The sequence below is a fragment of the Priestia abyssalis genome, from assembly GCF_002019595.1.
GTDB classification, from domain to species: domain Bacteria; phylum Bacillota; class Bacilli; order Bacillales; family Bacillaceae_H; genus Bacillus_BA; species Bacillus_BA abyssalis.
Genome location: NZ_KV917369.1, coordinates 2,975,308 through 3,205,993, shown reverse-complemented (window position 1 = coordinate 3,205,993; position 230,686 = coordinate 2,975,308). Strand labels below are relative to the sequence as shown.

General features: G+C 40.1%; 246 protein-coding genes, 7 pseudogenes, 3 riboswitches and 1 other annotated feature (1 of these 257 cut by a window edge). Of the genes and pseudogenes, 189 read left to right on the top strand and 64 right to left on the bottom strand.

Annotated features, from left to right (window positions below; genetic code table 11):
• A protein-coding gene (locus BK575_RS15435; protein WP_169907837.1) for a DinB family protein crosses the window boundary here: on the top strand, positions 1-200 show its 3' portion. 214 nt of this gene lie to the left of the window's left edge; 200 of the gene's 414 nt are visible here — the last part of the coding sequence; the start codon falls outside the window, past its left edge; the stop codon is at positions 198-200.
• A 205-nt stretch (positions 201-405) separates the two neighbouring features.
• On the opposite strand, the gene BK575_RS15430 is transcribed toward BK575_RS15435, so the two are convergent.
• Positions 406-963, bottom strand: a complete 558-nt coding sequence (locus BK575_RS15430; RefSeq protein WP_078411320.1) for a hypothetical protein — start codon at positions 961-963, stop codon at positions 406-408.
• 551 nt (positions 964-1,514) lie between these two features.
• Between BK575_RS15430 and BK575_RS15425 the strand changes: the two genes are divergently transcribed.
• The 10 genes and pseudogenes from BK575_RS15425 (at position 1,515) to BK575_RS15380 (ending at position 9,778) form a co-directional block, all read left to right on the top strand.
• Positions 1,515-1,883: a CidA/LrgA family holin-like protein gene (locus tag BK575_RS15425; RefSeq protein ID WP_078414811.1), complete on the top strand. Its 369-nt coding sequence runs from the start codon at positions 1,515-1,517 to the stop codon at positions 1,881-1,883.
• Complete coding sequence (locus tag BK575_RS15420; protein ID WP_078411318.1) at positions 1,880-2,569, top strand: LrgB family protein; 690 nt, start codon at positions 1,880-1,882, stop codon at positions 2,567-2,569. Before BK575_RS15425 ends, BK575_RS15420 begins: the two co-directional genes overlap by 4 nt.
• Before the next feature lie 83 nt (positions 2,570-2,652).
• Positions 2,653-2,742, top strand: a pseudogene (locus BK575_RS29495) (GNAT family N-acetyltransferase); the annotation flags it as partial.
• 1,151 nt (positions 2,743-3,893) lie between these two features.
• A pseudogene (gene ltrA / locus BK575_RS15410) lies at positions 3,894-5,718 on the top strand (group II intron reverse transcriptase/maturase).
• A 164-nt stretch (positions 5,719-5,882) separates the two neighbouring features.
• Positions 5,883-6,245: a hypothetical protein gene (locus BK575_RS15405; RefSeq protein ID WP_078411316.1), complete on the top strand. Its 363-nt coding sequence runs from the start codon at positions 5,883-5,885 to the stop codon at positions 6,243-6,245.
• A gap of 82 nt (positions 6,246-6,327) precedes the next feature.
• Positions 6,328-6,678, top strand: a complete 351-nt coding sequence (locus tag BK575_RS15400) for a DUF2200 domain-containing protein (RefSeq protein WP_078411314.1) — start codon at positions 6,328-6,330, stop codon at positions 6,676-6,678.
• A 657-nt stretch (positions 6,679-7,335) separates the two neighbouring features.
• Positions 7,336-7,686, top strand: coding sequence for a DUF4181 domain-containing protein (locus tag BK575_RS15395; protein WP_078411312.1), 351 nt, complete (start codon positions 7,336-7,338; stop codon positions 7,684-7,686).
• Between the two features lie 86 nt (positions 7,687-7,772).
• A complete protein-coding gene (locus BK575_RS15390) occupies positions 7,773-8,042 on the top strand; it encodes a hypothetical protein (protein WP_078411310.1) in 270 nt (89 codons plus the stop codon).
• A 341-nt stretch (positions 8,043-8,383) separates the two neighbouring features.
• Positions 8,384-9,058 (top strand): VanZ family protein, encoded by a 675-nt coding sequence (locus BK575_RS15385; protein ID WP_078411308.1) that lies wholly within the window; start codon positions 8,384-8,386, stop codon positions 9,056-9,058.
• A 444-nt stretch (positions 9,059-9,502) separates the two neighbouring features.
• Positions 9,503-9,778, top strand: a complete 276-nt coding sequence (locus BK575_RS15380; protein WP_078411306.1) for a hypothetical protein — start codon at positions 9,503-9,505, stop codon at positions 9,776-9,778.
• Positions 9,779-10,391: 613 nt separating this feature from the next.
• Here BK575_RS15380 and glpT read toward each other — a convergent pair.
• From glpT to BK575_RS15350, 6 genes are all read right to left on the bottom strand, one after another.
• Positions 10,392-11,741 (bottom strand): glycerol-3-phosphate transporter, encoded by a 1,350-nt coding sequence (gene glpT / locus BK575_RS15375; protein WP_078411304.1) that lies wholly within the window; start codon positions 11,739-11,741, stop codon positions 10,392-10,394.
• A gap of 373 nt (positions 11,742-12,114) precedes the next feature.
• Positions 12,115-12,735 (bottom strand): NAD(P)-dependent oxidoreductase, encoded by a 621-nt coding sequence (locus BK575_RS15370; RefSeq protein WP_078411302.1) that lies wholly within the window; start codon positions 12,733-12,735, stop codon positions 12,115-12,117.
• A gap of 325 nt (positions 12,736-13,060) precedes the next feature.
• The gene (locus BK575_RS29110; protein WP_235867491.1) at positions 13,061-13,558 is read right to left on the bottom strand and encodes an IS630 family transposase; all 498 of its coding nucleotides are present in this window, start codon (positions 13,556-13,558) and stop codon (positions 13,061-13,063) included.
• Positions 13,559-13,584: 26 nt separating this feature from the next.
• Complete coding sequence (locus BK575_RS29105; protein ID WP_078411298.1) at positions 13,585-14,130, bottom strand: helix-turn-helix domain-containing protein; 546 nt, start codon at positions 14,128-14,130, stop codon at positions 13,585-13,587.
• A gap of 107 nt (positions 14,131-14,237) precedes the next feature.
• Positions 14,238-15,176, bottom strand: a complete 939-nt coding sequence (locus BK575_RS15355) for a DMT family transporter (RefSeq protein ID WP_078414810.1) — start codon at positions 15,174-15,176, stop codon at positions 14,238-14,240.
• A gap of 129 nt (positions 15,177-15,305) precedes the next feature.
• Positions 15,306-15,845, bottom strand: a complete 540-nt coding sequence (locus tag BK575_RS15350) for a prolyl-tRNA synthetase associated domain-containing protein (RefSeq protein ID WP_078411296.1) — start codon at positions 15,843-15,845, stop codon at positions 15,306-15,308.
• Positions 15,846-15,966: 121 nt separating this feature from the next.
• On the opposite strand from BK575_RS15350, the gene BK575_RS15345 reads away from it, so the two are divergent.
• From BK575_RS15345 to BK575_RS28115, 7 genes and pseudogenes are all read left to right on the top strand, one after another.
• Complete coding sequence (locus BK575_RS15345) at positions 15,967-16,836, top strand: LysR family transcriptional regulator (protein ID WP_078411294.1); 870 nt, start codon at positions 15,967-15,969, stop codon at positions 16,834-16,836.
• Between the two features lie 295 nt (positions 16,837-17,131).
• Positions 17,132-17,923: a phosphotransferase gene (locus tag BK575_RS15340; protein WP_078411292.1), complete on the top strand. Its 792-nt coding sequence runs from the start codon at positions 17,132-17,134 to the stop codon at positions 17,921-17,923.
• A gap of 169 nt (positions 17,924-18,092) precedes the next feature.
• Positions 18,093-18,494, top strand: coding sequence for a hypothetical protein (locus tag BK575_RS15335; protein WP_078411290.1), 402 nt, complete (start codon positions 18,093-18,095; stop codon positions 18,492-18,494).
• Positions 18,495-18,517: 23 nt separating this feature from the next.
• Positions 18,518-18,664, top strand: coding sequence for a hypothetical protein (locus BK575_RS28680; RefSeq protein WP_169907835.1), 147 nt, complete (start codon positions 18,518-18,520; stop codon positions 18,662-18,664).
• Positions 18,665-18,856: 192 nt separating this feature from the next.
• Positions 18,857-19,306, top strand: a pseudogene (locus BK575_RS15330) (N-acetyltransferase family protein).
• A gap of 159 nt (positions 19,307-19,465) precedes the next feature.
• Positions 19,466-20,506: an IS1595 family transposase gene (locus BK575_RS15325; protein WP_078411288.1), complete on the top strand. Its 1,041-nt coding sequence runs from the start codon at positions 19,466-19,468 to the stop codon at positions 20,504-20,506.
• A gap of 147 nt (positions 20,507-20,653) precedes the next feature.
• Positions 20,654-20,902, top strand: coding sequence for a hypothetical protein (locus BK575_RS28115; RefSeq protein WP_139368051.1), 249 nt, complete (start codon positions 20,654-20,656; stop codon positions 20,900-20,902).
• A 291-nt stretch (positions 20,903-21,193) separates the two neighbouring features.
• Here the strand turns inward: BK575_RS28115 and BK575_RS15315 are convergent, their stop codons facing one another.
• The 3 genes from BK575_RS15315 to BK575_RS15310 form a co-directional block, all read right to left on the bottom strand.
• On the bottom strand, positions 21,194-22,333 hold the full coding sequence (locus BK575_RS15315) for an ISL3 family transposase (RefSeq protein ID WP_169907833.1): 1,140 nt from the start codon (positions 22,331-22,333) through the stop codon (positions 21,194-21,196).
• Positions 22,278-22,757 carry a transposase family protein gene (locus BK575_RS28110; protein ID WP_139368050.1) on the bottom strand — a complete coding sequence of 160 codons (480 nt, stop codon included), beginning with the start codon at positions 22,755-22,757 and terminating at the stop codon, positions 22,278-22,280. The genes BK575_RS15315 and BK575_RS28110 overlap by 56 nt, the downstream gene beginning before the upstream one ends.
• 1,055 nt (positions 22,758-23,812) lie before the next feature.
• Positions 23,813-24,253: an Lrp/AsnC family transcriptional regulator gene (locus tag BK575_RS15310; RefSeq protein ID WP_078411278.1), complete on the bottom strand. Its 441-nt coding sequence runs from the start codon at positions 24,251-24,253 to the stop codon at positions 23,813-23,815.
• A 134-nt stretch (positions 24,254-24,387) separates the two neighbouring features.
• Here BK575_RS15310 and BK575_RS15305 point away from each other — a divergent pair, with 134 nt between their 5' ends.
• The 3 genes from BK575_RS15305 (at position 24,388) to BK575_RS15295 (ending at position 28,630) form a co-directional block, all read left to right on the top strand.
• The gene (locus tag BK575_RS15305) at positions 24,388-24,801 is read left to right on the top strand and encodes a carboxymuconolactone decarboxylase family protein (protein ID WP_078411276.1); all 414 of its coding nucleotides are present in this window, start codon (positions 24,388-24,390) and stop codon (positions 24,799-24,801) included.
• A gap of 219 nt (positions 24,802-25,020) precedes the next feature.
• The gene (locus tag BK575_RS15300) at positions 25,021-25,452 is read left to right on the top strand and encodes a GNAT family N-acetyltransferase (protein WP_078411274.1); all 432 of its coding nucleotides are present in this window, start codon (positions 25,021-25,023) and stop codon (positions 25,450-25,452) included.
• Between the two features lie 913 nt (positions 25,453-26,365).
• Positions 26,366-28,630, top strand: a complete 2,265-nt coding sequence (locus BK575_RS15295; RefSeq protein ID WP_078411272.1) for a glycoside hydrolase family 3 C-terminal domain-containing protein — start codon at positions 26,366-26,368, stop codon at positions 28,628-28,630.
• 366 nt (positions 28,631-28,996) lie between these two features.
• Here the strand turns inward: BK575_RS15295 and BK575_RS15290 are convergent, their stop codons facing one another.
• Together BK575_RS15290 and BK575_RS15285 are read right to left on the bottom strand one after the other, a co-directional pair.
• The gene (locus tag BK575_RS15290) at positions 28,997-29,470 is read right to left on the bottom strand and encodes an IS630 family transposase (protein WP_235867490.1); all 474 of its coding nucleotides are present in this window, start codon (positions 29,468-29,470) and stop codon (positions 28,997-28,999) included.
• Positions 29,389-30,060 carry a winged helix-turn-helix domain-containing protein gene (locus BK575_RS15285; protein WP_139368049.1) on the bottom strand — a complete coding sequence of 224 codons (672 nt, stop codon included), beginning with the start codon at positions 30,058-30,060 and terminating at the stop codon, positions 29,389-29,391. The genes BK575_RS15290 and BK575_RS15285 overlap by 82 nt, the downstream gene beginning before the upstream one ends.
• A gap of 556 nt (positions 30,061-30,616) precedes the next feature.
• On the opposite strand from BK575_RS15285, the gene BK575_RS28675 reads away from it, so the two are divergent.
• On the top strand, positions 30,617-30,781 hold the full coding sequence (locus BK575_RS28675; RefSeq protein ID WP_169907831.1) for a hypothetical protein: 165 nt from the start codon (positions 30,617-30,619) through the stop codon (positions 30,779-30,781).
• A gap of 187 nt (positions 30,782-30,968) precedes the next feature.
• Positions 30,969-31,191 (top strand): annotated as a pseudogene (locus tag BK575_RS29100) (GerAB/ArcD/ProY family transporter); the annotation flags it as partial.
• A 481-nt stretch (positions 31,192-31,672) separates the two neighbouring features.
• Here BK575_RS29100 and BK575_RS15280 read toward each other — a convergent pair.
• Positions 31,673-32,056: a Na-translocating system protein MpsC family protein gene (locus tag BK575_RS15280; protein ID WP_078411268.1), complete on the bottom strand. Its 384-nt coding sequence runs from the start codon at positions 32,054-32,056 to the stop codon at positions 31,673-31,675.
• Positions 32,057-32,296: 240 nt separating this feature from the next.
• Positions 32,297-32,436, top strand: a riboswitch (cyclic di-AMP (ydaO/yuaA leader).
• A 461-nt stretch (positions 32,437-32,897) separates the two neighbouring features.
• On the opposite strand from BK575_RS15280, the gene BK575_RS29400 reads away from it, so the two are divergent.
• The 19 genes and pseudogenes from BK575_RS29400 to BK575_RS15195 all read left to right on the top strand — a co-directional run bounded on the left by BK575_RS29400 (position 32,898) and on the right by BK575_RS15195 (position 49,474).
• On the top strand, positions 32,898-33,029 hold the full coding sequence (locus tag BK575_RS29400) for a hypothetical protein (protein WP_268877737.1): 132 nt from the start codon (positions 32,898-32,900) through the stop codon (positions 33,027-33,029).
• On the top strand, positions 33,026-33,103 hold the full coding sequence (kdpF, locus tag BK575_RS29615) for a K(+)-transporting ATPase subunit F (protein WP_078414809.1): 78 nt from the start codon (positions 33,026-33,028) through the stop codon (positions 33,101-33,103). The genes BK575_RS29400 and kdpF overlap by 4 nt, the downstream gene beginning before the upstream one ends.
• 26 nt (positions 33,104-33,129) lie before the next feature.
• A complete protein-coding gene (gene kdpA / locus BK575_RS15270; RefSeq protein ID WP_139368153.1) occupies positions 33,130-34,797 on the top strand; it encodes a potassium-transporting ATPase subunit KdpA in 1,668 nt (555 codons plus the stop codon).
• A 16-nt stretch (positions 34,798-34,813) separates the two neighbouring features.
• The gene (kdpB, locus tag BK575_RS15265) at positions 34,814-36,970 is read left to right on the top strand and encodes a potassium-transporting ATPase subunit KdpB (protein WP_328589512.1); all 2,157 of its coding nucleotides are present in this window, start codon (positions 34,814-34,816) and stop codon (positions 36,968-36,970) included.
• Between the two features lie 38 nt (positions 36,971-37,008).
• Entirely contained in the window at positions 37,009-37,590 is a 582-nt protein-coding gene (kdpC, locus tag BK575_RS15260; protein WP_078411264.1) for a potassium-transporting ATPase subunit KdpC, read from the top strand.
• A 61-nt stretch (positions 37,591-37,651) separates the two neighbouring features.
• The gene (kdpDN, locus tag BK575_RS15255) at positions 37,652-38,803 is read left to right on the top strand and encodes a KdpD-like non-kinase potassium sensor (protein ID WP_078411262.1); all 1,152 of its coding nucleotides are present in this window, start codon (positions 37,652-37,654) and stop codon (positions 38,801-38,803) included.
• A 19-nt stretch (positions 38,804-38,822) separates the two neighbouring features.
• The gene (locus BK575_RS15250) at positions 38,823-39,248 is read left to right on the top strand and encodes a CBS domain-containing protein (RefSeq protein ID WP_078411260.1); all 426 of its coding nucleotides are present in this window, start codon (positions 38,823-38,825) and stop codon (positions 39,246-39,248) included.
• A 342-nt stretch (positions 39,249-39,590) separates the two neighbouring features.
• A complete protein-coding gene (locus tag BK575_RS15245; protein ID WP_078411258.1) occupies positions 39,591-40,694 on the top strand; it encodes a GerAB/ArcD/ProY family transporter in 1,104 nt (367 codons plus the stop codon).
• Positions 40,695-40,913: 219 nt separating this feature from the next.
• Positions 40,914-41,216, top strand: coding sequence for a hypothetical protein (locus BK575_RS28670; RefSeq protein ID WP_169907828.1), 303 nt, complete (start codon positions 40,914-40,916; stop codon positions 41,214-41,216).
• Complete coding sequence (locus BK575_RS15240; protein WP_078411256.1) at positions 41,152-42,129, top strand: ring-cleaving dioxygenase; 978 nt, start codon at positions 41,152-41,154, stop codon at positions 42,127-42,129. The genes BK575_RS28670 and BK575_RS15240 overlap by 65 nt, the downstream gene beginning before the upstream one ends.
• A 16-nt stretch (positions 42,130-42,145) precedes the next feature.
• Positions 42,146-42,754, top strand: a complete 609-nt coding sequence (locus tag BK575_RS15235) for an alpha/beta hydrolase (protein ID WP_078414807.1) — start codon at positions 42,146-42,148, stop codon at positions 42,752-42,754.
• A 232-nt stretch (positions 42,755-42,986) separates the two neighbouring features.
• Entirely contained in the window at positions 42,987-43,385 is a 399-nt protein-coding gene (locus tag BK575_RS15230; RefSeq protein ID WP_078411254.1) for a DoxX family protein, read from the top strand.
• 247 nt (positions 43,386-43,632) lie between these two features.
• Entirely contained in the window at positions 43,633-44,484 is an 852-nt protein-coding gene (locus tag BK575_RS15225) for a YihY/virulence factor BrkB family protein (protein ID WP_078411252.1), read from the top strand.
• Positions 44,485-44,576: 92 nt separating this feature from the next.
• Entirely contained in the window at positions 44,577-45,293 is a 717-nt protein-coding gene (locus tag BK575_RS15220) for an AraC family transcriptional regulator (protein ID WP_235867394.1), read from the top strand.
• A 91-nt stretch (positions 45,294-45,384) separates the two neighbouring features.
• The gene (locus BK575_RS15215; RefSeq protein ID WP_407984347.1) at positions 45,385-46,278 is read left to right on the top strand and encodes an EamA family transporter; all 894 of its coding nucleotides are present in this window, start codon (positions 45,385-45,387) and stop codon (positions 46,276-46,278) included.
• Between the two features lie 36 nt (positions 46,279-46,314).
• Entirely contained in the window at positions 46,315-46,647 is a 333-nt protein-coding gene (gene csaA, locus BK575_RS15210) for a chaperone CsaA (protein WP_078411246.1), read from the top strand.
• Between the two features lie 87 nt (positions 46,648-46,734).
• Positions 46,735-46,896, top strand: a pseudogene (locus BK575_RS29610) (diguanylate cyclase domain-containing protein); the annotation flags it as partial.
• Between the two features lie 460 nt (positions 46,897-47,356).
• Entirely contained in the window at positions 47,357-48,973 is a 1,617-nt protein-coding gene (locus BK575_RS15200; protein ID WP_078411242.1) for a long-chain-fatty-acid--CoA ligase, read from the top strand.
• A 99-nt stretch (positions 48,974-49,072) separates the two neighbouring features.
• Positions 49,073-49,474 carry an acyl-CoA thioesterase gene (locus BK575_RS15195; RefSeq protein WP_078411240.1) on the top strand — a complete coding sequence of 134 codons (402 nt, stop codon included), beginning with the start codon at positions 49,073-49,075 and terminating at the stop codon, positions 49,472-49,474.
• A gap of 116 nt (positions 49,475-49,590) precedes the next feature.
• On the opposite strand, the gene BK575_RS15190 is transcribed toward BK575_RS15195, so the two are convergent.
• Positions 49,591-49,866, bottom strand: coding sequence for a hypothetical protein (locus BK575_RS15190; protein ID WP_078411238.1), 276 nt, complete (start codon positions 49,864-49,866; stop codon positions 49,591-49,593).
• Between the two features lie 109 nt (positions 49,867-49,975).
• A complete protein-coding gene (locus tag BK575_RS15185; RefSeq protein WP_078411236.1) occupies positions 49,976-50,866 on the bottom strand; it encodes a LysR family transcriptional regulator in 891 nt (296 codons plus the stop codon).
• Between the two features lie 426 nt (positions 50,867-51,292).
• On the opposite strand from BK575_RS15185, the gene BK575_RS15180 reads away from it, so the two are divergent.
• The 3 genes from BK575_RS15180 to BK575_RS15170 all read left to right on the top strand — a co-directional run bounded on the left by BK575_RS15180 (position 51,293) and on the right by BK575_RS15170 (position 53,952).
• On the top strand, positions 51,293-51,994 hold the full coding sequence (locus BK575_RS15180) for a CoA transferase subunit A (protein ID WP_078411234.1): 702 nt from the start codon (positions 51,293-51,295) through the stop codon (positions 51,992-51,994).
• Entirely contained in the window at positions 51,995-52,672 is a 678-nt protein-coding gene (locus tag BK575_RS15175) for a CoA transferase subunit B (protein WP_078411232.1), read from the top strand.
• A 179-nt stretch (positions 52,673-52,851) separates the two neighbouring features.
• On the top strand, positions 52,852-53,952 hold the full coding sequence (locus tag BK575_RS15170) for a citrate synthase/methylcitrate synthase (protein WP_078411230.1): 1,101 nt from the start codon (positions 52,852-52,854) through the stop codon (positions 53,950-53,952).
• Positions 53,953-54,229: 277 nt separating this feature from the next.
• Here BK575_RS15170 and BK575_RS15165 read toward each other — a convergent pair whose 3' ends face one another.
• Genes BK575_RS15165 through BK575_RS15155 form a run of 3 tightly spaced genes read right to left on the bottom strand, consistent with a single transcriptional unit; the run spans position 54,230 to position 57,891 of the window.
• Complete coding sequence (locus BK575_RS15165; protein WP_078411228.1) at positions 54,230-55,384, bottom strand: Ger(x)C family spore germination protein; 1,155 nt, start codon at positions 55,382-55,384, stop codon at positions 54,230-54,232.
• Positions 55,385-56,806, bottom strand: coding sequence for a spore germination protein (locus BK575_RS15160; protein ID WP_139368048.1), 1,422 nt, complete (start codon positions 56,804-56,806; stop codon positions 55,385-55,387).
• Complete coding sequence (locus BK575_RS15155) at positions 56,803-57,891, bottom strand: GerAB/ArcD/ProY family transporter (RefSeq protein ID WP_078411226.1); 1,089 nt, start codon at positions 57,889-57,891, stop codon at positions 56,803-56,805. The genes BK575_RS15160 and BK575_RS15155 overlap by 4 nt, the downstream gene beginning before the upstream one ends.
• Before the next feature lie 462 nt (positions 57,892-58,353).
• Here BK575_RS15155 and BK575_RS15150 point away from each other — a divergent pair, with 462 nt between their 5' ends.
• On the top strand, positions 58,354-59,376 hold the full coding sequence (locus BK575_RS15150) for an extracellular catalytic domain type 1 short-chain-length polyhydroxyalkanoate depolymerase (RefSeq protein WP_235867393.1): 1,023 nt from the start codon (positions 58,354-58,356) through the stop codon (positions 59,374-59,376).
• 135 nt (positions 59,377-59,511) lie between these two features.
• Complete coding sequence (locus BK575_RS15145) at positions 59,512-60,063, top strand: DUF420 domain-containing protein (RefSeq protein WP_078411222.1); 552 nt, start codon at positions 59,512-59,514, stop codon at positions 60,061-60,063.
• 37 nt (positions 60,064-60,100) lie between these two features.
• Here the strand turns inward: BK575_RS15145 and BK575_RS15140 are convergent.
• A pseudogene (locus tag BK575_RS15140) lies at positions 60,101-60,445 on the bottom strand (CorA family divalent cation transporter); the annotation flags it as partial.
• Between the two features lie 216 nt (positions 60,446-60,661).
• On the opposite strand from BK575_RS15140, the gene BK575_RS15135 reads away from it, so the two are divergent.
• From BK575_RS15135 to BK575_RS15120, 4 genes are all read left to right on the top strand, one after another.
• Positions 60,662-60,982, top strand: a complete 321-nt coding sequence (locus BK575_RS15135) for a PadR family transcriptional regulator (RefSeq protein WP_078411218.1) — start codon at positions 60,662-60,664, stop codon at positions 60,980-60,982.
• 72 nt (positions 60,983-61,054) lie between these two features.
• The gene (locus tag BK575_RS15130) at positions 61,055-61,396 is read left to right on the top strand and encodes a DUF1048 domain-containing protein (protein ID WP_078411216.1); all 342 of its coding nucleotides are present in this window, start codon (positions 61,055-61,057) and stop codon (positions 61,394-61,396) included.
• A gap of 113 nt (positions 61,397-61,509) precedes the next feature.
• Entirely contained in the window at positions 61,510-61,905 is a 396-nt protein-coding gene (locus tag BK575_RS15125; protein WP_328589553.1) for a molybdopterin-binding protein, read from the top strand.
• A gap of 13 nt (positions 61,906-61,918) precedes the next feature.
• Positions 61,919-62,317 (top strand): secondary thiamine-phosphate synthase enzyme YjbQ, encoded by a 399-nt coding sequence (locus BK575_RS15120; protein ID WP_078411212.1) that lies wholly within the window; start codon positions 61,919-61,921, stop codon positions 62,315-62,317.
• 62 nt (positions 62,318-62,379) lie between these two features.
• On the opposite strand, the gene BK575_RS15115 is transcribed toward BK575_RS15120, so the two are convergent.
• Positions 62,380-63,414: an STAS domain-containing protein gene (locus BK575_RS15115; protein ID WP_078411210.1), complete on the bottom strand. Its 1,035-nt coding sequence runs from the start codon at positions 63,412-63,414 to the stop codon at positions 62,380-62,382.
• A gap of 422 nt (positions 63,415-63,836) precedes the next feature.
• Here BK575_RS15115 and gabT point away from each other — a divergent pair, with 422 nt between their 5' ends.
• The 6 genes from gabT to BK575_RS15085 all read left to right on the top strand — a co-directional run bounded on the left by gabT (position 63,837) and on the right by BK575_RS15085 (position 71,674).
• Positions 63,837-65,198 (top strand): 4-aminobutyrate--2-oxoglutarate transaminase, encoded by a 1,362-nt coding sequence (gene gabT, locus BK575_RS15110; protein ID WP_078411208.1) that lies wholly within the window; start codon positions 63,837-63,839, stop codon positions 65,196-65,198.
• Positions 65,199-65,287: 89 nt separating this feature from the next.
• Entirely contained in the window at positions 65,288-66,694 is a 1,407-nt protein-coding gene (locus tag BK575_RS15105) for a sigma-54 interaction domain-containing protein (protein ID WP_078414805.1), read from the top strand.
• Complete coding sequence (locus BK575_RS15100) at positions 66,648-68,063, top strand: APC family permease (protein ID WP_078411206.1); 1,416 nt, start codon at positions 66,648-66,650, stop codon at positions 68,061-68,063. Before BK575_RS15105 ends, BK575_RS15100 begins: the two co-directional genes overlap by 47 nt.
• A 16-nt stretch (positions 68,064-68,079) precedes the next feature.
• Positions 68,080-69,489, top strand: coding sequence for an NAD-dependent succinate-semialdehyde dehydrogenase (locus BK575_RS15095; RefSeq protein ID WP_169908025.1), 1,410 nt, complete (start codon positions 68,080-68,082; stop codon positions 69,487-69,489).
• Positions 69,490-69,756: 267 nt separating this feature from the next.
• Positions 69,757-70,152: a MerR family transcriptional regulator gene (locus tag BK575_RS15090; RefSeq protein WP_268877761.1), complete on the top strand. Its 396-nt coding sequence runs from the start codon at positions 69,757-69,759 to the stop codon at positions 70,150-70,152.
• 184 nt (positions 70,153-70,336) lie between these two features.
• Positions 70,337-71,674 carry a hemolysin family protein gene (locus tag BK575_RS15085; protein WP_078411200.1) on the top strand — a complete coding sequence of 446 codons (1,338 nt, stop codon included), beginning with the start codon at positions 70,337-70,339 and terminating at the stop codon, positions 71,672-71,674.
• 183 nt (positions 71,675-71,857) lie between these two features.
• Here the strand turns inward: BK575_RS15085 and BK575_RS15080 are convergent, their stop codons facing one another.
• Entirely contained in the window at positions 71,858-72,583 is a 726-nt protein-coding gene (locus BK575_RS15080) for a MurR/RpiR family transcriptional regulator (RefSeq protein WP_078411198.1), read from the bottom strand.
• Positions 72,584-72,871: 288 nt separating this feature from the next.
• On the opposite strand from BK575_RS15080, the gene BK575_RS15075 reads away from it, so the two are divergent.
• Complete coding sequence (locus tag BK575_RS15075) at positions 72,872-74,311, top strand: glycoside hydrolase family 1 protein (RefSeq protein WP_078411196.1); 1,440 nt, start codon at positions 72,872-72,874, stop codon at positions 74,309-74,311.
• A gap of 364 nt (positions 74,312-74,675) precedes the next feature.
• Here the strand turns inward: BK575_RS15075 and BK575_RS15070 are convergent, their stop codons facing one another.
• Positions 74,676-75,275: a YitT family protein gene (locus tag BK575_RS15070; RefSeq protein WP_078411194.1), complete on the bottom strand. Its 600-nt coding sequence runs from the start codon at positions 75,273-75,275 to the stop codon at positions 74,676-74,678.
• Between the two features lie 560 nt (positions 75,276-75,835).
• On the opposite strand from BK575_RS15070, the gene sda reads away from it, so the two are divergent.
• The 13 genes from sda (at position 75,836) to BK575_RS15010 (ending at position 88,508) form a co-directional block, all read left to right on the top strand.
• Complete coding sequence (gene sda, locus BK575_RS15065) at positions 75,836-75,973, top strand: sporulation histidine kinase inhibitor Sda (protein ID WP_078411192.1); 138 nt, start codon at positions 75,836-75,838, stop codon at positions 75,971-75,973.
• Positions 75,974-76,148: 175 nt separating this feature from the next.
• Positions 76,149-79,586, top strand: a complete 3,438-nt coding sequence (gene pyc, locus BK575_RS15060) for a pyruvate carboxylase (RefSeq protein WP_078414804.1) — start codon at positions 76,149-76,151, stop codon at positions 79,584-79,586.
• A gap of 84 nt (positions 79,587-79,670) precedes the next feature.
• Positions 79,671-81,122, top strand: a complete 1,452-nt coding sequence (locus tag BK575_RS15055; protein ID WP_078411190.1) for a sigma-54 interaction domain-containing protein — start codon at positions 79,671-79,673, stop codon at positions 81,120-81,122.
• Positions 81,123-81,547: 425 nt separating this feature from the next.
• Entirely contained in the window at positions 81,548-81,970 is a 423-nt protein-coding gene (locus BK575_RS29395) for a sulfite exporter TauE/SafE family protein (protein ID WP_268877736.1), read from the top strand.
• Positions 81,963-82,349 (top strand): TSUP family transporter, encoded by a 387-nt coding sequence (locus BK575_RS29390; protein WP_268877735.1) that lies wholly within the window; start codon positions 81,963-81,965, stop codon positions 82,347-82,349. Before BK575_RS29395 ends, BK575_RS29390 begins: the two co-directional genes overlap by 8 nt.
• A 41-nt stretch (positions 82,350-82,390) precedes the next feature.
• Entirely contained in the window at positions 82,391-83,590 is a 1,200-nt protein-coding gene (locus tag BK575_RS15045; RefSeq protein ID WP_078411188.1) for an FAD/NAD(P)-binding oxidoreductase, read from the top strand.
• A 32-nt stretch (positions 83,591-83,622) separates the two neighbouring features.
• Positions 83,623-84,204 (top strand): hypothetical protein, encoded by a 582-nt coding sequence (locus tag BK575_RS15040; protein ID WP_078411186.1) that lies wholly within the window; start codon positions 83,623-83,625, stop codon positions 84,202-84,204.
• A 37-nt stretch (positions 84,205-84,241) separates the two neighbouring features.
• Positions 84,242-85,663, top strand: a complete 1,422-nt coding sequence (locus tag BK575_RS15035; RefSeq protein WP_078411184.1) for an MBL fold metallo-hydrolase — start codon at positions 84,242-84,244, stop codon at positions 85,661-85,663.
• 172 nt (positions 85,664-85,835) lie between these two features.
• Positions 85,836-86,324, top strand: a complete 489-nt coding sequence (locus BK575_RS15030) for a cysteine dioxygenase (RefSeq protein WP_078411182.1) — start codon at positions 85,836-85,838, stop codon at positions 86,322-86,324.
• 64 nt (positions 86,325-86,388) lie between these two features.
• Positions 86,389-87,336 carry a thioredoxin-disulfide reductase gene (trxB, locus tag BK575_RS15025; protein WP_078411180.1) on the top strand — a complete coding sequence of 316 codons (948 nt, stop codon included), beginning with the start codon at positions 86,389-86,391 and terminating at the stop codon, positions 87,334-87,336.
• A gap of 32 nt (positions 87,337-87,368) precedes the next feature.
• A complete protein-coding gene (locus tag BK575_RS15020; protein ID WP_078414803.1) occupies positions 87,369-87,716 on the top strand; it encodes a thioredoxin family protein in 348 nt (115 codons plus the stop codon).
• A 51-nt stretch (positions 87,717-87,767) separates the two neighbouring features.
• Positions 87,768-88,115 (top strand): thioredoxin family protein, encoded by a 348-nt coding sequence (locus BK575_RS15015; RefSeq protein WP_078414802.1) that lies wholly within the window; start codon positions 87,768-87,770, stop codon positions 88,113-88,115.
• A gap of 51 nt (positions 88,116-88,166) precedes the next feature.
• On the top strand, positions 88,167-88,508 hold the full coding sequence (locus tag BK575_RS15010; protein ID WP_078414801.1) for a thioredoxin family protein: 342 nt from the start codon (positions 88,167-88,169) through the stop codon (positions 88,506-88,508).
• Between the two features lie 66 nt (positions 88,509-88,574).
• Here the strand turns inward: BK575_RS15010 and BK575_RS15005 are convergent, their stop codons facing one another.
• Entirely contained in the window at positions 88,575-89,273 is a 699-nt protein-coding gene (locus tag BK575_RS15005) for a helix-turn-helix transcriptional regulator (protein ID WP_078411178.1), read from the bottom strand.
• 361 nt (positions 89,274-89,634) lie between these two features.
• Here BK575_RS15005 and BK575_RS15000 point away from each other — a divergent pair, with 361 nt between their 5' ends.
• From BK575_RS15000 to BK575_RS14975, 6 genes are all read left to right on the top strand, one after another.
• Positions 89,635-90,000: a RidA family protein gene (locus BK575_RS15000; RefSeq protein ID WP_078411176.1), complete on the top strand. Its 366-nt coding sequence runs from the start codon at positions 89,635-89,637 to the stop codon at positions 89,998-90,000.
• Between the two features lies 1 nt (position 90,001).
• A complete protein-coding gene (locus BK575_RS14995; RefSeq protein WP_407984382.1) occupies positions 90,002-91,189 on the top strand; it encodes a trans-sulfuration enzyme family protein in 1,188 nt (395 codons plus the stop codon).
• A 17-nt stretch (positions 91,190-91,206) separates the two neighbouring features.
• The gene (locus BK575_RS14990) at positions 91,207-92,187 is read left to right on the top strand and encodes a 1-aminocyclopropane-1-carboxylate deaminase/D-cysteine desulfhydrase (protein WP_078411172.1); all 981 of its coding nucleotides are present in this window, start codon (positions 91,207-91,209) and stop codon (positions 92,185-92,187) included.
• A 130-nt stretch (positions 92,188-92,317) separates the two neighbouring features.
• Positions 92,318-93,490, top strand: a complete 1,173-nt coding sequence (locus BK575_RS14985) for a MalY/PatB family protein (RefSeq protein WP_078411170.1) — start codon at positions 92,318-92,320, stop codon at positions 93,488-93,490.
• Positions 93,491-93,515: 25 nt separating this feature from the next.
• Positions 93,516-95,000 (top strand): Na+/H+ antiporter NhaC, encoded by a 1,485-nt coding sequence (nhaC, locus tag BK575_RS14980; protein WP_078411168.1) that lies wholly within the window; start codon positions 93,516-93,518, stop codon positions 94,998-95,000.
• A 341-nt stretch (positions 95,001-95,341) separates the two neighbouring features.
• Entirely contained in the window at positions 95,342-96,325 is a 984-nt protein-coding gene (locus tag BK575_RS14975; protein WP_078411166.1) for a cation diffusion facilitator family transporter, read from the top strand.
• Between the two features lie 60 nt (positions 96,326-96,385).
• Here the strand turns inward: BK575_RS14975 and BK575_RS14970 are convergent, their stop codons facing one another.
• On the bottom strand, positions 96,386-96,964 hold the full coding sequence (locus BK575_RS14970; protein WP_078411153.1) for a YitT family protein: 579 nt from the start codon (positions 96,962-96,964) through the stop codon (positions 96,386-96,388).
• 227 nt (positions 96,965-97,191) lie between these two features.
• Between BK575_RS14970 and BK575_RS14965 the strand changes: the two genes are divergently transcribed.
• From BK575_RS14965 to BK575_RS14915, 11 genes are all read left to right on the top strand, one after another.
• On the top strand, positions 97,192-97,422 hold the full coding sequence (locus tag BK575_RS14965; RefSeq protein ID WP_078411151.1) for a group-specific protein: 231 nt from the start codon (positions 97,192-97,194) through the stop codon (positions 97,420-97,422).
• A 351-nt stretch (positions 97,423-97,773) separates the two neighbouring features.
• Positions 97,774-98,085: an HMA2 domain-containing protein gene (locus BK575_RS14960; RefSeq protein ID WP_078411149.1), complete on the top strand. Its 312-nt coding sequence runs from the start codon at positions 97,774-97,776 to the stop codon at positions 98,083-98,085.
• 16 nt (positions 98,086-98,101) lie between these two features.
• Positions 98,102-98,644 carry an HMA2 domain-containing protein gene (locus tag BK575_RS14955; RefSeq protein ID WP_078411147.1) on the top strand — a complete coding sequence of 181 codons (543 nt, stop codon included), beginning with the start codon at positions 98,102-98,104 and terminating at the stop codon, positions 98,642-98,644.
• The gene (locus tag BK575_RS14950; protein ID WP_078411145.1) at positions 98,616-100,811 is read left to right on the top strand and encodes a heavy metal translocating P-type ATPase; all 2,196 of its coding nucleotides are present in this window, start codon (positions 98,616-98,618) and stop codon (positions 100,809-100,811) included. The genes BK575_RS14955 and BK575_RS14950 overlap by 29 nt, the downstream gene beginning before the upstream one ends.
• Positions 100,726-101,310: an HMA2 domain-containing protein gene (locus tag BK575_RS14945; RefSeq protein WP_139368047.1), complete on the top strand. Its 585-nt coding sequence runs from the start codon at positions 100,726-100,728 to the stop codon at positions 101,308-101,310. Before BK575_RS14950 ends, BK575_RS14945 begins: the two co-directional genes overlap by 86 nt.
• Before the next feature lie 15 nt (positions 101,311-101,325).
• Entirely contained in the window at positions 101,326-101,547 is a 222-nt protein-coding gene (locus tag BK575_RS14940) for a hypothetical protein (protein WP_078411141.1), read from the top strand.
• Positions 101,548-101,893: 346 nt separating this feature from the next.
• Positions 101,894-102,844: a metal ABC transporter solute-binding protein, Zn/Mn family gene (locus tag BK575_RS14935; protein WP_078411139.1), complete on the top strand. Its 951-nt coding sequence runs from the start codon at positions 101,894-101,896 to the stop codon at positions 102,842-102,844.
• Positions 102,845-102,914: 70 nt separating this feature from the next.
• A complete protein-coding gene (locus BK575_RS14930) occupies positions 102,915-103,670 on the top strand; it encodes a metal ABC transporter ATP-binding protein (RefSeq protein WP_078411137.1) in 756 nt (251 codons plus the stop codon).
• Between the two features lie 9 nt (positions 103,671-103,679).
• Positions 103,680-104,609, top strand: coding sequence for a metal ABC transporter permease (locus BK575_RS14925; protein WP_078411135.1), 930 nt, complete (start codon positions 103,680-103,682; stop codon positions 104,607-104,609).
• A complete protein-coding gene (locus tag BK575_RS14920; protein WP_078411133.1) occupies positions 104,606-105,484 on the top strand; it encodes a metal ABC transporter permease in 879 nt (292 codons plus the stop codon). The genes BK575_RS14925 and BK575_RS14920 overlap by 4 nt, the downstream gene beginning before the upstream one ends.
• Positions 105,485-105,533: 49 nt before the next feature.
• Entirely contained in the window at positions 105,534-105,734 is a 201-nt protein-coding gene (locus BK575_RS14915; protein WP_078411131.1) for a hypothetical protein, read from the top strand.
• Between the two features lie 74 nt (positions 105,735-105,808).
• Here BK575_RS14915 and BK575_RS14910 read toward each other — a convergent pair whose 3' ends face one another.
• A complete protein-coding gene (locus BK575_RS14910; RefSeq protein WP_078411129.1) occupies positions 105,809-106,189 on the bottom strand; it encodes a MarR family transcriptional regulator in 381 nt (126 codons plus the stop codon).
• 195 nt (positions 106,190-106,384) lie between these two features.
• Between BK575_RS14910 and BK575_RS14905 the strand changes: the two genes are divergently transcribed.
• The 3 genes from BK575_RS14905 to BK575_RS14895 are packed head-to-tail and all read left to right on the top strand — an operon-like array spanning position 106,385 to position 107,244.
• A complete protein-coding gene (locus BK575_RS14905) occupies positions 106,385-106,816 on the top strand; it encodes a CBS domain-containing protein (RefSeq protein ID WP_078411127.1) in 432 nt (143 codons plus the stop codon).
• Positions 106,803-107,030, top strand: coding sequence for a GGDEF domain-containing protein (locus BK575_RS14900; protein ID WP_078411125.1), 228 nt, complete (start codon positions 106,803-106,805; stop codon positions 107,028-107,030). Before BK575_RS14905 ends, BK575_RS14900 begins: the two co-directional genes overlap by 14 nt.
• Before the next feature lie 22 nt (positions 107,031-107,052).
• Positions 107,053-107,244 carry a hypothetical protein gene (locus BK575_RS14895; protein ID WP_078411123.1) on the top strand — a complete coding sequence of 64 codons (192 nt, stop codon included), beginning with the start codon at positions 107,053-107,055 and terminating at the stop codon, positions 107,242-107,244.
• Positions 107,245-107,304: 60 nt separating this feature from the next.
• On the opposite strand, the gene BK575_RS14890 is transcribed toward BK575_RS14895, so the two are convergent.
• Positions 107,305-108,495 (bottom strand): M14 family metallopeptidase, encoded by a 1,191-nt coding sequence (locus BK575_RS14890; protein WP_078411121.1) that lies wholly within the window; start codon positions 108,493-108,495, stop codon positions 107,305-107,307.
• 171 nt (positions 108,496-108,666) lie between these two features.
• Between BK575_RS14890 and BK575_RS14885 the strand changes: the two genes are divergently transcribed.
• The 15 genes from BK575_RS14885 (at position 108,667) to BK575_RS14815 (ending at position 121,070) form a co-directional block, all read left to right on the top strand.
• Positions 108,667-108,846 carry an H-type small acid-soluble spore protein gene (locus BK575_RS14885; RefSeq protein WP_078411119.1) on the top strand — a complete coding sequence of 60 codons (180 nt, stop codon included), beginning with the start codon at positions 108,667-108,669 and terminating at the stop codon, positions 108,844-108,846.
• Positions 108,847-109,400: 554 nt separating this feature from the next.
• Entirely contained in the window at positions 109,401-110,192 is a 792-nt protein-coding gene (locus BK575_RS14880; RefSeq protein WP_078411117.1) for an IclR family transcriptional regulator, read from the top strand.
• A 12-nt stretch (positions 110,193-110,204) separates the two neighbouring features.
• Positions 110,205-111,224, top strand: a complete 1,020-nt coding sequence (locus BK575_RS14875; protein ID WP_078411113.1) for a DctP family TRAP transporter solute-binding subunit — start codon at positions 110,205-110,207, stop codon at positions 111,222-111,224.
• Between the two features lie 25 nt (positions 111,225-111,249).
• Positions 111,250-111,417: a hypothetical protein gene (locus BK575_RS28665; RefSeq protein ID WP_169907826.1), complete on the top strand. Its 168-nt coding sequence runs from the start codon at positions 111,250-111,252 to the stop codon at positions 111,415-111,417.
• Between the two features lie 238 nt (positions 111,418-111,655).
• On the top strand, positions 111,656-112,141 hold the full coding sequence (locus BK575_RS14865; RefSeq protein WP_078411109.1) for a TRAP transporter small permease: 486 nt from the start codon (positions 111,656-111,658) through the stop codon (positions 112,139-112,141).
• On the top strand, positions 112,138-113,472 hold the full coding sequence (locus BK575_RS14860; protein ID WP_078411107.1) for a TRAP transporter large permease: 1,335 nt from the start codon (positions 112,138-112,140) through the stop codon (positions 113,470-113,472). The genes BK575_RS14865 and BK575_RS14860 overlap by 4 nt, the downstream gene beginning before the upstream one ends.
• A gap of 13 nt (positions 113,473-113,485) precedes the next feature.
• Complete coding sequence (locus BK575_RS14855; protein ID WP_078411105.1) at positions 113,486-114,250, top strand: SDR family NAD(P)-dependent oxidoreductase; 765 nt, start codon at positions 113,486-113,488, stop codon at positions 114,248-114,250.
• Between the two features lie 34 nt (positions 114,251-114,284).
• Positions 114,285-114,758 (top strand): PPC domain-containing DNA-binding protein, encoded by a 474-nt coding sequence (locus BK575_RS14850; protein WP_078411103.1) that lies wholly within the window; start codon positions 114,285-114,287, stop codon positions 114,756-114,758.
• Between the two features lies 1 nt (position 114,759).
• On the top strand, positions 114,760-116,241 hold the full coding sequence (locus tag BK575_RS14845; RefSeq protein ID WP_078411101.1) for a class I adenylate-forming enzyme family protein: 1,482 nt from the start codon (positions 114,760-114,762) through the stop codon (positions 116,239-116,241).
• Complete coding sequence (locus BK575_RS14840; protein ID WP_078411099.1) at positions 116,238-117,377, top strand: thiolase C-terminal domain-containing protein; 1,140 nt, start codon at positions 116,238-116,240, stop codon at positions 117,375-117,377. The genes BK575_RS14845 and BK575_RS14840 overlap by 4 nt, the downstream gene beginning before the upstream one ends.
• 2 nt (positions 117,378-117,379) lie before the next feature.
• The gene (locus tag BK575_RS14835; RefSeq protein WP_078411097.1) at positions 117,380-117,706 is read left to right on the top strand and encodes a Zn-ribbon domain-containing OB-fold protein; all 327 of its coding nucleotides are present in this window, start codon (positions 117,380-117,382) and stop codon (positions 117,704-117,706) included.
• 322 nt (positions 117,707-118,028) lie between these two features.
• A complete protein-coding gene (locus tag BK575_RS14830) occupies positions 118,029-118,331 on the top strand; it encodes an EthD family reductase (RefSeq protein ID WP_169907824.1) in 303 nt (100 codons plus the stop codon).
• 130 nt (positions 118,332-118,461) lie between these two features.
• The gene (gene dat, locus BK575_RS14825) at positions 118,462-119,334 is read left to right on the top strand and encodes a D-amino-acid transaminase (protein WP_078411093.1); all 873 of its coding nucleotides are present in this window, start codon (positions 118,462-118,464) and stop codon (positions 119,332-119,334) included.
• 160 nt (positions 119,335-119,494) lie between these two features.
• Positions 119,495-120,202, top strand: coding sequence for a class I SAM-dependent methyltransferase (locus BK575_RS14820; RefSeq protein ID WP_078411091.1), 708 nt, complete (start codon positions 119,495-119,497; stop codon positions 120,200-120,202).
• Positions 120,203-120,344: 142 nt separating this feature from the next.
• Positions 120,345-121,070: an AAA family ATPase gene (locus BK575_RS14815; RefSeq protein ID WP_078411089.1), complete on the top strand. Its 726-nt coding sequence runs from the start codon at positions 120,345-120,347 to the stop codon at positions 121,068-121,070.
• A 43-nt stretch (positions 121,071-121,113) separates the two neighbouring features.
• Here the strand turns inward: BK575_RS14815 and BK575_RS14810 are convergent, their stop codons facing one another.
• From BK575_RS14810 to BK575_RS14795, 3 genes are all read right to left on the bottom strand, one after another.
• Complete coding sequence (locus BK575_RS14810) at positions 121,114-122,475, bottom strand: D-serine ammonia-lyase (RefSeq protein ID WP_078411087.1); 1,362 nt, start codon at positions 122,473-122,475, stop codon at positions 121,114-121,116.
• Positions 122,476-122,775: 300 nt separating this feature from the next.
• Positions 122,776-124,446, bottom strand: a complete 1,671-nt coding sequence (locus BK575_RS14805) for a multicopper oxidase family protein (protein WP_328589510.1) — start codon at positions 124,444-124,446, stop codon at positions 122,776-122,778.
• A 539-nt stretch (positions 124,447-124,985) separates the two neighbouring features.
• Complete coding sequence (locus BK575_RS14795; protein ID WP_078411083.1) at positions 124,986-126,311, bottom strand: MFS transporter; 1,326 nt, start codon at positions 126,309-126,311, stop codon at positions 124,986-124,988.
• Between the two features lie 124 nt (positions 126,312-126,435).
• Between BK575_RS14795 and BK575_RS14790 the strand changes: the two genes are divergently transcribed.
• The 4 genes from BK575_RS14790 (at position 126,436) to metE (ending at position 130,099) form a co-directional block, all read left to right on the top strand.
• Positions 126,436-126,657 carry a DUF1659 domain-containing protein gene (locus BK575_RS14790; RefSeq protein WP_078411081.1) on the top strand — a complete coding sequence of 74 codons (222 nt, stop codon included), beginning with the start codon at positions 126,436-126,438 and terminating at the stop codon, positions 126,655-126,657.
• Positions 126,658-126,673: 16 nt separating this feature from the next.
• On the top strand, positions 126,674-126,889 hold the full coding sequence (locus BK575_RS14785; RefSeq protein WP_078411079.1) for a DUF2922 domain-containing protein: 216 nt from the start codon (positions 126,674-126,676) through the stop codon (positions 126,887-126,889).
• Between the two features lie 64 nt (positions 126,890-126,953).
• A complete protein-coding gene (locus BK575_RS14780; RefSeq protein WP_078414799.1) occupies positions 126,954-127,094 on the top strand; it encodes a YvrJ family protein in 141 nt (46 codons plus the stop codon).
• A gap of 117 nt (positions 127,095-127,211) precedes the next feature.
• Positions 127,212-127,322: riboswitch (SAM riboswitch) on the top strand.
• Between the two features lie 110 nt (positions 127,323-127,432).
• Positions 127,433-127,625, top strand: a riboswitch (cobalamin riboswitch).
• A gap of 176 nt (positions 127,626-127,801) precedes the next feature.
• Positions 127,802-130,099, top strand: a complete 2,298-nt coding sequence (metE, locus tag BK575_RS14775) for a 5-methyltetrahydropteroyltriglutamate--homocysteine S-methyltransferase (protein ID WP_078411077.1) — start codon at positions 127,802-127,804, stop codon at positions 130,097-130,099.
• A 135-nt stretch (positions 130,100-130,234) separates the two neighbouring features.
• Here the strand turns inward: metE and BK575_RS14770 are convergent, their stop codons facing one another.
• On the bottom strand, positions 130,235-130,939 hold the full coding sequence (locus tag BK575_RS14770; RefSeq protein ID WP_078411075.1) for a DUF421 domain-containing protein: 705 nt from the start codon (positions 130,937-130,939) through the stop codon (positions 130,235-130,237).
• A gap of 296 nt (positions 130,940-131,235) precedes the next feature.
• Here BK575_RS14770 and BK575_RS14765 point away from each other — a divergent pair, with 296 nt between their 5' ends.
• Positions 131,236-131,715 (top strand): hypothetical protein, encoded by a 480-nt coding sequence (locus BK575_RS14765; RefSeq protein ID WP_078411073.1) that lies wholly within the window; start codon positions 131,236-131,238, stop codon positions 131,713-131,715.
• Between the two features lie 206 nt (positions 131,716-131,921).
• Here the strand turns inward: BK575_RS14765 and BK575_RS14760 are convergent, their stop codons facing one another.
• From BK575_RS14760 to BK575_RS14750, 4 genes are all read right to left on the bottom strand, one after another.
• Positions 131,922-132,410: a GyrI-like domain-containing protein gene (locus tag BK575_RS14760; RefSeq protein WP_078411071.1), complete on the bottom strand. Its 489-nt coding sequence runs from the start codon at positions 132,408-132,410 to the stop codon at positions 131,922-131,924.
• A 250-nt stretch (positions 132,411-132,660) separates the two neighbouring features.
• Positions 132,661-132,816: a hypothetical protein gene (locus tag BK575_RS28660; RefSeq protein WP_169907822.1), complete on the bottom strand. Its 156-nt coding sequence runs from the start codon at positions 132,814-132,816 to the stop codon at positions 132,661-132,663.
• 21 nt (positions 132,817-132,837) lie between these two features.
• A complete protein-coding gene (locus tag BK575_RS14755; RefSeq protein WP_078411069.1) occupies positions 132,838-133,980 on the bottom strand; it encodes an MFS transporter in 1,143 nt (380 codons plus the stop codon).
• 152 nt (positions 133,981-134,132) lie between these two features.
• Entirely contained in the window at positions 134,133-134,675 is a 543-nt protein-coding gene (locus tag BK575_RS14750; RefSeq protein ID WP_078411067.1) for a GNAT family N-acetyltransferase, read from the bottom strand.
• Positions 134,676-135,165: 490 nt separating this feature from the next.
• Between BK575_RS14750 and BK575_RS28100 the strand changes: the two genes are divergently transcribed.
• Complete coding sequence (locus BK575_RS28100) at positions 135,166-135,279, top strand: TetR family transcriptional regulator (RefSeq protein ID WP_235867391.1); 114 nt, start codon at positions 135,166-135,168, stop codon at positions 135,277-135,279.
• 214 nt (positions 135,280-135,493) lie between these two features.
• Here BK575_RS28100 and BK575_RS14745 read toward each other — a convergent pair whose 3' ends face one another.
• Positions 135,494-135,886 carry a hypothetical protein gene (locus BK575_RS14745; RefSeq protein WP_078411065.1) on the bottom strand — a complete coding sequence of 131 codons (393 nt, stop codon included), beginning with the start codon at positions 135,884-135,886 and terminating at the stop codon, positions 135,494-135,496.
• A gap of 306 nt (positions 135,887-136,192) precedes the next feature.
• Here BK575_RS14745 and BK575_RS14740 point away from each other — a divergent pair, with 306 nt between their 5' ends.
• The 8 genes from BK575_RS14740 to BK575_RS14705 all read left to right on the top strand — a co-directional run bounded on the left by BK575_RS14740 (position 136,193) and on the right by BK575_RS14705 (position 142,398).
• Positions 136,193-136,672: a DsrE/DsrF/DrsH-like family protein gene (locus BK575_RS14740; protein ID WP_078411063.1), complete on the top strand. Its 480-nt coding sequence runs from the start codon at positions 136,193-136,195 to the stop codon at positions 136,670-136,672.
• Positions 136,673-136,873: 201 nt separating this feature from the next.
• Positions 136,874-137,173, top strand: a complete 300-nt coding sequence (locus BK575_RS14735; RefSeq protein WP_078411061.1) for a rhodanese-like domain-containing protein — start codon at positions 136,874-136,876, stop codon at positions 137,171-137,173.
• A gap of 10 nt (positions 137,174-137,183) precedes the next feature.
• Complete coding sequence (locus tag BK575_RS14730; protein ID WP_078411059.1) at positions 137,184-137,747, top strand: sulfurtransferase TusA family protein; 564 nt, start codon at positions 137,184-137,186, stop codon at positions 137,745-137,747.
• Between the two features lie 28 nt (positions 137,748-137,775).
• Positions 137,776-138,909 (top strand): MBL fold metallo-hydrolase, encoded by a 1,134-nt coding sequence (locus BK575_RS14725; RefSeq protein ID WP_078411057.1) that lies wholly within the window; start codon positions 137,776-137,778, stop codon positions 138,907-138,909.
• 61 nt (positions 138,910-138,970) lie between these two features.
• Positions 138,971-139,198, top strand: coding sequence for a sulfurtransferase TusA family protein (locus BK575_RS14720; protein WP_028397793.1), 228 nt, complete (start codon positions 138,971-138,973; stop codon positions 139,196-139,198).
• A gap of 380 nt (positions 139,199-139,578) precedes the next feature.
• Positions 139,579-140,358 carry a sulfite exporter TauE/SafE family protein gene (locus BK575_RS14715; RefSeq protein ID WP_078411055.1) on the top strand — a complete coding sequence of 260 codons (780 nt, stop codon included), beginning with the start codon at positions 139,579-139,581 and terminating at the stop codon, positions 140,356-140,358.
• 171 nt (positions 140,359-140,529) lie between these two features.
• On the top strand, positions 140,530-141,294 hold the full coding sequence (locus tag BK575_RS14710; protein WP_078411053.1) for an alpha/beta hydrolase: 765 nt from the start codon (positions 140,530-140,532) through the stop codon (positions 141,292-141,294).
• Between the two features lie 324 nt (positions 141,295-141,618).
• Positions 141,619-142,398 (top strand): sulfite exporter TauE/SafE family protein, encoded by a 780-nt coding sequence (locus BK575_RS14705; protein ID WP_078411051.1) that lies wholly within the window; start codon positions 141,619-141,621, stop codon positions 142,396-142,398.
• A gap of 146 nt (positions 142,399-142,544) precedes the next feature.
• Here the strand turns inward: BK575_RS14705 and BK575_RS14700 are convergent, their stop codons facing one another.
• Positions 142,545-143,447, bottom strand: coding sequence for a TetR/AcrR family transcriptional regulator (locus BK575_RS14700; protein ID WP_078411049.1), 903 nt, complete (start codon positions 143,445-143,447; stop codon positions 142,545-142,547).
• Positions 143,448-143,500: 53 nt separating this feature from the next.
• Positions 143,501-143,668, bottom strand: a complete 168-nt coding sequence (locus BK575_RS28655) for a hypothetical protein (RefSeq protein ID WP_169907448.1) — start codon at positions 143,666-143,668, stop codon at positions 143,501-143,503.
• A gap of 235 nt (positions 143,669-143,903) precedes the next feature.
• Between BK575_RS28655 and BK575_RS14695 the strand changes: the two genes are divergently transcribed.
• The 15 genes from BK575_RS14695 to BK575_RS14615 all read left to right on the top strand — a co-directional run bounded on the left by BK575_RS14695 (position 143,904) and on the right by BK575_RS14615 (position 155,657).
• Positions 143,904-144,152, top strand: coding sequence for a YueH family protein (locus BK575_RS14695; RefSeq protein ID WP_078411047.1), 249 nt, complete (start codon positions 143,904-143,906; stop codon positions 144,150-144,152).
• Between the two features lie 61 nt (positions 144,153-144,213).
• Positions 144,214-144,852, top strand: coding sequence for a hypothetical protein (locus tag BK575_RS14690; protein WP_078411046.1), 639 nt, complete (start codon positions 144,214-144,216; stop codon positions 144,850-144,852).
• The gene (locus BK575_RS14685; protein ID WP_169907820.1) at positions 144,849-145,448 is read left to right on the top strand and encodes a TlpA family protein disulfide reductase; all 600 of its coding nucleotides are present in this window, start codon (positions 144,849-144,851) and stop codon (positions 145,446-145,448) included. Before BK575_RS14690 ends, BK575_RS14685 begins: the two co-directional genes overlap by 4 nt.
• A 226-nt stretch (positions 145,449-145,674) precedes the next feature.
• Positions 145,675-147,177, top strand: coding sequence for a malate:quinone oxidoreductase (locus BK575_RS14680; protein WP_078414798.1), 1,503 nt, complete (start codon positions 145,675-145,677; stop codon positions 147,175-147,177).
• 267 nt (positions 147,178-147,444) lie between these two features.
• Positions 147,445-147,636: a hypothetical protein gene (locus BK575_RS14675; RefSeq protein ID WP_139368045.1), complete on the top strand. Its 192-nt coding sequence runs from the start codon at positions 147,445-147,447 to the stop codon at positions 147,634-147,636.
• A gap of 135 nt (positions 147,637-147,771) precedes the next feature.
• Entirely contained in the window at positions 147,772-148,614 is an 843-nt protein-coding gene (locus tag BK575_RS14670; protein ID WP_139368044.1) for a hypothetical protein, read from the top strand.
• A gap of 503 nt (positions 148,615-149,117) precedes the next feature.
• Complete coding sequence (locus tag BK575_RS14660; RefSeq protein WP_078411041.1) at positions 149,118-149,435, top strand: rhodanese-like domain-containing protein; 318 nt, start codon at positions 149,118-149,120, stop codon at positions 149,433-149,435.
• Positions 149,436-149,569: 134 nt separating this feature from the next.
• Positions 149,570-149,926 carry a rhodanese-like domain-containing protein gene (locus tag BK575_RS14655; protein WP_078411040.1) on the top strand — a complete coding sequence of 119 codons (357 nt, stop codon included), beginning with the start codon at positions 149,570-149,572 and terminating at the stop codon, positions 149,924-149,926.
• A 67-nt stretch (positions 149,927-149,993) separates the two neighbouring features.
• Positions 149,994-150,254, top strand: coding sequence for a metal-sensitive transcriptional regulator (locus BK575_RS14650; RefSeq protein ID WP_078411039.1), 261 nt, complete (start codon positions 149,994-149,996; stop codon positions 150,252-150,254).
• Between the two features lie 168 nt (positions 150,255-150,422).
• Positions 150,423-150,908, top strand: coding sequence for an IS200/IS605 family transposase (tnpA, locus tag BK575_RS14645; protein WP_078409725.1), 486 nt, complete (start codon positions 150,423-150,425; stop codon positions 150,906-150,908).
• 308 nt (positions 150,909-151,216) lie between these two features.
• Positions 151,217-151,444, top strand: a complete 228-nt coding sequence (locus tag BK575_RS14635; RefSeq protein WP_078411037.1) for a hypothetical protein — start codon at positions 151,217-151,219, stop codon at positions 151,442-151,444.
• A gap of 7 nt (positions 151,445-151,451) precedes the next feature.
• Positions 151,452-152,585, top strand: coding sequence for a GerAB/ArcD/ProY family transporter (locus tag BK575_RS14630; RefSeq protein ID WP_139368043.1), 1,134 nt, complete (start codon positions 151,452-151,454; stop codon positions 152,583-152,585).
• Positions 152,572-154,176 (top strand): spore germination protein, encoded by a 1,605-nt coding sequence (locus tag BK575_RS14625; protein ID WP_078411035.1) that lies wholly within the window; start codon positions 152,572-152,574, stop codon positions 154,174-154,176. The genes BK575_RS14630 and BK575_RS14625 overlap by 14 nt, the downstream gene beginning before the upstream one ends.
• Positions 154,163-155,383 carry a Ger(x)C family spore germination protein gene (locus BK575_RS14620; RefSeq protein ID WP_169907818.1) on the top strand — a complete coding sequence of 407 codons (1,221 nt, stop codon included), beginning with the start codon at positions 154,163-154,165 and terminating at the stop codon, positions 155,381-155,383. Before BK575_RS14625 ends, BK575_RS14620 begins: the two co-directional genes overlap by 14 nt.
• Positions 155,384-155,480: 97 nt before the next feature.
• Positions 155,481-155,657, top strand: coding sequence for a hypothetical protein (locus BK575_RS14615; protein WP_028397773.1), 177 nt, complete (start codon positions 155,481-155,483; stop codon positions 155,655-155,657).
• 208 nt (positions 155,658-155,865) lie between these two features.
• Here the strand turns inward: BK575_RS14615 and BK575_RS14610 are convergent, their stop codons facing one another.
• Entirely contained in the window at positions 155,866-156,645 is a 780-nt protein-coding gene (locus tag BK575_RS14610; protein ID WP_078411033.1) for an undecaprenyl-diphosphate phosphatase, read from the bottom strand.
• Between the two features lie 238 nt (positions 156,646-156,883).
• On the opposite strand from BK575_RS14610, the gene cls reads away from it, so the two are divergent.
• From cls to BK575_RS14585, 5 genes are all read left to right on the top strand, one after another.
• Complete coding sequence (gene cls / locus BK575_RS14605) at positions 156,884-158,341, top strand: cardiolipin synthase (RefSeq protein ID WP_139368042.1); 1,458 nt, start codon at positions 156,884-156,886, stop codon at positions 158,339-158,341.
• A gap of 280 nt (positions 158,342-158,621) precedes the next feature.
• A complete protein-coding gene (locus BK575_RS14600) occupies positions 158,622-160,208 on the top strand; it encodes a spore germination protein (protein WP_078411032.1) in 1,587 nt (528 codons plus the stop codon).
• A 48-nt stretch (positions 160,209-160,256) separates the two neighbouring features.
• Positions 160,257-161,459 (top strand): Ger(x)C family spore germination protein, encoded by a 1,203-nt coding sequence (locus BK575_RS14595; RefSeq protein ID WP_078411031.1) that lies wholly within the window; start codon positions 160,257-160,259, stop codon positions 161,457-161,459.
• A complete protein-coding gene (locus BK575_RS14590; RefSeq protein ID WP_078411030.1) occupies positions 161,456-161,677 on the top strand; it encodes a hypothetical protein in 222 nt (73 codons plus the stop codon). The genes BK575_RS14595 and BK575_RS14590 overlap by 4 nt, the downstream gene beginning before the upstream one ends.
• A 55-nt stretch (positions 161,678-161,732) precedes the next feature.
• On the top strand, positions 161,733-162,824 hold the full coding sequence (locus tag BK575_RS14585) for a GerAB/ArcD/ProY family transporter (RefSeq protein WP_078411029.1): 1,092 nt from the start codon (positions 161,733-161,735) through the stop codon (positions 162,822-162,824).
• 119 nt (positions 162,825-162,943) lie between these two features.
• Here the strand turns inward: BK575_RS14585 and BK575_RS14580 are convergent, their stop codons facing one another.
• Positions 162,944-164,338: an amino acid permease gene (locus tag BK575_RS14580; protein ID WP_078411028.1), complete on the bottom strand. Its 1,395-nt coding sequence runs from the start codon at positions 164,336-164,338 to the stop codon at positions 162,944-162,946.
• A 316-nt stretch (positions 164,339-164,654) separates the two neighbouring features.
• Here BK575_RS14580 and BK575_RS14575 point away from each other — a divergent pair, with 316 nt between their 5' ends.
• From BK575_RS14575 to BK575_RS14515, 12 genes are all read left to right on the top strand, one after another.
• On the top strand, positions 164,655-165,497 hold the full coding sequence (locus tag BK575_RS14575) for an SPFH domain-containing protein (protein ID WP_078411027.1): 843 nt from the start codon (positions 164,655-164,657) through the stop codon (positions 165,495-165,497).
• Between the two features lie 2 nt (positions 165,498-165,499).
• On the top strand, positions 165,500-165,664 hold the full coding sequence (locus BK575_RS14570; RefSeq protein WP_078411026.1) for a type II toxin-antitoxin system antitoxin: 165 nt from the start codon (positions 165,500-165,502) through the stop codon (positions 165,662-165,664).
• A gap of 499 nt (positions 165,665-166,163) precedes the next feature.
• Positions 166,164-166,616, top strand: a complete 453-nt coding sequence (locus BK575_RS14565) for a hypothetical protein (RefSeq protein WP_078411025.1) — start codon at positions 166,164-166,166, stop codon at positions 166,614-166,616.
• A 22-nt stretch (positions 166,617-166,638) separates the two neighbouring features.
• On the top strand, positions 166,639-166,944 hold the full coding sequence (locus BK575_RS14560; protein WP_078411024.1) for a hypothetical protein: 306 nt from the start codon (positions 166,639-166,641) through the stop codon (positions 166,942-166,944).
• Positions 166,945-168,228, top strand: a complete 1,284-nt coding sequence (locus tag BK575_RS14555) for a glutathionylspermidine synthase family protein (protein WP_078411023.1) — start codon at positions 166,945-166,947, stop codon at positions 168,226-168,228.
• Entirely contained in the window at positions 168,228-168,641 is a 414-nt protein-coding gene (locus tag BK575_RS14550) for a DUF350 domain-containing protein (RefSeq protein WP_078411022.1), read from the top strand. Before BK575_RS14555 ends, BK575_RS14550 begins: the two co-directional genes overlap by 1 nt.
• 187 nt (positions 168,642-168,828) lie before the next feature.
• Positions 168,829-169,800, top strand: a complete 972-nt coding sequence (locus BK575_RS14545; protein WP_078411021.1) for a nuclease-related domain-containing protein — start codon at positions 168,829-168,831, stop codon at positions 169,798-169,800.
• Positions 169,801-170,089: 289 nt separating this feature from the next.
• The gene (locus BK575_RS14540; RefSeq protein ID WP_078411020.1) at positions 170,090-170,572 is read left to right on the top strand and encodes a MarR family winged helix-turn-helix transcriptional regulator; all 483 of its coding nucleotides are present in this window, start codon (positions 170,090-170,092) and stop codon (positions 170,570-170,572) included.
• The gene (locus tag BK575_RS14535; protein ID WP_078411019.1) at positions 170,569-172,293 is read left to right on the top strand and encodes an ABC transporter ATP-binding protein; all 1,725 of its coding nucleotides are present in this window, start codon (positions 170,569-170,571) and stop codon (positions 172,291-172,293) included. Before BK575_RS14540 ends, BK575_RS14535 begins: the two co-directional genes overlap by 4 nt.
• Positions 172,290-174,149 carry an ABC transporter ATP-binding protein gene (locus BK575_RS14530; protein WP_078411018.1) on the top strand — a complete coding sequence of 620 codons (1,860 nt, stop codon included), beginning with the start codon at positions 172,290-172,292 and terminating at the stop codon, positions 174,147-174,149. Before BK575_RS14535 ends, BK575_RS14530 begins: the two co-directional genes overlap by 4 nt.
• A 725-nt stretch (positions 174,150-174,874) precedes the next feature.
• Positions 174,875-175,777: a macrolide 2'-phosphotransferase gene (locus BK575_RS14520; RefSeq protein ID WP_078411016.1), complete on the top strand. Its 903-nt coding sequence runs from the start codon at positions 174,875-174,877 to the stop codon at positions 175,775-175,777.
• Positions 175,778-176,050: 273 nt separating this feature from the next.
• Positions 176,051-177,328, top strand: coding sequence for an MFS transporter (locus tag BK575_RS14515; protein WP_078411015.1), 1,278 nt, complete (start codon positions 176,051-176,053; stop codon positions 177,326-177,328).
• A gap of 83 nt (positions 177,329-177,411) precedes the next feature.
• Here BK575_RS14515 and BK575_RS14510 read toward each other — a convergent pair whose 3' ends face one another.
• Positions 177,412-177,702 carry an AbrB/MazE/SpoVT family DNA-binding domain-containing protein gene (locus tag BK575_RS14510; protein WP_078411014.1) on the bottom strand — a complete coding sequence of 97 codons (291 nt, stop codon included), beginning with the start codon at positions 177,700-177,702 and terminating at the stop codon, positions 177,412-177,414.
• A 263-nt stretch (positions 177,703-177,965) separates the two neighbouring features.
• Here BK575_RS14510 and brnQ point away from each other — a divergent pair, with 263 nt between their 5' ends.
• From brnQ to BK575_RS14475, 7 genes are all read left to right on the top strand, one after another.
• A complete protein-coding gene (gene brnQ / locus BK575_RS14505; protein WP_078411013.1) occupies positions 177,966-179,321 on the top strand; it encodes a branched-chain amino acid transport system II carrier protein in 1,356 nt (451 codons plus the stop codon).
• A gap of 190 nt (positions 179,322-179,511) precedes the next feature.
• Complete coding sequence (locus BK575_RS14500) at positions 179,512-179,934, top strand: DUF6843 domain-containing protein (protein WP_078411012.1); 423 nt, start codon at positions 179,512-179,514, stop codon at positions 179,932-179,934.
• Between the two features lie 166 nt (positions 179,935-180,100).
• On the top strand, positions 180,101-181,438 hold the full coding sequence (locus tag BK575_RS14495) for a sodium-dependent transporter (RefSeq protein ID WP_078411011.1): 1,338 nt from the start codon (positions 180,101-180,103) through the stop codon (positions 181,436-181,438).
• Positions 181,439-181,990: 552 nt separating this feature from the next.
• On the top strand, positions 181,991-182,653 hold the full coding sequence (locus BK575_RS14490; protein WP_078411010.1) for a C40 family peptidase: 663 nt from the start codon (positions 181,991-181,993) through the stop codon (positions 182,651-182,653).
• A 244-nt stretch (positions 182,654-182,897) separates the two neighbouring features.
• Positions 182,898-183,200 (top strand): MTH1187 family thiamine-binding protein, encoded by a 303-nt coding sequence (locus BK575_RS14485; protein WP_078411009.1) that lies wholly within the window; start codon positions 182,898-182,900, stop codon positions 183,198-183,200.
• 272 nt (positions 183,201-183,472) lie between these two features.
• Positions 183,473-183,697, top strand: a binding site (T-box leader).
• A 157-nt stretch (positions 183,698-183,854) separates the two neighbouring features.
• A complete protein-coding gene (locus tag BK575_RS14480) occupies positions 183,855-184,931 on the top strand; it encodes a bifunctional 3-deoxy-7-phosphoheptulonate synthase/chorismate mutase (protein WP_078411008.1) in 1,077 nt (358 codons plus the stop codon).
• A 277-nt stretch (positions 184,932-185,208) separates the two neighbouring features.
• Positions 185,209-185,532 carry a hypothetical protein gene (locus BK575_RS14475; RefSeq protein WP_078411007.1) on the top strand — a complete coding sequence of 108 codons (324 nt, stop codon included), beginning with the start codon at positions 185,209-185,211 and terminating at the stop codon, positions 185,530-185,532.
• Between the two features lie 174 nt (positions 185,533-185,706).
• Here the strand turns inward: BK575_RS14475 and BK575_RS14470 are convergent, their stop codons facing one another.
• Together BK575_RS14470 and BK575_RS14465 are read right to left on the bottom strand one after the other, a co-directional pair.
• Positions 185,707-186,426 carry a CAP domain-containing protein gene (locus BK575_RS14470; RefSeq protein ID WP_078411006.1) on the bottom strand — a complete coding sequence of 240 codons (720 nt, stop codon included), beginning with the start codon at positions 186,424-186,426 and terminating at the stop codon, positions 185,707-185,709.
• Between the two features lie 201 nt (positions 186,427-186,627).
• A pseudogene (locus BK575_RS14465) lies at positions 186,628-186,930 on the bottom strand (YitT family protein); the annotation flags it as partial.
• A gap of 105 nt (positions 186,931-187,035) precedes the next feature.
• Here BK575_RS14465 and BK575_RS14460 point away from each other — a divergent pair.
• The 8 genes from BK575_RS14460 (at position 187,036) to BK575_RS14415 (ending at position 194,839) form a co-directional block, all read left to right on the top strand.
• Positions 187,036-187,356, top strand: a complete 321-nt coding sequence (locus BK575_RS14460) for a PadR family transcriptional regulator (protein ID WP_078411004.1) — start codon at positions 187,036-187,038, stop codon at positions 187,354-187,356.
• The gene (locus BK575_RS14455) at positions 187,349-188,536 is read left to right on the top strand and encodes a chromate transporter (RefSeq protein WP_078411003.1); all 1,188 of its coding nucleotides are present in this window, start codon (positions 187,349-187,351) and stop codon (positions 188,534-188,536) included. The genes BK575_RS14460 and BK575_RS14455 overlap by 8 nt, the downstream gene beginning before the upstream one ends.
• Before the next feature lie 133 nt (positions 188,537-188,669).
• A complete protein-coding gene (locus tag BK575_RS14450) occupies positions 188,670-189,344 on the top strand; it encodes a GOLPH3/VPS74 family protein (protein WP_078411002.1) in 675 nt (224 codons plus the stop codon).
• A gap of 110 nt (positions 189,345-189,454) precedes the next feature.
• Positions 189,455-189,715, top strand: a complete 261-nt coding sequence (locus tag BK575_RS14445) for a helix-turn-helix domain-containing protein (RefSeq protein ID WP_078411001.1) — start codon at positions 189,455-189,457, stop codon at positions 189,713-189,715.
• Between the two features lie 533 nt (positions 189,716-190,248).
• Positions 190,249-191,442, top strand: coding sequence for a PucR family transcriptional regulator (locus tag BK575_RS14435; protein WP_235867390.1), 1,194 nt, complete (start codon positions 190,249-190,251; stop codon positions 191,440-191,442).
• 181 nt (positions 191,443-191,623) lie between these two features.
• Positions 191,624-192,508 carry a DMT family transporter gene (locus BK575_RS14425; RefSeq protein ID WP_078410998.1) on the top strand — a complete coding sequence of 295 codons (885 nt, stop codon included), beginning with the start codon at positions 191,624-191,626 and terminating at the stop codon, positions 192,506-192,508.
• Positions 192,509-192,751: 243 nt separating this feature from the next.
• Positions 192,752-193,300: a TetR/AcrR family transcriptional regulator gene (locus BK575_RS14420; RefSeq protein WP_078410997.1), complete on the top strand. Its 549-nt coding sequence runs from the start codon at positions 192,752-192,754 to the stop codon at positions 193,298-193,300.
• 84 nt (positions 193,301-193,384) lie between these two features.
• On the top strand, positions 193,385-194,839 hold the full coding sequence (locus BK575_RS14415; RefSeq protein ID WP_078410996.1) for a serine hydrolase domain-containing protein: 1,455 nt from the start codon (positions 193,385-193,387) through the stop codon (positions 194,837-194,839).
• Positions 194,840-195,055: 216 nt separating this feature from the next.
• Here the strand turns inward: BK575_RS14415 and BK575_RS14410 are convergent, their stop codons facing one another.
• Together BK575_RS14410 and BK575_RS14405 are read right to left on the bottom strand one after the other, a co-directional pair.
• Positions 195,056-196,291 (bottom strand): ATP-grasp domain-containing protein, encoded by a 1,236-nt coding sequence (locus tag BK575_RS14410; protein ID WP_078410995.1) that lies wholly within the window; start codon positions 196,289-196,291, stop codon positions 195,056-195,058.
• Between the two features lie 388 nt (positions 196,292-196,679).
• A complete protein-coding gene (locus BK575_RS14405; RefSeq protein ID WP_078410994.1) occupies positions 196,680-197,780 on the bottom strand; it encodes a GerAB/ArcD/ProY family transporter in 1,101 nt (366 codons plus the stop codon).
• 361 nt (positions 197,781-198,141) lie between these two features.
• Between BK575_RS14405 and BK575_RS14400 the strand changes: the two genes are divergently transcribed.
• Positions 198,142-199,044, top strand: a complete 903-nt coding sequence (locus tag BK575_RS14400) for a DUF2935 domain-containing protein (protein ID WP_078410993.1) — start codon at positions 198,142-198,144, stop codon at positions 199,042-199,044.
• 457 nt (positions 199,045-199,501) lie between these two features.
• On the top strand, positions 199,502-200,449 hold the full coding sequence (locus tag BK575_RS14395; protein ID WP_078410992.1) for a sporulation protein: 948 nt from the start codon (positions 199,502-199,504) through the stop codon (positions 200,447-200,449).
• Between the two features lie 312 nt (positions 200,450-200,761).
• Here BK575_RS14395 and BK575_RS14390 read toward each other — a convergent pair whose 3' ends face one another.
• A complete protein-coding gene (locus BK575_RS14390) occupies positions 200,762-200,917 on the bottom strand; it encodes a YflJ family protein (protein WP_078410991.1) in 156 nt (51 codons plus the stop codon).
• Positions 200,918-201,174: 257 nt separating this feature from the next.
• Here BK575_RS14390 and BK575_RS14385 point away from each other — a divergent pair, with 257 nt between their 5' ends.
• The 4 genes from BK575_RS14385 to BK575_RS14370 all read left to right on the top strand — a co-directional run bounded on the left by BK575_RS14385 (position 201,175) and on the right by BK575_RS14370 (position 204,249).
• Entirely contained in the window at positions 201,175-202,035 is an 861-nt protein-coding gene (locus tag BK575_RS14385; protein WP_078410990.1) for an STAS domain-containing protein, read from the top strand.
• A gap of 223 nt (positions 202,036-202,258) precedes the next feature.
• Positions 202,259-202,744 (top strand): IS200/IS605 family transposase, encoded by a 486-nt coding sequence (tnpA, locus tag BK575_RS14380; protein ID WP_078409725.1) that lies wholly within the window; start codon positions 202,259-202,261, stop codon positions 202,742-202,744.
• Between the two features lie 272 nt (positions 202,745-203,016).
• Entirely contained in the window at positions 203,017-203,781 is a 765-nt protein-coding gene (locus BK575_RS14375) for a hypothetical protein (protein ID WP_078410989.1), read from the top strand.
• An 18-nt stretch (positions 203,782-203,799) separates the two neighbouring features.
• Complete coding sequence (locus tag BK575_RS14370; RefSeq protein WP_078410988.1) at positions 203,800-204,249, top strand: hypothetical protein; 450 nt, start codon at positions 203,800-203,802, stop codon at positions 204,247-204,249.
• Positions 204,250-204,408: 159 nt separating this feature from the next.
• Here BK575_RS14370 and BK575_RS14365 read toward each other — a convergent pair whose 3' ends face one another.
• On the bottom strand, positions 204,409-205,068 hold the full coding sequence (locus tag BK575_RS14365; protein WP_204524867.1) for a spore coat protein: 660 nt from the start codon (positions 205,066-205,068) through the stop codon (positions 204,409-204,411).
• A 201-nt stretch (positions 205,069-205,269) separates the two neighbouring features.
• Here BK575_RS14365 and BK575_RS14360 point away from each other — a divergent pair, with 201 nt between their 5' ends.
• Positions 205,270-205,473 (top strand): YozQ family protein, encoded by a 204-nt coding sequence (locus tag BK575_RS14360; protein ID WP_078410987.1) that lies wholly within the window; start codon positions 205,270-205,272, stop codon positions 205,471-205,473.
• A gap of 85 nt (positions 205,474-205,558) precedes the next feature.
• Here BK575_RS14360 and BK575_RS14355 read toward each other — a convergent pair whose 3' ends face one another.
• Positions 205,559-205,819: a DUF6154 family protein gene (locus tag BK575_RS14355; protein WP_078410986.1), complete on the bottom strand. Its 261-nt coding sequence runs from the start codon at positions 205,817-205,819 to the stop codon at positions 205,559-205,561.
• Positions 205,820-206,062: 243 nt separating this feature from the next.
• Complete coding sequence (locus BK575_RS14350) at positions 206,063-206,497, bottom strand: Dps family protein (protein WP_078410985.1); 435 nt, start codon at positions 206,495-206,497, stop codon at positions 206,063-206,065.
• 590 nt (positions 206,498-207,087) lie between these two features.
• Between BK575_RS14350 and BK575_RS28650 the strand changes: the two genes are divergently transcribed.
• The 4 genes from BK575_RS28650 to BK575_RS14335 all read left to right on the top strand — a co-directional run bounded on the left by BK575_RS28650 (position 207,088) and on the right by BK575_RS14335 (position 208,502).
• Positions 207,088-207,261, top strand: coding sequence for a hypothetical protein (locus tag BK575_RS28650; RefSeq protein WP_169907816.1), 174 nt, complete (start codon positions 207,088-207,090; stop codon positions 207,259-207,261).
• A complete protein-coding gene (locus tag BK575_RS14340; protein WP_078410983.1) occupies positions 207,245-207,781 on the top strand; it encodes a hypothetical protein in 537 nt (178 codons plus the stop codon). Before BK575_RS28650 ends, BK575_RS14340 begins: the two co-directional genes overlap by 17 nt.
• Positions 207,782-207,998: 217 nt before the next feature.
• Entirely contained in the window at positions 207,999-208,172 is a 174-nt protein-coding gene (locus BK575_RS28645) for a hypothetical protein (RefSeq protein WP_169907814.1), read from the top strand.
• Between the two features lie 30 nt (positions 208,173-208,202).
• Positions 208,203-208,502: a hypothetical protein gene (locus BK575_RS14335; RefSeq protein ID WP_078410982.1), complete on the top strand. Its 300-nt coding sequence runs from the start codon at positions 208,203-208,205 to the stop codon at positions 208,500-208,502.
• Between the two features lie 135 nt (positions 208,503-208,637).
• Here the strand turns inward: BK575_RS14335 and BK575_RS14330 are convergent, their stop codons facing one another.
• Positions 208,638-209,717: an S-layer homology domain-containing protein gene (locus BK575_RS14330; protein WP_078410981.1), complete on the bottom strand. Its 1,080-nt coding sequence runs from the start codon at positions 209,715-209,717 to the stop codon at positions 208,638-208,640.
• A 236-nt stretch (positions 209,718-209,953) separates the two neighbouring features.
• On the opposite strand from BK575_RS14330, the gene BK575_RS28090 reads away from it, so the two are divergent.
• Positions 209,954-210,121, top strand: coding sequence for an ABC transporter ATP-binding protein/permease (locus tag BK575_RS28090; protein ID WP_139368041.1), 168 nt, complete (start codon positions 209,954-209,956; stop codon positions 210,119-210,121).
• 51 nt (positions 210,122-210,172) lie between these two features.
• Here BK575_RS28090 and BK575_RS14325 read toward each other — a convergent pair whose 3' ends face one another.
• The gene (locus BK575_RS14325) at positions 210,173-211,192 is read right to left on the bottom strand and encodes an ion channel (RefSeq protein ID WP_078410980.1); all 1,020 of its coding nucleotides are present in this window, start codon (positions 211,190-211,192) and stop codon (positions 210,173-210,175) included.
• Between the two features lie 256 nt (positions 211,193-211,448).
• Positions 211,449-211,697: an MFS transporter gene (locus tag BK575_RS14315; protein WP_078410978.1), complete on the bottom strand. Its 249-nt coding sequence runs from the start codon at positions 211,695-211,697 to the stop codon at positions 211,449-211,451.
• Positions 211,698-211,927: 230 nt separating this feature from the next.
• Between BK575_RS14315 and BK575_RS14310 the strand changes: the two genes are divergently transcribed.
• Together BK575_RS14310 and BK575_RS14305 are read left to right on the top strand one after the other, a co-directional pair.
• Positions 211,928-212,368 carry a MarR family winged helix-turn-helix transcriptional regulator gene (locus tag BK575_RS14310; RefSeq protein ID WP_078410977.1) on the top strand — a complete coding sequence of 147 codons (441 nt, stop codon included), beginning with the start codon at positions 211,928-211,930 and terminating at the stop codon, positions 212,366-212,368.
• Positions 212,369-212,371: 3 nt separating this feature from the next.
• Positions 212,372-212,788 (top strand): organic hydroperoxide resistance protein, encoded by a 417-nt coding sequence (locus BK575_RS14305; protein ID WP_078410976.1) that lies wholly within the window; start codon positions 212,372-212,374, stop codon positions 212,786-212,788.
• Between the two features lie 134 nt (positions 212,789-212,922).
• On the opposite strand, the gene BK575_RS14300 is transcribed toward BK575_RS14305, so the two are convergent.
• The 6 genes from BK575_RS14300 to BK575_RS14280 form a co-directional block, all read right to left on the bottom strand.
• Complete coding sequence (locus BK575_RS14300) at positions 212,923-213,246, bottom strand: hypothetical protein (RefSeq protein WP_078410975.1); 324 nt, start codon at positions 213,244-213,246, stop codon at positions 212,923-212,925.
• The gene (locus tag BK575_RS29385) at positions 213,243-213,368 is read right to left on the bottom strand and encodes a hypothetical protein (RefSeq protein ID WP_268877733.1); all 126 of its coding nucleotides are present in this window, start codon (positions 213,366-213,368) and stop codon (positions 213,243-213,245) included. Before BK575_RS29385 ends, BK575_RS14300 begins: the two co-directional genes overlap by 4 nt.
• Before the next feature lie 272 nt (positions 213,369-213,640).
• Positions 213,641-214,648, bottom strand: coding sequence for a FecCD family ABC transporter permease (locus tag BK575_RS14295; protein WP_078410974.1), 1,008 nt, complete (start codon positions 214,646-214,648; stop codon positions 213,641-213,643).
• On the bottom strand, positions 214,645-215,655 hold the full coding sequence (locus BK575_RS14290) for a FecCD family ABC transporter permease (RefSeq protein WP_078410973.1): 1,011 nt from the start codon (positions 215,653-215,655) through the stop codon (positions 214,645-214,647). Before BK575_RS14290 ends, BK575_RS14295 begins: the two co-directional genes overlap by 4 nt.
• 574 nt (positions 215,656-216,229) lie before the next feature.
• Complete coding sequence (locus BK575_RS14285; protein ID WP_078410972.1) at positions 216,230-217,153, bottom strand: iron-hydroxamate ABC transporter substrate-binding protein; 924 nt, start codon at positions 217,151-217,153, stop codon at positions 216,230-216,232.
• Complete coding sequence (locus BK575_RS14280) at positions 217,104-217,949, bottom strand: ABC transporter ATP-binding protein (protein ID WP_078410971.1); 846 nt, start codon at positions 217,947-217,949, stop codon at positions 217,104-217,106. The genes BK575_RS14285 and BK575_RS14280 overlap by 50 nt, the downstream gene beginning before the upstream one ends.
• A gap of 177 nt (positions 217,950-218,126) precedes the next feature.
• Here BK575_RS14280 and BK575_RS14275 point away from each other — a divergent pair, with 177 nt between their 5' ends.
• Entirely contained in the window at positions 218,127-219,197 is a 1,071-nt protein-coding gene (locus BK575_RS14275) for an NAD(P)/FAD-dependent oxidoreductase (RefSeq protein ID WP_078410970.1), read from the top strand.
• A gap of 220 nt (positions 219,198-219,417) precedes the next feature.
• Here the strand turns inward: BK575_RS14275 and BK575_RS29605 are convergent, their stop codons facing one another.
• Together BK575_RS29605 and BK575_RS14265 are read right to left on the bottom strand one after the other, a co-directional pair.
• Positions 219,418-219,879: a CBO0543 family protein gene (locus BK575_RS29605; protein WP_407984381.1), complete on the bottom strand. Its 462-nt coding sequence runs from the start codon at positions 219,877-219,879 to the stop codon at positions 219,418-219,420.
• Positions 219,803-220,981: a DUF2515 family protein gene (locus tag BK575_RS14265; RefSeq protein WP_078410969.1), complete on the bottom strand. Its 1,179-nt coding sequence runs from the start codon at positions 220,979-220,981 to the stop codon at positions 219,803-219,805. The genes BK575_RS29605 and BK575_RS14265 overlap by 77 nt, the downstream gene beginning before the upstream one ends.
• Positions 220,982-221,070: 89 nt before the next feature.
• Here BK575_RS14265 and BK575_RS14260 point away from each other — a divergent pair, with 89 nt between their 5' ends.
• Positions 221,071-221,331, top strand: a complete 261-nt coding sequence (locus BK575_RS14260) for a hypothetical protein (RefSeq protein ID WP_078410968.1) — start codon at positions 221,071-221,073, stop codon at positions 221,329-221,331.
• An 84-nt stretch (positions 221,332-221,415) separates the two neighbouring features.
• Here the strand turns inward: BK575_RS14260 and BK575_RS14255 are convergent, their stop codons facing one another.
• The gene (locus BK575_RS14255) at positions 221,416-222,630 is read right to left on the bottom strand and encodes an MFS transporter (protein ID WP_078410967.1); all 1,215 of its coding nucleotides are present in this window, start codon (positions 222,628-222,630) and stop codon (positions 221,416-221,418) included.
• A 252-nt stretch (positions 222,631-222,882) separates the two neighbouring features.
• Here BK575_RS14255 and BK575_RS14250 point away from each other — a divergent pair, with 252 nt between their 5' ends.
• Positions 222,883-224,046: a DUF3231 family protein gene (locus BK575_RS14250; protein WP_268877732.1), complete on the top strand. Its 1,164-nt coding sequence runs from the start codon at positions 222,883-222,885 to the stop codon at positions 224,044-224,046.
• Between the two features lie 133 nt (positions 224,047-224,179).
• On the opposite strand, the gene BK575_RS14245 is transcribed toward BK575_RS14250, so the two are convergent.
• Positions 224,180-224,407 carry a hypothetical protein gene (locus tag BK575_RS14245; RefSeq protein ID WP_078410965.1) on the bottom strand — a complete coding sequence of 76 codons (228 nt, stop codon included), beginning with the start codon at positions 224,405-224,407 and terminating at the stop codon, positions 224,180-224,182.
• Between the two features lie 416 nt (positions 224,408-224,823).
• On the opposite strand from BK575_RS14245, the gene BK575_RS14240 reads away from it, so the two are divergent.
• The 4 genes from BK575_RS14240 (at position 224,824) to spxA (ending at position 227,294) form a co-directional block, all read left to right on the top strand.
• The gene (locus BK575_RS14240; protein WP_078410964.1) at positions 224,824-225,117 is read left to right on the top strand and encodes a hypothetical protein; all 294 of its coding nucleotides are present in this window, start codon (positions 224,824-224,826) and stop codon (positions 225,115-225,117) included.
• A 435-nt stretch (positions 225,118-225,552) separates the two neighbouring features.
• On the top strand, positions 225,553-225,747 hold the full coding sequence (locus BK575_RS14235; RefSeq protein ID WP_078410963.1) for a hypothetical protein: 195 nt from the start codon (positions 225,553-225,555) through the stop codon (positions 225,745-225,747).
• A 444-nt stretch (positions 225,748-226,191) separates the two neighbouring features.
• Positions 226,192-226,470, top strand: coding sequence for a hypothetical protein (locus tag BK575_RS14230; protein ID WP_078410962.1), 279 nt, complete (start codon positions 226,192-226,194; stop codon positions 226,468-226,470).
• Between the two features lie 428 nt (positions 226,471-226,898).
• Positions 226,899-227,294, top strand: a complete 396-nt coding sequence (spxA, locus tag BK575_RS14225) for a transcriptional regulator SpxA (protein WP_078410961.1) — start codon at positions 226,899-226,901, stop codon at positions 227,292-227,294.
• Positions 227,295-227,322: 28 nt separating this feature from the next.
• Here spxA and BK575_RS14220 read toward each other — a convergent pair whose 3' ends face one another.
• A complete protein-coding gene (locus BK575_RS14220) occupies positions 227,323-228,156 on the bottom strand; it encodes an HAD-IIB family hydrolase (protein WP_078410960.1) in 834 nt (277 codons plus the stop codon).
• 99 nt (positions 228,157-228,255) lie between these two features.
• Between BK575_RS14220 and BK575_RS14215 the strand changes: the two genes are divergently transcribed.
• Positions 228,256-229,245: a LacI family DNA-binding transcriptional regulator gene (locus BK575_RS14215; protein ID WP_078410959.1), complete on the top strand. Its 990-nt coding sequence runs from the start codon at positions 228,256-228,258 to the stop codon at positions 229,243-229,245.
• A gap of 718 nt (positions 229,246-229,963) precedes the next feature.
• Here BK575_RS14215 and BK575_RS14205 read toward each other — a convergent pair.
• Together BK575_RS14205 and BK575_RS28640 are read right to left on the bottom strand one after the other, a co-directional pair.
• Positions 229,964-230,341: a DUF4430 domain-containing protein gene (locus BK575_RS14205; protein ID WP_078410958.1), complete on the bottom strand. Its 378-nt coding sequence runs from the start codon at positions 230,339-230,341 to the stop codon at positions 229,964-229,966.
• Between the two features lie 93 nt (positions 230,342-230,434).
• Positions 230,435-230,590: a hypothetical protein gene (locus tag BK575_RS28640; protein WP_169907812.1), complete on the bottom strand. Its 156-nt coding sequence runs from the start codon at positions 230,588-230,590 to the stop codon at positions 230,435-230,437.
• Between the last annotated feature and the right edge of the window lie 96 nt (positions 230,591-230,686).

The window sequence follows — 230,686 nt, the reverse complement described above, 5'->3', positions numbered from 1 at the left end:
GTGATGTCACCCAAACCATCAGTTATCAAAATTCAACCGGTAATGTTTTTACGAATACTGTTGAGGAAGTAATCCGACATCTTGTTAATCATGGAACGTACCATCGAGGGAACATCACGGCCATGCTTAGACAAATCGGTCATCGGGGAGTATCGACGGATTATATTTATTTCATGAGACAGAGCTGGAATGAAATGTAACTGAAGAGAAAATTAATAAAGAACAGAGGGCTTACGGTTCGTTAATGCCGGAAAACTGCAAAACATCCTTAGAGTTCATGAACTCTAAGGATGTTTTGTGATTGCTAGCTCAAAGTAGTAACTTCTTTTTGATCATAATGAATGAAAAGGAGAAAAAATCAGCTAAGTTATCTGCCTCACATAAATGACCTTCCATCAGACGCTCCTAAAGTTCATACGGCTCTTGAGCGGGACCTGCTGATTCCTGATTTCCAATGCCGATCAAGTTATTGATGGTCATTTTCATATGTTCGTATTGGGACATAAAGTGATATTGATTAGGCCTCGGCGTCTCGCACTGGATGAAGGAGGCCTGTCTGTTCTTATTGATATACTCTATTTTTAAATGGCCAAAGTGCCGGTTGAGTGTTTTTCCGTCTTCATCAGTTTCCTTTTTTGTTACCTTGGAGTATTCTGCTTTTTCGATTCTGGCGAGAGGAATAATGGCTGCTTTACTAATCATAATTTTATCGTTGTATAATTCGATACGGGAGACGGTGTCACTGTTTATCCCGTCTGCAAAACGAACATGGCCGTAAATGGTCAGCTTTACACTGGGTTCAAAGTATGATGTTTCCTGATCTCTTTTATTTAGATATAAAAAACGAACAAGGAATGCGACTAGTAAGACTACTAAAACGAATATCACTGCGCCTATTTTAATCACCTCATCTATATAGATCGATTTAGGAAATTCGACATACCCAAAGAACGGCCATGTCAAATTTCCTAACCTTTGAGAGCAAATTCAAGTGGTCTGGATAGCCGATTATGAATGTTCCACAATCGAAGGAAACTGTGTCGATTTATTAAGTAAAATGTATATAGTATCTCTTGTGTAATAATTCCATAAACAGGGGGAATATTCCTTCGACAAAAAGTCCCAATATTTTGGAACTGACTCTTTTTTTGAGATAGGGATCAAAATGCTTTTAGATTGTCTGTAGATATTCGATACCCATTTAATACGAATAAAAGGTGTTGTGTAAGAAGAGGTAACAAATCTATCGGTTAGATAAGCAAAGAACTCTTTCAAAAAGGAATTGAAGGTACGTTTATATGCTAGTAAGTGAGAAATTTGTGAGATTTTCTACATTGAACGATTAATTCATGCAGAAAGTGTGTAAGATCCTTTTACAAAAGTGAAGATGCTGACAGATGACTTTTATATAATGAACGTACAACAGATGTTACCAAAATGAAGCAGAGAAGATGTACGTTGAGAAGAAATTGAAAAGTTATGTTCAAAACTTCACATATTTGGAGATGAAGAAATTGAAAATAGGAAAAATCATCCTGCAAATTGGGCTATTATCGATTTTTTATGCAATAGGGACGTGGATTCAACAAACTTTTCAGCTCGTAATTCCAGGGAGTTTACTCGGAATGTTTTTGTTGTTTGGGTTATTATCGGCGAAATTGCTTCCGTTACGCTGGTTTGAATTGGGGGGAGAAACGCTTTTGGCGGTTATGCCGTTTTTATTGCTGCCGTCTACTGTCGGATTAATCGATTATGGTTCGTTTCTCTTGCAAAAAGGAGTTAATTTATTTGTCACGACCGTTATTAGTACGTTCTTAATCATTGTCATTGCCGGTCATACCGGACAATATCTTGCAAATAGAAAGGAAAAGAAAATATCATGAATATGTTGATTACAATCGGCTGGATTGTTCTTACTGTTGTGTTGTATAAGGTGAGTAAACGGCTTTATAAATGGCTCCCTACGCCCTTTACCATCCCGCTGCTCACGGCGACTGCCCTTATGATCTTACTGCTGCTGTTTTTCCACATACCGTACGAAACGTATATGAAGGAGGGGGGAGGCTGGATTACAAAGCTTCTTGGCCCGGGGATTGTTGCCTTTGCGATTCCGTTATATAAACAGCGCTGTATGTTAAAGAAATATATATTACCGATCAGCGGCGGGGTTTTCGTCGGAACCACTGTAGCCATCTTAAGTGATGTAGCCATTTCGTTCATGTTCGGAACGGATAAAAGTCTCATTCTAACGACTTTACCTAAATCAGTGACGATGCCGGTTGCAATGGATGTGTCGCAACAAATTGGAGGTGTCCCATCCTTAACGGCGGCATTCGTCGTCATAGCGGGAATAACCGGGGTCATTACCGGTCCGGTGCTGTTGAAATGGAGCCGCGTGACGAATTTCATTGGAAAAGGAATCGGTTTTGGTTGTTCATCTCATATTATGGGCGTAACCCAATCCATGAAAAACGATGAGCGTGAAGGGGTTATCGGTTCGGTGACGATGACTTTAACCGCTGTGTTAACTTGTTTGCTCGGCCCATTATTTGCTGGAATTCTCATATAGAAGGCTTCATGAGGAAATGCTCCCCATTCTCCGCTTCATCCCAATCATTTAGGCTTCATCTTTTTCTGAAGCCTTTTTGAATTATAAGACAAGCAGAATGGCTATACGATCACTATGTTGACCATGTGATTTATGGAATTTTATTTGAAGAGTGGAATAACAAACAAAAATAAGCGATTTAAGACTATGAGGCTTCCTAAATAAAGGTTGCCTTTTCTTGTAGTAAAGGGGCAGTTATTTAAAAAGGAACGTTATTCCATTGAAGGAGGCTAGTATATTTTCTTGTTTCATCATTTGTCCTCCCTATGCGTATACAACGAATAAGTAATAATAAATGTATACACTTAAATGAAGTAAATAAAAAGTTTTTGATTGATTAACGAGGGCTATGTTATACGGTTCGATTTCCCAAATTAGATAATGCTTTATTATCACTCACTATACAAAAAAGGACCCAACACTTTTGGGCTGATAGTTGCAGCTATGATAAATTTCTTATTCCAGGAAAGGGCGCTTTTCTGTAGCAAGAGATGCGCTCTACTTAATGAATTGGGCCAGATTCTTGATGCGAAATGTTCCTGACTCAAATGAAATGTGGTCACACAATTTCGGTAAAGGTCAGGCAGTTTTAGATTTCTAAAACTGAAGGGTTATGTCGAGGAGTCGAATGAGGAGGTAACGCTCTGAAAGGCTCCCCCTGCGTCGAATAGCACGCTGTTTAGTACGAAATAGCGTGTTATAAGCTCGGCTAATAGGCGTGAGAATTTACCGTAACAGTCCGGCTGACGAAAGCCTACCCGATGGGGTGGTGTAAATCATGGTGCTTGGGTTGAACAGATATGGTGAGAATGCGATGAAATATAATAAGAAAGTATATTGCTGACGAACTTCTGAACGTACGGGTCTAGACTGGCGTTATATAGAAATGTATTTACTACTAAATGTAGGGTTAGCTGTGGATGAGTAAGAATCAACAATATAAAAATCCATCTTGTGTTACAGGCACATGCAAGGCTAACAGGCTCATAGGAAGCACCTAAGTTTGTTCCATAATAGATATAACTCAACGTTGTAAGCTGATAACGTGGAGAGCTTACTCTCGATGAAGCGTTGAAAAGGAAAATAGTCGTGAGATTAGCGACTGTATAACTATTCTTCATATCAGTGAAAGTGGTGGCACAGTACCGTGGAAGCGTGTAATGAACGTGGAGGGATAGCCACTAGACTAATAAAAGATTCATTCAACCATGCAAGGCAGTTCTTAAACGATTAATAAGGTTCTTGTAAGACTAATAGAGGTTCAGCTCCTAAAGGAGCCACCAACTTGTTAAAACGAAAAAAACTGAGGCACAATGAGTATTATGATATGCAATATCATTTTGATTCTTTATACGCTCAAAGTGCTAATGGTCAAAATTTTTATGGATTACTCGATTTAATGCAATCTGATGAAAATATTCGGTTAGCCTATCGGAATATTAAACGAAATACCGGCAGTAAAACGGCTGGATATGATGGATTAACGATTGAAGATCTAAAGAAACTATCTGTATCAGAAGTTGTATCGACGATACAACAAATGTTTGAACACTATACACCTCAAGCCATTCGAAGGGTCTTCATCCCTAAGGCAAATGGAAAAACACGCCCCTTGGGGATTCCGACTATTTGGGACAGGCTGTTCCAACAGTGTATCTTACAAGTGCTTGAGCCGATTTGTGAAGCGAGATTTTATAAACATAGCTACGGTTTTAGACCGAATCGCAATACTCATCATGCGAAAGCTAGATTTGAAACGCTCATCAATCGGGCGTGCTTATATCATTGTGTAGATGTTGATATAAAAGGATTTTTCGACAATGTGGACCATGCCAAACTATTAAAACAAATGTGGTCATTTGGCATTCGAGATAAGGCACTGCTTTCCATTATTTCATATTTCACGACTTTTAAAGGCTGAAATTATTGGGGAAGGCTTCCCAACGAAAGGCACATCCCAAGGTGGTATTTTATCACCCATCTTATCTAACATCGTACTGAATGAACTAGATTGGTGGGTCAGTCATCAATGGGAAAGTTTTGAAACGCGAAAGCCATATAAATCGTATGCTGGCAGATATAATGCGTTGAAACAATCGAATTTAAAACATTGCTACATCGTGAGATATGCAGATGACTTTAAAATCCTTTGTCGCACTCGTTCACAAGCAATTAAAATGTATTATGCAGTGAAGGATTTTCTTCAAACGAGGCTTCGTCTTGAAATTAGCGAAGAAAAATCAAAGGTGGTCAACCTAAAGAAAAACTCATCAGAGTTTTTAGGTTTTCGTTTTAAAGCACATCTGAAAAGGACAAATAAAAGGACTCTCTATGTCGCTCGCTCACACATGACAAAGAAAGCGCTCAAAAATGCACAGATAAAGGTAAAACAAGCAATCAAAGCGATTCAGAAACACCAATCAGCCGAGAATGTTTGGCGCTTTAATACAGTTATAATGGGAATCCAAAATTATTATTCTGCAGCGTCACACATTACAGATGATTTAACTGAGCTGAACAATCGTCTTCATAAAGCGTTATACAATCGTTTAAAAGAATTGAGAAAAGAAGCTACGTTTCAGGACTTCACAAAATCCTTACAGAAACGGTATAAGGGATATGAATGTAAGCTCTACAAAATAAAAGAAATGGTACTTGTCCCAATCCATGCCCAACGTTGTAAGGTGAATCTTAACTTCTCTCAAACTATCTGTAACTATACTACCGTAGGTAGAAATAAAATCCATCAAAACTTGCGAGCGATTAATAAACAAACGCTCACTCATGTGATGAAACAATTCATACCGAGCCGTTCCATCGAATACAACGATAACCGGATTAGCCGATTTATCGCACAATACGGGAAATGTGCTGTTACAGGAATTGAATTAGGACTGAATGATTGGCATTGTCATCATAAGACACCGTACCATCTCACAAAAGATGATTCATACGGAAACTTAACGATATTGCACAAATCTGTTCATCTTCTTATACATTTGAGAGATCAAGAGAAAATACAAGTGCTTTTAAACTCACTCAAGTTAAATGAAAAGCAACTCACAGAAGTTAATAAATTGCGTAAGCAATGTCTGAACGAAGCAATCTGATTCTACATTTCATCTTGCCTATACATAAAAATATTGAATGAGTTGGATTAGTTGGAACGCCGTATGCGGGGAAACTCGCCTGTACGGTGTGAAGTGGGGGGAAAGCTGGAGATAACTTCAAAAGCTTACCTATCACTATAAGACGAAGAAAGGACAGTATTAATATGGAGAACGTATCAAATGAAGATAAAGCGAAATCAATAAAATCTTTGCAAACGACAATCAGTAAACTCGAAAATGCCTTATCTCAGATGACTCAGAAGGGCGCAAATACCACCTTAGTAAAAAAGCGACTCAAAGCTGTTTCCATCGGCTTAGCCATGCTAGAAAACGTTTGGAATCAAAGACCTCATCATTACACACAGGAAGATCTAGTAGAAGCTCGTAATGTTCTTACTGGTTTATTTCCATCAATTGAGAACATTTATGCTAAGTCAAAGGCTGGCAGTCCACAAAAAACGTTATTAGAAAGAAGGATGAAAGCATTAGAATTAGCTGTTCAAGCGATTGACGATTTTTCCAATTAATGGCGTGAATTAGGTATTCAGATAATCGTATGGAAACCTCAAAAAACTTCATAACTGAACAGATAGAAAGGGAGGATGTATCATGATCAAACATAAGATCTATACAATGAGTGTCGCAAGTGTCTATCCCCATTATGTTGCGAAGGCGGAGAAAAAAGGACGTACGAAAACAGAAGTCGATGAAATCATCCGTTGGTTGACAGGGTATAGCCAGGAAGAGTTAGAAGCGCAACTGGAAAAACAGATAGACTTTGAGACCTTCTTTGCGGAACCTCCCCAACTCAATTCTTCACGGACTTTGATCAAAGGTGTGGTCTGCGGTGTCCGAGTGGAAGACATTGAAGAACCAACTATGCAGGAAATTCGCTATTTGGATAAGCTGATCGATGAGTTAGCAAAAGGAAAAGCGATGGATAAGATTTTGAGGAAATAATAAATAAAAATCTGTTTACCCGAAAATAGCTGTCTTAAATTATTGGGCGCATGAATTGAATAAGACAAATAAAAAGTTGATTCCTTTGAATGTACAGGAAATCGGCTTTTTTAGGTAGAGTATTTGTTTAGCGTATAAAATTCGCGTTTTTGCTCTGGACGCCAACTTGGAAATGAAAGTAAGCCTATGACCCATTTTTACACGTATCTCGGCTGGATCCCTAGTAAGAGACTAACTATAAAGTAAAATGTAGTAACCGAATCCCCATTTTTCGCTTACAACACCGATAAATGGGGATTTTTTATATTTGGGGTCTCGCCAACATTATGCGGTTATCTTCCTGACGCTACCCTAATAAGGTATTGCATAACACCCCACTTTTTTATGCAGCTGCCAGGCTTCTTCAGAAGCTGAAAACGTTGATTGATCAATGATGTATAAAATTGTGCATAAACGATAAAAACGGTCATTGTGAAACCTCTTGGGCGACACTAGGTTTCACAATGGCCAATTTCTCAAAAGAAGCATTATGTTAACTAGATTTGTATAAAGTATACATTGATTAATAATTATTGAGAATAAAAACAAAGTTTTCATAACTTGGTTATAATTAATTGGATACTAGAAGTAATTTTTAAGTCGTTGAGGGAGGACATCATGGGTTTTATTTATATTTTGCTTCTTTTTGTTATTTATATGACCACTGAATCATTCTTGAGAAAAAAACTTAAAACAAAACCACAAAAAGGTTTTTCTAAAGTTTTTAAGGGCCGGAATAAGATTTTTGTAGCTATTGAGATAGTGTTATTCATCTCTTTTTTTATAATTATTTTTTCTCTTCCTTCCGTTCTCCCCGTGTTTGGATCATTTGTTTTTATATTTATTCTTTATGTTTTACGTGGGTTAGAGGAGTGGATGTTCAGGCGACACGAGAAGGAATATTATCATTCTTGGTTAGCAGCATGTTTCTTTCTACTTGCTTATATAGTTGCTCTTATTACTTGGTAGAGGTTTTTAGTTCCGATATCGAACGTTATGGTAACAAAGGATCTTAAAACGGTTTGATAAAATCAACAGGACAAGGTGGAGTGAGTATGGCTAAACAAGATACACTAGACCCTACAAGAGATAATTTAAAAAGATTACTTCTTGATACGATAAATAATAAAATCTCTCATAAAGAGCTCGCAGATTGGTGTTATGAATATTGCAAGGATTATTGGGATGATACGAGAACTCAAAACGGGGAATACGATAAGGGTATAAGTATTGATGTAGCAATGGAAATTGATGCTCAATGGAGCTGTTTCTTAATAACACATATTCTTTGCCCGAACTTCAAGAAGTGGATTTCTCAAATGTGAAAATGCCAAAAGAATGGCTGCATAACTGGTTGAACAAGCTAGAAGGTTCAATCTAAGACTTTTTTGATTTCCTATAATCCTGAGTTATGGTGACCTAAACATTGAAATGGATTTTAAACGCCTTATATTCGCGTATAAGGCGTTTTTCGATTTTAGAGATAAAAACCCTATTATTTATCGTGGAAAGCCTCAAATTCTAGGAATCTGAGGCTTTTGTTGATTGCAGAGAGGAACTGTTAAGTAAATTAGATTTGCATATAGCACCCATCATTATTTTTCCATAAATGTGATAAAATACCATTATAGCAAACCAATAATGCATGAAAGAAGTGAGCAAAACATTGTATTTAATTAATGGGAGGGTAATTATTGTACTTGGAGTTATATGTTATTTGGTGGGACGAGTTATTTTTCTGAGGGTAAAATACAAAAATACAAAAACGGTATATTCGTTAAAAGAAGTTATTAAATTTCTTTTTGTTTTATACATACTTATGGTTGTTTCAGTAACTCTATTTCCATTGGCATTATGGATTGATTTTAATATAGAGCATATCAAGTATGGTTTAAATTTTGTACCATTTGTATCAATTTTAAAAGACATTAGTCAAATAGGTGTAGCTTATGATGGCGATGTCGTGTTTATGATTGGACTAATTATCAGAAATGTAGGAGGAAATATTTTATTGTTAATGCCTCTAGGCGTATTAGTACCAATACTATCGTATAAGTTTAGACAATTTAAAAATACTGTGTTACTAGGTTTTTTTATATCAACCAGTATTGAATTTATTCAGTTTTTTGAACTACTAGCAGGAGGATGGGGACGTACAGTTGATATTGATGATGTAATTTGTAATGTTATAGGTGTTAGTTTTGGATACCTGATTTATAAAATTATGTTTAGAATAGCCGATAAATTTCAGATTAAAATCTTACAAAACTTAAATCCTGAGAAGATGGAAATGCAGGATTCTAGTTATGTCAATAAAAAAGAAGTTAATTCCCCTATATAAAAGTACCCAACCTCTTCGAAAATATCATGGGTACGAGTAACTGCTTATGCTTTTGTTTCTTTGCTCTTGGCCTATATTCCGTACAAACTATTAAATATGAGTCGTTTTTGATTTATGGTGACTAAAAGGGAGGCAAAGAATGAATCTTTTCATACAGGTCATTTTAGCTTTAGCCGGTATTGCTGGTTTTATTGCAATTGGATACTGGTCGTATTTTAGTGAAGAGCTTGAAAAGAATAAGAATGCCAAAGAAAAGTAAGTTTGCTTCTTATAAGCTCACTTATGTGAACTCCTTTTGAAGATAACAAGAGGAGTGTTTTTGTGGACTATCTTGTTGCAAACGGAGGTTAGTGCACCGACTATTGCTTACTATATAGTTATTCTATGTATATAATGAAATAAGAGATTTTTTCAGTTAAAAACCATTAAGGAGCCTGGGGAATTATGAAAAAGATTTTAAAAGTTTTACTTACCATTGTTACGTTGGGGGCTTTACTTTATGGTTCTATTTTCTTTTACACCACGTTGAGATTAAATAGCGTTAAAGAAAAATTATTGAGCAACCATTCTGAGATTACCAAAGTAGAATCGATAAATAGTCTTGGGCAATGGGGAGAATGGTATCGGGAATTTACAATGGTAGTAACTATTAAGGGTAAAAAATATAGAGTTTGGACATATGATGATGGAAAAATAACAGGTAAAGAGTTGATGGATTAATGCGTTTTTTGTTGAACTAACTGGGGAGTTTAACTAGGAACAAATCGAAAGCTGCTTATTTAGGTGGCTTTTTTTATTTTATCCAATGTATGAATTTCTATAGAAACATACATTCAGAAATGAACAGATAGCATTAGCGGACTAACTGCCGATAATTCTCATTTATGGGGATCTAAACAGTGGAATAGGTTTAAACGTCTTATATTTGTATATAATGCGTTTTTTATGTCTATAGACCTTTTAATCCTTATTCTTACGTGGAAGCCTCAAATTCTAGGAATCTGAGGCTTTGTTGATTGTAGCTAAGAACGATTATATGTTAACTAACTTTGTATGAACTATACAAAAATACTTTTGTATTAATTTGGTAATATGTGCACTATATCAATCACGATTAATATTCCGATAAAGCTAATGAACCAATACGTTAAAGCACTTTTTCAGGAAACTGGTCTAGGTACTCTAAAAACGATGAGACGGATTTTCAGATATCTTTTTGAGTGGCACAGAACAGATTGGCGATGACGCTCCCTCATTGGTAGTATAGACCAGGAAGATAGGCATTTAAACGTGTCGAAGAATTAAGTCTGATTAATATAGAACTCTAATTTTATTATGCTACCTCAGCTTTATTAGAATTTGTAGCTTTACCAGAATTCCAAGTTAAAGAAAGAAATACAATGGAAAGAACTGATGAGATGATAAGCATGATAAATCCACCGCCCCAGCCAGCGAAATCAACGACATATCCCATTGCAATACTTGCGAATACAGAACCTCCTAAATAACCAAATAATCCGGTAAGACCTGCAGCTGTACCTGCAGCTTTTTTAGGCACTAAATCTAACGCCTGGAGACCTATTAGCATAACTGGACCATAAATTAAGAATCCGATCGCAATTAGAGAAATATTATCTACAAGTGGGTTTCCAGCAGGATTTAACCAATAGACAGCTATTGCTATTAAAACACCTAACATAAAGATAATTCCAGCAGGTGCACGTCTTCCCTTAAACACTTTATCACTAATCCAACCACATAAAATTGTTCCAGGAATACCTGCCCATTCATAAAGAAAATATGCCCATCTAGAATCATTGTGGCTATATCCTTTTTCTTCTGTCAAATAAGTTGGGGCCCAGTCTAAAACACCGTAGCGTACTAAGTAAACAAATACGTTAGCAATTGCGATATACCATAAAAATTTATTATTTAAAACATATTTAAAAAGTATTTCTTTTGTAGATAACTCTTTCTCACGGTCTTCAGTATCATTTTTAGGATAATCATTTTTATATTCCTCAATTGGAGGTAGCCCAACGGACTGCGGGGTATCTTTCATTAAAATAAATGCAATGATTGCAATAATAATCGCAATAACGCCTGGGAAAAAGAAAGTACTTTTCCAAGTCACAAAGAGGGCAATTCCAATACCTGCTAATGGGGCAATTAGTCCACCACCAACATTATGGGCAACATTCCAAATAGACATTTTCGTTCCACGTTCATTTATCGAAAACCAGTGTACCATTGTTCGTCCACTTGCTGGCCATCCCATTCCCTGAACCCAACCGTTAATAAAGTTCAATATAAACATGATCGCAATACTTGTTGTAACAAATGAGAAAGATCCAAAAATTACATTGATAAGAGCAGAAAGTATTAGGCCTGCAGCTAGAAAATATCTCGGATTACTTCGGTCCGAAACAGTACCCATAACAAATTTACTAATTCCATAGGCAATGGATACAGCAGATAACACTAATCCTAATTCTCCCTTGCTAAATCCCATATCAGTTAAATATGGCATAGCCAAGCTAAAGTTTTTTCTGACCAAATAGTAACCTGCATAACCGATAAAAATTCCAAGGAAAACTTGCAAACGAAGTCTTTTATATTCCTTGTCAATCTTGTGCTCTGGGAGTCTATCGACATGCTGAGCAGGTTGAAACATTTTTAACATTTTAATACCACCCCTATATCTATTTTTCTAGTTAATATAGTTTTATCCGCAAAAAAAGACAGCCGAAAAGACATTTAATAGAATTTACCTTAAATGTCTTTTCGGCTATCTCCAATTCTCCGGCCGTTTATTAACTTAATCATCAATATAACAGAAAAAGGTAAAAATGTGAATACGTTTTCAAATATTTTTTGTTAATAAGGTAGATCTAGAAGTTATTGAAAATGATAAAGAGTAGATAAAAAACTTTGTTTTTAGGAATAGAGATCTTAACTAACTTCCGAGAATGAACTTTTACGTAAACTAAATTTGTATAGAATATACATAAGGGAAAATGAGGTAAATCCAATATGAAAGTAGTATAAGAATGTTATTAGTAGGCGATACCTACACGTGATTTTATATAATCGCTTGCTTTTATCTGTCTAAATGTAAATTCTGCTGTATCCGGTACGGATATTTCAACTCCACCCTCTGGCAAAAAATTTCGGTCTATTCGATATTTGCCTACCCTTTCTCCATCCGGCAAGTACGTAGGACAGACAATCGTCCATTCCAGGGTTGATTGTTTGAGCATATCGTAAACTTTATGATGTTCTTTCGCTGCACGGGTTGACTTCTGCTTTGATTCACTTGATTGATAACGCAGAGAATTTGGCGTGGTTCTACTTTGCATAATACCCGCAGTTCCTATAGTTATTATTCGTTTTATACCTTCGTTTTCCATTGCTTGGATAATAAGTGGCATACTTTCTGATAGAGTGATTGTGCCATCAGTATTTAGTGCACTAATAACTACATCAATTCCATGCATTGCACGTACGATATCATCTTTATTTAAAACATTCCCTTCAATAATGGTTAAATTTTCATTATTTATTTGAATCTTCTCTGGAGTGCGAACTAATACAGTAACATGATGACTTCCATGAAGGGCATAAGTAACTATTTGACTTCCAACTCGTCCAGTTGCACCTAAAATTAAAATATTCATAAGAATGAGGCTCCTTTTGCAAATACTAATATTCTACTATAAAAGTTATTTTATTGTCTTGTTCAACGGGTAGCTTTAATTGAGCAAGAAACTAAAAATTTTTAACTTCTGCTTTCGGGCGTTATGGTAACAAAAAGAGGTGTTAGGGAATTTTTTAGGCATCCCATCCCTTTTTATCAACAATCAGTCATTATACAAACTAGAAAGCACTTATGATGTATTAGATTCTATGGATCCAGTAAAAATTTTTAATATTATCAAAATATGCATGAAGAGCATTAAAGAAAGTGAGTATGATAGACAGATTTATCTATATAAATCACGATTAATATTCCGACATAGCTAACGATCCGATCCGTTGAAGCACTTTTTCAGGAAACTGGTCTAGGTGCTCTAAAAACGATGACACGGATTTTCGGATATCTTTCTGAGTGGCATGGAACCGATTGACGATGACGCTCTCTTTCAACCATCCCCAAATACGCTCCACTGCATTTAGGTGCGGAGAATAGGGAGGAAGAAAAAGAAGAGTCAGTCGATGTTCATTTTCTTTCAAGAAGGCTTCTAAGATTTTCGCATGGTGAATACGGGCATTATCAAGAATCATGACCACGTGTCGATCCTCATATTGCGCCAATATATAGCGAAGAAACGCGTAAAACGATTGAGCGTTACACTGGTTCGTTTCCATACAAAGAAATTCGCCGTTTCGAATGTTGACGCAGCCAAATAAACTCACCGTCGCATGATGACCATGCGTGGGGATTTGTCTTTGTTTTCCTTTGACGCTCCACGTGGCACGTAAGGTTTGATAATCCCGGATGTGGCTCTCATCTTCGTATAACAGAATTACATCGTCTGAGATGTTTTTTTCACCATGTTCAGTTCTCGTTGAAAGGCTTCCTGTTTCTGGCGATTGGCACGCTTCAGAGTATAGGTGGGACGCGTATAGCTAAATCCCCATCGCTTCAGCATATCGCCGATGCCACTGCGGGACATCGTAATCGCGAACTTATCTTCGATGACATGTTTTAAAATGCGAGTATCCCAGCGTGATTCGAAGCCGTATCCTTCTTCAGCTGGTGTACTGTGTTCAAGCATCCGGCGCAGTTCCTGTTCTTCTTCCGATGATAAAAACGGAGGCTTACCTGGTGAATAATCACGATGTAATAAAGCGTCCATTCCGCCATCATTAAACTTCTGAACGTAGCTCGAAATCGTTTCTCGATGGATGTTTAAGAGTTTGGCCACTTGAATGGCATAATACCCTTGCATAATGAGCCGAATGACCGCCACTCGCTTTGCCATAGAAGCTTTTTTAATGGTTTTTTCATGTATTTGAAGTTGTTCAACCGTCCAGCCATGGGTATTTGTAATTGTAAGTCCCTTTCCCATCTTAATCCGCTCCTTCATTTGTTCTTTTAGGAGCAGTATAGACAAGAAAGATAGAATATTAAACGTGTCGAAGAATTAAGTCTGATTTATATAGGAAAAAGTGTATATTATCCTACACTCTTTTTTGTATTATTAATCCGATTATGCTTTTTCGCCCATAGTTTTTCAATATAACCTGACCCAAATAGAACTCCAGCTACAATAAACACAAATCCAATCAATTGTGAAGCTGTAATGGTTTCATTTAAGAAAAGTGCAGAGAACACAAGACCAAAAAAAGGAACAAAGTTATTAAATATGACTGTTTTCCCTGCTCCTATCTGCTGAATCGCTGCATTAAAAACTATATACCCCACACCTGTTGCCACTACCCCTGACACAATAAATAAAAAGTGAATAAATAAAGAGGCTGAAGTCATTTCATTGAATCCTTTAGGTTCAGTTATAAAACTAATAATCAACAAACCTATTGAACCTAATAAGTACATTATTGTTGTTACCTGTTTTGAATCAAGAGTTGCTGTTGCCTTTTTTACAAAAATAAAACTAATGGCTTGGACGAACATAGCAATAAATAAAATCAATTCTCCCTGAGACAATTGCATATTACTGAATGAACCACCTTGAATAAAAAAGACACCAGTTAATGCAAGAATAAAACCTATCGTTCGCAATTTAGTTAATTGTTCACCTAAAAAAAGGACAGCGAGTATTGCTGTTGAAAGCGGAACTAATGCAAGAATTAAAGAAGCATTCGAAGCATCAATCATTGTTAAACCTACTGCTATAAGCAAGTGATGTAGAATGACACCAAATAACATTCCAAGTAGTGTATAAATCCATTCTCTTTTCGATAAACGACGAAAGGATTTTCCAATAACGATTATGATTAATGCTGTAATCCCAGCCATCATAATTCGAAATGCCGTCATGGTTTGTGGAGGTAATTCCTCCACCAATACTTTAATTATGACCATATTAAGTCCCCAAATTGCTGTGACAAAAAATACTAAACCATAAATTAGTAATAATCGCTTTTGATCCACAAACTTCCCTCCTTTAAACCTTTTAAATTTCATCGTCTACTCCTAATAATCTGCGAAACAGCTTATATTTCGCAGATTATTAACCTGTTTTTAAAATAAAGTAATTAATCACCATTCTTTTTCTGAATTTTACATTTCGATTACTGTCGGAATGTGCTTTGCATAGGTTAGGAAGTTATTGACGATCAGCTTTGTTTTGACCTTCATATATCCGGTTGTCGTTCCATCGCTACATCCATACCACTCTTCCAAAAGCACATCCTTATCAAAAACAACCTGCACAAGATTTTCCTTGTCCATTAAAACACCAAATACAGTAGCAGCACCGATTTTTACACCCAGAATACTTTCCATCAGATCCGCAGGAGCAAACGATACGCGTGAAATGTCGAGTGTATTGCTAAAATCTTTTGATTTGAATGGCTTATTTGCGATAGTTATAAATAAATAAAACTTTGTCTTTTTACTATTGCAGAGGAACAGCGTTTTTACCATTTTCATATCCAATTTTTGATTGATCTCGATACAGTCCTCCATCGAAATTGCTTCATCTGTATTTACTCGTTCAAATGAAATCTGTAACATTGTCAATGATTCGTAGACCATTTCTTGTAGCGGAGACTTATAGGTATCTGGTGATTTGTTCATAATATCACTCACAAAAAACATCTTTATATCCCTTTCCTAACTTGAATTTTTGATATTAATAACATATCATGTTCACATGTATTACAAAAACGAATATTCATCATGAAATGCATGACGAAAACAGATGGAAAAGGAAAAGAGTATGAATATCCAAAAATATATGGCATTTATAAAAGTAGTAGAATTCGGTAGCTTTACAAAAGCTGCCGAAGCATTGGACTATACACAGTCTGGGATCAGTCGTATGATTAGCGATTTAGAAACGGAATGGGGGGTTTCTCTTTTTGAAAGAGGACGTGCCGGTATCAGTTTAACCTCGGATGGCTTAAAGTTACTGCCCCAATTAAAGAGAATCTGTAATGAGTATGAATTCTTAATGAGGCAGATCGAAGACTTACACGATATGCAGACTGGGATGATTCGTATTGGGACATTTTCTAGTGTAGCAACCCATTGGCTCCCTAACATTATTAGAATTTTTAAGAAGGATTACCCAAAGATAGATTTTGAACTTCTACTTGGTGATTATACAGAAATTGAAAGCTGGATTCTAAATGGACGTGTTGACTTCGGATTTGTGCGGCTACCGGCAAAAGCAGAATTAGAAACTATCTTTTTGGAGCAAGACCGTTTGCTGGTAGTGATTCCGCAAAATCATCCGCTTGCTAATTGCGAAAAGTTTCCAATCAACGACTTACTGAATAGTCCGTTTATGCTATTGGAAAAGGGAGCAAAAGCAGAAATCTCTGAAATTTTTGAGATGCATCATATTTCACCGCAAGTTAATTTTACAACATGGGATGATTATGCAATTATGTCTATGGTAGAAAATGGGCTTGGAATCAGTATATTACCAGAATTGATTTTACAGCGAATTCCTCACAAAATTATAGCGAAAGAGCTTGAAATTCCTGCTTTTAGAAATATTGGTATAGCTACGAGAGAGCAAAAATCACTTTCCCTTGCGTCCAAGAAATTCTTAGAATATTTATCATATAGGAACAGAGAGTGAATAAGTATGATGGATCAGAATGTAAAATACACATGACAGTCTGTTCGAAATATTTCAAATCATGGTTCGCGCCTATACTCTGGTCGAACCTTATATGATACTGAAGAAAATATTCAGACAGGCAACAATGCATGTTTTTTTCGCATTTTCAACTATTCAGCAATCGGGCGCTTATCTGTTATAAGGTAAGTGTCTTTTTTATTGAAAAATTAATTGTTTTAGTCAAAAATAATTTGAAATAATTGGTATTAAGCAATAGGGCAGTTTAATGGAACAAGACAAGGAGGTGTATTAAATGTCTAATCGCTCAAATGAGGAATTGTTAGCTGGTGGTAACGTCTCCAAAGTTTATCGTTCAGATAATACAGTTAGGCGAGATTTAAAGTCAAATAGCACAAGGATTCATGCACTGTTGAAACATCTGGAAAGCAAAAGGTTCAATTATGCACCTAAATACATAGGTATCGATGAAAAAGGGAGAGAGATATTATCATTTATTGAAGGAGAAGCTGGTAATTATCCATTAAAAAAGTATATGTGGTCTAATGATGTCTTAATAGAAATCGCGAAGATGCTTCGTCTTTATCATGATTCTGTGAGTGATTTTTCATTTGATGATAGTTGGCAATCATTAGATAATACTCCACAACAACGGGAGGTACTTTGCCATAATGACTTTGCAATATACAACATTATTTTTAATAATGAAAGACCAATAGGTATTATTGATTTTGATGTTGTTGGACCTGGTCCACGACTTTGGGACATAGCCTATACTCTTTATACTTGTGTACCATTAAGTAGATTTTATCTTACTGAAATAGGTGAAAAAGCATATTATGATTCATCCCAGCATTCTAACCGTATAAAACGAAGAGTTAAATTGTTTTTTGAATCTTACGGTAAAGAATTTGAAGAAGGTTATTTAGAGATGGTATTGCTACGATTAGAAGGGTTATGTAAAACAATTAGAAGAAAAGCTTGTGAAGGTGACCTTGCTTTTCAAAAGATGATAGATGAAGGGCATCTAGAACATTATCAAAATGATATTAAATTCATTACAGAACATGGGAATGAGTGGATTTAGGTCTTATTCCATTAAAGGGCGCCATTCTTGAGGAATGGGCGCTCATTTTACGTTTTAGAGCCATTTAATAGAATGAGAACACCCGAACAAAACTGGGTGTTTATGTTAATATAGGTGTAAGGTTGTAAAAAAATGTATTTAAATCAAGGCGATTATGGGAGAGATTGAGATGATTAATTTGAAGAAGGCAATGCCACTTCTTGCTTTCATTTTTGTTGGTATTTTAATAATAGGCTCTTTTCCTTCGATTACAAGTGCTTGTTCGTGTGCAGAATTACCAAGCGTAGAGGAAGAATTTGAACGTTCAAAAGCCGTATTTAGTGGGAAAGTTGTTGATATAAAAGAGAGACGGAGTTTAAACGGATATACGTCTAAATCAGTTCTTTTTGGGGTAACGAACACCTGGAAGGGTGTTGAACAATCACAAATTATCATTACCACTGGTCAAGGTGGTGGAGACTGTGGGTATAATTTTACAAAAAGAGAAGAATATTTGGTTTATGCTAACGAATCAACAATGTACGGGCAAAATCACTTGTATCAATCATGTGTGATCGTACCGATGTGTTGAGTTCTTCACAGGAGGATTTGGTAGTGCTTGGAGAAGGAAAGCCTCCGATTGAAGAAGTTGATTTAAGTAGTAAACATAATCGAAGTCAAATATATATTTGGGCTACAGTGGTAGTAGCCATCGGCATTGTTGTGTTTTTCATTATAAATAGAAGAAAAAATTTGAATTAATTGTGGGATGAATTGTTATTGTTGCAAGAATTATATCAAGCTATTGCAACAATAAGTGATAGTGAAGTAAAGAGCTTATGTCTTATAGATTATCTTGATAACGAGTCTTCCAGAAAAGCGTCTTTTAAATCTAAATAGAAAGTAATCAGTGATGTATAGTGATATTTTCGTGCTGAAGGAGTGAATTTTAAAATGAATTTTCGAAAAGCGAATGAAAAAGATTTACCAGCCATTGTTCGCTTACTGGCCGATGATGAATTAGGGTCCCAACGTGAACATCATGTAGAGCCATTGCCGGCTGAATATTATGAAGCATTTGCGGCAATTGAAGCACAGGTTGGAAATCAGATTATTTTAGCTATTGATGGTCAAACGGTGATTGGCTGCCTTTAGTTAACGATCATTCCCGGTTTAGCAAGACAAGGGATGAAACGAGCACAAATAGAAGGGGTACGTGTCGATAAGAGTTACCGTGGAAAAGGGGTAGGAGAAGCCTTATTTAAAGAAGCGATTGCAATTTCGAAGTTTGAGAAATGTGGTCTTGTCCAATTAACAACCGATAAACGACGTGAAGAGGCACATCGTTTTTATAAAAGGTTAGGATTTTTGGCGAGTCATGAAGGTATGAAACTAATCTTTTAATTCGAAAACGCAACCCCATAAATGCGCGCTATTGTTGAACAACACGGGTAGAAAATGTTCAGATTTTTTTATAGGCTATGTTAAACAACTCTGTTGATATTTGATTCAAACGAACAATCGTTCTATAATATAACAAAAGGACGAGAGTGGGTGAATCGAATGGTGTTAAAGGAGATTATTGAAGAGATTGAAAAACTCAGTGCGGCAGACCAACATCGTTTAAAAGAGTTTTTTATTAAATCCCTTACTTCTTATTCTGCAAGTGAACCTGTACTTAAAGAGGTATCCGAGCGGAAACATAAAGATGGGTATACTTGTACTCATTGCCATTCGAATAATGCTGTTCGCTTCGGGAAGTATTCCGTCAAGGTTGGAATGAAAACAATGGAGCGGCAACGTTATCGCTGCAAAAACTGCCGTAAGACTTTTACAGATGTCACGAACACACCATTATATCGAACTCACCTTCCTCATAAATGGTTAGATTTTGTTCAATGCATGATTGAGGGCTATTCTTTACGTAAGGCTTCAGAGATAATTAACGTTCACTTCGTAACTTTGTTCTATTGGAGACATAAATTATTATCAGCCTTGAAACAAATGGATTTCGAACAGTTTACAGGTATTGTTGAAATGGACGAGACCTATTTCCTATACTCGGAAAAGGGCAAACGTAAAATAATTGGTCGTAAATCCCGTAAACGTGGCGGTGTTTCTAAATACCGAGGAATAAGCAAGGAACAGGTCTGTGTCCTTATCGCAAGGGACCGTCAAAAATCTACTTATTCAAAGGTCCTTGGTCAAGGACGTATTGTTAAATCCCGCTTAGATAAAGCAATTGGTTCCAAATTATCGGTATCCAATGTACTTTGCACCGATGCGTGGAGAGCATTTAAGACCTATGCCATTGAAAAAGGATTAGAACATTATCGTTTTAAATCAGATGGTAAGGAACGAGTAAGAGGTCTTTATCATATTCAAAATGTGAATAACTATCACAGTCGTCTCAAAGGCTGGATAGAGCGTTTCAATGGCGTGGCAACGAAATACCTCGACCATTATTTGAGTTGGTTTCAATTCCTAGATGTTATCAAACATCGAAACGATAATACTACGGTAAGCAAAATGATGGTTGATAGTTGCTTATTACCTACCAATGCTACTTATGAGAAATTAAGATTATCGATATTTAGGTTATAATGCTACCTTTTTTCTTCAAAAAACGAAGCAGGTTGATTTTTAATGATGCTTTCTCAAAAGAAAAACCCACTTTATTTTGCAAAAGTGGGCTTTTGAAATAAATTGTTCTGATTGCTTTTCAGTCTGATGTCTATTAGGAAAAATAGTATGGAACTGATGACGATGTATATGGTTACCTCTTCTAAGAAAATAACAGTAATAAGTGCAAAGAGGACGTGGAGGAAAAATGAGAAAAGAAGCTGTCCTTTCTTTGCTTTCTTTGTTATGTATTCAGCAATTATAGAGGCAGGTAAACCGTATAGAAAGTTTCCAATCAAAGCATATGTAAAAACAAAAGGCAGAACTCCAAACGCTACAAATGCTTCAAAGATGGTTAGCCCCATCTTAAAAATGTAGACAGGAATAAGTGCTGTACACAAAACAGCGTAACCCATTGTTAGGAGAAGAGTTGTATAGAAAGATGCCTTAATTTTCCGTTTGAACATTTTATCACCTCTTCACTAACTATTATACATCACTTGTATATTCAAAGGTTAAGCTTAATGTGAAAAAGATGAGACTTACTCAACTAACGTGATTTATATTCAATTATCAACAATATTATTGGTTCTTACGTCTTTTTGGTGAAAGTTATTAACCCTAAGGTATTGTGATATCTTCAGTGAAAAAAAGTTATATTAATATCTTTTAAATGCTAAAACGTAATCGATTTAACAATACCTTTATACCTGCACGCCCGTACATCATTCTTTTTATATTTTTCAACTTATTTATGGTTCCTTCTGTTATACCATTTGACCAAGGTAATGTTATCGCATAATAAACAGCCTTAATATCACCTCTGATGCCGTTAATAAATGTTTGAAAGTGTGTAAAAGATGATTGTTGATGCTCGATTAACCATTTTCTAAGACCAGATGAATGTTTTTCTTCAAATAGTCGCCTGAAAGATTGAATGAATCGGCTAATTTCCATTAAAGATGGAAATGCCTCTAAAAGTTTGGGATGCAAGGATTTGAATGCTTTTTTATGATTTTGAATACTTTTATCCCAAAGGATCCGTATGATTGCCTGGTGAAGATTGAGTGTTTGTGGCTTTTTATTTCGAATATCACGACGTTCGTCCGCAATCATGTAATTTAGCGTATTGCGATGTCCATCAAATCCTGCCTTTCTACAAGCAGCTTCTATGTCATCGCCCTTTGATCCATCTGCAATCATGCTTCGGATGAGTGGGAGATATCGGTCAAACATAGAAGTTCGTTTTCGGGACGGTTTTGATGTCACAGCTAAATCAGTATAAACGGTGTTACGTGACACACCTATCTGCTTTGCGATCGCTGTGATACTCTTGCCTTCTTTCCGAAGGCGCTGGGCATATTGGATTCTCTTCCAAACCTTGTCTTCGTTTTCTTCTAGAGGTTGAAGTCGCTTGGGTAAAGAGCGTGATGGACTTCCATTTTTGACGGCTTGGCCAGGTGGTCTCCATTTGGGTGGCACAATAGACTTAACCGTCTTCTTTACTACTTCGAATAGATGCTGGAGAATATGCCATCTGTCGCCGACCTGTTTAATTTTTGGTGATGCTTCTTCTGCCGCACTTTTATATGCTTGCGCACGATCTCTTGTGATTAGTTGAATTTCGGGATGTCCGATAAGCCAGTTCTTTACAGAATCTTTATTTCGGTTAGGCAGAAAATCAAGGATTCCACCTGTAAGAAGATCAATGAAAATCGTGCCATATCGCTTTCGTTTCTTAAATGCAAAATCATCAATCCCCACGAAAGGGGCAATAACTAGATGGAGCTGAGACTTCTTTTTTAACACGGTACAAAATGGCATCATGACTAATTGAAATGCCCATTTTCCGGCAGACCTTTTCTGCGACTAAACAATTATTGGAGAATCCAATGTGACGAATCAGTTTTTCGAGCCGAGTGGTTTTTCTGCCAGAAGGCTGTAACCAATCTAAACGTTCAGTGAAAATTTTAATCTCACATTTTGCATTTACACAGAACCACTTATGCAGAAGAATCGTTAAGTGCACCGAACGATCTGAAACTGAAAGGTCATCTGCTTTTCTTGCATAACGGCTGTGGCGACGAGAAGATAAATGCTTACATCCTGGACATCGAGCGTGTGTTGAACAAACTTTTAACACGACATACAGGTCCTCTGACTCCATCAAGCTATGGATGACTTCAACATTTTGATCGAACTTAAAAAGCTGTTCAATGGTTGTACTATTCATTGTACACACCGCCTTTAGAGTATTAATAATGCTATACCCGAAAAGCAGTGATACATGCCTTCACCATCTTTACGTAAGAACCATATTATTTAACAGAGCCTTTTTATAAAAAGCGCCCTCATGAAATATTTGAAGAGCCTGTTTTGATCAATATTTTTTATAAACCAATAACTGGGCCTTATACTACTTTCGTTTGAAAAGGTGTGCCAAGAATATAAACGTTTATTAATGTTTTTGACACACCTTTTTAAACTTGATTTTACTGGGTTTGATAGCTTCATAGGTTTTGTTTGTAAAGGTATAACTTTATAAACGGAGCGATCAAATGACCATGACGGAAATGACATATAGTTTTAAATAAATTACAACAAATAAAAAAAGAAAATCACAGCAAAATGGCGCAGCTTTTGGCCGATCAAAACCTCAGGTAACAGATGAGTTTAAAGAAGTGTATCATCGACGGAAAGCAGGAGGGATGACAGCCGTTAAAGCCATGCAGGAAGTAGGTCTAAAAAAGACGACCATTTATAAATTTGTTAGGGAGTATGAAGAAGTAGCACAAGAATAAACTTATATAATAGGAAGAAACGCGTCAAAAAAATTAGCATCTGCCTCAAAAAAGGGCAGATGTTTTTTCAATAAAAAGGGGGGAATATACTATCATCGTTGCCAGTTTTTTAGATTTATATACATCTATTTTAAAAAAGTTATAGCGTTGGATTATGTATTAAGTCTCATTCGTGGTTGTTTTTTTCGAAAGAAAAAGACCGACAGATACAGTCAATCTGTCATATTTGTTCTTCAACTAAACGTTAGCTGTAATTTTCAAATAAAGTTTGATCAAAAAACTGTTTTCATGTACAGGTTTTTCTTTTTGGTTCGTATTAATGTCGAAAGAAAATAAATTTATTTAAAGACACCATCCGTGTTATTCCACTAGAGGGCCGTTTGTGGAATAAGCAGGAACTTGTTCAAAAATTTCCATTATTATTAATGCTATGCCATTTTAACTAATTTTCAGGTACTAAAGAGTAATGCTTTTAACTAAAAACTTATCAATCCATGTTAATTTTTAAATATGTTGGAACTTGTGAAAAAATAAAATGTGTTACAGTATGTGCGATTGGATTTACTTCATCAATGAATTTTTCTGCTTTAGCGAACGTTTCAAACTGCATTTTTAGCATATAACACGCACTTCCTGCTATTCGATAACAGAATTCGACGTTTGGAAGTTTCTCAATATAATTTTTAAAAGATTTATAGTCACCATTTTTAACTGTTGCTTCAATTATACATTGGATTGGTAAACTTAATTTTTCATAATCAACTTCTAAAGTATATTTTTTTATAATTCCAAATGACTCCATTTGTCTTACCCGTTCCGTTACTGATGGGGAGGACAGATTCACCCTTCTTCCAAGCTCGCTCATTGATAAACGGCTGTTATTATGTAGTTCATCTAAAATTTTTTTATCAATTTCATCTATTTTCATTTTTAAAGTTCACATCCGATAATCGTTAATTTTATAAAAAATTCATTTGACAATCATTATAAATTTAATGTGATTTAGTCATTTTGTTGTTTAAAATTAATTCATAATTAAAAATATAACAAGGAGGTACTCATATGGCAAGGATTGTTGAATCTAATTTCGGGGAAACACCTTTTCAAAGACTATTGGGACATAATAAAGATGTAATGGAACGATGGAATCAGTTAGGCGATGTGTTAGAAAAAGATGGACTACTAAGATCTGAATTAAAGGAACAAGTAAGGAGAACATTAGCTCAAAGTAACGGATGTGAGTATTGTAAGGCGAAAGGAAAACCTGATCCAGATAAGTTTAATGAAAAAACGTCTATTGCAGTAGGATTTGCAGAAGTTTTTTTAAAACAAAAGGGTGACATAGCTGATTCAACTTTTGATATTTTGAGAGAATGTTTCACTGAAGAGGAAATAAGTGAATTATGTGCATTTATCTGTTTTATAACTGCTTCACAATATTTTGGTGCAATGATGAAATTAGAACCTTTAAATTAATAATCTTATTCATTAAACAATAGGGCGCAATTCTGCAGTCAGAATTGTGCTCGATCTTTATGTATTGGGCTAGATAATGGAGTAATGTATTGTGGAAATGATGTGAATTTGGAATAATTGTTATTAAATTAAAGGTCATTGTTAAATACTTTCTTAATTGGTAGGATGATATTCTATAACACATATCACTTATTTTGAATTTAGACTAAGGGTGATAATATGAAAATCAGATTAAGTAAAAAAATAGAAATTGATAAAATGATAGATATATGGTATAGAGGTTCATTAATAGCACATGACTTTATTGATAAAAATTATTGGAAATCTCAGCAAAAGGAGATGAAAGAAAAATATTTTCCAATATCTGAAAACTATGTTATATGCAATGAAAAAGAAGTCTTAGGCTTCATCTCAATGGTAGATAACTATTTGGCTGCATTGTTTATCGATATTAAGCATCAAGGTAAAGGATATGGAAAAGAATTATTAAACTTTATAAAAGAACGAAGGGAAAATATACAATTGAAAGTTTACAAGAAAAATGATGAAGCAGTTAATTTTTATTTGAGAAGTGGTTTTGTAAAAAAAGAAGAACTATTGGATGAACAGACTGCCGAGGATGAGTTTTTAATGGAATGGAAAAAAGTTTAAATACCATGTAATTTTGACTTTTTGATTTCTCATCGGAAAATATCCTTGCTATTTATCCATTATAAGGGTCATATCTGTGTTTTTCGATCTTAAGCAAACGGGCGCAATTGTTGAATGAAAATAAGGAGCATTAGCGTTAGGAACCCCTCACCTGGAAATAGGATAGTTATTACTGAAGCATTCGTTGTAAAGTTAACATCTACGATAGTGAAACAAAATTGACCGTCAATTGGCGGTCAATTTTTTGTGATGCTTATGTATTTTATAGTAAGGTGAGGTCAGGGGAGCTAGTTCTATAAAGAATGCGTATAATCCTAATTTTACGCATTCTTTATAGAACTGAGAAAAAGGAATCCCTCGTATTTTAAACATATTCCGCCAATTTAACTAAGTAGCATTATGAAAAGCAAGGAAGCCTAATCCTAACTGGATACGGGCTTTTTATTTTTTCATCAAGCTGTACTTTTACGAATGATATGAGAAGTAGAATAACAATTTAGTATGCGGATACTCTGCTATATCACTACAACGTATTCCACAGTGTCTCCTTTTTATAGAGGAGTAACTATAGCCACAAAAGAGAGTGAGTCTTTGGTATTTCCTTTTTTGTAAATACCTCTAGGGGGGAACACACAGAGCACTTTTAATTAAACGGATTCTCCCTGTTCTTTATTAAAAGAAGGCTATGTGTCTGAAGCAAAAAGAAGAATCTGAAACAAATTACTTGTAATTATTAATAAAAAATTGGAGGGAAGGAAAAAAGATGAAGGGAGAAAGATTTATTTCACCATTTTTGAGAGGAGCTTCACAAAACTAGCCTAATCTACACACAGAAGAGCTGATATGTATAAAAATAACAGGTTCTTTTGGGTGAGGTCGGTTTAGATTTGGACCTTTCTAGGAGGAGAACGCAATGGGTAACAGATTTAACAAGATTGTAAGCTCATGCCTGATTACTATTTTGTTGTTGATTGCAAATGCAAACGGAACTGCGGCACTTGGACGAGATATTCCCCCGAAACTGGTGAATGAAGCGTCTATCGAGAAAGTATTAAAAGCAATGACATTGGATGAAAAGGCCTATCTAGTTATTGGATCAGGCTATCCGGGTCCAAACGGTGTAGCAGGCGCTACCTATGCTATTCCACGTTTAGGCATACCGTCGATCATCCTTTCTGATGGCCCAGCTGGTGTCAGGATTGGTGGCGTCTTTGCTGGTGCTGCCCCAAGATACGCAACTGCGTTTCCCATTCCATCCTTGCTTTCAGCTACATGGGATGTTGATCAAATCACAAAAGTGGCAAAAGCCATGGGCGAGGAATCCAGGGAATATGGAGTGGACGTCTTATTAGCACCCGGTGTGAATATTCAACGTGATCCTTTAGGGGGAAGAAACTTTGAATACTATTCTGAGGATCCCTTCCTGGCTGGTATTATGGCTACAGTGTTTATCAAGGGGGTTCAATCCACTGGTGTGGGTACATCCCTTAAGCACTTCGCTGCCAATAACCAGGAAACCAACAGAACAACAATCAATGCAGTTATCTCTGAACGGACATTAAGGGAAATTTATCTTCCCGCTTTTGAAATGGCGGTAAAGCAAGCCAAGCCATGGACTGTAATGAGTGCCTATAATGCGGTGAATGGAACTTTTGCTACCCAGAATCCTCATCTCTTCACCAATATATTAAGGGATAATTGGGGCTTTGACGGACTTGTAATGTCCGATTGGTGGGCTGTAAAGAATCCTTTTGCTGCTTTGGCTGCTGGAAATGATTTAATCATGCCTGGAGTATACAGAGGACCATTACCTATGCCAGAGTTAATTAAAGCAGTGTACAACAAGGCATCAGCACCAACACCGGGTTTAATTAAGTCTGCTGTTCAAAATGGCACACTTAGTGAAAGAGATCTTGACTCACGCGTTCGTAATATTCTAAAGGTGATTGTTAAGACACCGACGTTTATAGGGGAGTATAAGAATGTAGATTATAAACATAAAACCTACCTTACTAAGCAAACTGCTGCTAAAAGTGCTCGGATAGATCGTGAAGTGGCTGCTGAAGGTATGGTTCTTCTGAAAAATGAAAATCACACCTTGCCATTCAAGGGAGTTGCTACCATTGGAGTAGCAGGGCAAAATGCAGTTGTAAATCCTAGTCATAACAAATTAGGAATTATCATTGGTGGCGGAGGAAGTTCTCAAGTAAATGTAGCTCCAAGAGATGTTGTTTCACTTGTACAGGGTTTGAAGAATGCCAATTATACTGTAGTCAATTCTAAAAATGGGAACGAGCTGGTAGAAGGCTTGGGTATAGATGATGCTGATTATTTAGCGCAAAATACGGACATTGGGTTGGTTTCTATAGGCAGGGCCTCAACAGAAGGGGAAGATAGACCTGATATGAACATGAAACCGGAAGAGGTTCAGCTTATTAAAAATCTTTCCAATGCCTATCATGCTGAAGGCAAAAAGTTAGCGGTAGTATTGAATATCGGTGCCCCCATAGAGGTTGCAAGTTGGAGAGACTATGCTGATGCTATCTTGTTAGCTTGGCAGCCAGGACAAGAAGGGGGCAATCCAATTGCCGATATCCTCTCTGGAAAGGTCAATCCTTCTGGAAAACTTCCAGTAACATTCCCGGTCAAATATAGCGATGTCCCATCATATGGCAACTTCCCGGGCGATCTTGCCAACAATATCGTTCGATATGCCGAAGGGATTTATGTTGGCTATCGTTACTATGATACAAAAGACATAAAACCGGCGTATGCATTCGGTCATGGACTTTCTTATACGAAATTCACATACAGTAATCTTAAATTAAGTTCAACTAAATTTGACTTGGGTGGGAATAAACCATTAACTGTATCAGTTGACATTTCTAACAAAGGAAATGTAACAGGCAAGGAAGTGGTTCAGCTTTATATTCACGATGAACGTTCAACACTCGAAAGGCCTTATAAGGAACTAAAGGGTTTTAGAAAGGTTTCATTAAAGTCAGGTGAAACCAAAACTGTAACATTTACATTAGACAAGAGGGCTCTTTCAGTATATGATGAGACGTCGAAAACCTGGGCTGCTGAGGCAGGCATATTTAAAGTTCTCATCGGAAGTTCTTCACGAGATATTAGACAAAAAAGCCAATTTCGAGCTGTAGGAGATGACAAATATTAAAAAACCTTAACACTTGGTTGTTGGGCAGTTTAAACCTGTAAGGAAGCATAAGTTCTAGTATAAATAATGGCGAAAGCTAAAAAGGTGAAAAGTTTGTTATTTTACTGACTGATCTAAACAGTCTCTTATAAAATTCACTTGCTTTTGGACAGAATCTCCTGCAGGGGATTCTGTTCTTCTTTAACTATAGATATTGTTTCAATACCACTCAAGATAGAAATGAATATTTGAATAAATTTCACATCTAACGTTGAGATACAGGAATTTTATTTAGCGCTCTTTTAAAATCATATCTACAATACTCTCCTATAAAACTCATATCATGCAAATATCTACTTTACATAACACTGATTATATAAATCCAAGTTAACAAATGGACATATAAATGCTCTGCACTCGTTTTTTTACTTCTTCTACGTGATTCAAGAGATACTGTAAAAATGATTCAATTCCGTCTCGTAAGTCTGCACGGTCCTGATAGTATCTATTCGACAGCACGACTTCCTTGAGCCACTTCCAGATCCGTTCCATTAGATTCAGATTGGGCGAGTAAGGTGGCAAGAATAAGAATGTGAGCCGATGCTCATGTTGAGCCAGAAAAGGACGCAGTGCACGGGCGTGGTGGTAGCGGGCATTGTCCAACACAAGAATGAGATGCTTTTCCGGATGGCATTGAAGTAAGTACTTCAAGAACTGGTGAAATGTCTGGGTGTTACAAGTGTCCGTTTCCATGCAGAATACTTCTCCTTCTTTAGGGTTCACCGCGCCAAACAGGTGAAGAGTCGTCTGGGATCCCGAAACCGGCATTTGTTTTCCTTTCGGTTGCCAGGTGGCATGCAGGGTTTGGACATCACGGATATGGCTTTCATCTTCATAATAATAGAACACAGGAGTCGGTCATCACGTTTTTTTATCATGTCCAGTTCGACTTGGAAATTCTGCTGTTTTTGTTCATTGGCTTTTATCAGGACATACGTCGGTCGCGTATAGCGAAAGCCGAGGCGATGCATCATGAGACGGATGCCTTCCCTTGACATCCCGACATGAAACCGGTCCATGAGGAAGGTTTGAATCAGTTTCGTATTCCAGTACGACTCTTGCGCAAACCCAAGCTCACATGGGGTTTGTTCACTAATGACAACGATCAGCTCCTCTTGTTCTTCCTGAGACAAGTAGGGGGGCTTGTGCGAAGTGAAGTTCCGATTCAACAGCTGATCGAGACCGCCTTCTGAAAACAGACGAACGTATTCGGTGACGCTTTTGCGATTCAAACCAAGGCAAGCAGCGACCTCGATGCCCTTGTACCCTTCCATCACCATCCGAACGGAAGCCATTCGCTTGTACTGCCATGTGTGTTTCGCTTGTTTTTCTTGTTGACGTAATGTATCAATGGTCCAGCCGTGTGTCTCTGTAATTTGCAAGGTTTTCATCTCTACCACTCCTGTACGTCTATACTATTCTCAGTGTAGACGGCTTAGAGAAGAGATAAACGTATGTCCAAAAAAGAACTTGGATTTATATAGAATCAAAAAAGTGATTATATCTAAATATGATAGATTTTTCGTATCAGAGTCAGCTCCTTATATGTGTAAATTTCAGTCATTTACACGATTTAATAAAAGTTGGATAATATTATTAGAAAATTCAAATTAATAATAAGGGGAGAGGAAAGTATGTCCTGTGCTGATTTCGACGATATTAAAACAATTTGTATAGAATTGTGTGAAGAAATAGAAGAGCATGGTGTTGATATACCTTCTGATGAATTAATGATCTTGCTCTACGATATTGCTTAAATATCTAATTTCTTTTTATACCTGTTCTGTTCGTATAAGTACATTTATATAAACATCAGAAAGCTTCAGATCCTATAAAATCTGAGGCTTTTAACTTCTTGTGACGAATATTACATAACTAAAGCTAAAAAATTGTTTTAATATATGTGTAACTAGAAGCTGCACATTTTTTTTGGGGGGGGGGAATTTGATGAAGATTGGTACGAACGTGATATTTAAGGGGAAAAATTATACAGTTAGATGGCTATACGACAATGGCACTTGTGAAATTAAGAAGCAAGATGCATTAGGAAAAGTTGAATTAGTGTCATTTTCTGAGCTTAAAATCTTTGAAAAAACCATCAGATCCTGCTAATCTGATGGTTTTTTGATTGCTGAGAACGATTTTTATGTAAACCTAACATGTATACAATATGCATAGTTTTTGTTCTTTTTTGGAAATGTAAAATTATATCATTTATAAGAAAAATCGTGGAAAAATAAGCAGTAATGAATCTTCTGAGAGTAGTAATCCTGAATGGTGAATAAGGACGTGACCTCCGATGATTACCAGCCCTAAAGACCGTATTACGACGCGGCAAGCAGCTATTATATACTTGGGACGGGGATTTTGACCTTGCCCTGAACATCTGTGGAGAAGGTAAAAAACACCAGATATCTGGTTAACTGTAATTTTAGGCGGGGATTATACTAGTCAAATTGAGCCAAAAGTTTCCAGGGAAAACTTTTTATCAATGCAGCCAAGAACTCGTAGGGAAATGCCTAATAAAAGACCAAATCTACAAGAGAAGGAATTAAGCCTTCTCTTGTTTTATTTCAAAATAAAAATAGATTTTTAATGACCGTAACTACTAGAATTCATCTTATTATTTTCAACTGTGGAATTATGTTGCATCTTCTTCAAGGGGTAGCATCAGGATTCCGGATTTACAACGTTAAGGAAAGTCCAATATCAAAAAAGTCCAATTTCTCAACTTTAATGCTGAGAAATTGGGCCTTTTTCGTTATTCCACAATCCCTCCATCTCATAAAACGAATAACAGTATAACAGAATGGGTTCTCATTATTGGAGTTCTGCTTCTGTTTACACTTGCTTACAAACATAAGACTGCATAAGTCATATTTAAAGATGTGTACAGCTTACTATATACGTTCCACTTAATAACTCGTTAACCGGGAAAAGGTTGCGATCATAGACAGCAACCTTTTTCATCTATTCTAAAACTTTAGTTGATAATAGTCCAACTTAAGCTTTGGAAGCTGCTTCAATCATTCGCTCTAAATCTTTATCCATAATGAAAACCTCAATGCGTTCTCCCATTTTCGTGCTAATATCACTGTGGCTTGAAAGAACCTTACATCCTGTATAGCGCTCAACAATCTCTTCAAACTCCTTGCTGTACATCTCACGCAATAGCTGTCTTGCCTGCTTGACCAGCTTTCGGCCGTTATCGGTTCCGATAAGGTGTTTTTCCTCGACGGTGAGCACACCTTTAAAACGAGTGATGACCATATCCTTAAGAATATAGGTTTTCGCTTCTTGCGGACCGCGGCCCATCAGTTCCCGCTGGAATCTTATTAATGCTTCGCTTATTTCAGCTTCTAATCTCTTTTTGGATAAAATGGACAAATTTGTTACCTCCTGGACTCCCGTGTGGAGTGTTCATCGTGAACTAATAGTAAGTGGGCAAACTTTTATCTGTCAATATTTGATATTTGGCGAAAAACGGAGGGATTTTTAGGAAAAATAAGATATTTACATAAAAATATTGGTTTTTCGTGTTTATTGGTCTATTTTGGCTCACTTTTGATGAAAATAACTATTTACAAGTCCACAATGTTGGGAGTAGAATAAGCGCATAAGAACTCAATCGAATATCGGCCTAGTCCCTGGTAACAGGGAGCGGAGGAACCAATTTTTTGGGGTTAATTCTACTGTGTAGAAGGGATGAGATACTCTTTCGCCATCCTACCCGTCAGCTAACTTCGTCGGCTAAAGCGAAGGAGGTCGTAGACCACCTTATAAGGTGTTTTTTTGTGCGCTTTTTTACGCATGAGAACAATATCCTTATGCCAATAGATGGTCTTTTTATTTTGCTTATTTACAGCATATAACTGAAAAAGTATGGGAGACAGAACGTAAAGAAAGCCATTGATGCTTGCTGGACGTTAAGTAGACCAATGAGTGCTTTTTCTCCAATCAACAATAAACCTTGCCTTATTTTAATAAGGCTGCAGATACATTTGTCTTTTGTTCATGAACAGGACAGATGGGATCTACAGGATTGTCGGTTTATTGCGGGGAAAAAGCAAGCATTGGTCTATTTTTTGTTTACCGGTGAATTCCTTTTAAAGAGGGAAGGCGCAGGTAAATGAACTCACGTCTTAACACGATTTTTCTCCGGGGAGGGAAAAAAGAAATGAGTTAAACCGAGGATAATCTGTAAAAAACAATTTATAGGAGACAAATTGTGAATGATATGGAGGTAAATAAAATGCTTGATGTCATTATAGTGGGCTTATTAATCGTATTACCTTTTCTGATATTTGGACTGACGGAGTGGTCCACGGGAATTGTCGACGAGAGGAATGAAGAAAAATGATGGCTTTGTTTGGAGTTGTCACAGCCTTAACCATCTACTTATTGTATGTCTTAATCAATCCTGAAAAATTTTAAGAACTATGGAGGGAACAACGTTGACTATTACCATACTAGCGATTGTATCGACTTTTCTAGTAGCTGTACTGATTGCAAAGCCAACAGGAATTTATTTAGCTGCTGCCTTTAATTATCAATCTACTAAATTGGATAAAGTTTTTGGTCCTTTTGAGAAACTCCTTTATAAACTTGGCGGAATTAAACAAACAAATCAAACTTGGAAGCAATACGCTTTATCCGCCGTTTTAGCTAACGCCTTTATGATTGCACTTGTGTATGTTGTTTTTAGAGTTCAGGGGGTATTGCCTCTTAATCCAAGCCATATTCCTGGCATGGATCCAACATTGGCCTTTAATACCGCTATCAGCTTTATGACAAATACGAACTTGCAGCATTACAGCGGTGAAAGCGGACTGTCTTATTTATCCCAAATGATCGGGATTATGTTTATGATGTTTGCAGCACCGGGAACGGCCTTGGCGGTTTGTATCGCTTTTGTAAGGGGCTTAGCTGGCAAAAAAATGGGGAACTTTTACGTTGATTTAATTCGTTCGATCACACGTGTTTTATTGCCGATTGCTTTTGTGACTGGCTTCATCTTTATAGCGCTCGGTGTTCCGCAAACGTTAGAGCCGACAGTTACAGCGAAAACGATAGAAGGAGCGGAGCAAAGCATTGCCCGCGGTCCGGTCGCAGCGTTTCTTTCGATTAAAGAATTAGGAAATAACGGCGGCGGTTTCTTTGGTGTAAACTCGGCTCATCCGTTTGAAAATCCAAATGCAGTAAGCAACACTCTTCAAATTCTGCTGATGCTTTTATTGCCAATGGCTCTACCGTTTACTTACGGAAAGATGGTCGGAAATCTGAAACAAGGGCGGGTATTGTTTGTTTCAATGGCGATGATGTTTGTCGTGATGACAGGTATCACATTAACTGCTGAGCAGCAAGGAAACCCTGTATTGAATCATATGGGAATGGATCATGAGCAAGGGAATATGGAAGGAAAAGAGGTTCGGTTTGGTATCGGTCAATCCGCTTTATATGCAGTCGTAACTACTGCATCTGAAACAGGGGCTGTTAATACCATGCATGATACCCTTACACCGAGTGGCGGGATGATTACTCTTTCCAATATGTTATTAAACACGGTATTTGGAGGAGTTGGAGCAGGTTTCATTAATGTCATTATGTATGCGATGATCGCAGTGTTCTTATCAGGCTTAATGGTCGGGCGTACGCCAGAGTTTTTAGGTAAGAAAATTGAAGGGAAAGAGATGAAACTCATTGCGGTTACCTTATTAATTCAACCTTTACTCATTCTAGGCGCGTCTGCGATCGCTTTATATACACCACTTGGATATGAAGCTATTTCAAATTCTGGCTTTCATGGAATCACTCAAGTGGTCTATGAATATACGTCATCAGCAGCCAATAACGGTTCCGGTTTTGAAGGGCTGGGGGATGCGACACCGTTTTGGAATATTTCAACGGGAATCGTCATGTATGTAGGAAGATTTTTTGGTCTTGTAACGATGTTAGCAGTAGCGGGTTCATTAGCAGCCAAAAAATTAGTACCGGAAACAGCAGGTACCTTCCGTACAGATACAACTTTATTTGGAGTGATCTTAATTGGAACGATCTTTATCGTTGGTGCCTTAACATTCTTTCCAACATTAGTATTAGGTCCAGTTGCTGAACACTTAACTCTTTAAACAATAGAGGGGATTAATGATGAGTAAACAAGCCGTAATGGAAAGAGAGAACGTAACGAGTTTTCCAGAACAACGTAACAATGAGAAGAAAATAGAAGAACCATTTCAACATAATGACTTCGATCAGAATAATGGTCACAAAGGTGGCAAGAAAAAAATGATGGATAAAAATATGATTGCGCAAGCAATGAAAGAATCGTTCATAAAGCTAGATCCAAGAAAAATGGTGAAAAATCCAATCATGTTTGTCGTAGAAATCGGATTTTTTATTACCCTAGTTCTTTCCTTTGTGCCAAATGCATTTGGAAGAAGTTCGGTAGAGCCCTGGTTTAATATCGCCGTTACACTCATCTTGCTGTTTACAGTCCTATTTGCCAATTTTGCAGAGGCGCTGGCAGAGGGAAGAGGAAAGGCACAAGCCGATTCTCTCAAAAAATCAAAGAAGGAAATGACCGCTAATCGATTAAACAAGAGTGGAAAAGTGGAGCAAGTGGCTTCTACAGACTTAAGAAAAGGGGATATTGTGATTGTTTCTCAGGGAGAAATGATTCCGGGAGATGGTGAAGTAATCGAAGGGTTGGCTTCAGTTGATGAATCGGCCATTACGGGTGAATCAGCACCTGTTATTAAAGAGGCTGGTGGAGACTTCAACTCTGTAACTGGAGGGACTCGAGTCGTCAGTGACCAAATTAAAGTTCGTATTACAAGCGATCCGGGTGAATCGTTTTTAGATCGTATGATTTCGTTAGTAGAAGGGGCGGAACGTCAAAAAACTCCAAACGAGATTGCATTAAATACAGTGCTTACAAGCTTAACCCTTATTTTCATGATCGTAGTCATAACATTGCCTCTTTTCACGAATTATCTTGGGTTTCAACTTGAAATCCCTGTTCTTATCGCTTTATTAGTTTGTTTAATCCCAACAACCATTGGCGGGCTGTTGTCGGCGATTGGGATTGCAGGGATGGATCGTGTGACACAATTTAACGTATTGGCGATGTCTGGGAAAGCTGTGGAAGCTGCAGGCGATATTAATACCATTATTCTAGATAAAACCGGAACCATTACATTTGGTAACCGTATGGCCAGCGATTTTATCCCGGTTGGTCAGGAAAGACTGGATGAGTTGGCGCATTGGGTAGCCATCAGTTCTCTAAAAGATGAGACTCCTGAAGGGCGGTCGACGCTGGAGTTAATTAGAAAGAAAGATTTATCCTTTAATGAGTCAGTAGCATCAGGCGGACAGTTCATTGAATTTAAAGCAGAAACCCGCATGAGCGGGATGGATTTGGCAGATGGCCGTAAAGTACGTAAAGGCGCGGTCGATGCGGTGAAAAAATGGGTGTCATCCCAAGGTGGAACGGTTCCCCGTGATTTAGAGGAGAAAACGAATCAAATCTCTCGTGAAGGTGGAACCCCATTAGCTGTGGCTGTGGATAACCGTATATACGGGCTGATTTATTTAAAGGATACCGTCAAACCAGGAATGAGAGAGCGTTTTGAACAGTTAAGAAGAATGGGAATCAAGACCGTCATGTGTACAGGAGACAACCCGTTAACAGCCGCAACCATTGCAAAAGAAGCAGGCGTCGATGAGTTTATTGCAGAATGTAAGCCGGAAGACAAAATTGAAGTCATTAAATATGAACAATCACAAGGTAAGCTGGTAGCTATGACGGGTGACGGTACAAACGATGCTCCTGCTTTAGCACAGGCTGATGTAGGGTTGGCGATGAACAGTGGAACAACAGCTGCAAAAGAAGCGGCAAACATGGTCGATCTAGACTCTAACCCAACTAAAATCATAGAGGTTGTTTCAATCGGTAAACAGTTATTAATGACCCGCGGTGCCTTAACGACATTTAGTATTGCCAATGACATTGCTAAATACTTCGCCATTATACCGGCGATGTTCATGATCGCTATACCAGAGATGGAAATGTTAAATATTATGAAGCTTGATTCACCAATATCAGCTATTCTTTCGGCACTCATCTTTAATGCGGTTATTATCCCTTTACTCATCCCATTAGCAATGAAGGGAGTTTCTTACAAGCCGATGAGTTCTGATGCACTGTTACGCCGTAACTTAACGGTTTATGGTCTTGGAGGAGTGTGGGTTCCATTCATCGGAATTAAACTTATTGATGTCGTGATGTCACTCTTTATTTAATGAGATAATATAATAAGGAAGAAAAGAGGATTAATAGAATGGAAAGCAAACAAAGTGTGCTTAGTCCCATTATCCGTACCAGCTTTGTCATCATGTTATTATGCGGTTTACTGTATCCATTGACTGTAACAGGAATTGCACAAGTGATTATGCCTGATAAAGCAGATGGCAGTTTAGTATATAATGAAGAAAAGGAAGTAATAGGTTCAGAGCTGATTGGCCAAAGTTTTAAGAATCCTAAACTCTTCCATGGCCGCATTTCTAGTATTGAATACAATGGGGCAGGATCTGGATCTAATAACTATGCGCCTTCAAATGAAGATATGATTATGAGAACAGAGGATTCTTTGAAAGCTTGGACAAAAGATAACCCGGAAACTCCAGTGAGTGAAGTTCCGATTGATTTAGTGACCAACTCCGGTTCAGGGTTGGACCCTCATATTAGCCCTGAAGCAGCTCTGGCTCAAGTAAACAGATTATCTAAAGCAACCGGAATCTCAAAGCAAGAGCTTACTTCTTTAATTAAAAAGTATACAGAGGGAAGAGAACTGGGGCTATTTGGTGAAGAACGCGTGAATGTGCTTATGTTAAATTTAGATATCATGAAGAAAGCATCCTAAAAAGGAGATGCCCTGACTGCAGTCTTATAGTCAGGGCATTCGTTTGATGGAGGAGACTGAGATGGGCAGCCAACACCCGTACTTTAGAAGGAAAACACCGGACGAACTATTAGATGAAATTAGGGAATCAAGGCGCGGAAAATTAAAGTTATATATAGGGGCAGCACCTGGAGTCGGAAAATCGTATAAAATGCTGCAGGATGCCTATGATTTGCGTAACGAAGGAAGAGATGTTGTCATAGGCTTGATTGAAACGCATGGGAGAAAAGAAACGGAAGGTCTCATCAGGGATTTGGAGATTATACCCTTAAAAGAAATTAACTATAAAGAACGAGTGTTTTCTGAGCTTAACGTCGAGGAGATTATCAAGCGCCATCCAGAGTTTGTAGTGGTTGATGAGCTTGCGCATACCAATATTCCAGGCTCTAAAAATCAGAAACGATACATGGATGTTGAAGAGATTCTAGAAGCAGGGATAAACGTCATGTCTGCGGTGAACATTCAACATTTAGAAAGTGTTCATGATATTGTTCAAAACATCAGTCATGTAGCCGTAAGAGAAAGAGTTCCAGATACGTTTATTCAAAAGGCAAATGAAATTCAATTAATAGATGTGTCCCCTGAAACATTGCGCAAGAGGATGAAAGACGGAAAAATATATGCAACAGAAAAAATTGAACAAAGTTTAAATAACTTTTTTACCATATCTAATTTGTCAGCTCTACGGGAATTGGCTCTTAGGGAGGTTGCAAATGACGTAGATGAGAAATTAGAACAGTCAGTAGGTTCTTCCCTGGAAGGGCCGTACGGTATTCATGAAAAAATATTGGTTTGCGTTCAATATGGCCCGACTGCTGAAAAATTAATTAGAAGAGGCTGGAGGATGGCCAATCGTTTAAAAGCTGAATTATATATTTTAAATGTGACGAACGAAGGGCCGGAAGCTTTTTCACAAGAAAAACAACAAAAGATAGAGCAATGGATGCTATTGGCTGAACAATTTGAAGCCACTTTCTTATTGGAAAGACAATATAATAGAAAACCAGCAAAGGTCATCATTGATATTGCAAAAAAGTATTATATTACCCAGATTTTATTAGGGCAATCGGCACGAACAAGGTGGGAAGAGATACGCAGAGGATCTATTGTGAATGCCATTATGAGGGACACCTCAAATATTGATATTCATATTGTTGCGGATAACAGAAAATAAGAAGGAGTTCTGGTAAATCATGAATATTGCTTTTTTTCTAATCCCTAAAAGAGACGTGGTCTGTATCCAGTATCATGCCACTCTTAGACAGGCTCTAGAAAGAATGGAGTACCACAGATATACGGCTGTTCCCCTCATAGATGAAAAAGGCAAATATATAGGGACATTAACGGAAGGGGACTTGCTTTGGAAATTGAAACATACTCCAATGCTGTCTTTTGAAAATACCCATAAAATAAAATTGGAGGAAGTGCCTCTAAGCCGCCATAATGAAGCGATTCATATTAACGCAGAAATGGAAGACATTATTATGAGGGCGATGGAACAAAACTTTGTCCCCGTTGTAGATGATGATGACATTTTTATAGGGATTATTAGAAGAAGAGAAATTATAGAGTATTGTGCAAATCAGTTATTTTATAAATCTACGAATGGAGCTATTTGAAGTAGCTCTTTTTTTATTTTTCACTACAAAATTTTACATGTTAATCCATGTTGAGTAAATGATTACTGGATTTTAATGTAAGGCGAAACCTTTTTGCCGAATCTTTTAAAAGAGTAACGGAACCATTGTAATAAACATTCTGTTTTAAGAAAAACGAAAGGGGGAGAATAAGTGAAAAAGCAATTTGTCGTACTTGGATGAGGAAGATTTGGAGGTCCTTAAAAGTATTGAAAATAGAAAAGTAGGTTAGGATGAATAACTAGTTAGGTGTACAAGCTAATTAGATAAACAAGCGTGAGGATTAAACTATACAATGGATAAAGGAGGGGAAATCCCTAGACGATGGAGAAAGCTAAAATTAGTGTTATTCAACTATTTGCCATGATGTTTTTATTTGAACTGGGAAGTGCACTTGTCGTAAGTCTTGGCAGTAATGCTAAAAAAGATGCTTGGCTTGCGATTCTTTTAGGAATGTGTGGTGGGATGGTTTTATTTTTCATTTACTATTTTTTATTTCGTCAACATCCCACTTTACCGTTTACTGAGTATACTAGGAAGATATTTGGAAAATACCTTGGATGGGGGATTGGCTTATTATACACTTTATATTTTTTGTATGCTTCAGCCCGGAATTTGCGTGACTTCGGTGATTTGCTGCTTTCATCGACATTGCCGGAAACACCGTTATTGGCGATCAATATCTTAATGGTCCTTGCCATTTGTTATGTGCTTTATCTAGGGATTGAAGTATTGGGAAGAACTGCAGAAGTGTTTATTGTCGTTCTGATTTTTATGGGGTTTATAGGAAATCTTTTAGTATACCTTTCAGGTAATGTTGATTTCCATAATTTACAGCCATTTCTTGAAAATGGATGGAAGCCAATCTTGTCGACAGCATTTCCTTTGGTTACTTATTTCCCTTTTGCGGAAATGTTGGTCTTTACCATGCTGCTTCCTTATCTAAATCGCCCTGAGTTAGCTAAAAAGGTTTGGCTGTCTGCCATCATTTCAAGTGGACTTATCTTGAGTTATACAGCAAGTTTAAATATCACCGTTCTCAGTGTTGAAGAAGTGGAGAGATCTACTTTTCCATTGTTATCAACCATCGGAAAGGTTAACATTTTGGAATTTTTACAACGACTTGATGCTCTTGTTGTCTTTAGTTTTCTGATTACAATGTTTTTTAAAATATCCATCTTTTTTTATGGTGCAGTAATTGGATTGGTCGATTTGTTCAACTTAAAAAATCATCAACAAATTATTTTACCAGTCGGGATGATCCTCATCTTTTTATCCATGACGATAGCCTCAGATTTTTCGGAACATATTGAAGAAGGGCAGGACATTACATCATATTATATTCATATCCCTTTCCATATTGTTATTCCGTTATTAATGCTGTTTGTTGCAATGATTCGTAATCGTTTCAAAAATAAAACTATATAGATCGATTTAGAAAATTCGACATGGGCAAAGAGCGCCCATGCTAAATTCATTACGCATAAGCGGTCGGCAACCTCCCTTACGGGTTCTTCCCGACCGCTTATACGAGAACCTTTGAGAGCCTATTCAAGATGCAGAGACCCCAAAATCCTAAAGAGGGATCACGACCAAGGTTATGTTAAAAACTTAAATTGTATTTATATAGAAAGAAGAGTGTTTTTTATGAAGCTTTTTATGCTTTTGCTTATTGACAGTGTTATTTTATCTGTGATATATTTATCTCGAATTAAAGATTTATCAATTAAAAGTAAGTTTAAGCTAAGCCGCATCATGAAAAAGAACAGCGGCTTAGATGATCAGATATTCTGTTTCTCTAGTGGATCAGCATCAAAAGAAAAGAGTATACCTGTTTTAAAAAATAAACGAGTACAATCTATTGCTCAAGTAGGAGGAAGGATAAATGAACGGATTAAAAGGAATCCATCATGTCACAGCCATTACAAGCAGTGCGGAAAAGAATTATGAATTTTTCACTTATGTTTTAGGAATGCGTTTAGTCAAAAAAACGGTGAATCAAGATGATATTCAAACGTACCATTTATTTTTTGCAGATGATGAAGGCAGCGCCGGCACGGATATGACATTCTTCGATTTCCCCGGCATTCCAAAGGGCGCCCACGGTACAAACGAGATTTCCAAAACATCGTTCCGTGTACCGAGCGATGCCGCGTTAGATTACTGGGTTAAACGTTTTGATCGCTTAGAAGTAAAACATACAGGCATCAAAGAGCAATTTGGCAAAAAGACTCTTTCGTTCGTTGATTTTGATGATCAACAATATCAATTGATTTCGGATGAATTTAATGAGGGGGTCGCTTCAGGAACGCCTTGGAAAAAAGGGCCGATTCCATTGGAGTATGCCATTACAGGATTAGGTCCAATCTTTATTCGGATTGCGGACTTTGATTACTTTAAAGAAATGATGGAAAAAGTTCTATTGTTTAAAGAAATTGAACAAGAAGGATCATTCCATTTATTTGAAGTCGGTGAAGGCGGAAGCGGTGCACAAGTAGTGGTCGAACATAACGTGATGCTGCCTCAAGCCCGCCAAGGTTTCGGTACGGTTCACCACGCGGCATTTCGTGTTGAAGACCGTGCGGTGCTGGAAGAATGGATCGAACGTATGAAAAGTTTCCGATTCCCGACATCCGGTTATGTAAACCGCCACTTTTTTGAGTCGCTGTATGTAAGAGTTGCACCGCAAATTTTATTTGAGTGGGCAACGGATGGGCCTGGATTTATGGGGGATGAGCCGTATGAAACGCTTGGAGAAAAGTTATCTCTGCCGCCATTTTTAGAACCAAAACGTGAAGAAATCGAAAGATTGGTTCGCCCGATTGATACAGTAAGAAGTACAAAAGAATTTATAAAAGAATAGTGGAGGGAGATAAATGATGAAACATATTTTTCAACGAGGAGCAGATGAAACGAAACCAACTCTTCTTTTACTGCATGGAACAGGGGGAACAGAATCAGACCTCTTGCCTCTTGCGGACAAAATTGACCGTACAGCCTCTATTTTAAGTGTGCGCGGCAATGTATTGGAGAACGGGATGCCCCGTTTTTTCCGCCGCCTGGCTGAGGGAATCTTTGACGAAGAAGATCTGGTTTACCGTACAAAAGAGCTGTATGAATTTTTGGAAGAAGCGGCTTCAAAATATGGATTTGACCGCAATAATATGGTAGCCGTCGGTTATTCCAATGGAGCCAATATCGCCGGAAGCCTGCTGTTTCATTACCAAGATGCGCTTCAGGGAGCCATTTTGCATCACCCGATGGTTCCAAGAAAAGGAGTGGAGTTACCGGATTTGTCAGGTAAATCCGTATTTATTGCAGCTGGGACAAATGATCCGATTTGTTCACCGATGGAATCGAAGGAGCTCCAGTCTTTATTGGAAGAAGCAAAGGCAGATGTACAACTTCATTGGGAAAGTTACGGCCATCAGTTGACTTTATCTGAAGTGGATGCCGCGGCTGAATGGTACAGAAGGCATTTCTCTTAAGAAGATGCGGGAAGGAGTGTTACATGTCAAATGGATGACATGTAACACAGCTTCTTTTTAACTTAGAGTAATTGTACAGCCTCAAGGTATAACGGATGGTTTCGAAGTTAATGTATGGTTCTGAATGAGAAAGGTCAAAAGCAATTCCATTTTTTGAGAAAATATCTCGAATTAAAGAATAATTAACAAAGGATAAAAAGTGTAGTTAGTTACATTAAAGGAGGAAGAAAAAATGATGAGTTTAGGTTTATTATTAATACGTTTAGTGATTGGATTATCGTTTATGGCTCACGGAGTCCAAAAATTATTCGGCTGGTTTGGAGGTTATGGTTTAAAAGGAACAGGCGGCTGGTTTGAGTCGATTGGGATGAAGCCGGGTGTCACTATGGCTCTATTAGCCGGATTGGCAGAGTTGGCAGGCGGAACGCTGTTTGCTTTAGGGCTGTTAACGCCGCTTGCAGGGATTTTGATTGCCGGAACCATGGTAATAGCGATTGTGAAAGTTCATGGACCAAATGGTTATTGGGCTACACAAAACGGTTATGAGTACAATCTTATGTTATTAATGACATCCATTGCTGTAGCTCTTACTGGTGCCGGCCAATATTCGTTGGATGCTCTTTTATTTTAGTTTATTTGATTTTCACCATATTTTCACTTTTGAAAGGTAAAGTATGAATAGAGCAGGTGATGCTGCTTTTTCATAGCCCCCCTTTTTAGGCTCGTCATTTAGTTGACGGGCCTTTTATTTTGTCCGGAAAACAGCAGCACGAGTTTCCCTTAGAGCTTATCACACAAAAAAGAATCGAAACGCGCATCGACTTTTTTAATGGAACAAGGGAAATATAACAATAAATCAGATACAGGAGGTGAGTGAGGTGCTGCATAGCGTCAAGAATATGGTGTATCGCTTTTTCACAGATCGCTTTTATGATCTTAGTGCCCAAATGGCTTACTATTTTATGCTGTCTATGATTCCGTTTTTAATATTTGTGTTTTCGCTGATCAGTTTTTTGCCTTTTGATTCGGATAATATACTGCTGATGATTGAACCGTTTGCGCCTGCCAATACATATGGAATGATTCGGTCGACACTCCACAGCCTTTTGCATGATGGACAAGGACAATGGCTCCCGGTCAGTTTGCTTGCCGCATTTTGGCTCGCTTCCATGGCTGTACAATCGCTTGTGCGATCATTGAATCATGCGTACCAATTTACACGTCCACAGCCATTTCTGGAAGCCCTTTTAAATGATTTGTTTTTAACGCTTGGTTTTATGGTCGTTCTGTCCTTATCCTTGTTTGTCCCGATTATAGAGCAGATTATTCATACATTTGTCGTCACGAGGGTAGAGGTCCCGGCCCTTTGGGGGCAAATGTGGACATTCATCAAATGGGGAATCGGAACGGGGTTTTTATTCGTTTTTTTCCTGCTGCTTTATAAAATTGTTCCGAGCATGAAATTGTCATGGCTGAAAGTGATGCCCGGTGCCCTTTTTGCGACATTGGGGTGGCAGGGTGTATCGCTCATTTTTTCTTATTATGTCGCTTTAGGCAACTATTCCAAAATTTACGGACAGCTCGGCAGCATCATCGTCCTCATGACATGGTTTTATTTAACCGCTGTCGTATTGCTTACAGGCGGGCTGATCAATGCGGAAGTGTATCATAAAAAAGGGAAGCGGGATAATATTGTTAGAGATCGTATCAAAAACATTTCCGACAAATGAGTTAAAAACTACCCATAAAATGTAACATGGACTTAAAATAAAAAGTGATGCTATGATTAAAATTATTCTTTTTGATGGATGGAGAGGGTACGGTGGAAGATCTAAAACAAGTATATTGTGAAAAACGAACATATTCCCGAAAATTGGATACTCATAGACACAGCTATGGACAATTTCTATTCCCTTTGCAAGGTTCAATGGATATCCAGACGGAACATCAAACGTTAAAATTGGACGATCAACATTGCCTATTCTTGCCTTCGCAATGTAACCATAAATTTAAATCATTAGACCGAAATGAATTTTTAGTATTGGATATCCCCACCCGTTATTTATCCGGGGATAATCAGAATGAGGAGAGTTCAGGGGTTTATTTGAACTTGGATGAACAATGGTCTTCTTTACGCTTTTTACTATTAGAAGAAGTAAATCATCAACATGGTTCGCCATCCGCTGTCAGTCATCTTGTGCAATACATGAGCCAGAAGCTGAATCAACGGGCTTATCCGTCGATTACGTATTTGCACACACATTATCAAGAACAAATAACGATTGAAGAGTTGGCGCAGTTGGAGCATTATCATCCGGCCTATTACTCTTCTTGGTTTAAAACAAAAACCGGTAAAACACCGGTCGAATATGTTCATACTTTAAGGCTTCAGGAGGCAAAACGCCTGCTTCAGGAAACAAGATGGTCCATTGCGTCCATTAGCCAGGAAGTGGGATATGAACATTCTTCGTCATTAACGAGATTGTTTCTCCGTTATGAAGATATGACGCCGAAGGCTTATCGAAAGAGCTTTAAATAGGATAAAAAATGGCTTGAATACGGTAAAGTCACCCTTTAACAAAAGACTTATAATCGTTTATATAAACTAAAAGATAATGGAGAGGGTTGCTTTGAAAGATAGAATACCGATATTAATGGCGCTGCTTGCGGCCATTTTGTGGGGAACGACGGGAACCGCACAAGCGTTGGCGCCGCCAAATACGGATCCTATTTCATTTGGAGCGGCGAGGCTGGCATTTGGTGGAGTCACGTTGCTTTTGTTAGTCAGTTTACAAGGGAAACTGAAATTGAAAGGCTGGTCAGTAAAAGAAGTAATTTTTGCGTCATTCAGTATGGCGTGTTATCAGCCGCTTTTTTTCTCAGCGGTCAAACTAACAGGTATTGCGATCGGAACGGTTATCGCTATTGGCAGCGCACCGATCATTGCAGGGATCATGGAATGGGTGATTACTAAGCGAAAGCCTTCAAAAAATTGGTGGTTTGCTACGTTTACAGCTATTTTAGGATGCATATTGCTGTTTACAAACAAAAGTTCAGTGGTCATCAATCCAGCAGGTATCATCTTGGCGATGGGAGCGGGTATGTCGTTTGCCGCCTACACGCTCGTAAGTAAAAGGTTATTAGAAGAGCAAAGCCCTGATGCGGTAGTGGCCGTTGTCTTTACACTCAGTGCCATTTTTCTTGCACCACTATTATTTATGTTTGATTTATCTTGGCTTCTGCAGAGTAATGGAATAGCTTCCAGTTTGTATCTCGGAGTGTTCGCGACAGGTTTGGCGTATTTGTTGTTTGCAAAGGGGCTCGTAAAATTGCCCGCTTCCACCGCCGTTACGCTTTCTTTAGCGGAGCCGCTTACGGCTGCGCTGCTGGGAGCTTTTTTAGTAGGGGAAACGCTGACTTTGACTTCATGGGCCGGTATAGGATTGTTGTTTTTTGCGATTGTTATATTATCACGGGCTCCTCATAAAAATAGGAATCCCATACGATTAAACACCGATCACTGAGATTGTGTGAATAATAGAATAAAGGGGAATGTTGTTATGGCAACAATTGAAGATTTTTTAAAGTTGGATATTCGGATTGGTACAGTGAAGCATGCAGAGCCGTTGGAAGGTGCCCGCGTGCCGGCAATTAAGCTGGAAATCGATTTTGGAACGGAAATTGGGACGAAGCATTCAAGTGCCCAAATTACGAAAAGGTACACGCCAGAAGACATGATTGGAAAACAGGTCGTGGCGGTAGTAAACTTCCCGCCTAGACGGATTGCCGGATTTAAATCGGAAGTATTAGTGATTGGAGGTACTCCGGAAAAAGGGGACGTTGTGCTGCTAAGTCCTGATGATAACGTACCTAATGGCACAACCATTGCATAATAAGAGAAAATCCGAAGCAAGAAAGCTATCACTATCCGAAAGAGCGAATCATTATTGGATCAGTTCGTTTAATGGGCAAGCCGTTTAAAAGAAACGGTTCAAAGCGATGGGAAGGTGTCGCGTCAGAGCGGCGATGAATTTATCATTTTGCTGGAAAATTGCGGAAGGAATAAAGCGGTGAAAGTTTCCGAGCGAATCCTGACCGCATTTTCGAAGCCGCTAAAGCTTGCTGGGAGGAATTTTTTGTAACCACAAGTATTGGAATCAGTATGTATCCAATCAATTAAAACAGCTTGGTCTCAAGCTATCCATTGATGATTTCGGCCAAGGCTATTTTTTCAGTAAGCCTTTACCGCTGGAGGACATCAAGCAGTATTTTCGCAGCTCTCTGTATGACCTTGATTAAGTTTTAGAATAGTATCGTTGTTTTTCTTTTATGAACGCCTTTTTAGGAGGGGTCAAAAGAGTTTTTTACTTTTTTGATTCCTCCTCTTTTTGTTCCTTTCCAAGAACAGAATAAATTTTTGCAAAGAGAAGGGATTTGCAATAAACAAACAGAAATGGATTATGGAAGGAAATTGAAAGACGATTTTGTAGTTGCACTTTCATAAAAAGCATAAGCGCAAAATTCTTTCGATAATAATGAAAAAGACAGCTTTTTTGATGGTCATATCCTCAGCGTCTATGTAAACATGAAGGGAGAAAAATGATGGAAAACTCGAAACAATGGATGGCAGCTTATCCAGAAGGCTACACCCATAATTTTGACATCCCGAACCTTTCGCTTTTTGATATGCTGAAAGAAACGGCGGAACGTTATCCGGACCGCCCGGCAACGAAATTTTATCATCATACGCTCACATATCAGCAGCTTTATCATTCGGTACTTGCTTTTGCCGGAGCCCTCCAGAAAAAAGGAATGCAAAAAGGGGAACGAGTAGCGATCATGCTGCCGAATTGTCCACAGTATGTCATCGCTTATTTTGGAATTGTCGCGGCGGGGGGAATTGTTACGCAAGTAAACCCGATGCTTATGGAGCGAGAGCTGGAACACATATTAACAGATTCCGGCGCCAAAAAGATGGTAGTGCTCGATTCCTTCTACCCGAAACTGCAAGCGGTTCGAAGCCGCACTGATATTGTTTTCACCGTAACGGTCAGCTTGCAAAAGCCGTTTAGACCTTCATCGCCAGATAAAGCCTTCCAGGAATTTGTTACACCTCAACATAACTTCCAGCCCATCAAGATTGACCCGAAGCATGATATTGCCGTCCTTCAATATACGGGAGGCACAACCGGATCAGCGAAGGGAGCCATGCTTACTCACACCAATGCTCTCATTAATGCGTTACAATCATATGAAATATTTAAACATGATATGGAACTCGGCAAAGAAAAATGTTTAACAATCGTTCCGCTTTTCCATGTGCTCGGCATGACGGCTTGCATGCATCTGTCGATTTTGTGCGGAAACGAACTTCTTTTGCTTCCCCGTTTTGAGTTGGAAGAAGTACTTGAAACGATAAAACGTGAGCAGCCGACCATTTTCCCGGGAGTGCCGACGATGTATGCTGCCATTGCGAACCATCCGCAGGCAGAAGAATATGGCATCGATTGTATCCGCATTTGCAATAGCGGAAGTGCCCCGATGCCTGTGGAGCTATTAAAGGAATTTGAGCGTAAAACAGGTGCCAAGGTATTAGAAGGTTACGGCTTGTCCGAAGCTTCTCCAGTAACCCACTGCAACCCGCCGTTTGCTGTTCGAAAGCCAGGGACGGTTGGACTTGGTTTGCCAAAAACGGCTTACAAAATCGTCGATGTCGCCACAGGGACAAAAGAGATGCCTTGCGGCGAGATTGGAGAAGTCATCATTAAGGGTCCGCAAGTCATGAAGGGATACTGGAATCAGCCGGAAGAAACGGCAAACATTCTGCGTAACGGCTGGCTTTATACGGGAGACATTGGAAGAGTGGACGAAGAAGGGTATTTAACGATTGTTGATCGCAAGAAAGATATCATTATTGCCGGTGGCTTCAATGTGTATCCAAGGGACATTGAAGAAGTGCTGTATGAGCATCCGGCTGTTCAAGAAGCGGTCGTCATCGGTGTGGCTGATGAGTACAGGGGAGAAAATATTAAAGCCGTTCTTGTGTTAAAAGCGGGAAAAACGGCTTTGGAAGAGGAGATTATATCGCATTGCCGGAAACATCTTGCCGCTTATAAAATTCCGAGAATGGTAGAGTTCCGCCCGGAGCTTCCGAAAACAAGCGTGGGGAAAATTTTGCGCCGAGCTTTAAGGGAAGAGCTGGTGAACAAGCAGGTGTAAAAGGATCATTCCAAAAGTGGATGGGTATGTAACTAGTCAGCTGTAAACGAGGAAGATCTTTGTGTGTGATTGTATTTGTAAGCAAAGGGGAGAAACATAATGCACGAAACTCGAATCAAGGTGCGTTTTTGTGAAACGGACGCGCTTGGCCATATTAATAACACAAGCTATTTTTTTTACTTGGAAGAAGCGCGGATTGATTTCTTTGAAGCGATGGGCGCTTCCATGGACGTGGAGAAATGGGAATATATTTTAGCGTCGACAAAATGTGATTTTGTGGCACAAGGTTATTTCAATCAAGTATTGAAGGTCAAAACATTTGTTACGAAAGTCGGCAATACAAGCTTTACGATTTCCCATGAGATTGTGGATGATAAAACGGAAGCTCTTATCGCAAGGGGAGAAGCCGTCATTGTTTATTTCAACTTTGACACCCAAAAGAGTGAACCGATTCCAGAAACGATTAAACAATTTCTGCAAGGCTATATGACAGTGGTTTGATACGAAAATATTTGTAAAAGAAAGCGAGACAATCGGGAGCTGGTTGATCACCGATTGTCTCGCTGTTTTGTTTGTATGATTCAGCATATGCCTGTAAAACGCATATATGTTAAAAACTATAGAAATTTTCGGTGCGGTTTGACATATCGTTTTAATTCGGACATCAAAAGCCGGCGCAGGGTGGCATTCGAAATAGCTTCCGCCATATCTGGTACAGAAGGAAAAATGCCGAATTGATTAAACTTCACTCGAATAGGCCCTTCAAACAAGATGTGCTGCTCATTTTTAATCGTCGTTGTTACCCGAATTTCCTTCGAACCTGCTTCATCGATTGCAGAAGGATAGTTATCGAGAATATGAAACTTAAATGTATATGTGTCATCACGATTCATGTTCTTAATCTCCTTGTTCATGATTACATCCGAGGATAAATTGAAATATTTACTGGGAAATATATTCTGAATTTTTAAATAATTACTTTCTTTCTATGTAAAGGGTTGATTAAGGTCGTATTTTGTCTATCGATATCAGGAATTCCAATAATTTTTTAACAGCAAAGGATACGTACCCGTCCTTTTTAGTGATGATGCCCAGCTCCCACATCGGAATCGTGTCCACAAAGGGAATGGCTTTAATGTTAGCATGATTCAGCTTATTGTAAATCGATTTTGGGAGAATAGTTATACCCAGCTCTGCCGATACAAGCTCGATAATCAAATCCCATTGGGAGCTTTTATAAGAAATGGCGGGATCGAAACCGGCATTGCGGCATTCTTGGATGATACGGTCATGCAAAGCAAAGCTATTGCTGAACAAAATGAATTTTTCATCATGCAGCTCATGCAGCGAAACAGAGTCCCGGTTGGCAAGAGGATGATTCATATTTACATAAAGCACGAATTCCTCTGTTATAAAAGGATAAACGGAAAACTTCTGGTGATCAGCAGGGAGTACAATGATTCCTAAGTCCACTTTTCCATCTTCTACGGCAGCGGTGATGTGCTTTGCGCCATGCTCGACCAACTCCAGTGTAATGTTCGGATATTGTTCGTGAAACTCTTTGGCGATGAGGGGGAAAAGCAGGGTTCCGATTAAAGGAGGAATCCCGATTTTGATTTCTCCGGTCGGAAGGTTCATCAAATCATCGAGCAGGGCGGTAAGGTCTTGCAGTGTGCTGAATACTTTCACTCCCTGATTATAGACGATTTTCCCAGCATCAGTCAGTTTTAGTTCCCGTCCTGAGCGATCAAAAAGCTCTGCGTCCAGTTCCTCTTCCAATCTTTTTACCGCTTTGCTTAAAGCTGGCTGTGATAAATGGATGGCAGAAGAGGCTTTCGTAAAATTCTTTTGATCAGCCACCTCCATAAAATGTCTCAAATCTCTAATATCCATTGAAAAATCCCCCTATATTCTTCCGGTCAATTTTTTACCATGCGCTTCTGATTTTTATACCATTTACGGTTTTGAGATTTTTTTACCTTATGTTACGTAAATTGGCTATTGTTCTATTTATGTTTTCTCCATCATGAAGCTTACCTTTATGCAGGGTGGAAGGACCGAGAAGTTCCTTCCACCCTGCATACTCCGCCGTCATCGGGCATTGTGCCCGATGACGGCGGAGTATGAATGTAATTCATAATATTCATTCCTTTTATTCATTTTACTTATATTAGAATGTTCTGTAAACTTTTAACTAAGGAAGTCATGAAAAATAACAGGATGTTTACCACGAAAAGACAGCTTAAGCATTCATATTTGTAAGCGTTAACACTATTTTTAAAATAGATAACCATTTTAGAAGAATGAAAGGGGATTTCCATGAAAACAGTCTGCACTTCTTTTGTTGAAGCAGTAAAGGACATTCAAGACGGATCAACAATTATGGTAGGGGGATTCGGTTTATGCGGTATCCCGGAAAATCTTATCTTGGCACTTGTGGAGACAGGTGTAAAAGACTTGACGGTTATTTCCAATAACTGCGGGGTTGATGAGTGGGGACTTGGGCTGTTGCTTAAGAACAAACAAATTAAGAAAATGATTAGCTCTTATGTTGGGGAGAACAAGGAATTTGAACGCCAAGTCTTGCAGGGTGAGCTGGAAGTGGAGCTTGTGCCTCAGGGGACATTGGCCGAAAAAATTCGTGCAGGCGGTGCTGGAATTCCTGCTTTTTATACGCCGGCCGGGGTTGGAACGCCGATTGCGGAAGGAAAGGAAACACGCACATTTGATGGGAAGGAATACTTGTTAGAACGTGCGCTAAAAGCGGATTTCAGTTTAGTCCGCGCGGTAAAAGGAGATAAAATGGGCAATCTCATTTACAACAAAACCGCGCAAAATTTCAATCCGATGATCGCTGCTGCGGGTAAAGTGACGATTGCAGAAGTGGAAGAATTAGTGGAAATCGGTTCTTTAGATCCGCAATCTATCCATACTCCAAGCGTTTATGTGCAGCGCTTGATCGAAGGGAAACAACAAAAGAAAATCGAACGTGTAACGACTCGTGAAGCAGGGGTGAGATAAATGACGTCAAAATTGAATGATAAAGGGCTAGTAAGAGAGAAAATTGCGAAAAGAGCAGAAAAGGAAATTCAAGACGGTTTTTACGTCAACCTTGGAATCGGGATGCCGACACTTGTAGCCAACTATATAAGCGATAACAAACAGGTTGTTTTACAATCGGAAAACGGACTGCTTGGAATCGGACCGTATCCGACGAAAGAAGAAGTCGATGCGGATTTGATCAATGCCGGTAAAGAAACGGTCACAGTTATTCCGGGAGCTTCTTATTTTGACAGCGCCGAATCTTTTGCGATGATTCGCGGCGGCCATATCGACATTGCGATTTTAGGTGGAATGGAAGTCTCGGAAACGGGTGACCTGGCAAATTGGATGATTCCCGGAAAAATGATTAAAGGAATGGGCGGAGCGATGGATCTCGTTCACGGAGCCCGTAAAATCATTGTCATCATGGATCATACGAATAAAAACGGTGAATCGAAAATTTTGAAACAGTGTACACTTCCTCTTACAGGTAAAGGGGTCGTCAACAGAATTATTACCGATATGGCTGTCATTGACGTAACCGACGAGGGATTGGAACTTGTTGAGGTGGCAGAAGGCTACACGGTTGAAGAAGTCGTAAACGCGACCGAAGCAAAGTTGACGGTAAAAGATGACGTAAAATTGGAAGCGTATTAATTTCCGGTATACCTCCATAACTTCATGGTTTTTTAAAGCCTTGCATGATCGTTTTAAATGAAAATGACCAATCGACTGTGCAAGGCTTTTCTTCTACATAATCCACCATTCCCATTTTACACTGTTCCATTACTTTTGCCGAGAAAAAATAAATCATTACAGGAAAAGGAGAGATTAATATGACATATACAAAAGGATTAGAAGGAATTGTAGCGGCGGAAACGAAGGTAGGCCATGTTGATGGAGGAAAAGGGCAGCTTATTTATCGAGGGCACTGGGCGAAAGACTTAGCCATCCACTACACGTTTGAAGAGGTCGCTTATTTAATTTGGCATGACAGCCTTCCAAACAGCAAGGAGCTGGCCGAATTAAAAGAACGTATGAAGAAAGAGAGAAAATTGCCTTCGTATATTCTGACCATCATGGATAACCTGCCTCAAAATACAGAATCCATGAGTGTATTGAGAACATGTATCTCAGCTCTTGGTGATTCATCTTATTCATGGCCTCCGACGATTGACCAAGCCATTAAACTAACGTCCATTACACCAACGATTATCGCGTATTGGTTCCGCAAACAAAATGGATTAGATTACATTGCACCGAACGAAAATCTTGATCATGTCGCGAACTATATGTATATGATTACAGGCGAGGTTCCGACTCAAAACTCTGTCAAATCGTTAAGCGCATACTTTGTATTGACGATCGAACATGGCATGAACGCTTCTACCTTCTCATCTAGAGTCGTTTCGTCGACAGAATCGGATATGGTGTCAGCCATTTGTGCATCCATCGGTGCCATGAAAGGGCCACTTCACGGCGGGGCACCATCAGGCGTCATCGATATGTTGGAGGAAATCGGTTCAGAAGACAATATCGAGCCGTGGGTAAGAGAGAAATTAGAAAATGGACAAAAAATCATGGGATTCGGCCACAGAGTTTATAAAACACATGATCCACGTGCAGAAGCTCTGAAAGTCGTATCAGAACAAATTGCCGGAAGCGATAATTGGTTCAAATTGATTTTGCAAATCGAAGAAGTAACATTAAAGCTTTTACGTGAGTATAAGCCTGGCAGAGAAATTTATACGAACGTTGAATATTTTGCGGCTGCCGTCATGAAATCCATTAATTTGCCGGCTGATTTATTCACCCCTACTTTTACAGCGAGCCGGATCGTAGGCTGGACAGCCCATGTGCTGGAACAATCCGCGGATAATCGAATTTACCGCCCAGAATCTCATTATACGGGTTTAATTCCAGAAGCGGTGAAGTAAGTCGGGCAGCGGAATGGTTTTCAATAGGCTGCTGATGAGCGAATAAGGGCGTTTTAAGAGCGAAGGAAATGAGGCTCTTGAAATGCCCTTATTTTCATTGCTTTATGAGTAAATCCAAGTTGGATGGATTTCTGCACGAGTATTTTTTGGGGGGAGTCGTATTAATAGGTTCAAGATTTACATATTAATGGCGATGATCTTGGGATTTTTGCTCCAGAACGAGAAAATTTGATAAGATTGGAGAAAACATGGGTCAGTCTTTTTCTTCGTTCATTATTTAACGGAGCAGGGGACTGACGCCGGAATTGAATTTAGTGATGCTGTGTAGAGGTTCCACTCTTACGTGGATGTCTTCTTTCTTTAGCGTTGGGAATTTGTTTTTATCATGAAGTTTCTTCCAATCATTGTGCATAAATCGATACAAATAGTCTTCCAGTTGATAAATATCCCCACCAATTTCCTGACTTTTGTTATAGGATTCATAAACTTCACTTTTTATTTTTTCTTCAATCTCTTTTTTGATTTTAGGGGAGGCAATCACTTGGCCAGCGTCTCGAATAACTCCACTAAGTTTAATATCTAACCCAAATTTGATGTCATTTTGGCTTTTTATGATCCTTCTTTTTAGTTTCGGTTTCAATAATTCAATGACAATGGAATCTTCGTTATCCTCTTTATTTTCCTTCACGTTGAAAAGTGACCTAACAGCCTTATTGTTTACGGTTATATAACCTTTAAGGTCATTTATTGTTAAAAGGTCTTTCAACTTTTTATCTTTGATGATGAATGCACCATTAAATGTTGTCACAGGCACTTTCTTCGTATCTTTTTTCATGATGTTTTCTTGAATCGAAATATTGGGCAGTAAGATCGTTTTTGTTCTTTCATTACATTGATAAATCAACTCTTGCAACGTAATAGCCGGGATAGTCGATTGCTGTTGCTGCATATAGTCGGGGTGATTAATCCTCGAAGAAGAGAAAGCATAGTTAAAGGGAACTTTTGTTGTGAAGATATCCGCCAACTTCTCCTCTGTACCGTAAACCCATCCCGTTGATCGTATGTCGAAATTTGTATCTAAAGCTTGCAAGGTTTTTTCTAATTTATGCTCCAATAATGATTTTCCAAAAAGGAAGATAGTTAGCTGGTCAAAGTTTACGGGAAGTTGTATGCCTTGATATATTTTGTTAAGAGCCTCTTCAAGGGATTTTCCCGTTCCGCTTGCCATCCATACAGTAGCAGGCTGATCACTTTTCCCTTGTTCCGTTTTAGCGACGTTTGAAAAATCTAAGAACTGCACATAGACGCGGTATTCATGATCTACATAGTCAATTCCCAGGCCTACTGCATATGATTGATATTGAATTTCATTAATTTTGGAACAGCCTGCAAGAGTGAAAATGATACCTGAAATTAAAAAAAATCTCTTCATTTATTCACCTGCTCTCGTATCATCTTTTACCAATAAAGATGAATTTCTCTTTTTCATGAATGAAAAAGGCAAGCGGAAAAAAGCGAACATGATATCTTTTCCATCAGGTGAAGATATGTCAGCTAAATAAGGAATTCCAAAAGATTTCAACCTTGATAGGTATAGACATATGAAAAAGAGGCATAAAACAAATCCGTAAATGCCTAATGCATAACTTATGAATAGAACGAACATTCGAATGAAAAAAAGATTTCCCGCTAAAGACTGATTGACCAGCGTAAAACTAGAAATAGCTGTTGTCCCAATGACGACCAGTGTGGTAGGAGACGTAATTCCTCCCCGGATGGCAGCATCTCCTATGATCAATCCGCCAAGTACGGCAACGGTTTGTCCGATTCCCTTAGGCAAACGGGCTCCTCCTTCTTTAAATAACTCAATCATTACGAGCATAAGAAACATTTCCATAAGCGGAGAAAAAGGCAAACCAAGTCTTGAAATCGTAACAGTTGCAATGAAAGAAAGCGGTAATTGGCCTACATGGTGGGTTGTTAAGGCCGTATAAAATCCAGGTAAGAAAGCAATCGTTAATAGTCCTAAAATACGTAATGACCTTTCCAATGAAGCAAAATAAAAACTTGTATTATCATCTTCAGCTGACTTAAAAAGAAAGGAGAGATTTACTGGAGCAATTAGAACTGTTGGCGCCCCGTCCACTACAATAGCAAATCTCCCTTGATTAAGGGAGGCCGCGGTGAAATCAGGTCTTCCGGTATAATCGATGACTGGAGTTAACGTAAATTTATTGTCATACAAGTGTTCCATCAGCATAGAGCTGCTTGTTAACATATCAATGTTTAGTGAGGAGAGCCTGCTCCGGATATCTTGTAGAATCTGTGAATTTATGATGTCTTTGATGTAAAGAAGTGAAACTTTTGTGTTCGACCGCTTACCAATAGTATAGTCTTCTGCAACTAAAGATGAAGTTCGCAATCGCTTCCGGATTAGGCCGAGATTGATTGAAAGATCTTCAACAAAGCCGTCTTTCGGTCCGCGTACTGAAACTTCTGCAACGGATTCATCAGGCTGTCTGGAGGGGAATTTGCTGATATCGTAAAAATAAATGTTTTCTCCAGAAGGAATAACCATCAGTTTCCCGGAAAAAACAAATTCCTGTATTTGTTCCGTGTGTAGAGCCTTTTTACTATAAGACTCTACTTGCAAAGAATTAAATATCGAGTCGCAAGTCATGTTTCCCTCCAAAGAGGGGGCGATTAACGATTGAATGAGGCTCGTATCAACTAAAGGTCTGCAAAACACGAATAATAATGGCTCTTTATTACTAGTATCAACTTTTACTTCAATATCTGATGAATGGTTGAACATTTCCTGAAATGTTTCCTTCGAGAAAGTATGGATATTCAACGTTCAAACGCCTCTCCTTTCCGCTTCTTTTTGTTTTTCATTAAATATAGAGCTAATATTGAAATGTGAATGGTTAAAAAAAAGCAGGAAATAGGTCTATAATATTCATAAATAAAGAATGAAAACGTACTTTGATCAATTGAATAGATGCAGCCAATCAATAGAACGGCGTAAATGATCCTCGTCATTTTTGCTTTATGTATTCCTTTTGTGATAATTTTGCTTGCTATTAAGACGTATAAACTGATTCGAATGACGCCTCCTGAAAGCCATTGAAAAATGGCGAGAAAATCAGCATGAGAAAAATATCTGCCAATGGAAATAATCCGCCATTGTTCAAAAGCGGGATATCGATATTTTGCTGCTTGTTCCGGCCCGAACTCAACGATCGCTCCAATAGTTGGCCCGCACATTAAGAAAATGACTAAAATGCCAATCGTGAGGAGCTGTTTTTTGGAAATGTGTTTTTTTAGTACAGGTGTTAAAAAGATAATGATAAACAATTCAATAATTGGTGATGAAGAATAGACCAGACCTTTTGCTACTGGCAAGTAGCCCTCCGAAAACATTGGGAAAATAAGTTCGTAATGCTTTTTTTTGATATTGGCAAAAGAAACAAAAAAACCTAAAAAAATGACAATGGGACAAAGAATAGTACTTAAAATGCCAATTGAAAACAGACCAGATTCCGTACAGAATAAACAAAATATAAGCAGTGTAAAAGCGAGAATAAAACTGCTGAAACCTTGCATGTAACTTAATTGTGACCAAAATATAATATCTTTTGCCGTAATATAGGCATTCATCAACATAAATATAGAGATAGGTAAAAGAAAAAGGTAATAAATGAATGAACTTTCTTGCTCTTTCAGAACATTAATGATTGACTGATGGTTTATGATAGAAACAATCTTATGGATGACCATGATCCAAATCGGCAGAAAGATGATAGGCAATAGGGCGCTTATCCACGCATCTCGTTTTACAGTAGTTAATAGAGCAGGAATGATTTCAACGTGGGCAAAAAGGCCGACTGACAGTAACATTACATACACAATCGAAATAAACCGTAATGTATATTGCATTTTTACACCTTACTTGTTTTTCCATATTATTTAATTTTCATTTCGAAAATATTCATTGAATCTATATAGATCGATTTAGGAAATTCAAGTTGTCCGGATCACCGATTGTGATGCTTCTCGATGGAATGAAGATATGTCGAGTTATTAAGTAGAATATATATAGGGTAAGGGTATAGTAAATCCATTTTCGGAGCGACCAAGCAAGGTTGTGTAATTTAGCAGGGAGAAATATTGTTTGGCAAGATTTTAATCAAGTTACCAATAAGTCAGTCCTGGATTCACAGAAACAATGGTGTAGGTTACGATATTAATAGAACGAATCTTGTCGCGGGAAACGGTGTTAAAACGTGTCATTATAATGGGCAGTCTTATTAAAAAAGAATTTAATGGGGAAGGAAGTTTTGATCCGGTAGTAGTAGAATACTATGTTAGGAGGAGTTTTTTAAGGAGGGATTAGGGATTTTGACTTCTAGCGATTGCGTATCTGGAAAGTTCCTTCATGGTTCTTACCGGGGGAAGGGTTATAAATGGTATGTTCCGAGCGGGTATGATCAAAAATGTCCTGTTCCTTTAGTGGTCATGCTCCATGGGTGTACACAAAATGCTGATGATTTTGCTGTCGGCACAGGAATGAACGAGTTGGCCGAAGAGAACAACTTTATTGTCTTATATCCAGAGCAGTCCAAGGCGGCCAATTATAATGCATGCTGGAATTGGTTTCGAGCGACTCATCAAAAAAGAGGAAAAGGAGAACCATCTGTTATTGCAGGAATGATAGAGAAAATTAAGGATGGTTATTCTATTGATGAAAAATGCGTATTTGCGGCGGGGCTTTCAGCAGGAGGGGCCATGAGCGTGATTTTAGGAGTCACGTATCCGGATTTGTTTGCCGGAATCGGTGTATGTGCAGGTCTTGAGTATAAAGCGGCACACCATGTGATGGGGGCTTATGCGGCGATGGCGAAAGGGGGACCAAATCCCGTCCGGCAAGGAAGGAAGGCGTATGAAGAAATGGGGCCGCATGCCGCTGTCATGCCTGTTATCGTGTTTCATGGAGACCGCGATGAGACAGTGGCGCTAAAAAACGCGGATCAACTCACTACCCAATGGGCGGTCACGAACGATTTGGCACAGGATGGGCGATTGACAGGCTGGATGGATGATCAGGCGGATCATATCATAACAGGGCATGTGCCAGGGGGGCGGGAGTATCAACACTATATTTATGAAAATGATGACGGCAAAGCCATCATGGAAAAATTCATTGTAGCCGGTATGGGACATGCGTGGCCAGGCGGGAGTCCCAAAGGCAGCTACACTGATTCGAAGGGGCCCGATGCGAGTCGAATCATGTGGGAGTTTTTTATGCGTCATACAATGGACAAAGAAGTTAGAGAGAAAGCGGCATACCATGCAGAAGACAAGAAGTCTTGGTGGCATAAAGTATATGATTTTTGTTTGAAAAAAGCCCAAAACAAAGAATGATGAAAACTTTCGCCCTGGATAAGATGAGATTGTGAACATTTTAGCTCAAATGAGGCAAAGTCATTGTTTAATAATGGTGAACAAACTATAGTGGAGGTATGTGAATTTTTCAAGAGAATTTAAAGGAGGTTTCCTATGAACAACACGATTCATACATCTAAAAATAATCGCAACTACACGCCTCTTGTCGTAGGCCTTTCCATTGTCGTCAATGCTATCATTCTATTATTGTTTTTTTCGCCGATCGGTTATCGTGGGGAAGTCACGTTTGATTTGACGATCTTTCCAAGAATAAACGCGGTATTGAACAGCTTTACATTCATCTTTTTATGTGCGGCTTTATATGCGATTAAAAAGAAAAACATTATCGTCCATAAGCGCTTCATCTTTGCTGCTTTTACGACGACGCTGCTGTTTTGCGTATCTTATCTTTCTTACCATTATTTATCCGTTGAAACGACGCGTTATGGCGGAGAAGGATTTTTACGATCCGTTTATTTCTTCATTTTAATTACTCATAGTGTATTAGCGGCCATCATCGTCCCGCTTGCATTATTTTCGCTTATTTGGGGTATGACCAATCAAGTAGAAAAACATCGTAAAATCGTCCGATGGAGCATGCCGATTTGGCTCTATGTCAGCTTTACCGGTGTTCTCGTCTATTTAATGATATCGCCGTATTACTAAGAAAAACGCAAGACCGGGGGTTCCTCGGTCTTTTTCCTTATGAGACTTGTTGAGTCGTCCTCTTAATTATGTTTAAACCAGCCCTTGCTTTAAACCAAAAAAACATAGATAGACCCATGACAGCCATAATTTCTAGAACGATGAAATATCCGTAACGCCATGTTAATTCAGGCATATGCTCAAAATTCATACCATAAATACCAGCTATAATTAGGGGCATAAAGATAGTCGTAATGACGGTTAATGTCATATTCATGCGATTGGAATTTAAAGATATGTAACTGTCTCGAATATCCGTTGTTAACTCGCGATTAGACTCGATGCTTTCAGCCAGCTTAAGTAGATGATCGTATATATCTGTGAAATATGTTTTCTTTTTCTTTGGCAGTTGAAGCTTTTAGCGTTTTTTCCCAAGCCGTATCGAGTTCATTGGATGGTTCCAGTTGACACCCTCCGCTACTCGGTGTTACAATGTACATGTAATAAGCAATACTGAATAGCGTTTTTTCTCAAAAGCTATTCAGTAAAAATTCCCTCAGTACTCTGTTATACTGAATATAAGTCAGACAAAATAGAGGGGGTAGAGGAGGATCTGAACATGGAAAATTTAACTGAAATGCTGAAGGGTTCGCTGGAAGGCTGCGTGCTGGAAATCATCAGCCGCCATGAAACCTATGGCTACGAGATTACTCGCCGCCTGAACGAGCTTGGGTTTACGGAGGTCGTGGAAGGGACGGTCTATACCATCCTCGTGCGATTAGAAAAGAAAAAACTTGTGAACATAGAAAAGAAACCGTCAGATATGGGGCCGCCCCGCAAGTTTTACTCACTTAATGAGGCTGGCCGCCAGGAACTTGAATTATTTTGGGAAAAATGGGATTTTTTATCATCGAAAATTAACGTCTTGAAGTCAATCTAGCTTCATAAGATATTCCGTCCGATATTTTTGGAGTGTCTTGTTCAGCTTTATAAAAAAAGGAGGAAAAATAACATGATGGAAATGTTCAAAAAAATAATTGGTGATAAAAAAGAGTACAAGATGATGATGGCACGGGTTGAAGCCTTGCCAGAGGACTACCAGTTTGTATTTAAGAAAATTCAAAACTACATGTGGAATTTCTCAGCGGGCAACGGGATGGATATGCTGCACATACAGTATGAATTAATCGAGTTGTTCGAAGCCGGTGCGGCGGAAGGTAGACAAGTGCTGGAAATCACTGGGGCCGACGTGGCGTCCTTTGCCGACGAACTAGTGGCAAACGCTAAAACCTATGTCGCCAAGTATCGTGAAGATTTGAATCAGAGTATCATGAAGCGATTGGGAAAAAAATAAATTCAATAGATACTACTGACTGATTAGCTGGTTACAAATGTGAATTGTCGCCTTCGCTATTCAGTTATATTTTTAACTTAGTAATAAGTTATACAGATTATCAGTCAGACTAAATAGAAGAACCCCATCCAAAAAATGATAATGGAAAATACCCGGTCACAATCATGAACGTCAATTCAACCATCCAACAGCCTTTGAACATGGAAATCTTACAAGAAGGAGTTCACATGATTCAGGGAATCGCTTGGACGGGGAAAGGGGCGATTCAAAAGGTTGAGGTCAGTCTCCGTGATGGTGTAACATGGAAGGAAGCACATATGGATCTGCCCATGAGCCGCTATTCCTGGATACCATGGTCGTATGAGTGGAAAGCGAACAAAAAAGGGAAATATACGATTCTATCAAGGGCTTCCGATAGGGCAGGGAGAGTGCAGCCAATAAAAGCCTTCTGGAACCGGAAGGGTTATGGCTATAATGCAGCGGATAAAGTAGAGGTAAAGATAGAATGAAAGGGAGAAGACGATGTTGAAACGATTTACCTTGCAAACGAACAATCGAGACCAAATGATTGATGTAACAGAACAGGTGCAGTCTTTCGTCCATGAAAATGAGATGGAAGAAGGAGCGGTCATCGTGTATTGCCCCCATACAACGGCTGGTATTACAATTAACGAAAACGCTGATCCGGATGTAAAAAAAGATATGATTCGCCGTTTTGATGAAGTATATCCGTGGCATCATGAACTCGACCGCCATATGGAAGGAAATACGGCGGCTCACATGAAAGCAAGTACGGTTGGAGCTTCCCAGCATGTCATTGTCACAAAGGGCAAACTGCTCCTTGGAACATGGCAGGGTATTTATTTTTGCGAGTTTGACGGGCCGAGAACACGCACGTTTTATGTAAAAAGCCTAAAATAACGGAGTTAATAAAAAACGATTTGGAATATAAACGAATTCCAAATCGTTTTCTTATGTATAAGTTATTGATTCTTCCGTAAAATCATCATATTGTTTTGGGCGAATGTGTAATAAATACCGTGTTTAAGGGAAGTAAAGCATTTGATTTCTCCCAGGTCAAATCTCGATTCGATCATTTTCATACTTAATTGCGGAGAGATTCCAGTCAAAATGGTAGTGATGCCGAGTAATCGGGTTGCCTGCACGAGATGATTGATGGTTGAAACCATAAAATCATCTACATCCGATATCGCCGTTAAATCTAAAATTAAATAGTTTGCCTTGTAAGTGGGCAAGGAATGCAGGGTTTTGTCGATAAGCTCTTGTGCGCGGCAGGCCTCATATTTTCCGATTAATGGAATGACAATGACACCATCGGCCACAGGGATGAGCGGGGAAGAAATTTCTTTTAACAGTGCCTGCAATTCATTTGTTTGTTCGGCAATCATCTGCTGCAGACGCTCAATTTGTATTTCTTCTTCCCGTCGAACGGCTTCCCGAATATTTTGGGCAGGTGTGATGGAAGACGGGGCAATTTTTATTTCCAGCCGGGAATCGCCAAGAAGCTGGCTCGATATTAACTCATACCACATGGGGCGACCGAGAAGACCTGAAAATACGCCTGCCCAATGTCCTAATAAAAACGTTCCTTGCTTCATTTGGTTTCGGGCTTTACTCACTTTATCTTCCCAGCCGTTCTCGATTCGAACAATGGCTGTTTGAGTCTCCTCATCATAGGAAATGGTAGTTTTTCCCCAGCCTGCTGACACATAAATGTTCGGCAGCACTTCTAAAATATTGGCCAATTGGCCCTTTTGGTCTTTATAAAAAGAGCTGACAATTTCACCGGTACGGTAACCAGCCGTTTCAAACACCAAGTCGGCTTGTGCAGGGCCTGAAATTTCTTCAATGGTATCAAACAAAGTTTTTAAAGCAGATTCAACCCAAAAAAGCATCACATCTGCTCCTTCAAATTGAAACAGCCCCTTTTCTATATCCCATGCAAAAGTAGAATTATTTACCTTGATGGAAGCTTGATTGTCAAATTGCTGTGTCATACCATCACTCTACCCTTTCCGTTAAAATCTATGTAAAAAGATAATCGTCCTATTAATGATAGTTGAAAATGTAAAAATTGGCTATATTTGTTTTGGCTCCGCCCGGGGAGGCGCTTTTGGATGGTTCATTTTATCTAAACGGGGAATGGTATATAAATTTCTCCTTACCCTTATTTTCTGTTTTTAAACTTGTTTTATCACTTTTTTAATTAATTCCTATAAAAAGGACAGAACTTCCCAGGTTGGTGGATGGTTCGCTTTATACGACACGAAAACAAGTCACTATAGACTTACATAAGTCGATAGTGACTTGGAATTACAGATGAATACATAGGAAAATGGCTTTTTTATGAACGATTAGAAGTTGGCACGCATCTTGCATCTATAAAAAAGTGAACACCCAATGAGAGGAAGGAAGATGTATGATGAATCAAAAATTTGCCAATGTAAAAACCAATCTACCAGGAAGTAAAGCAGAGAAGTTATTGGAAAGACGCAATCGTATCGTTCCTAGAGGTGTCAGCAACGGAATTCAAACATTCGTTCAATCCGCTGATGGGGCGATCGTTCATGATGTAGATGGAAATTCTTTTATTGACTTTGCGGGGGCGATTGGAACGATTAACGTCGGCCATTGCCATCCGAAAGTAAAACAAGCCTTACACGAACAAGTGGATCAATATATTCATACAGGCTTTAATGTCGTGATGTATGAACCATATATCGAATTGGCGGAAAAATTAGCAGCAATCGCACCGGGAGACCATAAAAAGCAAGTCATTTTATTGAACAGCGGAGCGGAAGCGGTCGAAAATGCCGTGAAAATTGCCCGTAAATATACAAAGCGCCCGGGAATCATTTCCTTTACGCGAGGCTTCCACGGCCGGACGCTAATGACAATGACGATGACAAGCAAAGTGAAGCCGTATAAATTCGAATTCGGGCCGTTTGCGCCAGAAGTTTATAAAGCGCCGTATCCATACACATACCGCCGTCCTGGGAGTTTATCTGAAGCGGAGTATGAAGAAAGCATCATCCAACAGTTCCGTGAGCTGTTCATAAATGAGGTAGCTCCAGAAACGATTGCAGCGGTCGTCATGGAGCCGGTGCAAGGAGAAGGAGGCTTCATCGTTCCATCTAAGCAATTCGTTCAAGCCGTATACGAAGAATGTCAAAAGCACGGCATCTTATTTGTATCAGATGAAATCCAAGCAGGTTTCGGACGAACAGGCCGTTATTTCGGAATTGAACATTTTGAAGTGGTGCCGGATCTTATTACCGTATCAAAATCGATGGGGGCGGGTGTACCGATAAGCGGAGTAATTGGAAGAAAAGAAATCATGGATGCCGCAGCTCCAGGGGAATTAGGGGGCACATACAGCGGAAGTCCACTTGGATGTGCAGCGGCACTCGCGGTGCTGGATATTATCGAAGAAGAAAACTTGAACGAACGCGGTGAAAAACTGGGAGAAGTGGTGATGAACCGTTTCCGTCAATTACAAGACAAATATGATGTTGTAGGGGATGTGCGCGGCCTCGGTTCCATGTGTGCGATGGAGCTTGTAAAAGACCTGGAAACAAAAGAACCAAACAAAGAATTGACGAACCGCATTGTCCAACAAGCAAACCAGCGCGGGCTGCTATTGTTAAGCGCCGGAGCGTTTGGAAACGTTCTTCGTATTTTAATGCCGCTTGTTATTACAGACGAGCAGTTGGAAGAGGGATTAACCATTATTGAAGAATCGATGAAAGCTGCGATTGCTGAGCAAATGGCCGCCATTTAAATGATGTGACAAAAGCTGACAAGCTTCTCTCTCGTGAAAGCATTTTCTGATATAATAGGAGGGATATTATGTTCGGGAGGAAGCTTGTTATGAATCCATCATTAGGTCCTGTTGCAGAAGAATTACTCGACATTTTTGAATCGTCGTTTGATGAAATTTTTTTATCGAATGCGGATGGAATCGTCGTTCTTGTAAATTCGGCATGTGAAAGAAACTATGGCATGCCTTCAAGCCATTTAATAGGTAAACATGTAAAAGATTTAGAGAAGATGGGAATCTTTTACCCGTCCGCCACATTAAAGGTGATTGAAAAGAAACAGCCGATCGAATTATTTCAAACGACGAATTCAGGACGATATCTCCATGTCCGTACGCAGCCGGTGTTTAATGAACATGGTGAATTAAAAAGCGTCATCAGTTATTCGCGCGACTTGACCGAACTGATGCATTTACGGCATAAAATTGAAGAAATGGAAGACCAACTGGCTTCCTATAAAAAAGAATGGAACGAGCCGCTGGAAGTGGAAGGGCTCATTTCCAAAAGTGCAAGCATGGAACGCGTTCTATCGACCGTAAGAAAAGTCGCGAAAGTGAACACGACGGTCTTGCTTTTAGGAGAAACGGGTGTCGGCAAAAGCAAAATCGTTCGTGCCATTCATCAATTAAGTCCACGCAGAGACCGTGTTTTTAATGATATTAACTGTGCTGCCTTGCCTGAGCAGCTGATTGAGTCAGAGTTGTTCGGCTATGAAGGCGGAACATTTACCGGCGCTTTCCGTGAAGGAAAAAAAGGATTGATTGAACTGTCCAATGGAGGAACGCTGTTTTTGGATGAAATCGGGGAATTGTCCCTGCAAGCGCAAAGCAAGCTTCTGCACGTATTGCAGGAAAAGCAAATCCGGCCTGTCGGAGGGCAAAAACCGATTTCGCTTGACATCCGGATTATTGCGGCAACGAATAAAAATTTAGCAAAAATGGCAGAGGAAGGAACGTTTCGCCGTGACTTATATTACCGTTTAAATGTCGTACCCATTCATATTCCGCCTCTAAGGGAACGAAAAGAGGACATCGTGCCGCTTGTCTATCATTTTTTGGATCATTTCAACAAGCTGTATGACCAAGAGGTCCGTTTCTCGCCAAAAGTGCTTGAAGCATTCATTCATCATGAGTGGAAAGGAAATATCCGTGAGCTGGAAAATATGGTCGAGCGTCTTGTCGTTACAAACGATCAGATTGTCACGATAGAAGATCTGCCGCCGGAAATGATAGAAACCGACCTTGTGAGAAAAGGGAATACGCTTCCCGAGATTTTGGAAGACGTGGAGAAAAGAGTCGTTCAGCAAGCGTATGAACAATATGAGTCTACTTATAAAGTCGCGGAAGTACTTGGAATCAGCCAATCGTCAGCCATGAGGAAAGTGAGAAAATACATCGAAAGGGTTGAAGGGGATGAAGGGAGAAGAGAAAGAGTTAAAAAAGGTTTTATCGAAGGTTGATGTTTTATTTTTATCGATTGGAGCGATGCTTGGATGGGGCTGGGTCGTGTTATCCGGAAATTGGATTACATCAGCCGGCTCGATGGGAGCTTTAATTGCTTTTGTCATCGGAGGGCTTCTTGTCACATTTGTCGGATTAACGTATGCGGAACTTGCCTCTGCCATGCCGGCAGTAGGCGGAGAGCATCATTATGTGGAGCGGGCAATGGGGCATAAAGCCGCATTTGTCGTTTCGTGGGCGATTACGCTCGGCTACGTGTCGGTTGTGACCTTTGAAGCGGTTGCCTTGCCGACGGTTATCGATTATTTAATCCCGAACTATCAGGCTGGTTATTTATGGACAATTGGCGGCTGGGATGTTTATCTTACATGGGTATTGATCGGTTCTGTCGGGGCTGTATTGCTGACGGCTCTCAACTATTTTGGATTGAAGCCGGCTGCTTTCATGCAGGTTGTATTAACGATTGCGATTGTAGGAATTGGATTGCTGCTTATATTTGGCTCGGTGACAAACGGGGAAACGAAAAACCTTCAGCCTTTTTTTGAAGGCGGGGCAGGCGGTGTGATGGCGGTACTGATCATGGTCCCATTCTTGTTTGTCGGATTTGATGTTATTCCACAGGTGGCGGAGGAAGCCGACATTCCGGCAAGAGATATCGGAAAAATTCTTATTTTTTCTGTTGGATGTGCGGTTATTTTTTACTTGGCGATCGCGTTTGGTGTATCCATGGCATTAAGCAAAGAAGCATTGAGTGTAACGCAATTAGCCACGGCTGATGCGATGGCAGCTGTTTTTGGCTCTAAAATTTTCGCAAATATTTTAATATTCGGTGGAATTTGCGGGATTGTCACAAGCTGGAATGCCTTTATCATTGGAGGGAGCCGCGTTATTTACGCGATGGCCATTTCAGGCATGCTTCCGAAATGGTTCGCTCATTTGCATCCGAAGTATAAAACGCCCTCTAATGCAGTTCTGTTCCTCGGGACATTAGCGGCACTCGCTCCATTATTGGGAAGACCCGCATTAGTATGGATCGTCGATGCAGGGGGATTAGGGATTGTAATCGCTTACTTTTTAGTGGCGCTGTCATTCATCATTTTACGTAAAAAAGAACCGAATATGAACCGTCCATTCAAAGCGGGAAAAGGAAATGCAATGGGGTGGGTTGCCCTTGTATTAAGCCTTGGCTTTATCGTGTTATACATGCCGGGCATGCCCGCTGCGCTAATTTGGCCGTATGAGTGGGTCATGGTGGCAGGGTGGACAGCCATCGGAGCATATTTCTTCTATCAAATGAACAGAGGAAAGTATAATGGACATATAGAAAGTAAAGACAGCAAATTACATAAGGCAAAGGGGAGTGCATAACATGAAGCAGTGGAGAATGTATATTAATGGAGAGTGGGTAGACACAAACGAGAAAATCGATGTTCTCAACCCTGCGACAAAGGAAGTGTTCGCATCGGTTCCTTACGGCGGGGCGAAAGAAGCGGAACAAGCAGTGGATGCAGCGCATGAAGCGTTCAAGACTTGGTCGAAAAAAACGGCGGCAGAACGCGGTACTCTTTTAATGAAGTGGTATCAGCTCATCGATGAAGCGAAAGAAGAGATTGGAGAGCTGATGACGAAAGAACAAGGAAAGCCATTAAAAGAAGCCATTGGCGAAGTCAATTACGCAAACAGCTTCATTTCGTGGTACGCAGAGGAGGGAAAACGCATTTACGGGGAAACCATTCCGGCTTCCGATCCGAAAAAGCGTCTCCTTGTCCAAAAGCAGCCCGTTGGTGTTATGGCTGCCATCACTCCTTGGAATTTCCCGGCCGCGATGATTACGAGAAAAGTGGCTCCGGCATTGGCAGCTGGATGTACGGCTGTTATCAAGCCTGCTGAACTTACGCCTTTGACAGCATTCAGATTAGTGGAACTGGCAGAAGAAGCGGGCATTCCAAAAGGGGTCATCAATATTGTGACAGGGGATGCAAAGGCAATCGGCGAAACGTGGATGAAAGATGGACGTGTCCGGAAGATTTCATTTACGGGCTCGACGGAAGTCGGGAAGCTGCTTATGCGCCAAGCGGCAGATACGGTGAAAAAAGTGTCGCTTGAGCTTGGAGGGCATGCGCCGTTTATCGTGACAGCAAATGCCGATATCGAAAAAGCGGCGAAAGGACTGATCGGGTCGAAATACCGTAATGCCGGCCAAACGTGCGTATGTGCAAACCGTGTGTATGTACATGAATCTGTGGTCGATTCTTTCGTTGATGCCTTCACAAAAGCAGTTGCCGAGTTCAAAGTCGGAAACGGATTGGAAGAAGGTGTCGACATCGGTCCATTAATCGACGAACGTGCAGTGGAGAAAGTGGCGGCACAATTGAAAGATGCGACAGAAAAAGGGGCAAAGATTGTCATTGGCGGCCGCAAGTTGGAAGACAAAGAAGGATTTTTCATTGAACCGACCGTGTTGACGAATGTAACGGATGACATGCTTTGCATGAATGAAGAAACGTTCGGCCCGGTTGCACCGATTACCACATTCAAAACAACCGAAGAAGTGATCGAGCGTGCCAACAACACGCCATACGGCTTGGCGGCATATGTATTCAGCGAAAACATCAGTGAAGCGATCCAAATTTCAGAGGGGCTTGAATATGGAATTGTCGGACTAAACGACGGACTGCCATCTGTCGCCCAAGCGCCGTTTGGCGGCTTCAAAGAAAGCGGCCTCGGACGAGAAGGCGGACATTACGGAATTGAAGAATATTTGGAAGTGAAATATATCTCCATCGGGTTTTAAAAATAAGACATGGGCGAACGCCCGTGTCTTATTTTTTTAAAATCTTCGGGTGCATTCAAGATGAAAGAATATTGTTTTGTTTATGAAAATCTTTTACGACACTAACAAAAAGTAGAATAATAGCAAATTTACAGATTGCAAAAAAAAAATGAAACCTTTTCGAATCTTAAAACGTAAAACAATCATTAGGATGAATTTTGACTAAACCATCACGTTATGCTTTACTTAATTTAAAGGAGGTGGTTCGATGGGGCTGGGAGATACCGGATTGGCGAGCTTGCAGAGATGGCGAATGTAACAAAACGCACGATTGATTACTATACGAATTTGGGGCTGCTTAAAGCAGAACGTACTGCTTCTAATTATCGCTATTATTCTCATGAAGTGTTACATGATTTGAGATTCATAGAAATGAGCAAGCAGCAAAAGTTATCCTTAGAGGAAATTAAAGAAGCACTCGTAACAAGAAAACAGGTGAAGCAGCCTGATATCGGCCGCCAAGCAAGTGATGTGGCAGATCAGATGAAATGTTTAAAAGAAAACGTAGAAGATTTGCTGCCATTGATGGAAAAGCTCGAGGACGATGAAAAAAAGCTGATTCTCAAGCGTCTTTCACCGGAGAGTATGACATTGATTCATTCATTGGTCACGCTGTTAGGTTAAAAAATAAAAAAAGATTTTTCGATCCTAAAGGCATTTGGATGATCCATATGGGCATAATTTACAGTAAAAGAATGAGCTGTTTTTTGCTAACGATACAAAAAGAACCGTAAAGGTGTTCATCATTTTTTATTTATTAGGAGGTGTTTCCTTGCTCGTTTCGTTAAAAACGGGTTAAGGATCATATTTGGACATAGTTAACTTAGTATTAATCGCAGTTTTAATCGCTATGACGGGATTTTTTGTGGCAACGGAGTTTGCCGTCGTCAAAATTCGCAGTACACGCATTGACCAATTGGTGGCCGAAGGAAATAAGAATGCCATTGCCGCCAAAAAAGTCATTTCCAATTTGGATGAATATTTATCTGCCTGCCAATTGGGTATTACGGTAACAGCCCTCGGATTGGGCTGGTTGGGAGAACCGACCGTTGAACGATTATTGCATCCATTGTTTGAACGACTCGAATTAGGCGGGTCTGTTGTCAGCATTCTTTCTTTCGTGATTGCCTTTGTATCGGTCACTTTTCTGCACGTAGTAGTGGGGGAGTTGGCTCCAAAAACATTGGCGATTCAAAAGGCGGAAACCGTTACACTTCTGTTTGCCCGCCCGATCATTTTATTCTATAAAATCATGTACCCGTTTATTTGGGTATTAAATGGTTCCGCCCGTGCGTTTACAGGCTTATTTGGTCTTAAGCCGGCGTCGGAACATGAGCTGGCCCACAGTGAAGAGGAACTGCGTATCATTCTTTCTGAGAGCTATGAAAGCGGAGAAATCAATCAATCGGAATTTAAATATGTGAATAATATTTTCGAATTTGACGATCGCATCGCGAAAGAAATTATGGTGCCCCGTACGGAAATTGTGAGCATATCGAAAGACGATACGATTGAAGACTTCTTGAATGTCGCGAAGGTTGAAAAATATACGCGTTATCCGGTTGTATTAGAAGGAAATAAAGACCAAATCTTCGGATTAGTCAATTTGAAGGAAGTGCTGACGGATTACGTGCATGGAAAGGATATCAAGCAAATGACGGTGGAATCGTATACGAAGCCGATTATTCAAGTCATTGAATCGATACCGATCCATGATTTATTGCTTAAATTCCAGAAGGATCGCATTCATATGGCCATCTTGATGGATGAGTACGGCGGTACGGCCGGACTTGTAACCGTTGAGGATATCCTTGAGGAAATCGTGGGGGACATCCGCGATGAGTTCGATACTGATGAAGTATCCGAGGTTCAAAAGGTAAAGGAAAACCACTATATCTTTGACTCAAAAGTGTTAATTGACGAAGTGAACGACTTATTGGGAACAGAGATTGAAGAGGAAGATATGGATACGATCGGTGGCTGGATGCTTACCCAAAACTTTGATTTAGAAAAAGGCGAATCATTAGCCTTTGGCGGATATGAATTTAAAGTGCTTGAAATCGAAGATCATCATATTAAACGAATTGAAGTGTTTCCGGCTAAAATCGAAGCCGAAATCATAGAAGAAGCAGAGGTACCATCATAAAGGAAATTCCATGCGGGAGTTTTACTGGTCCGTTAATGTGGGATAAAAAAAGGGAGCATGCACAAGCAATCATGGTGCATGCTCTTTTTGGCTTGGTTCTGTTTGTTGATTTTCTTGTTAAACGGGCGGTACAAGTGGACTATATGAATGGATTTAGAATATTTGACATGGCCAAATACTAGCCTATTGATTCAGCTTATAAATTTCACGAGCCATAGATTCTAGAATATAAACAACAGGTACTTGTGTGGTAATATTAGCTTTTTCAAAAAACTCTTCCGTTACATAATAGGGAATGTTGATATCCGAGATTTTGGCAATGGTTGAGAGTTTAGTGTTTGTAATACTAATGATTTTACTTCCTTCTTGTTTAAGTTGATGAAGATGGGTGACGGTAAAATGATTTTCTCCTGAGACAGATAACGCAATGGTGACACTATTAAGCATGAGTTTTGAGTGAATTGGAAAGTGAGGGTCTTTAATATACATCGAAAATTTACCTAAGCTTGAGAAATATCTCGCACCATATTCGGCAAGAATGCCTGAGCTTCCAATCCCAATAAAAATCACATTATCTGCTTGATTCACTAGACTTGCAGCGTTTCGGATTTTGTCTTCTAAATCACCTGTTAACGTCCGCTCAAAAAACTCTACGACTGAATGTTGGGAACTTTTTATCAACGTCTTCTTATTCTCTTCTAAATGCATCTTCAGTTTTACTTTAAATTCGGAAAAACCTTCACAATTGAGTTTTCGACAAAAACGTAAAATGGTCGCTGTAGATACGTGGGTTTCATCTGCCAGTTCGCGAATACGCATATAAGCGACTTTATCACTGTTGTGAGAAATATAGTTATATAAAGACATTTCTAGCTCATTGAAAGAAGCGATGATGTCGTTGGAAAACATATAAACAGGATTCTCCTTCTATTATAAATAAGGTATTTTACGTCTGTAAAAACCTCGATAGCCTTATTTTAACACAACGCCCCTGTAAGACACACTGTGTTACATAGATGAAACAAATGACTTCCCTTGTTATAAAAAACTAGATTTACTTTCCTTATTTACTACCTTGTTAAGTGCCGTTATGATTTCTTTGTAGTCACTTTCATTTCTTGATGAAGAATAAGTTGTAAATTTGAAATAACAAACAAATGCTAATGAGTAGGGTTAAAAAGATTGGGAGGGAATCGAATGAAAACATATCAATTTCCTGAAGGGTTTTTATGGGGTGGAGCGACAGCTGCCAATCAAATAGAAGGCGGCTTTCATGAAGGGAATAAAGGATTAAATATTGCCGATGTTCTGCCAGGGGGGATGGAAAGACTTAGTATTTTACAATCCCCGGGTTTTAATTTTGAAATTGATCCAGAGAAATATTATCCGAATCATGAAGCGATTGATTTCTATCATCGTTATAAGGAAGATATTGCGTTATTTGCAGAAATGGGTTTCAAAGTTTTCCGTATGTCCATTGCTTGGACAAGAATTTTCCCAAATGGAAATGAATTAGAAGCCAATGAAGAAGGCTTGGCATTCTATGATCGTGTGTTTGATGAATTGCACAAACATGGAATCGAACCGGTTGTAACCATTTCTCACTATGAAATGCCGTTAAATCTTGTGAAGGAGTACGGCGGCTGGAGAAATCGCGAAGTGGTGGTCTTCTTTGAACGATATGTGAAGGCAATCTTCCAACGTTATAAAAACAAAGTGAAATATTGGATGACCTTCAATGAAATCAATAGTGGTTTTATTATGCCGATCCAAGGTCTTGGGTTTGCGATTCAAAAAGAAGAAGACAAATACAAACCAACTTTCCAGGCATTCCATCATCAATTTGTGGCCAGTGCGATTGCGGTAAAAGCTTGTCATGAAATCATTCCAGGGGCTCAAATTGGTTGTATGATCTTATATGCACCCGTTTATTCATACGACTCCAATCCGGAAAATGTGATGTATGCCCTGCAAGAAGAACGTATGTTTAACTATTTTTGTGCAGATGTTCAGGTAAGAGGTGAATACCCTGCATTTATTAAACGTTATTTTAAGGAACATAAGATTGAATTAGACATTCAGGACGGTGATTTGGACTTAATCAAAGAGGGGACGGTTGATTATATTGGATTTAGCTATTATATGTCTCGAACAGAGAAAAAAGCGAAGTCAGATTTAGAAAATGCACAAGGAAACCTAATCGGGGGAGTGAAGAATCCTTTTTTAAAGGCAAGTGATTGGGGTTGGGAGATTGACCCGATGGGATTACGTATTAGCTTAAACCAATTGTATGAACGCTATCAGGTGCCGCTATTCGTTGTAGAGAATGGATTAGGAGCCCATGACAAAGTAGAAGAGGACGGCTCGATCAATGATGACTATCGTATTGATTTTCTTCGCAATCACATTCAAGCAATGGGTGAAGCGATAGAAGATGGTGTTAAATTAATGGGCTATACAAGCTGGGGCTGCATTGATTTGGTCAGTGCTTCATCAGGCGAGTTTTCTAAACGTTACGGTTACATTTATGTTGACAAACATGATGATGGCAGCGGGACACTTGAACGCAAAAAGAAAAAGTCATTCTTCTGGTATAAAGATGTCATTGCTGCAAATGGAAAAATTATGGGTAGTTAGTTTTTGGTCCAGCTTGTTCTTTTCTTACTTACCCCAAAGGTTTCCGTATAATTTCTAGAATTATCGAAATGGGTATTCGAAGTCGAAGAAAAGGTTGATGATGAAGTGCAAGGTATAAAGTCATTTCCACACTTTAAACTACGACGTCTATCATGATCAGTATTACAGAGGCAAGGTAAATGAAAATGTAAGCTTTAAAATAGAAAGATTGTATGCAACGGCACCGAAATTGTTAGACAACATCTAACAATTTCGGTGTTTTTCTTATGGCTAAATTTACAGTCGAAAAAAAATAAAACGCTGTTATCTTAGCTGCATATTCTGATTTATCCTACATTAGGAATGTTTTTTGTAGAAAGTATGTTTATTTTTTTAGTACAGGAATAGAAACCGTTCCCTTTCCGATGATATCAATCAACCTTGTTCCAATCCATTGGCAAATCAGGGCATACATGATCACTTTCCAATCGATTACGACACCGGCAACAAGTAATATCAAACTATTAATCCAAAATAATATGCTTCCGGGAGGTCGCTTTATAAAAGATGAAATAATAAGAGCTAAAATATCCATTCCTCCTGAAGAAGCCCCCATTTTAAATAAAATTCCCACACTAAAACCGAATAAAAGGGCTCCAATTACTAAATCGATCCATACATTTTCAATCGGATGATGAATGTATGGAGAAAGTGAATGGATAGTGAAGGCAGCTGCGCCGACACAAAAAATCGTCCACACCGCGTTGCTTTTTCCAAGCCATTTGACGGCTAAAATGACCATCACTACATTTAATAACCAAATGCTCGTTGCATGCGGCACAGCCCAAACGTGATTTAACAACACACCTATTCCGGCAGCGCCGCCGGATGGAATGCAATGAGGGAATAAGAAAATAGACATGGCCGCTCCTTGAATGGCAGAGGCAAATGCGAGAATGATTGCTTTAAATAAAAATTGTGGCATAACGACTACATCTCCTTGTATTTATCACAGTATTTCTCGTTTGTTTACTATATATTAGTTCAATCATTAAGTGAAATATAGATTATTGATACTTATAATTAAAAATATTAATGATTAGAGAGTGGTCGTTATGAATCCAGATACATTACGTACCGTTATTACCTTAGCGGAAAAATAGAATTTTATGAAAGTGGGGAAAAACTGAGGCTTTCCGAGCCAAGTGTAAGCTTGCATATTAAAAACTTGGAATCTATCCAGTCAGATTATAGAAAAGTGATTTTTTTATAATAAATTATCACGTTGACAATTTATTATAACAGTGATAAGTTTTTATTACCAAAAACTGTTTAACAACTTTTAATTTTCTGTGTTTTTACGAAGTTGAAAAAATAGTGGCGTAGTTAGGATTAAAGTAATAAATATTGCAGATAAAAAGGAGAGTTATAAAGCATGAAAAAAAGCCATTTCATCTACAGACGTACCATAGCCAATTGGACCATATTTGCGGGTAACAATTTCGAAAAACATATCTTTCAGTGTAACTGCTCATAAGGAGGCTAATGATGATTAAACGTTTAAATAATCAAATGTTACTCGATAGTTATGTAAAAGCAAAGGAATTAAAGCTTGATTTTCATTTTATTTTTTTGTTAGAGGAAGAAATACAAAAAAGAAATATACTAGGAATGCCAACGTAATTAAGGGAGAAAACGTAGACAAAAGGATTCTGGCACAAAACTTCAGGAGAGCTATGAAGAGGCTAAAAGTTTCTTTAATGGAATCATTCTCAGGAAGGGGCCTTATATAAAATAATTAACTATAAATTTATTTAGCTTTTAATATACGAGAGGGGCAAACGTCATGAGTATTGTAATGAAAAAGATTAACAAAGTGTTAGTGGCAAACCGAGGGGAAATTGCTATTCGTATTTTTCGTGCTTGTACAGAACTGAATATTCGGACAGTGGCTATTTATTCCAATGAAGATTCAGCATCTTTTCATCGCTATAAAGCGGATGAAGCGTATTTAATAGGAAAAGGGAAAAAGCCTATTGAAGCTTATTTAGACATTGAAGGAATCATTGAACTGGCCAAAACACATGGGGTAGATGCCATTCATCCAGGTTATGGATTTTTATCGGAAAACATTGAATTCGCTAAACGTTGTGAAGAAGAAGAGATTATCTTTATTGGACCGAAATCGAAGCATTTAGATATGTTTGGCGATAAAGTAAAGGCTCGCCATCAAGCCGTTCGAGCGAATATTCCCGTCATCCCGGGAAGTGATGGACCGATTTCCAGTCAAGAAGAAGCCGAAAGATTCGGTCGAGATTATGGTTATCCGCTTATGATTAAAGCTGCACTAGGCGGAGGCGGTCGTGGGATGCGGATCGTACGCAGTGCCGATGAACTCAAGGAATCCTATGAACGTGCGAAATCGGAAGCGAAAGCCGCATTTGGGAATGATGAGGTCTATGTAGAAAAATTCGTGGAAAACCCGAAGCATATTGAAGTACAGATTTTAGGCGATCAAGACGGCAACATCGTCCATTTATATGAGCGTGACTGTTCGATCCAGCGCCGTCATCAAAAAGTGGTCGAAATCGCACCGAGTGTTTCCTTATCTGAAAACCTGCGACAACAAATTTGTGAAGCGGCTGTTCAGTTAATGAAAAATGTGGACTATCGAAATGCGGGAACGGTGGAATTCCTAGTCTCAGGAGATGCGTTTTATTTCATTGAAGTGAATCCGCGGGTTCAGGTCGAACATACGATTACCGAAATGATCACCGGTATTGATATTGTTCAGTCACAAATTTTGATTGCGGATGGCTACTCGCTACATGGTCATGAAATCGGTCTTCCTACTCAAGAAGACATCCAAATTAACGGTTATGCCATTCAGTCTCGCGTGACGACGGAAGATCCCCTCAATCATTTTATGCCCGATACAGGGAAAATCATGGCGTACCGCTCAGGCGGCGGGTTTGGGGTTCGCTTGGATGCTGGAAATGGATTCCAGGGGGCTGTGATAACCCCTTATTATGATTCATTGCTTGTTAAAGTCACCACATCAGCCAGCACATTTGAGAAAGCGGCATCCAAAATGTTACGAAACCTTCGTGAATTTCGGATTCGCGGCATCAAAACGAACATTCCATTCCTCGAAAATGTGGTCAAGCATGAAAAGTTTTTAAACGGAGACTATGATACATCCTTTATTGATACCACACCAGAATTATTTCTATTTCCGAAAAGTAAGGACCGCGGTACTAAAATGCTGACGTATATTGGAAATGTGACCGTGAATGGGTTCCCCGGCATCGGCAAAAAGAAGAAGCCGGTATTTACGAAACCTTCTGTCCCTAAACAAACATTCTCGGAACCCATTCTAACCGGTACCAAACAAATCTTGGATACAGAAGGTGCGGCCGGTGTTGTGAAGTGGATCAAGGAACAAAAAGAAGTGCTGTTAACGGATACAACCTTCCGCGATGCCCATCAATCCTTATTGGCTACTCGCATACGGACTCGTGATTTAGTACAGATTGCGGAGCCGACGGCACGTTTAATTCCTCAACTGTTCTCGGCAGAAATGTGGGGAGGGGCCACCTTTGATGTAGCGTATCGCTTTTTAAGCGAAGACCCGTGGGATCGTTTGTTGCAATTACGCAAGAACATGCCCAATGTATTATTTCAAATGCTTCTTCGTTCCTCCAATGCCGTTGGGTACAAAAACTATCCTGATAATGTCATTAAAGCGTTCGTGAAGGAATCGGCCGAAGCTGGTATTGACGTGTTCCGTATTTTTGACAGCTTGAACTGGGTACAGGGCATGACACTGGCGATTGATACGGTCAGAGAGAGCGGAAAAATTGCCGAAGCCGCGATGTGTTATACAGGAGACATTTTAGATCCAACGAGAAGAAAATATGACTTGACTTACTACAAGCAGCTGGCCAAAGAGCTGGAAGCATCGGGTGCTCACATTTTAGGCATTAAGGACATGGCTGGATTATTAAAGCCTCAGGCAGCTTATGAGTTAATCTCTGCCTTAAAGGAAACCGTGGATATTCCGATTCATTTACACAGCCACGATACAAGCGGTAATGGAATTTTCATGTATGCGAAGGCCATCGAGGCAGGCGTGGATATTGTCGATGTCGCCGTCAGCTCCATGGCGGGTTTAACTTCACAGCCAAGTGCCAACTCACTGTATTATGCGTTGGAAGGCCATGTACGCAGGCCAAATATTGATATTCGCGGCTTGGAACAGCTTTCAGCTTATTGGGAAGACGTTCGTCCCTACTACCAAGCATTTGAAAGCGGAATGAACGCCCCTCACACAGAGGTATACGTGCATGAAATGCCCGGCGGTCAATACAGCAATCTTCAGCAACAGGCAAAAGCAGTGGGATTAGAAGGGCGCTGGGATGAAGTAAAAGACATGTATTCAAGAGTGAATCGCTTATTTGGAGATCTTGTCAAAGTCACCCCTTCTTCCAAAGTAGTTGGTGATATGGCCCTTTATATGGTCCAAAACAACTTGACGGAAGATGATGTTTACGAGCGCGGCGAAATGCTAGACTTCCCGGAATCTGTGATTGAACTGTTTGAGGGATATTTAGGTCAGCCTTATGAAGGTTTTCCAAAAGAACTCCAACGCATTGTTCTAAAAGGAAGAGAACCTATTACTGTTCGACCAGGGGAGCTGTTAGAGGATATCGATTTCCACCAAATAGAACAAACGTTACATCATACAATGAACCGTCCCGTTACGAGTCATGAAGTCATTGCTTATGCGTTATATCCGAAGGTATTTATGGACTATCAGAAAATCGTTGAACAATATGGAAATGTATCGGTATTAGACACTCCTACTTTCTTATACGGGATGCGTCTTGGTGAAGAAATCGAGGTTGAAATCGAAAAAGGGAAGACGCTGATGGTTAAACTGGTCTCCATTGGACAAGCTCAACCAGATGGCACACGTACAGTGTACTTTGAATTAAATGGGCAGTCCCGTGAAGTCATCATTAAAGATGAAAGCATCAAGACAACCGTCGTATCCAGACTGAAGGCTGATCCAGCCAATTCAAAACATTTAGGCGCCACTATGCCGGGAACCGTCATCAAAGTACTCGTTCAAAAAGGAGAAAAAGTATCAAAAGGGGATCATCTTATCATCACAGAAGCCATGAAAATGGAGACCACTATCCAAGCACCCTTTGACGGAATCGTAAGAGATACTTATGTGTTAAGTGGGGAGGCTATCCAATCAGGTGATTTACTTATTGAACTTATAAATTAATTGATAAATGCAAGTTTGTTTTGTTGAACATGGTAAGAAAATCATAAGTTATTTAGGTGCAATAAGTTCGTAGGGGTGAGAAAAGTGACCAGTATAACTTACAATCAGAAGTTCATCCAAACGTTTTCAGAAAACATTATGGCAGTACTAGGTTTTGATGTAACCATACTTGATAAAAATGGTAATCGGCTAAGCGGCACGGGTGAGTATCATCATCAAGTTGGTAAACCCGCACCTGATGGCTCCTTGTTACGGGCTGTAATGAAGACAGGCAGCCCCGAAATGACTTATGATGTTATAAAAAACGAATCTCGATGTATAGGCTGTAAATTTTTAAAGCAATGCAGGGAGACAGCAACCATAGGTTATCCCATAGTAAAGGGGAATGAAACTCTAGGAGTCATTGGGATTATGGGTTTTTCCATTGAACAAAAGGAAAAAATGATTGGAAATGCTGAAGCGCTTAAGAGCTTTTTACATCATCTAAGTTTGATATTGGAAAGTAAGTTAGCTTCACAGAATCACAAACTTCAATCAGAATGTAATTTATATGAAAATACTTCAGGGTTAAATAAAGTCGTTACCTTTGAAAACATAATTAGCAAAAACGCGGACATGCAAGATGTAGTGCATAGAGCAAAGCGCATAGTAAACAGTCCGGCAAATGTTTTAATTAGAGGGGGGACTGGAACAGGGAAAGAATTATTAGCAAAAGCAATCCATTTTGAAAGTGATAGAAAAAACCATCCTTTTGTTGCAGTAAACTGTTCAGCTATACCTGAAAACTTACTGGAAAGCGAATTGTTCGGCTATGAGGGAGGGGCCTTTACTGGATCGAATAGAGGAGGAAAACTAGGGAAGTTTGAGCTGGCAAATAACGGAACGATCTTTCTTGATGAAATAGGGGAACTGCCCCTTTCTTTGCAGCCTAAACTTCTTAGGGTGTTACAGGAGAAGGAGATTGAAAGAGTCGGAGGAAACAAACTACTGTCTATTAATGTTAGGGTGATAACAGCTACACACCGCAATTTAGAAGAAATGGTTCGAAATGGGTCATTTCGTGAGGATTTGTACTATCGAATAAATGTTATCCCGCTTCATACAAAGTTATTAAAAAATCGTCGAGATGAAATTCCATCCTTTCTTCAATATTTCATTTGTAAACATTGTTCCATTTTAAATCGCCCGTACTTAAGTATGGATCCATTATTAGAGCAATGGTTAATACAATATGACTGGCCGGGTAATATTAGACAATTAGAAAATGTTGTTGAATATATGGTGAATATGGCTGAATCGAACGTGCTTGATTTTCATGATCTTCCGGATTATTTATATCCCCAAAATACGACATCTATAAATACTGGCGGATTAAGTTTAGAGGAAATGGTTGCCGAATATGAAAAATCCATTATTCAAAGTTACCTGTTGATTGATAAGGGTAGAATTGATAAAGAAAAAGTAGCTCATGAATTGAAAATTAGTTTATCGACTCTTTATCGTAAGTTGGAAAGATATGAATTGAAAATTTTATAAGTTATACTCTGGGATTGCAAATTTTAACTTGCAATCCTTTTTGTTGTGAAAAAAATCAAGGTATACTCTCTGCCTTAATAGGTCTTTATACTCATTTTATTTCTTATTTGTTTTTTGTTTATTTATTAGTCCTGTTGGAAAGGTTTTATTTGAAAAATAGGAAAATTTTTATCAACTTTGAGAGAGAAAAAAAGGTGTTAACAGTGGATTTTTATAATCGGAGTTGCAAAATTGACAAATTTTAAAGTTAGAAGGAAAGAAAGATATTGAATTAATAGGGGTTTTAAGTTGGCACAGTTCTTGCAATATAAAATGGTGTGGGAAAACGGGAGGTGGAACAAATTTGAATGGTCTTGGTGTTTGTGATTTGCTAAAGAAACTCCCACATACACATCGTGGAATTTATAAGGGAGTAATGATGTGGAATGACAATTGAACAATGGGTTCTCACTGTTGCTTCAGGCGGAATCGTTGGCTTCACTTTGGGTTTGATTGGTGGCGGCGGTTCAATTTTAGCGGTTCCTCTTATGCTTTATGTAGTCGGGGTGCAAGATCCGCATATTATCATTGGCAGCACAGCCTTTGCTGTTTCAATTAATGCTTTCTTGAATCTTATACCGCATGCACGTGCTGGTCATGTTCATTGGAAGCCGGCAATAGTATTTGCCATACCTGGTGCAATTGGCGCTTTTTTTGGATCGACTCTTGGTAAGCTTGTTCCGAGTAAACAACTGCTGTTTCTTTTTTCCTTACTTATGATTTTTATGGCTATTAAAATGATTTTACCTAAAAAAACGATGAAGAAGTTAACGGCTTCTAAAATGCAGGGAACTGATTTGAATGGATAAATATAATGCAAGAAAATTAACGGTTTTTGGAAGTCTGGTAGGTTTAGCATCTGGATTTTTTGGAATTGGCGGGGGGTTTTTGGTTGTTCCGTCTCTTATTGCCACCACAAATATGTTGATGATTGAAGCGATAGGTTCATCCCTCTTTTCTGTAGGCACTTTTGGACTTACAACGGCTATAAATTACAGCTTCTCTGGTTTAGTAAATTGGTTAGTAGTACTGGCACTTTTAGGTGGCGGATTTATAGGTGGAATATTTGGTACGTTGGCAGCAAAGAGTTTAAGTAAACAACGACAAACTCTCAACTATATATTTTCTGCTGTTGTCATAATGGTGGCCATTTATATGATGATTGTAAATGCTGAAGCCTTTAGCTGATGAATCTGCATAACTTAATTGATTGGATGGGGATGGTACATATGAATAATTTGACAGATTACAAAGTCATCATTGTAGGCGGAGGAAGTGCAGGTATTACAGTGGCAGCGCGTCTCTTACGCGAATCACGTGCTCTTCGAGGAAAAATTGCTATTATTGATCCCGCAACCAAACACTATTTTCAACCATTATGGACACTGGTTGGAGGAGGGGCTGTTCAAAAAGATGTGACAGAACGGGAGCAATCATCTTTAATACCAGACGGTGTTGTATGGGTAAGGGAAGCAGTTGAGGAGTTTTTCCCAGATGAACAATTTATCGTAACAGATTCAGGAAACAAACTGTATTATGACTATTTAGTAGTGGCAGCGGGCATTCAAATTGATTGGCATAAAGTTAAAGGCTTAAAAGAAAATATAGGCATAAACGGTGTTTGCAGTAATTATTCTTACGACTATGTGGAAAGCACATGGGAAAATATCCGTGACTTTAACGGCGGAAATGCAGTATTTACTAACCCGAATACCCCGGTTAAATGCGGAGGTGCTCCTCAAAAAATTATGTACCTAGCGGACGATTATTTTCGAAAATCAGGGGTCCGGTCCCGTTCTGATATCATTTTCGCCTCTGGTGGGGCCAGTATTTTTGGAGTGAAAAAATATGCAGATGCTTTAAACGAAGTGATTGATAGAAAAGGAATCGTCACACATTTTAAGCGCAACTTGGTAGAGATTAATGGACAAGAAAAAAAGGCGATATTCAAAGACCTTGAGACAAACGAATATGTGACGATTCCTTACGATATGATCCACGTAGTACCGCCCATGAGTGCTCCTGATTTTCTTAAGAAAAGCCCGTTGGCTGCAGATGATGGATGGGTCGATGTGGACCAGTACACATTGCGTCATAAGAAATTTGGCAATGTCTTTGGAATAGGTGACTGTACGAATTTGCCGACTTCGAAAACAGGTGCGGCTATCCGAAAACAAGCGCCCGTTCTTGTCCAAAATTTGTTGTATTTAATGAATGGAAAAACTGGTACGAAAGAGTACACCGGATATACTTCATGCCCAATTGTAACTGGATACGGAAGCCTAATATTAGCTGAGTTTGATTATTCCTCTAATCCGACGGAATCCTTCCCCTTCAATCAAGCTAAAGAAAGGTATAGTATGTATCTTTTAAAGAAAGAGTTACTTCCAATCTTATATTGGAATGGAATGCTTAAAGGGATATTATAAAAATTTAAATTAAAGGGTCTTGGAGGAGGATTATGCAGCAAACAACAACTGATCAATTATCTGATCTCGAACCGCTATTGTCTTTATTAAAGCAGAAGGAAATTCAAAGTAGTTTAATAAATGCATTAGAAAAGCTGCCTGGGCTGGTTAATCAATATTCTGCCTTAGAGAGAACAATAAACTTTATCCAATCTGTCATAAACGATAAAGAATCTCTGGAGTATATATTTGATAGATTGGAAAAAGATTTGCAGCCTTACATCTTAAATAAAGATTCCTTGGAAGCTTTCTTTTCACTAGTTGAGAGCTTACCTAAGTATGTTAAATATTTGTCTTTGATAGAACCGATCATTGATTTTATATTATCGGTATCCAATGATAAGGAATCAGTGGATTACTTATTTGAGGGCGTGCAAGAAGTTACAGAGCCAATCCAACAAAAGGTTCAAAATGGATGGACCATATTGCAAAAGGCAAAGAAAGAGGCGGAAAGAGCCCGTACACCGGTGACGATTTTTACGGTGATTAAATTAATGAAAGAACCAGCTGTTCAGCAGGGTCTTCATTTTGCTAAGGCATTATTAACGATTACCTCTGAATATAAACAAAAATAGTCCATAACCTATTAAATTACTAAAGGAGCGTTAGTACATGCTAATTAAATACTTTTATGATGACAAATTAGCTCATGCCTCTTATCTAGTAGGATGCCAGGCTACGGGTGAGGCAATTGTTATCGATCCTTCCCGTAATATTAATTCTTATTTGAAAGTGGCAAGAGCGCAAGGCGTAAGGATTATTGGCGTTGCCGAGACGCATATTCATGCAGATTATGTCTCTGGTTCACGAGAGCTGGCTTCAAAAGAAGGAGCAAAACTTTATTTGTCAGATGAAGGAGGTGATGAATGGACGTATCAGTTTGTAAATGAGTTTGATCATCAACTCCTGAAGGACGGAGATGTTTTCTTCATCGGAAATTTAACATTTAAAGTCATTCATACTCCAGGGCATACGCCTGAACATATCTCATTTCTATTGACTGACGGTGGATCAGCTTCGCAAGCTCCTGTTGGCATATTTACTGGTGATTTTGTCTTCGTAGGAGATGTGGGGCGTCCAGACTTATTAGAAAAAGCTGCCGGTGTAAACGGTTCCGCTTATCTGATGGCAAAGAATATGTTTCAATCCTTGCAAAAATTTAGCGAACTTCCTGACTTTTTGCAAGTCTGGCCTGCGCATGGAGCAGGCAGTGCATGCGGAAAATCACTAGGATCAGTACCTTCTACCACGGTTGGTTATGAAAAGCTGGCCAACTGGGCGCTGCAATATGATGAGGAGAATCTATTTATAGAAGCATTGCTTGCTGGGCAGCCTGAGCCTCCTAAATATTTTGGAATGATAAAAAAAGTAAATAAACAAGGGGCTGAATTACTTGAAAAAATTGAGCCTGCGACTTATAGAAAGCCTTCTTTAACACTCGTTCGCGAGTGGACCAAAAAAGGCATTGTGGTGGATACACGCCCAGCAAAAATCTTTGCTAAGAAGCATATCGCGGGAACAATAAATATTCCGTATAATAAATCATTTGTCACCTGGGTTGGATGGCTGCTTGATTATAATCGGCCTATATATTTACTAGCTAGTGAAGAGCAGGAATCCGAAATATTGAAAGCTTTCCAATCAATTGGACTTGATCAAGTCAGTTCCACAATGAATGACAGTTTCATTGATCAACTCGAGGTGAATGCTGTCGATGTAGTAAATTATGAATCAGCAGAACCAAGAGAAATTATTGATAATATAGATGATTTTCATATTGTCGATGTCCGTAATAGCAGTGAATGGAAGGAAGGTCATATTCCCAAGGCTAATCATATAATGCTTGGACTCCTAGAAGATAGAATGAAGGAAATTCCGAATGATAAACCAATTCTCGTGTATTGTAAATCAGGAGCCAGATCAGCTATTGCTGCTAGTATGTTGCAAGCAAATGGCTTTGAACAAGTAGTTAATTTAACGGGCGGATTTGATAAATGGTTAAAAGAGACCTTATTGTTGCAGAGAGGTTTATAAAATGCAAGTCGTGGATGTATCAATTTTAGAATTGTGAGAAGCAATTATACTTTAGAGCAACCGGAGGAAGTTATTTACACAAGATTTAAAGTGGTCTAGGGAATCTCAAAAAAAGTTTAAAATATTTTAAAAGAATCGTAATCATAAATATCGATAAATATGAGGTGATGACATGAATCTTTTAGAAAAAATAAAAATGCAATTTAAACAAAATCATAAGTTATCATTACCCGATCTTCAAAAAGAGGTAGAATCTCTTACCATAACTTTAGATGACGTTTCTCCCTATATTGAAGAGCCTAATGGTTTACCGTATAGCAGAAAAGTTATTTTTCAGTCAGATTTATTTGAAGTCATTGTACTATGCCTTCCTGCACATTCAAAAACCGACATCCACGATCATGGCCAATCAATAGGATGTGGCAAGGTGATTCAAGGTAAATTAACGGAATTTTCATATGAACTAAACGAAGAAGGGGATCCAGAAAAACTAACAAAAACAAAGGTAGACGAAAGTAACATTTTTCTAATCCCTGAACGATATATTCATGCGATGGCAAATGATGAGGAGGAAAAATTGATTACTCTTCATATTTATTCTCCCCCGCTCATTGGGGTGCAAAATTTTAAGATGTTATCTGCTGCAGAACAAAGTAGATAGTTTTATGTTATTGGAAATACAAATCGGTGCCTTTAGGTCACCTAAATAAATTAGGAGGTAAATGATGTATAAAACTATTATTCTAGGGACCGGTCCTGCCGGATTAACCGCAGCCATTTATCTAGCACGTGCTAACATGAGTCCTTTAGTTATTGAAGGACCTGAACCGGGGGGACAATTGACATTGACTACAGATGTTGAGAATTTCCCTGGTTTTCCTGAAGGGATTATGGGGCGAGAGCTGATGCAGAACATGCGTGAGCAAGCAGAGCATTTTGGAGCAGAGTTTAAAAGGGGGTGGGTTAAAAAAATCGATTTTTCAGATCGCCCTTTCACCTTAACGGTTGAAGGGTTAGGAGAATTCAAAACTCAGTCTTTAATCATTTCAACGGGGGCTTCTGCAAAATTGTTGAATATTCCGGGAGAGAAGGAAAATATCGGGCGTGGAGTAAGCACTTGTGCAACATGTGATGGATCTTTCTTTAGAGGAAAGAAAATTATCGTTGTCGGCGGCGGAGATTCAGCTATGGAAGAAGCAAATTTTTTAACAAAGTTTGCTTCAGAGGTTCGTATTGTTCACCGCAGAAACGAGCTTCGCGCTTCCAAAATTATGCAAGATCGCGCCAGAAATAATCCGAAAATTACCTGGAGTTTAAATTACATTCCTGAAGAAATTATTGCAGGTGATAAACGCGTTACTGGCTTGAAAGTAAAAAACAGCGATACAGGAAAAGATGAAATGTTGGAATCAGATGGTATTTTCATAGCAATCGGACATAGACCGAACACAGCTTTTTTAGAGAATCAAGTCAAAACGGACGATATGGGATATATCATTGTGAACCCTGGTACAACCGAAACCAATATTCCTGGTGTATTCGCCTGCGGAGATGTTCAAGATCACAAATACCGCCAAGCAATTACTGCTGCAGGAAGTGGCTGCATGGCTGCTCTGGATTGCGAAAGATATCTTGATTCACAAGAGGTTAAAGAGTGGAGTCAACTAGTATAACACGTGGAAAAAATATAGGGAGGATGATCATGATGAAAGAAATTAAAACACAAAAAGAGTTTGATGAGGCGATTTTATCAACAAAACCGGTTGTGGCTAAATTATATGCGGATTGGTGCCCAGACTGCCGGTACGTCGATGTGTTTATGCCAGTTGTGGAGGAGGCATATAAAGACCAAATAGATATGATCGCAGTAAATCGGGACAATTTCCCGGAACTATTAGAGAAGCTAGATGTGTTTGGAATTCCCAGCTTTATAGCTTTTCAAGAAGGGAAGGAACTCGATCGCTTTGTAAGTAAACTCGGAAAAAGCCAGGAAGAGGTTGAGCAGTTTCTCAATCAAGTAGTAGAGGTAAGTGGAAAATTACCAAATAAATAATCATTCACTAACGCTAAAACACGTGGGAAAAATATAGGGAGGATGGTCATGATGAAAGAAATTAAAACACAAAAAGAGTTTGATGAGGCAATTTTATCAACAAAACTGGTTGTGGCTAAATTTTATGTTGAGGGGTGCCCAGATTGCCAGCACGTCGATACATTCATGCCAGTTGTGGAAGAAGCATATAAAGACCAAATAGATATGGTCGCAGTAAATCGGGACAATTTCCCGGAACTATTAGAGAAGCTAGATGTGTTTGGAGTCCCAAGCTTTATAGCTTTTCAAGAAGGGAAGGAACTCGATCGCTTTGTAAGTAAACTCGGAAAAAGCCGAGAAGAGGTTGAGCAGTTTCTCAATCAAGTAGTAGAGGTAAGTGGAAAACTACCAAATAAATAATCATTCACTAACGCTAAAACACGTGGGAAAAATATAGGGAGGATGGTCATGATGAAAGAAATTAAAACACAAAAAGAATTTGATGAGGCGATTTTATCAACAAAACTGGTTGTGGCTAAATTTTATGTTGAGGGGTGCCCAGATTGCCAGCACGTCGATACATTCATGCCAGTTGTGGAAGAAGCATATAAAGACCAAATAGATATGGTCGCAGTAAATCGGGACGATTTACCGGAACTATTAGAGAAGCTAGATGTGTTTGGAGTCCCAAGCTTTATAGCTTTTCAAGAAGGGAAGGAACTCAGTCGCTTTGTAAGTAAACTCGGAAAAAGCCGAGAAGAGGTTGAGCAGTTTCTCAATCAAATAGAAGAGGTAAATTGCGAGAGCAGATGAAGTGGTGTGTTAATTGAAGGATTTTAAGTTACAAAAAAAGCAAGGGAACCCTAGCGTTCCCCTTGCTTACTTTTTATCCTTATCAATCATTTTCAAATACCTATATACACTAGGTTCAGATATATTCAGTAACTCAGCGACTTGAGATACAGCGCCTTTTAATTGGAATATGCCTTTTTTGTATAACTGGTTTATGATCTCAATTTTTTGTTCTTGTTTTAGGGCGATATTTGGATTTAAGAGAGATGGATCGACGACCGAGTATACGATTTCATCAATAGAGTCTGAAAAATATTCGATCATTTCATTATCGTGATGATCTTCTATGGTTTTCTTTTTCGGAGCAGCGGTCTCATCTTTTATTGGGCTAAACATATTTAGTTGAAGCTGAGCTAAGTCTAGAATGTCATTTGCAATTTTCTTATGTTTACTAAAGTCGAAATTGATACAAAGCATACCGATTAATTCTTGGTTTTCATCTTTAATAAAAAAAGTAGAACCGCGAATTTCCGTCCCTAATTTTGTAATTCCTTTATAGTTTGTTACGTAGTCTTTATCTTGATACGCTTTGTCTTTCATCATTTTAAGTGCAAGTTCTGTTAATGGCGCATTGTTTGTTCGGCCACTAATATGATTATTTGCAATGGCTCCAACATAAGAGTTATCTTTCTCGATGATGTGTAAAATCACTTCATAGTTCTCTCCTAGAGCTATACCTAAAAACTCAACTAGTTTTTTATAGTGATTGATAACGTTCTTATTCATAATATTACTCCTCACAAACGATAATAGATTGTATATGAATATCCCTATAAAACTTATAAGGGAATGGATAAAGAAAAATCTAAATTTATTTAATTTTAACAACTTTGAAATAAATCTTCCAGAGCAAAAAAGTCGATACAACTCCATAATACCAAAAAATCATATAGGATAAATAGGATTGATAGGAGGATTTTGAATTTATATCTTCACAAAAAAGTCATATGTCTTTTTTGAATCCCCTGTTGAGATAAGTTTCAAATGATAAATTTTTCTAAAAATTTTAAATATTAAATTGAAATTTACTATTTTTAATAATATAATATTATCATGATAATAAAAAATTATAAAAGAGGTGTTTTAAATGAAAAAGTATCCGGAAGCGATTGGCCCCTATTCAGCATATCGTAGAGTAGGTCATTTGATTTATACATCTGGACAACTTCCAATCGACCCTGAAACAAATGAATTTTCGTCTGATAAAATTGAGGATCAAACAAGACAATCTCTATTAAATGTCAAGGCGATCATCGAAGAAAATGGCGGTTCTATGGATGATATTGTCAAAACAACGGTTTTTCTGAATGATATGAGTGATTTCAATGCGATGAATGAAGTATATAAAGAATTTTTTTGTTCTCCTCATCCTGCGAGAACAGCTGTTGCGGTTGAAAAGCTGCCAAAAAATGCATTAGTTGAGATTGAGGTTATTGCGGCTCTTGATAAATAAAATGGAGATGAAGAATATGCAGCTAGATACAAAATTAATTCACGGTGGTCCGTTACTTGATAAATGTACTGGTAGTTCATCTATTCCTATCTACCAAGCTTCCACGTTTCACCAAGCTCACTTTACAGAATCACAAGAGTTTACATATACACGATTTGGCAATCCAACAAGGAAGGCATTAGAGGAAACCATTGCCTGTTTGGAATTCGCTAAATATGGTTATGCCTTTTCTTCTGGTATGGCAGCGATTTCTGCGGTGCTGCTTAATTTTTCAAAAGGAGATCACGTGATTCTATGTAAAGATATTTATGGGGGAGCGTATCAATTAGTAACAGAGATGTTTCCGAAATATGGAATCGAATACTCTTTCGTTGATGAGACGAGTCTTTCTTCCTGGAGAGAAGAAATCAAGGAAAATACAAGGGGAATTTATATTGAGACACCTTCTAATCCTCTGTTAACCGTCACAGATATTAGAGGGGTTGTACAGTTAGCGAAACAACACAATATTATGACCATTATCGACAATACGTTTATGACACCGATCTATCAAAATCCGATTACACTCGGGGTTGACATCGTCATTCATAGTGCGACGAAATTTATTAATGGTCATAGTGATGTGACAGCTGGATTGGTTGTAACCAGTGATAAAGAGATTGCAAACATGATATTCAAAACGCAAAAAATGTTTGGCAGCATGCTGGATCCATATGATTGTTGGTTGGTTTTAAGAGGAATCAAAACCATGAAAGTTCGTATGGAAAAGGAAGTGGAAAATGCAGATTTTATTGCTAAAGAGCTGCAAAACCATAGCAAAGTGAAAGCAGTCTACTATCCAAGCCTGGCCAATCATGAAGGAAGAGAAGTCCATTTTTCCCAAGCAAGTAGTGGAGGAGCCGTATTGACTTTTGATTTAGGCAGCTATGAAAATGTGAAAGACTTCTTTGCAAATGTGACGATTCCAATAGTTGCTGTTAGTTTAGGGGGAGTAGAATCAATATTATCTTACCCGTTCACAATGTCTCATGCCGTTATCCCTGAAAAAGAAAGACTGGATTTAGGAGTGACAGATGGATTAGTTCGACTTAGTTGTGGAATTGAAGATAAATATGATCTTCTAAATGATTTAGTTCAGGCATTAGATCATGTGAAATCAGAGGTTTCATTACAGGGAAAAATACTTTAAGGATTGGAAAGAGCTTTATGGATAAAATGACGATCGCCAATTTACCTACGAAAATTGAAAAAGTCCATTTTTTTAGTAAACACTTGAATAAATCGGTTTTTATAAAACGTGATGACCAGACTGGAATGGCAACATCAGGAAACAAAATTAGAAAGCTGGAATATTTGTTAAAAGATGCTCAAAACAAAAAATGTGATTATTTAATCACAAGCGGCGGGATCCAATCGAACCATGCGCGAGCAACCGCTGTTCTAGCGGCTAAACATCATATGAAATCCTTATTGATTTTAAAAGAAAGTGAAATGAATAAGACTGAAGGAAATCTACTTTTTAATAAATTAGTAGGTGCAAAAATTGAATTGGTAAGTGAGGATGAGTATCAAGATTTAACAACTATTATCGAAGAAGTGAAAAAAGAATTGACTGATTCGGGACATAAACCCTATGTCATTCCGATGGGCGGTTCGAATGGCCTGGGTGCTTTAGGATATTTAGAAGCCTACTATGAAATACTGCGTCAAGAAGAGCAATTAGGAATGGTATTTGATACGATAGTGGTTGCGAACGGCTCAGGAGGAACCTATGCTGGTCTGTTATATGGAAATAAAGAATGTAATAAAGATAAAACCATTATTGGCATGAGTGTCTTAAATCAGAAAGAACAAGCGGTTCATGATATATTACATGTTTTAGAAGATATGAATCAATATAGAGCCGAGCCTTATTCGTTTAAAGATAATGAGATCAACATCATTGATCGCTATATAGGGTTAGGTTATGGAAAAAGCCAATTGGATGAGCTAAAATTTATCGAGAAATTCGCACAAGAAGAAGGAATGATCCTTGATCCTGTATATACAGGGAAGTCCATGTATGGTCTATACCATGAACTTAAAAATGGAAACCTACGGGATAGTCAAAACCTATTGTTTATTCATACGGGTGGTATTTTTGGCTGGACCGATGAGAAGGTTAATATGTTGTATGGATCGATTTAAAAGTGTCTGTTCATGGGCATGTCTTGAGATGTGCCCAGCAGATAAAAAACAAGTTGAGTGATGATGAAATTAGTTTAGTAAAAAAAATGTAAGCGCATACGAGAATATCTAGAAAAAAGAGGGGAAACTTATGTTGCACAACTTTGATGAATCTATAAATAGGGTCGGCACTGATTCGGATAAATGGGATAATGAAGGGAAAGGCGGCTCATTGATTCCACTAGGAATTGCTGACACCGATTATAAGTCTCCACGTGAAGTATTAGATGCGGTAAGGGAAAAAGTAGATTTTGGAGTCTTCGGTTATGGATCTTTTCCTCATGAACGATTTACTAGTGCTATTAAAGATTGGTATGGGCGCCATCATAAAATTGATGTTCGAGAAGACGAAATTAGTTATTCACCAGGATTAATGACAGGTGCTCTATGGATGTTTTTAGATGCTTATACGAATCCAGGGGACAAAGTCGTGATTCAACCTCCAGTCTATGCAACATTTAAAAAGGTAATTGAGAAATTTAATAGAAAAGCTGTCGACAATCCATTAAAATTCCGCAATGGAAGTTACGATATTGATTTTGAAGATTTAGAGAATAAGCTAAAGATGCCCGATGTGAAAATACTCCTTGTATGTAATCCTGCTAATCCAATTGGACGGGTATGGACAAAAGAAGAAATGAAGAAAATGTATGATTTATGTCGAGAAAATAACGTGATGATTATAAGTGATGAAATTCATAGCGACATGATCCACAAAGGGTTACCTTTTTACTCCTTTTTAGAGATGTGTGAGGAAGAGGATCAACATGTTGTGGTGATGAACTCTCCAAGTAAAACCTTTAATTTAGCGTCTTTCTTTAGCGCTTATGTGATTATAAAAAACAAAAATTTGAAGAAAGCTTTTGACGATATTTACGTAAAATATCACTTCGATTATAACTATTTAGGAGTTGAGGCTTTAATAGCTGCTTATAATGAATGCGATTATTACGTGGATGAATTAAATGATTATTTACGAAACAATATTGTTTTTGCCATTGAGTATATCAATAAAAATTTGCCGAAGTTAAAAGTTCAGTATCCTGAATGTTCCTATTTGTTATGGATTGACTGTGAAGAGTTAGGCTTAAACAGTGAGTTATTGATTGACTTTTTCGAAAATTCAGGAGTGAGAATCAATTCTGGGAGCACGTATGGAAAAGATAGCGGTAATTTTGTGAGGGTGAATATTGCTTGTACAAGATCGTTACTAGAATGTGCTTTAAAACAGATAAAGGAAAATTATGATAAAAATGGTTTTTAAAAAATTAAATTGTGAGGTTTAATATATGAGAGAAAAACCTGAAAATCATAGTAATATAACGGCTGAATTGGTTGAAGGAAAATTTTATAAACATTCGGTGTCATTTAAATATGCATTGTTTTCTGTTTTACTGTTTTTTGGTTGCCTTCTCACAGGAACGCTTGCTTTTGGTGCATCCTTAGAATTAATGTTTTTGTTGTTATGGATTTTAGTGGGCTTGCTAGTGATGAAACTTGGCTATAAATATAATGAGGTTCAAAATATGGCTTGGGAAATGGGAAAGCAGTCTTTTGAGCCAAATACGATTATTTTAGTGGTTGGTGTGATGATTGCAACTTGGATGGCTTCTGGTACAATCCCTTATGTTATTTATTGGGGGTTAGAAATGATTTCACCACAATATTTTTTAATAACCGCTTTACTCCTTGCTTCAGCAACATCCCTTGCAACAGGTACCTCATGGGGAACGTTAGGTACAGTGGGTTTGGCCTTAATGGCAGTTGGTAATGCACTCGGAGTTCCTTCCCCTATGACAGCTGGTGCCATTATTTGTGGAGCTTTCTTTGGAGATAAGATGTCACCTTTGTCTGATAGTACGATTTTAGCGTCTTCTATTTCTGGAGCTAAAGTAACGACACATATTAAGCATATGTTGTGGACAACTGTTCCAGCATATGTAATTACAGCGGTAATATTTCTGTTTTTAGGTTTAAAGTATGGAAAAGAAGCGATGAATCTGCAGCAGATTCAAGAAATAACGTCTACATTAACGAAAAATTTCGATTTATCCTGGATACAAGTCATTCCTCTTGTTATAGTGTTGGCTTTACTCATTAAAGGTGTTTCGTCTATTGTTTCTCTTTTACTAGGCGTATTTAGCGGGCTTATCGTCGCTGTTCTTAATCAGGGTTACGGTGTAAGTGAAGTATTTAATATGATGACAAATGGATTTGTGATCCAAAGTGGAAGTGAATTAGTTGACACAATCCTCAGTAGAGGCGGACTCTTCAGTTTAATGAGCTCATTTCTTGTTGTCTATTTAGCCATGTGTGTTACGGGCATGTTAGAAGGGGCCGGTATTCTGAATGCTTTAGTGGAACCATTAGTCAAACGAACCGATGGCTCTGTTTTTAAGATAACACTAGTGACCATGTTCATCGCATTTATCACAAGTGCAATTGGATCATCCATGTTATTAACGGCTATTGTAACAGGGTCACTGATGAGGGCTGTCTTTACAAGGAATAATTTAGCTCCAGAAAATCTTTCGCGTAATATTGAGGATGTAGGGACGATTGGAGCACCTATTATTCCATGGAATTCTAATGCAATATACGCTTCGCAAATGCTGGGAGTGTCACCATTTGCATTTTTCCCTTATGTTTATCTAGCCTTTATTACACCAATATTCGATATTATTTATGCAGCTACTGGATTGACGATGAAAAAGCTAAAGTCTGAGGAACTAGAAGACGAGAATGTTCCACCAGCCCAACATATTTCTTCTTGAAGCATGGGGACAAGTCTCTTGCTTCCACGTTTTTTACACTTGTTATCAAACTCAATGCTAAAGCTACAGAAGTTTCACCAATTAAAGATGTTAGTGACTTATTGTCGACAAACTGTAAGGGCTGCTAAGGCAGCCTTTTTTTAGTTGTGAAACCAAGGCTGGAAAGAAGCGTCCTTAACCTGCCTAATTCAATTCTTTTTCATATAAATAGGAAGACAGTTGAAATTGACAGTCGAGACAACGTGGATTTGCCATTAAAGGTCCAGAACATTTTCTATATATTAATTCTATGTAAAATGGGTATAACAAGGTAAGAACGGTTGTTAGGGGGAAAGTGAGCAATGGAAGAAAAGCGAGAGAAAGAAAGTCTCATGGAACTGATTAAAAAGGGAAATAAGTCTTCGGCTATCGCGATGACAGGAAATGCCATCATCGCTGCAACGAAAGGTGTCGCTGCCTCGTTCAGCGGAAGCGGTGCGATGTTTGCGTCTGCGATGCACTCCTTGGCGGATGCGGTGAATCAGGGCTTTGTATTCATTGGGAGCATTCTATCGGAAAAAAAGCCAACTCCTCGTTTTCCGACAGGATTTGGACGAGTCATTAATATTTTTTGCATGATTGCCGTGATTGTAGTCACCGTCATGGCTTACGAAACCATTCGCGAAGGCTGGCATTTAATCCAGCACCCGGCCCATTCGGATGGTTTCCTATTGAATGTTGCGGTCCTTATCATCAATATCATCATTGATGGATATATTCTCGTTAAAGCGATGAAAGAGATTCTCGTGGAGGCTCGGGTAGAGGCGAAAGGAATAGGAATTGTCGGTGCGGCTTTTCGAAATGTCGGACGGGCAGCGCCGCCTACCCGCTTAGTATTCTACGAGGATATCGTAGCCGTTACAGGAGCCATCCTTGCATTGATAGCAGTACTCGTCACAGCCTTTGCGGATTATACGCTGCTGGACGGCATGGCGACTATCCTGATCGGTCTATTAATGGTGGGAGTGGCGTTTCGGGTCGGATATGATAACATGGTCGGCTTAATTGGAGTCGCTGCGCCAAAAGATGTGGAAGAAAAAGTAGCGAGCATGATTTTATCGGATCAAGATGTAACCGATATCAACAAAATTCGCATCACCCAAGAAGGGCGTTATTATCATGTGGAAGCCTTGATTGAACTTCAAAAAGGACTTACATTAGCGGTTGCCGACGACATCAAATTCCGGGTAAGGGACAGGGTCATGCAGGATCCAGATATTACGGATGTAACCTTTGGCATTATCGAAGACAACGGTGTCCGAAACTGGAATCCGCAGCTGTCATGATCATGAAACGGATGTTTGTCGATCATCTCTTTCCTGATTCCTGAATCACTGTAGATGAACTTATTTTAAAGAGTGTGAAGGCATCACTATTGTAAGGGAAGTCATGACACCAACAACAGAAATGACGACTAATGAAAACATGAAAGATGTCAGTCCAACAGTTTTCATGCCCACTAAAACAACGATCGTGTCGATGATAAAGATTAATACACCCACATTCCAAGAAGTCCGTTTCGCTAACATTTGGGCAATCAAATCTGTTCCCCCTGTGCTTGTCTCATAACGCAGCATTAATCCGATACCAATGCCGACCAGTGTTCCTCCAAGGATAGAGCTGAAGAAAATGGGGACATCAAAATGCTGCCTGAGCGGAGAAAGCCAGTCGATTAAAAGGGAAGAGAGCAGGAGTCCGTTTAAGCTATTATAAAAATAGTTCTTCTCGTACTTCCAGGCATAAAAGAATAGCGGGGCACTTAGCACAAGCATGCATAAACCTGTGGGGAAATCGAAGTAATAGTGAAGAATCAAAGCAATGCCAATGATTCCTCCGTCTAACAAATGATAAGGAGCCAAAAATCCATTAATGCCTGTCCCTAATAAGAAACTGCCAATCACTACAGCAGAAATTTTCGAGAGCATATCAATCACCTTTTCTTTCGGTTGTACGAAAGCGCCATTTCGCATGAATGAGTCAAAAATGTTGGAAATCACTATTATTTTTTACGAGACTTTTTTTCTAAGTCGTCATTTGTAATGTATGTCCTAACTAACCAATTTAGAAGAAATGTCATCAAGAAGCCAATCGTCGAAATCCCGATCGGTTTGCTGTATAATAAGCATATTCATTTATGGGAAGGTGACGTACCATGGGAAAATGTAATTTGGATCATTCTACCGAAGATGTACGAAAGAAATTTGAGGCACAAATGGAGTGGCTTCCAGAGGATATATGTGCATTATTCGATGATTTTTTAAATGGAAATCAAACACAAGAGAACTTAAATGAAATGTTTCATCTCTTAAAAAAATACGATTTAGCGGCTGAAGAAGAGAGGGAACAACGAAATAAAAAGATGAGATTTTTGCTTTTAGGATGACCCAAAAGGGCAAAATACGGCCCTTTTAAGTCATCCTCCTGGCCCCGTCATGAAAGCCCAGTAAACAAAGGGATCGTGACGGGGCCTTTCATTAAAAAACAGTTTTTGTCATTTATTAGGGACTTGTGGGGCAACTGCATTTTGTTGTTAAGAGAATAGGCCAGTACTTTTTATGCTTCATATACATACGGTATTGAATTGGACTTATTAAGGGTAAAAGAGGTGAGCTAAATCGATCTATATAGTTTTTACTTGAATAGAATGATATAGTAATAGTTCTTTTTAACCATTTACCAATATTTACATAAAATTTATAATTTAATATAAAATTAACAAATCCTGGAGGTGGCTATGCTAAAACAAGTCGCTTACATGCACCAATTAAAGAAATGCGAAAGAAGATTAAACAAGCATTACATTTACATTGCCCATTTCATCCCAGGGAGAATTCGCTTAAAAAGCGATTTATGGAAGCAAAATGAAGGATTGCTGCAAAGTCTTATGAATGTGATTAAAGAGGAGCCGTACGTCCAATCTGTGGAATATGTCACGATTACAGGAAGTATGGTCATTGAGTTTACCCTTAAAGAAAATCCGCCGGCTGACCAAATTGAACAATGGGTAAATGTCCTATTGAATACGCATACATATATACGGGGATGAAAAGGAGCGATGCCATTTGTGGTCAACATTACTTGGACTTGGTGCGTACATGATCGCTCCTAAAATCATCGGGAAAATGCGGGAGCAAAAAATACAAGTCGTCCATGCCATTCCAGGAAGATTGCGGCTCCAAAACGTTCGCTGGAAAGATAAACAGGCAGCCGCATACATGGAGAATGTGCTGAAGATGCATCCGCTTATTGGATCATGCCGGGTTTCACCCATCACAGGCAGCATGCTGCTTGAGTTTACGAACCCTTATTTGCAGCAGTCGGAGCTTGATGAGATTTTGCAGCTTGTGACTGACGTAACGGTGGAAAGCTTTTCAGTGACCAATGATAAATTGATGAACACGATGAAAGGGACATTTGACCGAATAAACGGGAATGTCAAAAAAACGACGAACGGCTATACGAGTTTCGATAGTTTATTGATTGTTTATTTCTTATTCCAGGGGCTCCGGAGCTTTCCAGCCAACCCGGCCTTTGCGAGCAGCTTATTTTACTGGGCCTATACGTTATTAAAAAATAATGGGGGAATGGGAGGGGACAGCGATTGATAAGGTGACGGTTCTTCACTCATTACCGGGGCGTTTGCGGCTTCGCATCGAAACAAAGTTGTCCCCGGCTAACATTGAAGCATGGTTTCGGTCCATACCAGGGGTATATTCAGCTTCTTATACGTCCGTGACGAAAAGCTTGCTCCTTTATTACAATGAGCAGTTTCAGCCAAAGTTGTTGACGGCGGTCGTAAAGGGATGGCAAAAGGGAATACAGAAGGAGAGGCAAGAACCTTCTATAAAGAAGCGTGTTACACTCGTCAGCTTTTGTTCCCTTCTTTTTTGTGCCCATTGGATCGTGACAAAACGGGCCATACCTGCTTTGTACCTCGCATTGTTTAATCGCTTCATTGCGGCGCTTGTGCTTTGCCTCTCGCATCCGACGATTAAGAGCGGAGTGAACGGGCTTATGAAAGAGAAGAAGCTGAATCCTGACTTTTTAACGATATCTTCACTGTTGGCCTGTCTCTACTTGAAACAGCCGGCATCGGCTCTTATCATTTACATCATGTCGACGATCAGTGAATTATTGACCGATATGACCACGGTCAAAACAAAGTCGCATTTGCAGTCGTTGCTTCATTTGGAAGCACCATATGCATGGAAGGTAAAAATGGATAAAACGGTCACCAAGGTGGCCATAGAGGAAATTCAAGTAGAAGACTTCGTGAAAGTGTACCAGGGGGAGCGTATTCCAGTTGATGGCTTTGTTGTGAGCGGCAATGGCCTCATTGATGAATCGGCCATTACCGGCGAATATTTACCGAAAGAAAAAGCGGTACAAGATGAGGTATACGCCGGAAGCATATGCCAAAGCGGGGAGCTGACGGTGTGCGTCACGAAAACCGGACGTGAAACCGCTCTTGGGCGGATGATTCAATTCATTGAAGACGCCCACTCTTCAAAAGCGCCCACACAAGAATATGCGAATAAAATCGCTGAAAAAATGGTCGGGGTATCTTTCGCGCTGACGTTCCTTACATTTGTATTGACGCGGAATGTAAACAGGGCCTTAAGCATGCTCGTCATTGATTTCGTATGCGGCATTAAGCTGTCAACGGCCGCCGCCTTCTCAGCCGCCATCGGAAAAGCAGCGAAGAAAGGTGTGCTCATTAAAAGCGGAAGCCATATAGAACAGCTGGCAACTGCAGAAACGATGATATTCGATAAAACGGGAACGTTGACAGAAGGAAAGCCTTATGTAGAGAAAATGGAATGTTTCCATGATTTTACCGAGAATGAAGTGCTCCAAAAGGCAGCCGCGATGGAGCAAACTTCTTCCCATCCTCTTGCACACGCGATTTTGGAAGAAGCGAAGAAACGCCAGCTTTCTTTCTTAAGCCGACTGGAGCATGAAAAGATGGAAGTAGTGACAGGAAAAGGGCTGTATGGAGTCGTGGATGGGAAAGAAGTACATGTCGGCAGTTTCCGTTATTTACAGGAAGAAGATATTGTGACGGAACACCATGTGCACCTTTCTCCAAACTATTCCGTGTTTGTGGCCATCAATCGCCATCTTGCCGGGGCTTTTTCCATTCAAGACCGCATAAGGCCGGGAATGGAGCATACAATTAAACAATTACACTCACTCGGTATGAAAAAAGTAGTTATGCTGACAGGTGATGAACAGAAGAATGCAGAAAGAGTTGCAAGGAAGCTGCAAATAGATGATTATTGTGCCCATATGCTACCGGAAGAAAAAGTGCGCTATGTAGAAAATGAAAAGAAATATCGAAAGATCGTTATGGTGGGAGACGGGATGAATGATGCTCCCGCTTTAACGAAAGCCCATGTAGGGATTACATTGGGCGGGAAGCGGACGGATTTGGCCGTTGAGGCAAGCGATATCGTCATCACAAAAGATAACCCTTATGTACTGACGGAATTGGTCAGTTTGTCGCAAGGGACGCTTCACACAGTTAAACAAAATGTGGCGGCGACGCTTCTATTAAATGGAGGGGCGATTTTATTGGGGGCGTTCGGGCTTATTTCCCCGGTAGCGGGTGCTGCCGTGCATAATTTCACGACGATTGGGGTCGTGCTGAACAGCATGAAAATCTTGGCGAAGGGAGAGAAGCGAAATGGCGGGTTCCTACATGATTCTTCACGACATACCTGGAAGGCTTCGGCTGCAAGTCCCGATATTGCGGAACCACTCCTCGTTTGAGGAAATTGAAATGTTTTTTTCGGCAATCAATGGCATAAATGATGTTAGAGTTGAGCCGATTATTCAAACGATGGTCATCAACTATAATGATCGTGAATTGACAAAGCATAAAATCTGTCAATATATTTCTCTATTTTTTCACCATGAATCGTTAGATCCGCTTGATCCAATCATGGTAAACGTTACGCCGGGCATTCGCAAAGATATTTTTCGTTCCCTTGTGACCGGATTTTTATTGCTCGTCTCCTTCGTCAAAAAACGTTATACGAGCCGAATCGATGTGTTCGACTATCTCGTCGTCATTTCGACGGCCCATACGGTATTGACACACGGAGGAACAAACCGCTATCGCCATCCTGATATTTTAACGGGAATCATCAGTTTATTTTCACTCGGAACGGGCCATCTGCTTCATGTATGTATGGTTACGTGGGCCGTGAACGTATTGGAAATTTTACACGATATAAGACGGGCGAATACAAGTCCGATCATCATATAAAAGGGGAGTATGAACATGGCATTCAATCAAGATTTCTTATTGGGATTTGTATCTGGAACAGTAGTCGGGGCGGTCGGATACCGCTTATATGAACAAAACTCGGGCCAATTGCAAAAATTACTGCAGCCGGCGCAAGGGTTTCGTCAACAGGCAGCAACCCAGCAGCCATCTTTAGAAGAGCTGGTCGCTCAAAAAGAGAGATTGGAAGATTTAATCGCCGAAATGAAACTAGGCTAATTGCTAGACCTAAGCGGATGACACCCCCCTTACGGGGTTGGCGCCATCCGCTTAGGTTTAAGGAGTTTCTTGTTCAATGAAACTCATAATTTACATTTTCTTAATAAAAAACATATTGAACAATAATATGTTGTATTTTATAATAAATAAAAAGTTTACCTAAGGAAAAACATTTTTGTTCGTATAAAAAATATAGCTTGTATCAATTTGTGTTACTGGCACTTTTTCTGTTTTGTTCCATACGATGTATCGAGTCGAAATTTTCGGGAGTCATTTTCTTTTTTTTGGTTAAAAAGTTTCCTTCGGTAAATATTTTTATGAAGAGGAAAAAGGAGTGGAGGAGTACATGTTTTATTCCAAAGTGAAACGTTTTACGATCGGATTATTGATTTTTGCGCTTGCATTGTTCGCGGCAGGCTGCTCCAACAACAAAGAGACGGCAATGAACGGGGATGGAGACGGTAGGTTAAAGATTACGGCGACCATCGGAATGATTACGGATGTCACGAAAAACATCGGCGGTGAGCATGTGGAAGTAACCGGTTTGATGAAAACGGGAGTGGATCCGCATTTATACAAAGCATCACAAGGTGATATTAAAAAGCTCGATGATGCCGAACTCATTTTATATAACGGCCTTCATTTGGAAGGAAAAATGGGTGAAATTTTCGAAAAAATGGAAAAGAACAAGCCGGTCATCGCCGTCACACGCGATATTGACGAAAGTACATTAAGATCGGCCGATGACGGGACGACAGGACATGATCCGCATGTTTGGTTCAACGTCCAGCATTGGATGACGGTAACAGAAACGATTCGCGATGTGTTGATCGAACAAGATCCAGATCATGCAGACACGTATAAGGCAAATGCCGAAAAATATATGGTAGAGCTGGAAGAATTAGATGCATATGCAAAAGAACAGATTGCTTCAATTCCGGAAGAAGGCCGTGTTCTTGTAACGGCGCATGATGCGTTCGGTTATTTCGGAGATGCATACGGCATTAAAGTGATGGGGCTTCAAGGATTGAGCACCGCTTCGGAGTATGGTTCAAAAGATGTGAGCACACTGCGCGATTATTTGGTCGACAACAAAATAAAAGCGGTATTCGTTGAGTCAAGCGTACCGAAGAAAGCAATTGAAGCGGTTGTGGAAGGCGCGAAGGAAAAAGGTCATGAAGTAAACATCGGCGGGGAGCTGTTCTCTGATGCGATGGGAGAAGAAGGAACAGAAGAAGGAACATACATCGGCATGGTACGCCACAATGTCGATACGATTGTGAGTGCGTTGAAATAACGGGAACAAACAACAAAGGCAGCAGGCTCTAAACGAGCCTTGCTGCAATTTTACTAAGGAGGCAAAGTGAATGACCGCACCATTAACAGTCAATAACTTAACGGTTGCTTATCAAAAAAAGCCTGTGTTACAAAATATATCTTTTGAGATTCCGGAAGGAGAGTTAATTGGGATTGTTGGCCCGAACGGTGCAGGGAAATCGACTCTTATTAAAGCCATTCTCGGGTTGATTCCGCGTGTGACAGGCGAAGTCGAGATTTACGGCAAGCCGTACAAAGAGCAGCGTAAATTGATTGGCTATGTGCCGCAGCGCGAGTCGGTCGATTGGGATTTTCCAACAAATGCGTTAGACGTCGTGACAATGGGACGCTACGGCCATCTTGGCTGGTTCAAGCGTCCTAGCAGCAAAGAAAAGGAATTCGCGATGGAGTGCTTGCGCCAAGTGGGAATGGAAGGGTTCGCCGATCGTCAAATCAGCCAGTTATCCGGCGGCCAGCAGCAGCGTGTGTTCCTGGCAAGGGCGCTCGCGCAAGATGCCCAGCTCTATTTTATGGATGAACCGTTCGTCGGGGTCGATGCGGCGACAGAAAAGGCGATCATTACTTTGCTGAACAACTTGAAACAGCAAGGAAAAACCGTTCTCGTTGTGCATCATGATTTGAATACCGTCAAAGAATATTTTGATTCATTGATCTTTTTGAATGTGAACTTAATTGCAATCGGCAAGACGGAACAAATCTTCACGAAAGATTATTTGCAAAAAACGTACGGCGGAAAATTGACGATGTTCGATTCGGAAAAAGAGTCATCATTCATAATAAACTGAGGTGAAAACATGAACTGGTTACAGGTGTTTCAAGACCCTAACACTCAATGGATTTTACTCGGTTCGATGCTTTTAGGTTTAAGCAGCGGAGTCATCGGCAGCTTTGCCTATTTGCGAAAACAATCGCTCATGGGCGATGCCCTTGCCCATGCGGCATTGCCGGGTGTTTGTATCGCGTTTATGGTAACGGGCTCGAAATCGATTTTTTACTTTTTGATCGGGGCACTTATTGCGGGGGTGCTGGCTACTTTTCTCATCAGCTATATTACAAGACATACCCGTATTAAACAGGATTCAGCATTAGGAATTATTTTAACGGTGTTTTTCGGTGTCGGGATTGTGCTGCTGACGCAAATTCAGCATAGCGACGCTGGAAACCAAAGTGGTCTTGATAAATTTTTATTCGGTCAGGCTGCTTCGATGATCCAATCGGATGTGTATACGATGGCAATTATATCTGCCGTGTTGGTCGGGATGTGCGCCCTGTTTTTCAAAGAGTTCAAACTGTTGTCGTTTGATCCGGGTTTTGCGAAGGGAATTGGGTTGCCGGTTGCGCTGCTTGATCAATTCATTATGCTGCTCATTGTCGTCGCGGTTGTCGTCGGCATTCAGGCGGTCGGAGTCGTCTTGATGGCGGCCCTGCTCATTACTCCGGCTGTTGCGGCAAGGTACTGGACGGAAAAGTTGCATGTCATGGTGATCATCTCCGGGTTGTTTGGGGTATTGAGCGGACTTACCGGAACGCTTGTCAGTACAATGGTGAGCAACCTGCCGACAGGTCCGCTAACCGTGTTGGCTGCGACATGTTTGTTCGTCTTGTCGGTCTTCTTCGCTCCAAAACGGGGGTTACTGGCTAAAGCGCTGCTCCGAATGTCCGTGAAGAAGCAAATTACAAGCCAGCCTTACGTGCAAAAGGTGAAAGAAGGGGAAACGCTATGAATGATTTTTGGATTATCTTGATAGGTGCACTCGTTGCATGCTCGTGCAGCTTGGTTGGCTGCTTCCTCGTTCTTCGCAAAATGTCGATGATCGGGGATGCCATTAGCCACTCGGTTCTGCCGGGAATCGTCATTGCCTTTTTAGTGAGCGGATCACGTGACTCGTTGTTCATGATGATGGGAGCGGCGGCTTTAGGGTTGCTTACCGTCTTTTTGATTCAAATGTTTCATCAAAGCGGTGTCCAATCGGATGCATCGATCGGAGTCGTGTTTACAGCATTGTTTGCGGTCGGAGTCGTACTAGTCAGCTTGTTTGCCCGTCAAGTGGATTTAGATCTCGATTGCGTCTTATATGGAGAAATCGCGTATGCACCATGGAACACGCTGACCGTCGGCGGGATGGATATCGGTCCAAAAGCCGTTTGGGGTGTCGGGGCAACGTTTCTCTTAAATTTGATTATTATTACCGTCTTCTATAAACAATTTAAAATTTGTTCGTTCGATCCGGCTATGGCAGCCGCTGTCGGGATTCCGGTCATGTTGTTCCACTACTTATTGATGTCGCTCGTTTCTTTTACGACAGTCGCTTCATTCGAAAGTGTCGGAGCGATTTTAGTCGTCGGAATGCTTATTGTACCGGCAGCGACGGCGTACTTGCTGACGGAAAAATTGAGCGTAATGATCGCCATCAGTATGGTGATCGGCATCATCAGCTCTGTCCTTGGATATTATATGGCGTATATTTACGATGCTTCCATCGCCGGCTGCATGATTACAGTGGCAGGGATTCTATTCTTGGTCACTCTGTTCTTCTCGCCTACACACGGTGTGATCATGAAAAAATGGAAGCGCAAAAAAATGATGGCCCAGCTATAAGCATAGCGATTTTTTTGGTTTAGAAATTCAACAGGCGGGGGAGAAATCTATGGCTGCACGTTTAGCTTTTCGGCTGCCGGAAGGAAAATGGCTCGAAATCAGGCGAATGACTCACGAGACAGTGGAAGTGAAAATATGCTCCGATAGAGTTCATGAACCGAATGAGTTTTTTTGCAGAATTCCTGAAGAAAAGTTTGTGAATTTAATAATGGATGCCATTGGGGCAAGTTGGAAACAAGAAGGAATCTGAAGAGGGGGTGACCGACAAGGGGAAAATAATTCTTGTCGGTCACTCCCTTTGCAAAATGGATCAGTTCATTTTATTTATCCAACGATTTCAGTGTTCATCAGTTTTTGCTTCAGTTCCTCCAACACTTGTTTTCGTTCTAAATAATCTTTTTGACCGGCTTCTTCCCAAAACGGTAAGTCCGCGCCTTTGTTAATCAGTTCAATCGTTTTCGTACGAATTGCCTCTTGAAGGGACTGATGTCGAAGCTGCAACTGAGCAAGAGCGATATAGACAAGTGCTTCTTCTGCCAGCTTTTCGTCTTCGTCTTCAAATTCGTCCAGTTCTTCCAAAAAGTCCTCTAAAATATGTCCGGTCGCTTCGGCAGCGGACAACCCTTCATCAAGCATTTCGTTGAATTCATCCTGTATGTCACACGTTAAATCATCTTCAAAAATGTCGGTACCCCAAGCGCTCATATTCATCTTCCTTTCAAACATTATGTACACCATTCATTGTATCAAGTTGAAGGGAAAAGGGGAAATCCTTCACCTTCCTCTTATTATTACTATATAATTAAGGTGGTGAAGAATGCTGTCCGGTGAAAGCGAACAAAAGAGGGCTGCTCACCGAACGGCTGATTCTGGTAAGTGAAAAAGGAGCTAAAAATCATTATGAATATTGCATTTTTTCTAATTCCAAAACATGAAGTAGCAACAATTGAAATCGAATCCACTGTGCGTCAAGCGTTGGAGAAGATGGAACATCACAAATATACATCGGTTCCGCTTATTGATGATAAAGGAAAATATAAAGGGACGCTGACAGAGGGTGACCTTTTATGGTTTTTAAAGAAAGAAGGGAAAATGGACCTGCAGGAGCTTGAAAATGTGAGGCTTAAGGAAGTGCCGAGACGCCATGACAATAAAGCCATTTCCATCTATGCCGAAATGGGCAGCATTTTGCTGCAGGCGACAGAGCAAAACTTCGTTCCGGTCATTGACGATCATGGAACATTCATCGGAATCATCAGAAGAAGAGAAATTATCGAGTTTTACGCGAAGTCCGTTTTTAAAGCGGGAGAGGCGGGTAATGAACAATCATGAAAGTTTGTTTAGCATTGGAGCCGTTTCTTCGGTTGCCGCTAGATCCGAACGACCTGAAGACGTAATTGCAAAAGCAGATAAAGCCCTTTATCAAGTCAAAAATGAAGGACGTAACCAAGTGAAGGTTTATGAGCCGATTTCTCAAGCGATTTTCTCAAGCTGCATAATGTTCCCTCTATTCCATACACTAAGTGCAATCGTACGATTTTTTTGAGTGAACAATAGGAGGGTGGAGCGTGAAAAAAGAAATAAGCGAGAATAAAGATATGTTGTATGAAGGAAGAGATCAAGCCTATTTAGATATAGACCGAATGATCAATGAAGGTCTTTCCGGCGGTTCGGTTCATATGGGAAAAGATCAAGCAAATATTGAGGAGGCAAGAGAGCTTCGTCCAGAGGAACCTCCCAAAAATAGCGGGCATGAGTAAAAAGCACTCATGCCCTATTAAAATGTCTTAATATAGCGCAGAAAGAACCGTAAGTCGAACTTACATATACAATCCTGCCAGATAAATTCCCAAGCTTTTTTGATAAATGGAATCGAATTGGCTGAGCGGGAGCGGGTTGATTCCTCTGCCCAATTCGACCGTGTATCCCGGTCTCCGCCAGTCTTGGATGAACCAGTCCTTATAGCCGGCATAGCTTTCAACCGTTTTGACCGGCTCATATCCGCTCACTCTTGCAAATTCCTCCACGATGGTTTTAGCTTCTGGCGGTTCCATGTTATCAAATCCCCAATAAATCACCTCACCTTGTGTGTGGAAAGCGAGTACCCTTGCGAAATTGCGGTTTTTTGTCAGTTCGGCCATGGCGATGGACTCCGGTTCCGAGAGCGGCTTTTCGCCCCCATAATCTCTCGGACCTGGCTGCTTCGGGTTTCGTTCTCGTTCAAGCTCCCACTTTGCAGGAAATTGATCGTTTAGATCGACTCCGCGAATATTGGCTTTCCACCCTGTAAAATCCCGGCTGCCCTTGTTGATTTGGACTACTCTCTCGTTCCATGGAGATTGTTCTGGAGGCCCGTTCAACACGAGATCTACTCCATCCGGATTCACCATCGGAACGAGGGACAAAGTGGTTTGAGCATAGAGCGGCAGGACAGCGCGTCCGCGAATGGCACCTTGATTGGTAAGAGCCAATACATAGTCATTGATGAATGTCATCGTAATAGAGGTAGTAATCCATTCATTTGCATGGAAAGAGGCATTATAGTGAATTTGCTTGGAACCTTTTCCGATTAACAGCTCTGGAATGGGTTTGTTTAAGACCGAGTTTCCGATGGACCGTCTCCGTAAAAAAGGGTAGACACGTACCAATCGATTGATATCGTTCATTATGGTCGCGTATGTGTATCGTTGTTTTCCGTTCACAAGTCTCCATGTGATACGGAGCGGCACTTGAATGACTTGCCCGATTTTTAAAGCATTCGGATTTAAAGACGGGTTCGTTGTAAATAATGCATCAAGAGGTAAATTGCGGCTTCGGGCAATATTCCATAACGTATCACCACTTTTGATGGTGTACGTGATTGTGACAAAACCCGGAATGCGCACGGTCTGGCCGATGGAAAGCCGATTCGGATCGACGGATGGATTGGAATCGATAATTAGTTGAATCGGGACGGCAAACAATTGGCTGTAATACCAAAAAGAATCTCCTCTTCTCACAAATATATTAATGATTATTCACCCCGTTATCGTTATCATTTACATCAGTATATGAATGGTTGACCGCAAACATGATGAGGGGCGGGATGAACATGTTGATTGATGGAGAATCATATCTTTCGTGAAGTATAAAAATCCATATTCTTCAAAAACTATGGTGAATACGTAAAGGGAGTGAATTCAATGGATGTAAAACGAGTGAAACAAATTTTGTCTTCACCAGCGGATATCGAAGTGAAGTATCATGATGCTTCCGTATGGATCGACAAGCTGAATGAGGATGGCAGAACCGCGACCGTTCATTTAAGAGGACCGCTGGAAGAAAGAACAATTGTGGAAATTGCGGAGTTAGAGGAAAAATAAAGAAGAGAATGACTCAAAAGTTATGCTTTTTATACCTTTTGAGTCATTCTCATGAAAAGCCCCTCCATGAAAACCCAGTAAAATCAAGGGTGATGTGACGGGCCTTTCAGTAAAAATTAGTTTTGTGATTCGTTACAGACTTATGGATCAGTCATTTCCGAAGCAGAGCCGTCATGAGAAATCCGTTAGAAATCAAGGATTTTCTTAGCGGTTCTTTTCGCGTTCAAGATAGAAAAGAAAAAGAATAACAGTCAAACTTAAAATATCTAATAATTGTAAAAATTAAAAATTATTTGACTAATAAAAATGGAATATATATACTTTTAAACAAATGAAACGATTGTTTCATCATGTAAAACTACTATGATAGATCGATTTAGAAAATTTGATATGACCAAAGGACGGTCATATCAAATTTTCTAAACCTAAGCGGCTGCCCCCCTTGCGGGGTTGGGGCCATCCGCATAGGTGAACCTTTGAGAGCCTATTCAAGTTGCCTGGAGAACCAATTGTAAATGCTTCTCGATGGGGATGAGGGAGTGTCGATTTATTAAGTGGAATGTATAAAGAAAGGAGTTTTGCATATCGAACAAAGACTGAAAACTGTTGAAAAGGCTTTTCACCTCGTAGAACATTTAGCTAACCAGCCCTGCTCTTTCAACGAGCTCATACACCTCATGAACAGCAACAAAGCCACCGTTTACCGTTTTTTATCCACCTTAGAATCTCTCGGGTATGTCGAGAAAAACCCATCTGATCTTTATCAATTATCTTACCGATTTATCCAGCTCACATCGAAAATGACCATGGAAGCGAATATGATACAAATGGCAAGGCCTTTTATGAAGAAGCTTTTAGAACGTGTGGAAGAAAGCGTCTTACTCGCTGGATTCACGGGCCACGAAGTTCGCTATTTGGACAAGGTTGAAAGCTCACAGGCACTTCGCATCGTGCTGGAACCTGGAAAACAAGTTCCGCTTTATACAGTCGCATCGGGAAAGCTTTATTTGTCGCAGCTGAAGGAGGAGGAATTGCACCTGTACTTGAAGATGGTGCCTCTCGTTCCCTCTACTGACCATACGATTGTGGATCAAGCTCAATTATTGAAACAGTTAGAAAACATTCGGCAACAGCAGTACGCAGTCGACCACGAAGAATGGGAAGAAGGCATAAAAGGTGTCGCTTTTCCGATTTGGGACGGCGGGAACCGGCTGGCTGCCGCACTATGCATAGCCGGTGTCAGCTATCGCTTCACGGATGAAAAAATAGAAAACATCCGGGGATATGCAGCCAACATTGCCGCCGAGATTTCCATACAACTTGGTTATAAAGAGAAGTCCAATTAAAAGGGGAGAATCATGATGAAAAAAAGGTTTTCGTTTTTATTGATTGTAAGCGTTATCTTCACGCTTATTTTATCTGCATGCGGCCAAAAAGAAAGTGCCACCACTTCAGGAGAACCGACGGAAAAACATAATTTGAAGATGTCGGTGACAGTAGGGGAAACATCTACATGGTTCCAGGCAGCTGAACAGTTTGCGAAAGAAGTGAATGAAAAAACGGATGGACGCATCACGATCAAAGTATACCCGAACGAACAATTATCGGGAGGGGACTCCGGTAAAGGGGTCGAGCTGCTTGCGAAAGGCTCTACTGATTTAAGCTATCACTCTACGATTATTTATTCGATTATGGACGAGCGCTTTGGCGTGGCCAGTGCACCATTTTTATTTGATAGTTTAGAAGCGGTCGATGCGAAATTCAATGGTGAAGGCGGAGAAGCCATCAACAAATTATTGCGTGAAAAAGGAATCGAGCCGCTGGGATTCGGACAAAACGGTTTCCGTCAAGTGACGAACTCGGTGAAACCGATTCAATCGCCTGAAGATTTAAGCGGATTGAAGGTTCGCATTCCAGGAATCAAAATGTATACCGATTTATGGAGAGAGCTTGGGGCCGACCCTGCGACGATGACGTTCTCGGAAGTATTTACCGCCCTTCAGCAAAAAACGATTGACGGACAGGAAAACCCGATTGACGTCATTCATTCATCGAAACTAAATGAGGTACAAAAACATATTACAATGTGGAATTACTCGTATGATCCGCTTATTTTAGGGATGAACAAAAAGAAATTTGATTCGCTTCATCCAGATGATCAAAAAGTGATTCAAGAAGCGGCGAAAAATGCCAATGCCGCTCAAATCAAAATGGCGCGTGAAAAAGAAGCCGAACAAATTCAAGCATTGAAAGATGCTGGAATGGAATTTTACGAGCCGACAGCTGAACAAATGGAAGCATTCAAAAAAGCCTCACAGCCAATCTATGATGCTTACAAAGACAAATGGGGCGAAGATTTACTGAAAGCGTTCCAATAGAGGTTGTTCAAAAAGTCCGGGAAAAATGACCGTCGAAATTACTTGTACAGGACGTACTGATCCGACGTTGGCGATTGACGTGGCGGTTCTTAGTCGGGCGGCGTCAGCTTGTCTCTCCGCTACTCACGTATTAACAGCATATCCTCGAAAAAGAAGAACACTTTTTCTTCGTGCGATGATGATGCTTTCGTAGTGACCAGCTTGCGCTCCGTTCCTTGGAAAAGAAGACCGCTTTTCCGGCGTGCGATGCAGAATCGTAAGAAGCTTTCCTTTGTGCTCGAGACGGCGCTTCCTTGAACTTCTCGGTCCTTTTTGTCCTCCTTTTTGAACACACACCAATAAGTGTTCCCATAGTATCAAAGTTCCTGTGGGCGGTGTAGTGCACCGCTCTCGGGAATCATATGAAAATTCGCCAGGAAAGGACTGTTCGTATGTCACGGCTGCTCGAATTCATTGAACATACGATTTTAACGATTACTGCCACTGCCATGGCCGTGATCGCATTTACGAATGTCATCACCCGTTATTTTTTAAATCACTCTTTAGCCTTTACAGAAGAATTGACGATCAATTTGTTTGTATTATTGACATTTGTCGGGGCTGCGGTCGGATTACGGAAGCATGCCCATTTAGGTTTTACGCTGCTGTTTGAAAAATCAAGCGTATCACTTCAAAAATTATTGACGATGGTAACCGGCATTTTTATGGCTCTCATTTTTGCTTTGTTCATTTATTACGGAATTGAAATGGTACAGTTTCAAATGATGACAAGTCAAACGACACCGGCATTGGGCTGGCCGCAATGGATTTTTTCCCTGTCTTTGCCGTTTGGAAGCGTGCTGTGCCTCATCAGGACAATTGAAGCGACCATTAAAGAATTTAAGCAATTGCAAAAAGGAGGGGAACAGGCCGTATGACCGTCTTTATCTTATTCGGAACGTTCATTGTATTGTTGATGATTCGCATCCCAATCGCCATCGCGCTTGCGGCATCGGCGGTCGGAAGCTTATTGTATTCGACCGGTGTTTCCTCTCTTTCTTTGATGGCCGATATCATGTATACAAGCATCGCCAAATTTACGCTCCTAGCCATTCCATTTTTTATTTTGGCGGGGGTCATTATGGAGAAAGCCGGCATTTCCAAGCGGCTCATTAACTTTGCCGATGTGTGTGTCGGACATCGTAAAAACGGCATCATTTTCGTAACGGTATTAACGGCTATTTTCTTTGCCGCAATCTCCGGATCGGGCCCTGCCACCGTTGCCGCCATTGGAGGGATTTTAATTCCGGCGCTTGTGAAAAACGGGGTGCCGAAAGCGTCTGCTGCGGCCCTTCTTTCAAGTTCCGGCTCCATTGGCATCATTATTCCGCCGAGCATTGCGTTCATCGTGTTTGGAGTAGTGGCAGGCGACCAAGTTCCCGTTTCCATTGCCCGTCTTTTTATCGCTGGAATCGTTCCGGGCATCATGCTTGGCATCGGGTTGGCACTTGCTGCGATGTATGTAAAAAAACAGACGGCGTCCCAAATCCCTGCAAGTGAAGCGGCGATGGAAATATCGGCAGCAAGGGAACGGGCGAGCGGAAAAGAAATTTGGGATGCGTTTAAGGACGCAATTTGGGGGCTGCTTATCCCCGTCATCATTTTAGGGGGAATCTACGGTGGGGTGTTTACACCGACAGAAGCGGCTGTCGTTGCTGTCTTTTACGGTCTAATCGTAGGGTTATTTGTCTATCGGGAGTTGAAATTTACAGACATTTCGAAAGTGCTTGTTGATTCATCCGTTCAAACGGCGGTCGTCATGTTCATCGTCAGTGCGGCTTCATTGTTCGGCTATGTGGTGACAACAGAGCAAATTGCCCAGCAAGCATCCGATATGCTGCTTGCCATCAGCGAAAATAAATACATCATTTTATTTTTGGTCAATATCATTTTGTTAATTGCCGGCATGTTTATCGATGCGATCTCGGCTTACTACATTTTCGTGCCGATTTTGCTGCCAATCATGCTTCATTTTGGTGTCGACCCGACCGTGTTCGGATTATTCATGACCGTCAACCTTGCCATTGGTTTATTCACGCCGCCGGTAGGCGTCAATCTTTATGTATCATGCGGAATTACCAATGTGTCGTTAAAGGACATTTCAAAAGCCACGGTACCATATCTCGTCGCCTCCTTCATTGTCTTGATTTTAGTGACGTACGTACCATCCTTCAGCACATGGCTTCCGGATTTATTAGGAGTTAAATAAGGGGGAGAAAAACATGAAATTATCAGGTCAAACCGCCATCATTACAGGAGCCGCAAGGGGGATCGGTGCCGCTTGTGCATCCAGATTGGCACAGGAAGGAGCTAACGTTGTTTTAGTCGATTTGTTATCAAGTGAGGAAACGGTGAATAAGATTGTACAAGCGAACCCAAATATAAAGGCTTGCTTTCATGAAGTGGACATTCGCGAACGTGCTCAGGTTCAAAAAGTAATGGATGACACCATTTCTGAATTTGGCCGCATTGACATTGTCGTCAACAATGCGGGATCGTGCGGGCGTATTGACCTGGAAGAAATGACCGATGACATATGGGAACGAGACATGAATACGAATTTAAAAGGAACGTTTTTATTTACCCAGCTCGCCATTTACCCGCACATGAAAAATCAGGGCTATGGCCGCATTGTCAACGTCAGCTCCGTTTCGGGCATCATCGGGGGCTACTCCTCTACAACAGACGGTTCGACGAAAGGCCGGTCCGGTCCGGCTTATGCGGCATCAAAAGGCGGTGTCATCGCGTTTTCGAAATGGGTGGCAAAAGAAGTTGGTCCGCTCGGAATCTGTGTCAACAGCGTTGCACCTGGTCCAATCGAAACGGAGATGACAAAAGGATTTAACTATAATCTTGATTTGCAGGCCGTTAAACAGGTAGGAACGCCTGAAGACATTGCTGAAGCGGTTTATTATTTCGCTTCACCGGCCTCGAGGTATACGACGGGACAAGTCTTGAAAGTGTGCGGCGGTTCCGCGATCGGGTAAAGGATATGAATGTGAAAAAGAGAGAGGGGAAACGATGACTCGTACGTCTCAATCAGTTTATGACAAGCAGCGCGGGACAGTGATGGGGGTCCTTGCCAAGGGGACAGATTTAATGGAAGAGATACTTACCGAATGCCAAAAGCACGGGGTGTCGGCTGGCGCCGTCACATGTATTGGCTCTTTACAGAAAGCCGTCTTTGCCCAGCCTGCCATTCAAAATGGGAAGCCCGCGTATTCAGAGCCTGTTGAATGGAATCATCTCGTTGAGGTGCTCTCAGCAACAGGCTTTCTTTCTCAAACGGAAAAAGGAGAGCTTGATTTGCATATGCATGCCCTTGTCGTCAATGAAGAAGGTACGATTTCAGGCGGACATTTCCTAAAAGGGGAAAATCCGGTCGCGGTCACGATCGAGTTTTCGGTGCAAGCCGTCCAGGCAGACGTAATCCGCGCTTATGATGAACAAGAAGGGTTCCGGCTATTGACGTTCAAACCGCAGAAGGGAGAGTAATATGGAGACACTTGGATCTTATATGAAAAAAGCATTTCGAACGTATCCGAATAAAACGGCTGTCAAGTTTGGCGATCAAACGATCACGTATGATGAGCTGCGTGTCCGCTCATGTCAGCTGGCCAACGGGATTAGAAGCTATCATTTGAAAAAAGGCGACCGGGTGGCGGTTTTAATGTCCAATCGTCCTGAACATGTCGAGTCGGATTGCGCTGTAGCGCTCGGCGGTTTCATCAAAGTTCCGCTCAATTACCGCCTTCACCCAAAAGAGCTTTCTTATATTATCGAAAATTCCGGCGCAAAGCTATTAATCGGGGAAAAAGAATTAATTCATAAAATCGATTCAGATATTCCGAAATTAGAGGTCGGAGATAAATATGAAGCGTGGCTTCTTCGCCAAAGCGAGGATTACCCGAAGTCAGAAGTGCAGGAAGATGATGTCTTTGTCATTATGTATACATCGGGAACGACGGGACGTCCAAAAGGCGGAATGCTTTCCCACCGAAACATGATCACCGGCGCTTTATCGCTTGCCCTCGCTTGTGAGGTGACGGCGGAAGACGTAATCGGACATGTGGCGCCGCTTACGCATGGCAGCAATTTTTTATCCCACATTGCGTGGCTATTCGGTCTGACACAAGTGATATTTAATCAATTTGAACCAAAAGAGTTTATCGATGATGTCGAAAAAGAAAAAGTGACGGTTCTTTTCCTTGTTCCGACGATGATCAATTTAATGATTCAAGACCGTGATTTTGATCCGGCAAAGCTTGAACATGTCAAATCGATCAACATGGCAGGCTCACCGATCGCGGCGGCAAAACTGCAAAAAGCACTGGAACTCTTGGGGCCAAAGTTCGTTCAAACATATGGACAGGTGGAAGCGCCGATGGTCATTACGATGATGCCGCGTCATGAACTGTCCCGTCGTCTCGATTCATGCGGGAAAGTCGGTCCGTTCGTCGAAGCGAAAGTGATCGATGAAAACGGGGAAGAAGTGAATGCCGGAGAAGTTGGTGAAGTTGTCTGCAAGGGGTCGCTCGTCATGAAAGGATATTGGAACAATCCAAGCGCAACGCTCGAGACAATCAAAAACGGCTGGCTTCATACGGGAGATATCGGCTGGATGGACGAACAAGGGTATCTTCATTTAGTAGATCGGAAAAAAGATGTTGTCATCAGCGGGGGAATGAACATTTATCCGCGTGAAGTCGAGGAAGTGCTCAATAAGCATGACGGTGTGAAAGAAACGTGTGTTCTTGGCGTACCTGATGAAAAGTGGGGCGAGCGCGTCATCGCCTACATTGTCGGAAACGGAACGTGTGATGTGACGAAAGAGGAATTAATGGAGCTTTGCGCAGAGCACCTGGCAGCCTTTAAAAAGCCGAAAGAAGTGTATCTGGTCGAGCAGCTGCCGAAAAGCTCGTATGGCAAAATCTTAAAGCGAACACTTCGCGAAAATTATGGGAGGGTAACGCAATGAGTAGTGTCGTCGTATCTGGGATTGGTTTGACGAAGTTTGGAACACATGAAGAATCGAGCGCCAAAGACCTTGTATTGCAAGCAAGCGTGCAGGCATTGAAAGACGCAGGCTTTCCGAAAATTGATGCAGTGTATGTCGGGAATTTCATGTCTGGGATGTTAAACAATCAAGAAGTGCTTGGCTCCATCATCGCCAATGAGTTGGGGCTTGGAAATATTCCGACCGCCAAAGTGGAAGGGGCTTGTGCGTCAGCGGGAATTGCCTTTCGCCAGGCGTATCTGATGATTCAAAACGGCGTGTACGATCACGTGCTTGTAGCCGGAGTGGAGAAGATGAAGCATGCGGCGACACAAGATGTGACAAAGGCCATCAATGCGGCAATGGACAATGGATCAAGCGATAAGCAAGCCGGTTTGACATTTCCGGCCTTTTTCGGACTTGTTGCCAACCGCTATTTCCATGAAACGGGAGCGAGTAAAAAACATTTGGCATTGGTCGCATTGAAAAATCGTGAATATGCGTTGAACAATCCCATCGCGCAGTTCCGAAAAGAAACGTCGGTGGAAGAGATCCTCAATGCCCGTCTGATTACCGATCCGCTCGGATTATTTGATTGCTCGCCGGCAACGGACGGAGCGGCGGCTGTCGTGCTTTCAAAAGGCGAAAATGGCGTGAAAATCATTGCTTCAGGACAAGCGTCAGGTCCTACGCAAATCGAATATATTGACAGTTTAACCTCCATTCCGGCCATCCGCGAATCTGCCCGTATTGCATACGAGCAGGCGAATCTTACGCCGGAAAATGTCGATGTGGTCGAGCTCCACGATTGCTTCTCCATGACGGAAATCATTGCAATTGAGGAACTGGGATTTGCGGAAAAAGGAATGGGATGGAAAGCGATTGAAGACGGCGAAACGAAACATGGGGGGAAAGTACCGGTGAATACAAGCGGAGGGCTCTTATCAAGAGGCCATCCGATCGGAGCGACAGGATTGGCGCAAATCATTCAAATCGTCCTGCAGCTGCGCGGAGAGGCGCCAAACCAAGTACACGGAGCGAAAATCGGGCTCGCGCAAAATTTGGGCGGTACTGGTGCGTATTCGACGGTTCATATTTTTGAAAAGGCGGGTGTGTAACGATGGATATGACGATTTTCGTATGTGAACGGTGCGGGGAACCTTCCTTAAAAAAGCGGCTTCTTTGCCGCGGTTGTCATCACGAACAGCTGACAGAGCAAAATATTTCGGGACAGGGAACGATCTATTCCTTTTCCACCATTCATATTTCATCTGCTGAATTCCAGCAAGATGCGCCGTATACGGTCGTTGTCGTTGAACTTCAAAACGGGTTGAAAGTGACCGGAAGAGTAAAGGGACAAGCGGCCATCGGCGAGCATGTGAAAGTGCGCGAAAAGGTGAACGACATTTACTATTTCGACTATGTAAAAGCGACAAATATCCACTGATTAGAAAGTACTTTAAAGGGTCAGCATGTTAAAAAGCTTTTCGGAAAAGGTTGTTTCTTTTCCGGAGGGCTTTTTTGTTTGTCCATCTATATAAATCGAGTTAGAAAATTCGACATGACCAAAGAGCAGCCATGCCAAATTTTCTAACCTTTGAGGGCGGATTCGAGTTGTCTAGACTACCGATTGTGAATATCTCTCCATAAAATAAAAACGTGTCGAGTTATTAAGTGAAATGTATATAGAGCAGACCAAAAATGCCGGTCATGAATAAAACGATTTTGGATAATCTAACTACGTGATTCGCTGACGAGGAGGAATGGGAATGGCAAAAATGATCATCATGTATCAACATCCTACTGATAAAGAACGATTTAATGACCATTATTTCGGTACTCATACGGCATTGGCGAGCAAAGTGCCGCATGTGAAGCATTTTTCGATTCATCAAGTGTCGAAAACAAATAAAGAAGGTCTAGACTTATATCTGATTTCGGAAATCGAATTCGAAAGTGCAGAAGAATGTGAAGCGGTGATGAATTCGGCCGAATGGAAAGAGATGGAACGAGATGCATCCAATCTGGCCCATTTTTTAGCAGATCCCCCATTGGTCATCATGACACAGTAGAGTTGTTATTAAAATCATTATTTAAACCAAAGATGAAAAATGATAATGGAAAATGTTCTATGATCGTTTTCTTTAATATGGAAGGATTTTCCGAAAAAGCCTCGAATTATGTCAATGAAGAGGTGAGAATATGGAAAAGTATATATTATGGAATGGAGATATACTCACTAAGGAGGAAAAAGACAGCTTTGTATCATTTGAAGACCGCGGCTATCAATTCGGTGACGGGGTGTACGAAGTGATTCGTCTTTATAAGGGGATGGCGCATTTGCTTGGTCCACATCTGGAGCGGCTGTTTCGGTCGATGAAGGAGCTGGAAATTGTTTCTCCTTTCACAAAAGAACAGTTGATTGATCAGTTGGAAAAGTTAATAGCCAAAAATCATTTCGATGAGGATGGCAATCTGTACATTCAGGTCACACGCGGGATTCAGCCGCGGAATCACGTATATGAACGTGACTTGACGGCGGTTTATTTCGCGAAAATCGATCAGTTTCCGAAACCGCTTGATTTAATGCAAAACGGGGTTCATGTGACCGTAATGGAGGACATTCGCTGGCTGCGCTGCGACATTAAATCATTGAATTTGCTGCCGAATGTGATGGCCAAGGCGAGCGCCCAGCGAAAAGGATGTTATGAACCGCTGTTTGTAAGGGATGACATCGTTCGTGAGTGCGGATCTGCCAACTTCTTTTTGATCAAAGACGGGGTGTTAATCACACATCCGGCGAACAACCTGATTTTAAATGGAATTACAAGAATGCACGTCCTTCAATTAGCGAAGGAACTGACCATTCCAGTCGAGGAGCGGGAAATTGCCCGTGAGGAATTATATACGGCAGACGAATGCTTTTTGACGGCGACTCCGATCGAAATCGTTCCCATCACAGCCATTGATGATCATATAGTCAACGGTGGAGAGGTTGGAGAAATCACTAGGAAGCTTCAGGCAGCCTATGAACAAAGTCTGACTGAATGGAAACATGAAGTTGGGCTTGTGTAAATTTTTCATATGATAAAAAGTTCCTTGTTTACGGCGGCAAGGAACTTTTTTATTCATATTTTCTTGTTAAATGAATGAGAGATTGGCAGAAAAAGAGGTTAATATTTCCAATAAGTTGTGATAATCTATATGTAATTCCTATTATTAGAGGTGAGTGTAGTTGAGTAGAGTCGAGCAGAGCGCAAAATTAGATTTAGAACGAATCGTGTTTATCGGAAGGACTTTCGAAGAGTATATAGACATGTTTTCTCTTTCGATAGAAGAATGGAAGGGAAAGAAAATACTCGATTGTCCAGCAGGAGCTTGTTCGTTTACAGCTGTTGGCAACCAATTAGGTTTAGATGTAACGGCTTGTGATATTGCGTATGATCATTCCGGTGAAGACCTGAAAAACAAAGGCCTTCAGGATATTGAACATGCGATGGAACATATGCAAAAAGTGCAAAGTAATTATGTATGGGATTATTTTGAAGATATAGAGAGCCTCAGAAAACATCGTTTGAGTGCCTTAAATGATTGTACGAACGATATGGCGGAATCGAGTGAAAGGTACGTTCCCGTTACGCTGCCTTCATTACCGTTTAAAGACGGAGAGTTTGATTTCATTCTTTCCGCACACTTTCTTTTCATGTATGCTGACAGATTAGATTACCAATTTCATATAAAAACGCTAAATGAGTTATTGAGAGTGACGAAAGAGGAAATTCGTATTTTCCCTTTAGTTGATTTGGAAGGAAAACGATATGAACATTTAGACCAATTGGTAAGCTTTCTAACGGAAAAGGGATGTACGGTCGAAGAGGTTCAAGTTCCATATGAATTTCAAACAAATGCTAACTCGATGTTAAAAATATATAAATCCACATAAATCATTTAACATGGGCAAAGAGCGCCCATGCTAAATGATTTGAGGAAAAGACTAGGAAGGATCATCTTAAATAGACCTTTTTTATTTTAGAATTGAGTCAGATCTATCCGTTTATTTGATATACTTTTTATAGGTGATGAACATGTTTTTGAAACGAATTACACTTTTACGTGAAGATATTCCTTCTATGGACCGTTATCCGTTTTCAATGCCTTCTATAAAAACTCTTGATGAGATCCATTTGGAAAGTAATGTAACCTTCTTCGTGGGAGAAAATGGCTCTGGAAAATCTACTTTGTTAGAAGCGATTGCAGACAAATGTGATTTTAATACTGCAGGAGGCGGACGCAACAATACATACGATGTTTATGCATCAGAATCCGCATTAGGGAAATATATAAGGCTTTCGTGGCTGCCTAAAGTAACGAATGGTTTCTTCTTGCGGGCGGAATCGTTTTACAACTTTGCTACTCATATTGATGAAGTGGATGACACAGGGTTTAGAAGTTATGGCGGGCGATCTCTTCACGAACAGTCGCATGGAGAATCCTTTTTGTCATTATTTTTGCATCGCTTTAAGGGGAAATCTATTTATCTGTTAGATGAACCAGAGGCAGCTTTGTCACCAGCAAGGCAGCTAACTTTCTTGAAAATTATTCATGACCTGGCTTCTAAAGGTGACGCACAGTTTATCATTGCCACACATTCTCCCATCCTATTAGGCTATCCAGATGCAGATATTTTAAGTTTTGATGATGGTCACATTTCAAAAATCGAATATGAAATGACGGATCATTATCAAATAACAAAATACTTTTTGCAGCATCGGGAAAAGTTTCTTTCGGAAATATTTAGCGAAGAGGAATGATTGTGGAAATAAAAACACGGGGGCAGTTAACCCCCGTGTTGAATTATTTTTGATCCTCTGCCATTAAATTCAATCCTTTTTGATAATATTGCTTCATGATTTCTTCAGGAACCATATTTCCGCCAGTTCCCCAAATGATGTGCGTACCATTATCCATTTTTTCTGTTAAATGATGCTTCCGTAAATAATCGGTTCCTTCTTTACATAGTTTAATGGGCCCTATCATGCCTGCCAGTGCTGAAGGTTCTAAATGAATGCCCTCTGTATCAACTAATTCCTTTAATAATTTATACAACTGTTCATCGCTAACTGTATAATTACCACTTAGGAAGGGTTCTATCGTTTTACCCACAAATCCAGATGGCCTTCCTACAGCAAGTCCATCAGCATCTGTTACATTATCAATACCAATATCTTGTACAGAAATTTTATCATGAAGTCCAGTCATTAAACCAAGTAACATGCATGGAGAGTGGGTAGGTTCTGCAAAGAAACAGTGAACATGGTCTTGATACAATAACTTCAAACCAAAAGCTATACCGCCAGGACCGCCGCCTACCCCGCATGGAAGGTAAACAAACAAAGGATGATTTTCATCAATGGTTATCTCTAGCTCTTCTAATTGTTTTTTCAATCGGGATGCTGCCACTGCGTATCCTAAAAATAGGTCGTGGGAATTTTCATCATCCACAAAATAACATGCAGGATCCCCATCTGCTTGGAGCCGCCCTTCTTCTACTGCTTTACTATAATCTGCTTCATATTCAATTACATGAACATTTTTGCTTCGAAGTAAATCTTTTTTCCATTGTTTTGCATCAGCCGACATATGAACAGTCACATTAAAGCCTAACTTTGCACTCATGATGCCGATACTAAGTCCTAAATTTCCAGTCGAGCCTACTGCGATGGAATATTGTGAGAAGAATGTTCGAAACTGATCACTATCTAAAATGGAATAGTCGTCTTGAATCGTTAATAATCCATGTTGAAGAGCTAATTCTTCTGCATGTTTGAGAACTTCATAAATCCCGCCTCTTGCTTTTATAGACCCTGATATAGGAAGGTGACTATCACACTTAAGTAATAATTCACCTAATACAGGTGGTTGATAATTCTGTTCTAAAGATTGTTTCATGGAAGGAATTCTCACTAAAGGAGATTCTATGATCCCATTCATCTTTTTTGTTTCCGGGAATGCCTTGGCGATATATGGAGCGAAACGTTTCAACCTTTCCTCCGCATCCTTTACATCCTCTTTAGTAAGAGGGGATTTTTTCATTCCTGTTTGAAATTTTTCTATATTAGGATTGAACCACAATATTTCCTCCATCGAAATGAGTTTGTTTAGTAAAGGATATTGGTCTTTCCATGTTTGTATATCTCTGCTTTCAATCTCTGTCATTAAGTGAATCCTCCTAGTTGACTTGGTTATCGCCACCAAAATGAAGTGGAATAAAATATAATTTAATAAACGTTAAATAAAATTTAACACGAATCATTTTGATTGTTAAGTTTTATTTTAAATTATTAAATTAAAATTAATATTTTATTCTCAAGGAGTGCCTAAAAATGAAGAATACAGATATTGATAAGAAGGTTATTTTTTATGTTTAAAGAATTAAATATAAAAAAGCTTGGGTTACGGATCATCCAAGCTTTTTTGGAGGGGGGGGGTCAGTGCTGTCTCAAGTAACAATATTAACTAATCACAATACTTTTTAATAATTCTCAATGGTCTCATCATGTCGTGATCTTCATGTTCAAGAATGTGGCAGTGCCATACATATTCTCCTGTGAAATTTTTAAAATGGGCAATTATTCTTGTAACTTTACCAGGTTCAACTCTTACAGTATCTTTCCAGCCTCTTTCACTTGGATCTAACCCTTTTGTAATTGGATCGAGTGGTTTATATTCAATTCCTTCACCTTTTTCAATCCATAGGTCTGCATTAAAATTGTTTACATTAAACTCTCGGCGATCGAGTATCTGGAATTGAACAAGATGAAGATGAATCGGATGTGAAATGTTTGGAGGAATGCCAAGAGGACTATTAGGATTGAAAACAGGGTTCGCCAATTCCCATATTTCTATACTATCATACTCAGGTGTTTCTGTAGCAGGATCACCAAACATTTTGTGATTTAAAGTTAACATATTTCTTCCTTGCATATCTGTATCTTGAGTCATAACAAATCTTCTAGTTTTTATTGCCATATCTTCGTGTAATTTCTCAAAGTGGCGAAGTTCTTCAGGTATTACGCTTTTATCTTCACCTTTAAGAGGAAGCTCTACTCTAAACTGCATAACATCTTCTTTAAAAGTTTCTGGATTCCCCTGAAGGTCTAATTCTTCCGTTTTAAGAGTAATAGTCTGACCTTCTAAACCCGAAAAATCGATTATAACATCTAAACGTTCAGCAGGATCTAGCGGAAATTTTTCTGTTGACCGAGATTCATCAATCATGCCGCCATCAGTGCTTATTTGCCAGAAGGATTGTCCATTTGAGAGTTTGAAAGTAAAACCGTTTGTATTTGAAGCATTTAACATTCTAAAGCGGTACTTTCTAGGCTCCACCTCAAGATAAGGCCATACCTTTCCATTGACAACCATGGTATTCCCAATAAAGGCACGAACGACCGAAGGGTTAACCGATGAGGGAGGGGTTGTATTTTCCGGATAAAAAAGTGAGCCATCTGTTCGAAAGGTTTTATCTTGTATCATAAGCGGTATATCATATTTCCCCGTAGGAAGATCAAGGCTCTGCTCATGAAAGTCGTGAATAAGATAGAAACCTGCCAAACCAGCATAAATATTGAGCCTTGTAGCCCCTAATGCATGGTCATGATACCAGAGTGTTGTTGCCTGTTGTTGATTAGGATATTCATATACTTGCCTGCTATATTTTGGACCTGTATATTCGAAATTACGTGAAAACCAAGCGTCAGGGTGGCCATCGCTATCAGGAGCAACATTGGCGCCATGAAGATGCACGACAGTACGCACCTCTGGATTATCAATAGCACCGTGTAAAGTTTTATCCACTGGTAAAAAGTGTTTTAATGGCAGATTATTTATCCATTTTACTGTAACGGCATGACCTTTCATTGTTTCAATAGTAGGTCCAGGATATATACCGTTATAGCCATAGATTTCAGTTTCTTTAAAGTCCTTATGAAATTTATGCTTAGCACGCTTCATTTCAATCTCATAATAATCATACTCATTTCCTTGTGATTTTGGCTTTAGCACCTTTGGAATTGGAAGCTTATCAACAAATTTTTGTATAGTTGATGGATTCATCACTGGAAATTTGGTATTTTCGGTATTTTTAGTATGTTTATTATCTTCAGGGTGTACATCATTTTCTTCCATAAAAGTCACCTTCTTTTTTACTATTTTCATAGTATATTTAGAAGCATTGCTTCAAATCTATTATATTCAAGAAAAAAACAGAGGTTACATGGAAGGGTCTGCCTCCGCGGAAATAATGAATCAGGCCAGAAAAGATGCGAGAGAAACAAGCAGGCATAGTGAGAACGAGGTAAAGCGATTGATTTTGGCTACAAATGAATCATTATGTTACCCAGATATGAATTGGATATGCATTGGCAAGAAGGCAAAAAGGCTACTTCTTTCCGGTCAAGTAGTCTTTTTATACCATTCTTATAATTTTGATTGATAATCGCAGTATAAATGGAAGATTTGAGACGGGGATGCTTGCTCTATTTTCTGAAAATAGCATTTCTATTTATAGTTCATTTAACCGTTCTGGTCCTTTCAGTGCAAGATTAGTAGGAGGAACAGGGACCAGTCGTTTTTCTTAACTGGTCCCTGTATCTTCAGGAGAAAAGTTACATCTAAAATGAAATAACTTTATTGTCACTTTACAGGTGAAACGACATTTGAGCCCATCACCCGTTTTTCGCCGCATTCGGATAGGAAGGGGCTGGCAGCGTGCGGGTGGAGATTGCCGGCAAAATGAAGCTGAGCGTTGCTGCGAGCACAAGCAAGCCGATTGAAAATAGAATGGAAGAATCATAGCCACCGGATAAATCAAACAGGACACCTGGAATGTACGAACCTAGTGCCGATCCGACTTGGTGGCTTAAATAAAGCCAGCCGATCACTTCTCCGACGGATACGTGTTTGAAGTATTCAGATGCGAGCTTAATCGTAGGGGCGACGGTCGCGAAATCTACGATTCCAAACAAAATGGCAAAGGTCAGCAGCAGCCATGATTCATCGATCATAAAGCCGAGAAAAGCGGCATCATTTAACATGATAAGCAATAAACAAACGGTCAATGCCCGCATGCCATACAAAAACGTTAAAATATGCTTGCAGCTCCAGCGGTCGGATAAATGGCCTGACAGTACGGTTCCCATAATGTTAAACGCCGCTAATAAACTGACGGCCGTGCCGATGATGCCGGGTGAAAACCCGCATAGTTGCGCAAATGGGATGAGATGGGTATCCATAAGCCCCGTCGTCGTTACCCCGCAAACGAAGAAAGGGATCATTAAGAATAAAAACTCTTTTCGCTTCAGAAGGCGGAAAATCGAAACTGGCTGTAATGGCTGTGTTTCTTTCTTGTCCTGTGAGGTTTCCGCCTCGTCGGCCGCGGCTTCGCCGTATGGGAGCAAATCTTTATCGGACGGGGAGTTACGCAGAAACAGCCACAGCAATGGAAAAACAGCCACAGTAAGAACTGTTCCAAGCAATAGAACCGTTTGTTTCCATCCGAAGCTCTCGATTAGTAATAGAGAGAGTGGAACTAAAACCAATTGTCCGGAAGCGGTACCGGCGGACATCAAGCCTAAAGCAAATCCGCGTTTATCTGAAAACCATTTGGTGATGGCGACCGAACCGACGACGTTAGAAGCACCGCCGAAACCGATGGACGCAATGACGCCGTAAATGAGCATGAGGTGCCAGGAGGCTGTCGCAAAAAACGTGCAAAGCGTTGCTACCCCGATCAGCAGCATGCTGTACGATAAAACGTTGCGAACCCCGTATGTATCGACCAGTTTTCCGATATAAGGCTGTGAAATGGCAAATACGATATAGCTGATGAAAGAAATCATCGAAATTATCCCGCGACTTGCGGAGAATTCATTTTCCCACGGTGCCATGAAAGCCCCGAATGACAGCCTTACCCCTTGAGCGGCCAATAACGCAATGAAACCGAGAAATAAAATAATCCACGCATAGTGGACGTTTCGAATTGTCTTTTTCATATCACTTTCTCCTGCCCTTTTTCCCTTCATTTTATCAGTTTTTTAAGAAAAATAGTAAAATTCCGAATTGGTTCTCCCCCTTTTTGTTTGTTTTGCCTATATAAGAGGTGAAGGGGGTGAGAAAATGGCAGATGTAGTGATTCAAGAACGTCAATTACGTTTAGTACTCGAAGCCGGAGTCGATGAAAAGGGTAACCCGAAATTCAAAAGCAAAAACTTCAACAACATTAAACTGACAGCTGCGGCGGATGCTTTATTGGATGTTGCTGAAGCGATTGCCGGACTGCAAACATTAACGCTTGTTCAAGTGGAACAAAACGATTCTCATTTATTATCCCGAAACTAATTAAAGGAGGCACACGATGGCTAAAACATTGGTTTTGCAATTTATTAATACTATGAATAAAACATCAACTTTATCGATTGAAAACCCGATCGAGCCGGTTGACCCGGTAAAGGTGAATACGGTGATGGATCAAATTATCGCGGCGAATGTGTTCATCACATCGGGCGGAGAGCTTTTGTCGAAAAAAGGCGCCTATGTCGTTGAGCGCAATGTAGACGATATCGAATTATAATCGAATGAAAAGGGTCCCTCCATCCTTACGATGAGGGGACCTTTTTACGAAGGGAATGAAACGTGTGGAAGAGTGGATGACATTTGTCTCCGACGTCGGCTTTCCGATTATCGTGACACTGTATTTGCTGCATCGCATCGAATCGAAGCTTGATACATTGATCACGTCCATCGAAAAAATTCCGGAGCAAATGAAAGAAGCATAAGTTAAAGTCAAATGAAAAATAATCCCGTATTGATATTTTTTTGAAAATTCTTTTTGACAGCTTATGTTTATCATGATAATATAACTATTAAATTCAAAACATTATAAAATATCAAAACTCTTATTGAGAGCGGTGGAGGGACTGGCCCTGTGAAACCCGGCAACCATTCAACAACTTTGTTGAAAAGGTGCTAATTCCTACAAAGCATAGTGCTTTGACAAATAAGAGAGGATTCCATAAGGAATGAAAGCCTCTCTATTTTCAAATAGAGAGGCTTTTGTGTTTAAGAAGGTGTTAGCGAAGAGTGATTTTAACTCTAACACTTTTCTTATTAAAACTTCATAACAAATGCATCAGGTGCTGTGTGAATGATTTACTCAGCTTAAAAGGGAAGACCGGTGAGATGCCGGCACGGTCCCGCCACTGTGATGGGGAGCGACTTATCAATGAGCCACTGTTTCATATTGAAATGGGAAGGGATAAGAAGCGATGAACCTAAGTCAGGAGACCTGCCTGTTGTGTGCGCTTGTACTCTACGTGGATATAGGGAGGAGTGAGGAATACGTGTTGAGAAAATCAGAATATCTCAACTCTAGTTAGCTATGCGTATGAATCTCTCTTTTCTAGTTAGAAAAGGGAGATTTTTTAGTTGAGGACAAACATACAAACATACAAACATACAAACATACAAGGAGTGTAAACAGACGATGACTACAGTAAAAAGCTCGAATTTAGGTTATCCAAGAATTGGTGAAAAACGCGAATGGAAACAAGCACTTGAACAGTTTTGGGCAGGGAAGCTAGAAAAAGACGCATTCTTAACACAAATGGAGGACATTCGCCTCCAGCATCTTCAGAAGCAAAAGGATCAAGGAATTGATTTGATCCCGATTGGAGACTTTAGCTTGTATGATCACGTGCTTGATACAGCGGTTATGTTTGGCTTAGTGCCAAAACGTTTTGAATACAGTGGAGGTCCCGTATCGCTTGAAACGTACTTTAATATAGCACGAGGCACTGCAGGGGCAGTGGCATCTGAAATGACAAAATGGTTTAACACAAATTATCACTATATTGTTCCGGAACTGAACGACGCAGTACCTGCTCTTGTTGAAAACCGTCCGCTGCAATTTTATAAAGAGGCAAAGCAAAAGCTTAATATTGAAGGAAAGCCAGTTATCTTAGGCCCTGTCACATTCGTAAAACTATCAAAAGGCTATCAAAAAAGTGAGTTCAAAACAGTTGTGGATCAATTTGTACCGTTTTATGCTGACATTCTACGCCAATTACAACAAGAAGGAGTAGAGTGGGTCCAAATCGATGAACCGATTTTAGCAACTACGATTTCAAAAGAAGAGGTTGCGTTATGCAATGAGGTTTATCAAGCGTTGCATGAAGCAGCACCAAACGTAAAGGTGATTTTGCAAACGTACTTTGAGAGCATTGACCATTACGAAGATGTTATCTCACTTCCTGTTCAAGGAATTGGACTTGATTTTGTCCATGATTCCGGTCAAAATCTTGCGGCTTTGAAAAAGTACGGTTTCCCACAAGATAAGGTGCTGGCAGCTGGAGTCATTGATGGACGCAACATATGGCGTGCGAATCTAGATCATAAGCTCTCCATTCTGACAGAGATTGCAGAAGCCGTTTCAAAAGACCGTGTCATTGTACAGCCTTCGTCAAGCTTGTTGCATGTACCTGTGACAGTGAAAAACGAAGAAGCGCTCGATGAAATCTTAACAGGTGCATTAGCGTTTGCTGATGAAAAATTACATGAGATTGTTGTCCTTGCAAAAGGACTGCAAGAAGGAAAAGAAGCGATACAGGCAGAAATTGCGGTGAGTGTAGAAGCTATCGAAGCATTGAATCAATCATCCGTTCGAAACAATACAGAAGTTCAGGTAGCCACTCGCAGCCTGCATACGTATAAAGCAGATCGACAAGCGCCGTTTAGCGTACGTCAAGGATTGCAAGAAGAAGCTTTTCAATTGCCGCTTCTTCCAACTACAACGATTGGAAGCTTCCCGCAAACGCAAGAAGTACGAAAACAGCGTCTAAATTGGCGTAAAGGCGAGTTAACCGATGCGCAATATGAAGAATATATAAAAGCAGAAATTAAAAAATGGATCGACATTCAAGAAGAGCTTGGCCTAGATGTGTTTGTACATGGAGAATTTGAACGTACAGACATGGTTGAATATTTCGGTGAAAAATTAGCAGGCTTCCAATTTACAAAATTCGGCTGGGTTCAGTCATATGGCTCCCGTTGTGTAAAGCCGCCGCTTATTTATGGAGACGTTGCTTATATCGACCCGATGACCGTCGCAGAAACCGTATATGCCCAATCGTTAACAGCGAAGCCTGTAAAAGGAATGCTGACAGGTCCCATCACCATTTTAAACTGGTCGTTTGTACGCGATGATATTTCCCGCTATGATGTGGCAAATCAAATTGCGCTTGCGCTTCGAAAAGAAGTTGAAGCACTTGAGGAAAACGGGATCCGCATGATTCAAGTTGATGAACCGGCAATTCGTGAGGGGCTGCCGTTAAAACAGGAGAAAAAGCAAAGTTACCTTGACGCTGCCGTGTATGCATTCAAGCTCGCAACAGCGTCTGTCCAAAACGATACACAAATTCATACTCATATGTGTTATTCAGATTTTAAAAATATTATCGATGCCATCAAAGCGCTCGATGCAGATGTTATTTCGATTGAAACATCAAGAAGTCATGGGGAATTAATTCATGCCTTTGAAGAAAATACGTATGACAAAGGCATCGGTCTTGGTGTGTATGACATTCATAGTCCGCGTGTACCAAAGCTTGAAGAGCTGACAAGAAACATTGATCGCGCCCTGCAGGTGCTTGATCCAAAGCTGTTTTGGATTAATCCTGATTGCGGTTTAAAAACACGCGGTATTGATGAGACGGTTGCAGCGCTGAAGGTGATGGTTGAAGCGGCAGAACAAACGAGAGAAAAGCTGTATGTAAAAAAAGGATAATAATCGTAAGTACGATAGTATGTTTAGCTAAAAACGAGATCTTTTATCAGATCTCGTTTTTAATTTGCCCTCTCAAAGAGAAGAAAGAATGATAAGATAAATAAGTAAGGGGATGGCTCAAAAGGAGCCATCCCCTTACTTATACAAAAAAATCTTTACGTTATCGTTATTGTCGATGGTCGCCAATAAGATGTCCTCTACGTCGACGTTATAGGTGGTTTTAATCTTGCTTTTGAGCCAAATTTCGTCTTTGCCTGTTTGACTCAATTCACTGAAATCGATTTTTCCTTCCTTAATAATCGTTCGCGGAAAGACAAATGGTTTTGGCGCTAATTGCATATCGGCTTGTGTGATCGTCTGATGCTGCGGCTTCAAGAAAAGGGAAATATGACCGTCTGCTTCCCATAAGGCAAGAGCCACTTTTTGCACATCTTCAACCTGTTCTTTTCTTAACCCCGCTAATAGAAAATCGAGGGATATTCTTGCCTTGGATAAATTTTTGTAAATAATCTCCCCATTTTTTATGAGAGGGAAGGGCGGAGGGTCAAGGAAATGGCTCATTCTGGCCCACTTTAAACTCAAAAATACACCGGCCGCATATAATACAACCAATACGGTCATCGTAATCATCGATCCTTTTAACCCTAATTCTTCATCCGATAAAGGATGGGCAATGATGTTTCCAAGCATTAAAGCCATGACAAAATCAAGCAGCCTTAGCTGGGAAATGGATCTTTGCCCCATAATCTTAGTAGCAAAGAGCAAGAAGAAAAAAGAAACAATGGCCCTTAAAATCCACTGAATGGCAACAAGGGATTCCTGCCCATGAAAAAAGTCCATTTCCAACTCACATCCTCAAGTTCGTTTGTCCCGGATTAACAGGCAGCCAAGCTTCCTTTGCATGAAGGTCCACTTTACGGTAAAAAATCTAACGGTTATTATGACCAATAAGTCGAGTATTATGTTGAAACTTGTTTATAACGGACGAAGTTAAATCATCAGCATCGTGGATTATTTTTCCTATTTTGTATTTCTTCTGTCAATGATAGATGCCTGCTGAAAGTGGGTGCTATACTTATAGTACATATAGAGACAGAGAGGAATTGAGCCTCTCTTTTCTTTTTGGGAGGGGAAAAATGGTGTACGGTTTAGCATTAGCGGAACAATACGGTGAAGAGTTATTATCGTTTGAAAATAAGTTTGCGGCCAATGTGTATTACTATGAATATCATCAAAATCAGTTGGCATCCTTTAAATCGTTATGCAGCGAACACGAATTATTTTCGTTTGATTTTACGCCGGAAAGCTTGCTGGCGATGGAAGATGTCTATTTCGAATTATGCGGGCATGAGGCGTTTGAAGAAGTCGGTACAACGCAGGAAGGGTTTGAACGGGCGATGGGCGTTTATTTTGGAGAAGTCGTTATCCGAAATGTTGAAGGGACAGAATGGATCGTCCAGGAGTATCCGATTGTCGAAGGGAAGTATACGATGGGCATTCGCAAAGGCTGGTTCACCTTGAATATTCCAAACGGATTCGTCGACCATGCGTATCAACCCCAGTATGAAGACCGCTGCGGAATTTACCGCAAATATTTATCGTTTGTCAAATCGTAACGAAGGTCGAGAGATCATGGGAATAAAAATATTCGCTTTTATCGTTTTTCTTCTTTTCATATATAGATTTATACAAAGCCAAGAACATCATGCACTAAGCGTTCTTGGCTTGTTTATTATCCACTATTTTCGCCCCAAATATAGTGTTCGGCGTTTGTCTTGCTTATTTTCATCGGTTTAGATCCTTTCGGTCACATAAGGTTGAGCTAATCATTCAACGCTCCGAGTTTAATGGGAATGTAAATACCCATTTCATATTCTTCAGAGCTTGGGTCAGCACAATGTTTAACATTGACGATTTCCAATTCAGGTCCTTTAATCAGAGAGTGGCCGGAAGCGGGGAACCATTCCTCCCAAATCTTTCCGTATGTATCGAATAGACGTGAGACTGGCCCTTTATGCTGGTAGCGCATATAAGTATAGGTGGGGAAGGTGTGAACGCTCATACCGTTTGGGATGTGCTGGCCGCTTTGAACTTCTACTCCGGCAATATAAAAATAATGAGCGCTTTTAGGAGGCAGACAAATGCCTGTAATTGTATGTTCATCCGTGATGTTTTGGATCTCTTGTTTTCGCTGCTCGAGTTGTTTCCAGAGAGAAGAAATGACGTCTTTGTCTTGCGGTTGTTGATGTGAACCATTTTTTGCGAATCCGATTACGGAAAACCCTTGTTTTACAACGATCTCACCTTGCATAGTTTCACCTCATGTAACATTCTATTACTCTTATATATAGTATAGCACGAGGATTGTCTGTATTTCACGAATTTTCGCTATATATTCAGTTCCCGTAAAGCAGAATTCCTTTTTATCTTGCAATTACTGTATAATCGAGGAGCGAAAAATGTCCAATATGCCTATAGGATACTATCTATGAATGAATTAATGGGATTAATAAATTTTCTTTTAACGGCAAAACGCTGGCATTATTGCCAGCGTTTTGCCGTTAAGAAGGATCCACTTCATCGAAAGACATCGTGACGACTTTCGTGTAATCCCCGTGTTCGATTTCTTCTTCCGTTGCGTTCGCTTCCAATTCTTCACGGTCACTCATACCTGGTGCGACTGCCGGTTTTTCTTCGCGTTTTTCGTCTTTTCGCAAAATCGTTCACCCCTTTTTCTTTTAGCTATCCCCAGATCGGCGATGGATTATGAATGCCAAAAGAATGGCTGCAGCCAAAATGGCTTGAACGACTATGACGGCAAAGCCGACCGAAAAAGCCTCTGCCATAAAAGGGGTGACTAAAAAGCCTGCGAAATAACCGAGACGCGTATTTACACTATGCATCCCAAACAACCGGCCGCGGATCGTTTTATCTGTTTGCTGCAGCAAGCTGTAATAATATGTTTGGCAGCGGCCTTCAAAAAAGCCGGCAAACAACAGGGCGCTAAATGTCCATAAAGACAGGGGAACGCTGTATGTGAACATAAGGGAAAAAGCAAACAATAATAACGTCGTCACATAAAGTCCGCTTGAAAGATGCACTCTTTTTTGCAGGAAAAAGGAACTCATCAAGCTTCCGACGGCTGCGCTTGACCAAAGGAATCCGTTATATAAGCCGGGACTTTCCGTATCTCCGGCCAATAAAGGAAGGCCGTATTGATAGGCGGAAGCGGCTAATGGATAAAGAAGCGATGCTGGCACCAGCAGCATGAGCAGGGAATTTGTTTTCAAAACGTTTCGCCAGTTCCACGTTGTCTGGATGCTGCTTACCTTATCCGTTTCGCTGCCTGTTTTTTCCCATGTCATCCTCATTAACACGACGGCAGAAATCATGTACGTACAGATGTCAAATGAGATGAGCACTTTATAAGAGGAAAGTTGAAGGATCATTCCGCCTAACGCAAAGCCCGTAATGCTAATGATGGAAGAAAAACGCACAAGCAGCGCATTGACTGAGAGGATGCCTTCCTCACTCATCATGTCCGGCAAAGCGGCACGAAAACTGACGTCAAATACGGTATAGGTGATGCCCAACGAAAAAGCCGAAGCCACAATCGCATAAGGATGGGATGTCACAAGCAATATCGCTAAAGACAAAGCACTCAGCCATTCCGCGATGATCATTAAATGTCGCCGTGAGTAACGATCCGCCCAAACACCGGCAAGGGGTCCCGCCATCATTCCGGCCAGCTGCCTCGCCATAAAGTACACTGTTAAATAGAAAGCGGCATCGGGTATGGATACAAGTAAACTCGTGACCGCAATAAATTGCATCCGTGAACTGAAATCGGATAAGGCTTTTATATATAAATACATTCTCATTTCTAAACCTCCTAATATGGACGGCGGTTTAGAACGTACGCCCCTTTAGTAAGGGCGTACACTGATGATTTCATTCATCATATTTATTCCTCCTCAAGAGATAGAGAATAATGTGGTTGATCAGATGTAATACGAAAAAGGGACGCATTTTCTCATTGCCGTTCCTTCTTTTCATTATAGAAGAGAAAGTGGTTTTTAGAAATACTGTACATCCTCAGTGTTTTTTCCCATTTGCTCACATTTTTTTCAAACGTCATGCCGATTTTTTCTGCGACCCGTATGGAAGGGAGGTTCGATTGATCAATGAGAGAAACGATTCGGTTGAACGATAAGTCATGCAGTCCATATCGGAGGCAGGCACTGGCCGCTTCTGTTGCCAAACCTTTGTTCCAATACTTTTGCGCGAGCAAATAGCCAATTTCAATTTCCACTTTTCCGTCTATTTTTTTCGGGACGAGTCCGCACTGCCCAATAAATTCCCGTTCTTCCTTCAGTTCGAGAATCCATAGTCCAATTCCATAAGACCGATAATTTTTTAGTGTCCATTCAATCCACTCCAGCGTGTCTCGCCGATTTTTCTTAGAAGGGTAGTATGCCATAACTTTTTCATCTTGAAAAAGAGACAATAAACAATCCATATCATCATGCTTCATATGGCGGAAATAAAGCCGTTCCGTTTGAAAAAGACTGTTCATCCATCACACTTCCTTCCATTTTCTTCTTTCTATTATAGACAGAAGTATTGCGTATAAAAATGTTTTTTTCTAGAGGATGTTTTCATCCCGCTTTCGTATGGCCGAAAAAATTTTTCGCCGTGTGCGAAAATTGAAAGAAGGAATTTCCAATGGCTTTATTGAAATCTTTACAAAAGAAATCTTAAAGATGATTCCTCTTAAACATCGATTCAGCCTCAAAATCAATTACCCACAAAAAAGATTTCATTCCCCAAAAAACTTGTAACTTTTTCATAGTTTCAACGTCTATTTATATGGGAAGTTGATAACTAGCAGATAAAAAATACTCATTCCATATATACATAGAAAGATTTAAAAGGTGAGGTGATACAGTTGGCAGTGAGGAGAGAGTTTATTGAAGAGTTAAAGCGTAATGGAGTAAAGGCAGAAATATGCCCTCCAAGGATTTCCTTCTCATTTTATCACATACATGATAGAGTAGACGGTACAAATGAATGCATTAAAGGAAGGGAACGGAGTGAGTCGAAAGAATACCATCATTGAATCGGCGATGAAGCTATTTGCCCATAAAGGATATCATGGTACATCGATGCATTGCTATTAATGATTCAAACTCAACAAACCCATGAAATGGCTAAAGACATAAATAAATTAAAAATGCTCATTGATCATTATTTATCTCAATAATCTGCTTTTGATACATTGTGGGGTATATTGTATGGCAGAAGATTAAACATACATATAAATACTATTTAGGCTTTCAAGCTGCACATGGCAGCAAAACCAATGAAAAAGATGAAGGATAGGGAGGAACCTCCCTATCCTTCATTTTTTTCATTGGAAACTTTTTCGCTCTCATCTTCTTGATGAGGGTTGCCGTGAATTTTATGGAGAAGCGTTTCTTTCAATCGTAAAATGTTTTGGATGTACTGCACGTGTGATAATTCGCCGCTGTTTAAGGCAGAACGCATGGCTTCCACTTCTTTATCAAGGAGGTAACGAAGCAATTCTTGTTCAGAAACACCTTTACTCTCCGCGATTTCCGCCATGCTTTTTCCTTCTTGCCATAGAGAATCATACTCTTGCTGCGTCATTTCCAAGAAGACATATAAATGCTCATGATCATAATCGATTGTGCTTTCCGTTTCACCGGCTGCAGGAAAAGCTTGAATGAAAAAGAGGGACATGAACAGAACCATTACTTTTTTCATTGCGTGCCTTCGCTTCCTTTCTTCTATAATGGATGCAGATGTATGACATTTCTCCATTCAAATAAGAGGAGTCTAAAAAGAGAATTTCCTACTTTCACTTTTGGATTTGCCCCGAGTATTGAAATGAGGGCTTCTTTGTTTTTTATTATTTGGCAGTCTTTCTCAATCCATACCGCAGAGGAATATTTTTTGAAAGAAATATGTTGACATACCTATCGGGGTATATTAATATACATATAGGGGTTACGGTAAAGGGTTTTAACGAAGATTTTAATACCCCATATAGTATAACAATGAGGTGAAACGATGGAAAAGAAATCAACGAACATCATCCTTTTCAGCGGTGATTATGATAAAGCAATGGCAGCGTTCATTATCGCAAACGGAGCGGCTGCATATGACCACGACGTAACGATTTTCTTTACGTTCTGGGGATTGAACTCATTAAAAAAAGAAACGGTAAATACACCGGTATCTAAAAGCTTCATTGAAAAGATGTTTGGCTGGATGATGCCAAAAGGCGCCGATAAGTTGCCTTTATCCAATATGAACATGATGGGCATGGGGCCGCAAATGATTAAGAGCGTTATGAAAAAGCATAATGCCATTCCTTTGCCGCAATTGATTGAAATGGCGCAAGAACAAGGTGTAAAGCTTGTTGCATGCACGATGACAATGGATTTATTGGGAATCAAAAAAAAAGAATTGCTGGATGGTGTCGAGCTTGGCGGTGTCGCTGCTTACCTCGGTGAGGCGGCTGACGGAAACGTCAACTTATTCATCTAAGCCATAGAGGCTGTCCCATAAGGTCGAAAAAATGATGATTTTCTTTTTACGCAAAATGGGCCATTTTGCGGAGGTTAACTCGAAAGGGCTGGTTTGCGTCCTTTCGAGTCAACCTCAAAGGAATTTTTTTTAGTTTGAATTATACCTGTATGGGTATTTGTGTAAATGAAGTGACACAAACTATCATCGGGAGGTTTCATTATGTTTCCTGAAATTTTGCCAAATGAAATAGAAAAAGCATTAAAAGAAGACAAACAATTGCCAATCATCGATGTACGCGAGGCAGAAGAGGTTGCTGCAGGGAAAATTCCCGGTGCAAAACATATTCCGCTTGGCCAAGTGCTGACGCGTACGAACGAATTGGATCCGAATACGGAATACATCGTCGTATGCCGGAGCGGTAACCGAAGCAGCCTTGCCTGTGAGTGGTTGGCAGGCAAAGGATTCAAGGTGAAAAACATGGCGGGCGGAATGTCTAATTGGACTGGAGATATCGAATAAGGGGGATGAAATGATGAATATAACAGCAGATAAAGTATTGGATGCAAAAGGGCTTGCGTGCCCAATGCCGATCGTTCGCACGAAAAAAGCGATGGCAGAAATAGCAGATGGTCAGGTGTTGGAAGTGCAAGCAACTGACAAGGGATCAACAGCCGATCTACAAGCATGGGCGAACAGTACAGGTCACGAGTACTTAGGAACAAAAGAAGAAGGAGATGTACTGCATCATTTCCTTCGCAAAAGCGGAACGAATGCATCCGCTGAACCGACGGTCATTCCTGAAATCTCACTGGATGAACTTAAGACAAAAGTAGAGAGTAATGAACCGATCCATATTTTGGATGTTCGTGAATTGGATGAGTATGAAGCAGGCCACATTCCGGGTGTTGTTCATATCCCGCTTGGCGAAGTGGAAAAACGTGCGGGTGAACTAAATAAAGAAGATGAAATTTATGTCATTTGCCATTCAGGGCGCCGAAGTGAAATGGCCGCTCAAACGATGAAAAGACAAGGCTTCAAAAAATTAATCAATGTCGTACCTGGCATGCGTGACTGGACAGGTCAAACCGAATAATTTGAAGGAGAAACAGGGGGGAATAAGCATGACACTTCGAGCACTTACAGCGAGTGAATTGACGAAAAAAGTAATCAGCAAAGAAAAGTTTTTCATTTTAGATGTCCGTAATAAGGGCGATTTTGATGACTGGAAAGTAGAAGGAGAAGGTGTTGAGATTATCAATGTTCCTTACTTCGATTTATTGGACGGAGTCGAAACTATTTTGGACCAGCTTCCAAAGGACAAAGAAATCGTCGTCATTTGTGCAAAAGAAGGTTCATCGATCATGGTAGCTGAAATGTTGATCGAACAAGGCATTCAAAATATTTCTTATCTTCAAGGCGGGATGAGGGCGTGGAGTGAGCATTTGGAACCGGTCAAACTAGGCGACTTAAAAGACGGCGGAGAAGTGTATCAGTTCGTTCGCATCGGAAAAGGCTGCTTATCTTACTATGTTGAATCAAACGGAGAAGCGGCAGTCATTGATACGGTAAGAACGACAGAAGTATTCGAAAATTTTGCGAAAGAACGCAATGCGAAAATCATCGCGACGATCGATACACATTTACATGCGGATCATATTTCAGGCGGCCGCAAGCTCGCTGAAAAATCAGGCGCAAACTATTTCTTACCTGAAAAAGATGCGGGCGAAGTGACTTTCGACTATCACAAGCTGGAAGAAGGTCAGGATATTAAAGTCGGTACAACGAACATTGCGATTCAGCCGTTATATTCTCCAGGTCATACGATTGGAAGCACGTCTTTAATCATTGATGATCAATATTTAATTACAGGCGATATTTTGTTCATCGAATCGATTGGACGTCCGGATTTGGCCGGAAAAGCGGAAGACTGGGTAAGTGACCTTCGCAATACCCTGTACAATCGTTATAAAGAATTATCAAATGAGTTAATCGTCCTGCCGGCTCACTTTGGCTTCATCTCCGAGCTTGGCGATAACGGGGAAGTAGCCGCAAAACTTGGGGACTTATTCGCGAAAAATCCAGGCTTGAACATCGAGGATGAAAACGAGTTCCGCAAAACGGTGACAGAAAACCTGCCGCCGCAGCCAAACAGCTATCAAGAAATTCGCCAAACGAACATGGGGAAAATCACTCCATCAGAAGACGAACAGCGCGAAATGGAAATCGGACCAAACCGCTGTGCCGTACATGGCTAAGAAAAGCGCGTTGCCAAGAACTAATATAAAAATAAACATAAATTAACGGAGGAATGTAAACATGGAATCAACAAAAGTATTAGATGCAAAAGGATTAGCTTGCCCAATGCCGATCGTTCGTACAAAAAAAGCGATCGATGAAATTAACAGCGGTGAAATTCTAGAAATTCATGCAACAGATAAAGGCTCTAAAAATGACTTAACTGCATGGGCGAGTTCAACAGGCCATGAATTAGTAAAAGATACAGAAGAAGACGGCGTATACAAATTCTGGATCAAAAAAGCTTGAATAGAAGAATGACTGAAAGGGATGAAGAGCATCCCTTTCAGTCATTCTTCCGAAAGGATCTGGCATGAAATTCGTTAAAAGCATGGGATTCAGTGACGGATCCTTTCCGTAAAAAATGTATTATTTATGCTATGTTCTTGTTATGACACGAGAAACTTTTGACAGAGACACATGTTTTTTTATAAGGCTCTTTTCTAAAAGATTGTTGTTTTTAGATAGGTTTCTTAAAAGATAAGCGTTTAAGGTTGATTGGAGCGGAAATCAACCACTCCCCACTACTTGTTAAATAGCCACAAAGTTTGCGAAAACAACCTTTTATAAAAAGCTAAAAATTTTTCATCAAAAAAAGTTGATGTAAATGAAATGAATGAGGTGACAGTATGGATCTTGGGTTTACCATTACTATTTTTCTTATTGGATTTATTGGTTCTTTTATTTCGGGAATGGTGGGAATCGGGGGCTCTATTATCAAGTATCCGATGCTGCTTTATCTTCCGCCAATGTTAGGGTTTGCCGCTTTTAGCGCCCATGAAGTATCCGGAATTTCCGCCGTTCAGGTATTTTTTGCAACGATTGCGGGTGTGTGGGCTTATCGAAAAGGCGGTTACTTAAATAAAACACTCATCGTCTATATGGGAGCCAGTATTTTAGTCGGAAGCTTTATCGGCGGCTATGGCTCCAAACTGTTAAGTGAAGAAGCGATCAATATCGTCTATGCTGTTCTAGCGACGATGGCAGCGTTGATGATGTTCATACGAAAGAAAAATTTGGATGACATTCCGCTTGATCATGTGAAGTTCAATAAATGGGTTGCGGCATTATCGGCTTTTTTCGTCGGTATTAGCGCAGGGGTTGTCGGGGCAGCGGGTGCGTTTATTTTAGTGCCGATCATGCTTGTCGTCTTAAAGATTCCGACACGCATGACGATTGCAACTTCACTCGCGATTACATTCATTTCTTCCATCGGTGCCACCATCGGTAAAATAACGACGGGCCAAGTCGACTATTTACCGGCGGCCGTCATGATCATCGCAAGTATGATCGCTTCTCCGTTGGGAGCAAATATCGGGAAAAAAGTAAACACGAAAGTGCTTCAGCTTTTATTGGCGGGCCTCATTGTGGCCACTTCTATTAAAATCTGGCTTGATATTCTATCTTAAACTGAAAACGGACAATTCATGGAAGCTCTTGCGAGTGTTCATGAATCGTCCGTTTTTCGTAGGATAAACAAAATTTGTTAAGAAATGAGAAAATTAACCTTTCTTTTTATTTTAATTCATAGTATATTTATAGGAATAATAAAGATAAGAGATGACAGAGGAGATGGAAGAATGAAAAAATACACAGTGATTCCTGGAGCCGAGCCTTTTTATTGGGAAGGAAACGAAATAGGGGTATTAATTTCCCACGGTTTTATGGGCACGCCGCAAAGTATGCAGTTTTTAGGTGAAGCATTGGCGGAGTTCGGTTACACTGTTTTCGCCCCGAGATTGAAAGGGCATGGCACACATGAGGAAGACTTAGAAAATTGCCATCATGAAGAATGGTTTGACAGCCTCGAAGAAGGATATGAATGGTTGAAGCTGCGCTGCACGGAGATTTTCGTTGTCGGCCAGTCCATGGGAGGGACGCTGACATTAAAGCTCGCCCATAAATATCCGGATATTAAAGGCATCATGTTGATTAACACCGCTTTAAGCGTTCCCGGGTTTAACTATTTAGAGGATAAAACAGAACCGCGATTTGTGGATGAACCCGCTCCTGATATTAAAGAGAAGGGTATCCATGAAATTACGTATGACAAGGCTCCGTTAACAGCCATCCATCAATTACAGGCACTGATGAAGTTCACGCCTACATTGCTGCCATCGATTACGGTCCCTGTTTTATGCTTTAAATCGATCGAAGATCATGTTGTTCCGGCTGAGAATTCAGATTATCTCCTCGAGCATATCGGTTCGGCCAAAAAAGAGATGGTATCCTTATTCAATTCATACCATGTTGCATCCATGGATTATGACAAAGAGTTGATTGCAAAGCGATGCGGACAATTTATCGAACAACAGATTCCTAAAGCCGTCACCTCGTCCTTTTAATGAAAAGGACGGTGGCGGCTTTTTTTATTAAAATGTATTGTACAAGTTCCTTTGTAAAAGATATGTAAAACGGGTAGGCGTATTTAGGTATATAAGATATGATAGTAGAGAAAATAAGGCAAAGTTAGCCATCTAAATAACATTTATCTTTAGTGATTTTCTTGTGTTTTCATCTTGAGTTAGCTTACAAAGGTTCTTATATGAGCGGCTGGCAAGGGCCCGTAGGGAAATTGGCAGCTGCTTATGCGTAAATCCTACAGCACGAGTGATTTTGACTCATGCTGCAGGATTTACGTGGAGTTAAAAATAGAAAGAAGTGACAGCATGACACTATCTTTTCTTCTGACAGTGTTTGTACTTGGATTTATGAGTTCTTTTTTATCAGGAATGCTTGGAATCGGCGGATCGATCGTTTTGTATCCGCTCCTTTTATTTGTGCCGCCAGCGTTAGGGTTTACAGGATTTGAAGCACATGATGTGGCGGGAATTGGGGCCATTCAAGCGTTGGCTGCTTCAAGTGCGGGAATGCTCGCATACCGGGGCGCCGGCTTTCTACATAAACCGCTTATCGTTTATATGGGTTCGAGTGTACTCATAGGCGGGCTGATTGGCAGCTCAATCTCGACCGTTTTCACAGAATGGACCATTAATGTTATTTATGCCTTTTTGGCCACTGCGGCCACGATCCTCCTTTTTTTGCCGAAAAAGGGAAAAGAGGACATTCCATTGGAGGATATTTGGTTTCCTGTTTTTAAAACGTCGGCTTTGGCCTTTTTAGTAGGAGTCAGTGCCGGTATAGTAGGGGCGGGAGGAGCCTTTTTGCTGGTGCCGATTATGTTGATTGTACTGCGAATTCCAACTAGGGTCACCATCGCGACTTCCCTGGCGGTTACGCTTTTATCATCAATCGGTACGACTATCGGGAAAATGGCAACAAATCAAGTATTATGGGCACCTGCCCTATGTATCGTACTGGCGAGCATGATAGCATCGCCGCTTGGTGCGGCCATTGGCAAAAAAACGGACACGAAATCGCTGCAAATGGTTTTGGCCATGCTCATTATGGGGACATCCATCAAAATTTGGTTTGATATTTTTCATTAAGAAAGGGTTTATCCTGCATTAACGGGCAGTAGGACTAGGTTTCCTTTATAATAATTTAGAAGGGCTCCAGGAACATGATGATCCTGGAGCCCTTCTATTAACAAGCGATGATGGCATCGGCTCAAGAATCTTACCTAACCACTCAGTCATTTGTTGAAATGTGTTTTTGCTATTTTGGAACATTCATCCAAATACTTATCCGCTTCAGGTATGTCCAAGTGCCGTAAAAAGAATAGGAGACTTTCCACGACGACGAGCTTGGAGTTTTCCGCATTTTCCTTTATTTCCTCTTTTAATGCGTTAATGGAAGAACAGGCTTTTTCTTTCTTATCGGAATCGAGTTCTGCTTCCTGAGACAGGGTTTCAATTTGCTCCAAAATATGTAGTAAGTGCGTGGAAGCTTGCTTTTTCTGATGGTCGTGTATATGAATATAATTATCCATTATCGTGCTGTCCAGCAAGGGTTCCTGATTGTCTTTCAATCCTTCTACAATATCTTCTAAACGGGCGATGATATAGTGAGCGAGCCGTTTTAAATCGATCGGTTTATCTTCCACGATCATATAAAACATGTATTCTCTTACCATGCCTGATAAAATCGTAGCCAAATCAAAGATGGATTTCTCCGTTTTAGGGCCATATAGTTGGCGGATTCGCTGACAATACCAGTTGAGCATTTCGGCCCGGGCTTTAAACATATAGTTGCGAATTTCATCGTTTACTTGAATGATTTGTTGGCGCATTTGCATATGAATGAAATCTTTTTGCGATAAAAACTGTTGAAATTGAATGTAAAGCTGTTCCGCAAACATATCACGATCCGATAATGTCTCATTCTGTTCGATTTCAGATACTTTATTGAACAGCCGTTCATGATAATGCTTGAAAATCGACATGAATAAATCTTCTTTGGATGAAAAATAATTGTAAATGGATCCTTTCGCAATCCCGCTGTTTTCGGCAATTTCTTGTATGGAAGTGGAATGATACCCTTTTTGTGAGAAGAGTTTCATTGCCGTTTCAATAATTCGTGTTTGTTTGTTGCTCATTCGTTGTCACGTCCTCATGAAAAACTTGTTACTCTCCATTTTACACAAAAATGTCACTTTATGAAGTTTTTCTCAAAATTATTCACAGGGACAACGGACAAAAGGAGGTGGGACAAAGCGGCACGCGGCTTTGTCAGTTCAATTTTGACTCCTCTTTGTTTTAGTTCCTCTACAAATTTAATTTTTTTCACTTTATTTTCTTTGTTGGAATTGGTCTCCATAATGGTAAATCCCTCCAAATGAGATATTTTCTTTGACCAATGAGTGAAATTCGAATGCAATACAACACAAAAAATGACTGACTGGTCATTTTCATTCTATTATAAACGTATAGTTAGAAAAATACGAGTCTTTTATGACTTGTGCAGGATAGGAGAAAACATATAGCGATTTTGAATGTTTCACGCTATTATGGTAATCGTAAATCATTGAAGCCGATGAAGGGTGGAACAAATCATGAAAATTAGAAAAGCCAATATACGTCATGAAGAGTTATTGATCGAAAATGTGTATGTATATGAAGATAAAAAGCAGCAGCAAACGCTCATTGCTGTGCCGCAGCTTGAGTGGTCTGTCATGATGAGCTACGAAGAAGACATTCAATCGTTCAAGCAGCGCATCCAGTTCTCGCTTGAACAGAAGGTGTCAGCGGATACTGCTGAAGAACTGACGGAGAAAATCAACTACTGGGTACGTGAGATGTAAGCATGAGGATAGCTTAAAAAGCAATCTTTTTAGGCTATCAGTAGAGTAAAGGGGGGGGCGATTGCAGTTTTTACAATTTGGAAATTTGACGATTCCGCTGCAGTGGGTATTGGCGCTGGCTGCCTTGTTAAGCGGATGGGTCATGATGAAATGGTATGCAAAGCAGCATCACATAAACCCGGAAAGCGTTGAGGTCATCATGAATGCTTTGTTTGTGTGGGGAATCGTCTGGAAACTCAGTGTCATTCTATTTGATTTTCAAACCATAAGAGCACATGTTTTATCTATTGTGTACTTTTCAGGAGGCATAAAGGGTTTTATTCTTGGAGCGCTTGTGAGTATCGGTTATGTCATTCGGGAATCGAACAAGCAACAATTATGGCGTTCATTAAGTGAAGCTCTCATGGTGTTTGGGACAGCAGCCTACGGTCTTTTTTTATTATTAAATGGCTTCGTACGGGGAGAAGGGATTTTGACTCTTATTTCATTTGCGGCTGTGACACTTCTTATACTGGTCTGGCTGTGGGAAGCGAACGGAAAAAGCCGGCTGCCGCAAAAAGCGGGAGCGGCCTTCCTGATTTTCGGGCTGCTGTTTCATTTACCTGGTGAAGCGCCGCTGGCAGATATATGGCTTGCGATCCTCTTTCCGCTGCTTTCAATATTATTTCACAATGTGTCGCTCAAAAAGGAGAAGATATGAAAGAAAAAATCATTTTATGGCTTCTTGTCTTATCGGTTACCCTATTTTTCGTTGATCAATATGGAAATATATCCAAAAGAGAATCATCCATATCGGCAGCACAAGCGGAGACCGGCATTGAACCCGGGCAGAGAGCACCCGATTTTCAGTTGAAAACGAGTGAAGGGGAAGAAGTATCCTTGTCGAGTTTTAAAGGAAAACATGTATTCATTAATTTTTGGGCAAGCTGGTGTCCGCCGTGCCGGGCAGAAATGCCCCACATTCAGAAATTTTATGAAGAGCATAAAGAGGAGGATATCGTCGTACTCTCTGTGAACCTAACCCATGTTGACAAAGATATAGGGACGGTCCGCCGCTTTGTAGAGAACAACGGGCTCACATTTCCTGTTGTGTATGATGAAATGGGAAAAGCAGATGCTATATACAAAGCGGATACGATTCCAACGAGTTATGTCGTCGATAAAGAAGGTGTGATTAGGCACCGCATCGTCGGTCCTATAAGCGAAGAGAGATTAAAGAAGATTTTTTCGGCTTTAAAGGTGAAAAACTTGGGTAGCGGGTATAAGCTGTATTCGTCAGTGTTTGGAGCAAAATAAGAGGGGAAAGGCAGAAGACGAAGGTCTTCTGTCTTCTTTATAAGCTTTAAATAGTTTATAATTATCAGATAATAGTAGAAATTTTAATCTATAACTAATTATAATAGATTATAATAGAGTTATAACTAGACAGAAAAGGTGTGTTCCTAGGTGGGCTTTGTTTTTTTGACATCTAAGCAGGAGCGTCGACACTTTTTTGCAAATATAGGGGATGAGGATGGTAAAAATGAGCAACCAAGAAACTAAAACAGACGTTATCTTAATTGGTGCCGGAGTCATGAGCGCGACTTTGGGATCATTACTGAAAGAGTTAGCACCGGAATGGGAAATCAAAGTGTTTGAGAAACTCGCAAATGCAGGAGAGGAAAGCTCTAACGAATGGAATAATGCAGGAACGGGGCATGCGGCACTGTGCGAGCTTAACTACACAAGTGAAAAATCGGACGGATCGATAGATATTGGCAAAGCGATAAAAATTAATGAACAGTTTCAGCTTTCAAGACAGTTTTGGTCTTATCTTGTTAACAGCAATCTGATTCGTAATCCGCAGGACTTTATCATGCCAATACCTCATATGAGTTTAGTACAAGGGGAAGAAAATGTAACGTTTTTGAAAAAGCGTTTTGAAGCGCTGTCAAACAATCCTCTGTTTCAAGGCATGGAATTTTCTGATGATCCTGAAAAACTGAAGGAATGGATTCCGCTTATCATGGAAGGCCGTACATCGAATGAACCGATGGCGGCAACCAAAATCGACTCTGGGACGGATGTCAACTTTGGCGCTTTAACACGCATGTTGTTTGACCACTTAAAGAGTAAAAACGTGGAAATCAGCTACAAACATAGTGTCAAGGATATTAAACGTACGAGCGACGGCTTATGGGAAGTGAAAGTGCATGATATCGATAGCGGTAAAACCGAATACCATACGGCAAAATTCGTCTTTATCGGCTGTGGAGGCGGAAGTCTGCCTTTGCTGCAAAAAACAGGTATTCCTGAGTCAAAACATATCGGAGGATTCCCGGTAAGCGGACTATTTATGGTCTGCAACAATCCGGAAGTGGTAGAGAAGCATCATGCAAAAGTATACGGTAAAGCTAAAGTTGGTGCTCCTCCCATGTCTGTTCCGCATCTTGATACACGATATATCGATAACCAAAAGTCGTTACTGTTTGGACCGTTTGCCGGCTTCTCGCCAAAGTTCTTAAAAACGGGTTCAAATTTGGATTTGATTGGTTCCGTCAAACCGAATAATGTCTTCACGATGTTGGCCGCAGGCGTAAAAGAGATGGCATTGACAAAATACTTGATTCAGCAAGTGATGTTATCGAATGAACAGCGCATGGAAGAATTACGCGAGTTTATTCCGAACGCCAAAAGCGAGGATTGGAGCATAGTGATAGCGGGCCAACGTGTGCAAGTGATCAAAGATACGGAAGCCGGCGGTAAAGGAACGCTTCAATTTGGTACAGAAGTGGTGAGTGCCGCTGATGGCTCGATCGCTGCATTGCTCGGCGCTTCTCCGGGTGCTTCTACTGCCGTTCACGTTATGCTTGAAGTATTAGAGAAATGCTTCCCGCAACAGATGAAAGAGTGGGAACCGAAAATAAAAGAAATGATTCCTTCTTATGGCGTGTCACTAGTGGAAAACCCAGAGCTTTTTCAAGAAATTCATACTTCAACAGCGGAGACGCTCGGTCTAAGCCAAAAAGAAGCGGTTTGTAGTTAATGCGGTGCCTGTCACCACTCGAAGTGTATGTCGAATGAACCGCCTCAAAATCTGATAGATTATAAGAAAGAGAAACCCGTTCCATTTAAGGAGCGGGTTTCTTTTTCTTATAATTTGGATGGACGTTGAAGAACAATAAGCTTCAATCGTCTTCTACATGAGGTCCTCCAACTGAGGAATACACCTTGAGGAAAAGTATATTTAAATGGAAATGATTGGAAGGAACATCCAGAGTCAGCTAAAGAAATGTTTGATGTGTTTCCCATCATGCAGCAACTACACGAAATGCTGCGATACTTAAAGGAAGCACTTAGCCTAGAAGAAGCCAAGCCGATCTACAAGGATTTACAGAAGGCTGCAGAAGAAAAGGCACATCTAACAAATCTAAATCCAAAGGAGATCTTACAGCTTAATGTGCCAGGCCATAGAGCTATGATTAATGAGTTACATCGTTTATGAGTTTTGACAGCGGCGTGAATTTAGCGAATGTTTCTTTCGTACTCGCCATTTTAATTCGTTTTAAAATTATAGTTATTGCATACATAGGGCATATTTTTATAAGAAAGATACTTGAAATCAAACAAAGGGGAAAAAATGGTGATTAAGAAGAAAGATCACAACAACAAATTTTATTATATAGGACTAATTATTGTTCATACCCTTCTTTTGTTTTATGTTTTTTATAAAAAGAAAAACAGAAAAACGGTTTTCCTCACATTTTTATCTATTGTTGGATTAGCTTTTCATTTGGAATATCCACTGTATATATTGAAAGCTTATAAATATAAAACGAATATTTTAAAAAACAAAGAACAAAATAACTCATTTGGGTCTGTTTTGTCTCAAGCATTATTTGTTCCCTCAGCTGCAATATTTATTTCAACTTTTAAGTTTGGATGGAAAATAAAGTTATTATTTACTATGTATTTTACATTAATTGAAAGTTGTTTTTTAAAATTAAAAATTTATAAAAACAATTGGTGGCGTACAGCTTATACTTCAATTCTAATATTTACCTATTTTTTTATAAGTGATGCTTGGTATAAGGGGATTATGAATGGGAACAAAGTTATTTTAAAAATGACTTTCCATAATGCGTTTCACGTAATTTACATGAATTTGTTATTTTTACTTTCTGTGTTAAAAAGGTTCAGGTATCAACCTATATTGTTTACGACACAACCATGGTATTATCACTACGCTTTTGTAAAACTCTACCTTGTTGTCGAAACTGTCTTCACAACTTATTTATTGGAGCAAAAGAAAAAATGGTTAGGAATTCTCCCTATATTAATAACTGTAATAAGCGATTCTTTTCTTAAAAAAATAAATTTCTTAAAAGTAAGAGGAAGCTATTGGATATATCTTTTTCCTGTAAGAATTCTCCCTCATTTATTGGCATTCCCACTTCAAAGGTGGATAAAGAAGTACGAGTAGTTAATCATTTGCAAATTGCAGAAATGGTGTTCCTATTCAACTATCGAACACTGTAGTTCACTAACAGCCAGGATTTTAATCTTTTTCATTTCTATTATGATAGGTGTTTCTCATTTTTTCTTTTCTCTGGCCTGCCACGTGGATAAGTATTCATTTATGTTTGCCAATATGGATATCTTATTGTGGAAACCAAATGGAGGAATGGGCATGGGATACTTTGTTGCAGTAGAACCAGATGTAAATATATATGTAGAAGATATTAATCCAAGGAGGAGCAAGACCATCGTGTTTATACACGGTTGGCCGTTAAGCCATAAACAGAAGGAAAAGAATAGTGTAGCGAAAATACGGTTTTTCTCCTTCTTAATTATAAATTCGCTGAGGTTGAATAGTAGTTCTATTGATCCAAAAGGAGGGGAAACCGAATAGTTGAAGAGCTTGACGAACATCTTTTTTTATTTTATTATACCTATACAGGTATAAGTAATTAAATAGAGGTGAGCATGATGTTTGGCTGGTTAAAAAAGTTTCGTACACCGTCCATTTCGACACATACATTGAAAAACGAGTATTTAAAGCAGAAGAAAGATAAATACTTTTTGGATGTTCGGACACCGAGCGAATTCAAGATGCGCTCGATTCCCGGGTTTGTTAACATCCCGTTGAACCAGCTTCCCGCTAAGTTGGACAAGATACCGAAAAATAGAGAAATCGTGGTCATTTGCCAAAGCGGAATGAGAAGCTCCCGCGCCTGCAGTTTATTAAAGAAAAGCGGCTATCAAGTCACGAATGTATCAGGCGGCATGGGCGCTTACAGATAAAAGCGGTTTATTTCTCATTCATGCAGAATAAAAGAGAACAAAAATTTTGATTTTTAAATACCCAAGTTGGTATAATGAGACATAATACACCCTATCTTTCCAGGATAGGGTCTTGTTGATGGGGGAAACGAAACATGAGTATGGTAATAGCTGTCGTATTGTTAGCAATGTTGCCGCTTTTATATAGACGGTATGTTCCGGTAAGAGGAACAAAGCGAATTTCCGAATTTCATGAAGGCTGTGAAGCTGTTTTGGTTGATGTGCGTGATTTTCATGAGGCGAAGCATTTGCCGATGGATTCAGCTATTCACATTCCGCTTCCATACTTGGCCAGGCAGCATAATGACATTCCGAAAAAAGAAGTCGTGGTGGTCGTATCCGATCGCACTTTGCGAAATTTAAGCATTCGGCAGTTAAGAAAGCATGGTTATGATGTGAAGGGGTATTGGTGTGCGCATGATCAGAACCGATATATGAAAGCATCGATTTAAAGTTTTAACGAATGGGGGAACTGCCCAGTTAAAGTGGAATCAAATAATATAGAAAGGATGAACAGAGATGAACTATACGGACCAAACGAAAAACCGTTTAAAGCGTGTTGAAGGCCAGGTACGGGGAGTTCTGCGTATGATGGAAGAAGACAAAAACTGTAAAGATGTCGTCACTCAGCTTTCAGCGATAAGAAGTGCGGTGGATCGTACCATCGCTCAAATCGTGGCGCTGAATTTGGAGCAATGTTTGATTGAAAAACAAGAAGCCGGAGAAGATACATCCAAAGTTGTAGAAGAAGCAATTCAATTATTAGTGAAAAGCCGTTAAAAGCTCTTTTCGCCAAAGGCGAAAGGGGCTTTTTTGTTATCGAAAAGAAAACCCTAGGCTAGGCCTAGGGTTCTAAAAAGCTTACAGCATGGTATTAAAAAAACTCCCCTGTGGTGCTAAAATATTTTTGGTTCGCCAACCAAAATATCAGCATACGGAGGAGTTTTTATGTCTAAAAAAGACACTAATAGTTTAGCACATACAACTTGGAATTGTAAGTATCATATCGTATTTGCACCGAAGTATAGAAGACAAGTGATTTATGGGAAAATTAAAAAAGACATTGGAGAAATACTACGTACCTTGTGCGAAAGAAAAGGTGTGGAGATTATCGAAGCAACAGCGTGTAAAGACCACGTACATATGTTGGTAAGTATTCCGCCTAAGATCAGTGTCTCTTCATTTGTAGGATATTTAAAAGGAAAAAGCAGTTTAATGATCTTTGATCGTCACGCAAATTTAAAATATAGATACGGAAACCGAAAATTTTGGTGTACAGGATATTATGTGGATACCGTTGGGAGAAATAAGAAGGTGATAGAAGAATATATACGCAATCAAATACAAGATGATATAGTCGCAGAACAATTAAGTATGATGGAATACATCGATCCATTTACAGGTGAAGAGGTAAAGAAAAAGAAACGAAAGTAAGGAGGAGGCCTTTGAGGTCTGGCCAGTAGAAGTAGTACAACTGGCGAACCATTCAGTAGCCCTTTAGGGTTTGGTCAGTAACAAAGGCTTCCAGCCGTAGAGCAAACCACCCGTTATCACGGGTGGTTTTGACTTGTTTGCCGCCGGAAGCCGCTGTCCATATTGATTCCACTGGATTCTCATTGGGTCCTTTCATGAGGATGATCCAAAAGGGTTGGTTTTCGTTCTTTTGGATCATCCTCTCGAATAAAGCATTGCCAATTTAGGAAAAAATAAGAAGGAAACCTTTTGAATGAGGTGTAGTGAAAATGATTTTGTTACTTTCTGCATTGCTCGGTAGTTGTTTGCTCGTTGTCGTAGTCGGCATCGATATGCTTTTGTATAAAGAAAGTGCACTTTCTGTTTTGTACCGTATTTTCATACAGAGTAACAGCACCGGTAAGGCCTTTATATACGGATTTTTATTTATTACTTTTTCCATTACCGTCATTCTTGATATTTACAGGTATAGGAAAATGAAAGAAAACAAAACGTGAAAGGGCGGTGAAGCTGGAGAAAATGAAGGCCAGTCAATCGGAATACATTTCGTATACGCAATTATTCCTTCTTATTTTTTTCTTTGAAATCGGTTCGGCTGTTGTAGTTGGCGTAGGGAATGAAGCGAAGCAAGATGCATGGATTGCGGTATTTTTGGCTTCTCTCATTGGAGTGGCTCTTATGTTTGTTTACGTTAAAATACTGGCTTTGTCGTCGCAAAGCTGTCTGTACAGCGGACTTAGCTCTTTGTTGGGCTCCAAAATAAGCAAATGCATTACGTTTCTGTATGTCGTGTATTTCATTTATATTGCAGCGCGGGTACTTAGGGATTTTATTGAACTTGTCAATACCGCCATTTACCCTCAAACGTCGGGTGAAATCATCGGCATTCTTTTTATTCTTACGGTCATGTACTACTTGTATCACGGATTGGAAGTGTCCGCGCGGTCTCTCATTGTATTTATGCCATATATTGTTACTTTTTTATTCTTGATTGTGTTGTTCCTTTGGATGAATGGAAGTATCGACATCAATAAAATTCGTCCAATCTTGGCAGACGGCTCACAACCCATTGTAACTGCCATTTATCCTGAATTGATGACATTTCCGTTTGGCGAAACGGTCGCATTTCTCTGTCTGTCCACATATGTGCAGCAAAAGGAACAGCTTTTTAAAATATGTGCTGCATCTATTATCGTGTCGGGAATGGTTTTGTCGTTTTTCACCATTATCAAATTGGCTGTTTTAGGTGTTGATCGTTCATCGATAGCATCGTTTCCTTTATTGTCGGCTGTCCGCAGTATTTCGATTGCCAACTTTCTGGAACGGTTGGATGCACTTGTCGTCTTCGTTATACTGGTTGGCATCTTTATTAAGGTACTGATATTTGCACTTGCCGCCTTAAAAGGAATGGAAGTCATTTCTTCTATCCCGTACCGCTTTTTTATCCTTCCATTCGGAGGAATCCTTTCTGTTTTAATAATCATCATTGCTGACAACTATGCTGAACATATACAAGAAGGACTGCAGTTTGTTCCGTATTATATTCATCTGCCGCTTCAATACGGAATTCCCATTTTCTTATGGATTGGTTTATGGGCGAAGCAAAAGCTAGGAGGGAAGCGCAGTGAAGCTGGATGAATGGATACGTAAGAAAAAACAAAAGAAACAGACAAAGTTTTCATATTCTGAAGAGTCACTTCCAGACGAAATAAAGGAAAGTTCTGTTTCTGTGGATTTGAATGAAACCGAGAAGCAGCTAAAGAGTGTATTTGGCGGAACCGTAGATTTTTCGATTAATCGAGTTAGTATTGAAAGAATGTCCGGTTTGTTATGCTATCTCGATTCGATGACCAATTCGACATTAATCTCGGCCAGTATTCTCGAACCGATCACTGTCCATAATCACTCAGCCAATTACATATTAGAGGAGCAAGGTGTCACTCGTTTCATGGATGCCATCTTTACAGGGATGACGAAGGAAATTGTCACGGAACAGTCAAAAGCGATTAAACTATTGCTGAAGGGCTACTGTTTATTATATTTAGAAGAGCGTGTAGAAGCCATTGCCTTAAAAATCCAAAATATTCAATACCGTTCCATCTCAGAGCCGACTTCTCAAACGACGATACGCGGTCCAAAAGATGCTTTTACGGAATCGGCACAAACAAACATCAGTCTTATTCGCAGAAGGATTAAAAATTCGGCCTTACGATTCGAAGGATTCGAAATTGGAGCAGATGCTCCTACAGGAGTCTATATTGGCTACCTGAATAATATCGCGAACGACGGTATCATTCAGGAACTGCGCCATCGCATTCAGGAAGCGAACATGAACAATGTTCCATTGTCGGGGGTGTTGGAGGAATACATCACTGATCAAACGATAACTCCTTTTCCGCTCATTTATCATACCGAAAGGCCGGATACCATCGCAGCAGGCATTATGGAAGGGAAAATTGCTGTAATTGTGGAAGAGGCCCCTTTTGTGCTATTGGTCCCGGTTGTATTCAGCGATTTTTTCCGTGTTTCGGAAGATTATATCCAACCGTTTATGATGGTTTCATTCATTCGGGTCATTCGTTATGTATCGTTCATGATCTCCCTTATTTTGCCGTCCATTTATGTCGGAGTCATCACTTATCATCAGGAATTAATCCCGACCCCGCTGCTCATTAGCATTATCGCGCAGCGGGAGGGGGTGCCTTTTCCCACTATTGTGGAAGCCTTCATCATGGAAATCACATTTGAGATTTTGCGGGAGGCCGGCGTTCGAATGCCGCGGGCCATTGGTATGACCGTTTCCATTGTGGGAGGTCTCGTCATCGGGCAGGCAGCGGTAGAGGCGGGGCTTATTTCGAATATCATGGTCATTGTCGTCTCGTTAACGGCCATTGCCGGCTTTGTCAGTCCGGTTTACTCGTTTTCAATGGCGGCACGGCTGCTGCGCTTCGCTTTCATGATTATAGCGGCTTCCACAGGCTTGTACGGTACGATGCTCGGGTTAATGATCATGGTTTGCCATTTAAACAGCCTCCGCTCTTTTGGGGTCAACTATATGACAGACATTACTAATTTTCGTTTAAGCGCTCAAAAGGATACGATATTGCGTCTTCCGGCCTGGTTAATGAGAACACGTCCGAGTTTCTTACAATCAAAGCAGCCGGTGAAACAGCCGCATGCACGACGGCCGGCTCCGCCGCAAAAGGGGGATACTAGTGGGAATTCTTAAGAAAAGCTTGCTCACAGCCTGTATGGCAAGTCTGCTCTGTTTAAGCGGATGCTCGGATATGGTTGAGATAAACGAAGTTTCTGTGGTAGCCGGTATGGCACTTGATAAGGGAGAGGATGCGAAGTATAAAATTTCGTTGGAATTTTTAAATGCGGTAGAAATAGGGCCAAAACCAACCGGCGTTTCGTCTCCTTCTGTTGTCTACAGCATGGAAGGGGAGGAGATTTCCGAGCTCGTCAAAAGATTTAATACATTTTTTACAAGGAAACTTATTCTCTCTCACATGCAGGTCATCGTCATTTCTGAAGAGCTGGCCGAAGAGGGAGTGGAAGAAATTCTTGATTTTCTAGTGCGTGAGCGTGAAATTCGCGACGATTTTAATATTGTCATAGCAAGAGAGAGTGACGCGAAAGAAATTCTGTCTGTTAACTATGCTCTTCAAAAAAGTTCCAGTTTAAAACTCAATACCCAGCTGAACACTCTTCAAAGAGAGTATGGGGGTGACCCGAGCGTTCGACTTCAAGATTTCAGTGAAGCGGTAAGGTCGAATGGGAAAGAAGCCATTGTAGAGACAGTTGAAATCAAAGGGGACCCTGAAAAAGGGAAAGACGTGACCAATATGCAGTTATTGATACCAGATACGATGGTAATTGTTACGGGAGCGGGTATTTTCAGAGGGGGAAAGTTGGTCGGACACTTCTCGATTCAAGATGTACGAAACTACTCTGTCATCATGAATCGTATTCAGGGGACGAATTACTCGATCCCTTGCTCAGAAACCGGTGTTTTAGGAATCCGAGTGACACAAGCGGAAACAGATGTTAAAATCACGTATCCTGAAGACCGACCTGTCATTGCAGTGGAAACGGGATTTGAAGCTTTTTTGAATTCATCCACCTGTGATGATGATTTGAGTAAAATTTCCACTTACGAGAACTTTGAGAAGAAAATCAATGAACATATTGAAAAAGAAATGTTCCAAACGATTCAAAAAGCACAAGAGCAGGAATCTGACGTCTTCGGGTTTGGGGAGAAGATGTTTATTCAGCAGCATCAACAGTATAAAAAGATTGAAGATGAGTGGTCAGAGCAATTTGCAAAAGCGGATATTAAAATCAAAGTAAAAACGCAATTAAGAAGGGCGGGATTGGAAAAGAAAACATATAAACATTCATATAAAGAAAAAGAAGCTAACTTAGAGGAATAAGGTAAAAGCTGAATTAGAACAGCAAGGAAGGGAAGACTAACGGCAGTATTCATTCATTGAATACAATAGGGCTGATTACGATGAGGAGGGAACAACCTTGAACAATATTCGCGAAGGGTTAATTCCAACCGTTTTAGGAACAGCGGTCACCGCTGCAGGTTATGCGCTGACACAAAATCGTCGTATAGATCCGATGATTTCCAATACCATTTTCGGTTTCGGCTTGGCACATGTCGTGTTAGGTGCGATTGATCTCGTGGAACATCGTCGTTAGCAAAGAAAAGCGGGCACAAAGGAGTGTCCGCTTTTTTAGAAAAGTGGAGAAAGCCCGTTTAAACCGACAGGATGTTAGAGCTTCTGAGAAGGAGTCGCTTTTTGACTCTGCAGGAAGAAGTGAAACAGCCGTACGGTTTGGCTTTCGCAACTAGACAATTGACATTTTATACGAACAAACCATAAATGCTTAAAATTAACAGGGGTCCCTAAAATACTCCTGTATACTGACCTGCAAGCACGAGCAGCCCGAGTGCCCATACGTAGACAGCGAATACTTTCAATGACCGTTTCTTCAAAAAATCAATCATCCATTTCACGGCAATATAACCGAAAATGGCGGAAGAAAGGGTCCCGATGAATAAGGAAACGAGCGAAATTTGCTCGGTTTGTCCACCGAATAAGTCCCCTAGCTGCAGAACGACCGCCCCGAAAATGGCAGGAGTGGAAAGCAAAAAGGAAAAATACGCGGCTGTCCCCCTGTCCAGCTTTCTCATCAATGCCGCTGCAATCGTCAGTCCGGAACGGGAAATGGCCGGGAAAATAGCCGCTGCCTGAAATGTTCCGATGACGAAGGCATCGGTATAACTGATGTCCTCCATCTTTTTGCGACCATCTCGAATGGAGTCGGAAAACCATAAAAATAAGCCGGTGACAAGAAATTCCCAGCCAATTGTCACCCCTGTTTTGGAGATTTCCTCAAAGTAATCTTTAAAGGCCAGTCCGATGACAACAGCAGGAATGGTTCCGACAATGAGGAGGAAGGTCATTTTTCCAAACGGTTTTTTTAACATATGAAGCAGTTCGTCTTTATAGAAAACGAATACGGCAAGCAATGTTCCGATATGCAGCATCGTGTCCAAAAACAATCCGGCTTCATCCAATCCGAACGTATGCCTTCCTAAATAAAGGTGACCCGTGCTGCTGATGGGAAGAAACTCGGTTAACCCCTGAATGATTCCTAAAACAAAGGCTTCAAACCATGACATGATGAATCCCTCCAACTGAAAAAATCTGCTCTTTTGAACAACCCCTTTATAAAGGATATAGACCACCGGGACATGTCATGCCAGTTTTCTCCTGTATTCGGAGATTCTCCGGGGCGTTTCATTTCTAATCAGAAGGGTATAAACAAATAAAATCAATAAAGTTGTTGTAGTGCGCTTGTCCGAGATACAATGATAATGAAAGGGAAAACATCTCAATAGAGAAATAGAGGATGAATCAATGAAAACAATCGATATTATCGTATATTTACTATCTTTTTTCACGGTGTTGAACATTCTTTTTGCCGTCACTGTCATCTTCCTGGAAAGACGGCATGTTGCCGCCACATGGGCTTGGCTGCTTGTTTTATTTTTCATTCCGATTGCTGGATTTTTTCTTTATATCATTTTTGGACAAAATTTAAGTAAGAGGAAAATTTTTAAGCTGACGGGAAAACGGAAGAAGAAAATGAGCGCGGAGCTGGAAAAGCAAAAAATGCTGCTCGAGCAAAAAGAGATGCGCTACAATGACCCTTCTATGGCAGATTACCAATCGTTGATTTATATGAACGTCTTAACTGCCTACGGGTTGTATACGCAAGATAATGAAGTGGAAATTTTTACGGACGGGCATGCGAAGTTTGATACTCTCTTAAAACAAATCCGTGAGGCAAAAGACCATATTCATCTTGTCTATTTTATCTTTAAAAAGGACAATATCGGCCAGGGCATTCTTCAGGCACTGACGGAAAAAGCAAAAGAAGGCGTTGAAGTAAAAGTATTATACGATGATATGGGATCGTCGACGGTCAGCAAACGTTTTTTTGAGCCGTTAATCGAAGCTGGAGGAGAAGTGGCTGCTTTCTTCCCATCCAAGCTCTTGCCTTTTTTAAATATTCGCGTCAATTATCGAAATCATCGTAAAATTGTGGTCATCGACGGAACAGTCGGCTTTGTCGGCGGCTTTAATATCGGAGATGAATATTTGGGATTGTCAAAGAAGTTCGGTTATTGGCGGGATACACACTTAATGGTGAAAGGAAGCGCCGTCGATGCGCTGCAGGTTCGCTTTTTTCTCGATTGGAACCATGCATCTGATGAAAAATTGGAAATGGATAAACGCTATTTTCCCAAAAAGGTATCTCAGGGACATACAGGTATTCAAATCATTTCCAGCGGTCCTGATTCGGAGTGGCAGCAAATTCGCGACGGCATTTTGCGCATGATTTATGCGGCAAAGGAAAGTATTGATATTCAAACCCCTTACTTTGTGCCGGATGAAAGTGTGATGAATGCGTTGAAAATTGCAGCTATGTCGGGAGTGGATATTCGAATTATGATCCCGAATAAACCTGACCACATGTTTGTCTACTGGGCGACATATGCTCATATAGGAGAACTGCTGGATGTAGGGGTAAAATGCTATATATATGATAATGGTTTTATCCATGCTAAAACGATTGTCGTTGATGGAAAAGTGGCGTCTGTCGGAACAGCCAACTTTGATGTGCGCAGCTTCAAGCTGAATTTTGAAGTGAATGCATTTATTTTCGATACGAGAGTGGCCGGACGCCTGCAGGACATTTTTGAGGACGATATGAAAAAATCAATCGAGATGACAAAAGAAATGTACGACCATCGTACCCGATTAATCAAATTCAAAGAATCGATTTCGCGGCTATTGTCTCCTATTTTATAATATATAAATTTACATAAGGAATCAGGAATCTACTCATGATATATAAGCATAAAGGTCGCTAACAGTATAAAAAGCGGTGATGACCCTAAAAAATGAATATGGGTTCATATAAGATAGAGAAATAAGCGGTTCTTCCATAGGAAGGATTGCTTATTTTTTTATGACCTTATATCCTGCGTAAAAGCCGAACAAGGATATAGGGAAGGGAAATTTTTGATTATTTTTCGTATAAAGCACCTGAAATAGAAAAACATAGAAAAAAGGAAACATTTTCAACAATATGGAGGGGAGCGGCTTGATTCGTAATGTACGTAAATTGTTAAGAGAAACGAAAGAAAAGAAGCCCTCTTCACAAAGTGACCGGCACGATTCCAAGCCGCAGGATTCTCTTCATGACGATTTCAACCAAAATGTCGAAACGCTTCGTTTACTATATGATAACTGTGCAGATGTCATTTTCCGTTCATTTTTAATTTTTAGGAAAACAAGAGCCGTGATTATTTATATTGAGGGCCTTTCCGACGTTCAAGGGATAGATGAATTTGTATTATCTCCACTCATGAAGGAAACGGCAAGCGAACAGCAGCCATTAAATGAATTTCTTGAAAATAAAATGCCCGTTTCCAAAGTGAAAAGGGTGTACACATTAGCGGATTGTGTTGAGTCGATCTCATCTGGAAATCCTATTCTTTTGTATGAAGGGGAGAGCGACGGATTTTCTTTAGGAATGGCCAAATGGGAAAAGCGGGCCCTCGAAGAACCGACAGCAGAGGTAGGAATCAGGGGGCCGCGGGAGGGGTTTAATGAGTCTCTAGAGGTGAGTACGTCTCAATTGCGCCGCATTATTAAAAGCCCTGCTCTTAAAATACAATCAATGAAAATCGGGAGTTATACGAGGACAGCCGTAGCACTTGCTTATATTGAAGGAATTGCCGATAAAACGCTGATTGAAGAGATAACGAATCGGCTGAAGCGAATTGAGATCGATGGAATTTTGGAAAGTGAATATATCGAGGAAATGATTGAGGACAACCCGTATTCACCTTTCCCGCAGATCCTGTCAACAGAACGGCCGGATGTAGCCTGTGCCAACATGCTGGAGGGGCGGGCGGTCATTTTAGTAGAAGGAACTCCATTTAGTTTAATTGCCCCCATCTCCTTCTTTTCGTTGATTCAATCACATGAGGATTATTATCAACGATTTATGGTTAGCACGTTTATCCGTTGGTTACGTTATCTTTTTCTTGGAATCTCTCTCTTGCTTCCTTCTCTTTACGTCGCGATTCTGACGTTCCATCACGAAATGGTGCCATCCGCTTTGCTGTTGAGTATGGCAGCTTCCAGGGAAGCGGTCCCTTTTCCTGCCGTAGTAGAGGCGCTGCTTATGGAAGTTTCGTTTGAAGCATTAAGGGAGGCAGGAGTTCGATTGCCGAAACAAATAGGCGCCGCTGTCAGCATTGTGGGAGCGCTTGTCATTGGTCAAGCCGCAGTCCAAGCGGGATTGGTTTCAGCCCCGATGGTCATTGTCGTAGCCATTACGGGAATTGCTTCTTTCATGATTCCTCGTTACATTGCCGGCATTGCGATTCGGATGCTTCGTTTTCCGATAATGCTGCTTGCTGCTAGTTTAGGACTGCTTGGGATCATGATGGGAATGATCGCTATAGCGATTCACTTATGCAGCTTGCGTTCTTTTGGTATTCCTTATTTAACGCCATTAGCACCGATAAAAGGACGAGAGCTGAAGGATGTGTTGTGGAGGTCTCCTTGGTGGATGATGGATACACGTCCCCGTCTCACAGGAGAGGCGAACTTATTCCGTGAGTCTACAGAACAGGCACCGAATCCACAACGGGGGAGCGAATAATCGGGGAGGGCGAACAAAGATGTTGGAGAAAGGAGGGGGCATCACTTTATGAAAAGCATCCTTCTGTTGCTCTTCTGCTGTGGATCGATCCTTTTCGTAAGCGGCTGCTGGGATCGAGTCGAACTTAATGATTTGGCCATTGTCACAGCAGCGGCTATCGATATAAAGGGCGAAAAGGAAATCGAGCTCTCCCTTCAAATCTTTATCCCTAAAGCATTAAGCAGCGGAGGCGGTCAAGGGGGCGGAGGTGGAGGGGGAGGAAGCGCCGGTGAAGGAGGTATTACATTGGTAGCATCTCAAAAAGGAGCGAATATTGCAGATGCACTCTCAAAGCTTCAAGGTGAAGTCCCTCGCAAAATCTTTTGGGGACAATGCAAAGTGTTTATATTTGGTGAAACACTGGCGAAGAAAGGAATACAAGAGCCAATGGATTTCCTGCTCCGCCATCCGCAGCCAAGGGAAAGAGCCTATATGTATGTCAGCAGGGGAAAAGCAAAGCATGTTCTTGAATTGACTCCAGAGCTGGAACGCTATTCGGGCGAAGTCATTCGGGAGCTATCCGATTTGCATATTGGAATGCAGGTCACGATGCAGGATCTAGATAAAATGCTAATAGGTAAAGCTCAAGCAGCGGCAATTCCATATGTTAAAGTGTTATCAGCGGAGCAAGGTCAAGAAAAGCCATTTCAGTTTCCTAAAATCGACGGAACAGCCGTCTTTAAAAAAGATCGAATGGTTGGAAAGATAAATGAAAAGGAAACAAGAGGGGTGTTATGGTTGAGAAATGAAATGGAAGAATACACAGTTACCGTAAACCCTCAAGATGCAAAAGGAGATGTGTCTTTAAATCCGGTATCAGCTCAAATCAAACTCATTCCGAGAATTCAAGGTGAAAAATGGAAAATGCTCGTGAAAGTGAATACAGAAGGAGCTGTCGTCCAAAACAGAACGAATTTGAACCTCACAAATAATGAAGTAATAAAGAAGGTAGAAAAAGCGTATGGAAAAGATATCCAAAATCGTATCGATCTCGCTATTCAAAAAGCACAGCATGAGCTGAAAGCCGATATTTTGGGTTTCGCTAAAGAATTCCACCGGAAATACCCAAAACAGTGGAAACAAGTCGAAAATCGCTGGGATGAGGTGTTCCCGGAGGTAGAAGTGAAAATCGACGTGGAAGCCCATATTCGCAGACAGGGATATATAAATAAACCGGGAGGATTGCTTGAGGAAGAGGTGAAAGAAAAGTGAGATGGGAGGCTTTCTTTGGCACAACTGTAATCGTCGCTCTCATCATTTTGTATGAATGGCCGAGAATGAAACAACACCCTAAAAAAGACAAAATGGCTTTTTTTATACTGTTCTTCATCGGGTGGGTGCTGTCGATGTTCGATCTCCCGCATATGGGAGGACCTTCTTCATGGGTTGAAACTTTGTTCAGGCCATTTGGGCGGTTCATGGAAAAGTAAATACCCGTGGCAGCAGGCATGACGTTTTTAAAATAGTACGGAAAGGAGAAAGATGATGGAGAAAGGCAAAATTTCATCCCTCCAGATGGCCGTCATGATGTATCCGACGATTGTGGCTACCGCTGTTCTCGGAGTGCCGGGCATTTCAGCCCACTATGCTGGAAATGATTTATGGCTGTCCCCCATTTGGGCGTCCCTCATCGGCTATGTCACGGTATATATAGCGTATCGACTGCATAAACTTTATCCGAACCAAACGGTGATCCAATTCAGTGAACAGATCATTGGCCGGTTCGCAGGAAAAATTCTCGGTTTTTTATATTTGTTTTTTTATATCCCAATCACAGGACAAATCATTAGAACTTACGGAGAATTTATTGTCGACTCTTTTCTGGTTAATACCCCAATCAGCCTTATCATGGCATCGATGGTCTTACTTTGTGCCTTTACCGTACGCGGAGGTTTAGAAGTATTAGGGAGAGTTGCTGAATTGTTTTCACCTCTTTTTCTCCTTCCGCTTCTCATTTTAATTATCTTATTGAGCCCTGATTTTGATGTCAAAAATGTTTTTCCCGTGTTCGAGGGAGGAATGATGCCTTCTTTCAAGGGGGCGATTGTGCCGGGTGGATGGTTCACGGAATTCTTTCTGATCATTTTTCTCCTTCCATTTTTAGCCGATATAAAAAAAGGAATGAAATACGGAATGATCGCGGTGTTTGCCGTGATGATGACGTTAATGTTAGTAAATTTCACCGTACTTTTTACACTCGGGGAAGCGACATCTTCTAAGGTTTATCCCTTGATGAACGCTGCCCGATACATCAGTCTCGCCGACTTCTTCGAACATTTGGAGTCCATCACCATGGCTGTTTGGATATTAGGGGCATTTGTCAAGATTTCTGTGTTTTATTATGCGGCTGCTTTAGGTACCGCCCAATGGCTGAATCTTTCCGACTACCGGCCCGTTGTATGGCCGTTAGGGATTCTTTTGGTAGAATTCAGCTTTTGGTCGTTTCCCAGCGTCATGGAACTCAGTCATTACGATGTCTTTGCCTTCCCCTTTTACGGACTTTTAATGCAAACGATCATTCCTCTCATTTTGTTGGTGATTGCGGTAGTAAGGAAGAGAAATCAAAAGGGAATGTAAGCAAGCTGTCATTTTAATACTTGAGCGGAAAATGAAAAACGCTTCGATTTCATATTGAATGAGATCGAAGTGTTTTTGCTAATGGTTGTTAAGCCTTAGGAAACTTGCTGATTACGAGGTTAATCCTTTTCCTCATTTAATTTACTGTTCTTTCTCGCATAGCCGAAGTACACGAGAACTCCGATGCCAATCCAGATGAAGAATGAAATCCATGTAATGGCCGGCAGGCTGCTCATTAAGTATAGACAGAAGAGAGCGCTGATGGCTGGCAATACCGGAACGAATGGTACTTTAAACGCACGTTCCAAGTTCGGGTGTGTTTTTCTCATGATGATGACAGCGATAGAGATGAGCGTGAAGGCTGCCAATGTTCCCATGTTGACTAAATGTGCCAATGTCGTCAAGTCGACGAACCCCGCGATTCCTGCCCCGATAAAGCCTGTCACCCATGTGTTTTGGAATGGAGTCTGGAACTTTTCGTGAACCTTTGATAATCCTTTAGGCAGCAAGCCGTCACGGCTCATTGCGTATGAAATGCGAACCTGTGCATAAAGCATAACCAATAATACCGTTGTAATTCCCGTAATCGCTCCAACTGAAATGAAGCCTGCTAAACGATCTTGGCCAACGAAAGTAAGAGCGAAAGATACAGGGTCCGCTACGTTTAACTGCGTGTAAGGAACCATCCCTGTCAGAATCAATGAAACGGCGATGTAAAGAATTGTACAAATCGCAAGAGAAGCGACAATTCCAATCGGAACATCACGCTGCGGGCGTTTAACCTCTTCCGCCGCTGTAGCGACAGCATCGAAACCGAGGTAAGCGAAAAAGACTGTTGCCGCTCCCGTTACAATCCCTTCAAAGCCAAACGGCATAAACGGCTGCCAGTTTTCCGGCTTCACATAGCCGATACCCGCTGCGATAAAAGCGATGATAACGGCTAATTTAACCAAAACCATAATGTTATTGACACGGGAGCTTTCGCGAATCCCTTTACTTAATAGAGCGGTAATTAACAGGATAATCAAAACAGCCGGTAAATTAATCAAGCCGCCTTGTCCTGTACCTGGTGCGGATGAAATGACAGCCGGAAGCTCAAAGCCAAATCCTTTTAGCAATGATTGAAAATAAGCGGACCAGCCGGTTGCGACCGCTGATGTCGCAAGCAAATATTCGAGCATTAAATCCCAGCCGATCAAGAAAGCGAAAATTTCGCCAAGCGTTGCGTATGTGTACGTATATACGCTTCCTGAAAGTGGAACGGTTGACGAGAATTCCGCGTAGCAAAAGGCCGCAAATGCACAAGCAAGACCTGACATGATAAAGGAGATGATGAGGGCAGGACCTGCGCTTTCCGCTGCTACAACACCGGTCAGAACGAAAATTCCTGTTCCGATGATGGCTCCTATACCAAGCAAAGTTAAATCAACTGCACTGAGGGAGCGGTTCAGTGACTTTTTCTTACTTTGCTGAATCATATCTGTAATCGATTTTTTTCTCAATAATGAACCCATTATTTGTTTCCTCCTGCAACGCTTTTATCGGAAAAAGTGTTGAAATTAGCTTGTTGCTTTATGTAGTATATTGTCGAATTAATTAGTTGTCAATAATGATTTCGTAATTTTTTAAAAATTTAAAATGGATGGAAAAAATTAATTATAGAAGTATGTGAAGTAGATTTCTTATTTTCTTCACAAAAATATTTATTATACTAATAAAATGTTTCGAGTGTTAAAAAACATAAATGAAAGTGATAGAAAAATGTTTCCATATTTAAACAAAAGTGATATCATTTTAATATAAATACGATATAAAAATGAGGTGAAAGCCATGAAGGAACGAAAAGCAGGGTATGTAAATGGTTTTGTTGGAATTCTTGTTGTGCTGCTGTGTGCAGCCGCAGGAGCATTTTTTTTCGTACAACAGCAATTCATCATCAGTATTCCATGTATTCTTGCGTTCGTCATCCTGGTGAGCGGCATCACAATCGTGCAGCCGAACCAGGCGAAAGCGGTGATCTTTTTTGGCCAGTATTTAGGTACGATTCGTGATAGCGGCATGTTTTTAACGACGCCGTTTACGATTCGCAAAACCGTTTCCTTGCGTGTTCGCAACTTTAACAGCAAAAAGCTGAAAGTGAACGATGTGGAAGGGAATCCGATCGAGATTGCGGCGGTCATTGTGTTTAAAGTGATTGATTCAGCGAAAGCTATTTTTGATGTGGATCATTATGAGGAGTTTGTCGAAATTCAAAGTGAGACGGCCGTTCGCCATGTCGCGACGAAATATCCGTATGATACATTCGAAGATGTGGAGCTGACGTTAAGAGGAAACGCAGATGAAGTGGCGAACGAATTGACACGGGAGCTTCAAGACCGCTTGCAGGTTGCGGGTGTAGAAGTAATAGAAGCGCGTCTGACACACTTGGCCTATTCAACTGAAATCGCGAGCGCCATGCTTCAGCGCCAGCAGGCATCAGCCATCTTGTCTGCCCGCAAGAAAATCGTAGAAGGCGCTGTGACGATGGCGCAGATGGCGGTAGAGCAGCTCGAACAAGACGGGACGCTCGAGCTTGATGACGAGCGCAAAGTGAACATGGTCAATAACATCATGGTGTCCATCATTTCTGACCGCGGCACACAGCCGGTCATTAATACAGGAAGCTTATATTAAAAATGGCAAAGAAAAAAAGTTTTCCTCTGCGCATTGATCCGGAACTTTATAAAGTGATCGAACGTTGGGCACAAGATGAATTTCGAAGCGTCAATGGGCACATCGAGTTTTTATTGAAAGAAGCGGCCAAGCGTGAGGGAAGGGTAGGAAAAAAGAAGGAACAATAGAAAAACAGCAGACAGGTTAGAAGCCTGTCTGCTGTTTTTCTATGTCGTCAAATCAGCTATAATCGAAGAGGGAACGTTGAACATCAGAAGAGCGCGTTTTGAATCATCAATATAGAACCATGACAGTTACATCTAAATAAAAATATAGAGCAAGAGAGGGAGAGCGATATGATTAAGCTTCGATATTTAGAGAGAAGCGACTTTAAGTCCACGCTCTCACGGGAGGCGACCAGAAGAGTTTTTGACGCAATGGAGCGGTAATACATTTACCTATCCTTTGACAATCGAGCAGTTGGAGGCTTACTTGCAAGAGAGAAAATAAGTCGTACGCTCGATGTGCGACTAGACTATTATGGTTAATTGGAACCAACGTTTTGCTAAAGTAACGGATAGAACAGAAGTTACAAAAAAGAATCAACCTATTTTTTACAAAAATATGAAACATTTTTGTATAATGAAGCGTACATATTCAATGAACATATAGAAAAGGGAGAGAGCCATGAAATTTCGATCAGCTGTCTTGGAATATCGTCTGCAAAAAGGGCCGGAAGAATTCGTTCCGATCTATCATTATCCGGACATCGAACTGGAGCAAATTTTGGCGCGGAGGGAATGCGAGTTTTTCGTGAAAGAAGGCGTGACATATAAACAGCTTTCGTCCGCGATCGAGGATGAGTTATTCATCATTTACCTTGAAGTGTACGAAGACGGCTTGGCTGAGCAAGAAGAACGGTCGCAAGGAATCAAGCTTGAAATTCGTGAACTGAACGCACAAAAAGACCATCCGCTCATTACGTCCGAATATGTGACGAACCATCTTGATGTGTTATGCATGATCGGAAGTGTGTACACTTATTATCACGGAAAAGAATGGGAGCGGGATTCGGCGGAAATGGATGAAGACCGTAAAGCGTATGTCCTATATGTAACACCGACCGGCTATACGATTTGAACATAAGGAGAGGGGATCCACATTGAACAAAACAAAGAAAATGATGACGGGGGTGTTGACCGCTGCACTCGTCACTTCATTAGCGGCATGCGGCCAAAACCGTCCGTCTGAACCGACCGGGTATGATTGCGATGATTGGGACTGGGATAAGGAAACGGGAACGTATTATTGCGATGACAGTCACTCTTCTTACCATGGCAGCTATTATCACGGCGGCAGCTTCTATTCCAATAAAAAAGCATTGAAAAGCAGTTCCATTTATCAATCCTATTCCAAACAATATAAATCAGGAATCGGAAGCGGAACAAAAGGCGGGTTCGGTGGATAAATGAACAGGCATCGTCAGGAAAGACAGCGGTTTTATGAGCGAATCGAAGGGTTCTGGCACGATTTGTATGGGATGGAGTACGCCTTGTGGGATGTGAAAAAGGAGACGCCGGAAACGATCAACCGTATACGGACCGCGACGGAGTGCATCGGCCATATTGTATATAAAACAGCACCTCTGCTTCGCCAGCTTGATGACGGGACATTGCTTCAGCTCGGGTTTCCGCCGGAATCTCTCCGTTTTATCCGCCTTCATACGATTCCGTTTGAAAGCGTCATTGCGCGCCTTGATTTGGTCGTAACAGAGGCGAGGGTGAAGCTGCTGGAAATCAATGCCGACACCCCGACTTTCATTAAGGAAACGTTTTTCGTGAATGGAGAGGTGTGTGAAGCGCGAGGGCTTCATAACCCGAACGAAGGGTGTGAAAACCGACTGCGGGAGGCGATTCAAGAAGCGGTCAAATCTGCGTTTTTCTCGCTTGGAAAGAGAAAAACACCGAATGTCGTCTTTGCCTCACACGGTGATCATGACGAAGACCGGCTGACCACACTCTATTTACAGAAGCTGTATGGGTGGAACAGCCAGTATATGAGTCTCGATCAGCTGCGTATCGTATCCGACCCAATCGTGGAGAATGGAAAAATCGTGGCCGAGCGCGGACTGTACGACCGTGAGGGTGAAAAAATTGATGTCTTGTACCGCCAGACGTATCCAATTGAGCATCTCGTTGAGGATGAAGATCCAATTACGAAAGAAAAGGTCGGCCAATTACTGATGGAGCTTGTCGGAGAGAAGGAGCTGGCCGTTTTGAACCCGCCGTCTGCTTTTTTGCTGCAGTCCAAAGCGGTGATGGCACTCATTTGGGGGCTTCATGAAGAAAATCATCCCTTTTACACCGAAGAAGAACACTCTTGGATTCATACATATTTTTTGCCGACATATCTCGATGAGGATGTGTTTTTACAGCAGGGGATGGCTTACGTCAAAAAACCTTCCTTCGGGCGCGAAGGGGATACGGTCGAAATCTATGAAGCGACAGGTGAGAAAAAAGCGGAGGATATCCACAAAACGTACAAAGATTCTTTGCCCGTCTATCAGCAATTTATGGAGCTTCCTGAAACGTTCATTCAAACAGAACAAGGAAAAAAAGATGTCTGTTATATGTACGGCTGCTTTTATGTGAACGGCCGGGCGAGTGCCATTGGTATCCGGGCGGGAAGACAGATTACAGACAATGAGTCATATTTCTTGCCGATCGGCATGAAAAAAGAGGAGGAACAATAATGGATTTTATTTCTTCAGAGAGTTTTTTAAATTTTTTGGCGCATGTAGGAACAGGATTTGTGTTAATTTTGTTAGGCTTGGTGGCTTTTGCGTTTACGACAAAGTTTTCGGAACGTCAGCTCATTAAAGAAGGTAACATGGCCGTTGCGTTGAAACTATGGGGAAAAATGATCGGCCTTGGCATTGTTTTATATACCGTATGGGGCGGCAGTGTCAGTTTGCTTGATGCATTTGTTTGGGGCTTGATTGGGATTGCCACACAGGTGGTTGCTTATTGGATCATTGAATATATCTTAACGCCGAAAACGAGTTTGGCGAAAAAAGTAGAGGAAGGAAATACAGCGGTTGGCTTCAGCCTCTTTGCGGCGGGTATTACAGTTGGCTTGGTCGTAGCAGGCAGCTTGACGTATTAATGGAAACCGGCTCATGTTGTGTGAGCCGGTTTTTTATGGATGAACATCCACTAATTTTGTCGAAGAATCGATAAATCATGAATTTCGAAAATAAAACAGCTATTTTCGTAGATATCACGAAGAATTTCGTCGATAAAAGCCCGGAAATGAAATAAAATAGAGCTGAAATCTAGATTGGAGTGATGAAATGATCATAAAACCCCGAAAAATCCCCCTTTCAATCCTTAAATTACGAGCCCTTCTTCGCAGACTTCCTTCAAATCATCCGAAAATCCCATTGATTCAACAAGAACTTAGCAAAAGAGAAGCAGGCTATAAAGGTGAGAGCTCGCTTGATTTTTATTTAAGTTTCCTAGACGAGAAAAACTACTTCATTTTCCACGATCTTCGGTTACAGGACGAATCCCGCTTTTTTCAAATCGATACATTACTATTATCAAAAAAGTTTGCCCTTATCATAGAAGTGAAAAATATAGCCGGAACGCTCTTTTTTGATCATGTGTTCCATCAGCTAATCCGCATGAAAGATGGAATGGAGACGGCTTTTCCTGACCCGCTTATCCAAATACAACGCCAAGAGTCTCAGCTCAAAAACTGGTTCACAAAACATAAATTGCTAGAAATCCCCATCTATTCTTTAATCGTCATCAGCAATGCGCAAGCTGTTATCCGTACTTCATCCGATAACCGAAAACTCGGTTGCAAAGTTATTCGCCGTGAAATGCTCCCTTCTAAAGTCAATCAAATCGAACATTCACTTAAAGAGACGCTCCTTTCTGAAAAAGAGCTCAAAAAAATGCTTCGACAACTGCAAAAGCAGCATGTCGAAGCAGATTTTCCTATTCTAGAACAATACGCTATCGGAAAAAATGAACTGATAAAAGGAGTCATTTGCGAAAATTGCCGTTATTTTCCTTTGTTGAGACGGCATGGCAAGTGGATCTGTCCTCATTGCCAACACGTAAGCAAGGACTGGCATCTTCATGCTTTAACTGATTACAGCCTCCTGATTGGATCTGCCATCACAAACGCTCAGTTAAGAAATTTTTTAAACATTACCTCATCAGCCGGTGCAACGAGAATACTGCAATCAATGAGCTTAAGCTATTCTGGAACGAACAAGGGAAGAGTGTATAACTTGTTTTTTGATAGGAAGTGAGAAAACTAGTACCTGCCTTGGATCAGGCACTGGTTTATGGTGAAATAATTTTTAATTTGGCCGATACGGGTTTTGATTGCCCTTGTTTTTAATGAAATAAGCAGTACAACGAAGAACCATTAAGCAGGAGCTTAATGGTTCTTCGTATTGTCTAGTAATGTGGAAATAGAATAAGAGCATATTTTTGTATATAACTTGACGATGTTAATAAAAAGGTGTAAATTTGAACTCATCCAAAAAGAACTGTTCATTTTGGAACTGTTCAAAAAAGAAATATGGTGATAGTTGAATGGAAAAGGAAAATCAAAAGTTTATGCGTTCAGTACAACTGATGCGTTCATTTTGGAATGTGCAGAAAAATATGATGCGGTTCATTCAAAAGACGGCGACAGAGAATGGTTTGTCCGTTCCGCAATATTCAATTTTGGTGGCGATTGCACCTCATAAGGAAATGACGCAAAAGAACCTCGGGGAGATAACCTTTCTGCCGAAAAGTACACTGAGCCAAGCAGTCGATGGACTCGTTAAAGCAGGCTGGCTTCATCGCCAGCAAGTGGAAGGCAACCGGCGGGAAATGCAGTTGTCGCTCAGCGAAGAAGGAGAAACGTTATTAAAAACGATTCACCTGCAAGAAGGCGGTATTCATCAAGTGTTCCAATCTGCCGTTGAAACATTGACTAATCGTCAGTATGAAGGGTTGCTAGAATCACATCAGCAAATTGCAACATATTTAGAAGCGCAAGCAATAGAACAAGGAGAGGATACGAAGTGATTAAATTACTGAAAAATTTATCCGCTTATAAATGGATTATTTTAGCTGTTTTCGGTCTTATCTTTGTTCAATCGCTGTCGGACCTTTTTTTGCCTACATTAATGGCGGATATTGTAGACAAAGGAGTCGTGGCAGGAGATACTGCTTACATTTTGAAAATCGGCGGGATGATGCTGATGGTTTCGGCACTGGGCGCTTTCGCCTCGGTTATCGCAAGCTATTATTCGTCTAAGGCGGCAATGGGGCTTGGGCGTGATATTCGCAAGAAAGTCTTTCATCATGTTGAAAAATTTTCGCTGCAAGAATTTGATGAGGTGGGAACTGCGTCATTGATCACTAGAACGACCAATGATATAACACAAGTCCAGCAAGTGGTCATCATGATGCTTCGAATGGTTGTCAGCGCACCGATCATGTTGGTTGGCGGAATTATTATGGCCGTGTCCAAGGACGCCCAATTATCACTTGTTATTGTCGTCACAATACCTGTGTTGATTGGTTCGATATTGCTTATTGTGCGTAAAGGGGTACCTCTTTTTCAAACGATACAAAAACGGTTAGATCGGCTGAACCTTGTATTGCGAGAAAACCTGACGGGGATTCGCGTCATTCGTGCCTTTAATCGTGAAACAGAAGAGAAAGCGCGTCTTAAACAAGCGAATAAAGAGTTGACGGATGTTTCGATTAAGGTCAATAAAGTAATGGCATTCATGATGCCTGTCATGATGCTCGTGATGAATTTGACCGTTGTCGGTATCATCTGGTTTGGAGGAATTCGAATTGATAATGGCGGCATGCAGATTGGAGACTTGATGGCATTTATCCAATATGTGATGCAAATCATGTTCGCGCTTGTGATGGCGTCCATGATGTTCGTGATGGTGCCGCGTGCTGCCGTATCGGCAAAAAGGATTAACGAAGTACTTGACATGGAACCGTCATTTTTGGATGAGGGAACAGAAAAGGCGGACCGTATTCGAGGGCTGCTTGAGTTTGACCATGTGACTTTCAGTTACCCGGGAGCAGAAGAACCTGCGTTATCGGATATTAGTTTTACCGCAAAACCAGGCGAAATGACCGCCATCATCGGTGGAACAGGATCAGGGAAATCCACGCTCGTCAATTTGATTCCCCGCTTTTATGAAGTTTCGTCCGGAGCCATTCGTGTCAATGGTGTGGATGTACGCGAGGCATCACAAGAGGAAATCCGTTCGAAAATTGGTTTCGTGCCGCAAAAAGCAGTACTCTTTACAGGTACGATTGCCGACAATATCCGATTTGGGAAACAAGACGCAACACAGGATGAGATTGAACATGCGGCTCGTATTGCGCAAGCGGAAGATTTTATTGGCAAAATGAAAGACGGCTATGAGACAAAAATCGAACAAGGCGGCTCGAACGTATCGGGAGGACAAAAACAAAGATTGTCGATTGCGCGGGCCCTCATTCGAAAACCGGATCTTTATGTATTCGATGACAGCTTTTCGGCACTTGATTTTAAGACAGATGCCAAACTTCGTGCAGCGCTGAAAGATGAAACAAAGCACGCGACGGTGTTACTTGTTGCACAGCGTGTCAGCACGGTTGTCGATGCCGACCGGATCATTGTGTTAGACAAAGGACATATAGCGGGAATAGGCACACACGAAGAGCTGCTTAAAACAAATGACGTATACCGTGAAATCGCCCTGTCACAGCTCTCAGAGGAGGAAATTGCATGAGTAATCAAAAAAGACCTCAAAGCGGCGGAATGATGGGACATGGCCCGGGCGGCGGCAGCATGATGATGATGGGGCAGAAAGCGAAGGATTTTAAAGGAACGCTAAGACGGCTCTTGACCTATTTGAAACCGCGCCGGAATCAATTGATCGCCGTATTCTTCGCTGCTATCTTGAGTACGGTCTTTATGATTGCCGGTCCAAAAATTATGGGAACGGCGATTACAGAATTATTTGAAGGAGCATACGGGAAGCTTCAGGGAATACCGGGAGCGGCTATTAATTTTGATAAAATTGGCCAGATTCTGCTTGTGCTGACCGGATTGTACGTTGTCAGCAGCCTGTTTAGCTACGTGCAGCAATACATCATGTCTAGTGTTGCACAAAAAACAGTGTATGACCTTCGGGAAGATGTCAATGAAAAGCTGAAGAAGCTGCCGCTTAAATATTTTGACGGACGTCCGAACGGGGAAACACTCAGCCGCGTGACAAATGACATTGATACAATCGGCAGTACGCTGCAACAAAGCTTGGCTCAATTTATTACCTCATTTGTGACGATTTTAGGAATCATCATTATGATGCTTTCGATCAGCCCTATCTTGACGTTGATCTCAATTATCAGCTTACCGATTTCCATGTTTGCCATCCGGCCCATTTTGAAAAGATCCCAAACATATTTTGCCGATCAACAGCGGACGCTTGGTGGGTTGAATGGACATATTGAAGAAATGTATACGGGTCATCAAGTCGTGAAAGCATTTGGACATGAGAAAAGGGCTGGCGAACAGTTTGATATGGTCAATGAAGAGTTGTATGAAGCGGGACGCAAAGCTCAATTTATTTCTGGTATTATCATGCCCATGATGTTCTTCATCGGAAATTTGAGCTATGTCTTAATCAGTGTGGTCGGCGGGATTTTAGTGACGCAGCGCGCGATTTCAATCGGTGATATTCAAGCATTTATCACCTATACACGCCAGTTCACACAGCCGATTACACAAACAGCCAATATTGCAAATATTATTCAATCAACAGTTGCAGCGGCTGAGCGTGTCTTTGAACTGCTCGATGAAGATGAAGAGAGGGAAGAAATCACGACAGCTGATTTAGCGAAAGCCCAAGGTGCTGTTACTTTCGAACATGTGGACTTCGGATATGGAGAAGACTTGTTAATGGAAGATTTGAACATAAATGTCTTGCCGGGACAGACAGTCGCGATCGTTGGGCCGACGGGTGCCGGAAAAACGACGATGATCAATCTTTTAATGCGATTTTATGAACTGAATGGCGGAAAGATTACGATTGATGGTCTTGATATACAAAATATGTCCCGAAATGATCTTCGTAAGAACTTTGGAATGGTACTTCAAGACACATGGCTCTTTAAAGGGACGATTAAAGCCAATTTGGCTTATGGGAAAAGCGGTGCAACAGACGAAGAAATTTTTGCGGCTGCTCGCATGGCTCATGCGGATCACTTCATTCGTACGCTGCCGGATGGTTATGAGACGGTCTTAAACGAAGAGGCATCGAACATCTCGCAAGGACAAAAGCAATTGCTGACAATAGCCAGGGCTATTATCAAAGATCCGCCAATCATGATATTAGATGAAGCGACGTCGAGTGTAGACACAAGGACCGAAGTCTTTATTCAGCAAGCGATGAACCGTTTGATGGAAGGGCGGACCAGCTTTGTCATTGCGCATCGTCTCTCTACCATTAAAGATGCCGATCTCATTCTTGTGATGGATCAAGGGAAAGTGATCGAGCAAGGAACACATTTGGAACTTTTAGAGAAAAATGGTTTTTATGCCGATCTTTACAACAGCCAGTTTTCTGAAAAAGCGGCAGGATAAGCAATGGAGGCTCATTTCGAAACCGAAATCGAGCCTTTTTTATTTCGGGTTAATGAGCAATGAGATCGCGTTTAACATAGGGGTATTATTTTAAATTTGCTGATGGCTGATGGAGGACATCCTGCATGGCTATCATGTGTTAACGTTTCTAGTTATGCCATTTTTTTATTTATTTTCATATTTTTGGGATTGTCACAATTCCCCCCTTATGTTAAGATGATATTAACTTTTAATGAACGGAGGGTTTCCTTGTGGCATTTTGTAGACTTCGATTCCAAACTTTGAACCGTTAATTAAATACGTTCAAGACTCTGCCTGCTGTGCAGAGTAAACGGGATTGGTCTGCCTATTTTTAAGGAAACCTTATTTTACGATATTCTTCGATAAAAGAGGGGAGACGACGAGTCTGCCTTTTTTTGTTGTCTTTAAAAATAGAAAATATGGATATAAAATGTGAAGGCTGCGATTCTTCACCATGGAGGAAAGGCATCGGAATTCTTGCGTTTTTTTTCTGTTGCCTCGACATCATGGTTTTAGGAGAGGGAGAGCCGGCACTCTTCATAATAAGACCCTTCATCTACCGATAAAGATGACAAAGATCTTTACGGGCTTTGTTAATGGTATTCTTTTCCGTTTACTTAAACACAGGCAGATTGTCTGTGTTTTTTTGTTGTAATGGTTTTAGGCGGGCTTGTAAGAAAACATGAGAAGGAAGTGTTGGCCATATGACATTGACAAACGAACAAGTAATAGAAAAAGCGAAGCAACACGGTTTAATCGTAAAAGAGAATTCACTGAAGAAAAATGAATCAGGGCTTGATTTTCAAGTTGTATTCGCAACTGATATGGAGGGAGAGAAATGGGTATTGCGTTTTCCGAGACGCACAGACGTGGTTCCGACAGCTAAAAAAGAGAAGGATATTCTTGGTTTAGTAGGAACAAAGCTTCCGATACAAACACCGAAGTGGATCATATTCTCAGAGGAGCTGATTGCGTATAAGCTGTTAAAGGGTGTGCCTGCAGGGACGATTGACCCGGAAGCGAAGGCATATGTATGGGAACTGGATGAAAAAAATGTCCCTGATACTTTTCATGAAACGCTGGCGAGTGCCATGGCGGCTTTGCATCGCGTGAATCATGATGAAGCAAGAGAAGCCGGTTTAGCCGTTCAAACTCCCGATCAATTAAGGCACGCAATGCAAGAGAGGATGAATAAAGTCAAATCAGAATACGGCGTGAGTGAGGAGCTTTGGAATCGCTGGCAGAAATGGCTTGCCAACGATTCCCTTTGGCCGAAGCAAACGGTGTTCATTCACGGCGATCTGCATGCGGGTCACATTTTAATCGACGAAAAAGCTCATGTTACAGGCTTTATCGATTGGACGGAAGCCAGAGTAGATGATCCGGCTAATGATTTCGTTAGCCATTTAGCCGCTTTCGGAGAGGCTGCCTTAAAAAAATTGATTGACGAATATGAAAAAGCGGGCGGCTATGTATGGGCTTCGATGTTTGAGCATATTGTAGAACAGTCATCAGCCTATCCCATCGCTATTGCCGAGTTTGCGATGAAATCCGGTTCGGATGAATTTGCAGCCACGGCTAAGCAAGCGCTTGGTGTAGAGAAATAAAAAATATGAACATTTTTCATTGACCTTTACACTGCGTAATGGTGTATAGTAACAGAAGAAGTATTTTTACGAACGTATGTTTCGTAGATGTTATTTTATACATTTCACTTAATAACTGGACACCGTTTTCATGTTATCGAGAGATATTCACAATCAGCGGTCCAGACAACTTGAATCTATTCTCAAAGGTTTAGAAAGTTCGGCATGGCCGTTCTTTGGTCATGTCAAATTTTCTAAATCAATCTATATAGCTAAAGGAAAGGTAGGAATAGTATGGAGATATATAGTAATGAAGGTTCACCTGTACCAACAGGCCAACCTGCTGGAAGTATATTTGCCAATCGAATTGTTTTAGCGATTATGACGTCAAACTTTTTACTGCAACTTGGTATTTGGGTGAGGAATTTTGCCATTCTTTTATATGTCACAGACATTACAAACAATGATCCAGTTTATGTGTCGCTGATTTCAATTGCAGAGTTTGCGCCTATATTTATCTTTTCATTTATTGGCGGTACATTTGCAGACCGGTGGAAGCCTAAACTTACGATGGTTTGGTGTGACTTGCTGTCTGCATTGTCAATCTTTTTTGTATTGCTGGCACTCATTTATGGGTCGTGGCAAGCGATCTTTTTTGCTACCCTTGTGTCAGCCATTTTATCACAGTTTTCTATGCCATCTGCCATGAGGCTGTTAAAGCAGCACGTGCCTGGCGAACAGTTGCAATCGGCCATGGCTATGTTCCAATCGTTGATGGCGGTCTTTATGGTCATAGGTCCGGTGATTGGAACCTTTGTTTACCAAAAGTACGGAATTATCACTTCGATTGCCGTTATGGGTGTGATGTTCTTGCTTTCTGCCCTGGTGTTAATGTTTCTTCCCCGTGATGCAGAGAAGGAAAAAACAGAAGAGCAAGATAACTTTAAGAAAGAGTTAGCGGACGGTTTTCGCTACGTGTTGTCAAAAAACGTACTTAAAACAATGGGTGCTGTATTTGCGGTATGCGGTCTGGCTGTTGGACTCATCCAACCTCTCATGATTTTTGTAACGATTGAAAATCTTGGGGAGACAAAGGCCTTTCTTCAGTGGCTGTTAATGGCTAATGGCGCTGGAATGTTAGTTGGCGGCGGTTTGGTGATGGCTTTTTCCAAGAAGATATCGCCTCAAAAACTTCTTGCAATCGGTATCTTTGCAAGTATGATCAGTACGATTGGGATTGGGTGGTCGACAAGCGTTTTGTTAACGATTATTTTACAAGTGTTTAACGGTCTGTTTTTCCCGTGCATCCATATTGGGATTAACACGTTAATCTTAAAAAATACGGATGAATCATTTGTTGGACGTGTAAATGGTGTACTCAATCCGTTGTTTATGGGGATGATGGTCATCGGAATGTCGGTTTCAGGGCTGTTAAAATCACCGTTAACGTTATCTGGAGTATACGTAGTCTCCGGTGTATTATTTTTGATTGGATCATTACTGATTGTCCCGCTTTTCAAATTAAAAGATGACGATTCATCTGTCCAGCCGGTATTGGAATCGAAAGAATGAAGATAACGATTGTCAATCTGTTCTTACATTTTAAATAGGTCTAGAAAAATCGACATGACTGTTCGTTGGTCATGTCGATTTTTTTAAATCGATTTATATAAATGAAATTTTTGTTGTATCTCTTCAACTAATTTTCTAGCGCCTTCTGGACTTAAAATCACTTTTCCATTAGAAAAAGAAAGGTTTCGATTTGATACTTCTCCAGTTACTTGACAGGCTTTATGAGGGCTGTACTTTCTTAAAACAATGCGATCTCTATCAACAAAAATTTCTAATGGAGCTTTATCGTCCATATGTAACATGCGGCGAAGTTCTTGTGGAAGTACCACTCTTCCCAGCTTATCCGTTTTACGAACCATTCCCGTTGATTTCAATGTTATACACCCCTTTGTATATTTATGATGTAAATTAATCATATTGTGATGAAAAATATTAGTCAATGTAAATTTTTGGCATTGATTATGGCGAATTTAGGTATAGGTAATTTCTGTTATTTAAATTTTCGAAATATTTTAAAATAATATATTGAAAATTTGAAGTGATTAAAGTAATATAGGTTTATTCATTTATCACATATATTTTATGACAATTTACTCATGTTAAAAATAGATTTAACATCTTAGGAGGAACATATCGTATGAAGACCAAACTATCATTTTCATCTTATTTTGTAATAGGGGTCATGTTATTTGCTTTATTTTTTGGAGCGGGAAATCTAATTTTCCCGGCGCAGCTTGGTCAAAATGCCGGAACGAACATTTGGCCAGCGGTAATTGGTTTTTTAATTACAGGAGTGGGGCTTCCGTTTCTGGGAATTTTGGCGATGGGTTTTTCAGGAAGTTCTAACTTACAGGAACTTGCGGGTCGAATTCATCCAAGCTATGCAGTTGTTTTTACTTCACTTCTTTATTTAACGATCGGTCCATTTTTTGCAACTCCGCGCACAGGTACAGTTGCGTATGATATCGGTATTGCACCGTTAGTAGGGGAAGGGGCTATGCAGATTGGTTTATTCATTTTTACACTAGTGTTTTTCGGCATTACGATGTGGTTTTGTCTAAATCCTGCGAAAATTGTCGATCGTGTCGGGAAGATTCTATCGCCTGGTATTATCATCCTTCTCGCTATGTTATTAGTGATGGTTGTTGTAAAACCAATGGGATCGATGGAAGCGCCTCAAGAAGCGTACGTGAATGGAGCGTTCGCGAAAGGTTTCTTGGAAGGATATAACACAATGGATGCGCTCGCTTCGCTTGTGTTTGGAATTATCGTCATCAATGCAGTCCGTGCGATGGGTGTAACATCTAAACGTGATATTCTATCTGCAACCGTAAAATCAGGACTTGTTGCTATCACATTTCTCGGCATTATTTATGTAGGAATTGCTTATTTAGGTGCAACGAGCACAGAAGAATTCGGCCTTTTTGAGACAGGCGGACTAGTGCTCAGCAGTGCATCATCCTATTATTTCGGCAGTTTTGGAACGGTCATCCTATCCATTATTATCATACTTGCATGCTTAACGACTAGTATCGGATTAATTACTGCTTGTGGGGAATACTTCCACACATTGCTGCCGCAAGTAAGTTACAAAGTGTTCGTGATTTTCTTTTCGCTGTTCTCATTCATAATTGCCAATTTCGGATTGTCCAATATTATTATGTATTCAATCCCGATCTTAATGTTTCTTTATCCGCTTGCCATTACGTTAATGCTGTTGGCATTTTTGTCACCGCTATTCAATCATTCACGGGTTGTTTATGTAGCAGCGACAGCAGTGGCATTCATGATCAGTACGATTGATGGACTTAAAACATTTTGCGATTTATTTGGTATCGCCTATTTCAATTGGATGCAGCAGGTTGTGTCATTTTACGAGCGAACCCTGCCTTTATACAGCCAGGGACTCGGCTGGCTGGTGCCGGTTCTGGTTGTGATCCTGATTACAGGAATAGCTGTCCGTATTAAAAGAGTATCTATCATTGAAGCATAACAACATTCAGGGATGATCCGAATGGGCGAAAACCAACCCTTTTCGGTCATCTATATGAAAGGCCCCGCCAGTAAAATTAGATTTCATGGCGGGGCCTTTCTTTGATGAAATTCTTCATTGTATAGAGTATAGATTTGAAATCGGGGCTGAACAATAAAGGTATGATTATATATGAAGGGGAGAAAGCGCGTTGAGGAAGTTTCTTTTTTTTCTGTCCGTGTATGTCATGCTCCTTTTAACAGCATGCAGCGTTGATGATACGGTATCATCGAATCTATATTTAATACCAGACGATTATAAGGGATGGGTAAGGATCGAATACGATAAAGATTTTGGGCAGGAAACAAAATCAGAGGGAGACTACATTGTTATAAAGGTGAATGAAAAAGGGGTAAGTAAAGTGAAGTCGACGGTCACTCATGAAGGCTGGGCGACAAACAGGTATTTTTATGTAACAAAAGACGGGGAGCGAAAAGAATTGAAACCGGGTAAACTAATTCATGGGGCTGTACAAGGACGTGAAAGCAAAACGAATCCCGGTGAAGTAAATTTTTTTGTCGGGACGAAAGAAGAATTTGCCGAGGCAACAGATTACAGTCGGAACGCGAAATGAAGAACGAGGTAACTCTATGCTCTGGAAGGATTTAAAAAATAAAAGGAGACAATAAAAATATTATGTTAAGTAACATTTATTTTGAAAATTCGACATTTCCTCTTTTCTAATAAAAAATTCTAGTATAAGATGAAACAATATCTTACTTAGAGATGGGGAAATGCATATGAATCAATCAGAACAATGGACATCAAAACTGGGCTTTATTTTAGCTTCCGCCGGTTCTGCCATTGGAATCGGCGCCATCTGGAAACTGCCGTATGTAGCGGGAACGAGCGGAGGAGGGGCTTTCTTTCTTTTGTTTATCCTGTTTACGGCGATTCTTGGATTGCCGCTTCTTCTCGGTGAGTTCGTCATTGGAAGAAGTACTCAAAAGGAAGCGATTCGTGCGTATCAAACAATCGCGCCAAAAACGGTTTGGACCGTTACAGGGTACCTGGGCGTCATCACGTCTTTTATCCTTTTATCCTTTTACAGTGTGGTAGGAGGCTGGATTTTACAATATTTATTTTACAGCTTGACAGGAAAATTGGCCCATACTGCCGATTATGAAGCGTTGTTCGGGCAAACGATATCCAATCCGGGATTGGCGGTAGGCGCCCAATTTTTATTTATGATCATTACAATTTTCGTCGTCGCCAGAGGGATTCAAAATGGAATCGAAGCGGCTAACAAATATTTAATGCCTGCTTTATTTGTCATTTTCATCGTGATTATCATTCGTTCATTAACGCTTGAAAATGCGCTGGAAGGTGTCTCCTTCTTTTTAAAGCCGGACTTCTCGGCGATTACATCAGAAACGGTTTTATTTGCATTGGGACAGTCGTTTTTCTCGTTGAGTGTCGGTGTATCGGTTATGGTCACATACAGTTCTTATTTAGATAAAAATCAAAACTTGCCAAAGTCGGCTGTTTCCATTGCAGGTTTAAACTTAGTTATTTCACTGCTTGCGGGATTGGCCATTTTCCCGGCGGTGTTCGCATTAGGCGTAGAACCGGCGGCAGGACCTGGCCTATTATTTATCGTATTGCCGTCTATTTTTAATCAAATTCCGTTTGGCGGCGTGTTCTTATTGCTCTTTTTGGCTCTTTTCTTATTTGCCACGTTGACTTCAGCGTTTTCCATGCTCGAAATCATCGTCGCTTCTCTTGCGAAAGGAGAGCAGCAAAAGCGAGCGAAACTGTCATGGATGTCTGGTTTGTTTATTTTTGTCGTTGGTATTCCATCAGCGCTGTCATTCGGTGTCCTGGGTGATGTGACGTTATTTGGAAAAAATATTTTTGATAATGCTGATTTTCTTGTGAGTAATATCCTCATGCCGATAGGGGCGTTTTTAATTGCGGTCTTCATTCCGTTGAAAATGGATAAAAAAATGCTTGTAAACGAATTGGAACAAGGAGCGGGCAGCGTGAAATCATGGTTTGCTTTATGGCTTTTGACATTGCGTTTTATTGCTCCAATTGCAATCATTGTCGTGTTCCTCGATGTGATCGGCATCATTTAACAAAGCGAACGGCCTTTTTCAGAAGGGCCGTTCGTTTTGTTTTATCCAGGCTGAACAAACAGTAGAGCTTACCATTTTACTTTGTACATTCAAATGGTAATATGCTTGTAGTGAAAATACAGCTATTATGGTAAAATATTTTTTGTCTGTGAAAAGAAAGATAGAAAGCTTTAAAGGTATTCATTATTTCAGAAAACTATTTTATCTTTCGTAGAACGTTCAATTGGGGAATGCCTGCCGCCCGATTATAAAAATCAGGGAGGATGGTTCAGTCAATCATTCCTATTTTGTGCTTTATATGTGCATCTTTTTGCATAAATGACAGCGCTTTTCTCTTTATTTGAAGTGAGCAGTCAGACAGATTTTACATACATATTTGATCCTCTTTTTAATAAAAATACTAGCCTTTAGTTTAGTGTTATAAATAGGTACATAGAATGGTGTCGAAAATTGTAACATTTTTGTAACATAAACGTTCTTGCTTTGTAACATTGCATTGATAGAATGTAAGCGTTCAAGTTTAGTAGATTCTAACTTTGGAGGAAATCTTTTATGAAAAAGTTTATATATTCTTTGGCGTTATGTTCTACGCTGACATTATTGCCAACAATCGGCCATGCCAAAATGGGAGACATGACATTGAAACCAGGCATGAACCATGCAGATGTGAAACAATTACAGGAAGCATTAAAGAAAAAAGGCTATTTTAAAGGGAACACGACTACATACTATGGGAACATAACGAAAGATGCGGTCTACCGTTTTGAAAAAGCCAATAAATTACCGGCGGACGGAATTGCCGGCAGAACGGTTTTTCGGTTATTAGGCTCTTCAACAGCGAGTGTAAGCGTAAATAAAAGCGCCCAAGTAGTCAAGGAAGCGAAGAAATATGCAGGAACTCCTTACAAATGGGGAGGCACGACACCAAAAGGCTTTGATTGCAGCGGATATTTAAACTATGTATATGAAAAGGCAGCGGGTGTCAATTTGTCTCGTACGGTAGAGGGGATTTATAAACAAGGGACAAAAGTTAGCAAGCCTCAAGTGGGTGACATTGTCTTTTTTGAAACATATAAACCGGGTGCATCTCACGCGGGCATTTACATTGGAAACGGGCAATTCATTCACAGTTCATCTTCAAAAGGGGTAAGTGTTGCCTCAATGAGCAGCTCTTATTGGTCAAAGCGCTACATCGGAAGCAAAAGCTTCGTTTGAGTAGATTTTTGTGCACAGCAAGATGTGAGGCAACCGATCTATATAAAGTCAGCCTCCACTCGATGAACGTACCAAATGCAGGCTAAACAAAAGGGGAAGTATAGATTCATTTCCCTTTTTTTGGATGTTTAAACATACAAATGAAAAGATATGAAGAGGCAACGAGATATTCGCAGCCTCTTTTTGTGTATGGTATGATAGGGAAGGCTAAAAAAGCTTGAAAATAATTGTTGGAGGGAATCATATGGCCATTATCGATGTAACTGTCATTCCAGTCGGGACCGCTTCGCCGAGTGTTAGTGAATACGTAGCGGAAATACATAAAGTATTGCAAAAGCATGAAGGGCGCATCAAGTATGAATTGACACCGATGAGTACATTGATTGAGGGAGAATTAAAGGACTTGCTGGGAATTGTTCAAGAAATCCATGAAGTTCCGTTTCAGCATGGTTTGCAGCGGGTATGCACGAATATCCGCATAGATGACCGCCGTGATAAGGAACATTCAATGGAGCGTAAATTAAAAGCAGTGCGGGCGAAAATGTAATGAATCGCAGAGGGGGCGTGTTTTCGTGTGGAAAACAGCCCCTTTTCTTGAGAGAAAATTCAAGTTGTCCGGGTCACCGATTGTGATGCCTCTCGATTGAATGAAGATGTGCCGAGTTATTAAGTGGAATATAAAAAAACAGAAAATTATTCAAAAAAATAAAAACGCTTTCAAAAAATTTTTTCTTAAAACCTATTGACTTGCAATTTGTTTCGGAACTATAATACAAAACAAGAAAGACAATATAGTTTGAAAAAAACGAAAATTTAAATAGTTAAGCGATGATAGGACGTTAGTAATGTTCACTTTCCCTGTATTCAGAGAGCTGATGGATGGTGCGAATCAGTACAAAAAGGAACATGAAATTCACCCCTTGAGCATCTTTTTCGAAGCGTGTGAAACGCGGGGAAAAAGACGGTAAACAGCCGTTATGTTGAAAGAGCGATGAACACATGTTCATAATTTAGGGTGGTACCGCGAGAAATCTCGTCCCTACTGTTTAACAGTAGGGGCGTTTTGTTTTTTAGCGATACAATCTGATGATGAGCAAATAATGGTTCATAATTAGGGTGGTACCGCGAAGAAATTCGTCCCTACTGGCACAACCAGTAGGGACTTTTTTATTATCATTGAAAATTTAGGAGGATGAATGAAATGGAAAACCAAACATTACAAACATTACGTAAGCAAATTGATGAGTTGAACTTACAAATTTTGAGCTTGTTGAATGAACGAGGAAAAATCGCACAGCAAATTGGACAATTAAAAGAAATGCAAGGAACGAAGCGTTTTGATCCTGTACGTGAGCGTGAATCATTGGATATGATTGCCGAGCATCATGACGGCCCGTTCGAAACATCGACGATTCAACATATTTTCAAAGAAATCTTCAAGGCAAGCTTAGAACTTCAAGAAGATGATCATCGTAAAGCACTTCTTGTTTCACGCAAGAAGAAAGCGGAAGATACAGTTGTAGACATCAAGGGCGAGAAAGTCGGCGATGGAAACCTTCATTTTGTGATGGGACCATGCGCGGTCGAGAGCTACGAACAAGTGAAACAAGTCGGGTTGGCGTTAAAGGAGCAAGGCATCAAATTAATGCGCGGCGGTGCGTTCAAGCCTCGTACATCCCCGTACGATTTCCAAGGTCTTGGAGTGGAAGGTTTGCAAATTTTGCGTCAAGTAGCTGATGAATTAGATTTGGCGATCATCAGTGAAATCGTCACACCGCAAGATATCGAAACGGCACTTCAATATGTCGATGTCATTCAAATTGGTGCACGCAATATGCAAAACTTTGAATTATTAAAAGCGGCGGGTTCTGTTGATAAGCCAATTTTATTGAAACGCGGATTGGCTGCGACAATTGAAGAATTCATTAATGCGGCCGAGTACATCATGTCACGCGGAAACAACAACATCATTCTTTGCGAGCGCGGTATCCGCACATACGAGCGTGCAACGCGTAACACGTTAGACATCTCCGCTGTACCGATCTTAAAGAAAGAAACGCATTTACCTGTCATGGTAGACGTAACACATTCTACAGGCCGAAAAGATTTATTGCTTCCATGTGCAAAAGCAGCCATCGCCATCGGTGCAGACGGAGTCATGGCAGAAGTACATCCAGACCCGGCAGTAGCATTGTCCGACTCTGCACAGCAAATGAACATTCCGGAATTCAAAGAGTTCATAGGTGCTTTAAAAGGCATGCCTGTTCAATTAAGATAAATAAACAGCCGGGAATCCCCTTTGCGGGTTCTTCCCGACCGCTTATACGAGAACCTTTGAGAGCCTATTCAAGATGCAAGGACCTCAAAATCCTAAAGAGGGATCACGGCCAAGGTTATGTTAAACACTTAAATTGTATTTATATAATATATAAAGACGTACGGCTCTCCATAAAGGGGAGTCGTTTTTTATCCCCTATAATTCCCACTGTTTACTTAGGATGATTGATACTAAAATAACATTAATATACTGCAAGAAGAGAGGAATTTATACGTTCATGAGACGAATGCTCAAAAGAGTGTTTTATATAGTTTTAACGCTAATGGTGGCAGCTTTGGTTCTCATACTGGTTACAAAAGGAAAGGACCTATTGTTCGTCAAAGCATGGGTAACGATGCTTGGGTTGACCTTTTTGATGATCGGTCTTTTATATTCCAGGAAAAACCATGAGGAACAGGGCATGGGAGGTTGTACATCATCTACAGGCGAGTGGTGGATGTTTCTTTTCAGTTTTTTGCTCGATCTACTGCCATGGTATGCAAGAAAGATGTTTTGGATAATACTAGGAGTAGTCGTGACAGGCGTTGGCATATTAGTTTAGTGAAACAGTCAGTTGGATTGCTGGCTGTTTTACTATGCCTTTTGTATCATCCTCGATAATCAATAAATGATAAGGGGAACTTCCAGCAGCTGAGGGCTTATTGCCCGGTAATGCCTGATATATGAAAGGGAGCGCCAGGTTTTTTCCGACGCTCCCTTTATCATAAACGATACATTATTTACCTATGAACATTTGTGTCCAATAAGTTGAGCCGCTGCCTTCTACATATCCAACACCAATATGTGTAAAGTTCGGGCTTAAAATATTTTTGCGGTGACCGTTACTGTTCATCCACCCGTTCATGACTTCTTCCGGTGTTTGCTGGCCTTTTGCGATGTTTTCACCCGCTGTGCGATATTGGATACCAAATTGCTTCATCATATCGAAGGGTGATCCGTATGTTGGTGAAGTATGGCTGAAATAGTTTTTATTCATCATATCTTTTGATTTCTCACGGGCGACATCACTTAATTTTGTATCTAACTGCAATGCTTGCAAACCTTGCTTTTGTCTTTCTTGGTTAACAAGCTCCACTACTTTCTTTTCAAATGCGCTCACAGATGATGCTTGGGCAGTTGGTTTGGCTGCTGCCGGCTGTGCTTGAGCTTCCTTGCTCGCTTGTGGAGCAGGAGCTGCTTTCTGTGCAGGCTGTGCTTGTACATGGTTAGATGCTTGCGGAGCAGGAGCCGCTTGTTGTACTGTTGGTTTTTGAATATTAAATTTTTTGAACAGCTCATCAATATTATTTACATTTTGAACATTCATATGTTGAACATTCTGTTTTGAATATACTGGACAATTTATCGTTGAGGCATCTGCCTGAGTTTGTGTAGCTAATAATCCAAATGACATAGCTCCAATAATAGTCGCGAAACGAAGTTTTCTGTTTTTCATACGTTGATGACCTCCTCGTTTTGTTTGACTCAACGACTACTATTCTCACATGAATCTTAGTAATCTATCAACCTTTTAGAGCTTCCAATATTATCAAGCTATGAAAAGGGACGTTGCTGGGATATTTATCCACACGCATAAATACTATGATAACGGGAATCGTAAAGGGTGAATTTATTTTTTAGCTTTCATCCATGAAATTTATGGAAACATAAGAAATGCGGAGGCGACTTTCCAATCAATGACCAAGCCGGCGGCCAGTAAAATGGAACTGTTAATCCAAAACAATGTTTTGCCGGGGGTCCATTTTGTAAAAGAGGGAATTATAAGCGCCAAAATATCCATGCCTCCAGATGAAGCGCCCATTTTAAATAAGATGCCGACCCCAAACCCGAATAGAAGACCCCCAATCACCAAGTCCACCCATACGTTTCCGATTGGATGATGAATATGAGGAGAAAGGGCGTTGATGGTCAGCGCCGCGGTACCGACACAATACATCGTCCAAAGGTGAAAAACTTAACAAACAATTTACAAAAAGAAGAAAACATATTTGTTATAATATCACTATCCGATATCAAGAATCGATATCAGAAAGGGGTGTCCAGCATGCTGCGGGAATTTTTTTTAGGCTCCATCAAAATCCACATTTTATATCATGCGAAAATCGAACCGGTCTACGGAGCTTATATGATCGAGGAGCTGGCGTCCCATGGGTACAAAATCAGTCCGGGGACGATTTATCCGACATTTCACCAGCTCGAAAAAGATGGGTTGCTGCATAGGGTAGAAAAATTGGTGGACGGTAAAATCCGAAAATATTACACGATTACGGAAAAAGGGATTGAGATGCTTGAAGGAGCGAAACAGCAAATTAGGGAGCTTGCAAAAGAAGTATTGAAGGAAGAGGGGGATACCAGGCATGAATAAACCATCATCATTATGGGGGCGCTGGCTTGAAATTTTGCTTGTGTCGACCAAACTCGGATTAACGTCATTTGGCGGGCCGGTTGCTCACCTCGGTTATTTTCGGGATGAATATGTGAAGAAAAGAAAGTGGCTTGATGATCGCAGCTATGCGGATTTAGTGGCGCTTTGCCAATTCCTGCCCGGGCCGGCAAGCAGCCAGGTTGGAATTTCCATTGGAATGGTGCGGGGCGGCATCGTAGGCGGGGTTTTATCGTGGGTCGGCTTTACCATGCCGTCTGTTATTGCACTTATCATTTTTGCTTATGTATTACAGGGATTTGACGCGGCTGATTCAGGTTGGATCCACGGATTGAAAATTGTCGCCGTTGCTGTCGTCGCCCAGGCGTTACTCGGAATGGGGAAAAATTTGACGCCTGACCGGACAAGAATCACCATGGCCGTCATTGCAGCATTCATTACATTGTTTTATCCGAGTGCTCTCGGCCAAATTTTGACGATCATCATTGCGGGAATCATCGGCTATATCCTTTATAAAAAGGTGGAGATGAAACCAGCGGAAGATATGGTCATCACCATACGCAAATCAACCGGGATCATCGCCTGGGTGCTGTTTTTTGGCTTGCTTGCTGGTTTGCCAATTTTAAGGCAAGCGGCTCCATCCGTATGGATTTCGATGGTTGATACATTTTACCGGGTCGGATCGATCGTATTCGGTGGAGGGCATGTTGTCTTACCGATGATGGAGCGCGAGGTCGTTCCGCCAGGCTGGGTAACAGAAGCAGAATTTCTCGCCGGTTATGGTGCGACACAGGCTGTACCAGGACCGCTCTTTACCTTTGCCGGTTATTTAGGAACCATTATGGCGGGTTGGCAAGGGGCTCTCATTGCCACGATTGCGATGTTTTTCCCATCCTTCTTGCTTGTTCTTGGAACCTTGCCGTTTTGGAACACGCTAAGACGGAGACCAGCTTTTCAAGCGGCATTAATGGGAATCAATGCGGCGGTTGTCGGTATTTTACTCGCTGCCCTTTATGATCCGGTTTGGACAAGTGCCATCAAGAGTCCAGCCGATTTTGCCCTTGCGTTGGGCGCCTTTACGCTTTTTGTGTATTGGAAGGCAGCCCCGTGGATGGTCGTAGCGGCAGCGGCTGTTGGAGGATATGTGATTAGCTTATTATAAGCAAGAAAGCACTGGACATGTTTACAATGCCAGTGCTTTTTTGTTGCATCCTTATTGATGTTTACATATAATGTAAGTATTAAGTGATAAGTAGTAACTAAATTGTGAAAAAATCACAAAGTGGGGGATATAGATGGTTTATGACTTAACGATTGCAGAAGAATTTTTATTATTGGCCTGGAAACATAATAAGAGTCCGGGGAATTTTGCAGGAAAAGAAAAAACCATTCAATTGTACAGTATTGGCGCCTTATTTATGGATTTAATCCTACAAGGGAAGATTGAATTAGACGACCGCGATGCAATAGAAATCAAGAAAGGAACACAGACTGAAAACGAGGCGATGGATCGACTGCTTCATATGATTCAAGAAAGCAAAAAGACGAAAAAATTCAAAAAGTGGATGTCCGTTTTTTATAATGGATGGAAGAAACGGAAATATGTATATGAAGCGGTGACAGCATCTTTGGCGGAAAAAGATTTGCTGGAAATCCATGAAAAAAACACATTTGGTTTGCTTAAAACACGTAAGACAATAGTAAAAAACGATGCGCAAGATCCAATCGTTCAAAAGATTCGTGCCGAGCTGCTGGAAGACGGTGCAGTGACGAAGGAAACGGCCACATTATGCTTTTTACTCGAAAAAGCAAAAATGTTGAAACATTATTTTTCCAGCTATGAGCAAAAACAATTGAAAAGCCGGTTGAAGGAACTGCAAAAAACACATGAAGAGGAATGGAAAACGATTAAGCGCATCCAGCAGCTCATCTCCGAAATGGATGCTGTATTTATAACGGTAGTAGTATAAAAGAAACTTCCATCAGTGGGGCCCGCACGATGCGGGTCACGCAGACGTTGCCCCAGGACGCGGCGGTGTTAGTCTGTGTTCCTTTAATCGGAATAAAAGAGGGATGATGTATGTCGAGAAGAAGAAGCATGGAAAAAATCATGGAGTCGGACTATGTGACGATCAGTGAACTCGTCCGGTTGTCAGAAATGCGCTACAGCACCTTGAAATATTATACAGAACAAGGAATTCTTCCGTTCGACCAGGAGGATACACGTTTAACTCGCCGTTACCCCAGGATATCGTCATTGGAGCGCTTAGCTCTTATTCGACAATTAAAGGAAAGAGGATACACGATTGAAGAAATAAAGGAACAGATGCAGAAAAGTTGAGATGAAAGGCTCATTTTGATGAAGCTTTTTTGGGGTTATACGATCCGCTTATTGTAAGGTAAACTAAAGCGAAAAGATTCAAGAAATGAAGGGTCCGTTGTAGCAAGGAGAGGGCAGCAGGGAAGAATCTTCTCTGTTGCCCTCTTTTTTGTTCAGCTAGTTTTGATTTGGATTTTTTTTGTGAACCGAAAGGGGATTCAGTAAGAAAAAGCTTAGAAATGATTTCTTCCCTATTTTTTCTAGCATCAATAAAGGTAAAACGAATAGTAAAACCGTACTGATGCTGCTAATCAATACAAGAATAACCCCAAATCCAGAATTTATGACTCGGTACATATACTCTCCTATTATTGAAGTTGGTCTGGAGTTATAAAAAAGTATCATGCAAAAACCTGTTCGCCCAATAATGAAAAACATAATGGTTAGGAATTTCACCGTTTGTATACTTCCTTATTTTTTTCTTATCTTTCCTTATCCAGTCTTTTATAATTCTTAATAATGATGTTATCTATATTATAGAAAGGATGGTGGTTATGATGATGACCGTAAAGAATTTTTTGCAGCTGTCCGTTACAAAAGATTTTTCGGTTGTAGCCGGCGGCCATGCATTACATCATTCAGTCCAAAGTGTTGAAATTTTAGACTTTGAGTTTGCGGCAGGCATTCAGCAAGTGAGAGACACGGCCTTCAGCCCCCACAGCATTGTACTCAGCAGCTTATTATTTGCGAACGAAAAGCCGGAACGCTTAATCGAAATGTTGAAAAAGCTGATTGAATTAAAGGTAAGTGCTTTAGCCTATAAGCCAGTGATCTTTAAAGAGTTACCAGATGAAGTCCTAACTTTTGCAAATGAGCACGATTTCCCGATTTTACGTTTTGGTGGGGATGAATTTTTTGAGGTTATCATTTTGGAAGCGATGGATCAAATTAAACAAAGGGACAATAAGCTCTTTTTAGAAAATGTGATGAGATGTTTCATTGAAGAAGAGGTTTCAGAGAAACAAATACAATCTTTCTTACAACAAATGAATAAACCGTTTGAGAAATATGTGTTTGCAGCGAATATTCAAATGAAACAATCCGAGGACTCCCAATGGATGGATGCCTTTTTCAAACTCGAGTCCTTTTTGAGATCTGGTATTATTTGTACATATAAACAAAGTATGTTCATTCTTTTTACAGATAAATTCAAACAACTCCAATTTGAAAAGATACTAAAGGAATGGATGGCGCTTTATGCAATTCCAACAGATGCATTCATACTTGGCTATAGCCAAGTACACTCGACGCACACCGAAATTCATCTAGCTGTGAGAGAAGCCTACTATGCTCGTATTATGGCAGGAATTGAAATGAAACCTATTTGTCATTATGAACAGCTCGCATCGGATCGACTGCTTATCGAGCTTTATCGAAAGGATGCCACATTCGCAAACAATTATATAAAAATGTATTTGGAACCGCTTCTAGAAGAAAAGGCAGATCGGGATTTGCTGAATACGGCAGTGACCTTTGTGTTGAAAAAAGGGAATGTGAAAGAAACAGCGGCCGCACATTATTGTCATCCGAATACCATTCGCTATCGCATGGCAAAAATACGCCAATTAATCGAACCTTTTGATAATGAACTCGTTTTTTATGAGCATTTATCCGCAGCGGTTAAATTGTACTTACTGCATAAAGCCATTGAAGGGCCGGCTGTTGTATCCTCCATTAACGGGCAGTAAACAGGGGTTGAGAGAAATCGAAGAAGGATCAGTGGCAGATGAAGGAACACCCTCGCCGATGGAAGTTTCCTTTATTTCCTTTATTGGAATCAATCCAAAAATAAGCTTGAAAGTTTGGAAAAGTAATCAAATTATTGCATTTCCTCTCATGATATCCTTAATCTAGTCAGGAGGGGAAACAATGAAACCATACATTGGTGACGGCATGTTGCTCGTAACCGCCATTATTTGGGGCAGTGGATTTGTTGTAACGGCTATTGCGCTAGAATATTTAACCGCTTATCAAGTAATGGCAGGAAGGTTTGTTTTGGCTACAATCATACTTATCATGCTATTTGGATACAAGTTCAAAAAATTCACAACATCTGTCGTGTGGAAAGGCGCCATCTTAGGAACCATTTTATACATCGCTTTTGCTTTACAAACGGTCGGTTTGGAATATACCACACCGTCTAAAAATGCCTTTTTAACAGCCGTCAATGTTGTAATTGTACCGATCATTGCTTATCTCGTTTACAAACGGAGAATTGATCGGTATGAACTATTCGGCTCAGGTCTAGCCATTGTAGGCATTGGCCTTTTATCATTGCAAGGTTCTATGACAATTAACATAGGTGATGTATTGTCTCTTTTATGTGCAGTCGGCTTTGCTTTTGATATTTTTTATACAAATCTTTTTGTCCAAAAGGAAGATGCCATTTCATTGACGATTGTACAATTCATAACAGCATCTCTCATTAGTGCAGCCGTGGTGTTCATTCAAGGTGATATACCGACAACGATGGAAAAAGAAGCCATGTATTCGATTGTGTATTTAGCAGTCTTTTCAACCACAATAGCTTATATCTTCCAAAATATAGCACATCAATATACAACTGCTGCAAAGGCCGCTATTATTTTATCAACAGAATCACTTTTTGGTATGGTATTATCCGTTTTATTTTTAAAAGAAGTGCTGGCAGGCCGAATGGTGCTGGGAGCTATGTTAATTTTGATGGCCGTCTTAATTGCTGAAATCAAGCCCTCGTATCGCAAAAAGCACGCTGTAAAGAGCGTGCGTTCGTAAAATACGTTATGTTTTATCATCAAGCTTTAAATAGGGTGTCTCGCAAGTCTTTACTCAATCACAAATGCTGATTTTTTCTAAGAGGCCCCGTCACAAAAAACTTGGTTTTCCTGGATTTGTATGACGGGACCTTTTATGGGGATAAAAGGTTGTTTTACCCTTTAAGTGATTTTAAATATGTTTGACTAAATTATTGGAAAGTTTTATAATTTGGTTGGTTGACCAAATAACTGAGGTGAAAAAATGAAAAATGAAGATAAACGTCAACGTTTAATTGATGCAGCATACAAAGTATTTGTTAGAAAAGGTTTTACAAATGCATCGATAAAAGATATTGCAAAAGAAGCTGATATTACTCCTGGACTTGTTCATTATTATTTCAAGAATAAGGAAGCATTGTTATTTGCCGTTCAGAATCAAGTTCAACAGCAATATCATAAAAATTATGAACAAAGGGACTCTTTATCTCCAATGGAAACATTACAAGAGATAAAATCTAGGGCAGAAAAAGACGCTGATTGGTATCGTTGGCGTTATGAAATCTATTCTTTAGGACTAAAAAATCCGGAAATTCAACAAGAAGTGGCTGTTATTTTAAAGGAAGGAAGAGAAAGTCTATCCAAACCATTGCAATCCATTGTTAGTGGTTCTGAAGATACTAATGCAATGGCCAGCATCCTGTTAGCTTGCTTTGATGGATTAGCTCTACAGAAGATTGTAGATGATGAATTTGATATAGATGGTGCTTACCACCTTTTATTAAAATTGTTAGAGATCTATTTAAAAGAATAGATTTCTTTTATTAATAAGAAATTGGTTGGTCAACCAATTAAATAAGGTGAAATGAAAAATTAATAGAAAAATAGGTGAAGATACATGAAAAAAGTGATTCTATGTTTATTGCTAATCACAATCACTATAATCTCATTAGCCATTGATGTTGAAAGTAATGACCAAACGAATCTAATGCAAGAGTATATGGATGAAGCAATAAAAGAATATCAAATTCCTGGTGCTTCACTAGCCGTCATTAAAGATGGAGAAATAATATTTCAAGAGAACTGGGGGATTCAGAGTGACGGTACACCTGTTACAGCAGATACATTGTTTACATTAGGTTCAGTTAGTAAACCCTTGACCAGTCTCGCTATCCTAAGGTTGGTTGATCAAGGGAAGATTGAGCTTGATCATGCGATTGATACTTATATCACTTCATTTACTTATAATAAAAATGGCTTTGAAAACAACATAACTATCCGACATTTATTAACTCATACAAGTGGAATCAGCTCTTATGAGGGGTTAAAAATTGCTGAGCTTAAATTAAGAGGAAAAGATGCGATCAACCAAGCAGTTAAAAAACTTAATGATGTAAGACTTAATCATGAACCTGGAGAAGTTCATCAATATAGCGCCGCCAACTATTTACTCTTAGGTTCAATTATTGAAAAAGTAACAGATCAAACTTTTTCAGATTTTATGGATTCAGAAATTCTTTCAAGTTTGGATATGAACCATACAGTCTCAAACTTTGCAACCGCAACCAGCCTTGGGTATCAGCCTGGTTTTCAGTCTTGGTTTGGAAAGCCTATAAAAAGTAAGAATGTCTTTGATGACAGTGGAGTTCCATATGGTTATATGGCATCAACCTCCAATGACATAACAAAATACATAAATTTCTTGTTGGAGGGAGGGGAGTTATTATCTGATCAATATTTTGATATTTATTTTTCCCCTCAAGTCGAGAGAAAAGATAACATGAATTATGGTTTAGGCTGGAGGATTTCTACAGAAAAGAATGATGAGTTTTTTTTCCATGGGGGTGAAACACCTGATTCACGTGCTGAACTTTTCATAAATCTTAAAAAGAATTATGGATTTATCTTGCTTACTAACAAAAACAACTTTTCTGAAGTGATGCATACTTCTTATATTAGGGACGGTATTAAAACTATTATAGAAGATAAACAGATGCCTGCTATACCAAAGGAAAACCATCAGATGCAATGGATGGCATTGATAGTGACTTGTACATTGGCAATATTAGCTTTAGTGAATCTAATTCGATTGAAACGAAAAAATATCAAGCATATGAATTTCTGGAGTATGATTGCAATATTATCCATAATATTATCAATTTCTTTAATCCCCGCATTAATTTATTTGTTTGGTTCACCTTGGCATATTATATACTCATATGCACCTGATACAGCCTTTTTAATTAAATGTCTAGTCGGAATTTTAGGCGTTAATGGTGCTGCAACATTCATTATTATTTTAAAAAAGAGGGGGATAAAATTTTTAAAGAAAAAGAATACTGCTGTATATTAATCATTTCTATTCTATTATTTAGAGGAGAGGACCCACACGAGCCCTCTCGACAGTTCAGTGCATGTTATACGTTAAAAGTTAACGTTCAATTTGTAGAAATAAACTACATTAAATTGAACAATAGATATATCAAACGAGCCTTGCTTATAAGCGAGGCCCGTTTTGGTTATCAACATTGGTATCAGTGCAGGCTTCCATTCTATTAACCTAGTTCTGTTACTCCCTATGAGTAAGGCCTTCTTTCGTCATTTCCTCAAGAACATCCTCTACCTCTTCAGCGGAATGCCCGATGGCAAGGCCGATCACTTTTGATACTCCATTTTCACCTGGAAAATAATTTGCATCTAATAAGCTTAATGGAACGAATTGATCTCTTGTCATGTATGTTTCTACAACCGGTATAAGGGAGTCAAAATCGCTTGTCCATTCAAGATTACAAAGCCGCACGATTTCTTTGCCGAATTTTCTTCGGATATCGTGATACAGCAACAATCCGCACGTCGATGCATTAAAGCGCACATTTAAATCGATAAAATAATAACGATCGTCACAAATGAGTACATCAAATCCCGCCACGCCCACGTATCCTTTATCAGCTATTTTTTTCATGACACCATAGCCGGTTTCAATAATATGAGCTATTTGTTCTTCCACATCTACCGTAATCCAGCTTCCGCGGAAACAGCCGTCTTTATTTACAAGTTGTTCCGATTTTCCTAAAAAATGAACTTCACCTTTTTTGTTTACCATATAATGAACGGAAATATTTTGGTCACACTCGATATATTCTTCCACAATGATGTTGGATAAATCACCAAAGGTCTCGTCCATTTCATATAATTGCTTTTCTTCTTTAACGAGCAATACACCGCACCCGCCTGAGGTCGGCCGGCCATCACCCGTTTTTAGGACAATCGGCAGCTCCGGTTTTTCCTCCAGAATTTGATCGAGGCTCATCATTCTTCGTTTCGGTACATTTTCTGCAGGTACAAGCTCAGGAATATTTCGCTTATCACATAAGTACGCTAGCACTTCAGGATCAATCCAATACAGCTCGGATGAAACCTTCTTTTCAGGATGAGGGTATTGGAAAATGATTTTTTTCTTTTGTTTATAAAGATTATGAAGAACATCCATATATTCTTTATCATTTCGGTAAGTATAACAAACTGGAGGTGTATGAAGTCCGCCCTTATGCAGGAGGGCCAAAGCGGATGGTGTAACAGCTCCCGCATGACAAACAACCGGTGCATCCCCCACAACACTCAATTCCCTTCCGGTCAATGCCTCCAAACTTAGCAAATCACTGGAAAAATGTTGATAATCCTCCGCATACAGTTTCGGGTTGTAAATGAATTCTTCTCCATAAATATCTTTAATGGAATAGGAGGGTTGAATGTTCTCCACTTGCTGATCTTTCATAAAGGTTGACTGGGCTGCTTTTGTTTCCATAATCACATCTCCTTCTATTAAAATAATCGTCGTTTTTACATAGAATGAATTCAGTTTCGAAGCGGCTCAACTAAGCTTTTGTTCTTTTTAAAAAGTATTTTCACAAAATAGCAAAATATTAAACCTTTATTTATATAAATCCATTTAGAAAATTCGACATGACCAAAGGACAGCCATGCCGAATGTCTTAAACCTTTGCGGGCCAATTCAAGGTGTCTGAATGACCGGTTGGGAAAGTCCCTCGATGGAATGAAGATGTGCCAAGTTATTAAGCGAAATGTATATAAATTAAGGAGTGATTGATCAAAGATAACGGGGTGAAAGAAATGGGAAAGAGAAGATGGGTAGCCTCCTGAAATAGAGGTGGTCTGTATTTTAGGAGGCTTTTTTAGGATGGCTGAGCCCGGCTCTTTATTTTTCGCATCAGCATATACCCTAAAAACAGGACAAGTATATAAACATAGCTTACATAAAAACCAAATTTCGCATTCCACTCATATAACAAACGAACCTCATGAGCATCATCTATAAAATGAGAAACAATGACATAAATCATCATGAATAGAATGAGCGGATATTTTTGTTTCACTTTAAAGATTTTTTTGGCTAAACGGCTCGCGCACCATAAATTCTGAATGACGATTGGTACGATAACGAGAACCCAGGCAGCAACAAATACAAGCTCAAAGCGTTCAATAATGGTAAATGATACTGTTTTGGTCATGGTCAAAAACGGCCAAATCGTAATTGTTAATTGCTTTTCGCTATAAAACAGAAAGCACATGAATGTAACCAGTAAATACAAAAAGATGGTAGCGGCATTTCCTAAATGAGCATAACTTTTTGATTTTTGCCCCTCTTTGATAAATGGATAATACACCAAGATCGTGATCATTCCGGCATAGTTAAAGGTGACGGTTTTTGTTGCATTCCAAAGTTCAGTCATTGTATGGACAGGAACCAGCGATAAATTCCCCCATTGAGCATAACTTAGTGTAAGAAACATCGGAAGAGTAATGATGAAAGCAAGAATAATCTTAAAAAAACACATTCCAACGATGACACGAAAGCCGCCTGCGATCGTGTAATAAGCAAGTATCAAGATGATTAAGGTTGGAAACCATGTTGGAAGAGTTGGAAACATCCATATTTGAACGATCCTTATATAAGCATGTAAAACAGTTAAACCTGTCCAGATGAATTGAACGATAATGAAAAGCGTAAACAATCTTCCCAGCCATTTTCCGTAAACGAATTGGTGGATTTCCGAAATGTCTTGATGCTCATATTTTAACATCTGAAAAATAAAAAAGAGGGAAAGGTGAGCCATTAAGCCAGCTAAGAGGACACTAATCCAGCTATCATAACCTGCCTCTTTTACAAGTGCCCGTTGAAAAACTAAAATCCCTATTCCCAGCTGAGCAGAATGAATCATAAAAAACAGTAAAAAAGAATTTACTTGAAAGTTTGGTCTGATTTGATTTGACATGTCCGCTTAAAATCTCCTTTAAGCTTGGCTAGAAATTTCCATATCATCATGCAATTCTTATTATTCTTTGAATGACAGGAACCTATACTTGGATTACTATTAACGATGTTATGACCAAAGGAAATCAGTTTGCTTCTTACTTTTAGACTTATGTCAATAAAAACGAGGTTGGGTACTATGCACCCAACCTCGTTTTTTGCCGATAACAGTTTTTATTCCGCATTAACGGGCAGAAAGACCCCCCGCTGATAGAAGTTTCCTTTATCTCAAGTTATTATAAGAAATTGTTGCTGGATCAGGACATATTATGATTTTTAACTAAATATGATGGATATTGAAACATTAGTTTAGGGGGTGGAATATGCAAAATCAACCGCAGCTGCCTGGCCATGTTAGCGTTGATCAGTTTAATCAAATGTTAGTTTCACCTGAATCGTTTGCCGCGAAACCTGAATCTCTTACCGAACAGTTATTTATTGAGCGCTCTCTCACTGAAAATAGATTTTGGCTCAGAATTATGAAAGAACATGCTTTATTTTTAGGTGATGGGTTTAATCGAAAAGACACTCAACTTATACAACAAACAGATAGGTTTTATCATTATTTTGAACAGCAAGAAAAAAAGGCATATCAAGTGCCGAATAATGCAGCTTTGGTAAGGAAGTTAAATGAGGAAAGTATAGAATTAGTGCATGGTTTTCGCAATTTCAAAAGAAATCTGCTTATAATGATCATCAATTGTAAGGTAAGCGGCTTCAATTTTCCTTTGCTTGTTGACCACATTGCACGGGAAGCAGAATATTTTATGAGGACACTAAAAAAATTTAATAAGGGCGTCTTAGAGCCCATTCAGGATGCCATTATTAATGAAAATGTATTTTGGCTTAGAATTATGATGGAACACTCCCGTTTTATTTCTTCATTATTGGACCAGTCTGAAAGAAATCTAGTCAATACAGCCAGAAAATTTGGAGATGATTTTGAGATACTTTTAAATCAGGCAAGGGATGTAGAATCGATGTTATATCACAAGCAGCCTACTTATCCGATTATCGGCAAAATGAATAAAGACAGTGAAAGCGCCGCTACAGAACTTCGAGCATTTAAGAAAACCGGGCTGGATCTTATTAAGTCTTGCCAGATTCGCAGCGTGATAAACCCTTTATTAGCAGACCATGTTGTACGGGAAGCGGACCACTTCCTGTATATGATTCATGTTTTGGAAGAAAGGTTAAATAAAAAAATGAAAGAACAGCGCCTATAATAGCCGAACGTAGTATAATTTTATATTAGTATTTAGAAAAATAGAGGCTGGGTCAAAAGGTCGTTGGTAAACAACTTTTTGGACCAGTCTCTATTACTTCTTACTATCATTTTTTCCTTGCTAAACGAATGGGGAGGCTATATAGATCGATTTAGAAAATTCGATATGACCAAAGGAACGGCCATGCCTAATTTTCTAGACTTAAGCGGCTGACACCCCTCTTACGGGGGTGTCAGCCGCATAGGGGCAGATTCAAGTTGTCTGGAACACCTCTTAAGGCTACCTCTCGATTGAACGAAGACGTGTCGAGTTATTAAGTGGAATTTATGTAGTTCAAGAAAACATAATGAATTTAACAAAGCATTTGCTTAAAATTAGTTAAAAAATGAAACGAAATACCAAGTTATCCCGTATACTTGAATGGGATCATATTGCCGCAAAAATGGAGGAGAAAAATATGTTTAAAAAGTTTATGGCGAAACTTGGTGTCGGCTCTGCCAAAGTAGACTTACTATTACCTAATCCGGAATATGCAATGAATGAAATTGTGCATGGAACGATTCGTGTACAAGGAGGAAACGTTGAACAGGAAATGAACAGCATTGCAGTCGAGCTTTGGCTTCAAGTCGTTTCTAAAAAAGGACAGACGTTCACGCATAAAATTGCCAGCATTCCTGTTGTACAGCCTTTTGTCATTGGAGCGAACGCAACGAGAGAGTTTTCATTTACATATAAGCTGCCGGAAGGGCTTCCGATTTCGGCGGGGAACGTTTCATACCATTTTAAAACACATCTTGATATTGCAGGAGGCGTTGACAGTGCTGACCATGATGCGATCCGCATTTTGGCTCCTGCGAGATTTTATTCATTATTTGAAGCGTTCGATCGCCTCGGCTTCCGCGAAAAACATGGATCCGGTGACTTTAACGGCTATAAGCAGGAATTCGAATTATTTCCGACAAACTTTTTAGCCGGACAAGTGAAGGAAGTGGAGTTTGAAGCAGCGATTGAGCAGGAAGGTATTCGCATGCTGCTTGAGCTTGATGTCCCATCGTTCGGAAGGGAAATCGAGTTGAAGCGTGAAATCTTCTTATCGAATGCGTTGATGGATGATATTGAAAAGTTGGCAGAAACGTTGAAACAAATCATGACGGAAACACTTGATCAAGCCCATTTGTATCAGTCGAACCGCATGAGCTTTGGACATGGTCACCATCACCATGCGCATCACAAGAGCGGATTGGGAGGTGCCATCGGCGGAATGGCGGCCGGTTTGTTTGGCGGGATGCTGGCGGCCGAAATGCTGGATGAGATGATGGACGGTGCCGAAGAGGCATTCGGGGATTTTGAAGGGGAAGAAGAAGGCGGCTTTCTCGATGATTTCTTCGGGGGTGAGGAAGACTAACATAATGTAATGAGCTTATCAGCTAAAGGATAAGTTCTAAGCACAATCCATATTTAGGAAAAAGAGACCGTCATGTAAACTCTTATTTTTAAAAGTTTACACGATGGTCTCTTCGTTCTTTTTATGTAGGTTTTTTCTTCTGGTTGTAAGAGATTAAGAGAGGTATCCATAGTAATCTAGCAGTTTATGGTAGAATGATAGCGGAAGAAAGGGGAAATGGAGTTGATGAATCACAAAAAAGGCATGAATACAAGCATTCATGTCCTTTTTTGCGTATGAGAGACAGCGGACCCGTGTTTAGAAATGGTTTCCTTACTTTATTTCTTGTTCTTTTTCTGCGATGAGCTGAAAATAAAGGTTGCGCACGATATATGTCTTGTATGACTCCAGCTTTCGGCCATCCAGCTTCGTGATATTTGCTTGCTTTAATTGTTGAATGAACCAGCCCTTTGAATATAAATGAGCCATCTTTCCCCAAACTCCCTTCACATTATCGATACCAACAATATATTGATGGTTTCGGAGATTGGTAACATGGATAAATATAAAAATTTTCCTTTTTAAATAAACTATGATCTAAATGATAATTATTTATTCCTGCCCGTTAATAAGGAATAAAATTATTTTTTGTGAAATTTACCTATGAATAATTTACAGGTTTTTTTGATTTTTGTTGTATAATGTAAAAAATGTGAAAAAAGGTTAGAAGTAAGGAGAAAAGAAAAATGTACAAGGACCAGAAGTTATATGATTTTCTACGAGATAGAACTTGGCAATTGACTGAAGAATGGTATGAATCCTTAGATAAAAGTGATCCCTCTGGAGTATATAGTTCGGATGATCCAAAAGCTATCCAAAGTTTGAAGGAACAAAATTATGAATTTCATTTACGTTTTTGCAAATTATTCGATAAAAGTGAATTGAATCCCTTAAAAGATTTTGAAGAATGGATACTGAACGTTGCGAAGGATGAAGAACATTTAGCAACACCTGTTCATTTTATTTTAAGGGAATTTTTTAGAACACAAGAACAATACTTGGATTTGGTTAATGAATTTGTTGAATTACATAAAGAGCACTATTCTATGGAAATGATCCAAACTTGGAATCGAACCATTGTAAAAACGTTTAGCGAAGTAATGACCTGGTTTACAGAGGAGTATCATAGCCATTTAGAATCTAAATTGAGAGCCCAGCAGGAAATGATTAATGAGCTCAGTTCCCCTGTCATTTCCCTAAGTAAAGACAATGGATTGCTTCCGCTTGTGGGCGATATTGATACGACACGAGCCAAGTACATTCTTGAAAATACATTGCAGCAATGTGCCGAAAAGGGAGTTAAACACCTTTTCATTGACTTATCTGGAGTCATCATGATTGATACTATGGTGGCACATCAAATCTTTCAATTGATAGATACGCTAAAGTTAGTAGGTGTAACAGTCACACTGTCAGGAATAAGGCCGGAAATCGCACAAACAGCCGTGCAGCTTGGACTTTCCTTTGGGAACATCATAACTGCCTCTACTCTTTCCCGGGCGATCATACTGGAAAATGAAAAAACGATTATCAATAAGAAAAGTTAATATATAGAAAGAAAATAATATGATCACCAATTCAAAGAGTGGTATTTTGCTATATAGAAAATCCTTGGGTTCATGAAATCCAAGGATTTTTTTATCGAAAAGAAAACCCTAGGCTAGGCCTAGGGTTCTAAAAAGCTTACAGCATGGTATTAAAAAAACTCCCCTGTGGTGCTAAAATATTTTTGGTTCGCCAACCAAAATATCAGCATACGGAGGAGTTTTTATGTCTAAAAAAGACACTAATAGTTTAGCACATACAACTTGGAATTGTAAGTATCATATCGTATTTGCACCGAAGTATAGAAGACAAGTGATTTATGGGAAAATTAAAAAAGACATTGGAGAAATACTACGTACCTTGTGCGAAAGAAAAGGTGTGGAGATTATCGAAGCAACAGCGTGTAAAGACCACGTACATATGTTGGTAAGTATTCCGCCTAAGATCAGTGTCTCTTCATTTGTAGGATATTTAAAAGGAAAAAGCAGTTTAATGATCTTTGATCGTCACGCAAATTTAAAATATAGATACGGAAACCGAAAATTTTGGTGTACAGGATATTATGTGGATACCGTTGGGAGAAATAAGAAGGTGATAGAAGAATATATACGCAATCAAATACAAGATGATATAGTCGCAGAACAATTAAGTATGATGGAATACATCGATCCATTTACAGGTGAAGAGGTAAAGAAAAAGAAACGAAAGTAAGGAGGAGGCCTTTGAGGTCTGGCCAGTAGAAGTAGTACAACTGGCGAACCATTCAGTAGCCCTTTAGGGTTTGGTCAGTAACAAAGGCTTCCAGCCGTAGAGCAAACCACCCGTTATCACGGGTGGTTTTGACTTGATGGCTGAAAACAATGTTTCGTGAACTAAAACATGTATAAGAAATACATTTATTTTCTATCAAACAGTTTGAAAATCTAAAGCAATGTAAATAATGGTAAGAAAAGTAAGAGTAAATCTTACCGAGGTGAAAGCAATTGAATGAAACTCCTCCTTTTCGATGGCAAAGGGCTCATTTATCCCAGTTTAGTACCACACAACTTCATTTAAGGAACCCATGGGTTGTCGCTTTTTTTTCTTTTTCGTATCCCGGATTTGGCCATCTATTATTACATCGCTATGCAGCAGGTTTTGTTCTTATTTTATGGGAATTATTTATTAACCAGCAGGCAAACGTCAATGTTGGGATTATGTATTCTCTATTAGGCGATTTCGAAACGGCTAAAGAAGTGATGGATAAAAGATGGTTGATTCTTTATGTAGGAATATATATGTTTGGGATATGGGATGGTTACCGCACAGCAGTAGACCACAATAAAATGTATTTATTGGCAGATCGGGAAGATGCGCCGATTCTTAATTTAAAGATGGGTTCTTGGTCTACAAATTACTTAGATAAACGTAAACCGTGGGTTGCTTTGGCATGGTCAGTGATGGTTCCCGGGCTGGGACATCTGTACGTTCATAAAATCATTACGGGCTATTTTATTTTTGCCTATACCATTGCGATCATGTACTTTTCGCATCTCCCGCAAGCGATTCATTTAACGATGATTGGGGAGTTTGCACAGTCTAAAGAGATGTTAAATATGCAATGGTTGATTTATCTTCCTTCCATCTATTTGTTTATTCAATATGATGCCTATATTTCAGCCGTTGAGTATAATAAATTGTTCGAAAAAGAATTATCAAAATATTTACGTCAAAACTATCAAAACCCTCATTTTAAATTACCTATATAAAAGGTTGAGTGAATACATATGTTGGTTATTGCTACATTTGAAAATTCCAGGTTCATTGAGCTGGCTATTACGGCCCTTGAACAACAAGGAGTTTCTAAAGAAAAGATATTAGCCGCCCCTCTTGATAAAAGGACAGAGCCGAGGCAGCTATTCGATACGATTCATCGAGCTGATGGGTTCAGTATGTTTGATGCAGCCGCCATATTGGGGACGTGTCTCATGCTGTTAGGAGCGATTTATGGCTATGTATTAGAGTGGGGGCCCATCATCTGGGGGATTATCGGAGCTGTTACAGGGTTGCTTCTAGGATTCTTGATTAAATTATTGATTGTAAAAAAAGGCAAAGGGAAGGGAAATAAGAATATCACATCCGAAGTCATTCTCATGATTCGCTGTGATAACCATCAATGGGAAACGGTTGAAAAAACCTTATGGGATCATACAGCATTAGGGATGACTAAAGTGTAAAAGTAACAATCCGAATATTTATTCAAGTAAGGGAAGAGAAACGCCTTCGAGTTGTTTCTCTTCCCTTATAATATTTTTTAGTTGTCATCCAGCTACAGGATGTACGAGAGGAGCCTGACGTCGCGTTCCTAGCCGGTCAACGTCTCTTATGATTGAATCTTAATGCATATTTTGATTGCCCGGCTGCGGCATTTGCGGTTGTCCCTGTGCAGGAGCATAAGCGTTCAGCATTTGCTGCATATCTTGCTCGGCGAGCTGAGGGACTTGATAGTAATGATGTTTATTTTGATAAAGAGAAATTTCATAAGCCATTTCAATGCAGTTCGGGATGGAATCGGCTACGACACGTCTCATCACAGGGTTTGTCATTTCACATGCGGTCATGGCTTTCAACCCAGCACCGGCTTTTACCAACCCTAACATGTGGCCGGAAATGCCCTGATCTTTAATATCGGCAAGCGATTGATTTGGCTTTTTCGGCTGAGAAGGCTTCAATCCGTAAACAAAATCATTGCTTTGATTCATTTTGTAGCTTTGAGTTGGTACAGTTGGGTCTTGTCCTGTTTTAAACGTTTCCACCATTGTGTTGTATTCCGTCTGGATGAATTGATATTGGCGATCTAGAATATCAAGAAGCTCAGGGTCCTGTACATATTGACGGAACATCATATATTGGTCGAGTGTATTGATCGTTCCTGCAAGAAGCTCATGCACATCAAATACTTCGTGCCCCCCATGGTTCATGTGCTGCGGCACTTGTCCTGTATGCATATTCATATGTGTTTGTCCGTTGTTCATTGGTTGTTGATTTTGCATCATGCTGATCCCCTCCAAATGGTTATTGGCCGTACGCATGTTAGTATGACTCTTGCTGGTTTTCATATACAGTCATTATTTGGAGAGGGAGATGAGGCAAAACCAATTATCTTTTCCATGAAATTGTTTTCTATATTAAATAAAATCAGTCCATCTAACAAATAGTACATATTGTAATGAAATACGAAAGGCGGTAGAAAACAAATGAGAAAAGATAAAGAAAATATGGCGATTGCGAATCAAGGTGCTGATGCCGAACAATACAGCAATCAAGACACACCAACAGGCAATATAGACGTGACACAAGAACAAGTGAGCGATGTGTACATGGCGGGAACGAGTGATGGGGTCATGCAATTGGAAGGCAACAAAGAACTTCATATCCCTCAAACAGGATACGAAGAATAAGAAATGGGATAAAAAAGCGGATCTCTTAAACAAGAGGCCCGCTTTTTACATGATAGCTTGTTTACGATTGCCGCCATATTATAGTTCAATGGATGGTTCTCGGTGTATAGTCTGGGTAAAACGGACGGCCATTCAATTGATCTTTATGAATTCTTCGTTTCAGGTTTTCGATTAAGTACAACCCGAAAAGACCAAACAAGTCTTCATCTTTTAGTTCCTTTAGCAAATCAAGTACATCTTCGCGGCCCAATTCATCTAAAACGGAAGCCGTAAGCAGTTCAGCGTCTACCTCTTGACTCGATAATTGGTCTTTATAAGCTTGATACAGCTCATCCACAAATGTCATTACGTATCCTCCTTTCGACACGAAACAAATGATTGATACACTTAGTGTAAGTATCATATGGGGTTTGCATCCGTCCTTAAAAAAGGACAAATTGGTTATTATTGTGAAAATATATCATCCGATTCGGGCTTTAAACTGTATGAACGGGCAGTGAAGTGCTGTGTGAATGAAGATTTCATTGAATGGATTTTGAAATAAAGAAAGGGTGACCGAGTAAGCATGTTTCTCGGTCACCCTTTCTTCTTAGTTATTCAAGAATGCCCGCAGCATCCAAATGTGAGTACCCAATGTTTCGGTCAGCGCCAGGAATTTATCGGCCGTCACTTCGTCATTTGCTTCTTCCGCCAGTTCAATGGCTAATTTTGATTCTTCGAGAATAAGGGAATAGTCATTGACGAGCGCTTGAACCATTTCTTCCGCCGTTGTCTCCTGGTTCGTTTCTTCGATATTGGCATGCTCCAAATATTGTTTCATTGTTGCCACGGGCTGGCCGCCGATGCTTAATAGGCGTTCAGCCAGCTCATCAATCGTAACAGCTGCTTCATTGTAAAGCTCTTCGAATTTAGGGTGAAGGGTAAAGAATGACGGGCCTTTTACATACCAGTGAAAACGGTGAAGTTTTGTATAAAGTACGTTCCAGTTTGCGATTTGCTGATTGATCATTTGTTCTAAGTTCATAAATAATTCCTCCTTATGGTATGTCTGTACATTTATTATAACAAATATAAAATTAAAATCAATATTAAATTATAATTATTATAAATAAGGTGTCGCCACATCTTCCTTTTATACCACTTCTCCAGGTTTGGATATTTTTGATGATAGATGTACAAGTTATTTATAAAGTGAACGTTTCATTAATCGAGGGCTGATAGGGCAGAGGGAAAATAGGAAAGCTTAGCGTTGTAATGGAACGCAGTAAGTACAATGGCAGGTGACATATGTTTCTCATTTTTTTAGCTTTTATATGTATATCGATCATCTTGCTTTTATCATTAAGGTTATTGAGGAAGAGACTTGATTCTTTAGAGATATTCATCCACCTTATGTTCACTTCATACTTTTGCCAAATATTTTTCTACATGATTTCTTCACCATATGAACGATTAAGGGTGGTGGAAGAACATTTTCCTTTTTGGTCGGCGCGGCTTCAGTATGGGGTAATCTTTCCGGTACTGTTAATGTGGGTGCTGTCCTTTTTACGGGGCCAGCATCGTCTGTCAGCAAAGGTAAGCATTTGTTTTTTGTGGGTAGCAGGAGGGATTTTGGTGGAGAAAATCTTGCTCATTATCGGAGTACTGGAATCGAAAGCGGAAAGCTGGTATCCGTCGATTGATTTTGTGTTAGCGATGATCGTTCTCTCTTGTTCTATTTATTTTTTCGAGATATTGCCTGGAATACTTCGTAAAGAAAAGATGATTAAACATGAAGAAGATATATGAAGACGCCTTAAAGCCTATCCTTCCCGAAAAATTTGATGAAAATGAATGGTTCGCGATAGCGATTGTCATGATTGTATGTGCTTGTATTTACTACATCACAGTTAAAAAACGAACGCTTCTTTGGACAGAAATTATCTGTATTTTCCTGTTGAATTTGCAGCTGACAACAGTAGGAGACTATTTTCTGGCGATGCCTCCATATGACTTTTACGACACGGTAGACAGAAACAGCGGTGAAATTACGGATATCTTTCTGCAAAACATCGTCTATCCGGGTTTTTTCCTCTTTTTAATGCACTTTTATAAAGGATGGAAACCAAATAAGTTATGGTTTATAGTAGGATGCAGCCTTCTCTTAACGGGATTGGAGGCTGTTTCTGTACATATATTTCATTTGTTTACCTACAAAAGCTGGAAGCTATCTTATTCGGTGATGTTTTATTTATTGATTGCTATTATGAATGTCATTTTCTTTGAAAGGCTTAGTGTATTCATTAAAAAGCGAAATGATGGCTGGTGAAATAAGGACTTTTATTTTAGTTGGCCATCATTTCGTTATAGGTTCGAACAGTCTTAATTAGAGCGCTTTTGCAGAAAAGTTTCCACAATACGATTTCTCCGATGTCCACTCTATAAATGGAATAATTTACTATATCTGCTTGTTAGCTCTTTTGACAACTTCTTTGATTCTTTTTATACCGGATGGTTCAATAAAAGAAAAAAGGAGTGGAGAGCGCATGATGTTGTCACATGATTTAACAATGGAGCAAAAAGAGTATGTGAAAGAATTGAAGAGAAGAATAGGGCAAGCGAAAAATTCTCAAGAGCGACAAGAAATGGAAACACAATTGAACCATTTTCTTGAACGATTATTTCTTGAGTATAAATTAAGACGTCGAGGCGAATTATGAAAAAACTTCCGTTCGAGCGGAAGTTTTTTGATGGAAGCGATTCGTTTTGATGGAAACTTCCTTTACTCTGTTTCCACGGAAGGAAGAATAAGAGGAGTTGTGCTCTCGGGAGGGATGGAGGAAATGGATAACATGGTGAGATTGGGGACGGCTTCTTGTGCTCCTGATGCCGAACTCCTGTCAGCGGAAGGGATGGAGGCGCAGTTTCCAAAGTTGACGATGCCGCCGCTTTCTACTTTACCAATTTTCACGGAACCGAAAATAAAGGTCATTTTTCTTCACCTCGCTCTATTATTCCTATTATATGTAAGAAGGGAAGAGCTTGTATAAGGAAAGAGTGGAAAAGCGGTGCAATCAATGGCTAAAAAACATAAAGGAATGGCCTTTTTGAAAAAGAAGCGAAAAAGGGGTGCGGCAAGCACCTTTTATGGGCTTTCCACACCCCTTTTATAAGAGGGATTTCTTTTATTTATTCACTGAAAGCAATGGCATGTCTTCTAAGTCTTCATCGTAAGGAACAAAGTTATAGATTTTCCACTGTCCGTTTGCATCTTTCTTCAATGAATATTCCCCTGACATGTCCACATCCATTTTGAAGCTGTCATTACCGAATTTCATTTCAAGATAGTATTGAATATCTGTTACTTCGATTTTGGCATAGTTGTTGCTTAACGAAAGCGTATCTACATTGAACTCTTCATCGGCTTTCATGGTCATTTCAGCATCTTCGCCGTAAATGTCTTCATACATTACAAGGGAATCAAGGCCCATTGCGCGATAGTAGCCAGTTGTGTTGCTGTTATATAATTTAGTAAGTTCCGCTGTATCCATTGTTTCTGCTGCTTTATTTTCAGCTAGAATATGGCTGCGTAAGAAGCTTTCCAGCTCCGCTTCATTCGGAAGGTCCGATTTTTGCTGCCACATGGCACGGTGAATCATTAAAATTCCTTGAGCGCGAGTGGCCAAAGCATAAGGCTTAAACGTATTTCCGTAGCCGTTAATAATGCCGTTTGCTGCAGCTTCATGAATTGGCGTATAAAATTCATCATTTGGTACATCCGTAAATGTTTTTCCAATCGGATTAAACGTTACGTCCGCTTTCACTGCACGGTGAATGAAAGCCGCCATATGATTACGCTTAATTTTTTCGTATGGATTAAACTTGCCGTTATTTCCATTTACGATCCCAAGACCGCTTGCGATTTCCACGTATGGGGCAAACCAATCATTCGCCTTTACATCCGAGAATGTTTTAGCCGGTGCATCACTTTTTAAATTCAAAGCATTAACCAGCATTTTTACGAATTGGGCACGCGTAATGTTATCGTAAGGTTTTACATATACATATCCTTCTTCATCGACTTTTCCGTCGATAATATCTGCAGACATGAAATCATCGATTTCCTCATAGGCAAATGGGATGGATTCTGGATCTACGTCTTCGGCAATGTACATATCCGATGTTTTTTCCGCTGCAAAAGCTGCGTTGAAAGGTAGTAGAGTTGCAGTCATCAATCCTGCTAAAAAGACGCGAAATTTTTTCACAATTGTTCTCCTCTCAAAAACTACTAAAATAGTTGATTACATAGAGGATTTTACTCTTTTACAAGAAGTTTGTCATTAGGGAAAATGATGGAAATAACTACATGGAGATGGGCAAGGAACGCCCATCTCCATGTAGTTATACCTAAGCGTTTGGGAAGCTCCCTTGCGGGTTCTTCCCAAACACTTATACGAGACACTTATTGTTATAGAATGAGAGTCGAAGGCTTCATATATCGATGATTTTGGAGGCTGATCAAATTGTCGTCATGCAAGAAGGAACGGTTACAGGTATGGGGACACATGAAGAATTAATGAGCAGCCATGACTTTTACCGTAAACTCGCCCAGCAGCAATTTCAGCGGGATGACAAAATGGAGAATGAGAATAGGGAAGTTCTTCATTAAAAAAGGCAGCTTGCTTTAGCGAGCTGCCTTTTTTAATGAAAAGTATTCCAGTTAAGAGAATTTCGAGAATGCTTCATCGTCACAGACAATAAACAGCATATCATCTTGTTGAATGGGGTGTTCTTTATTTGACAAAAAGTTCATATCTTCATTGATGGAAATGAGGATGGCCCCTTGTTCAAATAATGATAAATAAGCGTCACGTACTGTTTTCCATTCTGGCAGGGGTTTAATTTCGTGAATGTTGCTGCCGTATTTTTTGCTGAGAAGCTGGCGAAAGATATTTGTTGTTCCCGGATGAAGAGTGGCACGGGCCATCAGTCGGGAAACGGAATCATTCGATAAAATGAAATCATCGACGTTTACATGTTTAAACTTTCCGATATGACTCTCTTTGCTGATCTCGACGATCGTATGGATATTTTGTTCGTATGTACGGGATAGCGATTCAACTGCTGTGGCGATAAGAAGCGTTTTTCCATCCGCAAGGGTAGAATCATCAATGGAAGAATCAGAAAAAATGCAAACCCTTTTAGCGTGTAAAATATTCGCTTTCAATAAAGTGGCTTCTTCTGACGGATCTCCTTGTACGTAAAAAATTTGATCATGTTCATACGGTACAGAAGGGGATGTATCAATCAGTACAATTTCCGCCATCGGTTCGGTTGCCAAAACTTCTTCGATGGCGTCTTTCGTTTTTTTTGAATAAGTGATATAGATGTAATGCTCTTTTCGCTTATACACTAATTTTCCCTCCGTTTTCAAGCGAGTATATGTCGAAACCGAATCGACGAGCCTTGAAATAAGCAACCCGATGACCCCGATTCCAAATAAAAACAAAAACATGCCGACAAGTCGGCCTTCCGTTGTTTGCGGGGAATAATCTCCATATCCGACGGTCGTCAATGTCGTCATGGTCCACCATAAGCCTTCAAATAAAGTCGGAAACGTTTCCGGCTCCAGCAAGTGAATGGAAAAAGTCCCAAATGAAATGATGGCCGCTGAGAGGAGCAGAATCGTCACAAATTTTAATTTAATCAATTTCCTCCAAAGTTGAAAAAAGATATGCATCTTAAAAAGCCTCCTTTCTTTTATTCTACCAAAAAACATCTGATCGATTTAGCAAATTGGGCATGGCAAAAGAACGGCCAATTTGCCAACCTTAAGCGGATTCAAGTTGTCTGGATAACCGATTGTGAATATTTTTCAATTGGATGGAGATGTGTTAAGGCTATTATATTAATCTATAAAGAGTAACGGCATCCGTTTAGGCATAAAGCAAGGGACATGGGGGCAAGCCCATGTCCCTTGCTTTATTTATATATCATCAATAAGAATTTTTTTCAGCAATACTGTATTCTTCAAGAAGTCCTATGAATAATCCGAATCCGAACATGACCATGGCTGATCCCATGACGCCCAGGCTTAACATAGTGAGAAAGAAATCACGGTTGTAATCGCTTACAAGGAAACTTAAAAGGAAAAGAACTCCACCAATAATAAGCTGTACCGTTGCAATAGATTTGCACATTTCTGTCATATTATTTTTATTTGTTTGACCTTTAAAGCGTTTCATTTGATCATCCCCTTTGTCTTTGTCCCTTGAATAAAAAATAACATAATGTTCACAAATTTGCAACAATTAGTTCAAAAAATCGTCACAAAATATGAAAAATTTTCTTGTTTACATATTTTTTTCCACATAGGCGGAGATTAAAAGCAACAGGAAACATTAGTGTTGACTTTTCATTTATATTGTTTAAAATTAAATTGTGCACAATTTAATATAAAGAAGGATGCCGCCTTATGAATGAAGAACAATATTTAAAGCTTGAAAACCAATTATGTTTTGCGGTTTACGCCTGCTCAAAGGAAATCACTAAATTGTACCGAGAGCATTTGGAAGAAATGAATCTGACGTTTCCTCAATATTTGGTGATGCTCGTTCTTTGGGAGAAAGATGAACGGACGGTTTCCGATATCGGAGAAAAACTATATTTAGACTCGGGTACTCTTACTCCCATGTTAAAAAGGATGGAACAAATCGGATTGATCCAACGTGTACGTCTGAAAGAAGATGAACGGAAAGTGGCGATTTCTTTGACGGAGCAGGGGAAGGCCTTAAAAAAACAAGCCGCATGCATCCCTAAAAGCGTCGCGCCGAGATTTGGCATTACGAAAGAGGAGTACCTCGATTTATTAATGAAATTGAATCAACTGACTGCTCAATTACGAAAGGGAGAATAAGAAATGGAAGCATTATACACAGCGACTGTAACGGCAACAGGAGGCCGTAATGGAAAAGTACAATCAGAAGACGGGATTATCAATTTGAATGTGAAAATGCCGAAAGCACTAGGTGGAAGCGGGGAGGCTGCTACAAATCCGGAGCAATTATTTGCGGCTGGATATGCGGCTTGCTTTGACAGTGCATTAAATCTTGTCATTCGCCAAAAGCGTGTGAAAGTTGAAAGCACAGAAGTAACCGCCCATATTTCCATCGGCAAAGATGCAGACGGAGGCTTCGGTTTAGCGGCCGTATTGGATGTGAAGGTGGAAGGAGTAAGCAAAGAAGAAGCGCAGCAGCTAGTTGAAGCGGCGCATCAAGTTTGTCCGTATTCAAAAGCGACAAGAGGAAATATAGGAGTCCAGTTGAACGTCCTTTAACGGTTTTTTGTACAATGAAACTTCTATTACTGTTTTGACAAACAACATATAAAAAGATCTATTCGGATTGTGGAATAGGTCTTTTTATTTTTCGCACGACTGTAACACGTAATCTAGTTTAAACTACTTGGTTACTAGTGCAGTAGAGGATTTACAGGAAAATCGGGGGAAATTTGTTTAAGTTCGACTTTCATAAGATCTGAGTTGCGGAAGAAGAGGGTGGGTTCATTCATTTGATCACTTGTTCTTTGTCCGACGAATGAAAGTTCAAGTCTCTCCACACCTTCATCAAGATTTCCTTTCATATAAAAATGAAGGATATCACCTGGTTGGGCAATAGAAGAAAAGAAGAGTGTTTTCGTCAGGCAGCTATTGGGAGGAATCAATTGAACATCATCAGGATAAGTAATCACAGGTCCTGTGCCATCAGAAACATCGGTGAACAATTGGAATTTCAAATCTCTATCAGATGGATTTCTAATTGAAATATGAACAACATCGGGGGGCCGCCTTCAGGATCACCTGTGATTCTTCCCGGAATTTTCATCGGTCCTGTGGAGAGAATCAGAACATTACTCATAACTGATATCAGCCTCCTTTTTAAATCTGGTCATATATACTATGAGAAACGGAGAAAGGTGGATATGGACAAAGTTCCTAAGGGTTTTGTCTCATTTTTTTCGCTTCGGGGACACAATGTGTAATCAGTATAGAGAACGGTCATTGAACTGCCCCGCCTTATTTTTTTACGAAAATTTGAAGGAGGATCACTTTTTTCTGGACTAATAAACAATCCCTTGAGAATAACAGATTCCCAAGGGATTGTTTGCTGATTCAGCGTTCGTACGATTTTTATTTCTTCAATAATAAATAGACGAAATACGGTGCGCCGATCAATGCGACCATGATACCCGCCGGGATGCCGTCGGGAGAGGCCACATTGCGTCCGATCGTATCTGCAAGCAGTAAGAGCCATCCGCCAAGCAGAATTGCGATGGGGATGAATAGCTGGTTTCTCGGCCCGACTAAAGCCTTTGCGATGTGCGGGGCTATTAGTCCGATAAAGGTGATGCCTCCCGTGACAGAAACGGCTGCGGCTGCGAGCGCAACAGCTGTCAGCATTAAGACAATGCGTTCTTTTTCGATTGATACGCCAACCCCGATCGCCACAGGTTCGCTTACTCCAAGGAGATTCAATCGATTTGCTTTATATAAAGTAAACGGAATGAGGATAATCAGCCATGGAAGAATCGCCCAAATAAAAGGCCAATCAGTCCCCCAAATATTTCCGTTCAGCCATTTAGCGATAAAATCTACTTTTGCACGTTCAGCAGATGAAATAAGGACGATCATCAATCCGGAAAATGCCATGGCAAACCCAACCCCGACCAGTACTAGTTTTACCGGCTGCAGACCCGTGTTTTTGTTATACGAAAACACATAAAGCAGGCATGCCGTCAGCAGAGCACCAACAAATGCCACAAGCGGCAGCAAGTACACAAAGGAACCCGCATCAATTGGGAAAAACAAAAAGAAAATGGCAACGGCGACACCTGCTCCGGAGTTAATTCCTATGATTCCGGGATCAGCCAAATCATTTCTTGTGATTCCTTGCAAAATTGCACCGGATAAGGCAAGGGCCATGCCTGCTAACAGTGTAATGATCATCCGTGGCAATCGAATGGAAAATAAAACAAATTCCTCTTTAAATGTTCCTTGACCGAGGATGGTTGGAAGTAGTCTGTCATAGGAGAGGGAGGCGTATCCCATACCCATTCCCAAGACGACGGAAATTAGAATAAGTGCCAGTAATAGAAAGAGAATCAGTCGTTGTTTTTTCAGTAAAGCGGGTTGAATCATGAGAATGCTTTCCCTCCTTTATGCACGATAAACAGGAAGAAAGGCAACCCAATTATCGCAATAATGGCCGCTACAGGTGTTTCATATGGTGCATTAATCGTCCGGGCGAGTGTATCGGCCAAAAGCATGAAAACGGCACCTGCAATGACTGACATCGGGATGATAAAACGATAATCTGTTCCGACGATGGCACGGACGATATGAGGAACCATTAAACCGATGAAGGCCATGTTCCCAACAAGGGCAACAGAAGCGCCGGCAAGCAGAATAATCACAATAAAAAGAATGGTTTTGATGGCTACTATCTTTTGTCCTAAGCCAATGGCTACTTCTTCACTTAAGCTAAGGATGGTAAGCTGCCGAGAGAAGAAAAGGGAAATTAGAATCCCTGCCGAAATGAACGGAACGATGACTTGAAGCTGGTTCCATGTCGTACCAGTCATTCCTCCTGCCGTCCACATGGATATATCCTTTGAAATTTTAAAGTAAATGCCGATGCCTTCTGCAATCGCGTAGAGGAAGGCAGATACAGCCGACCCGGCCAATACGATTCGAAGAGGGGAAAAGCCGCCCTTTTTCATTGCGCCAATACCGAACACCATTATCGTCCCTGCAGCCGATCCGATAAAGCAAGTGATCATGATACCAAAATAATTGATGGAAGGCACGAATGCAATGGTAATCGCCAATGCCGCGTAAGCCCCGGCAGTCAGCCCGAGCAGGCCTGGATCGGCGAGCGGATTTCTCGTCAGTCCCTGCATGATGGCGCCGGAAACGGCGAGGGCAGCGCCAACAAAAATGGCCGCCACTTCACGCGGCAAACGAATCTCCCGGATAATGGAGATTTTATCACCGGCAGCATTAGAAGTAAGGGCCAGCCATACATCTTTGATGGTGGTATCCGCCGCTCCAAATACCATGGCAATAATAAACGCCCCGATAAACAGAAGCAATCCTGCAAGCAGTTTATAGACAAATGGAATGGAAGGTTGAGTTTGTTTAGTCATAGGTCTCACATCTTTTCTTTTATAGAATATATAGATCGATTTAGAAGATTCGACATGACCAAAGAACGGACATGTCAAATCTTCTAGAGACACCCCCCTTGCGGGGTTGGCGCTATCCGCTTAGATGAACCCTTTAGGGTAGATTCAAGTGGTCTGGACCACCGATTGTGAATAATTTTCGATAAAATGAAGCCGTGTCGAGTTATTAAGTGGAATGTATATAGAATAAAGAAGCGGTGTCACATAAGTTTGAAACGGATCACCTTGATATTTAAGGCTCTTTTCTAAAAGATTGTTGTTTTTAGATAGGTTTCTTGAAAGATAACCGTTTAAGGTTGGTTGGAGCGGAAGGTGCGAGACTCCTGCTTAGAGCAGCGGGACAGGTGAGACCCCACAGGCTGTAAGCCGAGGAGGCTCACCGCACGCCCCGCGGAAAGCGAGCAACCTGGAGTGGAAACCACTCCCCACCATTTGTTAAATAGCAACAAAGTTTGCGAAAACAGCCATATTTAAAGAAAGGCCCTGTCACGAACCCCCATGATTTTATGGGGTTCATGACGGGCCTTTTGTCGTATTACTCACCGAGAAAACTTTTCTTAAAGTAATCTAATTGCATATCTAACGTTAATGGATCATTAAAGTAAAATTCTTTTGAATTGACTTCGAATACTTGATTATTTTTAACAGCCGGAATGTTTTTGTATGTTTCGGTTTCCTGGAATGAATTGTCCGTATCCGCATTCTTGCTCAAAATCATATAGTCTCCGGCGAACTCAGGAAGGACTTCCGCTGATAGGGCATAGTAACCGTCTTTTAACGCCATTTCTTTTACTTTTTCAGGCATTTTTAATTTCATTTCTTGATATAGAATTTCTGTACCGCGTCCCCAGTTATCGCCGAACACGTAAAGCTGTTTATCCCAGTTTTCAATGACAGAAACAGTAGTATCTTCACCGATTTTCGCTTTAATGTCCTCACCGGCTTTTTGGGCGCGTTGTTTGAAGTCATCGACCCAAGCTTGTGCTTCTTTTTCTTTATTTAACAGTTTACCGATTTCTACGTGTTGTGTTAAATAATCTACTTTTCCGTATGTATACGTGACAGTAGGAGCAATTTCTTTTAATTTATCAACGTTCTTAATATTGGATAAACCGATGATGAGATCGGGCTCCAATTCAATGATTTTTTCCAAGTTTTCATCCGATACTTCTTCCGCATCTTTTAATTTGTCGGCAAAGCGCGGGTTCATTTTAGACCATGAATCAACTCCGACAACATTAACGTCTAAAGCCATGACATTTCCTGCGAATGAAGAAAGGACGACAACGCGCTGCGGATCGGCGGGAACTTCAACAGGACCGTTTTCCGACTCATATGTAATTGTTTCCGGCTTGTCAGCTTCTTTGGCAGATTCATTGTTGTTTTCGGTTGACTTGTTGCTGCAGGCACTAACCATGAGCACGAATAACAGTAGGAATGGAATCAAAAGTTTCTTCATCTTGTTGTTCTCCTTTTAGTAGGTTGTAGGTGACACACATTGGTTTGTTTGTTCGGGGATCTTTTCCGATTTCGGCATCAATCTGAAACACTTTTTTTAGCACATCACGGCGAATGACCTCTTCACAGCTTCCTGCTTTCACGATTTCTCCGTCTTTTAAAGCGATAATATAATCGGCAAAACGAGCTGCCTGGTTTAGATCATGGAGGACCATGACAATCGTGCGCTCTTGTTCCCTATTCAGTTTTTGCAGCAGTTCCAAAACTTCCAGCTGGTGTGCCATATCCAAATAGGTTGTTGGTTCATCAAGAAAGATAATGTCGGTTTCTTGGGCAAGGGCCATGGCGATCCAAACGCGTTGGCGCTGGCCTCCTGATAGGGCATCTACCGGACGGAATTTAAAGTCTTTTGTGCCTGTGACCTCCAGTGCCCAATCAATGACTTCATAATCTTTTTTCGTTAGGCGGCCAAAGCCTTTTTGATAGGGAAAGCGGCCATAGGATACGAGCTCACCGACCGTCAATCCGCTTGCACTTTCCGGTGTTTGCGGGAGAATCGCCATTTTTTTCGCAAGTACCTTTGTGTTTTGCTTTAAAATATTCTCTCCGTCTAATACGACTGTTCCAGATTGAGGTGAAATAAGGCGGGTAATCGCTTTTAATAGCGTAGATTTCCCGCATCCATTCGACCCGATAATGGTGGTGATTTTTTTGTCTGGAATTTCAACGCTGAGATCCTTCACTATTAAGCGTTCACCGTAGCCGATGTGCAAGTGATCTGTATATAGGCGAACCATTTGTTAACCCCCGTTTTGATAAAAGTTAACTGATAATGATTATCAGTATCGGATAGTTACATACTATAATTCTTTTATTATATTGTCAACAGGCATTGTAAAAATGATGAAAAAGAGGTATTATCTTAATTAACGATGATAATGATTATCAATATTGATTGTCAGGAGTGAACGGAAATGGAAAATGAAGAATTATTTGATGTAACGGTAATCGGAGGGGGGCCGGCAGGGCTTTACTCGACTTTTTACAGCGGACTGCGAGAAATGAAAACGAAGCTCATTGAATATCAGCCGCAGTTAGGTGGAAAAATCCATGTATATCCTGAAAAAATGATTTGGGATGTTGGAGGGCTGACGCCCATTTCAGGAGCTCAATTAATTGAACAGCTTGTAAAGCAAGGACTAACCTTTAATCCGACAGTCGTGTTGAATGAAAAAATAGAGTCGATTACACGGAATGAAGAAGGTGTATTTATACTGCAAGCCGCTTCAGGGCAGAGACACTTTTCCAAAACGGTCATTGTGGCCGTCGGCAGCGGGATATTGAAGCCTCAAAAGCTTGAAATAGAAGGTGCGGAGAGATTTGAAGTATCGAACTTAAACTATACGGTAAAGTCTTTAAAGCGTTTCCAAAATAAAACGGTTATCATTTCTGGTGGAGGAAATTCTGCCATCGATTGGGCGAATGAACTGGAGCCGATCGCCAAACAAGTTTATTTGACTTATCGAAAAGAGGCGTTGGCAGGCCACGAAGCGCAAGTCACTCAACTCATGAACAGTTCTGCTGTTTGCTTTTTCAATACATCCATTACAAAGCTAATGGCTTGCTCTAATCATGAAGTGATTGAACGGGTCGAATTGACCAATCATGAGACAGGGGAGATTTCTTATTTGCCTGTCGATGAAGTGGTCATCAATCATGGTTACGAGCGGGATGCAACATTGCTTGAAAATAGCGAGTTGGATATTGTGCTTGCGGATCAGTATTATATTTCAGGGAATGCCAACAGTGAATCTTCCATCCCTGGACTTTACGCGGCAGGAGATATTTTAAAGCATGATGGAAAGCTGAACTTGATCATGGGGGCTTTTCAGGATGCAGCGAATGCCGTAAACAAAGCAAAGCAGTATATCCAGCCTGACGCCAGCAGCAGTGCAATGGTTTCTTCCCACAATGAAATCTTTAAAAAGCGCAATCGGGAATTAGTGAAGCACATGATGCAATCATCTAGTCCGATGGCTTTGTAGTCGCTTATGCGTAATGAATTTGACATAGGCGTTTTTTGCTTATGTCAAATTCATTATGTGGATTTATATATATAAATCCCAGTTAATTTTTTAACATATTCAATAGCTGATCATGTAGATATATTTGTAAGTGTGGCAGTACTTACAGTGATTTTTTCTCTATAGCCTAATGTTAAATTATTTAATTGGGCTTATATATTTTGTTATTAGATAATGATTTTTAATCGAAATCCATCATCCAACGGTAAAATCTCCAAATAACTATCCAAAAAATTATATATCCCCAAAATGAATATAGATGATTCCACTTACCATGGTGGGTAAACCATCCGATTTTTTCTGTATATTGTTCAATGAAAAATCCCATAACACTGATCATAAAGATGATTGATACTCGTATGTACGGCCCCACTTTTGTGGCGACAAATAAAAAGAGAGCAGTAAAGAGGGGAAGTATGAATAAAGTAAAAACAATATTGATGGAGAATATGTCAGAAAAAGGTCTAGCTGGAAAGGTATACAATTCTTTGCCAACAAAAAATAAGTCTAAATACGTCCCGACTAAAGATGCAAAAAGAACTGCTGTAATATATGCATTGCGACTGTTATTCTTGTCTGAGGAATATTGCTTTTTTTGTAGTGATGGTAAGCTCGATTTTCTTAAGTGTTTTACAGTATTCATCATGAATGTCCCTTCCTTCATATTGTTCATCTTCTATTAAATAGTCGATGATCCTCCAATCATCAAACCAGTCGCCTTTTTCTGCTTTTGGATGATCAATATTTTCCCAGGCAAATTGTAATGGAGGGCTGTATATTCGAACTGCGCCTTTTTTTAATTGGCAATTTTCTATTCGGCGCCGATAAACCGAACCCGGTAATGATTCATTAACATGATGAAACAAATCATTCCAGTAATCGCTTCTAGAACCAGTATGCTGGTGTTTACCAGTCCAAAGCAAGACACCCTGTAAAATGTTTTGACGGTGAAAAAGCAGTGAATACAGCCGTTTTCCTAGCATGATTCGCTCATGCAGTGACGTGAAATGCTGTAATGTATCACCGATTAATTTTGGTTTTTCGTTCTGCTCATCTGTATTAAAAGGAAAAATAATGTGATTCAATCGCAAAAAATCATACAATTTAAAACTAATCGTGTTTATTACCGTTCTTTTAAAATCCTGATTTTGAATGATTCCTTTTTCTAAATAGCTTTGTTCATTAATAATCGTTGCAATTGCTAGAAGAGTACTATCGTTATAGTGCCAAAAATGATTCCACATCGTTTCCATAAACGTTGAAACATTCAAATAGGGAAGAAGATAAAACAGATTTTTGTTTCTTTTTACACTTTGGTCATAAAGTAAAAATTGTGGAAATACATCTTGAAAGATTAACCAGTTTCCGCGTTCCAAAAATAAAAAGAAATGTCGTTGTTCCTTTTCGGATAATAGTCTTGAGAGAAGATCTCCTTTTAAGTCGGTCATATTCCAACCACCGTTTCGAGATACCATATGGCCGAGCAGTGCCCAGTGGATTTCGGGGTGTTCAAGATAAAAGTTAAAATACGCCTGTGTTCGTGTCACATTATTTAGATTATATTTTCTCGTAATATCTTTAATGTTATTGATAAGTTTGATCTCATCTTTCGTTAAATTTAGTTTTGCTGCCATTTTCGGTTTCATTTTACTTTTGTTCTTTAATTCTATTTTTATCTCAATAAGCGATTTCAGTCCCCTTTGATTTAGCGGTTTGAATTTCTTTCTTTCGTGGCTCCAAAGCATGTTTCACCCTCCCGTGCCATGAATGTTCTTTATAAAAAAGAATATGTATGTGGAAAAGTTGCTTTTAAAAAGGGGAGGTTAACAATAACATGAAGCAAAGGGTCGAAGCGGAGATTAATCGATTGGTAACTATCTTTGTAAAAGATCAAGCTTCCGACGGGTCCTGGTCTTACCCAGTTGAAACGGGCATTTCAACGGATTGTTATATGATTATCTTATTACGTACTTTGGAAATAAATGATGAAGAGTTGATCCAATTAAGCATGGGAAAGTGTAACCATTATAATAAAAAGAAAGGCTGGGTCAAAAAAGTCGTTTATCAACGACCTTTTGACCCAGCTTCTCTTTGAGTAGAAAGCAGGTGGTTTTGCTTTATTTTAGAGTACCTTAATTCCATTGTTTGGACAAGGAGATGGGCAGCTTACCTGACACGATTAAACCGCGCGAGTGGATGTTTCACTTTTCTCTCCAGCTAGTTGACGTCGATACCTTGTGTAAAAGATGATCGTCATCAAGAGAGAGAAGCTTCCAAACGTGACCGTCATGAATTGCAGTCCGACCGCATCAAGGAGAAAACCTGTAATGAGCAGGATGACCTGGAAAATCAGGCGTTCGAGCATATTCCGGAACGAGAAGAACCGGCCGTGATAATCTTTTGGCACCCTTGTTTGAAAAATGGTAGCGGCAGTCGGGAAGAAACACCCGACAGAAAAGCCGAATACAGCAAAAGCGAAAACAGCCATTGCCGGAATATCAGCTAAATAAAGGAGCAGCTGGGACAGGCCGATCAAAAATGAACAGAAGAATAAAATCGCATAAGGCGAGCTTTTACGGCTGATCTGTTTGACAAAAAAAGCCCCGATCATAAAGGATAGTCCTTCAGCCGTATAGAGCCAGCTCTTGATAGCGGAACTGTTTTGCAGTTCGCTGATGTTGATGACAATCAAGTTAAAGCCCCCAATGAATAGAAGGGGAACCAGCGTCATCACGAGGGTCATAAAGACAATCGGAAGCCCTTTTAGGACAGGAAACAAGTCTTTAAAGTCCGTTTTGGAAGGAGTTGCTTTGTCTGATGCCTGTACTGCCTGTTTTTCGTCAAAGTGTAAAAACCAAGTAAGGATAAATAAGCCTAAATAGGCGACGAGCGAGGCGACATAGAGCATCGACAGTGACATGACGACTAACAAGATGCCGGCAACCGCCGTTCCTAACACGCGTGACAGCGAAGAGACGTTCATATAAATGCCGTTTAGCTGAAGCAAATCCTTTTCATCGACCACAAGCGGAATGGCAGCTTGCAAGGCAGGGAAATAGAAAGCTGCAGAAACTTGTATGAAGATGAGAAAGATGATCATCCACCATATCGAGCCTGTCTGAATCGCGATGAGCATGAAAATGACTCCGACGGTCCTAGCGAACCCTGCAATCAGCATGACCTTTTTTTTACTTGTTTGGTCAGTAATCCGTCCTGCCAGGGGGCCAAACGCAACACCTGCCAGCAAGCCGACAGCCAAAATGACGGCTTTCAAAAAGTCAGACGGTACCTTTTCTTGCATAAACTCTAGATTTCCGATAATGCCAAGCCACAATCCTAGGCCTGCAATGAAATCTCCGATTAATAAAATCCATACATTTTTGTTTTTCCACATAGGAATAACCTCTCCATTTTTTATTTCGCTTCTCTAAAGATACTGCATTTTTGTTTTTTAATAAATCTTTTTTTATTCAAAGCACTTTTTATATGAATCTAGAAGCTTTCAGAATTCCATTAAAGATTTGGCACAGTAAGGTCATATCATCGGTGCTATATTCTTTAATAGACAAAAGTATTATGGTGTTTTTAGGAGATAATGATGGAATAATGAGAACATAAGGTTAATCTGTACTTAAATCGTTCTTTTTTGCTGAGAGGAAAGCAGATTGCACAAAAACATATGGATTTTTTTAGCGATATGTTAAAAAAGGAGGACTTGCCTGCCACGATGTCGTGGGATACGGCTGTTTCCGATTCAACAAAGAAAGTCTTTTCGGACAAGTTGATCATTTTCATGACAAGAGATATCCCCGTCTATTTTTTTGGGATAATAAATAACAGCATGACAGAAGAGGAGGGAGGGCTTATAATAGTTGCAGGAATAAGAAAAGGTGGGAGACACGTGCAGCATGGTGAAAGCGGAAAGTCTATCGGCCTGCCGTTAGTCATTTCAATTATTGCAATCTCTTTTTCAGCCATTTTCGTCAAATGGTCAGATGCGCCGGCTTCTATTTTAAGCATGTATCGCTTATGGCTGGCCAGTCTTTTATTGGTACCGATTGTATGGAAAAAGCGGGAGGAATTCCGAAAAATAACGAAAAAGGACGGGATTTTTCTATTTTGTTCCGGCTTCTTTTTAGCGCTGCATTTCGTGCTTTGGTTCGGATCTTTGAAGCTGACGACCGTCGCAAGCTCGACAATCATTCTTGCCCTGCAGCCAATCGTATCGCTGGTGGGCGGCTTTTTTCTGTTTAAAGAACGAACAACGCTTCCTGCATTGATGACAATGGGGATTGCCATTGTCGGGGCCGTGATGATCGGCTGGGGAGATTTCGGATTAAGCAAAGAAGCCATTCTTGGTGATATTCTTTCATTTTTAAGCGTCATTGCCGTTGTCGGATACTTATTGATCGGACAAAGTACGGTGAAAAAAGTATCCCATTGGATTTACAGTTTTTGCGTTTTTGTTTCTGCGTCCATCATTTTGACGATATATAATTTGGGAACGGGAACGGAACTTGGCGGATATGAAGCGCGTGAATGGGGGATTTTTCTATTATTGGCGACCGTTCCAACATTATCGCATCTTATTAATAACTGGCTCTTAAACTACGTAAATGCCACGACTATCTCCATGAGCATTTTAGGAGAACCGGTAGGAGCAACGGCACTGGCGGTTGTTTTATTGGGAGAGCGCCTCGTTGGCTGGCAAATCGTCGGAGGTTTGCTTGTTCTATTTGGAGTCTTTCTCTTTTTGATTCAGCAGCAAAGAAGGATTCCATACAAAAAAAACGTACAGCAAGAGGCATAGGATGAATAAAATAAGAGAAAACATGACAAAAGAGCATTTGCCTTAAGGCAAGTGCTTTTTTGTTGGAGGATTTGGTGGCTTTTAATATAAGCTCATTACAAGGACATAAACTGTGTTTGCCTTAGAGGTTAGCTCAAAAGCTTTCATGATCGAAATCTGTGACTAATCCCAACTGGCGCTTCATTTTTCTAATACGCTTCTGATGTCGGGAAACTTTGCGCTTCATTCCGGTATATTGCCATGTTAGTCGGCCAATTCGATGTTCAAGCCGGTCGACTTGCCTCTTTTGCTGCTCGAGCTGCTGCTTCGTGTAATCTAAACCTTCATTCATATCTTTGTTCTCTTTTTTGGTCTTAATCATCTTCCCCTCCTTTTTCGAATCAATATAGTGTATGTACAAGCCGAATGAGACGTCTCGGCTTTTATAAGAGGTCAATCGTGGATTTTATATACATAAAAAAGAACGAGGAAACTGCCTTAACGTTCAAGGCAATTCCTCGTTTAATCATACAAGGAGGAGTGAAATATACTTTATTCTATTCTCTTATTTCTATTATGACTGTACACTCGTCCAATCTATGAGCCTATTTTTGCTAGAATTACTAGATTTCTATTATATATTCGCTCGACAACCTAGAAAGAAATCTTGTAAAAAAGGGCGCACTCACTTTATTTTTAATAGAGAAAATAGACAAGTGTACAAGCAAAAATAGTAAATTTTAATATATTGTATTACACCTTAAAAGAAAGGAGAAAAATTTATGTCTGGATATTGGTATGACGGCTGTTACTATTGGTATTCATATGGGCATGATTGCCGCTGCTTTCATTCTAGTGATTGGCGTGATGATTGTCGCTGTTCTCATCCGCCTAAGCGTCGACATGATGATTGTCGCTGCTCTCATCCGCCTAAGCGCCGGCATGATGATTGCCGCTGTTTTGAATCATCTAGGTTTTCAAATCATAAGAAAGAGGGTCATAAAATGGACGATTGCAGAAGAAAACGGCACGATGACTGCTGTAAAGATTGTAAAAAAGAAAAATGCGATTGCTGCTGTGTACCGGGGATAAAGGAACAATTTAGAAGAGGACAGACTGTTGTTATTTTTGTAGATAACACTTTCTTTGGAGTTGCCATTGCAGGTAAAGTGATGTGTGTAGATTGTGATACCGTTACACTAGGACCTCCTGGAGATTATGATGATCCAGTTGGTACACCAATTATAGATATTAGGAATGGTGCTAGTGGCACATTTTCACTTTGCGACATCAGCGCAGTATTCCCAGTTTAAGATTGTGGATAGAGTTAACACCTATTTTTGTAATATCTGTGATTAATAAGCTTTAAATTTGATAGAGGGGCAAGACTAGAGATAGCTTGCCCTGCTATCTTGTTCTTACAATCTGTAAGAGTCTCACGTAGATTATTTTAAACAGGAACTCTTCGTGAGTCCGTTTTTTTGAGTATGGATAAAGAAAAAATAGAGGAAGGGAGTTTTAGTGGCAATGTCAAACGAAAAGGCTTCTATTTTAAAAGCCATGGATATGTTACCTGAAGGAGTCTATAAAGAGGTATACAAAAAAGTAGTAACCCAACTGCTTAGTGAAAATAGCAGCAATAGAATGAAGATGGATGAGCAATTTATTCAAGAGTTAGTCAATATGGTTGGCCAAAACGGTTCTCGTAAAAAAAATAAGTAATGCATCGAAAAAAATCTCTCGCTAAACGATTCTAATCACCATGTTTATCATATGACAATGAAAAGCCCACGGATTTTCGCCATATTGGTCTTACCCCTGTCAAGTAGACAGTGATTAAAAAGCTTAAGCAGCCAGTGTGTTTCAGTACTCTGCCGGAACACACTGGTTTCATTTTTTGGAAAGAAAAAGAGTTTACATTTAACTAAAGAAATATCGAAAAATGTCGAATTTACACAAGGGAGTGTAAGTTAAATTAAAGCATTAAGTGGCTGGAATAGGGGGCTTAAGAAATGGAAAAGAACTTTCCTATTATGGATATAGCAAGCATTATGGAATTATTAATTGACTAAACTAATAACAAAATATATCATTGGAGAATTTTTTAAATCTTGCAGGAAAAACTCTAATTTTGTCGAAAATTAAGTACGGAAGGAGATGGTAAAAGTGATTTATGAGAGAGATAAAGAATTAGAAGAGTTTCTTGATTCTCTATCACCTATTGTTCGGGATGTCTTTAAATACATGAGAGAAGAATACGAACGTATTACAAACTACGGAGAAATTTACAACCCTAAACAGCATGATCCTATGGTAGCTAAATTTGCTAGCAGGAGGTTTAACATACAAGCTAAAGAAGCTGCTGAAATTTGCGTTAATGTGCAAATAATGATTGGTGAATTTCAAATAAAACGATTGGAAAAAGAATTAGTTTTAGTGAAATGAACTTACACAAAAGCTACTCAGAAAAGAGTGGCTTTTTATTTTGGATAAATACCTATGGGCTAAATTTAATCAAAGCTGGAAGTGGGTGTGATATAGTGGCAAGACGAAGAAGTCCAATACGTTCCGAAGAAAGAAATAATGGAAATTGACAAAAGCGTAAAAGATACATATAATTACATTAAATTAAAGATAATTATTTCCGAGATAATTGAAAATCAAGCAAAATACAACGAATGAAGCTAAGTGGTTTTGTATTTTCGTAAATCCATCTTTAATTTATATCCAATATATCTCGAATTAAAAAATAATGAATGGATAATAAATGGTTTGCAAATTATTAAATAGATGTCAGCAGAGGAAAAAGACATCGGGATATTGAAATGTGGATATATGCAAAAAGCATATACTGTTTATAGGGAGTGAAAACGATGATTACATTATATACTTCACCAAGTTGTACATCGTGCCGAAAGGCGAAAGCATGGCTGGAAGAGCATCAACTGGAATATGAGGAAAGAAACATTTTTAAAGAACCGTTAACCGTAGAGGAAATCAAATCCATCATCCGATTGACGGAAGAAGGGACAAAAGAGATCATCTCTGAACGTTCAAAAGTGTTTCAACAATTAGAAATCGATTTAGATGACTTAACACTAAACCAATTATACAAATTGATCATCGACCAACCTGGAATTTTGAAAAGACCGATTATTTTGGATGAAAAGCGGGTCCAAATCGGGTTTAACGATGACGAAATCAGAAGCTTTTTACCACGGAAAGTAAGAGAAGTTCAAATTCAGAGCATCTTAAAGGCGGTAAATTAATTTCTGCTGATGTAAAAGGCCAATCCGATTAGGGTTGGCCTTTTACAATATGCTCTAAAGTTGTTAAAATGCCTTTCGAATACCGGTCAGCGGTAATGTGGGCATGCTTTGCTTTGGCTTCTTCTGTTGCATTTGCCAGCAAATAGCCGAATTCTACACTCTTCAGCATGTTCAAGTCATTCCCGCTGTCTCCGAAAGCCGCGGCTTGTTGCCGCGATAAACCGTGCTTCTGCAGAATGTAGCGGACAATTTCTCCTTTTCCGGTTCCGAGCGGGATGAAATCGATATCATATGCGTCCTCAGGATCTCCCGCTAAAGGATTACAGCGATTGATATTAATGCCCACTTCATGAAGAGCAGCTGTTTGTCTGATCGTTTCCAGCGCTTCATGATCAGCACCTTGTGAATAGTAATAAAAATTATGCTTATACTTGGAGATGCCCATTTGTGTTTGCGGTTCCAGCACAATGCCGCTTTGTTTTTCTAAAAGAGAGCGGATGGCATGGATGGTTTTCTCGTTAAAATGTTGGCTGTTTATTTGTGTCAGCCATTCTCCATCTGTTTGCACGGTGCCGTCTTCATGAAAATAAGTGATTTCCGTTCCTAAATCGCTGGCGATAAAATGCGGCAAATAACGCATCCCGGCTTTTTTCATTTTATCGAAGACAGAATCCAGGCTGCTCCCTGTGACCCAGCCCAATCGCAATCCTTTTTCTTCGCTTTGCTTCCGGATAAATTCTTCGAGATGATAGATGTTTCTTGTTAATTTTTCATTCAGGTGATGAGGGAAATACGTTTCATCAAAGTCACAAAATACGATGAATGCAGTCTCTTGTCGTTCAGGCAATGGAATAAAAGACATGAAAATAACCTCCTTTAAAGCGTGTAGATGTCATTTGAGCTATAATAAATGGTGAAAACGATTCCAGGTCAAAGTTTTTTGGGGATAAGGAGAAGAAATATGCCGACAATAGATGAAATTGCCAAAAAAAGCGGGGTTTCGCGCTCGACGGTTTCGCGGGTGTTGAATCATCATCCGTACGTGTCTGAAACGAAACGTTTTGCCGTTATGCAGGCGATACAAGAACTCAATTACATTCCCAACGCCATTGCGAGGCAGCTAAGGTCCAGATCGACAAGGGTCATCGCGATTTTAGTGCCCGATGCACAGCATCCTTTTTTCAGCCAGCTCATTCAAAGCATGTCCCAAGTCTTAATGGAAAAAGGGTATAAGTCATCGATTGTCCAAACCTTTTATCGGAAGGATATTGAAATCGAAACGCTACAGCTTTTAACGTGTAGAGAGGTAGATGGAGTGATTCTCACTTCTTTAGAAAATAAATGGGAAGATGTAGAAGTCTTTCTAAGCTACGGTCCCGTCATTCTTTGCAACGAGTATGAAGAAAACGCCCCGATCCCCATTTTTTGCTATGATGAGTATGGAGCAGCTTATAAAGCGGTGAGCTATCTCATTCAGCAAAATCACGAAAAGATTGGTTTTTGCTTCGACGTCGCTCACAGCAAAGCCCAGCAATTGCGCCGAAAAGGATACATAGACGCGCTGCAGGAAGCCCGATTGCCGATAAAAGAAGAGTGGATGTTCGAAGGAGCAATGAAGATTGAAGACGGCTTTCGAATCTTCCAGCAAATAAGGGCATTAAATGACTGTCCCACCGCCATTTTTACAGGTAATGACCAAGTCGCTGCCGGTATGATTAAAGCGGCGGCTAACCATGGATGGGTAGTACCAGGGGATTTGGCTGTCATCGGCTATGATAATCAAAGTATTTGCCAGGTGACGACTCCGACGATCACTACTATTTCGATCCCGATTATGGAAGTGGGGATGGAGGCGGCTGTAAGTATGATAGAGTGCCTGAGCGGCTATCATGAGATTAAACGTACCGTAAAAATATTTACAGGTCATTTATACATAAGGGAGTCGTGCTAAATGGGCCGCCCTTTAAAACTTGGATTCGATGTAATCCAAGTTTTTTGTTACTCGGTAAAATCTATATAAACCTCTGCAAAGAGCTTGTACAACAAATTGATTTTCATTTTACTATTTTTAGGAATCAGAATGGCAGAGAAAAATTTAAAGACAATCAGAAGGCAAAATGACCGAATTATCAATATGTGCAGCTGCTGGAAGAGGATTCACAAGCAGTATACAGCATTCTTACGGATGAAATCCTCGGTCAGCGATGAGGCATGGCCCTCCGTCAAAAATCAAATTGATTTTAATAGTGGGCCATGTGGTCAAAGCGACAATGATTCACCATCGTCAGGCACATAAACGTCTGACGATACAGGTGATACTGAAGGGAGCGGAACCAATGAAGTATAATGTGGTGGAAAGAGATCGTTTTCGAGTAGTAGGAGTGAAACGGGAGTTTTCATTAATCAATAGGGAAAATCTCGCTAACATTCCGAAATTTGGATACCGGTAAAGTAAGCATATTTTAGTAGTGGAGAAGAGTGTAGGCACTGCTCGAATAAAGTAAAGTGTCTGTCCCATAAGTCATAAAAATTATTTTTTACTGAAAGCTCCCGCCACTGAATCCTTGATTTTACTGGATTTTCATGGCGGGGCCTTTCAGGAGAGTGAACCAAAAGGGGTGCTTTTTATACCTTTTGGGTCACTCTCTTTAACATCAATTCTCGTTTTCCTATTTCAAAATGTCTAAACGGTTCCAATCTCTTAAAGCCCATACAATTTCGTCATTTGCATAAAGCGTTACCTCATCCAGACTGAGCTGAACAAAATGTCCATTGACAAATGCAGCCCAATGGATGTTTTTCTCAGGAATGGAACGAATGCCGTTTATGGAGATAATGTGACCCTGGGATTCTTCGATTTCAAACGCTTTTTTCGTCACATCGTACAACGTTTCTCCTTCTTGAAACGACACTTCCTTCGATAGAACTAACTCATTTTGCTGGTTCATCAGCTTGAATGTACTGACGGTGTCTATGGCAAATACGGGCGAGGAAATAACAAGGAGAGCAATTATCAAAAATACGGCCATTCTCTTCAGCTTCATCATTAAGCCTCCCTACATGAAATGTATTTTTTATAGTGTGAACAAATGAGTCAACATTTATAAATCAATAAAAAGCCGTTGCTTCTTTTGCAACGGCTAGAGTCGATCATCTTCATACAACTCATAGTAATCACCTTGTATCTCTTCATCACTTCTTGTGAAAGGAACAAGATCAACACCTAACTCTTCTTCTAATGTTCTAATCTTTTCCCATTGCTTGTCATTTAAATCCGCAATAAGTGTTTTTTTCATTACATACACCTCCAGCTGTTAGTTTTTGTTATTTTATTAAATGTATGTATGATACCTTTTAGAGTGAAGAAATGGTATATAATTTCTCATAAAAAA

What these genes read in the sequence shown, in the direction of transcription:
- BK575_RS14760 (WP_078411071.1), bottom strand. Translation starts at nt 132,410, where the DNA reads ATGCAAGGTGAGATCGTTGTAAAACAAGGGTTTTCCGTAATCGGATTC.
- BK575_RS15295 (WP_078411272.1), top strand. Translation starts at nt 26,366, where the DNA reads ATGGGTAACAGATTTAACAAGATTGTAAGCTCATGCCTGATTACTATT.
- BK575_RS14755 (WP_078411069.1), bottom strand. Translation starts at nt 133,980, where the DNA reads ATGAGAATGTATTTATATATAAAAGCCTTATCCGATTTCAGTTCACGG.
- BK575_RS28665 (WP_169907826.1), top strand. Translation starts at nt 111,250, where the DNA reads ATGACCGTCGAAATTACTTGTACAGGACGTACTGATCCGACGTTGGCG.
- BK575_RS14360 (WP_078410987.1), top strand. Translation starts at nt 205,270, where the DNA reads ATGAGAAAAGATAAAGAAAATATGGCGATTGCGAATCAAGGTGCTGAT.
- BK575_RS15045 (WP_078411188.1), top strand. Translation starts at nt 82,391, where the DNA reads ATGAATAATTTGACAGATTACAAAGTCATCATTGTAGGCGGAGGAAGT.
- BK575_RS15005 (WP_078411178.1), bottom strand. Translation starts at nt 89,273, where the DNA reads ATGAATAAGAACGTTATCAATCACTATAAAAAACTAGTTGAGTTTTTA.
- BK575_RS15235 (WP_078414807.1), top strand. Translation starts at nt 42,146, where the DNA reads ATGAAACATATTTTTCAACGAGGAGCAGATGAAACGAAACCAACTCTT.
- BK575_RS15155 (WP_078411226.1), bottom strand. Translation starts at nt 57,891, where the DNA reads ATGCAATATACATTACGGTTTATTTCGATTGTGTATGTAATGTTACTG.
- BK575_RS14290 (WP_078410973.1), bottom strand. Translation starts at nt 215,655, where the DNA reads ATGACTAAACAAACTCAACCTTCCATTCCATTTGTCTATAAACTGCTT.
- BK575_RS14540 (WP_078411020.1), top strand. Translation starts at nt 170,090, where the DNA reads ATGGAAAAGGAAAATCAAAAGTTTATGCGTTCAGTACAACTGATGCGT.
- BK575_RS15105 (WP_078414805.1), top strand. Translation starts at nt 65,288, where the DNA reads ATGAATCCATCATTAGGTCCTGTTGCAGAAGAATTACTCGACATTTTT.
- BK575_RS14520 (WP_078411016.1), top strand. Translation starts at nt 174,875, where the DNA reads ATGACATTGACAAACGAACAAGTAATAGAAAAAGCGAAGCAACACGGT.
- BK575_RS14435 (WP_235867390.1), top strand. Translation starts at nt 190,249, where the DNA reads ATGATGATGACCGTAAAGAATTTTTTGCAGCTGTCCGTTACAAAAGAT.
- BK575_RS15310 (WP_078411278.1), bottom strand. Translation starts at nt 24,253, where the DNA reads ATGAAAATAGATGAAATTGATAAAAAAATTTTAGATGAACTACATAAT.
- BK575_RS15230 (WP_078411254.1), top strand. Translation starts at nt 42,987, where the DNA reads ATGATGAGTTTAGGTTTATTATTAATACGTTTAGTGATTGGATTATCG.
- BK575_RS29390 (WP_268877735.1), top strand. Translation starts at nt 81,963, where the DNA reads ATGGATAAATATAATGCAAGAAAATTAACGGTTTTTGGAAGTCTGGTA.
- BK575_RS14325 (WP_078410980.1), bottom strand. Translation starts at nt 211,192, where the DNA reads ATGCATATCTTTTTTCAACTTTGGAGGAAATTGATTAAATTAAAATTT.
- BK575_RS28670 (WP_169907828.1), top strand. Translation starts at nt 40,914, where the DNA reads ATGAAGCTTTTTATGCTTTTGCTTATTGACAGTGTTATTTTATCTGTG.
- BK575_RS14390 (WP_078410991.1), bottom strand. Translation starts at nt 200,917, where the DNA reads ATGGCTCATTTATATTCAAAGGGCTGGTTCATTCAACAATTAAAGCAA.
- BK575_RS14460 (WP_078411004.1), top strand. Translation starts at nt 187,036, where the DNA reads ATGCTGCGGGAATTTTTTTTAGGCTCCATCAAAATCCACATTTTATAT.
- tnpA (WP_078409725.1), top strand. Translation starts at nt 150,423, where the DNA reads ATGTCTAAAAAAGACACTAATAGTTTAGCACATACAACTTGGAATTGT.
- sda (WP_078411192.1), top strand. Translation starts at nt 75,836, where the DNA reads ATGATGATTAAACGTTTAAATAATCAAATGTTACTCGATAGTTATGTA.
- BK575_RS14660 (WP_078411041.1), top strand. Translation starts at nt 149,118, where the DNA reads ATGATGTTTGGCTGGTTAAAAAAGTTTCGTACACCGTCCATTTCGACA.
- kdpDN (WP_078411262.1), top strand. Translation starts at nt 37,652, where the DNA reads ATGGGCAGCCAACACCCGTACTTTAGAAGGAAAACACCGGACGAACTA.
- BK575_RS14415 (WP_078410996.1), top strand. Translation starts at nt 193,385, where the DNA reads ATGAAAAAAGTGATTCTATGTTTATTGCTAATCACAATCACTATAATC.
- BK575_RS14285 (WP_078410972.1), bottom strand. Translation starts at nt 217,153, where the DNA reads ATGAAGAAACTTTTGATTCCATTCCTACTGTTATTCGTGCTCATGGTT.
- BK575_RS14600 (WP_078411032.1), top strand. Translation starts at nt 158,622, where the DNA reads ATGGAGGGGAGCGGCTTGATTCGTAATGTACGTAAATTGTTAAGAGAA.
- brnQ (WP_078411013.1), top strand. Translation starts at nt 177,966, where the DNA reads ATGAAGACCAAACTATCATTTTCATCTTATTTTGTAATAGGGGTCATG.
- BK575_RS15040 (WP_078411186.1), top strand. Translation starts at nt 83,623, where the DNA reads ATGCAGCAAACAACAACTGATCAATTATCTGATCTCGAACCGCTATTG.
- BK575_RS14790 (WP_078411081.1), top strand. Translation starts at nt 126,436, where the DNA reads ATGGCAGATGTAGTGATTCAAGAACGTCAATTACGTTTAGTACTCGAA.
- BK575_RS14710 (WP_078411053.1), top strand. Translation starts at nt 140,530, where the DNA reads ATGAAAAAATACACAGTGATTCCTGGAGCCGAGCCTTTTTATTGGGAA.
- BK575_RS14425 (WP_078410998.1), top strand. Translation starts at nt 191,624, where the DNA reads ATGAAACCATACATTGGTGACGGCATGTTGCTCGTAACCGCCATTATT.
- BK575_RS15170 (WP_078411230.1), top strand. Translation starts at nt 52,852, where the DNA reads ATGACATATACAAAAGGATTAGAAGGAATTGTAGCGGCGGAAACGAAG.
- BK575_RS14885 (WP_078411119.1), top strand. Translation starts at nt 108,667, where the DNA reads ATGGATGTAAAACGAGTGAAACAAATTTTGTCTTCACCAGCGGATATC.
- BK575_RS14945 (WP_139368047.1), top strand. Translation starts at nt 100,726, where the DNA reads ATGGCGGGTTCCTACATGATTCTTCACGACATACCTGGAAGGCTTCGG.
- BK575_RS15020 (WP_078414803.1), top strand. Translation starts at nt 87,369, where the DNA reads ATGAAAGAAATTAAAACACAAAAAGAGTTTGATGAGGCGATTTTATCA.
- BK575_RS14650 (WP_078411039.1), top strand. Translation starts at nt 149,994, where the DNA reads ATGAACTATACGGACCAAACGAAAAACCGTTTAAAGCGTGTTGAAGGC.
- BK575_RS14865 (WP_078411109.1), top strand. Translation starts at nt 111,656, where the DNA reads ATGTCACGGCTGCTCGAATTCATTGAACATACGATTTTAACGATTACT.
- BK575_RS14795 (WP_078411083.1), bottom strand. Translation starts at nt 126,311, where the DNA reads ATGAAAAAGACAATTCGAAACGTCCACTATGCGTGGATTATTTTATTT.
- BK575_RS14705 (WP_078411051.1), top strand. Translation starts at nt 141,619, where the DNA reads ATGACACTATCTTTTCTTCTGACAGTGTTTGTACTTGGATTTATGAGT.
- BK575_RS14855 (WP_078411105.1), top strand. Translation starts at nt 113,486, where the DNA reads ATGAAATTATCAGGTCAAACCGCCATCATTACAGGAGCCGCAAGGGGG.
- BK575_RS14485 (WP_078411009.1), top strand. Translation starts at nt 182,898, where the DNA reads ATGGCCATTATCGATGTAACTGTCATTCCAGTCGGGACCGCTTCGCCG.
- BK575_RS14910 (WP_078411129.1), bottom strand. Translation starts at nt 106,189, where the DNA reads ATGAGCGCTTGGGGTACCGACATTTTTGAAGATGATTTAACGTGTGAC.
- BK575_RS28675 (WP_169907831.1), top strand. Translation starts at nt 30,617, where the DNA reads ATGAAGATTGGTACGAACGTGATATTTAAGGGGAAAAATTATACAGTT.
- BK575_RS15075 (WP_078411196.1), top strand. Translation starts at nt 72,872, where the DNA reads ATGAAAACATATCAATTTCCTGAAGGGTTTTTATGGGGTGGAGCGACA.
- BK575_RS29105 (WP_078411298.1), bottom strand. Translation starts at nt 14,130, where the DNA reads ATGGGAAAGGGACTTACAATTACAAATACCCATGGCTGGACGGTTGAA.
- BK575_RS15015 (WP_078414802.1), top strand. Translation starts at nt 87,768, where the DNA reads ATGAAAGAAATTAAAACACAAAAAGAGTTTGATGAGGCAATTTTATCA.
- cls (WP_139368042.1), top strand. Translation starts at nt 156,884, where the DNA reads ATGAAAACAATCGATATTATCGTATATTTACTATCTTTTTTCACGGTG.
- kdpC (WP_078411264.1), top strand. Translation starts at nt 37,009, where the DNA reads ATGGAAAGCAAACAAAGTGTGCTTAGTCCCATTATCCGTACCAGCTTT.
- BK575_RS29605 (WP_407984381.1), bottom strand. Translation starts at nt 219,879, where the DNA reads ATGAATACTGTAAAACACTTAAGAAAATCGAGCTTACCATCACTACAA.
- BK575_RS14515 (WP_078411015.1), top strand. Translation starts at nt 176,051, where the DNA reads ATGGAGATATATAGTAATGAAGGTTCACCTGTACCAACAGGCCAACCT.
- BK575_RS14995 (WP_407984382.1), top strand. Translation starts at nt 90,002, where the DNA reads ATGGAGATGAAGAATATGCAGCTAGATACAAAATTAATTCACGGTGGT.
- BK575_RS14280 (WP_078410971.1), bottom strand. Translation starts at nt 217,949, where the DNA reads ATGGTTCGCCTATATACAGATCACTTGCACATCGGCTACGGTGAACGC.
- trxB (WP_078411180.1), top strand. Translation starts at nt 86,389, where the DNA reads ATGTATAAAACTATTATTCTAGGGACCGGTCCTGCCGGATTAACCGCA.
- BK575_RS15285 (WP_139368049.1), bottom strand. Translation starts at nt 30,060, where the DNA reads ATGAAAACCTTGCAAATTACAGAGACACACGGCTGGACCATTGATACA.
- BK575_RS14965 (WP_078411151.1), top strand. Translation starts at nt 97,192, where the DNA reads ATGGGAAAATGTAATTTGGATCATTCTACCGAAGATGTACGAAAGAAA.
- BK575_RS15420 (WP_078411318.1), top strand. Translation starts at nt 1,880, where the DNA reads ATGAATATGTTGATTACAATCGGCTGGATTGTTCTTACTGTTGTGTTG.
- BK575_RS14875 (WP_078411113.1), top strand. Translation starts at nt 110,205, where the DNA reads ATGATGAAAAAAAGGTTTTCGTTTTTATTGATTGTAAGCGTTATCTTC.
- BK575_RS14850 (WP_078411103.1), top strand. Translation starts at nt 114,285, where the DNA reads ATGACTCGTACGTCTCAATCAGTTTATGACAAGCAGCGCGGGACAGTG.
- BK575_RS14675 (WP_139368045.1), top strand. Translation starts at nt 147,445, where the DNA reads ATGCAGCAACTACACGAAATGCTGCGATACTTAAAGGAAGCACTTAGC.
- BK575_RS15190 (WP_078411238.1), bottom strand. Translation starts at nt 49,866, where the DNA reads ATGAATCGTGATGACACATATACATTTAAGTTTCATATTCTCGATAAC.
- BK575_RS14240 (WP_078410964.1), top strand. Translation starts at nt 224,824, where the DNA reads ATGACGGCTGTTACTATTGGTATTCATATGGGCATGATTGCCGCTGCT.
- BK575_RS14720 (WP_028397793.1), top strand. Translation starts at nt 138,971, where the DNA reads ATGGAATCAACAAAAGTATTAGATGCAAAAGGATTAGCTTGCCCAATG.
- BK575_RS15095 (WP_169908025.1), top strand. Translation starts at nt 68,080, where the DNA reads ATGTATATTAATGGAGAGTGGGTAGACACAAACGAGAAAATCGATGTT.
- BK575_RS14975 (WP_078411166.1), top strand. Translation starts at nt 95,342, where the DNA reads ATGGAAGAAAAGCGAGAGAAAGAAAGTCTCATGGAACTGATTAAAAAG.
- BK575_RS15245 (WP_078411258.1), top strand. Translation starts at nt 39,591, where the DNA reads ATGGAGAAAGCTAAAATTAGTGTTATTCAACTATTTGCCATGATGTTT.
- BK575_RS14455 (WP_078411003.1), top strand. Translation starts at nt 187,349, where the DNA reads ATGAATAAACCATCATCATTATGGGGGCGCTGGCTTGAAATTTTGCTT.
- BK575_RS14730 (WP_078411059.1), top strand. Translation starts at nt 137,184, where the DNA reads ATGATGAATATAACAGCAGATAAAGTATTGGATGCAAAAGGGCTTGCG.
- BK575_RS15395 (WP_078411312.1), top strand. Translation starts at nt 7,336, where the DNA reads ATGGGTTTTATTTATATTTTGCTTCTTTTTGTTATTTATATGACCACT.
- BK575_RS14295 (WP_078410974.1), bottom strand. Translation starts at nt 214,648, where the DNA reads ATGATTCAACCCGCTTTACTGAAAAAACAACGACTGATTCTCTTTCTA.
- BK575_RS28645 (WP_169907814.1), top strand. Translation starts at nt 207,999, where the DNA reads ATGATGTTGTCACATGATTTAACAATGGAGCAAAAAGAGTATGTGAAA.
- BK575_RS14700 (WP_078411049.1), bottom strand. Translation starts at nt 143,447, where the DNA reads ATGAGCAACAAACAAACACGAATTATTGAAACGGCAATGAAACTCTTC.
- BK575_RS14235 (WP_078410963.1), top strand. Translation starts at nt 225,553, where the DNA reads ATGTCAAACGAAAAGGCTTCTATTTTAAAAGCCATGGATATGTTACCT.
- metE (WP_078411077.1), top strand. Translation starts at nt 127,802, where the DNA reads ATGACTACAGTAAAAAGCTCGAATTTAGGTTATCCAAGAATTGGTGAA.
- BK575_RS15145 (WP_078411222.1), top strand. Translation starts at nt 59,512, where the DNA reads ATGAACAACACGATTCATACATCTAAAAATAATCGCAACTACACGCCT.
- BK575_RS15400 (WP_078411314.1), top strand. Translation starts at nt 6,328, where the DNA reads ATGATCAAACATAAGATCTATACAATGAGTGTCGCAAGTGTCTATCCC.
- BK575_RS15000 (WP_078411176.1), top strand. Translation starts at nt 89,635, where the DNA reads ATGAAAAAGTATCCGGAAGCGATTGGCCCCTATTCAGCATATCGTAGA.
- BK575_RS15345 (WP_078411294.1), top strand. Translation starts at nt 15,967, where the DNA reads ATGAATATCCAAAAATATATGGCATTTATAAAAGTAGTAGAATTCGGT.
- BK575_RS15100 (WP_078411206.1), top strand. Translation starts at nt 66,648, where the DNA reads ATGAAGGGAGAAGAGAAAGAGTTAAAAAAGGTTTTATCGAAGGTTGAT.
- BK575_RS14255 (WP_078410967.1), bottom strand. Translation starts at nt 222,630, where the DNA reads ATGTGGAAAAACAAAAATGTATGGATTTTATTAATCGGAGATTTCATT.
- BK575_RS15185 (WP_078411236.1), bottom strand. Translation starts at nt 50,866, where the DNA reads ATGGATATTAGAGATTTGAGACATTTTATGGAGGTGGCTGATCAAAAG.
- BK575_RS14220 (WP_078410960.1), bottom strand. Translation starts at nt 228,156, where the DNA reads ATGTCTTTTATTCCATTGCCTGAACGACAAGAGACTGCATTCATCGTA.
- kdpF (WP_078414809.1), top strand. Translation starts at nt 33,026, where the DNA reads ATGATGGCTTTGTTTGGAGTTGTCACAGCCTTAACCATCTACTTATTG.
- BK575_RS14350 (WP_078410985.1), bottom strand. Translation starts at nt 206,497, where the DNA reads ATGAACTTAGAACAAATGATCAATCAGCAAATCGCAAACTGGAACGTA.
- BK575_RS14750 (WP_078411067.1), bottom strand. Translation starts at nt 134,675, where the DNA reads ATGAACAGTCTTTTTCAAACGGAACGGCTTTATTTCCGCCATATGAAG.
- BK575_RS14610 (WP_078411033.1), bottom strand. Translation starts at nt 156,645, where the DNA reads ATGTCATGGTTTGAAGCCTTTGTTTTAGGAATCATTCAGGGGTTAACC.
- BK575_RS14735 (WP_078411061.1), top strand. Translation starts at nt 136,874, where the DNA reads ATGTTTCCTGAAATTTTGCCAAATGAAATAGAAAAAGCATTAAAAGAA.
- BK575_RS28115 (WP_139368051.1), top strand. Translation starts at nt 20,654, where the DNA reads ATGGAACTGATGACGATGTATATGGTTACCTCTTCTAAGAAAATAACA.
- pyc (WP_078414804.1), top strand. Translation starts at nt 76,149, where the DNA reads ATGAAAAAGATTAACAAAGTGTTAGTGGCAAACCGAGGGGAAATTGCT.
- BK575_RS15130 (WP_078411216.1), top strand. Translation starts at nt 61,055, where the DNA reads ATGATGGAAATGTTCAAAAAAATAATTGGTGATAAAAAAGAGTACAAG.
- BK575_RS15035 (WP_078411184.1), top strand. Translation starts at nt 84,242, where the DNA reads ATGCTAATTAAATACTTTTATGATGACAAATTAGCTCATGCCTCTTAT.
- BK575_RS14835 (WP_078411097.1), top strand. Translation starts at nt 117,380, where the DNA reads ATGGATATGACGATTTTCGTATGTGAACGGTGCGGGGAACCTTCCTTA.
- BK575_RS14475 (WP_078411007.1), top strand. Translation starts at nt 185,209, where the DNA reads ATGAGACGAATGCTCAAAAGAGTGTTTTATATAGTTTTAACGCTAATG.
- BK575_RS14385 (WP_078410990.1), top strand. Translation starts at nt 201,175, where the DNA reads ATGTACAAGGACCAGAAGTTATATGATTTTCTACGAGATAGAACTTGG.
- BK575_RS14915 (WP_078411131.1), top strand. Translation starts at nt 105,534, where the DNA reads ATGGCTGCACGTTTAGCTTTTCGGCTGCCGGAAGGAAAATGGCTCGAA.
- BK575_RS14575 (WP_078411027.1), top strand. Translation starts at nt 164,655, where the DNA reads ATGAAGGAACGAAAAGCAGGGTATGTAAATGGTTTTGTTGGAATTCTT.
- tnpA (WP_078409725.1), top strand. Translation starts at nt 202,259, where the DNA reads ATGTCTAAAAAAGACACTAATAGTTTAGCACATACAACTTGGAATTGT.
- BK575_RS14305 (WP_078410976.1), top strand. Translation starts at nt 212,372, where the DNA reads ATGGAAGCATTATACACAGCGACTGTAACGGCAACAGGAGGCCGTAAT.
- BK575_RS14480 (WP_078411008.1), top strand. Translation starts at nt 183,855, where the DNA reads ATGGAAAACCAAACATTACAAACATTACGTAAGCAAATTGATGAGTTG.
- BK575_RS15325 (WP_078411288.1), top strand. Translation starts at nt 19,466, where the DNA reads ATGGTGTTAAAGGAGATTATTGAAGAGATTGAAAAACTCAGTGCGGCA.
- BK575_RS14765 (WP_078411073.1), top strand. Translation starts at nt 131,236, where the DNA reads ATGGTGTACGGTTTAGCATTAGCGGAACAATACGGTGAAGAGTTATTA.
- BK575_RS14805 (WP_328589510.1), bottom strand. Translation starts at nt 124,446, where the DNA reads ATGGAAGAAAATGATGTACACCCTGAAGATAATAAACATACTAAAAAT.
- BK575_RS14365 (WP_204524867.1), bottom strand. Translation starts at nt 205,068, where the DNA reads ATGATGCAAAATCAACAACCAATGAACAACGGACAAACACATATGAAT.
- BK575_RS14335 (WP_078410982.1), top strand. Translation starts at nt 208,203, where the DNA reads ATGGAAGCGATTCGTTTTGATGGAAACTTCCTTTACTCTGTTTCCACG.
- BK575_RS14570 (WP_078411026.1), top strand. Translation starts at nt 165,500, where the DNA reads ATGGCAAAGAAAAAAAGTTTTCCTCTGCGCATTGATCCGGAACTTTAT.
- BK575_RS14860 (WP_078411107.1), top strand. Translation starts at nt 112,138, where the DNA reads ATGACCGTCTTTATCTTATTCGGAACGTTCATTGTATTGTTGATGATT.
- BK575_RS14725 (WP_078411057.1), top strand. Translation starts at nt 137,776, where the DNA reads ATGACACTTCGAGCACTTACAGCGAGTGAATTGACGAAAAAAGTAATC.
- BK575_RS14355 (WP_078410986.1), bottom strand. Translation starts at nt 205,819, where the DNA reads ATGACATTTGTGGATGAGCTGTATCAAGCTTATAAAGACCAATTATCG.
- BK575_RS15200 (WP_078411242.1), top strand. Translation starts at nt 47,357, where the DNA reads ATGGAAAACTCGAAACAATGGATGGCAGCTTATCCAGAAGGCTACACC.
- BK575_RS15300 (WP_078411274.1), top strand. Translation starts at nt 25,021, where the DNA reads ATGAAAATCAGATTAAGTAAAAAAATAGAAATTGATAAAATGATAGAT.
- BK575_RS14950 (WP_078411145.1), top strand. Translation starts at nt 98,616, where the DNA reads ATGGGGGAATGGGAGGGGACAGCGATTGATAAGGTGACGGTTCTTCAC.
- BK575_RS14370 (WP_078410988.1), top strand. Translation starts at nt 203,800, where the DNA reads ATGTTGGTTATTGCTACATTTGAAAATTCCAGGTTCATTGAGCTGGCT.
- BK575_RS14595 (WP_078411031.1), top strand. Translation starts at nt 160,257, where the DNA reads ATGAAAAGCATCCTTCTGTTGCTCTTCTGCTGTGGATCGATCCTTTTC.
- BK575_RS15120 (WP_078411212.1), top strand. Translation starts at nt 61,919, where the DNA reads ATGTTGAAACGATTTACCTTGCAAACGAACAATCGAGACCAAATGATT.
- BK575_RS14990 (WP_078411172.1), top strand. Translation starts at nt 91,207, where the DNA reads ATGGATAAAATGACGATCGCCAATTTACCTACGAAAATTGAAAAAGTC.
- BK575_RS28655 (WP_169907448.1), bottom strand. Translation starts at nt 143,668, where the DNA reads ATGGAGACCAATTCCAACAAAGAAAATAAAGTGAAAAAAATTAAATTT.
- BK575_RS14810 (WP_078411087.1), bottom strand. Translation starts at nt 122,475, where the DNA reads ATGACAGAGATTGAAAGCAGAGATATACAAACATGGAAAGACCAATAT.
- BK575_RS15405 (WP_078411316.1), top strand. Translation starts at nt 5,883, where the DNA reads ATGGAGAACGTATCAAATGAAGATAAAGCGAAATCAATAAAATCTTTG.
- csaA (WP_078411246.1), top strand. Translation starts at nt 46,315, where the DNA reads ATGGCAACAATTGAAGATTTTTTAAAGTTGGATATTCGGATTGGTACA.
- BK575_RS15390 (WP_078411310.1), top strand. Translation starts at nt 7,773, where the DNA reads ATGGCTAAACAAGATACACTAGACCCTACAAGAGATAATTTAAAAAGA.
- BK575_RS15175 (WP_078411232.1), top strand. Translation starts at nt 51,995, where the DNA reads ATGACGTCAAAATTGAATGATAAAGGGCTAGTAAGAGAGAAAATTGCG.
- BK575_RS15135 (WP_078411218.1), top strand. Translation starts at nt 60,662, where the DNA reads ATGGAAAATTTAACTGAAATGCTGAAGGGTTCGCTGGAAGGCTGCGTG.
- BK575_RS14565 (WP_078411025.1), top strand. Translation starts at nt 166,164, where the DNA reads ATGAAATTTCGATCAGCTGTCTTGGAATATCGTCTGCAAAAAGGGCCG.
- BK575_RS14530 (WP_078411018.1), top strand. Translation starts at nt 172,290, where the DNA reads ATGAGTAATCAAAAAAGACCTCAAAGCGGCGGAATGATGGGACATGGC.
- spxA (WP_078410961.1), top strand. Translation starts at nt 226,899, where the DNA reads ATGATTACATTATATACTTCACCAAGTTGTACATCGTGCCGAAAGGCG.
- BK575_RS14205 (WP_078410958.1), bottom strand. Translation starts at nt 230,341, where the DNA reads ATGATGAAGCTGAAGAGAATGGCCGTATTTTTGATAATTGCTCTCCTT.
- BK575_RS14940 (WP_078411141.1), top strand. Translation starts at nt 101,326, where the DNA reads ATGGCATTCAATCAAGATTTCTTATTGGGATTTGTATCTGGAACAGTA.
- BK575_RS29385 (WP_268877733.1), bottom strand. Translation starts at nt 213,368, where the DNA reads ATGAGTAATGTTCTGATTCTCTCCACAGGACCGATGAAAATTCCGGGA.
- BK575_RS14740 (WP_078411063.1), top strand. Translation starts at nt 136,193, where the DNA reads ATGGAAAAGAAATCAACGAACATCATCCTTTTCAGCGGTGATTATGAT.
- BK575_RS14695 (WP_078411047.1), top strand. Translation starts at nt 143,904, where the DNA reads ATGAAAATTAGAAAAGCCAATATACGTCATGAAGAGTTATTGATCGAA.
- BK575_RS14680 (WP_078414798.1), top strand. Translation starts at nt 145,675, where the DNA reads ATGAGCAACCAAGAAACTAAAACAGACGTTATCTTAATTGGTGCCGGA.
- BK575_RS14490 (WP_078411010.1), top strand. Translation starts at nt 181,991, where the DNA reads ATGAAAAAGTTTATATATTCTTTGGCGTTATGTTCTACGCTGACATTA.
- BK575_RS28100 (WP_235867391.1), top strand. Translation starts at nt 135,166, where the DNA reads ATGAATGCATTAAAGGAAGGGAACGGAGTGAGTCGAAAGAATACCATC.
- BK575_RS15240 (WP_078411256.1), top strand. Translation starts at nt 41,152, where the DNA reads ATGAACGGATTAAAAGGAATCCATCATGTCACAGCCATTACAAGCAGT.
- BK575_RS14260 (WP_078410968.1), top strand. Translation starts at nt 221,071, where the DNA reads ATGAAGCAAAGGGTCGAAGCGGAGATTAATCGATTGGTAACTATCTTT.
- nhaC (WP_078411168.1), top strand. Translation starts at nt 93,516, where the DNA reads ATGAGAGAAAAACCTGAAAATCATAGTAATATAACGGCTGAATTGGTT.
- BK575_RS14840 (WP_078411099.1), top strand. Translation starts at nt 116,238, where the DNA reads ATGAGTAGTGTCGTCGTATCTGGGATTGGTTTGACGAAGTTTGGAACA.
- BK575_RS14670 (WP_139368044.1), top strand. Translation starts at nt 147,772, where the DNA reads ATGGTGATTAAGAAGAAAGATCACAACAACAAATTTTATTATATAGGA.
- BK575_RS14215 (WP_078410959.1), top strand. Translation starts at nt 228,256, where the DNA reads ATGCCGACAATAGATGAAATTGCCAAAAAAAGCGGGGTTTCGCGCTCG.
- BK575_RS14580 (WP_078411028.1), bottom strand. Translation starts at nt 164,338, where the DNA reads ATGGGTTCATTATTGAGAAAAAAATCGATTACAGATATGATTCAGCAA.
- BK575_RS14585 (WP_078411029.1), top strand. Translation starts at nt 161,733, where the DNA reads ATGGAGAAAGGCAAAATTTCATCCCTCCAGATGGCCGTCATGATGTAT.
- BK575_RS15335 (WP_078411290.1), top strand. Translation starts at nt 18,093, where the DNA reads ATGATTAATTTGAAGAAGGCAATGCCACTTCTTGCTTTCATTTTTGTT.
- glpT (WP_078411304.1), bottom strand. Translation starts at nt 11,741, where the DNA reads ATGTTAAAAATGTTTCAACCTGCTCAGCATGTCGATAGACTCCCAGAG.
- BK575_RS14715 (WP_078411055.1), top strand. Translation starts at nt 139,579, where the DNA reads ATGGATCTTGGGTTTACCATTACTATTTTTCTTATTGGATTTATTGGT.
- BK575_RS14555 (WP_078411023.1), top strand. Translation starts at nt 166,945, where the DNA reads ATGAACAGGCATCGTCAGGAAAGACAGCGGTTTTATGAGCGAATCGAA.
- BK575_RS14745 (WP_078411065.1), bottom strand. Translation starts at nt 135,886, where the DNA reads ATGAAAAAAGTAATGGTTCTGTTCATGTCCCTCTTTTTCATTCAAGCT.
- BK575_RS14830 (WP_169907824.1), top strand. Translation starts at nt 118,029, where the DNA reads ATGGCAAAAATGATCATCATGTATCAACATCCTACTGATAAAGAACGA.
- BK575_RS28110 (WP_139368050.1), bottom strand. Translation starts at nt 22,757, where the DNA reads ATGAATAGTACAACCATTGAACAGCTTTTTAAGTTCGATCAAAATGTT.
- BK575_RS15305 (WP_078411276.1), top strand. Translation starts at nt 24,388, where the DNA reads ATGGCAAGGATTGTTGAATCTAATTTCGGGGAAACACCTTTTCAAAGA.
- kdpB (WP_328589512.1), top strand. Translation starts at nt 34,814, where the DNA reads ATGATGAGTAAACAAGCCGTAATGGAAAGAGAGAACGTAACGAGTTTT.
- BK575_RS14935 (WP_078411139.1), top strand. Translation starts at nt 101,894, where the DNA reads ATGTTTTATTCCAAAGTGAAACGTTTTACGATCGGATTATTGATTTTT.
- dat (WP_078411093.1), top strand. Translation starts at nt 118,462, where the DNA reads ATGGAAAAGTATATATTATGGAATGGAGATATACTCACTAAGGAGGAA.
- BK575_RS15010 (WP_078414801.1), top strand. Translation starts at nt 88,167, where the DNA reads ATGAAAGAAATTAAAACACAAAAAGAATTTGATGAGGCGATTTTATCA.
- BK575_RS14655 (WP_078411040.1), top strand. Translation starts at nt 149,570, where the DNA reads ATGAGTATGGTAATAGCTGTCGTATTGTTAGCAATGTTGCCGCTTTTA.
- BK575_RS15070 (WP_078411194.1), bottom strand. Translation starts at nt 75,275, where the DNA reads ATGCCACAATTTTTATTTAAAGCAATCATTCTCGCATTTGCCTCTGCC.
- BK575_RS15250 (WP_078411260.1), top strand. Translation starts at nt 38,823, where the DNA reads ATGAATATTGCTTTTTTTCTAATCCCTAAAAGAGACGTGGTCTGTATC.
- BK575_RS15380 (WP_078411306.1), top strand. Translation starts at nt 9,503, where the DNA reads ATGAAAAAGATTTTAAAAGTTTTACTTACCATTGTTACGTTGGGGGCT.
- BK575_RS14770 (WP_078411075.1), bottom strand. Translation starts at nt 130,939, where the DNA reads ATGGACTTTTTTCATGGGCAGGAATCCCTTGTTGCCATTCAGTGGATT.
- BK575_RS14400 (WP_078410993.1), top strand. Translation starts at nt 198,142, where the DNA reads ATGCAAAATCAACCGCAGCTGCCTGGCCATGTTAGCGTTGATCAGTTT.
- BK575_RS15165 (WP_078411228.1), bottom strand. Translation starts at nt 55,384, where the DNA reads ATGAAGAGATTTTTTTTAATTTCAGGTATCATTTTCACTCTTGCAGGC.
- BK575_RS14495 (WP_078411011.1), top strand. Translation starts at nt 180,101, where the DNA reads ATGAATCAATCAGAACAATGGACATCAAAACTGGGCTTTATTTTAGCT.
- BK575_RS15180 (WP_078411234.1), top strand. Translation starts at nt 51,293, where the DNA reads ATGAAAACAGTCTGCACTTCTTTTGTTGAAGCAGTAAAGGACATTCAA.
- BK575_RS15195 (WP_078411240.1), top strand. Translation starts at nt 49,073, where the DNA reads ATGCACGAAACTCGAATCAAGGTGCGTTTTTGTGAAACGGACGCGCTT.
- BK575_RS14930 (WP_078411137.1), top strand. Translation starts at nt 102,915, where the DNA reads ATGACCGCACCATTAACAGTCAATAACTTAACGGTTGCTTATCAAAAA.
- BK575_RS14970 (WP_078411153.1), bottom strand. Translation starts at nt 96,964, where the DNA reads ATGCTCTCGAAAATTTCTGCTGTAGTGATTGGCAGTTTCTTATTAGGG.
- BK575_RS29395 (WP_268877736.1), top strand. Translation starts at nt 81,548, where the DNA reads ATGACAATTGAACAATGGGTTCTCACTGTTGCTTCAGGCGGAATCGTT.
- BK575_RS15340 (WP_078411292.1), top strand. Translation starts at nt 17,132, where the DNA reads ATGTCTAATCGCTCAAATGAGGAATTGTTAGCTGGTGGTAACGTCTCC.
- BK575_RS14985 (WP_078411170.1), top strand. Translation starts at nt 92,318, where the DNA reads ATGTTGCACAACTTTGATGAATCTATAAATAGGGTCGGCACTGATTCG.
- BK575_RS14960 (WP_078411149.1), top strand. Translation starts at nt 97,774, where the DNA reads ATGCTAAAACAAGTCGCTTACATGCACCAATTAAAGAAATGCGAAAGA.
- BK575_RS14265 (WP_078410969.1), bottom strand. Translation starts at nt 220,981, where the DNA reads ATGCTTTGGAGCCACGAAAGAAAGAAATTCAAACCGCTAAATCAAAGG.
- BK575_RS15080 (WP_078411198.1), bottom strand. Translation starts at nt 72,583, where the DNA reads ATGTTTTCCAACGACATCATCGCTTCTTTCAATGAGCTAGAAATGTCT.
- BK575_RS14410 (WP_078410995.1), bottom strand. Translation starts at nt 196,291, where the DNA reads ATGGAAACAAAAGCAGCCCAGTCAACCTTTATGAAAGATCAGCAAGTG.
- BK575_RS14405 (WP_078410994.1), bottom strand. Translation starts at nt 197,780, where the DNA reads ATGTCAAATCAAATCAGACCAAACTTTCAAGTAAATTCTTTTTTACTG.
- BK575_RS14815 (WP_078411089.1), top strand. Translation starts at nt 120,345, where the DNA reads ATGTTTTTGAAACGAATTACACTTTTACGTGAAGATATTCCTTCTATG.
- BK575_RS14905 (WP_078411127.1), top strand. Translation starts at nt 106,385, where the DNA reads ATGAATATTGCATTTTTTCTAATTCCAAAACATGAAGTAGCAACAATT.
- BK575_RS14450 (WP_078411002.1), top strand. Translation starts at nt 188,670, where the DNA reads ATGGTTTATGACTTAACGATTGCAGAAGAATTTTTATTATTGGCCTGG.
- BK575_RS14310 (WP_078410977.1), top strand. Translation starts at nt 211,928, where the DNA reads ATGAATGAAGAACAATATTTAAAGCTTGAAAACCAATTATGTTTTGCG.
- BK575_RS14545 (WP_078411021.1), top strand. Translation starts at nt 168,829, where the DNA reads ATGATCATAAAACCCCGAAAAATCCCCCTTTCAATCCTTAAATTACGA.
- BK575_RS14685 (WP_169907820.1), top strand. Translation starts at nt 144,849, where the DNA reads ATGAAAGAAAAAATCATTTTATGGCTTCTTGTCTTATCGGTTACCCTA.
- gabT (WP_078411208.1), top strand. Translation starts at nt 63,837, where the DNA reads ATGATGAATCAAAAATTTGCCAATGTAAAAACCAATCTACCAGGAAGT.
- BK575_RS15115 (WP_078411210.1), bottom strand. Translation starts at nt 63,414, where the DNA reads ATGACACAGCAATTTGACAATCAAGCTTCCATCAAGGTAAATAATTCT.
- BK575_RS15030 (WP_078411182.1), top strand. Translation starts at nt 85,836, where the DNA reads ATGAATCTTTTAGAAAAAATAAAAATGCAATTTAAACAAAATCATAAG.
- BK575_RS14340 (WP_078410983.1), top strand. Translation starts at nt 207,245, where the DNA reads ATGAAGAAGATATATGAAGACGCCTTAAAGCCTATCCTTCCCGAAAAA.
- BK575_RS14315 (WP_078410978.1), bottom strand. Translation starts at nt 211,697, where the DNA reads ATGAAACGCTTTAAAGGTCAAACAAATAAAAATAATATGACAGAAATG.
- BK575_RS14785 (WP_078411079.1), top strand. Translation starts at nt 126,674, where the DNA reads ATGGCTAAAACATTGGTTTTGCAATTTATTAATACTATGAATAAAACA.
- BK575_RS14550 (WP_078411022.1), top strand. Translation starts at nt 168,228, where the DNA reads ATGGATTTTATTTCTTCAGAGAGTTTTTTAAATTTTTTGGCGCATGTA.
- BK575_RS14925 (WP_078411135.1), top strand. Translation starts at nt 103,680, where the DNA reads ATGAACTGGTTACAGGTGTTTCAAGACCCTAACACTCAATGGATTTTA.
- BK575_RS14845 (WP_078411101.1), top strand. Translation starts at nt 114,760, where the DNA reads ATGGAGACACTTGGATCTTATATGAAAAAAGCATTTCGAACGTATCCG.
- BK575_RS14445 (WP_078411001.1), top strand. Translation starts at nt 189,455, where the DNA reads ATGTCGAGAAGAAGAAGCATGGAAAAAATCATGGAGTCGGACTATGTG.
- BK575_RS28640 (WP_169907812.1), bottom strand. Translation starts at nt 230,590, where the DNA reads ATGAAAAAAACACTTATTGCGGATTTAAATGACAAGCAATGGGAAAAG.
- BK575_RS14920 (WP_078411133.1), top strand. Translation starts at nt 104,606, where the DNA reads ATGAATGATTTTTGGATTATCTTGATAGGTGCACTCGTTGCATGCTCG.
- BK575_RS28090 (WP_139368041.1), top strand. Translation starts at nt 209,954, where the DNA reads ATGATTTTGGAGGCTGATCAAATTGTCGTCATGCAAGAAGGAACGGTT.
- BK575_RS14275 (WP_078410970.1), top strand. Translation starts at nt 218,127, where the DNA reads ATGGAAAATGAAGAATTATTTGATGTAACGGTAATCGGAGGGGGGCCG.
- BK575_RS14635 (WP_078411037.1), top strand. Translation starts at nt 151,217, where the DNA reads ATGATTTTGTTACTTTCTGCATTGCTCGGTAGTTGTTTGCTCGTTGTC.
- BK575_RS14900 (WP_078411125.1), top strand. Translation starts at nt 106,803, where the DNA reads ATGAACAATCATGAAAGTTTGTTTAGCATTGGAGCCGTTTCTTCGGTT.
- BK575_RS15350 (WP_078411296.1), bottom strand. Translation starts at nt 15,845, where the DNA reads ATGTTTTTTGTGAGTGATATTATGAACAAATCACCAGATACCTATAAG.
- BK575_RS14420 (WP_078410997.1), top strand. Translation starts at nt 192,752, where the DNA reads ATGAAAAATGAAGATAAACGTCAACGTTTAATTGATGCAGCATACAAA.
- BK575_RS14245 (WP_078410965.1), bottom strand. Translation starts at nt 224,407, where the DNA reads ATGATTAAGACCAAAAAAGAGAACAAAGATATGAATGAAGGTTTAGAT.
- BK575_RS15370 (WP_078411302.1), bottom strand. Translation starts at nt 12,735, where the DNA reads ATGAATATTTTAATTTTAGGTGCAACTGGACGAGTTGGAAGTCAAATA.
- BK575_RS14470 (WP_078411006.1), bottom strand. Translation starts at nt 186,426, where the DNA reads ATGAAAAACAGAAAACTTCGTTTCGCGACTATTATTGGAGCTATGTCA.
- BK575_RS14395 (WP_078410992.1), top strand. Translation starts at nt 199,502, where the DNA reads ATGTTTAAAAAGTTTATGGCGAAACTTGGTGTCGGCTCTGCCAAAGTA.